Below are 223,905 nucleotides of genomic sequence, written 5' to 3'. Positions count from 1 at the left end.
GCCGGCGCCGCGATCGTGGCAATGGGCCACGGGAAATTCCTCGGCGGGTTTCTCCAGCCGTTCCTGTACGCGCTCGTGGGCATGTTCTTCGCCCTGAGCGGCTTCCTGATCGCCGGGAGCGCGCTGCGCACCGGCAAGGTCGGCCCGTTCCTGGCCAATCGCGGCTTGCGGATCCTGCCCGCGCTCACGGTCGAAGTGACGCTCTGCGCGCTGGTGCTGGGGCCGTTCTTCACCACGCTGCCGCTGCGGCAATACTTCTCCGACCCGCAGTTCCTGAGCTATTTCGGCAACATCGTCGGCCACGTCTCGTTCGTGCTGCCGGGGGTCTTCCAAGACAATCCGTGGCCGTCCATCGTCAATACCAATCTCTGGACGCTGCCGCCGGAGTTCTGGTGCTACCTGATCATGCTCGGGCTGATGATCAGCGGCGTGCTCGCGACGCCGATCCGGCTCACCGCGGCGGTCATCGGGATCGCGGCGATCGCCCTCGGCCTCGGTCTCTACGATCCGGCGACCTACACGGTGCGTCACGACAACACGCATTTCACCACGTGGTACATCGTGCTGATGTTCTTCTTCGGCGTCGTCCTGTTCCTGAACGCGCGCCGCGTCGTGATGAGCTTTCGGATCTTCCTCGTCTGCGGAACCTTGTACTACGTCATGATGATGGCCGATGTTCTCGGCGTCGTCAGCGGCATGCTTCTCACGTACTGCATGGTCTATATCGGCATGCAGAACTTCCGCTGGTTCGACCGGATCGTCCGGAAGGACCTGTCCTACGGCATCTACCTGTACGGTTTCCCGCTCACGCAGGCCACCGTCGCGCTCCTGCTTCCGCACCTCGCCGACGTCCCCAAAGCGGTCTGCTTCGCGGTGATCTTCCCCGTGGTCCTGGTCCTGACCGCATCCTTCGCGTCGATCTCGTGGGACTACATCGAGAAGCCGGCGCTCAAGCTCCGCCGCTTCCTGGTGCGCAAGCCGCGGCCGGCGGCCACCGTCGCCCAGGCGGCCTGAGACGGTTTCGGTTCGAACGCTTCGGTGATGCGTTCCTCGCCTTCATCTCGAGCGAAGCGACCAGACCCAGGGCGGCGCGACCCCCGAGATCGTGGCGCCGCCTGGATTGCTTCGCTCCGCTCGCAAGGACGACGGGGCCGAAATCGGTAGGCCGGCGCGCTGCGCGGTCACGCGGTCCGGCACCGGCCCTCGGGACGGACCCGCTAAATCCCGTTCGCCGACGGCGGGACCCGGCTGGACCAGTCGTGGGCGCGCTCGTACTGGTGAGCGATCCGAAGCAGCGTGGGCTCGGCAAAGGGCCGGGCGGCGATCTGCAGGCTGATCGGCAGGCCGGCCCGGTCGAAGCCGCAGGGCAGCGCGAGGGCGGGCAGCCCCGTCAGGTTGAACGGGTAGGTCAGGCGCCAGGACGCCGCCAGGACGCTCTCTTCCCGCCCCGCGAGCGTGACGGTGGCGGCGTCGGTTTTCCAGGCAGTGAGGGGCGTGGCGGGCGTGATGATCGCGTCGGCCTCCGCGAGCACAGCAGCCATCTCGGCCATGATCCGGGCCCGCACCTGCTCGGCCCGCAGGTAGTCCGGTCCGGTCACGAACCGGCCCATCTCCACCAGATCCCGAACGTCGTCGGCGAAGCCCGCGACGTGGCCCTGCGCGAGCGTGCGGTCGTGATAGGCCGTCGAGGAGGCCAGCTCGATGGCGTAGATGGCACCGAGCCCGTAGCGCAGGGACGGCACCGTGACCTCCGCCACGGCACAACCCTGGCCGGCGAAGAAGCCGATCGCGTCCTCAACGGCGGCGCCGATCTCCGCGTCGACCGCGTCGAAGAAGTGGTTGCGGATCACCGCGATCCGCAGGCCCCGGACCGGCTGTTCGAGGCCGGCCGTGTAGTCCGGCACCGGTGCCGCGGAGGCCGCGGGATCGCCGGCATCCGGGCCGGCCAGGACCTGCAGCATCAGGGCGGCATCGGCCACCGTCCGGGTCAGCGGCCCGGCATGGTCGAGGGACCAGGAATGCGGCACGATCCCCGACCGCCCGATCCGGCCGTAGGTCGGCTTGAGGCCGACCACGCCGCACAGGGCGGCCGGGATGCGGATCGAGCCGCCCGTATCCGAGCCGAGGGCGGCGGGGCAGAGGCGGGCGGCCACCGCGGCCCCGGAGCCGCCGCTCGAGCCGCCGGGCACCCGCGCGAGATCCCACGGGTTGCGCGCCTGCGGCGTGACGGTGCCCCAGGCGAATTCATGCATGCTGAGCTTGCCGAGGATCACCGCCCCGGCATCGCGCAGCTTCGCCACGCAGTGGCTGTCCTGCATCGGGAAGGTCAGGGCCTCCACCGCGGTGCCCGCCCGGGTCGGCAGGTCGGCCGTGGTGTAGTTGTCCTTGATGGCGACCGGGATCCCGTGCAGCGGGCCGCGCGGGCCCGTCCGGGCGATCTCGGCATCGGCCGCGCGCGCCGCATCGCGGGCGGTCGGCGACAGGCAAACGAAGCTGTTCAGGTCGCCGTCCAGGCGTTCGATCCGGTCCAGGCAGGATTCCACCAGCTCGGCGCTCGACAGCTGCCGCGCCGCGATCCGGGGCGCGAGGTCCGTGATCGGGCATTGCCAGAGGGCGTCAGTCATGGGGCACCGCGCGATAGGGCAGGCTCGGGTCGAAGATGATCGGCGGATGGATCTGCGCCAGATCGAGGCTGCGCAGCGTCTCGATCTCGGCGAGCACCGGCGCGAACTGCGCGAGAAGGTGCGCGATCCGCGCGGGCTCCTGGCGCAGGCCGATGACATCCCGGATCGGATCGGGGGCGCCCGCTTGGGCCGTCCCAGGCCGCTGCCCGGGCGGTTCGAGCAGCATCGCGACCACGTCGTCCGGCAGCGCGCCAGCCGGGCCGTCCTTGCGCGGCATGCCGGCCACGAACGGCACCAGTTGCCGGCGGGCGACGCCGAGCACGCGGCGCAGCTCCGCCACCGGCGCCGCGTGCTCGTCGACGCGCAGGTCGAGGAGCGGATAGTCTTCTCCGGCGACGATCCGGAGCGCCGCCGATTGCTTGCCGCGCCGGTCGCCGCCCGCCGCGTCGCCGGCCTCCAGGGTCCGCATGAGCCGCTCGTCGAGGTCGCATCCGGCGCTGTTCGTGAAGGCCAGTTCCATGGCGTCGATCACGCCGGGCGCGGCCAGCATGTTGCCCTGCACGGCGTAGCCGGGCCCGGTGCGGTGGCCGGCCGCCTGCGTGCATCCGGCGCCGGTCCAGGCCGCGCCGGTTCCGCGCGCATCGACGAGGCCGAGCTGGCGCAGGTCCGGCCGGTCGTCGGTGGCGAGGGAAGCCGCCAGCGCCGCGTCGGGCGCCTGCCCGTCGGCGAGCCCGTCGAGGATGCGGGCCGCGAGATAGGGATTGCCCCAGGATTGGGTGGTGACGGCGCCGATCCCGGCCCTGATGTACGGGCAGAGGCTGCCCACGGCCGGGACCGCGCTCGCCACCGCCACGCCGAGCTGCCCGGTCCGGGAACAGCGGGCGGCGATCGAGAAGGTGTTGAGTTCGCTCATGGGCCTAGGGCTCCCGGTTTCGGGACAATCCGCCGTCTTTGCGAGCGCAGCGAAGCAACCCAGACAGCGCCATGCCGGCCGGCCGCGCGCCGCCCTGGGTCGCTTCGCTGCGCTCGCCATGACGGCGGGGCAATCGCGCTCATGACCGCCTCACACCGCCAGATGGTCGATGACGCGGGCCGGCGCGTCCGGCGCCTTGGCGTCGCCGCTGTCGACGATCTCGCCGAGCTTGAGCACCGCGTAGCGGTCGGCCAGCCCCAGCGCGAAGGCGACGTGCTGCTCCACCACCAGCATGGATACGCCCGCATCCCGCTCGGCCTGGAGGACGGCGCGCAGGCGCTCGACCATCGAGGGCTGCACGCCCTCGGAGATCTCGTCGATCAGCAGCAGGCGCGGGCGCAGCATCAGGGCGCGCCCGAGGATCAGCATCTTCTGCTCGCCGCCCGAGAGCGTGCCGGCGCGCTGGGCGAGGCGGTCCTTCAGGAACGGGAAATGGCCGAACAGCCGCTCCAGGGCCTCCGGCAGGAGCCGGTCCGACGGCACCGCGAGGCGCAGGTTGTCGCGGATCGACAGGTCCTGGAACAGGGGCTGCTCCTGCGGCGCGTAGCCGACGCCGAGCGCCACGAGGCGGGCGGGCGACAGGCCGGCGAGCGCCTGGCCCCCGATCGTGACCGCGCCGCCCCGCAGGGCCACCATCCCCAGGATGGTCTTGAGCAGGGTGGTCTTGCCCATGCCGTTCTTGCCGAGCAGGGCGACGATCTCGCCCGGCTGCACCGACAGGGACACGTCCTTCAGGATCGCGATGGCTCCATAGCCGCTCGACACCCGCTCGAGGGCGAGCGCGGCTCCGGTCGGCTCGCTCCGCCGTGCTGCCTCAGCCATGGGCGCCTCCCGAATAGATGGTCCGGACCAGCTCCGAGCCGACGACGTCCTCGACCGTGCCGTCGAGGACGAGCCGCCCCTGGTGCAGCACGACGATGCGCGAGGAGATCTCGCGCACGAAGTCGAGGTCGTGCTCGACCAGCACGGCGGCGATCCCGCTCTCGGCCGTGAGCGCCCGGAGCACGGTCCCGATGGTGGTGCGCTCGCCCTTGGTCAGGCCGGCGGTGGGCTCGTCCAGCAGGATCAGCTGCGGCTCGAGCGCCACCACCATGGCGAGTTCGAGCGCCTGCTTCTGACCGTGGGACAACAGGCGCGTCGGCTGCGTCAGCAGGTGATCGAGGCCGGTCATCCGCAGCACGTCGAGGGCGGCCTTGGGCAGGCCCAGCGTCGCGGCCTGACCGACCGGGCTCAGGCCGTCATGCGGCGCCCGGGCGAGCCGCAGGCAGTCGGCCACCGACAGGCTCTCGAACACGCTGGCGACCTGGAACTTGCGCCCGACGCCGAGGCCGACGACGCGGTTCGGCGTCAGCCCCTTGATCGGGGTTCCACCGATCGCGATCGATCCCGTGAACGGCTCGGTGCCGTCGCTGAGACAGCGCATCAGCGTGGTCTTGCCGGCGCCGTTAGGGCCGACAAGGCTGACGAGCTCGCCCGCCCGGATCTCCAGGTCGATGGCCTCCAGCACCGTCAGGCTGCCATAGGCCTTGGCGAGTCCCGCGACCTTGAGGATCGGGCCGTCCGCTGCGGCCGCGATTCCGGCCTGCCGCGCCACCAGGGCGGGGGCGACGCGGCCCGACCGGCCGAACGGCAGCGCCCGCCACAGGCGGCCGACCAGGTCGGCCAATCCGCCGGGCAGCAGGATGATGATGACCACGAAGGCCGTGCCCAGCAGGAGCTGCCACAGGAACGGCAGGTCGCCCGAGAGGTTCGCCGCGAGGTAGTCGATGGCGACCGTGCCCAGCACCGGGCCGAGCAGCGTGCCGCGGCCGCCGAGCGCCACCCAGATCACCAGCTCGGTCCCGAACAGGAAGCCGGCATTCTCCGGGGCGACGACCCCCGACGCGTTGGCGAACAGGAAGCCCGCGAGGCCGGCGACGGCGGCGAGCGCAGCGGTCAGCAGGATCTGCAGGCGGCGGGGGTTGAGGCCGAGATAGGCGCAGCGCGCCTCGTTGTCGCGCACGGCCACGAGGGCGCGGCCCCGATCCGAGCGCACCAGGATCCAGGCCGCCAGCGTGACGACGATCAGGAACAGGGCCGCGAGGCGGAAATAGCCCTCGATCTCGAACGGCAGCACGTCGAAGCCGACGAGGCCGCTGCTGGAGCCGGTCCATTCGCCGCCCGAGTAGATGAGCTGCACCACCACGATCGGGACGACGAGCGAGATCACCGAGGCGTAGAGCGGCGTCGAGCGGTGGTAGAACGACAGCCACCCGACCGCGAGACCGAGCAGGGCCGGCGCGACGAGCGCGGCCGCGACCGCCGCGGCGATCCCGAGCGGCGTCGCCCCATAGGCAGTGAGGATCATCGCGGTGGCGTAGGCGCCGATGCCGAAGAACGCCGCCTGCCCGAAGGTCAGGATCCCGGCGAAGCCCCAGAGCAGATCGACCGTGACCGCCAGCACCGCGTAGATCATCGACCGGGTCAGGACGTTGACCGCGAAGGTGTCGAGGAAGAGCGGCGCGATCCAGAGGGCGAGCGCCGCCAGCGTCGCGACCACGAAGGGCGCGGCCCGCGCGAGGCGCGGCCGCCCGCGGGGAGGCGCGGCGACGCGCGCGGCGACGGGGACGGTCTCAAGCACGGGAGAAACCTTTCGGGCTGATCCGCAGCACGAGGGCGGCCAGCACCGCGATGGCGATGCTGCCCAGGATCGGGCTCACGAAGGTGCTGATCAGGACCTGCACGGCCCCGAAGACCAGGCAGGCCGCCGCGAGCGCCAGGTACGAGGCGTCGGCGACCATCACCAGCATGAAGGCGCCGATCAGCCAGGAGACGCCCATGCTCGGGTCGACGCTGGTGAGCGGCGTCAGCAGGACGCCCGCCAGCGCCGCCAGGCCGGCGCCGATCATGAACACCACGAGGCGCACGCGGCCCGTGTCGATGCCGAGGCTGCGCGCCAGGGTCTCGTTCATGATCACCGCCCGGGCCGAGAGCCCGAGCCGGGTTCGCTCGATGGTCAGCGCGAACAGCGCGCCGATGACCAGCGCGATGCCCAAAGCCACGAGCCGGTAGGCGGAGTAATCGACGCCGAGAAGCTCGACGGTGCCCGAGAGCAGGTTCGGGGTGAGCTGGACGTCGCGGCCGAAGCCCAGGGTGATGAGCTGCCCGACCACGATGCCGAGCCCCCAGGTGGCGAGGATCGCGTCGAGCGGCCTGCGGTAGAGCGGGCGGATGATGAAGTGCTCGGCCAGCCCGCCGAGCAGGGCGCCGACCACGAAGGCCAGCGGCAGCGCCGCCCAGGGATTGAGCCCGAGCTTGGCGGTGACCACCGCGCAATAGGCGCCGACCGTCAGCCACGCCCCGTGGGCGAAGTTGATGATCTTGAGCACGCCGAAGATCGCCAGCAGGCCGATCGAGACCACGAACAGGATCGCCGCGGTGGTCAGGATGTCGAGGGTGAGCAGCATCGGGGCTCCGATCGGGACGAGGGCGGGACGCGAGAGGCCTTCAGGATTGCGCGGCCGGCTCCTGCGACAGCCCGGTCATTCCGGGTCGCCGCAGGCGAGCCCGGACCCGGAGGGGCACGCCGAAGGCGAGCAATCCAGGGCCGCCCAGGTGGTCGGATCGACCTGCGGCACTCCGGTTACGGCCGTGGTTCTGGATTCCGGGCTCTCGCCTGCGGCGAGCCCCGGAATGACGCTCCTCACAGCGGAACCTGGAGCCGGAGGCCGCGCGCCTCCCCTTATTGCAGCTTCGGGCATTGCTCGCCGGGATCGACGTCCTTGAAGGTCCCGGCGACCTTCACCGACCCGTCCGCCTGGATCTGGCCGAGATACATGGTCAGCGGCGCGTGGTGCTGCTTGCTCATGCGGATCGTGCCTCGCGGCCCGGTGACGCTCACCGTCGGCAGCGCCTCCAGCACCTTGGCGGTCTCGGTGCCGCCCGCCTTCTCGACCGCGGCCTTGTACAGGTAGATCGCCTCGTATTCCGGCACCGAGAGGTCGTTCGGGGTGCGCAGCTCCGCGCCGAACTTCTTCTTCATCGCCGCCAGGAAGGTCTTATTCTCCGGGCTGTCGATCCCGGTGACGTAGGAGGCCGAGAGGTAGACGCCCTCGGCATCGGCACCCATGCTCTTGGCGGTGCCCTCGTCCAGGGCGAGGTTGGCGAAGGGCAGCGTCACGCCCGCGCCGCGCAGCTGCTTGGTCAGCGTGACGTTCGGCGCGCCGCCGGCGGTCGAGGTGATCAGCGCGTCGGGCTTGGCCTCCTTCAGCTTGGAGATGATCGCCGTCCAGTCGCTGCCGTCCATCGGCAGGTATTCCTCGCCCAAAACCTTGCCGCCGGTCTTCTCGACGTAGCCCTTGGCGAAGCCCAGCATGCCGCGGCCGAAGGCGTAGTCGCTGCCGATCAGGAAGTAGGTCTTGGCGCCCTTCGCCTTGAAGGCGTCGACCACCGGCGGAACCTGCTGCTCCGGCACCCAGGCGTCCACGAACATGTTCTTGTTGCAGGAATGGCCCTCGTAGAACGAGGTGTAGATGTACGGCACCTTGCCCTTGGTGACGGCGGGCAGGCCGGCGTTGCGGGCCGCGCTCGTCTCCATCGAGATCAGGACGTCGACCTTCTTCTGGTAGATCAGGCTGTCGAAGGCCTTCTGGGCGCCGGCCGCGCCGGAGGCGTCGTCGGCCACCTCCAGGGCGAGCTTGCGGCCGAGCACGCCGCCCTGGGCGTTGATCTCCTCCACGGCGAGTTCGGCCGACTGCACCACCGACGGCGCGACGACGCTGTTGGCGCCCGACAGGCCGATCGGGATGCCGATGACGATCGGCTTGCCGTCTGCGGCCTGCGCGGCCGAGGCGGCGAGGGCGAGCGTCGCGGCGCCGACGAGGGACCATTTCACCATGAGCGGACTCCTTGGATAACGACGGGGCGAGGCGGGATCAGCCGTAGATGTCGGTGCGGCGGTCGCGCAGGAGGGAATTGAACGCGTTCAGGTCCTTGCGGCCGGCCGCGTCGAGGTCGACCAGCGCCGAGAGGGTCTCGGTCCGGTCGCGGCTCGCCGGGCCGGCGAGCGGCCAGCCCTTCGGTCCGATGATCAGGCTCTGGCCCTCGAAGGGCTGGCCGCGCTCGATTCCGACCCGGTCGGCGCAGGCGATGAAGAGGCCGTTCGTGTGGGCGGCGGCCCGATGCAGGGTGTTGGCCATGGCGGCCTCGCCCTCGGGCTGATCCGGCATCGGCACCCAGTTGGTCGGGATGCAGACGATCTCGGCGCCGCCGAGCGCCAGCTGGCGGAAGGTCTCGGGGAACCAGCCGTCGTAGCAGATCGCCACGCCGACCTTGCCGAGGGCGGTGTCGAAGACCGGAAAGCCAAGGTCGCCCCTGGCGAAGAACACGTTCTCCTGGTCCCAGAGATGGGCCTTGCGGTAGGTGCCGATGTAGCCCTCCGGTCCGACGATCACGGCGGCGTTGTAGAGGGTGTCGCCCGCGGATTCGGCGATCCCCGCCACGATGTGGACGCCGAGTTCCGCGGCGAGCGCCACCCAGGCCCTGGTGGTCGGGCCGTCCGGCACCGGCTCGGCCAGCGCGGCGGCCTCCGCGGCGGATTCGAACACGTAGCCGGTGCTGGCGAGTTCGGGCAGCACGATCAGCCGGCTGCCCGCGGCGGCGGCCGCGCGGACGAGATCCGACGCGCGCGCCATGTTGGCGTCGATGGCGCCGAAGATCGGCTCGAACTGGATACAGGACACCCGGATGGGCGGGCGCGCAGGATCGTTCGCTTGGATCATGAAAGCTCCAAAACGCAAAAAGCCCCTGGGCGCGGAAACAATCATCCGCGAACCAGAGGCTTCAAAGCCGAGATGTAGTGCAGCAATCCTGCTGCGGGGCAACCTTGCCCGATAAGACTACGATACGCGTCGCAAGACGGACCGCAAGACCATAAATGCGGCAGGCTGCTGCGATCAGGTCTTTTCCGCCAACGCGATGCGCAGGCCGAGACCGCTCATCGCCTCGTGCGCCGCCACCACGCTCTCGGCGACGCTCGCCATCGGCACGCGGGAGGCGGTGGCCCGGTCCCTGAGCATCTTGTAAGCGGCGTCCTCGTCGATCCGGTTGAGGTCCACGAGCAGCCGGACCGCCTTCTCGACGGTGCGGCGGCCCTTCATGGTCTCCTCCAGACGGTTGATCTTGCTGATCAGCCGGCCCTCGTAGCCGCGCCGGTAGCGGGCCAGGGCGAACTGGGTGAGCACGCCGCGCGGATGGAGCGGCTTGTTGAGCACGCCGTGGGCGTTGACGTCGGCGATCGCCTTCAGGGAGGTCGGGCTCTCGTAGGCGACGATGGCGATGACGGCGGGTTCGATCTCCTCGATCGACGGCAGGAGGTGCATCACCTGCGCGTCGTCGAGCTGGATGAACAGCGTGTCGATGTCGGGCGGCAGCGCGGCGGGCGGCGGCCAGGCGAGCGAGACCGCGCAGCCGAGGCGGCGCAGCTGCTCGAGGAGCGCGGCGCCCTCCTCGTCCCGGGGGTGGATGACGAGGGCGCGAGCCCGCCGCAGGTCGTCCAGGATCTTGCGGGCTGGCGCGGTCACGCGGCCATCCCCTCGTCCAGCCAGTTCGTCTCGAAGCGGGACCATGCGAGGTAGGGATCGGGCCGCACCGGCCGGCGCGCCCGCCAGACGACGTCGAACTGCCCGTCGCTGCGGGCGACCCCGATGCCGGGGGTGAGCCAGATGTGCCGCGTCTCACCGTCGAAGGCGAGCTCGCCCTCCGGTGCCGCAATCCGCTGCCGCAGGGCCGCCGCGCCGAGGCGCTCGGCGTCGAGGGTTCCGGCCTCCGTGAGCGCCCGGGCGAAGAGGTGGACCTGCGCGTAGGCCGTCTCCGACCACATGCTGGTCGGCCGCTCGGCCCCGAACCGGGCCTGGAAGGCATCCACGAAGCGCCGGTTGGCGTCGCCCGCGAGCGCCGAGAAATAGGAGGCCGCGAGGACATGGCCGCTGCAGAGTTCGGGGCCGATCGCGCGGATCTGCCCCTCCGCGAGGGTCAGGCTGGCGATCGGGCAGCGGGTCCGGTCGATTCCGGATCCAGCATAGGCGCGGTAGAGGCGCTCGGCGCCGCGCCCGACCACGGTCGAGAACACCGCGTCCGGCGCGGCGTGGCGGATCTCGGTGATCATCGCGGCGTGGGCGGCGTCGTCCGCGTCGAGGGGCGCGTAGAGCTCGCCGACGATGGCGCCGCCCTTGGCCTCGATGAGGTCGCGCATCACCCGGTTCGACTCGCGCGGGTAGATGTAGTCCGATCCGATCAGGAAGATCCGCGGGCCGTGCTCTTGGAGGAGGTAGTCGGCGAGGGCGAAGACGTTCTGGTTGAGGGTCGCGCCGGTGTAGACGATGTTCTCCGAGTACTCGAAGCCCTCGTAGATCGACGGGTACCAGAGCAGCCCGTTGTGCCGCTCCACGGTCGACAGCACCGACTTGCGGCTGGCCGAGAGCGAGCAGCCGAACACCACCTCGGCCCCATCCTCGGCGAGCATCCGGCGGGCGTAGGCGCGGTAGGCGTCGTTGTCGCCGGCCGGATCGTAGCAGATCGGCGCGATCGGGCGCCCGAGCACGCCGCCCGCCGTGTTGATCTCCTCGATCGCCAGGGCGGTGCCGAGGAAATGCTCGGTCTCGGTGATGCCGCTGACGCCGCTGCGGGAAAACAGGACGCCGACGCGCCAAGTCGCTTCGTCCCGGCCTGGCATGGCATCCTCGCGGTGCTGTGGCGGTCCGCCCAGCATTCCGCTGCGCGCAGCCCCGTCCTATCGCAGGCGCGGCGATCTTGGGAAGCAAGCCGCCTTGGCGGCAACGGTGGTGGCGTGCGGCCGGATCACGCTGGCTTCTGCCCGCCGTCAGGCGTCGCGCCACTCCGAGAACGTCGCGGCCTGGCCGACGATGACGCCGTCGCGGTCGAGCTGCCAGACCACCGCCCGCTCGATCCAGAACCGCCGTCCGTCCTTGGCGATGCGCAGGCCGCGATAGCCGCGGCTGAAGCCGTCCCGGGTGACCGCGTCGAGGAGCCGTTGCCGCTCGGCGCGCTCGGGCGCCTCCGCCGAAAGCCGTGACGGCAGGCCGACGAGTTCCGCCCGCGTGTAGCCGAAGCAGGCCTGGGCGGCCCGGTTGGCGTAGACGAAGCGCGGATCCGTGCCGCCATCGTGGGCGAGGACCACGAAGGGTGCCTGCCCGTAGAGCCACGCCGCGTCCGCCCCGTCCGGCACGAGAGCTTCACCGAGCCGCCGGGCGTAGCTGCCGGTGAGCACGGCGAAAAAGTCGGGATCGTGCGAGAGGTCGCTCATGGCGGCCTTCTTGGCCGGAACCGCGCCGATTCGCATGTGCGGTAGCGCAAGGCTGCCGCACGGTCCCGCTCGGACCGCGGCCCGTCTCGGCCCCGGGCCGCTCGAGCCCCGCGTGCGGGCTGCCGGATTCACGGTTCTATGCCGGAACAGGGGGCGGCCTGGGCCGCATCTCTCCCACCCCGCAGAGAAGGCGAGGGCGCGCCGCATCGGAAGTGTCAATCCGGTCAAAGGACACGAGGAGAGGCGGCCTCGGCCGGAGGTGCGTAAACATCCTCGTTGCGCAAGCGGGCGCATCGGCCGACCCACGATGTGTCAGGACACGATCGGCACGGCAGTGTTCGAAAGATTGAAATGAATTTTATTCGACAAACGCGCGCTGCTAATAAAAACAGATTTGGTCTAGTCGTCCGAAGGGTATCTCAATCCTGAGTAGAACTTGAATTATCGCAGACGCAAAATGCTCGTCCGGTCATCTGCCCTATTTCGGGTGCCGCAAGTCGCCGCTCTGCTGAGCGGGATCGAGTCCGAACGGATTAGGCACTGGGTTCGGGTGTGCATGATCTCATCGTCATGATACCTGGGCTACGATCGCCAGTATGGGGATTGCGCGCCATCGGGCTCCGGACAAGGAAGTCCCGGCCCGGCGCCGTTCCCGGCGATCCGAGCATGGCATCGGAGAGGTGGGACGCGCATGGATCCAGAAGGATCCGAACGGGAGCCGGATAGCGTGCCGGAGCAAGCGGGCCGACCGCTGCGGATTCTCGCCGTGGCGGTTCAGAAGGGCGGCACCGGCAAGACCACGCTGGCGGCGTCCTTGGCCATTGCCGCCGCGGAGGCCGGCGAGCACGTCACCGCCCTCGACCTCGATCCCCAGGGCTCGCTGGCCGGCTGGGGCGCCCTGAGACGGGACGATTCCGTCGCGGTCGACCGGGTCCAGCCCTGGGAAATGGGCCAGCTCCCGGAGATCCTGGGCATCCTCGCCGAGCAGGGCACGACGCTCGCGGTGCTCGACACCGCCGGCAGCTCCGCCGGGCTCGCGCCCGCCCTGAAGGATGCCGACTTCGTGCTGATGCCGGTCCGCCCCTCCCGGCTCGACATCGTGGCTGCCCGGCCGACGCTCCAGGCGCTCGTCGGCCTCGGCCTGCGGGAGCGGCTGGCCATGGTGCTGAACCAGTGCCCGCCGCCGCCCTCGCCGCGCACCGGCGCCTACGCGGCGCAACTGCGGGCGCTGGGCGTGCTGGCCGAGCCCGGGATCATCCACCGGGTCGACCACCAGGACGCCCTGGCGACCGGGCTCGGCGTCACGGAATTCGCCCCTGGCAGCCCGGCCGCCGAGGAGGTCCGGGCCCTCTGGGCCTGGATCGACGGGAAGATGCGGGCGGCTCCCGCCCGCTGAGATCAGCCCTCCGCCGCGATCAGCCTTGGCCGAGGGCCGCGAGGATCCGCGCCCAGGAGCGCGTGCCCTTGTGGAAGCTCGTCAGGTCGTACTTCTCGTTGGGCGAGTGGATGCGGTCATCGTCGAGGCCGAAGCCGATCAGCAGGGTGTCGCGCCCGAGGATCCGCTTGAAGTCGCCAACGATCGGGATCGAGCCGCCGGCGCCGACGGTGACGGCCGGCACGCCCCACTCGTCCTGCAGCGCCGCCTTGGCGGCCTCGAGCTGCGGCATGTCGAACGGTAGGCTGATCGCCCGCGAGCCCTTGTAGGTGATGACTTCGACCTGGCAGTCCGAAGGCACCCGCGCGCGCACGAAGGCCTCGAAGCTCTCGGCGAGCCGCTTCGGATCCTGGTCGTCCACGAGGCGGAACGAGACCTTGGCGGAGGCGGTGGAGGCGATCACCGTCTTGGTGCCCTCGCCGGTATAGCCGCCGATGATGCCGTTGGCGTCGCAGGACGGGCGCGACTGCACCAGCTCGATCGGCATCCGGCCGCGCTCGCCCGCGGGCTCCTTGAGGCCGATCGGGCCGAGCAGCGTCTCCGGGGTCAGGCCGAGGCCGCGCCACTGCTCCAGCACCTCCGGCGGGCGCTCATGGACGCCCTCGTAGAAGCCCGGGATCGTGACCCGCCCGTCGGCGTCGTGCAGGTCGGCGATGATCTTCGACAGAACGTGGATCGGGTTGCGCGCCGCGCCCCCGAAGAAGCCGGAATGCAGGTCGCGGTCGGCGCAGGTGACCTTCACCTCGAAATAGGCGAGCCCGCGCAGCGACGACGTGATGGCCGGGGTCTTCCGGTCCCACATGCCGGTGTCGCAGACGAGCACCACGTCGCAGCCGAGCCTTTCGCGATTGGCCGCGACCCATTCGGGCAGGCCTTGTGATCCGCTCTCCTCGGCGCCCTCGATCAGGATCGTGACGCCGCAGGGCAGCTCGCCGTGCATGGCGATGTAGGCCCGGCAGGCTTCGACGAAGGTCATCACTTGACCCTTGTCGTCGGAGGCGCCGCGCCCGACGATCTTCTTGCCGCCCTGGCCGTCGTTGGCGATGTGCGGCTCGAAGGGCGGCGTCTTCCACAGGTCGAGGGGATCGACCGGCTGCACGTCGTAATGGCCGTAGAACAGGACGTGCGGTGCGCCGGGCTTCGGCTTGTGGGCCAGGACCACCGGGTGAAGCGAGGTCTCCTCCACGGAGGTCTCGAAGCCCAGCGCGGTCAGGTCCTGGGCGAGCCAGGCGGCGGCCTCGCGGCAATGCCCGGCATAGGCCGGATCGGTGGAGATCGACGGGATCCGCAGGAAGGCGAACAGCCGCTCCAGGGCGTTCTCCAGATCCGTGTCGATGTCGTTGAGGATCGCGTCGAGCGCGGCCATCGGGGGCTCCGGGGTGCGGCGTGGATTCTGCGGGGACGAGCGTTACCCGAGGCACAGCCGGCGCGGCAATGTCCGATCTTCGACGCCCGGTCCGCCGGAGGCCTGCGACGCGCGCCAAGCGGAACAGGGACAGATTGGAATGGTTATCGACGGAATGGCCGGCCGGCACGCGCGCCGCCCCCGTCGCCGCTCCCTCTGCTCCTCGCCCGGCCCCGGCCGGCTCAGACCGTGGACGACACCATGCGCCTCGAGACACAGCCGCCCGTGTCGGCGGACACGCCCATCGGCATCACGCTCACGATCAACGGGCAGCGGCGCGAGCTCCAGGTCGCCCCCTGGACCACGCTGCTCGACCTGCTGCGCGAGCGCCTCGACCTGACCGGCACCAAGAAGGGCTGCGACCACGGCCAGTGCGGCGCCTGCACGGTGCTGGTGAACGGCACCCGGGTGAATTCCTGCCTGACCCTCGCCGTGATGAAGGACGGCGCCGAGATCACCACGGTCGAGGGCCTGGCCAGCCTCGGCGACCGGGCGGGCAGCAACGCCCTCCACCCGATCCAGGAGGCGTTCATCGAGCACGACGCCTTCCAGTGCGGCTACTGCACGCCGGGCCAGCTCTGCTCGTCGGTCGGGCTGATGAACGAGGGCCACGCCCACACCCGCGACGAGATCCGCGAGGCGATGAGCGGCAACATCTGCCGCTGCGGCGCCTACACCAACATCGTCGACGCCATCGAGGACGTCATGCAGGGAGGCGCCCGATGAACCGCTTCGATTACGTCCGCGCCGGCACGGTGGCGGAGGCGGTGCAGGCTTTCGGGGCGGGTGCGCGCTTCATCGCCGGCGGCACCAACCTGATCGACCTGATGAAGTACGAGGTCGAGAAGCCCGGCCGGCTGATCGACATCACCCGCCTGCCCCTCGACCAGATCGAGGACCATGCGGGCGGCCTCCGGATCGGGGCGCTCGCGACCAACGCCAAGGTGGCCTACGACGAAAGGGTCACGGCGCGTTATCCGCTGCTGCGCAACGCCATCCTGGCCGGCGCCTCGGCCCAGCTGCGCAACGCCGCCTCGACCGGCGGCAACCTGCTCCAGCGGACCCGCTGCTACTATTTCTACGACGTGGCCACGCCCTGCAACAAGCGCGAGCCTGGCTCCGGCTGCTCGGCGATCGGCGGGATGACCCGCATCCACGCGATCTTCGGGACAAGCGAGCACTGCATCGCGACCCACCCCTCCGACATGTGCATCGCGCTCGCCGCCCTGGAGGCGACCGTGCAGGTGAGCGGGCCGCAGGGCGACCGGTCGATTCCGTTCTCGGAGTTCCACCGCCTGCCGGGCGATACGCGCGGAGAAGGACACCAACCTCGCCCCCGGCGAGATCATCGTCTCGGTCGACCTGCCGGAGAGCCGCTTCCCGCAGCACTTCACCTATCTGAAGCTGCGCGACCGGCTGTCCTACGCCTTCGCGCTGGTTTCGGTGGCGGCGGCCCTGGAGCTTGACGGCGACACGGTGAAGACCGCGCGGCTGGCGCTCGGCGGCGTCGCCCACAAGCCCTGGCGCAACCGGGACGCCGAGGCCCTGCTGGAGGGCAAGCCCGCGAACCGCGAGAGCTTCCAGGCGGCGGCCGACCTGATCGTCGCCGAGGCGAAGCCCCAGGCGACCAACGGCTTCAAGATCGATCTCGCCCGGCGGGCCATCGTGCGCGGCCTCGAACAGGCCGCCGCCGGCACGCCTCAGTCGCTCAGCGACAAGCGCATCCAGTAGGTCCCGCCATGACCCAGACCTTCAGCTCCACCGGCCACGACACCTTCGTCGGCAGCCCGCGCAGCCGGATCGACGGCCCCGCCAAGGTGACCGGGCTCGCCAAATACGCGGGCGAGTTCGCGGCGCCCGACCTCGCCTACGGCGTCGTCGTATCGAGTGCGATCGCCAAGGGCCGGATCACGGTCATCGATTCCGCCGCGGCCGAGGCCGTGCCGGGCGTCCTCAAGGTCATCACGCACGAGAATCGGCCGCGCACCGCGTGGCGGGACAAGAACTTCCAGGATCAGGTGGCGCCCCCTGGCTCGCCGTTCCGCGCCCTCTACGACGACCTGATCGTGTTCAGCGGCCAGCCGGTCGCCCTGGTGGTGGCCGAGGATTTCGAGACCGCGCGCTACGCCGCCTCCCTGGTGCGGGTGAGCTACGAGACCCAGGAGCCCGGGACCGATCTGGGGGCCCTGCGTGGCACCGCCTACGAGCCGCCCTACAAGCGCACGGGCATCAAGCCGCCGCCGGAGCCCTGGGGCGACGCCGACCAGGCCTTCGGCAGCGCGCCGATCCGCGTCCAGGGCGCCTACAGCCTCGCCGACGAGCACCACAACCCGATGGAGCCGCACGCCTCCACGGTGGTGGTGGAACAGGACGGCACCTACACGGTCTACGACAAGATTCAGGGCGTCTCGAACAGCCACCAGTACTTGACCAACGTGTTCGGCCTGAAGCCCGATCACGTGCGGGTGCTCAACCCATATCTGGGCGGCGGCTTTGGCTCGGGCCTGCGCCCGCAATACCAGCTGTTCCTGGCGATGCTGGCCGCTCAGGAGCTGAAGCGTTCGGTCCGCGTGACCCTGACTCGCGACCAGCTGTGGAGCTTCACCTACCGGTCCGAGGCGCTGCAGACGATCGCGCTGGGCGCCGAGCCGGACGGCACGCTGACGGCGCTCCGGCACGACGCCGTCCAGGGCACCTCGCAATACGAGGATTACCAGGAGGTCGTCGTCAACTGGTCGGGCGTCCTCTACCGTTGCGACAACGTCGCCCTGGGCTACCGGCTGGTGAAGCTCGACACGCCGACCCCCGGCGACATGCGCGCCCCCGGCGCGGTCACCGGCGTCTTCGCCATCGAGACCGCGATGGACGAACTCGCCTACGCGACCGGGCTCGATCCGATCGCCCTGCGGCTGAAGAACTACGCCGAATCCGACGCCACCGCGAAGGGCAAGCCGTTCGGCTCGAAGGAGCTGCGCCGCTGCTTCGAACTCGGCGCCGAGCGCTTCGGCTGGGCCAAGCGCAACCCCGAGCCGCGCGCCACGCGCGAGGGGCGGGAGCTGGTCGGCTGGGGCGTGGCCACCGGCATCTGGGAATCGATGATGATGCAGTCGAACGCCATCGCGACACTGACGCCCGACGGCCGGCTGACGGTGGGCAATTCAACCGGCGATATCGGCACCGGCACCTACACGATCCTCACCCAGATCGCCGCCGACACCCTCGGCCTGCCGATGGATGCGGTCACCACCAAGCTCGGCGACACCCGTCTGCCGGAAGCCCCGGTCGCGGGCGGATCCTGGACCGCGGCCTCCTCGGGCACCGCCGTGATGAAGGCGTGCCGCAACGTCGGCGCGCAGGTGTTCAAGCTCGCCCGCGGCCTAGAGAACTCGCCGCTCGCCAACGTCGATTTCGACCGGGCGGTGTTCTCGGATGGGCGCATCTCGGTGGCGGGCGATCCGAGCCGCAGCGTCTCGCTGATTGAGGTGCTGCAGGCCGCGGGCGTTGACAAGGTCGAGGCCGTCGAGGAGGCCGGGCCCGACAAGGACTTCAATCAGAAATACGAGGCCTACACCCACTCGGCGATCTTCGTGGAGGTGAAGGTCGACGAGGAACTGGGGCAGGTTCGGGTCACCCGGGTCGTCTCGGCGATCGCGGCCGGCAAGGTGCTGAACCCGAAGACCGCGCGCAGCCAGATCCTCGGCGGCGTGGTGATGGGGATCGGCTCGGCGCTGGAGGAGGAGTCGATGCTCGACCACCGCATCGGCCGGTTCATGAACCACAATCTCGGGGAGTACCATGTGCCGGTGAATGCCGACATCTACGACATCGACGTCATCTTCGTGGACGAGGAGGACAAGGCGAACCCGTTGGGCGTGAAGGGGCTCGGTGAGATCGGCATCGTCGGCGTCGCGGCGGCGATCACCAACGCGGTGTTCCACGCGACCGGCAAGCGGGTGCGCCACCTGCCGATCACGCCCGACAAGCTCCTGTGAACGGTGAATGTTTCACGGGAAACATTTACGGTCCGGCAAGGAGTCGATTGAAGGAGAGCCGCTGCGCCGGGCGTGCGGCGGCTCTTCTGCCTGAGAGGGGATCTACCGGGCCGCACCGGGCCGCTCCGTCATCGCGAGCGTAGCGAAGCGACCCGGCGCCGCGCACGTTCCCTTACGCTCGGTACACGATAGGGCCCGATGAGGGTGGCTCCCACCTGCGACCTCATCCTGAGGTGCGGCGAAGCCGCCTCGAAGGAGGGCTCCAGCCAGATGCGCGATCCCTGGAGGGCTCCTTCAAGGCCTGCGCTGCGCTCCGGCGCCTCAGGATGAGGGCGCGGATTGGACGGCCAGTCTGAGCCTTCCAAGAATTGAGAGGCGATCTGAGACTTCCGTGAGCCATCTGCTGCAATCCTGGCGCTTCTGGGCGCTCGCCGCCGCTGGCTTCGCGGCGCTCACCGCGATTCTCGCCAAGGTCGGTGTCTCGGGCGTGCAGTCGGATGTCGCGACCCTGGTCCGCACCGCCGTGATCCTGGTCTTCGCCGGGGCGATCGTCGTCGGCTCCGGTCAGTCTGGGAGTCTCGCGCAGATCTCCGGCCGCAGCCTCGTCTTCCTGGTCCTGTCGGGCCTCGCCACCGGGGCGTCGTGGCTGTGCTACTTCCGAGCGCTGTCGCTCGGCGACGCCGCCCGGGTCGCGCCGCTCGACAAGCTCAGCGTCGTGCTGGTGGCGTTCCTCGGTGCCGGCCTGCTCGGCGAGACCCTGAGCCTCGCGGCCTGGGCGGGCGTCGCGCTGATCGCCGCCGGGGCCGCGCTTGTCGCCTCGGGCTGGTGAGGTGGCGCACCGATCCGTTAACCCGATCGGCGCATCCTGACGGTCCCTCGTATACAGGGGACCGCCATGGATTGGGTCTACCGCGGCTTCGAGACCTCGCTTCTCGGTCTCGCCCTCTGCCTCGGCTTCGCCGCCTGCCTGACGCTCGGCACCGAGCGGATGCCGCCCGGCACGCTTTCCGTCACCCTGCCGATGCTCACGGTGACCGCTCCCGCGCCCTGAGGCCGGGAGCGACCGGATCGCGCTGGCGCCGGCTCAGGCGGCGCTGCGCGTGGCGGGAAACATGATGCTCCGGGCCTCCGCATCCATCTCGGCCTTGAATGCGTGGCGGCCCTTCAGCGCCTCGGCGGCCTGGGCGGCGGGCCGGGCATTGATCGTGTCGAGCAGGCGCTTCACGTTCGGCAACGCCGCGAAGGCGGTCTCGCCCAGCACGAACGGCACCATCCGGGCCCAGCCCCACACCGCCATGTCGACGATCGTGTAGGTGTCGCCGAGCACGTAGGTGCGGCCGGCGAGCCGCTGGTCGAGGATGCCCCAGTGCCGGCGCGCCTCGAAGGTGTAGCGCTCCGTGGCGTAGGCGCCGCCGTCCTGCGCGAAGTAGCGGAAATGGACGCATTGGCCGGAGAACGGCCCGATGCCGGTCGCCACGAACATCAGCCAGGACAGCATCTCGCCGCGCACCGGCTCGCCCTCGGGCAGGAACTGGCCGGTCTTCCCGGCGAGGTAGAGCAGGATCGCATTCGAATCGAACACCGTCACGTCGCCGTCGACGATCGTCGGCACCTTCCCGTTCGGGTTGATCGCCGTGTAGGCGGGGTCGAACTGCGCGCCCTGGCGGGTGTCCACCGGCACCGTCTCGTAGGGCAGGCCCATCTCCTCGAGACAGAGGGCGACCTTCATGGGGTTGGGGCTGAGATTGTAGTAGAATCGAATCACGGGGCTCTCCCTGAACGACCCCGGCAGGATCGCCGGGGCCACGCTCGGCACAAGCCGCCGCGGCGCAAGGCGGCTATTCCGCCACGATCTTGTAGCTGCGGCCCGGGACCAGCTGCGCTCCCCGCTCCAGGCCGTTGAGCACGAGGAACCGGTCGGGCGCCCGGTCCGGAACCGTCATGCGCCGGGCGAGGTCCTCGGCGCTGGTCGAGGTCGCCTGCACCACCTGCAGCCGCAGCGGGCGCAGGACTACCTCGTCCGGCGACACGGCGACCAGGGTCGCGGTCCAGCGGCGGAAGGCCGGATCGGGATCGGTCGCGCCCTTGGCGGCCATGATCATCCGGTAGGTCGAATCGCCGATCCGGATGGCGGCGAGGCGGAAGGTCCAGTCCTTCCCGCGCGACAGCGCGAAGGCCGCCGGGTGGCCGGCAACCTCCCGGGTCTCGAAGCCGGCCGGGTCGAAGGCGTCGTTCCAGCTCGCCTTCAGCACCGCGTCGAGGGGCTGCCCCTCCTTCGCGTCGATCTGGTCGAACAGCAGGCGGCGGCTGCCGTCCGGGATCGTGCCGAGCACGGCCGAGCGCGTGTTCTCCAGGGTGAAGCCCTCCGGCACCTCGAAGGCGATGCCGAGGCCGGGATGGATGAAGCGGTGGCCGCGCACGGCGCCGTCGCGCGGGTTGTCGCCGTAGGCGAGACCGTCCACGGCGGCGAGGTAGGACGCGCGGTCGTCGGTGCCGATGCCCGGCGCGCCGATGCGCCGGGCCGCCCGGGTGACCTGGGTGATGCGCTCGGCCGTCCCCGGATGGGTCGCCAGCATGTCGGGCTCGGTGGCGCTGCCCGCCTTCAGGCCGGTCGAGCGGTTGAGCGCGGTGAGGAACCGGCCGGCCGCGAACGGGTCGTAGCCGGCCTTGGCGAGGGTGCGCACGCCGGTGGCGTCCGCCTCCAGCTCCTGCTCGCGGGAGAAGCGCGCCAGCGCGAAGCGCGACTGGTGCTGCAGCTGGGCGCCGGTATCGGGGTCGTTCAGCACGTCGGCCACGACGCGGCTGACGAGGGCCGAGCGCAGCTCCAGCTCGCTCCGGGCCGTGGCGTGGCTGAGGGTCACGTGAGCCATCTCGTGGGCCAGCACGGCCGCCACCTCGGAGGTGTCGCTCGCCAGCGCCACCAGCCCGCGGGTCGCGTAGAGCCGCCCGTTCGGCAGCGCGAAGGCGTTGACCACCGGCGAATCGAGGAGCGTCACCACGTAGGCCTGGTCGGGACGGTCGCTCGCCTTCACGAGGCGATCGGTCACCTCGGTGAGCATCCGCGTCACGTTCGGGGCACGTGCCTCGCCGCCGAAGGAGGCCACCAGCTTGAGGTGGTCGGCATCCGCGACGCGCTCGCGGCCGGTGGTGCGCGGCGCCTCCGCGGGCACCCGCACGACGGCCGGCCGCACGGTCGCTTCCGTCTGATCGGCCACGCAGGCGCCGAGCAGCGTGGCCAGGGCACAGAGTGCCACAGCGCCGAGCGGGGCACGGCCCGCCCACCGAAATCGCTCCGTGATCCCGCCCATCGCGATCAGCGCCGCAGCCCCCGTTCCCCCTCCGGCCCGGCCTCCGGCCGGTCCGCCTCGTCTAGGACCTCGATGGCGTCGGCCGCGGCTTCCAGAATCGGACCGCGCCAGACCTCCAGAACGCCGCGCACGCGCACGGACCGGCCCTCGAGCGAGGCCGCACTCAAACCACGGGCGCGCACCATTCGCCAAGTGCGTTTCGATACGGTGACCGTCAACGCGTCCGCGCCGCGGGCGCCGAAATCGAGATACGTCCGGGCGCCGCGCTCGCCGACATGGCGCACGCGGCCTTCCACGACGGCGAAGCGCCCCGACGCGATTCGGAGCGCTGCGCCGTCGGTCGCCGACAGGACGGGCCCGCGCCACAGGCCGAGCCTGCGCGCCCGCGCGGAAGCTTCCAGCAGGCGCAACGCCGGACGGCAGAGCAGATCGGCCTCGTTCGCGTCCGCGAAGGCGAGGCCCGCCGCGATGAGGCCGCCGGCCAGGTCATCGTCGCCATCCCCGGCCTGGATGTCGGCCCGCTCCCGACCCCAGCGGTCTGGCTCGCCGCGCGGGATGACGGTGAGACGGGCGCCCCGACGCGCGTCGAGCCAGACCTGCGCCTCCCCGGCGAGGTCGGACGCCTCCGGCCAGCGCAGGGAATCCAGGATCACGCGGGTGCCGGATGCCAGACGGATCTCCCCGCGCGGCCCGACCCCGTCCAGGACCTCCAGCCGCGCCGGCCCTGCCAGACACGCCGCGGCCCCGGTTCGGCCGGCCGCCTGGGCCGGCGCGATCCCGAGCACAACCAACACGAGCGCCACGGCCGGCGCCACCCGGTCCCGCCGCTCCGCGAACCCCACTGTCCCGATCATCGAATCCCCGGACGCATCATGCTCCGGGACTGCGCCCTGTCCACCGGGCGCGGTTGGCCTCAAGCGGGGAGGGTGCTATGGAAACCGCGGTTGTCTCCGTAGCTCAGCTGGACAGAGCACAGGTTTCCTAAACAGGTTGAATTGGGCGTCGCACCGGGAAACCGCGCGGCGGATCCGCTCAAAGTCGGGGAAAGCTTCAGGCACCAGCGCTTCGGCGTTCGGAGCCCTGCCGATCCCGAGCCAAGCCCGCGCGGCGCGCCTGCGTCCTTCGGGAAGGTGTAGAGACTAGACGGGCGGCACCTAACGGTCGGGCACAGGTCCGACCCATGGTGAAGGGATAGTCCAGGCCACGAACGCGACCCCCGGGCCGCGGCGGCGAAAGTCGAAGTGGTATGAAACCTGGGGTCGCAGGTTCGAGCCCTGCCGGGGACGCCAAGATTTTGCCCGCCTGCGTGGTGCGTCCTCTCGCGGCGCGCAAATCGTTCACTGTGTCGCGTGCCTCCCGGTGACAAGATCCTGGGGCCGCGCTAAGCTTTGCTGCCGGGAATCATGGCAGGGGGTGGACGAGCTCTTCATGGCGGGTCAGAAAACCGATCAGCGCGACGTCTATGTCGGGCAACGCATCGCCGAGCAGCGACGCAAGGCGTCCCTCACGCAACGTCGCGTCGCGCAGAGCTTCGGTATGTCTGCAGCTCAGCTCCAGAAGTACGAGAAGGGCACGAACCGAATCAGTGCCGTTCACCTCGACATCTTCTCCCGGATGACCGGCGTCCCGATGGATTACTTCTTCAAGGGCATGCCGCGGACCGATGACTTCATCGCGCCGGGCTTCGCCGAGCAGGAGCAATCCGCTCTGTCCGAAGGCGGGCTGAAGCGGCTGGCCGAGGTCGTGGGCCGGCACATCACCGAGAACTTCTCCGAGGAAGCCCGGCGCGACGTCGCCGATGCCATCCGGACGCTGGAGAGCAAGCTCGGCGGCTGATGATAACGGGCGGGCGGCGGACGGTTTGTAATCCGTATCGTCCGTTTTAGCGGATCCGTTCGTTCGGTCATCTTGACCATGCTCGGAGCCGGTGCGAGAACCCCGGTCCCATGAAGGGTCAAACGCCGCAATCGCGACGGCGTACCTCTCGAGCCGAGGCCGTCCGATGCCGCGTTCCAACTACCTGTTCACCAGCGAGTCCGTCTCCGAGGGGCACCCGGACAAGGTCTGCGACAGGATCTCGGACACCGTGGTCGATGCCTATCTCTCGGCGATGCCGGAGGCGCGGCTCGGCGTCGAGACGCTCGCCACCACCAACCGCATCGTCATCGCCGGTGAGGTGCGCGGCCCCGACTCGGTGACCTTCAAGGACCTCGAGGCCCTGACCCGCGAGGCCGTGAAGGACATCGGCTACGAGCAGTCGGGCTTCCACTGGAAGAACAACGACGTCGCCATCCACCTGCACGCCCAGTCGGCCGACATCGCCCAGGGCGTGGATGCCGCCGGCAACAAGGACGAGGGCGCGGGCGACCAGGGCATCATGTTCGGCTACGCGGCCGACGAAACCCCCGAGCTGATGCCGGCGCCGATCTTCTACGCGCACAAGATCCTCAAGGACCTCGCTGACGCCCGCAAGGCGAAGCAGGGCGACGCCGCCAAGCTCGGTCCCGACGCCAAGAGCCAGGTCACGGTCCGCTACGAGAACGGCCGCCCGGTCGAGGTCACCCAGATCGTGCTGTCGACCCAGCACCTCGACGAGTCCCTGGACTCGGCCGACGTGCGCGCCATCGTCGAGCCCTACATCCGCAAGGCCCTGCCGCAGGGCTGGGTCAACGAAGGCACGGTCTGGCACGTCAACCCGACCGGCAAGTTCGTGATCGGCGGCCCGGACGGCGATGCCGGCCTCACCGGCCGCAAGATCATCGTCGACACCTACGGCGGTGCGGCCCCCCACGGCGGCGGCGCCTTCTCGGGCAAGGACCCGACCAAGGTCGACCGCTCGGCGGCCTATGCGGCGCGCTATCTCGCCAAGAACGTCGTCGCCGCGGGCCTGGCCCGTCGCGCCACGATCCAGCTCGCCTACGCGATCGGCGTGTCGAAGCCGCTGTCGATCTATGTCGACCTGCACGGCACCGGCACGGTGGACGAGGCCAAGCTCGAGAGCGTCCTGATGGACGCCATCGACCTGTCGCCCCGCGGCATCCGCACGGCGCTCAGCCTCAACAAGCCGATCTACGCGCGCACCTCCGCCTACGGCCATTTCGGCCGCGCGCCGGAGGCCGATGGCGGCTTCTCCTGGGAGCGGACCGACCTCGCCGACAAGCTGAAATCGGCCCTCGCCTGAGGGCAGCGCCGCGCTGCGTGACCCTGGACCTGCGCGGCAGGTCCGGGTCCTTGAAGAACGAAGCGCCGGCTCGCGGCCGGCGTGATGCAGGTTCAGCGTAGGCGGGGCGTCCCGTCTCCGGGCGACGCCAACAGCGCGGACAGCCACCCCGTCATCCCGGGGCCGCGCAGCGGAGCCCGGGATCCGGACGCGCCGATACGCCACGATCGGGCACAATCTGCGGGTCTGGCTTGCCCGCCTCCGGCGTGCCCCTCCGGGGCCGGGTTCGCCTGCGGCGACCTCGGAACGACGGCGCGGGACGCCGTCCCGTGCGGCGGAGACGCCCGCTTCCGGATCTGAGATCCCTTCGACGTAACACCGTGCCCATGTCAGACATCCCTGGACGCTCGCCCGACACGGCCGAGGAGCCGGAGCGCGCCTTCTTCGGGCGGCGCAAGGGCAAGCGCCTGCGCGGCCAGCAGGAGCGGCGGCGGGCGGAGCTGCTGCCGGCCCTGCGCATCGTCCTGCCGGAGAACGACGCGCCGCTCGATCCGCGCACGCTCTTCCCGGCCCTGCCGAGCCCGCCGGACGCGGTCTGGCTGGAGATCGGCTTCGGCGGCGGCGAGCACCTCGCGGCCCAGGCCGCGGCGCATCCCGGCATCGGCTTCATCGGGGCCGAGCCGTTCGTCAACGGCGTGGTGAAGCTGCTCGCCGCCATCCAGGAGCGGGGGCTGCGCAACGTCCGCATCCGCGACGAGGATGTCACCGCCCTGCTGGCGCGCCTGCCGGATGCCAGCCTGGAGCGGGTCTACCTGCTCTATCCCGATCCCTGGCCCAAGCGGCGCCAGCGCAAGCGCCGGTTCGTCTCGGACGCGTCGCTCGCCGAGATCGGCCGCGTCCTGAAGGATGGCGGCCTGTTCCGCTTCGTCAGCGACATCGACGACTACGCCGGCTGGACCCTGGCGCGAGCCGCGCGCTGCCCGGTCCTGACCTGGACCGCGCGGGGCGCGCCGGACTGGACGCAGCCCTTCCCGGGCTGGCCCGGGACGCGCTACGAGGCCAAAGCGCTGGAGGCGGGCCGGCGGCCGACCTACCTGGAATTTGCACGGGTCCCGCGCTGAGTTCGTGCGGGCAGGTCGCCGCAGGCCTTGCGGGCGCGCCTTGCAACAGTCACGCTCGGACGCCATCCTGAGAAGCCGGTGTGGTCGACGATCGTGCCGGGGAGGGGGCGTATCGCTGACGGGACCGCGCCACGGCGCGTTCGAGGATCTATCCGCGTGAACGAGACGGTGGGGCAGGGCCCGGCGCCGGGCGACCCGTATCGCACCGGCTTCGACGAGGCCGCGATCGGCCTCATCGTGCTATCGGCGGATGAGACCCTGATCGTGGCTGCCAACCGGGCCTTGCACGATCTCCTCGGCTGGGCGCCGGGCACGTTGGCCGGGCACGCGACGGCCGAGCTTCTGAACGAAGGCCCCGGAGGCCTCCGCGACGGCCTTCAGTTCTGGAAGCGCGCGGACGGCAGCGCCCTCGACGTCCGCGTCCGGCGCACAGGCACGACGCTCGTGGTCGAGCCCGTCGACGTGGATGCGGCGGCGCATTCCGAGGCGAACCGCGAGGCCCTCGCGGCCGCCGGCCTCGGGGAGTGGCGCTGGGACCGGGCGACGGGCCTTCTCACCTTGTCGCGCCGCGCCGCGCGGATCCTGGGCCGTCCGCCGGGACGCTCCGTGTCGTGGGCGGAACTGAAGACTGGCCTGTCGCAGGCGGAGCTCGTGCGCCTGAGCACGGTCGCCGCGGCGGCCGGCAAGAGCGGCGAGCCCTACCAGTTCGACACGCCGACGACGGTCGCCGGGCGGACGGTGATCCTGCGGGTGCGGGGCCAGGCCGTGCCGGGTCCCGATGGCGAGCCGGTCAGCATGGTCGGCGTCATCCAGGACATCACGACCCGGGTCGAGGCGCGAGACGAGATCCTGTCCCGCGACCAGCGCCTGCGCGTGGCGACGACGATCGCCAAGCTCGGCATCTTCGAGTGGCACATGCTCGAGGACCAGGCGATCTGGGAGAACGAGCACATGTACGAGATCTTCGGGCACGCGCCCGAGGACGGCACGATCGGCAAGAACGAGTTCCTCAACGACATCCTCCACCCGGACGACCGCCCCGCGGTCCGTCGGGCGATCTCTCAGGCGCTGCGGGAGGATGGGGACCTGCACATCAGCGGGCGCATCCGGCGCAAGTCCGACGGGGCCTGGCGCCGGATCGACATGGCCGGCCGATTCGAGCGCGACGCGCCCGGCCGGCTGCCGCGCCGCCTGATCGGCGTGGTCGCGGATGTGACGGACCGGCGCCTCGCCGAGGAACGGCAGAGCCTCCTGATCCGCGAGTTGCACCACCGGGTGAAGAACACGCTGGCCACCGTGCAGGCGATCGTGGGCTCGACCGCGCGGACCGCGTCCAGCATCGAGAGCTTCTACGAGGCGTTCGTCGGGCGCATTAAATCCCTGGCCCACACCCATTCGGTCCTCACCGAGGCCACGTGGCAGACGGCCTCGCTCGAAAACCTCCTGCTCAACGAGCTGAAGCCCTATGCCGAGGTCGACTCGGACGGAGGCGCCGAGGGCCGCATCTCTCTGGAAGGGCCGGCCATCGATCTGCCGTCCGAGATCGCGGTGCCGATCGGGATGGCGATCCACGAACTCACCACCAACGCCGCGAAATACGGGGCGCTCTCCAACCGCACCGGGCGGGTCGCGGTGGCCTGGTCGCTCGAGCCCGGCGGGCCGGCCGGGATGCTGCGCTTCTCCTGGCGCGAGAGCGGCGGCCCCCCGGTCGAGCCGCCGAACCGCCAGGGCTTCGGATCGCGCCTGCTGCAGCGGGTCCTGATTGCGCAGGTCCAGGCCGAGGTGACGACCGACTACGCGCCCGGCGGCTTCTCCCTGACCATGCGGGCCCCGATCCCGCCGCGCAACGAAAGCCTCAACCCGCTGGTCTGAGGGGCCTGCGGCCGGCCGTCAGGCGGCGCCCCGGGCCCCGGATTCGCCGCCGCCGTCCACGAAGGCCTTCAGCTCGTCGAGCGACGCGAACGTGAAGCGTCCCCGCGGCGTCTCCGCCTCGATCGAGCCGTCCTCGAACATCACGTAGGTGTTGCCGCCCGAGGCATAGCGCCCGACGACGGTCCGCGTCTCCGGCTTCGGGTCCGGCTCCGGAACCGTGTCGAGGCTCGGGCGCAGGGACGGCGGCGCGTCCTTGGGCTCCGGCGGTTCCTCGGGGGCGGCGAACAGATCGTCCTCGGGGGCGATCACGCGCGCGGGTTGCGGCGCCTCCGGCCTGGGCTCGGGCTCGAGGGCCGGCTCATCGCGTGTGACGGGCGGAATCGGGAACAGCGGGGTCGGCTCGGGCTCGACAGCCTTCGGCGGCTCGGCCGCGAGCGGTACGGACGCCGGTGCGGCGATCTCGTCCGCCCGGAGTTCCAGGCTCGGCTCGATGCGCGGCCGCTCGGGATCGAACGGCGGCTCGACCACCGACGGCACGATGAAGGCCGGGGCGGCGGGCAGGACGGGCGGGAGCCGGGTCCGGCTGTCATCCGCGGGCGCGGCTCCGGCCGCGTCCCGACCCGCGGAGGCCGGGACCCGCCCGATCGCCCGCTCGACCCGCCGGAAGGCGAGGGCGAGCACGCCGAGCCCGAGCAGCACCGCACCCGAGGACGCCGCCACCGAGCCCGCGATCACCATCGCGAGGCCGCTCTCCAGACGGACATACGGGAAGCCTTGGATCACGGCGGCGCAGCCCCCGATGATCATGGCGGCGGCGAGCGCGAACAGCGCAGCGATCATGATACTCTCTGGCACGGGCCGGCTCACCGCCGGCGCTCAAAGCATGGCGCACAGTAAGGCCTAGCCGTCATATTGCAAAATTAAGCGGCGAAATTGTTCGGGATACCGGACTATCTCGGTTGTCCGTGTGCGGCCGCGGCGCACCCCGTCCCGTCGCGCCGATATCATCCTCGCGTCATCCCCGGAACTTCGCGCGCCGTCGGGCCGGAACGGCGTTGCCGTCTCGCGGCCCTCGACTTACCTAGCGAACTCTCGACTCGGGAGCCCCGCCGGGGACGAGACCGTCCCCAGCCAAGCGGAGAAGACGCGATGACCTTCACCCTGCCGGAACTGCCCTACGCGTACGATGCCCTCGGACCGTACATGTCCAAGGAGACCCTCGAGTTTCACCACGACAAGCACCACAAGGCCTATGTCGATACGGGCAACAAGCTGCTCGAGGGCACGGATCTTCAGGGCAAGAGCGTCGAGGAGATCGTCAAGGCCGCCTACAACACCAATCAGCCGCTCTTCAACAACGCCGGCCAGCACTACAACCACATCCACTTCTGGCAGTGGATGAAGCCGAATGGCGGCGGCGCGATCCCGGGCGCGCTCGCCAAGAAGATCGACGAGGATCTCGGCGGCGCCGAGAAGTTCAAGGCGGACTTCATCCAGGCGGGCGTCGGCCAGTTCGGCTCGGGCTGGGCCTGGCTCGCCGTCAAGGACGGCAAGCTCGCGATCATGAAGACCCCCAACGGCGAGAACCCGCTGGTGCACGGCGCGAAGCCGATCCTCGGCGTCGACGTGTGGGAGCACTCCTACTACATCGACTACCGCAACCGGCGGCCCGACTACCTCAAGGCGTTCATCGAGAACCTCGTGAACTGGGAGCACGTGGAGAAGATGTACGCCGAGGCGACCCGCTGAGGCGTTTTCCCGGTGCCGCGGGCTTTGTGTCCGCGGCACCCTTGAGGTGGCGGCTGAAACCGGCTCTTGATGCGCCCGACGCCGGATGACCCGGTGCAAAGGGTCCGGCCATTTCCCTTCCAGCGACATCCGCGACATTCCCGAGGCGCGCCGCCCCGCCCCCGCGGTGGGAGACACCGTCCCGGCAGCGCGCGGAACCATGATCCGCTCCATCCTGTCCGTCGGCGGCTGGACGCTGGTCTCGCGCGTCACCGGCTTCGCCCGCGACGTGGTGATGGCCGCCGTGATGGGCGCCGGGCCCATGGCCGACGCCTTCGTGGTGGCGTTCCGGCTGCCGAACCATTTCCGCGCGATCTTCGGCGAGGGCGCGTTCAACACCGCCTTCGTGCCGGCCTATGCCGGCCTCGCCGAGGCGGGCGCCCCGGGGGACGCGCACCGGTTCGCCGACCGGGTCTTCACCCTGATGCTGATCGTGCAGCTCGTGCTGCTCAACCTCGCCCTGCCGGCGATGCCCTGGGTCGTCCATGCCCTGGCGCCGGGCTTCGCGGAGGATGGCGAGCGCTTCCAGCTCGCGGTGGCGCTGACCCGCATCACCTTCCCGTACCTGCTGTTCATGACGCTGGTGACGCTGCTGTCGGGCATCCTCAACGCCCACCGGCACTTCGCGGTGGCGGCGGGCGCCCCGGTCCTGCTCAACCTCGCCATGCTGGCGGCCTTGGGCCTGAGCTTCCTGTTCCCGAACGCCGCCTACGCGGCCGCCTGGGGTGTCGCCGTCTCGGGGGTGCTGCAGTTCGGCCTGCTGTGGTGGGGCTGCCGCCGGGTCCGCGTGATGCCGGATCTCGCCGTGCCGCGGCTCGACCCGGCGCTGAAACGCTTCTTCGCGGTGCTCGGACCGGCCGTGATCGGCTCGGCCGGGTTCCAGATCGCGGCCTTCGCCGACACGATCATCGCGAGCTGGCTGCCGACCGGCGCGGTCTCGGCGCTCTACTACGCGGACCGGCTCTACCAGCTGCCCTTCGGCGTCATCGCCATCGCGGCCGGGACCGTGCTGCTGCCCGAGATGAGCCGCCGGATCGCCGCCGGCGACGTCGCCGGCGCCCATGCGGCGCAGAACCGGGCGGCGGGCTTCTCGCTCGCCCTGTCGGCGCCGTTCACCGTCGCGTTCCTGACCATCCCGGGCCTGATCATGGCGGCCCTGTTCCAGCGCGGGGCGTTCAGCGCCGAGGATTCGGCCCGGGCCGCCGCGGTGCTGGCGGCCTACGGGTTTGCGCTCCCGGCCGTGGTGCTGGTGCGCAGCGCCGTGGCGAGCTTTTATGCCCGCCAGGACACCAAGACCCCGCTCTGGGCCTCGCTCACGGCGATCGGCGTCAACGTCGCGCTCAAGCTCTGGCTCACGGGCCCCTACGGCGTCACCGGCCTGGCGCTCGCCACCGCGGTGAGCCAGTGGGTCAACCTGCTGCTGCTGCTCGTCCTGGCCAAGCGCCGGAACTGGACGGCACCGGGACGCACCCTGGGCCTGACCGTCGCGGGTGTCCTGCTCGCCTGCCTGGGGCTCGCCGCTGTCGCCGTCTACGGCCAGGGGCTCGCCGAGGCCCTGGTGCCGGACCTGCCGCACGGACGGGAGATCGTGGTGCTGGCGGTGCTCGGAATGGCCGGCGCAGCGGTCTATGGCGGCCTGCTGGCGGGCCTGCTGCACCTGTTCGGCCTGCGCCTGCGCCGGGCCTGAGAGGACCGGTCCGGGCTCGCCGCCGCGCATCCCGGCCCCAGATCGGGCGAACGCATCCAGTGAGGAACGCCATGACCGACGCAAGGGAACCGCTCGCGGGGGTGAAGGCCGCGGTGTTCGACGCCTACGGAACGCTGTTCGACGTGAATGCCGCGGTCCAGCGCTACGCGGAGGCGGTCGGGCCCGACGCGGTCCACCTCTCCGAGGTCTGGCGCAACAAGCAGCTGGAATACAGCTGGACCCTGTCGCTGATGGGCCGCTACGCCGCCTTCTGGGACCTCACCGTCCGGGCCCTCGATTACGCGCTGGCCGTCCACCCGCAGGTCGATCCCGGCCTGCGCGAGCGGCTGCTCGACGCCTACCGCGACCTCGACGCCTACCCGGAAGTCCCGGGCGTGCTGGCGGCCCTGCGCAAGCGCGGGATCCGCACCGCGGTGCTCACCAACGGCAACGCCGCCATGGTCGACCGGGCCGTGGCCTCGGCGGGCTTGGCCGACCACCTCGACGCGGTCCTGTCGGTGGATGACGCGCAGGTGTTCAAGACGCATCCGGATGCCTACCGGATCGCCCTGATCCGGCTCGCGGTCGGGGAGGGGGACGTGCTGTTCTGCTCCTCGAACCGGTGGGATGTGGCGGGCGCGGGCGCCTTCGGATTCCGGACCGCCTGGGTCAACCGCCGGGGGCTGCCGGACGAGTACGCGGACCTCGCGCCCACCAACGTGGTCACGTCTCTCGACGGGCTACTCTGAGGGGGGGGCGCGACCAAGTTCCCAGCGTCGGGGCAAACTGCGAGGGGTGGGACCGTCTTTGCGAGCGCAGCGAAGCAATCCAGCTGCGCCACGCTCCGCGCTGTCGCGCTGCCCTGGGTCGCTTCGCTGCGCTCAAGGACGAGGCGGATAACGCCGCCGTCAGAGGTCGCGCCGCGGCTTATCTGGTACACAATCGAATTGGACCGCTTCGCGGATTTTTAATCCTCCCGGTGTTGGATCATCCTCAACACGAACGGGAGATGTTTCGCGTGTCCTTGAACGGTTCCTTCACGATGATCCGCGCCGGGGCCGCCGCCCTCGCCGCCACCCTGGTGCTCGGGGCCGTCGCTCCGGCCACCGCCCGCGACCAGACGGGTGCCATCGTCGGCGGCCTCGCGGCCGGCGTCGTCGGCGGCGTGGTGGGCAGCGCCCTCGTCAACGGCGCCAACCCGCCGCCGCCCCCGCCGGAGTACCGCCCGCGCCGCGTCGTGGTCGAGGAGCCCGAGACCGTCGTGGTGCGCGAGCGCCGCGGTCCGATCTGCCACTACGAGCGCCGCAAGGAGTGGCTCGGGGATGGCGAGTTCACCTATCGCCGCGTCGAGGTCTGCGAGTAAGTCTCCGCCCCGTTTGCGCGATCGGCGCCGCGTCCCCCGGGGGGCGCGGCGTCTCTCATTTCACCACCAGCCAATCCTCGACCACGAGGGCGTCGAGGCCGGAGGTGTAGAACATCAGGATCGCGTCCTCCGCGCCGTGGAGGATCGGCTTGCCCATGACGTTGAAGCTGGTGTTGAGCAGGATCGGCACGCCCGTGATCGCCGCGAAGGCCCCGATCAGCGCCGCGTAGGCCGGGTTGCGTTCGGCCGTGACGCTCTGGAGCCGGCCGGTGCCGTCGGCGTGGACCACGGCCGGCACCCGGGCGCGGACCGCCTCCCGCCAGACCAGGGTCCGCTCCATGTAGGGGCTGTCGGCGTAATCCTCGAACCAGTCCGGCCCGGCCTCGGCCAGGATCGACGGCGCGAACGGCCGGAACCCCTCCCGGTACTTCACCTTGGCGTTGAGCGCGTCCTTGGCGCCCTCCGGCCGCGGGTCGGCCAGGATCGAGCGGTTGCCGAGCGCGCGGGGCCCGAACTCGGCCCGGCCCTGCACCCAGCCGACGAGACCGCCCGCGGCCAGGATCCGCGCCGCCGCGCGGGTCGCCTCCGCCTGTCCGACGCGCTTGGCGCGCGGCTCCTGCTCGGCGAGCCGCTCCATCGGCGCCGTGGAGACCCGCGAGCCGAGATAGGGCGTGAGCGGCCGGGCGGCGGGCGGCGGACCGGCCCAGCCCGGATTGTCCTCCGCGTAGGCGAGCCACGCCGCGCCGACCGCGTTGCCGTCGTCGGCCGGGGCCGAGGGGACGTGCAGCCGGGTGAACCCGGACCGGCCGAGCACCCGGCCGTTATAGGACGAGTTCAGGCCACAGCCGCCGGCGATCACGAGATTCTCGGATGGCGCCAGGGCGTGCGCCTCGGCCACCAGCGCGTCCATCAAAGTCGCAAAAAGGTCTTGGCCGCAGCGGGCGAGGTCCGCCCATCCGTTCTCCAGGGCGTCGAAGGGGCGGCGGGCGCGGATCTCCGCGGCCACCGCCCGGATCGTGTCCGCGTCGGCGAAGCGCAGGCGGTGCCCCTCGACCGTGCAGAGTCGGCCGAGCAGCGCGGCGAGGTCCGGATCGGGGCGGCCGTAGGGAGCGAGCCCCATGATCTTCCACTCTTCGCCCTTTACCTGGTCGAAGCCGGCGAGGTCGGTGATCAGCCCGTACAGGAAGCCCAGCGAGCCGCGCCCGCGGTGGCGGCGCAACTCGGTGATCCGGCCATCCTGCAACCGGTAGATCGCCGACGCGCCGGTCTCGCCCATGCCGTCGACCACCAGGGCGGTAGCGTCGTCGAACGGGCTGCCCCACAGGCCGTAGGCGGCGTGGCAGAGGTGGTGCGGGTAGCGCCGCTGCCCGGCGATCGTCGCGCGCGGCGCCGCGCCGGTGACCCGGGCCTCCTGGTTGAGGGCCAGCAGAGTGCCGTGGCCGGCTCGCTCCTGCGCGCCGTGAAGGTCGGCGATGAACACCCGCTCGGCCTGCTCGGGCACGAAGGAGCGGTTGAGCGCCGTGGTGTGGGCCGCGAGCGCCATCAGGTCGAACGCCCCGGCGCCGGCTTGGCCCCGCAGGAACTCGCTGAATTGCGGGCCCCAGGTCGAGGCGATGACGAGTTCGGAGCCTGGCGGGACGTGGTCCTTCAGCAGCGACGCCATCCGGATGGGGGCGTCCGGCTCGCAGTTCGGCGCCCGCTTGTACTGGAGGATGCGCTCGGCGGCCTCGGCGAAGAGCAGGGTGCCGTCGGGCCCGACCAGGGCGAGGGCAGGATCGTGGAAGGTGGTGGCGAGGCCGAGATAGAAGCGCATGCCGACGGGGCGTAGCGCATTTTTGCCCGCAGCGGACCCCGGAGCCGATCGACACCGGCATCGCGCGTGTCGGTGAAGCGACCCAGGGCAGCGCGCGATCTCTGGATGTGGTGAGTCCCTGGATTGCTTCGCTCCGCTCGCAAGGACGAGCGGCGCTTCAGGCCGCGGGGATGCGCGGCTTGGCCAGCAGCAGGATCGCCGCGCCGACGAGCCCCGACAGGGCCGAGCCGACTAGCACGCCGAGCTTCACGGCGGTCTCGTGCTGCGGATCCGCGAAGGCGAGGCCGCCGATGAACAGGCTCATGGTGAAGCCGATGCCGCACAAAACCGCGACGCCGTAGACCTGACCCCAGCCGGCTCCGGCCGGGCGCGTGGCCAGCCCGAGCGCGACGGCCAGCCGCAGGCTGGCGAACACCCCGGCCTGCTTGCCTAGGAACAGGCCCGCCGCGATGCCCAGGGTCACGGGCTGGAGCAGGGCGTCGGGTGTCAGACCGGCGAGGTCCACGCCCGCATTGGCGAAGCCGAAGATCGGCACCACCCCGTAGGTGATCCAGGGCGCGAGGGCGTGTTCCAGGCGATGGAGCGGCGAGTGCGCGTGCTCCGGCTTGCCGGGACTGACCCGGATGGGGATCGTGAGCGCCAGCAGCACGCCCGCGATCGTGGCGTGGATCCCGGAGCGCAGCACGAGGACCCACAGGACGAGGCCGAGGAGCCCGTAGGCCGGAAGCCAGGCGACGCCGGCCCGGTTCAGGCCGTAGAGGCCGGCGAGCACGAGGGCGGCGAGGCCCAGCATCGTGGCATCGAGCCCCGTGCTGTAGAACAGCGCGATCACCACCACGGCGCCGAGATCATCCACGATGGCGACCGCGCTGAGGAAGATCTTCAGGGACACCGGCACGCGGGACCCGAGAAGCGCCAGGACACCCAGCGCGAAGGCGATGTCGGTCGCCGCCGGGATCGCCCAGCCCCGAAGGGTCGGGGCGCCGAGATTGGCCAGCGCGTAGAATCCGGCCGGCACCGCCATGCCGCCGAGCGCCGCGAAGCCCGGCAGGACCCGGTCGGGCCAGGTGCGCAGCCGCCCGTCGAGGGCCTCGCGCTTGATCTCCAGCCCGACCAGCAGGAAGAAGCCGGCCATCAGGCCGTCGTTGATCCAGTGCTGCACGCTCATCGGCCCGAGCCCGGCGTGGAGGGCGTGCGCGTAGGTCCCGGCGAAGGAGCCGTTGGCGACCACCAGCGCCAGGGCCGCCGCCGCCATCAGGATCAGGCCGCCCGCAGCCTCGCTGGCGAGCATCGTGCGGATGGCCGAGAGCGGGCGCGGGCGCCGCTTCGGGAGCGCGCGGCCGGAAAGCTGGGGCGATGTCATCGGCGGGGGCTTGCCGCGCATCCTGAGCTGGTACAAGCCCCCGGACCCGAAACCCTTACGACGTCCGCCCCAGGGCCGCGCGGATCAGCGCCAACCCGTCCGGGCTCGACCACGCGGCCGGACCCTTCATCACCCCGATGGTGCAGCCCTGCGCGTCGATCAGCATCGTGGTCGGCAGGCCGGGCGACTGGGTGTCACGCTGGATCGCCGGGAGGACGCGCCCTCCGGGATCGGCATAGAAGGCGAGGTCGCGGATGCCGGCCTGCTTCAGCCATTCCGGCGGCTTCTCGAGGTTGCGGGTGTCGACGTTGATCGCCACCACGGCGAAATCCGGTCCGCCGAGCTGCGCCTGAAGATGGTCGAGGGCCGGCATCTCGGCCTTGCACGGGGCGCACCACGTCGCCCAGAGATTCACGAGGAGCAGCCGGCCCTTCAGCTCGGCGAGCCCGGTCTCGGCGCCGTCCGGCCCCTTGAACCGGATGTCGAGCGCAGGCCGGGCCTGGGGCAGGGCCTGCATGGCGGCGACCTCGCCCTTGGACGCCGCATCGACCCGGGCGAGCGCCGGCTTGGCGGCGGCGCAGGGCTGGAGGGCGCCGCCCGTGTTGCCGGGCACGAGACCGCTCCCGTATAGGGCGAGCCCGAGGACGGCGAGCGCGGCGACGCCCGCGCCGGCCAGGATGGGTGTGCGGCCGGGCATCAGCTTTGCCTGCCGGGGCGTTCAGGGCGCGGAAGGATCGACATGAGCAACCGGATGTGGGGCGGCCGCTTCGCGAGCGGCCCGGCGGAGATCATGGAGGAGATCAACGCCTCCATCGGATTCGACAAGCGCCTCGCGCCCCAGGATATCCGCGGCTCGCTGGCGCATGTGGCGATGCTCGGCCAAGCCGGCATCCTGCCGGCGGAGGATGTGGCCGCAATCGAGGCCGGGCTCAAGTCCGTGCGCGATGAGATCGAGGCCGGCACCTTCACGTTCAAGCGCGAGCTTGAGGACATCCACATGTCGGTGGAGAGCCGGCTGACCGAGATCGTCGGCCCGGCCGCCGGCCGCCTGCACACGGCGCGCTCGCGCAACGACCAGGTCGCCACTGACATGAAGCTGTGGGTGCGCGACACCCTCGATTCCCTCGACCAGCAGGCTGCCGACCTGCAGCGCGCCCTCAGCCAGACGGCGCTCAAGCATGCCGGCACCGTGATGCCGGGCTTCACCCATCTGCAATCGGCCCAGCCGGTGACCTTCGGCCACCATTGCCTGGCCTATGTCGAGATGCTGGCCCGCGACCGGGGCCGGTTCCGCGACGCGCGGGCGCGGCTCAACGAGTGCCCGCTCGGCGCCGCGGCGCTGGCCGGCACGTCCTTCCCGATCGACCGGCACGCCACCGCGGCGGCGCTCGGTTTCGACCGGCCGACCGCCAACTCGCTCGATTCGGTCGCCGACCGCGACTTCGCGCTGGAGGCGCTCGCGGCGGCCTCGATCTGCGCCGTGCACCTGTCGCGCTTCGCCGAGGAGCTGGTGGTCTGGACCTCGGCCCAGTTCAACTTCGTGCGGCTGTCGGACGGGTTCACCACCGGCTCGTCGATCATGCCGCAGAAGCGCAACCCCGACGCCGCCGAGCTGGTGCGGGCCAAGTCCGGCCGGATCATCGGCGCGCTGACCGGCCTGCTCATCGTCATGAAGGGCCTGCCGCTCGCCTATTCGAAGGACATGCAGGAGGACAAGGAAGGCACGTTCGACGCCCTCCAGGCCCTGTCCCTGTGCCTCGCCGCCCTGACCGGCATGGTGCAGGATCTGGAGCCCAACGCCGAGGTGCTCGCCCAGGCCGCCGGCTCCGGCTACGCCACCGCCACCGACCTCGCCGACTGGCTGGTGCGCGAGCTCGGCCTGCCGTTCCGGCAGGCGCACCACGTCACCGGCCGCCTCGTGGGCGCAGCCTCCGCCAAGGGCGTGGGGCTCGAAGAGCTGTCGCTGGCCGAGATGCAGGAGGCGGAGCCGCGCATCACCGACGCGGTCTACGCGGTGCTCGGCGTCGCGAACTCGGTGGCGAGCCGCACCAGCTACGGCGGCACCGCGCCCGAGAACGTTCGGGCGCAGGCGCAGGGCTGGATCGAGCGGCTGGCCTGACCGGATCCGGTCTTAGGCAACCGTCGGTCAGAGCGGCTGATCGGTGCGGAGGGCCCGGGATGATCGCCGGCCCGCCAGCTGCTCCATCGCGCCGAGCAGCGCCTCGGCCGCTTCGAGAAGCCGGTGGGCCATGCTCGGGACGCTCTCGTCCTCCGCGCTGCCCGGCCCACGCGTGACCGGGATGCCGGGCACCGGCTCGCGATCCGCCGGCCGGGGCAGCGCGGCTTCACCCGCCGCCTCCCGCGGATCCGGCCTGTCCGCGCCGACATCGCCCTCCGCCGCGGTGGCCTGCGTCGCGTCGGACACCGCCGCCTCGGCCTCGCCGACCAGAGTCGCGGGCGCCGCGCCGCCTTCGGCGCTGGTCCGCGCGGCGGCCTTGGCCAGAGCCGGCGAGACGAAGTCCGGCGTGGCCTCCGCGACGGCGTAGTCCTGCGCGGCGTCGGCGATCTGGCGGGCCAGCACGACCAGCTCCCGGGCGATACGCTCGGCCGTCTTGCGGTCGCCCGCCGCCCGTGCAGCCTGAGCCTCCGCGCGGAGCCGCACCAGCTTCCGCTCCGCTTCCTGGAGCAGGCGGGCCGCCATGTCGCGGATGCCGGTCGGCGCCACGGCCAGGGACGCCAGCAGGCTCTCCATCTCGGCTCGCCTGGCGGAGCGTAACGGCTCCGACGCGGCGCTGGCCGGACCGGCCAGCGCCGCCGTCGCCCCCGCGACGGAAGCGTGGGCGGGCGCCTGAGTGCGCTGAATCAACGGAACCGGCAGAACGCCGTTCACGATTCCCACCATCGCGACCCTACCGCTTCGACGAGCGGCCTCCATGTCGATCGCCAGACTCACGAGGCGTCGAGCCGGAAATGTGATCTGGATCGCGCCCTGCTGCAAGCTTTATGTCCAGCCGTGAAAGATATCATTCCGCGGTTTGGGGCGAATACCTGGTCGAAATATCCGGACAGAACTTGCACGCGGGGATGAGCGACCAACTGATTTCTACTCGTCGGGAGTTAATTCCGGTCTCCGCGGCGCGCCGTGAGATCGGCGATCAAGTCCATCCTGTGACGAGCCGACGGGCCCGCGCCCTTCCGCGCCCGGCCCCAGCCCGACCCACTTACCCACAGGGCATCACCGGAATTGTGCATCGCAACCATCGCCCGGCCCGCGCGTTCAGCCTCTGGCTAAGTCTGTTCGGCTAGAAGCTTCGCCGTTTGGATCGGAGTTCGCAGGATGCCTGTCGAGAGTTGGCTGAACCCGGAGGACGTGCCGGATTTCGCGGCGCATGCCACGGCCATGGTCGATGCCGCTTTGACGGGTTCGGGCCTGACGCGTGAGTCCTACTGGGCCGCCGTGCGCAAGGGCTACAACACCCCCTACAACGATCCGCCGCGCAAGGAGGCCGCGCCCACGCGTGCCGCCCCCGCGCAGCCGAACGCGATCCCCGGGCCCATCGCGGCCGCCGTGGAACCGGTGGCCGTGCCGGCCGCCGTGATCGCCGCCCGGGCCGCGGAAGCCCGCGCGCTCTGAACACCGGAAGACGCGTCGCCATCTTGCCGACGCTTTACGCAAGCTTCACTAATCCCGATCCCCGGTGCGGTTCCTGACGGAGTCGCCCGTCGTCAGGAAGTGAAGATGGCCCGCGTCTCCCGCTTGCTCCCGGTTGGAGCCCTCGCCCTGCTCGCATCCGGGTTCGCCGCCGGTCTTACCGGCGGGCTCGTCGGCGGCGCCGCCCTGTCGGTGACCGCCGCACAGGCCCAGGAGGCCGCGCCCGATGCGGCGGCCGGCGAGGCCACCTCCGGGCGGCGCGGGCGCCGGCACGGCCGCGAGCGGCCGAAGCGGGCCGAGAAGTCCACGGCGACGCCGCCAGGGATGCAGCAGGCGACGCCGGTGGCGATCTTCGGCGACTGGAACGTGTTCGTGAACGGCGACGGCCGCAACAAGCTCTGCTACGCCATCGCCCAGCCCCAGACCCGCTCGCCCAAGACCTTGAAGCGCGACACCGCCTACCTGTTCGTGAGCGTGCGCAAGGGCGAGAACGTGCAGAACGAGGTGGCGGTGATGCTGGGCTTCCCGTCGAAGCCCGCGGCGTCCCAGCTCAGGCCCGGCTCGGCCGCTGCCCCTACCGACCCGAGCCTGAATCTCGGCGCCAGCCGCTACGGCCTGGTGGTGAAGGACGGGAACGCCTGGCTGCAGAACCCGGCCGAGGAGGCGCGGGTCGTCTCGGAGATGAGTGCCCGCAATCCGAAGCTCGTGATCAAGACCACCTCCATGCGGGGGAGCCCGACGAGCGACGAATACGCGCTCGGCGGGTTCTCGGAGGCGATGAAGCGCACCCGCGAGGAGTGCAGCAGGTAGCCGCCGCTCAGGCGTGCCGGAGACGCGGCTGATCCCGCCGCGCCGCCGTCCGGGACCGGGTGCTCACGCGCGCCCGGGCCGCACGGGCGGCCTGCTCGGCGGTGCGGAACACGGTCCCGTCGAGACCGTCGAAATCGCGCGCGGACGAGAAGAACCGCACGCCGCGCCCCTCGGGGACGGCGATCCCGGCGGTGATCTCGCCGATCTCGATCACCCGGGCCGGTTCTGCGTCGAAACGGTCCTCGGGCTCCAGACGGTTTTCGGGCCTGAGGTCTGCGTGGAGACTTTGCATGGGGTGGACACTCCGTGGGCCGGCGTGACGCCTGGCCGGATCGCGATGCGGGCTGCGGATTGTCGGCGGTCTAGCGTCGACAGCGCCGGCGATCGGCGCGGGAGCCCTGCGCGTTCGGGAGCGGGTTACGAAGGGAACGAGGTCGGCTCGTCATCGGATGTCCTCCAGACTGAAGGACCGCGCGGCACGGGGCCGTCGCAGTGCTTTAGCGTTTGATGACGCGGCGCAAGCTACGCTTCTCAAATCACCGCGGCCGGAGCGGGAGCGGGCTCTCCTCCGGCACCTTCAAAGATGGAGGTGCGGCCGCGGGACGTCAACGGAACGGGTTTCCGATTTTGCGGTCGCGCTTGGCAGGAAGCCGGTGCTGTCTGTGTCCCCCGTAGGTGGGACCGTTCAGGGGCCACCGATCACCGTGGAGAGGTCGGAGAAATCCGAGAAGATGGGCGCGGCCCCGGCGCGCACGAGATCGGTGCCGGCCGGATCGTGCCCCCAATGGCCGCCGCCGGTGAAGCCCGCGACCCGCATGCCGGCGCTCCTCGCGGCCGTGACTCCGGGGACGCTGTCCTCGATCACGAGGCAGGCGGCGGGTTCGGCGCCCATACGCGCGGCGGCGAACAGGAACAGGTCGGGGAACGGCTTGCCCCGCGCCACCTGCGCCGAGGAGAAGACGTGGTCGCCGAACAGCGGCAGCAATCCGGTCAGGCCCAGGGAGTGGCGCAGGCGGACCGGGTCGCTGCTCGACGCCACGCAGACCGGAAGGCCCAGGCCGGAGACCGCCGCGGCGACGCCGCGCATCGCCTTCAGCTCGGTGTCGAATAGGGCCAGCGTCTCGGTCTTGACCGCGTCGACGAAGCCCGGCGGTGCCGTGATGCCGTAATCCGCCGCGATATGCGCCATGATCGAGGCCATGGAGGTGCCCGTGAAGCGCGCCCGCACGGTGGCGAGATCGATCGCCACGCCGATGCGGTTGAGGCCCGCCGTCAGGCAGGCCAGGCTCAGCGGCTCGCTGTCGACCAGAACGCCGTCGCAATCGAAGATCACGAGGCTGGGATTCGTCGCGCGCGTGTTCAATCCGGCCGTCCCCGCACGGCCTTCCGCCGCCGGCCGACCCTGTGGCACGCGCTCACCGGACCGGCAACCGCGTGGCCGCGGCGCTTGCACCGGGCGTCCGAGACCCATACTCCCGTGACGGGCGCCTTCCGGGGCGCGCAGGCAAAGCTCACCGGCAAGGCTCCGAAGGCCCCGCGATGTTCCGCTTCCTGGCCCGCGTCCTGGGCTTTCTTCTAATGGCCGGCGGCTTCGTCGCGTTGGTGTATGATGGCGCCCGCTCGATCGCCAATAACGGACTGCGGGTGACGCCGCTCTCCGACGTGATCGCCACCCTGTTCAAGGACAAGGCCGGTGCCCTGCAGGGCAGCGTCGAGGGGGCGGCGCCCTGGCTCTGGCACATCCTCGGCCTGCCGCTCACCCTGGCGCCGGTCTCGCTGATCGGGCTCGGCCTCGGCGCGGTGCTGCTCTGGCTCGGCCAGCCGGGTCGGGAGCCGATCGGCTTCCTGACGAAGCCCTGAGCGCGCGCGGCGCCGGGTTCTAGCGCGCGGCGAGCTTCGCCCGGGCTTCCGCGAGTTCGCCCTCCAGCCGCTCGATCTCGGCGGTGAGCGCGTAATGCTCGCTGACGTCGAGTTGCGAGGCGAAGAAGTAGACGACCTTGCCGTCTGCATCCCGCACCGGCCCGACATACAGGGCATTGTGAAAGGTCGAGCCGTCCTTGCGGTAGTTGAGCAGGTCGACCCGGATGTCGACCTTCTGCCGGACCGCGTCGCGGATCCGGTCGATCGCCGCCGGATTGGTCTCCGGTCCCTGAAGAAAGCGGCAATTGCGGCCGAGCACCTCGAACCGCGTATAGCCGGTGAGCTTCAGGAAGGCGTTGTTCGCGAAGACGATCGGGTTGTCGTACTGACTCGGATCCGTGACGATCATCGGCATCCGGGTCGCGCGCACGGCCGCGGCGAACGGATCGCCCCGATGCGCGTCCGCCTTCAGCTCGTCCGGCACGTGGCTCGTGGCGGTTCCGCCCGTATCCATCCGGCTCAGCCCCTCTCAGCCCGATGCGCTTAGGCCCGCAGGCCGCGCTCTTGCCCCGCTACAAGCCGTAAATTGCAGACGAGGTCCAGTCCATCAGCCAGGTTTCGCGTCGACCAAGACGAGAAGCTCGCCCAACTGGGGCGATTTCGGCCACTTCTGATTGAAACCTGGCTCGGGCAGCGCGTCGGTGATCCTGCCCCTGTGGGCATCCGGGATGCCGGGCCCGCCGCCTGGCCTCACGGGCCCGTGGCGGGCCGCGGCTTCATGCCGGGTGCCGCGGGCGTGAGGAAGTTGCCCCCCAATTGGGGCGTGCTGTTGGGGCTGCGGAGCACGATCAGCACGCTGCCCAGCACGGAGAGGGCGACGGCGACGGCGAAGAGAAGGAAGAGCCAGCGGGGCATGACTGGGCGTTAGCACATCACCACGGCGGATCGAACAGGGCGCGCGGCAGGCCGGCGCGGTTATCAGCCGCGCCGCTTTCGAAAGCGGGCCGATGGGCTGGCCGAAGAGCCGGTGCCGACCCGCATCGCCCCGAAGGTTCGGAAACACCGCGCGGCTCTGCGGTGCGTGGAGGAACGATCACTCGCGCAAAGCGATGCCCTACTGCGCATCACGCGCAAACGGAGCTGTCCGCATGTTCATGAAGCTCGATCGCCTGCAGGCCGAACTGCCCCAGCCGAAGAAGCCCGACCCCAACGCGGCGGCGGCGCTCCAGGAACTGCTCGGCGGCAAATACGGCGAGATGTCGACTTTGGGCAACTACATGTTCCAGAGCTTCAATTTCCGCAATAAATCGAAGCTCCGACCGTTCTACAGCTTGGTGTCCAGCATCTTCGCAGAAGAGCTCGGGCACGTCGAACTGGTTTCGACGGGCATCGCGATGCTCAACAACGGTCCGGGCGACGACACCGAGGAGGTCGATCTGTCCAAGGCGCCGTTCCACGACATGCAGGACATCCGGCTCGCCGGCAGCTTCCTCAGCAACGGCGGCGGCGCGACGCCCATCAACTCGAATGCCCAGTCGTGGAACGTCGACATGGTCACGACGACGGGCAACATCATCATCGACCTGCTGCACAACTTCCATCTGGAATGCGGCGCCCGCCTCCACAAGCTGCGCGTCTACGAGACCTTGAAGGACCCGACCGGTCGGGAAGTCTGCGGCTACCTGCTCGTGCGCGGATCGGTCCACGCGCACGCCTACGCGCTGGCGCTCAAGAAGCTCACCGGTGTCGAGATCGAGAAGATGCTTCCGACCCCGAACATCGTCCTCGACAAGATCCCCGAGTGCCAGAAGTACCTTCAGGAAGGCTCGCACCGGCGGCTCTACCGGTTCAGCCCGGACGACTACAAAGAGGCGGCGGGCGTCTGGTCGAACGACGAGGTGGCGCTGCCGGGCGATCCGCCCGGGAATCTGGAGGTTGTCGACGGATTGCCCGAAGGCGGCAAGATCCCGGAGCTCGACGGCAATTACGGCGCCTTCGCACCGAACTACGCGCCCGAGGAGATCTTCGAGATCGCGAGCAAGCTCTACAAGAAAGGGCGCTGACCGCCTTCGCCCAGGACGCCCACGGGAGCGAGCGCGGCGAGACGTGCCGCGCTCCGTCGCCTCGCCCCGGCGGCCTGCGCAGGCCGGGGCTGCCGCGTGACGCGGCCTACGGCGCCTTCAGCACCGTCCGGCAGGCGGCAGGCAGCGCCGCCATGGTCATGGCGGGCTTCGGCTTCGGCGGCACCTTCGGGGGCTTCGGGTGGAGCACCGCGTCCGAGAACCAGTAGCCGAGGTCGTCGCAGCCATCGCCGGCCGGGGGCGCGCCCTGCGGCTGGCAATCCTCCTGGCCGGCCGGGCAGGCGAGCCGGATATGGTAGTGGTAGTTGTGCCCGTACATCGGGCGGACCTTCGACATCCAACGGCTGCCCGCGGCGTCGCGGCAGAGCGCCTTCTTGATCGCCGCGTTGACGAAGATGCGCTCCACCTCCGGCTGCTCGGCCGTCAGCTTGATCAACTGCAGGTGGGTAGGCGTCCAGACCTCCGGGTCGATGTCGAGGCGGTCGCGGCGGACCATGTCGGTGGCCGAGGTCTCCTCGCGCTCCGCCCGACTCATGCGGTGGTCGGGCATCGGCGTCAGCCAGACGTCGGCGTCGATGCCGATCTGGTGCGAGGCGTGGCCGGTGATCATCGGGCCGCCCCGGGGCTGGGCCATGTCGCCCACCAGCAGCCCCGGCCAGCCGACCCGGACGGCCTTCTGCGACAGCCGCTCGATGAAATCGACCAGGTAAGGCGTGCCCCACATCCGGTTGCGTGACGGGCGCATGACCTGCCAGTTCGGCCCGTCCATCGGCAGGGCCTCGCCCCCGGAAAAGCAGCCCTTGGCGTAGAAGCCGTAGATGCGGGCCGGTCCGGAGGACGCCTTGGTCACGCGCCCGAACAGGGCCTTGGCGGGAGTCGAGGGCGCGTCCGGGTGCTCCAGCGGCGGCAGCGGTTTCGGGTTGACGCTGCCGCGGTCCTGGGCGTGCGCGGCGGCCGGCAGGAGCAGGGCGGCGAGCGCGAGGCTCTGGGCGAAACGCGGCATCGGCATGCGGGGGCTGTTCGTCCGGCTTGAGTGGGAGGGCGCGGGTGCCCCACACCGATCGTCGCCCAGGGGCGGGGCGTTTTTCGGGCAGACCGCGCCGGGCAGGCAAATCGGTCGGGAGGCGGCCCTGCGTGCCACCCGGCCCGCACCTGCGGGAAGACCGGGCCCCGCGGTCGGGATCCGGCGCGGACGACCGCAAGAGGGCCCGTTTCGGCCTGCCGAATGGCCCAAGCTCGTTCCTGGCGGGAGTATCGGGCGCTGGATTTCTGTCCGCCTTCAGCATTCGTGCGACAGCACACAGGCAGCATCTGTCGATGACTCGCGCCGGGATGAAGGCTCGGCCTCCAGACCGTTAACAAACAGGATCTCCAGCTGCGGAGTCGCCCCATGCACCGCACATCGACAGAGGCTCACAAAGTCCAAAGCTCGCTCGCTGGCCGGCAGGCCGGGCAGCCCGTCCGGACATCAGATCTGGCGTGGGCTGTGATCGGCGTTGCTCTTCTTGGCGCTGTCTGCCTCTTGCTCGCGGCCAGCTTGGCCACGGAGGCCCAAGGTCTCGTCGACCTGACTGGAACGGTGAGCTGAAGATCCCCAGTCTCGGCCGGACCGCGAGCAGAATCCGACACTTTCGGCGCAGGCTCACCTGGGCGCGGGCTGATGGACGATGCAGGCTTGGCCGGGCCGCACGCCGGCCGTCACGGCAGGGTGAGCGCCTGACCGGTTCGCGCTACCGCCGCTGTCGGTCCACGCGCACGGAGACCCCGCGTCGGAAAGGGCACGTAGTTCGTCGCGTCCATTCCACTGTCACGTCGGGACCAAACCTCTGGCCGCACGCGACTGCGGACGGCCGTGAGATGATCGTCTCGAAAGCCGGGCGGACCGGTCTGCCTTCGCTGCGCCGCTGCGCGGGTTCCGCCCCGCGGATCGAGACGCGGCTGTCGCATCTTCGCTCGGGGACGATCGCGTCTCCTGCGTCACGCTCGGCTTGGCGAGGCTGCCTTCCGCGCGCGCCCGCGTGCAGCGTCCGTCCGGACGCCGTGTGAGCCGACGGCACCTCCATGGACCCTGACTCCTGGGCTCATGTGTCTAAGATCATGAGTCCCGCCCCCCGTCCGCTTTCTGAGAGTCCCGATCTCGTGCCGCATGCGACCGAACTGATCGCCATCATCGCCCTCGGGCTGACGCTTGCCTTCATCTGCGGAATGGTCGCCCAACGTCTCAGGCTGCCGCCCCTGGTCGGCTATCTGCTCGCGGGGGTACTTGTGGGCCCCTACACACCGGGATTTGTCGGCGACAGCAATCTAGGGTCTGTCGTCGCCTGAACCATCTGGCGCAGCACGCGTTTTGTGTTTCCGCTCTGAGGAGGGACGATGCTGAGCGACGCGCAATGGGCTGTTCTGGAGCCACTGGTCGAGGCTTGTCGGCCGAAGGCGAAGACACCGCCGCAAGACCTGCGGCGCACGCTTTCGGCGATCCTGTGGCGCCATCAGAACGGCGCCAAGTGGCGCGCGATCCCGCAAGACCTGGGGCCGTGGTGGCGGGCCGCACAGATCTTCATCCGGTGGTCGCGCGGCGGGGTGTGGGAGCGTCTACTTGCTCTCGTGCAGGAGCGCGGCGTTCAGCTGGGCATGGTGTTCCTCGATGGCACCAATATGCGTGCGCATCAGAAGGCGGCTGGAGCCGCCAAAAGGGGGGATCTGCAGCCGAGCGAGACGATCGTGAAGCTGTTGGCCGATCACGTGGCGGCTATGGGACCAAGGCTTGCGTGATCGCTGACGGCGCAGGCCGCGCGATCGCCTTTCGGATCGCACCGGGGCAGGCCCATGAACTACCCCACGCGCTGCCCTTGCTCGGTCGCTTGCCGGGCATTCCCCAATGGGTCGTGGCGGATCGGGGCTACTCCAGCCAACGCTTCCGGCAGCAGTTGCGAGAGGTCGGGGCAACACCTGCTATCCCGTCCAAGAGTAACGAGGCTCCCGAGCGCTGCCCGGACTGGATCTACACCAACCGCAACGTCGTCGAGCGGCTCTGGGCACGGCTCAAGGAGTGGCGAGCGGTTGCCACGCGCTATGAGAAAACCGCCTCCAGCTTCACCGGAGGCCTCTGCCTCGCCGCAGCCCTCGATCACCTCAGGTGACGACAGGCTCTAACCGGTCAGCTGGCAGAGATTGGTGTGATCCTGCTGATGTTCGGGGGCGGTCTGCACTTCTCTTTCCAGGATCTGATGAGCGTGCGCGCCATCGCCTTGCCCGGAGCCGTGGTGCAGATCATCGCGGCCACCGCGATGGGCGTCGGCCTCGCTCTGGAGTGGGGGTGGAGCCTCGGCCAAGGACTGGTCTTCGGTCTGGCTCTATCCGTCGCGAGCACCGTGGTCCTGCTGCGAGCCCTGGAGGAGCGCGGTCTGCTCGACACCGACAATGGGCGCATCGCCGTGGGCTGGCTCATCGTCGAAGATCTGGCGATGGTGCTCGCGCTCGTCGTCCTGCCAGCCCTTGCCCCCTCCCTCGGGGGCGAGGCGGGAGGGGCCACGCACGGCACAGTCCACGCGCTCACCGACTTCATCGGGCACTTCATCGGCCCTGACTATGCCGGCAGCCTGCTGCTCACCATCCTTCTGACCTTCGCCAAAGTCGCGATCTTCGCGAGCCTGATGCTGGTTGGCGGACGCCGCTTCGTACCCTGGTTGCTCGATCAGGCGGCGCGTACCGGCTCGCGGGAGCTTTTCACCCTCGCCGTCCTGGCGATGGCGCTGGGGATCGCCTTCGGCTCGGCGGAACTGTTCGGGGTTTCGTTCGCCCTCGGTGCCTTCTTCGCGGGCATGGTGCTCGCCGAGTCCGATCTCAGTCATCAGGCCGCCGCCGACTCCCTGCCCCTGCAGGATGCCTTCGCTGTGCTGTTCTTCGTCTCCATCGGGATGCTGTTCGATCCAAGCATCCTCCTGCGCGAGCCGCTCTCGGTCCTGGCGGTGCTCGGCGTGATCATGATCGGCAAATCGCTCGCCGCCGTGGCGATCGTGCTGGCATTCCGACACCCGATCGGCACGGCTCTGACGATCGCCGCGAGTCTGGCCCAGATCGGCGAGTTCTCCTTCATCCTGGTGACGCTGGGTCTGTCGCTGAAACTGCTGCCGGAAGAAGGGCGCAATCTGATCTTGGGTGGTGCGCTCCTTTCGATCACGCTGAACCCAGTTTTCTTCGCTCTCGTGACGCGGATCGAGCAGGCTCTCGCCACGCGTCCCGGCCTCGCGACGCGCTTCGAGCGCAGGCGCGTGCCCGATGTGGCGGAGACGGTCGGGCGGTCGCAGCGGCGCGACCACGTCGTGATCGTCGGCTACGGGCGCGTCGGCAGCAGTATCGGAACGACGCTGCAGGCGTGGGATCTGCCGTATGTGGTGGTCGAGCGGGACCGGCGTCGCGTGCTCGATCTGCGCGCAGCGGGCGTTCCGGCCGTCTTCGGGGACGCGACAGCGCCCGGCATTCTCGAAGCGGCGCGCATCGGCGCGGCGCGTCTGCTTGTGGTCGCCACGCCCGACCCGCACCAAGCCCGCCGGCTTGTCGAGGCGGCACGCGCGTCGAACCCGAAGATCGACACGGTGGTCCGTACCCACAGCGACGTCGAGCGGCGACACCTCGAAGAGGATCGGGTGGGACTCGTCTTGATGGCCGAGCGGGAACTGGCACTCGGCATGTCGCTCTACGCGCTGCGCAGCCTTGGCGTGCGAGAGGGTGAGGCACGCCTGTTCATCGACTCGGCCCGAACCGAGAGTCAGTTCGGATCGGACAAGACGGCGGGACCCGTCAAAGGAAGCCCCGAATTGCGACATCAGCACGATGCAGGGGCCGACGGGATTTCCTGACTCTTCCCTTCAACGCGCGACGGACGGGCAGCTTTCCGAATGGGCGACCGGCCATCGGCACGGCTGGCGTGGGCCAGGATCGCAATGGCCGCTCGGAATGGTCCGGCTGGTCCGCTTCGGAGCGGCACGCGCGTCGAAGCGGACGTCACCGTCACGTGCGGCGATACCTCGAACCATGCCTCCGTTCACGCAAGCGCCCTGCAGCCTCACTCAACCTCTTCGTCGACGCGCGAGAGGAACGAGTCCGGAACCTGTATTCCAAGCTTCTTTGCTTTCTGCATATTTACGGATAAATAGAAATGCGTATTGAGTTGAACCGGCAGTTTTCCGACCTGGGCGCCGTCTAATATCTTTCTGACATAGCCCGCGGCTTTTTTGTAAGCATCTGCTTCCTCAGGGCCATAAGCGACGAGCGCTTCGTCTTGCGTGGTTGCCTTGTTATAGGCGACGACCGGAACGCCATTCCTCTCCGAGACTGAGCTTATTGTTCGACGATGGATGAAATTGAAACTGTCGTTCATGAGAACGAGGCCACATTTTTTGCTCGATAAAGCGCTTATTGCAGCCTCAATGTCCTTCTCGTCGGCAACGGGCGATAGCGCCGATGTCATATTCATTGATCGCGCTGTCTCCTCAAAGGGCGAGACGTAGTATTTATAGTATGGTGCGGTATTGGGGTTATACATCATCGAGACGCACGACATGCCTGGCACCAATTCCTTGAGGTATTGGACCCATTTCCCGGCAATGCTACCCTCTGAATTGATAAATCCGCTCACGTTTTTTCCCGGAGCGGCCAGATTCTCCACGAATCCACTGCCGACTGGATCGGCCACTGTCGCGAACACGATCGGTATCGTCTTCGTTTCGTGTAGAAGGGCGCGGACGACGGGGGTGGTGGCAGCAAAGATCGCATCGGGCTGGCTTGATACAATGCGCTTTGCGTGAGATTTGGCGGCGTCAATGTTTCCGCCGGCCCAATAATAATCGTGCTGGAATGCGATATTTCTTGGCGTGCTCATCTCCAGAGTATCTGTAAAATTCTTAACGAGGCTATGAGCTGCGGCGTCAGTCTCCGAAAAATTTGTGATGATCGCAACTTTCTTCCGCGGTTGACTCTGCTCGCCGACGGCGAGGGTCGAGCACATTGTGAGTGACAGGCACGAAAGGGCAATTTTTTTAAGCATTGCTGTATCCGATCGTCCAGCGCCAATGCCGAATGTGATTGGTGTGAGGCTCGGATCTTATGCCGAATGCAATGGTTATGGGAAAGGTAAATCGTACAAACCAGATTATCAAGGGAGATGCTGAAGCGGAGATCGGGCACTTACTCTCACCTTTGCCGTGATAGCCGAGGTTAAAGCACAAGGGCCGGGATCAGGATCTGACTTCGAAATTCGCTGCCTATAAAGCCGTACGTCGAGTCCGACGGCCGGGTGTAACCGCGGACCTTCTCGGGAAGCGCCGACGGCGGTCCGAGTGTCTGGGTGGGGTGGCTTTCTGCCCGTCCGCTTCCGAGCCGTCGAAGCTTCCGAGCGGACGGCGCGGGCCCGCCCGCTGACGGCCGTGATAAGACAGCGCGGCCCAACATCTGGCGTAGCGAAAGCAGACGCGCTCTCAAGGCCTCGTTTTGATGCGGTCATGCGCCTGGTTGGCCGCATCGATCGCCGCACCGTTGTCGAGGGCCCACGCGCAGAGCGCCTCGAAGGGCTGGCGCAGCGAATGGCCAAGCGGGGTGATCGCATACTCGACGCCGATGGGGGCGGTCGGCAGCACGGTCCGGGTCACCAGACCGTTGCGCTCCAGCCGCTTCAGCGCGTCCGCCAGCGCCTTGTGCGTGATGCCATCAAGCCGCCGCTTGATCGCGTTGAACCGTGCCGGCCGCGGGCACAGCACCGTGAGGATCAGGATCGTCCACTTGTCGGCGATCTTGTCCAACACCGGGCGGACCCGCGCCATGTTGGCGAGCGCGCATGCAGAGGCGGCATCGAGATCGGTATCGTCGGCCATATCTAGGCTAACCTAAGTGCGTTCTTGATAGCAGATATACGATCTGTATCTGGTGGACCATCGTGGATGAGGGGATGCCCTGATGGCTCGCATGATGGACAAGGTTGCTCTCGTGATCGGCGGGGCGAAGGGCATCGGCCTTGCGGTCGCCGAGCGGCTGGCGATCGAGGGCGCGTCGGTCGTCCTCACCGGGCGGCGCGCCGACGAGGTCGCGGCAGCCGCTGCGCAGATCGGCCGCGGGGCGCGGGGTCTCGTCGCGGACGCGGCCCGACAGGAGGATCTGCACCGGGTCGTGGCGACGGTGCGGGAGACGCATGGCCGGATCGACGCGCTGGTCCTCAACGCGGGTATCTCGGAGCCGGCGACCCTGCGCGACGGGACGCCCGAGCATTTCGACCGGCACTTCGCGGTCAACGTCCGTGGGGCCGTCTTCGGGTTGCAGGCGGCTCTGGGCGCGATGGGGCAGGGTGGAGCCGTGGTGCTGATGGGGTCGATCGCCGACGCCGCAGGCATCACGCCCTACGGGACCTATGCCGCCACGAAGGCGGCGCTCCGGTCCTACGCGCGCACATGGACGGCGGAACTCGCTCCGCAGGGTATCCGCGTGAACGTGGTGGCCCCCGGCCCGACCGACACCGCCATGATGGCGCGGGTGCCGGAGGAGGGGCGGGCCGCGCTGATCGCGCCGATCCCGCTCGGCCGCATGGCGCGTCCGGAGGAGGTGGCGGCGGCCACGCTGTTCCTGTTGAGCGACGAGGCGAGCTTCGTCGCGGGAGCCGAGCTGTGCGTCGATGGCGGGATGCGACAGGTCTAGCGTCACGATGACGGTTTCAGCGGGTCCGCCTCGGCCTCTTTTCATCCCCGAAGCGGCTCGCGCTCCGCCGCCGATCGCGCGCCGTCCGTCAGCATTCCGGAAGATTGACGGCGAGCCCGCCGGTCGAGGTTTCCTTGTACCGGACGCTCATGTCGCGCCCGGTCTGCTTCATCGCCTCGATGCAGTTGTCGAGCGGCATGATGTGGCTGCCGTCCCCGCGCAGCGCCAGGGACGCGGCCGCGACGGCCTTGATGGCGCCGAGGCCGTTGCGCTCGATGCACGGCACCTGGACCAGCCCGCGGATCGGGTCGCAGGTGAGGCCGAGATGGTGCTCGAGCGCGATCTCGGCGGCGTTCTCGACCTGCTCGTTGGTGCCGCCGAGCGCGGCGCAGAAGCCGGCGGCTGCCATCGCGGCGGCCGACCCGACCTCACCCTGACAGCCGACCTCGGCACCGGAGATCGAGGCATTGGTCTTGATCAGGCCGCCGATCGCCGCGGCCGTCAGCAGGAAATCGCGAACGCCGGCGTGGTTCGCGCCGATGCAATGGTCGCGGTAGTATCGGATGACCGCCGGGACGACGCCGGCCGCTCCGTTCGTCGGTGCGGTGACGACGCACCCGCCGCCAGCATTCTCCTCGTTGATCGCCATCGCATAGACGGACAGCCAATCGTTCGCGACGTGTGGCTGGACGCTGTTGCTGCCCCGCTCGGAGAGCAGCGCCTGATGGATGCGGCGGGCCCGGCGGCGGACGTTCAGGCCGCCCGGCAGCGTACCCTCGGTGGCGAGACCGCGATCGATGCACGCATCCATGACCGCCCAGATCCGATCGAGGCCGGCATCGAGCTCCGCGTCTCCGCGGCCGACCGTCTCGTTGGCCCGCTTCATGGCCGCGATGCTGCGCCGCGACGCCGCGCCCATCACGAGCATCTCGGCGGCGCTCCCGAACGGATAGGGGCGTAGCACCGAGGCATCGACCGCCTTGATGTCGCCGCCGGCCAGTTCCTCCGCGGTCAGGACGAAGCCGCCGCCGATCGAGTAGTAGGTTTCCGTGAAGTACGGCACGCCCTCGGCGTCGAAGGCGCGGAGGATCATCCCGTTGGCGTGGCCCGGCAACGGCGGCCCGTAGTCGAACACGATCCCGGTCTCGGCATCGAAGCGGATCCGCGGAAGGCCCGCGATGTCGATCCACGCGTTCGCGCGCAGCGCGGCCTCGCGGCGCACGGCCTCGTCCGGATCGAGCGTGTCGGGACGAAACCCGAGCAGGCCGAGAACCACCGCCCGGTCGGTGGCATGCCCCTGTCCGGTGAAGGCGAGACTTCCGCGCAGGACGGCCTCGATCCGCAGCGGCGCAGGCGCGTCGGGTGCGCGGGCCCAGCGCTCGCGGAGCGCGTCGAGGAAGCGCGCGGAGGCGAGCATCGGTCCCATGGTGTGCGAGCTGGACGGTCCGACGCCGATCTTGAAGATGTCGAAGATGCTCAAGAACATCGGGCTCTCCCATCCAGCCATCGCCCGGAGCTGCACGCACTGATCAACGCAGATGTATCCTCGTCGTGGCACCGGCGTTTGGCGAGCCCCGTCTTCCGGGGCTCACGGGCACGCCCGGCATGGATCGGCCGGCCTCACCTCGCGGAAAGCCGAAACCGTGCCACGAGCCGAATATCCGGCGCGGCGTGGTGCGTGTGGCGCGCATCGCCGCCGGATTCCAGCCCGGACGTCCTCTCAGGCTCGAATCGAGCGGCCGCGCTAGCGCTCCGATGTCAGATAATCGAGCGCGCCGCGCGTGAAGATCTCACCCAGCGCCATCAACTCCTCGACCTGCACGTACTCGTCATGCGCCCCCATGTTGTTGGGGGTGAGCCCGCAGATCACGGTCGGGATGCCTGCGCGCCGGCACAGACGCGCGTCGGAGGCGCCGACGCGCATGTTTGCGACCGGTTCGACGCCCAGGACCTGCGTCGTGGCGCGCGAGAACGACTGGACCACCGGATCGTGGCGCGGCGTGAAGGTCGGCTCGTACGCGCGCAGCACCTCGAAGCTGACGCCGGGCAATCCGCCGAGGCGATCCGCAATGGCCGCGTGCAGCTCCGCCGTCGACAGGCCGAGAGGCAATCGCAGGTCGGCGGTCGCCTCGGCATGGTCCGCCACGAGGTTCGGGAGGCGCCCGCCCGACATCGTGCCGATGGTCACCGTCAGCTTGAGCAGGACCTCGCTCTCTCCCACGCCGGACAGGGGCTCGGAGCGCGGCGCGGCATTGCGCACGATAGCCTCGACCTCGGGAGGGACCCGGACATTCAGCGCGCGCAGCGCCGTGAGTCCGTTGAGCGCCTCGACCAGCTTCTCGATCGCGCTCTCGCCGCGATGGACATGGGCGGCGTGGCAGGATCGTCCCTTCGCGACAATCCGGATCCACATCAGCCCCTTCTCGCCGATCCGCAGCACCGAGGGCGACCCGACATCGCCGCAGATCACCGCATCCCCGCGTGCCGCCGGGACGGTATCCAGCAGGTACTGGGTGCCGCGCGTTCCCATCGTCTCCTCATCGCCCGCGAAGGCGATGACGGCCTCGCCGCCCCAGGCGGACGGCTCCGCGGCGAGGTTCCTGAACGCGAACAGGCTCGCCGCCAGCCCGCCCTTCATGTCGGACACGCCGAGGCCGTAGAGGCGGTCGTCCCGCAATTCCCCCCTCGGATCCGCCGTCCAGGCGTCGCGATCGCCGAGGGGAAACGTGTCGAGGTGTCCGTTGAAGACCAGCCGCCGCCCCGGGGATTCGCCGGAGACGGTGGCGACCAGATTGTGGATGTGCGGCTCCGAGGGGTGGAGCGCGACTTGGACGTTCGGCAGGTCGCCGAGCTCGTCCAGGATGCGGGCGGCGATGGCGCGGGTATCGCCCGACGGATTGGGGCTGGGACAGGCCAGCAGGCGCAACGTCTGGTCGACCACCTCGTGGCGCCGTCGACGGCCGTCCTGCAGCAGGCGTGCCGCCGCGGCTTCGTCGTAGCGTCGTTCAACACTCATGGTCGTCTCCGGCGGAGCGATCGCGATGGATCGATCGATGGAGACGAGTTCAGCACGGTCGCGTCCGGACGACCAATAAGCTAGCCTGACGGATCAATAAGCATCCCGAATGGGTGACGATGCAGATCAGGCAACTCGAGTGCTTCCGGACCTTGATGCTGGCCGGCACCATGACGAAGGCCGCCGAACAGCTCGGGGTCAGCCAGCCCTCCGTCAGCAATACGATCGCGTCATTGGAGCAGAGCCTCGGGTTCGCCCTGTTCGTCCGGCACGCGGGCCGGCTCCACCCAACCCCCGAGGCGACGCTGTTCTTCACCGAGGTCACGCGCTCGCTGGCCGCCATCGAGAGCACCGAGCGTGCGGCGCGCGAGATCCGGCAGGGCAGCTACGGACGCCTGTCGATCGCGGCTTATCCGAGCATCTCGTTGGCTCTGCTGCCGCGCATCGTGTCCCTGTTCATCGAGGGGCGTCCCGACGTCCAGGTCCGCATCGTGTCGCACAGCTCGACGATCGTGAAGGATCTGATCGCGTCGCAATCCTTCGATCTCGCCATCGCCGAACTGCCGTCGTCGCACCCGTCCGCCGAGATGGAGCGCTTCTCCTACCGCTGCGAGTTCATCGTGGCGGCGGACCATCCGCTCGCGCAGAAGGACGTCGTCACGCCGGCCGATCTCGACGGCGTGCCGTTCGTGACGCTGTTCAGGGATCACGCCACGCACCATCAGCTCGCATCCGCATTCTCGGCGCACGGGGCGCGATGGAACGTGGTCGCGGAAGTCGAGTACTTCGCGACCGTGTGCGAGCTGGTTTCGGCCGGGTGCGGCGTCGGGCTGGTCGATCCGCTCGTCAGCATGCCCTTCACCGGCGGCATCGTTCGGCGGACCTTCGAGCCCGCGATCCACTACGAGATCGGGCTGCTCTATCCGGCGGCGATGGCCCGTTCGGTCATCGCGACGGAGTTCATCGCGCTGCTGAAGAGCCATCTCGCCCCATCCGCCCGCCTGGGTCGCGGATGAGGCGCCGTCGGCCGGCGACCGGAAGCCGGGCTCGCGGTCAGTCCGTTCCGATCGTCGAGGCCCGGAATGGATCGGGCGTCAGGGGCAGGCCGCTGAACCGCGTCAGCCGTGCCGCCCTGACGGTCCGATAGCGCAGGTAGCCAAGGCTCAGGAGCGCGAGCACGACCGTGGCGATGACGTAGTAAGCCGGGATGTATTTGCTGCCGGTCTGCTGGATCAGGAGCGTGCAGACGAACGGCGCCATGCCCCCGAAGATGGTGAAGTTCAGATTGTGCACCAGGGCGAGCGACGTCGTCCGGATCGAGGTGCCGAACAGTTCGGAGAGGAAGGCCGGCATCGGCGCCTGGAAGACCATCACGAAGACGGCGAGCATCGAGATGCAGGTGAGGTAGACGCCGGGTTCGGGGCGACTGATCATCCAGACGAAGGCCGGGAAGGCGGACAATCCGACCAGAAGGACGCCGCTGGCGATGAACTTGAGCCGCCCGAAGCGATCCGAGAGGGCCCCGATGACCGGCGGCAGGAATGTTTGAATGAACGCGAAGGCGAAGGCGCCTCCGTAGGCAACGGTCGGGCTCAGGTGAAGCTCACGTTGCGCATAGGTCGGGATGTACACGGCCAGGAGATAATTGGTCGAAGCCGCCAGGGAGTACAGGCCGACCGCGTAGGCGATCTTGGCCTTCTGCGATGAAACCACGGCCTTGAAGGGAAGTGTCGCCGACGGCGCCTGGGCGGCAAATTCGGGCGTCTCGTCGACGCCGCGGCGGATCAGGTATCCGAACGGGATGATCGTCAGGCCGAAGATAAACGGCAACCGCCAACCCCAATCGACGATCTGCTCGCTCGACAAGGAGAGATTCAGGCCGATGCCGGCGGCCGCGGAGAGGGCCGTCGCCAAGCCGATGCCGACGACCTGGAAGCTGGCGAAGAAGCCGCGCCTGCCGGGCGGCGCGTGCTCCGTGACGAAGGTCACCGACGTCCCGAACTCGCCACCCGCCGAGAATCCCTGCATCAGCTTGCCGCCCACGACGATCACGGGACCCAGCAGGCCGACCGCGGCGTAGCTCGGCGCGAAGGCGATCAGGACGGTGCCGAGGCCCATCGTCCAGATCGTCAGCATCATGCCGGCTTTCCGGCCATACTTGTCCGCGTAGGAGCCCAACACCACGGCTCCCAGCGGACGCATGATGTAGGACGCGCCGAACGTGCCGACCGTGATCAACAGTGAGACCACGTCGCTGTCGGCGGGGAAGAAGACCTTCGCGATGACAATCGCCAGGAAGCCGTAGATGAACAGATCATAGAATTCGAGGGCGTTCCCGATCATCGCGGCAGCGATGACGCGGGGCGTCCCACCCGGGGACGCCGGTCTAGTGGTCCCAGTCATGGTCTTCCTCCCGAGGATCGAGTTCGAATCCGAGGCGGACCTTTGTGTCGGGCCTTCTCAGCTCGGACGACGCACGGCGAGGATGAGTTGCTATCTACGGGCTGGCCAATAACCGGGCGCCAGCTCTGTCATAAGGTTCGTTTATACGTCTGTTTCCGCTTAAAAAACATGCGAGCGATGCGCGTCTTGGCAACGACCTAGCCGTTTCGGGGGCACTGGGCGGCTCGGTGGCGGACCTGCTGGCCGAGGGCTGCGGCGGGACTTGCGCGCGGACAGGGGCGTGACCGTCAGCCACGACCGGAGCGCCGTCAGGGGCCGTGCTGCGGATCCGCACGTCCCGAGAAGTGAGCGTGCGCGAACGCGCATGCTTCGGCGCGGCCGACCCTGCGGTCGCGGGATCCGCGACAAGCGTCCGCGCGGGACGACTGTCCCGTCCACCATCTCGCCGCGTTCAGGGCGTAGGCGGTTGCGGATCGTCATCATTCGCCCCCGGCAACGGGTGCGGCACCGGTATCGCTCATGTTCAACACCGCACTGGCCGTCCTCGCCGTCCTGGCGGTCCTGCTCGCCCGGGCCGTCCTGAAGCTGGTTTTCCTGCCGCTTCGCATCCTGCGCGGGCTGGTGCGACGGCGTCCCAGGGCGGCCTGAGCCGCCCACGCTCCGCCCGTCATCGAGGCTGGCTGCACGGTCCGAAAAGCTTGTCGATGCGGCCCCATCGCGGGCCGCTTGCTTTCGAAGGGAGACTCGCTTCCCGACATCCGGGTACGACGCTCGGGAACGAAAGAGCCAAGCTTCGAGTTTAGGGAGCCGCCGATTCGGGGGTACCCTTGAGACCATCCATCCTCGCACTGCTCGGGCTCATGCTCGTGGCCTGCCCGCATTCAGCCCTGGCCCAGGGCGTCGGCGACGTGCCCGCCACGTCGGTCGAGGCCGACGAGCCGCGCCCCGGTCCGCCCCCGCCGCTGCCGGAGCTCTCGGATCCGAACGGGCGGGCCGGCGAGGCCCTGAACGAGCCCGGCGAGCGCTCCCGGATCCCGAAGGCGCTACGCTCCTCCGGCTCCAAGGCCGGCGGCCCGGCCAACGATTTGAACCCGGGCGGACGGGACGAGGCGCCGGCACCGCCGAAAGGTGACCTCGGCCGCGTCGTCGCCGGCCAGGAGTTGTTCCACGGGAATTACTGCGGCAAGGGCCAGCGTGGCGAGGGGCTTCCTCCGACGGACGCCCTCGATGCCGCCTGCATGCGCCACGACGCCTGCTACGAAGCGGCCGGGTACCATTCCTGCGCGTGCGACGCGTCGCTCAGGCGCGAGGCGTCCGCCGTGGCGGACGGGACGGGCGCCCCCTTGGAGGTCCGGCGCAGGGCCCTCAGCGTCGTGGAGGCGACCGCCGTCATGGAATGCCGCGCCCCGTAGCCACGCGCCCCTGCGCGGGATCTGACCGGCGGCCGGCTTGGAGCCGCGACCGTCGGTGTCGCGCCACGTTCCGGGAGCGCGGCGCACCGCGATGACCAGTCCATGTCCCATCCCTGCCCCACACCACGACCCGTATCCTGCCGTCGCGCGTCTCGACGCGGTCGGGAACAGCTCTACTGCGCCTTCGGCTTGCGCAGGAGATAGACCTGCCAGGTCAGCATCATGCTCGATGCCATCAGGATGGCGTTGAGCAGGTTGAGGAGCGCCTCGTCGTGCATCGTCTCGATCCTGCGGCGGTCGCGTCGCCGGGAAAGCGAGACCTCTGGCAACAACCGGGCCAATGCCCGCGCTAGGTCGAGGCGACGGCCTCCGATTCCCGCAGGGCATTCAACAGGAACGATGTTCGCGGCGCCTCGCGCGCTCGGTCTGGTCGGGCCGCGCGGGTGCCTAAGCGGGGACCGGCTCGCGCGCCGTGAAGGCCTTGGCCGAGATCAGACGCGTCAGGGTCGCGAGCAGATCGGTCTGGGTGATGATCCCGAGGACGCGCCGATCGTCGTCCACGACGACCACCGCATGGGTGCGCCCGTCGGTCAGGGAGGACGCCAACGCGACGATCGGCGCGTCCGGCCGCGCCGTCCGCGCCTCGGACATCACCTGCGCGAGGCCGACTTCCCCATGCAGCGTCAATTCGCGCAGGCCGAGCGTGCCCGCGAGCCGGCCCGCGCCGTCCACCACGGGCAGCGTCCGGATGTTGTGCGCGATCAGCAGTTCCCGTGCGCGCTCCGCGCTTGCGTCCATCCCGATGGTGACCACGTCGCGCGACATCACCTCACGACAGGTGAGGTCGCCGTGGGTCCGCACCAGGGCGTGGTGCTCGACCTGGCGCAGAAGCCGGTCGAGGTCGGAGCGGTCGATATCCAGGGTTTCGTGCAGCTCGACCAGGGCCGCGTCCACATCGTCCGACGTGAAGCCGACCCTGAGCGGCGGCGGCAGATCCGCCGTTCCGTGCGTGTTGATCGCCGCCGGCACCGGGACGTGCGGGTAGTTGCGGCGCGAGATCTTGTGGAACGCGATGCCGAGCGCAACCAGGATGACTGAGTTGAGGCAGACCGGGAACAGGGGGAACAGGAAGCCCGCGGAGGTGACCGCCGGGCCGCCGATCAGCGCCGTCAGGGCGGCAGCGCCGCCGGGCGGGTGAAGGCAGCGGGTGAGCGACATCGCCGCGATCGCCAGCGAGACCCCGACGCCGATGGCCATGACCGGATTGGGGATGAAGTGAGCCGCGAGCACGCCCATGAAGGCGGAGATCGTGTTGCCGCCGATGATCGACCAAGGCTGGGCAAGGGGGCTGGCCGGCACGGCGAACAGGAGCACGGCCGAGGCGCCCATCGGCGCCACGATGAGCGGGATGTGCGGTCCCTGGCCGAAGAACAGGCCGCAGATCAGGCCCGTGAGCGTGATGCCCGCGAGCGCGCCGAGGCAGGCGATGAGGCGCTCACGGAGGGTCGCGCCCGCCAGGATCGGTCGGAACAGCTGAAACCCCGCTGCCTTCCCGGATCGATGTTCCGGACGAACCGTCTCCGACATCCTCACGCATCCCTCGCTCACCCGGCCGCCGGACGTGCACGTTCGACGAGCACATGCACCAATCGCCTGGGCGTGTATCTGGTATACCAGAGACCTGTTTACGGGCCGCGGCTGAAATTGCAATCTGTCGAGGCATTCTGCCTGCCGATCGGGCGATTTGGTGTCGAAGCTTGGCTGGCGGCGTGGGGCCGATCATCGGAACCGGTCGCCGACGACACCATGAGACATGACGATGCCGGACGGCGGCGATCGACGCCCTGTCCAACGACTGTGTTGTGGAAGGCCGGAGAAAGCCGGGCGGTTATGCAAGCCCGGGTTGCAACCGAGGCGAGACCTTGAGCATTGGGACAGCATAGCCATTCGGCATCCCAAGGTCTCCCATGCTGCTAATCTCGTTCCTCGTGGCGGGCACGTTCGTCCTCGCCACATCGTTCTCGCTCATTGCCGTCCTGACGGACTAGGCGCCAGACCGACGCCGCGCCCGATCCCCAGGCCGGCGCCTCTTGCCAGATCCGACGGCCCGTGTGGGCCAGGATCCTGCGCCGAGCTATGGTGTGGAAGCGCACCTGGCGGGGAAATCCATCCCACTTATGCGCATCATACGGCCTCGGGCCGGTTGTGCCCTGCGCGGCCGGTGCCTAGATCGGACGGGTGAGGCCGCGATGGCGTCGCGGTTTCGCAGCCCTTCTCTAGGGCGTTTCCTCCCAAGACTTCGGGCCGCTCCTTCGGGAGTGGCCTTTTTTGTGCCGGCTGCCGCAGAGCTGTGATGACGGCCGCAGCCCCACCGACTATAAGTTTAGCTCCCCCTGCTGATGTGCCCGAGGTGTTCGCGACCCGCACGGTGCTGTTGCGAGGGGACGCGCGATGACAGGGGGGTGCGGACCAGTTCTCCGCACCCTACCCGTGATGCCTTGGCCGGGCGGTCGCGTGAGGGTCGGCGCATGCGGGGGAACTGGACACCGCGAAGCGCCGGCCCACGGCCTTCGATTCACCCCGCCCCGGCCGGCAGCGCGACATTCGATGCGACCGGGGCGCCCTCGCGGTCGAAGACGGTGTAGAGGACGCTGGCAGGGTCGAGCCCGAGCTCGGCGATATGCGCAACCGCCGCGTCCTTGGCTTCGGCCGGAGTACCGAACGGATCGGGCAGCTGGTACATCCGCACCGCCTGTTCCTCGCCGTCGATCTGCATCGGTGGCGTCGTGATCTCGACCGTGTAGGGCATGGCGTCAGCCCACCTGCGCCTAGTGGAACACGCCGAAGAACCACAGGAGCAGGATGATCGGCAGCGGGATTCCAAGCAGCCAGAGCAATCCACCGCGCAGCATTACCGCCTCCACTTCCGCAACTGTTCTACCCAGGGTTGGGTAGCTCTCGATCGGAACGCACGAGGACGTGAAAGCGATCCTCCCGCTCCGCAGCAAAGCTGGCAATCCTGCTCCGAACCGGAAGAACCGCTTCCGGCCCGCCAAGATTGCAGCGCACGCGCCAGCACGGCGCCCCGGAAGGCTGGACGTGCGCCTCTCCGCTCCTGAGGAGCCCAGGCATCAGAGCCGGCCGCGCCTGCCGGCCCATGAGCGGCATCGCGCCGTTCACGCTCCGCCCGAGTTCGTGTACGAGCGTGTGCCGTCGATCGACGACGGCACAGAGCGTGGAGCGCCAGTGACCGAAGACGATGCAGCGCCGGTTTCTACGGGACTGGTCGGTCTCGATCATATCCTGGACGGCGGCTACGCGGCGCGCCGTTCGCATCTCATCGAGGGACGGCCCGGGTCCGGCAAGACCACGCTGGCAATGCAGTTCCTGCTCGAGGGCGCAAAGCGCGGCGAGGGCTGCCTCTACATCACCCTCTCGGAGAGCCGGCGCGAGCTTCTGAACGTCGCGGAGCGTCACGGCTGGTCGCTCGACGGCATCGAGATCTGCGAACTCGTCGCGCCGGAACTCAGCCTGGATCCGAACCTGCAGCAGACCCTCGTCCATACCTCCGACCTCGAACTCGGCGAGACGGTCCGCATGGCCATCGCCGAGATCGAACGTGCCAAGCCCGACCGCGTCGTGTTCGACAGCTTGTCCGAGATCCGGCTGCTCTCGCAAGGCTCGTTGCGCTACCGCCGGCAGGTTCACGCCCTGCGAAGCTTCCTGCTCATCCAGAACATCACGGCGCTTCTTCTGGACGATCTGGCCGCCGAGGAAGACGACCTGAACCTGCACAGCCTGAGTCACGCCGTGATCCGGCTGGAACAGCTCGCGCCCCTGTACGGCGGTGAGCGGCGGCGGCTGCGCGTGATCAAGATGCGCGGCACACCGTTCCGGGGCGGGTACCACGATTACATCATCCGGCGCGGCGGCTTGACCGTGTTCCCGCGGCTCGTGGCCGCCGAGCATCTCGGCACGTTTCTGGACGCCCAGTGCGGCACGGGAAGCGCCGAACTCGACCAGCTTCTCGGGGGCGGTCTCGACCGCGGGACCAGCACGATGCTGATCGGTCCGTCCGGCGTCGGCAAGTCGACGGTGGCGCTCACCAGCGTCACCGCGGCGATCGCCCGCGGCGAGAAGGCGCTGATTCTCAGTTTCGACGAGACGACGAGCGTGCTGCGGAGGCGGGCCGCCGGCCTGTCCATGCCGATCGATGACGCGATCGCGTCGGGCGCGCTCCAGGTCGAGCAGATCGATCCGGCGGAGGTTTCGCCGGGCGAGCTCGCCGACATCGTGCAGAACGCGGTCGAGCACCGCGGTGTCACCCTGGTGGTGATCGACTCCCTGACCGGCTATCACAACGCCATGCCGGAGGAGAATTACCTGCTCCTGCAAATGCATGAGCTGCTGACCTACCTGAATCAGCAGGGCGTCATCACGCTCTTGGTCCTGGCACAGCACGGCATGATCGGGGCCATGAGCACGAGCGTCGACCTGACCTATCTCAGCGATACGATCCTGCTCTTCCGCGCGTTCGAGGCCGAGGGGCGTCTGCGCCGTGCTATCTCCGTCGTGAAGAAGCGGACCGGCAGCCACGAGGATACGATCCGCGAGTTGCGGATCGACTCGCAAGGGATCCGCGTTGGCGAGCCGCTGAGCGCGTTCCGAGGTGTCATGACCGGTGTCCCGACCTTCGAAGGTGAGCGGTCGTCGCTTCTCCGCACCCGCGGCGCCTGATGACCGATGCTGACCCGCCGGTCCTCGTCCTCGCACCGACGGGCCGCGACGCGCATGTGGCCGCGACCCTCCTCGGCGAGGAGCGGATCGCGACGCAAACCTGCGGCGACCTCACGGACGTCGTGGCGTCCCTCGATATGGCGGCCTGCGCCATCCTCACCGAGGAGGCGCTGTTCTCCTCCAACCGGCAGGCCCTGGCGGACTGGATCGCCGCGCAGCCGCCGTGGTCGGACTTTCCGTTCATCCTGCTGACGCGGCGGGGCGCCGAACCCAAGGTCCACCTGACCGACCTCCTCGGGAACGTCAGCGTTCTGGAGCGCCCGTTCCACCCGGCGACGCTGGTGATGGCGGTGCGCTCGGCCCATCGCGCCAGACGCCGGCAACTCGAGGCGCGCGCCTATCTGGAGGAGCGCGAGCGCTCGGCGGAACGGCAGACGCTCCTGATCCGCGAGCTGCATCATCGTGTGAAGAACACGCTGGCGACGGTCCAGGCTCTGCTGGGCGCGTCGTCCCGATCCGCGACCAGCGTCGAGGCGTTCTACACGTCGTTCTCGGCGCGGGTGATCTCGCTCGCGAAGACGCACAACCTGCTCACCGAGGATTACTGGCAGCAGGCGCCGTTGCGCGACATGCTGATGAACGAACTCGGGCCCTACAACGACAGCGAAGAGTCCCGCATCGTTCTCGACGGCCCCAGGGTCGATCTGGTCGGCGATCTTGCGGTTCCCACCGGGATGGCGATCCACGAACTCACGACGAACGCGGCCAAGCACGGGGCGCTGTCCGTCCCGGAAGGTCGCATCCGGATCAGCTGGACGGTCGAGAAGACCGCGGACCATCAGGTGCTGTGTCTCGACTGGATCGAGCGCGGCGGTCCGCCGACGGAGCCGCCGACCCGCAAGGGCTTCGGGTCGACGCTGCTCCAGCGCGTGCTGAAAGTGCAATGCCAGGCCGAGCTGGCCTTCGATTATCAGCCCGCCGGCCTGCACTTCTCGATGCGCGCGCCGTTGCCGGAGAAGCGCATCGTCCCCGCCTACTGAGGGTGTCGGGGCGGGGCATCGTCCCGCTGCGCAGTGCCTGCGGGCCGGCCACAGCCGCAACCCCGACGAGGCCTGTCCGAGGCGCTGCTGTTTGCCCGCGGTCCAAGAGGTGGTCCAAGAGGTAGTCCAAGACGTGGGACGATCGCGGCCCGTCGGCACGACCGATGCAGCAGGGCCGTGGCCGGCCGCCCCGGCCGCGTTGAACAGGAATCCAGAATGGCGCCGCAAGAAGCATCCAGGTCGCCGGCCCGCGGCGGGCGCGTCGCGATCGCCGGCCTGGGCACCGTCGGGCGGGCCGTGGCGCGGGCCCTCGACGGCGGCGCCATATCGGGCCTGACCCTGACCGCCGTCGCGGTTCGCGATGTCGGGAAGGCGCGTGCCGAACTCGCGGCGTTCGCTCAGCCGCCCGAGATCCTCACCGCGTTCGATGCTCTCGAGCCGCGGGCTGACATCGTGCTGGAATGCGCGCCGTCGCAGTTTCTCCCGTCGATCGTGCGGCCGTTCGTGACGGCCGGCAAGACGGCCGTGGTGCTGAGCTGCGGGGCGCTCCTCGACAACGCGGATCTCGTGGAGGCCGCCCGCGCCCATGGCGGTCAGATCGTCGTCCCGACCGGTGCCTTGCTCGGCCTCGACGCCGTGACGGCCGCCGCGGAGGGCACGATCCACGCGGTGCGCATGATCACCCGCAAGCCGGTGCGCGGCCTCGTCGGTGCGCCCTACCTCATCGAGCACGGCATCGAGATCGCCGGCATCACCGAGCCGATGCGGGTCTTCGCCGGCAGCCCGCGCGAGGCGGCCCGCGGCTTTCCGGCGAACCTGAACGTCGCGGTCGCGCTCTCGCTCGCCGGCATCGGGCCGGATCGGACCGAGCTGGAGATCTGGGCCGACCCCGGCCTCGACCGCAACACCCACCGCATCGAGGTCGAGGCCGATGCGGCGCGGTTCGCGATGACGATCGAGAACGTGCCGACCGACGAGAACCCCCGCACGGGCCGCATCACCGCACAATCGGTCATCGCCTACCTGCGCAAGCTCGCCGCCCCGCTCCGGGTCGGGACCTGACGGGCCGGGCCCGGCTGGCACACCCCGTGCTGTCTGTCGCACGCGCCCGGGCCGAGGTCCGCGCGGAGGCCCCGTAATCCCGGAGAGATCCTTGACAGCGGTGAACGGCGAGATCCCGTCCGAGATCGAGCGGGCGACGATGCGGCGGGTCACGGCGCGGCTCATGCCGCTGCTGATGCTGGGCTTCCTCGTCGCCTTCATCGACCGCGTCAACGTCGGCTTCGCGGCCCTGCAGATGAACGCCGATGCCGGCCTGTCGGCCTCGGTCTTCGGCCTGGGTGCGGGCCTCTTCTTCGTCGCCTACTTCCTGTTCGAGGTGCCCTCGAACCTGATGCTCGAGCGGTTCGGGGCCCGCCTCTGGCTCGCCCGGATCATGATCACCTGGGGGCTGATCTCCGCAGCCACCGCGCTCGTCGTCGGGCCGATCTCGTTCTGCGCGGTGCGCTTCCTTCTGGGCGCGGCCGAAGCCGGCTTCTATCCCGGCGTGATTTTCTACCTGACACGCTGGTTCCCGAAGGCCTACCGCGCCCGGGTGATCGCCCTCTTCGCCGTGGCCGTGCCCCTGTCGAACTTCGTCGGCTCGCCGATCTCGGCGGCACTGCTCGGGCTCGACGGCTGGCTGGGCCTGCGCGGTTGGCAGCTGATGTCGATCGTCGAGGCCGCGCCGGCCGTGGTGCTCGGCCTGCTCGCCCTGCGATTCCTGCCGGAGGGGCCGGACCGGGCGCCCTGGCTCGACGACGCGCAGCGCCGCTGGCTCACCGGGCGCCTGGCGGCCGAGCGCGCGGAGCAGCCGGCGGTCCGGCCCTCCGTCTGGCAGGTGATCCTCGACCGGCGCGTGCTGGCCGCGGGCCTGATCTTCGCCGGCAGCGTCGGCGCGAGCGCCTGCCTGTCGATCTGGCAGCCGCAGATCTTCAAGTCCTACGGTCTGACGACGATGGAGATCGGGCTGCTCAACTCGGTGCCGTTCGGGATCGCGGCCGGGTTGATGGTGCTCTGGGCCCGGCGATCGGACCGCACCGGGGAGCGGGCCTGGCATGTCGCCGGCCCGCAGGCGCTCACCGCGCTCTGCCTCGCCGCGGCGCTGGCCGCCCACGGGTTCGGGCCGACGGTCGCGATCCTGTTCCTGGCGATCCTCGGGACCTACGCGGTCAAGGGCCCGTTCTGGGCGCTGGTCACGGAATGGCTGCCGCCGGGCGCGGCCGCGGCCGGGATCGCGCAGATCAACGCCATCGGCAACCTGGGCGCCTTCGTGGGGACGTACCTGATGGGTGTGATCAAGGATGCGAGCGGGAGCTACGCACTGGGCTTGCTGCCGCTCGCCCTGATTACCGCCGCGGGGGCAGCGCTCGCGCTGGGACTGGGCCGCGCCCGCCCGCCCCTGATCCCGGTCCTGCCGGGTGAGAGGCCTTAGGCGAAGGCTGCACGCCGCATGAATCGGCCCGAAGCCGACGCACCCCTCGGACCCGCTCAGGGGGCGTACCGGGTGAAGACGTAATCATGGTTCCTGACGCGCGCTTCGTGGCAGGCGAAGCAGGTTTGATGCTGCGCCTCGTCCACCGGTTTGCCGTCGATGAAACGGCCGAAGCCCCAGCCGCCGGTCGCGGCGTAACGCTTCGCATCCTTGACCATGACCTGCACGGTCGTGGCCCGGCCGGGCACCGTCGCCGACTCGAACTCCGCGGACGGTCTCCGCTCCCAGGCCAGCTTCACCAGGACCGTACCGTCCGGGAACGGCAGCGTACCAGCCCGGTAAGCCGTCACGGCCCGGTCGTTGCCGACGACGGCGCGCAGCTCGTTCAGCGGCGCATCCTCGAGCGCCGGAGCGATCAGGCGCCAGTCGCGGTAGCCGTCGGGAACGGTGACGCCGTAGATCGGCGCGGCGGGCTTGCCGCTCCCGTCCACCGCCCGGGCGACCGCGATCAGGAGGCCTGAGGCGGCGCAGGCCAGGAGAAGGGCGCTGGGCCCGCGGAGGCGACGGTCAGAAGGCATCGACGTCCACCACGGCTTGCGCGAAGGCCTGCGGGGCCTCCTGCGGAAGGTTGTGCCCGATGCCGCCGCTGATCGTGCGATGCGCGTAGGGCCCGGAGAACTGCTTGGCGTAGGCGACGGGATCGGGGTGCGGTGCCCCGTTCGCGTCCCCCTCCAGGGTGATCGTCGGCACGCCGATTTTCGGCGCCTCCGCCAAGCGGGCTTCCAGGGGATCGTACCGCCGCTCGCCGTCGGCGAGACCGAGTCGCCAGCGGTAATTGTGAATGACGATGCTGACGTGATCCGGATTGTCGAGGGCCGCGGCGCTGCGCGCGAAGGTGGCGTCGTCGAACTGCCAGCGCGGCGAGGCTGTCCGCCAGATCAGCCGGGCGAACTCCGTCCGGTTGGCCTCGTAGCCCGCCCGGCCGCGGCTGGTCGCGAAGTAGAACTGGTACCACCAGGAGAGTTCGGCCTGGGGCGGCAGCGGCTTCTTGCCGGCCTCCTGGTTGCCGATCAGGTACCCGCTGACCGACACCAGGGCCTTGCACCGCTCCGGCCAGAGCGCGGCGACGATGCAGGCGGTGCGGGCGCCCCAGTCGAAACCGGCGAGAACGGCCTGACGGATGGCGAGCGCGTCCATCAGGGCGATGACGTCGACCGCGAGCGCCGCCTGCTGACCGTTGCGCACGGTATCGGCCGCCAGGAAGCGCGTCGTGCCGTAGCCGCGCAGGTAGGGGACGATCACCCGGTATCCCGCCGCGGCGAGCAACGGTACGACCTCCGCGAAGCTGTGGATGTCGTAGGGCCAGCCGTGAAGCAGGAGCGCCACCGGACCGGACGGGTTGCCCGCCTCCAGATAGCCGACGCGCAGGAGGTCGGCGTCGACCGCCTGCAGCGGCCCGAACGCGGCGCCTGCCCCCTGTCCGGTCTGCGCGCGTGCGGGCGGCACGAGGCCGAGTTCGGCGGCCGCGATGGTGGCGGCCGCGCCGCCGAGAAGGCGGCGGCGGCTCCGGTTGATGGTCTCGGACGGCATGGGCGCATCCCGCTGCTGAGGTGTCGATGCGCCGGACATTGCCCCAATCGGCCGCGCGCCGCTTTCAGAACCCGTGCAGCGCACCTTCAGAGCCCCTTGATTTTCGGTGCGGGACGGCCCTGCTGCACCGGCATGATCGCTGAGGCGACCGCGTGATCTACCGGTTCTCGTCCTTCACCCTCGACACCGCCCGGCGCGAGCTCAGGGACAGGGACACCCTCGTCGCGCTGGAGCCGCAGGTCTTCGATGTCCTCGCGCACCTCGTCGCCGCCCGCGATCGCGTGGTCAGCCGCGACGACCTCCTGGAGGCCGTCTGGCACGGCCGCATCGTGTCGGACGCGACGATCAGCAGCCGGCTGAACGCCGCGCGCACCGCGATCGGCGACACGGGGCTCGACCAGCGCCTGATTCGCACGCTCCCGCGCAAGGGCGTCCGCTTCGTCGGCGCCGTGGAGGCGGGGGACGACCCCCCGACCAAGCCGGGAGCGGAGACAGGGGCCGATGCCGGGCCGTCCTGGCGCGCGGGACCGCGCTTGCCGGCCGTGGCGGTCCTGCCCTTCACCAACATGAGCGGCGACCCGGAGCAGGACTATTTCGCGGACGGGATCTGCGAGGAGATCATCACGGCGCTCTCGCGCATGAGCGGACTGTTCGTCATCGCCCGCAACTCCTCGTTCACCTACAAGGGCCGGGCGATCGACGTGCGCCGGGTCGGCGCGGAACTCGGCGTCGGTTACGTGCTCGAGGGCAGCGTGCGCCGTAGCCACGACCGGCTGCGGATCGCAGGGCAGCTCGTCGATGCGGTCTCGGGCGCCCATCTCTGGTCAGACCGGTTCGACGGTGACCTGCACGACGTGTTCGCGCTGCAGGAGCGGGTCGCCGAGAGCGTCGCTGCCGCGATCGAGCCGACCCTTCAGCAGGCCGAGATCGGTCGTGTCGGGCGCACGGCGCCGTCCCGACTCGACGCCTACGAGCGTCTGCTGCGGGCCAACGCGCACCTGTCCGAGTTCACCGGTCCTGGCATGGCCGCAGCCCTGGCCTGCTTGGGCGAGGCTCTGGAGGCCGAACCGGACTACGCCCCCGCGATGGCGGCGACCGCCTACTGCCGCGCGCAGTGCCACTTCCAGGGCTGGGCCGAGCAGGACGACCACGCCCGCAGCGCGGCCGTGGCCCTGGCCTGGCGGGCGGTCGAGCGCGCGCCCGGCGACGCGCAGGTGCTGTGGATGGCCGCCTTCGCGATCTGGAACATGGCCGGGACCGGGCGTGAACGCGCGCGCGACCTCTTCCGGCGCTCGCTGCTCCTCAACCCGAACTCCGCGATGGCGCTGACGCTCGCGGGCTGGATCGAGACGATGTGCGGCAACGGCGCCGAAGGCCGCGCCATGGTGGCCCGCGCGCAGCGGCTCAACCCGCGCGATCCGCGCGGCTGGCTGATGTCCGGCGTGATGGCGTTGGCCGCGTTGATCGACGAAGACGACGCCGCTGCGATCGACTGGGCCGAGCGCGCCCTGGCGCAGAACCGCCGCTTCGCCGTGGCCCTGCGCGTCCTCGCCGTCGCCAATGTCAGGCTCGGGCGGCTGGACCCCGCCCGCGAGGCTGTCGCGGAGATGCTGGCGATCGAGCCGCACTTGACGATCTCGGGCTTTCTCGCACGCATCCCCTTTCCGCTCGAACAGACGGCCAAGCTCTATGCCGAAGCCTTGGCGATCGCGGGCCTCCCGGCCTGATCGCCGAACGGGACCGAGCGAGCGTCCGGGCCGCTTCGCTATTTTCGCGGTTGTCCAGCCGAATGTCCGGTGACTTGGATTGTCGAAATCCACTCCTGCGGATGTGGAATAGGGCGTCGCCAAGCCTGTAGACCTCCGATCAGCTTACGGTGCCGGGGCTGTTGCAGTGGTTCCGGCCTCCGTTCGATGCGATCCTCGTCGCGTACCCATCGATGACATGTAGAGAGGCCCTCACGGCGGCCGGAGCGCGTGCGACGGGGGCCCGCACCCCACCGCGGCTTGAAAAAGCTGTCGGCCGCCCGGCTCGAGCCCGATTTCAACTGGCGCGCGCCATATGAATTGCCCAACGCGTTCAGGTTGATGCCGTTGCGGTCCCGCGTAACGTACGAATCGTTGAGGGCCCACGCAAAAAGGGCCGCAGGGAGGACGCGGACATGGATTCCAAGTGGTCGCGGAGATCAATACTGGCGGCCGGCGTCGGAGCCGGCGTGACCACGGCGCTGGCGACCCGGTCGTCGCGCGCGCAATCCTACCCGACGCGCCCGATCCGCTTCGTCGTCGGCTATGCCCCGGGTGGCGCGACCGACGTGCTCGCCCGCCTCATCGCCGAACCGCTCGGACGGCGCCTCGGCCAGCAGGTCCTCGTCGAGAACCGCCCCGGGGCGGGCAACAATATCGGCACCGACGTCGTCGTCCGAGCCGAGCCGGACGGCCACACGATCCTGCTCGCCAATCCGGCCAACGGCATCAACGACAGCCTCTACAAGAATCTGAGCTTCAAGTTTCAGCGCGACATCGCCCCGGTGGCGGGGATCATGCGGTCGCCCAACATCATGGAGGTCAGCCCGAAGCTTCCGATCAAGACCGTGCAGGAGTTCATTGATTACTGTAAGGCCAACCCCGACAAGGTGAACATGGCCTCCAGCGGCATCGGCACGTCGCTGCACATGTCGGGCGAGCTGTTCAAGGCGATGACCGGCGCGCCGATGGTGCATGTGCCCTATCGCGGCGCCGGTCCGGCGATCATCGACATGATCGCGGGCCACGCCGACGTGATCTTCGACAACCTGCCCTCGTCGATCGGCCACGTGCGCGGCGGGACCCTGCGCGCCCTCGCGGTGACGACGGCCGAGCGCTCGCCGGCTTTGCCCGACGTGCCGACGGTGGCCGAGACGGTGCCGGGCTACGAGGCGAGCGCGTGGTTCGGGATCGGCGCGCCGCGGAAGACCCCGCCGGAGCTGATCGCGCGCCTCAACAAGGAGGTGAACGACATCCTGGCCGACCCGGCCATGGAGAAGAAGCTCACCGACCTCGGCGGGACGCCCTTGCGGGTCTCGCCCGACGCGTTCGGCACGCTGATCGGCCAGGAGATCGAGAAGTGGCGCAAGGTCGTCCAGTTCTCCGGAGCGACGGTCGACTGACAGGAGTCCTTTCGGCGCTCGCTATCGAGGTCGCCGAGAGCCGCGACCTCCGTGTGCGACATGCTCGGGCGTGGGAGCGTGTCGTGAGCCGCGGCGACGAGCGTCTTTCCCATCCCCTTCCTCATCCTGAGGTGCCCGCGTCAGCGGGCCTCGAAGGAGGGCTCCAGGGCTCTCGCGGCCGGCTGGAGGGCTCCTTCGAGGCCTCCGCTGCGCTTCGGCACCTCAGGATGAGGTCGAGGGTGGGAAAGCCCGACCGGACGCAACCACCCATATCCTGCCGTCGGCAGTCTCGACGTGGTCGGGAACGGCTCTAACCGCCGGGCGTCTTGATCATCGCGGCCGGCGGTGCCTCGTGGTCGAGGTTTCCGACCGAGACGGGCGACGGCCTCCCTGAGCGCATCCGCACGACCGCGGAGACGATCTGCACGAGGATCAGCACGGCGATGAACGCGAGAAGCGTCGCGCTGATCGGTTGCGTGACGAACACCTTGAAGCTGCCGCGGCCGAGCAGCATCGCGCGGCGGAAATTCTCCTCCAGCATCGGGCCGAGGATGAAGCCCAGCATCAGGGGCGCCGGGTCGAGGCTCAGGCGCATCAGGATGTAGCCGAGCAGGCCGAAGGCCGCGGTGATCAGCACGTCGTCGAGGTTGTTGTTGACGCTGTAGGTTCCGACACAACAGAAGAACAGGATCGACGGGAAGAGGACGCTGTAGGGGATCTTGAAGATCGACAGCCAGAAGCGGACCAGGGGCACGTTGAGGATCAGGAGGAAGCAGTTCCCGATCCACATGCTGGCGACGAGGCCCCAGAACAGGTCCGGATGCTTGGCGATCATGTTGGGGCCGGGCTGGATGCCCTTGATGATGAAGGCGGCCATCATCAACGCCATGACGGCGTTCTCGGGGATGCCGATGCTCATGAGCGGGATGAAGCTCGTCCGCGCGGCGGCCTCGTCGGCGGCGGCCTGCCCGGCCACGCCCTCGATCGACCCGGTGCCGATCTCGTGCCGGTACTTGCTGACCTTCTTGTCGATCGCGTAGGCGGCGAACTGCGCGATGGTGGGCCCGCCCCCCGGCAGGATCCCGAGGAGCGAACCCACCGCGCTGCCGCGCAGGGCGCTCGGGATGATGCGCTTGAATTCCGGCCAGCTCGGCATCAGGCGGATCTTGCCGTTGAACGGCGTCCGCTCCTCGCGGGCGTCCAGGTTCCGGCAGATCTCGGCGATGCCGAAGCAGCCGAGCGCGACGCTCACGACGCTGACGCCGTCGGCGAGCGGCGTCAGGCCGAGGGTGAAGCGCAGCGTGCCGGATTCGAGGTCGGTCCCGATCTGGCCGAGCAGCACGCCGAGCAGGCACATGGCGAGGCCGTTCAGCAGGTTCCCGGTCGTCACGAGGCTGACGCAGACGAACCCGAGCAGCATGAGCGCGAAGTAGTCGGCCGGCCCGAACAGGAAGGCGACCTGCCCGAGAAGCGGTGCGAGGAAGGCCAGGACGACGATGGCGACCGTGCCGCCGATGAAGCTCGACACGCCCGCGGTGAACAGCGCGAGGCCCGTGCGCCCCTTCAGCGTCATCTGGTAGCCGTCGATGCAGGCCACGATGCTCGACGCGTGCGGGATCTTCATCGTGATCGCGCTCACGCTGTCACCGTACTGGGCGCCGTAATAGATCCCTGCCAGCATGATCAGCGCGCCGTCGACCGGGATGGAATAGGTCAGGGGCAGCAGCAGGCTGATCGTCGCGAGCGGGCCCAGCCCGGGCAGCAGCCCGATCAGGGTGCCGATGACGCAGCCGATCGCGCAGTACAGCAGGTTGCTCCAGGTGAGCGCGTGCTCGAACCCGAAGGCGAGATTCGTGATCACATCCATCAGATCACCTGCAGGTTGAGGCCGAGCAGCTTCTGGAAGGCGAGCGCGACGGCGATGAGCGCGACCGAGATGGCCAGCACCCGCTTCCACGAGAACGACGTGGCCGCCAGCGAGGACACCAGGACGAGGAGCACGATGCCGAGGACGATGCTGGCGACCTTGGCGGCCGCCACGAAAGCCACGAGGCCGAGCAGGATGATGCCGATGTTCCGCCACGCGAAGTGGATGGGCTTCGCCGGCTCGAACCGGGCCTTGACCAGGGTGACGAGACCGAGGAGCAGCAGCAGCGAACTGACCAGCAGCGGGAACAGGCCGGCGCCGGCATGGGCGAAGCTGCCGATCGGGTAGCGCAGCGCCGTCACCCCGAAGCAGAGGGCGATGGCGCTGAGGACCACGCCGCGGACGGTATTCTGGTTGGCCATGTCAGTGCTCCGGACGGGGCGGCTTTGCTGGCGCCGAAAGTGTGAGCGGGAGGGGTTCCGGGCCTGCCCGGTGACCGGGGATGCATGTCAGCCGAGGGACGGGCCGCGCGCCGTCGCGGCGAGCCCGCCATCGACCAGCAGCTCGGTGCCGGTCACGTAGGCCGCGCGGTCCGACGCGAGGAACAGGGCGGCCTCCGCGACGTCGAAGGCGGTGCCCATCCGGCCGAGGGGGCACTGCGACGCGCGGAGCGCCTTCATCCGCGCGAGGTCGCCCACGTAGGCGTTCGCGACGGTCTGCTCGATGCGGGGCGTATCGATCAGGCCCGGGACGATCGTGTTGGCCCGGATGCCGTGGGGCGCGTTCTCGACCGCCAGCAGGCGCAGGTACTGGATGAGCGCCGCCTTGGTGGCCCCGTAGGCGAGATGCGGATAGCCGACATCCCGTAGGCCCGCGATCGACGACGTGGCGAGGATCACGCCGCGCCGGCGCGCGCGCATGCCCGGGAGGACGGTCGTCGCCGCGACATGGAGCGCGGTGAGGTTCGCGTCGGCGATGCGGCGCCAGTCGGCGGCCGAGGTCTCGATCGACGGACCGGCCTTTCCGATGCCGACGTTGAAGTAGAGGATGTCGATCCCGCCGCGCGCCGCGCCCGCTGCGGCGAGGCAGGCGGCGAGGCCGGCATCGTCCGCGACATCGACCCCGACCGCCTCGGCGCTGCCGCCCTCTCCGAGGATCAGGTCCCGGGTCTCCTCGGCCGAGGATCGGTCGCGGTCGGCGGCGACGACATGCGCGCCGGCCCGGGCATAGAGCAGGCCGATGGCCCTGCCGATGCCCCACCCGGCCCCGATCGAGCCGGCGCCCAGCACCACCGCGACGCGCCCCTCGAGGTCGCGGGTGGGGATGGGTGCGGTCTCAGCCGGGCTCATCACGCTGTTCCTCCCGCGGAGCGGTCACCGATGGCCTGCGAGGCGAAATCCACGCGCACCTCCTGTCGCGACGGGGCGAACCAACATCGGCGCCGCGCCGATGCTACGGATTACTGTTTCGGCACGCCGGCCTGCTCGATCACGGTCTTCCACTTCTGCAATTCGGTGTCGACGCGCCGGCCGAGATCCTCCGGCGTCCCGCCCTCGGGCACGCCGCCGGTCTCGACGATGAACTTCGCGACTCCGGGCTCCTTGAGCATCGCGTTCACGGCCGCGTTGACGCGATCGACGATCGGCCGCGGGGTGTTGGCCGGCGCGAACAGCCCGAACCAGGCGCTGACGTCGTAGCGCGACAGGTCGGCGCTTTTGGCGGCTTCGGCGAGGGTAGGGACGTCGGGCGCCTGCGGCGAGCGCTTCAGCGTGGTGACCGCCAGCGCCTTCAGGTTGCCCGCCGTCACGTAGGGATAGGCGGACGGCATGTTGTCGAAGATCATCTGGGTCTGGCCGCCCATGACCGACACGATCGCCTGGGCGCTGCCGTGGAACGGCACGTGGGTCATGGTGACCCCCGTCATCGCCTTGAACATCTCGCCGGACAGGTGTGTCGAGGCCCCCGTCCCGGAGGAGGCGAAGTTGAGCGCGTCGGGATGGGCCTTGGCGTAGGCGATGAGATCGTCGATCGAGTTCACCGGCAGCGCCTTGTTGACGACCACGATGTTGGGGATCGTCTCGATCGACACGATCGGCACGAAGCTCTTGACCGGGTCGTAGCGCAGTTCCGTGTAGAGGTTCGGCGCGATCCCGTGGGAGGACACCTGCCCGAGGAAGAGGGTGTAGCCGTCGGGCTTCGCGTTGGCCGCGAGCGCGGTGCCGAGGGTACCGCCGGCCCCCGGCCGGTTGTCGACCACCACGGTCTTGCCCAGGGCGCCGGACAGCCCCTCCGCGACCTTGCGGGCCAGGATGTCGGTGGCCCCGCCCGCCGAGTAGGGGACGATGATCGACACGGTCCGGGCGGGCCAGGCCGGCTGAGCCCACGCGGCGTCCGGCGCCGGCACCGCGCATCCGAGGACCAGGACCGCTCCGAGCAACGTTCTCAGGTCGCGCCGAGTCAGAGTTGCCATGGTGTCCTCCCGGTTAGATCGCGGGCTTCGTGCCGCGTTTCTTGTGTCGTGTCGGTCTTGGTGGGCGTTCAGACGGAGCCGATCGTCATCCCGCCGCACACGTAGAGAACCTGTCCGGTCACGAAGCCCGCGCGATCGGACAGGAAGAAGCTGACGGCATCCGCGACGTCGTCCGGCGTGCCGAGGCGGGCCAACGGCACGGCGCCGATGATCGCGTTCGTGCGCGGATCGCCCGGCGGATTCACCGCGTCGAACAGGCTCGTCCGGATCGGGCCCGGCCCGACGGCATTCACCGTGATGCCGTGGCGCCCGAGTTCCAGGGCCCAGGTCTTGGTCATCCCGTGCAGGCCGGCCTTGGTCGCCGCGTAGACGGTGCGCAGTTCCTTGCCCAGGGCGACCCGGCTGGAGATGTTGACGATGCGCCCCCGGCCAGCCGCCTTCATGCCCGGCAGGAGCGCCTGCGCGCAGAGGATCGGCGCCTTGAGGTTCACGGCCGCGACGGCGTCGAGGGTCGCGGGGTCGGTGTCCGCGAGGGCTGCGGGCGCCACAATGCCGGCATTGTTGACGAGGCGCGTCACCGTCCGGCCCGCGATGGCGTGCGCGAGCGTCCGCGGCAGCGCGGCCGCGTCGGACAGGTCGGCCTCGACGAAGCTGTCCAGGGCGTCGTGCTCCGGCTTCACGATGTCGAGGACGATGACCTTGAAGCCGTCCGCGGTGAGGCGCCGCGCGATCGCCCCGCCGATGTTGCGGCTGCCGCCGGTGACGAGGGCGTAGTCGGGCATCGTCAGGCCTCGTAGGGGATGGACTTGTCGACGAGGTCCCAGATGAAGCGGCCGCTCGGGCGCTGCTGCTCCTCGGCGATGTGGGCCACGAGGCCGGCCGTGCGGCCGATCAGCGAGAAGCCGCGCATCAGCTCGACCGGCACGCCCATCTCGCCGAGCAGGGCGGCTGTGGCGCCCGTGGCGTTGATGGTGATGTGCCGGCCCGCCCGCTGGTCGACCACCTCCGACAGGAGGCGGAGGGCCGCGACGTGGCGGCCGGCGAGACCGTTCTCCGCCCCGATCTCCAGGAGGCGGACCGCGCGCGGATCCTCCGGCCGGTGCAGGTGGTGGCCGAAGCCCGGCATGTGCACCTTGCGGGCCTTGTGGTCGTCCACGATGTGCTCCGCGAGGGCGCGCTGCGCGTCCGCCTCCAGGGCGACGAGCTGGTTCAGGATCCGGGCGTTGTTCTCGACCGTGCCGACGAACTGGCTGCCGACCGCGAGGAGACCGGCGGCCACCGCGCCCTGCATGTTCTCTGGCGCGCTCATGTAGATCGAGCGGGTCGCGATGGCGCTCGGCGTGAAGCCGTGCTCCATCATGGTGATCATGATCGCGTTGAGGACGCGCCGCTCGCCGTCCGAGACGTCCCGCCCCAGGATGTGGGCGGCGGCCTCCGCGACGAAGTCGGGGGCGGCGCCGGGCTTCAGGATGTCCGTGACGAGGTTCTTCTCGCGATAGTAGATCGCGTCCGTGGTGTGGTGGCTCAGGGCCGTGGTCGGCTGCTTGGTGCTCATGGCTGCTGCCTTTCCCGAGCTTCGCGCGCGATGTGGTCCTCGACCAGGATCTGCTTCTGCAGCTTCCCGTAATTGTTCCGCGGCAGGGCCTCGTAGACGGTGATCGACTTCGGCGCCTTCACCGATCCCAGGCGATCCTTGACGAAGCGGATGATCTCCTGGGGATCCGCCGCCATGCCGTCGCGCAGCGCGACGGCGCCGTGGACCGCCTCGCCCCACTTGTCGTCCGGCACGCCGTAGATCGCGCAGTCGGCGACGGCCGTGTGCTGGCCCAGCACCGGCTCGACATCGACCGGGTAGACGTTGAAGCCGCCCGTGATGATCAGGTCCTTCGCCCGCCCCTTGATGGACAGGAAGCCCTCTTCGTCGAAGCTCCCGAGATCGCCGGTGAGCAGCCAGCCGTCCCGGATCGTCTCGGCGGTCTTGTCCGGCTGCTTCCAATAGCCTGTCATGACCAGGTCGCCGCGGATCGCGATCTCGCCGTCGGCGCCGGTCGGGAGGATGTTGCCCTCGGGATCGAGGATGGCGACCCGGGTCAGCATCGTTTCCCGGCCGACGGTCGCGCGCTTCTCCGGGCGCGTGAGTTCCTCGGCCGAGATCATGGTGGCGATCTGCGGCGCCTCGGTCTGGCCGTAGGTCGAGGCGATGCAGGGGCCGAACACGGATTGCGCCTCGGCGATCGCGTCCGGCCGCATCGCGGCCGAGCCGTAGACGAGGTTGCGCAGGTGCGGATACGCGCCGCGCCGCGCCGCCGGCAGCTCCATCATCATGTAGATGAGCGTCGGCGGCAGGAAGGTCGTGGCGATGCGCTCCTCGGCGAAGCAGCGCAGGATCTCGTCCGGCCGCGGCTGGTCGAGCAGGACGAGCGTGCCGCCGGTGCCCAGCGTCGGCAGGATGTAGGTCGAGGTGCCATGCGTGATCGGCGCCGCCGCCAGGAGGCGCTCGCCCGGCTTGAGGCCCCAGGCGTCGATCTGGGTCGCGATGTTGGTGTTCCAGGCCCGATAGGGCTGCATCACGCCCTTCGGCTTGCCGGTCGTCCCGCCGGTGAACTTGATGGCCTGCGTGGCGTGGAGCGGCTGCGCGTGGAAGCGCGGCGCCGCGCCCGCGTGATCTTGCGCCAGACCGCCCGTGGTCCCCGCGCGCCCGTCCCGGTCCGCCACTAGGATCCGGGCCCCGGCCCCTTCGACGAGGGGGCGCGCCGCCGCGTCGGCGATCACGATCGAGGCCTCGGTGAAGGCGATGCCGAGGCCGATCTCGGCCGCCTTGTTCTTCGGATAGAGCGGGACCCAGACCTTCCCGGCCGCCACCACCGCCAGCCAGGCCACGACGTGCTCGACGTGGTTGAAGCAGCAGATGCCGACCCGCGATTGCGGCTCCGGGTCGAGCGCCTGCAGGCCGGCGGCGAGCGCCCCGACCCGCGCGGCGAGATCCCCGTAGGTCATCCGCGCCTCCCCGAATTCCAGGGCGACATGCTCGGGCGTCCGGGCGGCCTGACGGTGGAAGAGGTCGATCGGATACATCGGTCAGGCTGCCTCGACGTGGAAGCCCGGCATCGGTCACGGCCCGGCGGAGGACCGCGGCGATCCCGGCCCGCGCGTCGCGATGCAGATGCGAGATCGTGTTGGTGACCGAGACGGCGCAGACGACCGCGCCGTCCCGGAAGACCGGGAGCGCCAGGGCGCCGATATCCGGAATGATCAGCGCCTCGTTCACGACGTAGCCGTCGACCGGAAGACGCGCGCAGGCCTCCGCGACGAGATCCGCCGACAGCCGCCCGTATTTGAGGTAGCGCTCCGCCTCGCGCGCGATCACGGCGGCCCGCGCATCGGCCGGATGCGTCGCCAGCAGGGCGAGGCTGGCCGCCCCGACCCCGAGGGGCCGACGCGCCCCGATCTTCAGGGTACTGACGAGGATCGCCGCGCGCCCCTCGATCACGTCGATGCACAGGGCCTCTCCGCGGGACGGCACGGACAGGTTGACGAGGCCGCCGAGCGTCCTCTGCGCGGCGTCGAGGAATGGGCGCAGCGTCTTCCGAAGGTGCAGGAACTCGAGCTCGGGGCCGGCCCGATTGACGAGTTCGTAGGGCATCAGGCCGAGGAAGTACCGTTTCGTATAGGGATCGAAGTTCAGGAAGTTCTCGTCGACGAGGGCACCGAGCAGTCGATGCGCGGTCGCGACGTGGAGACCGGTGCGGGCCGCAGCGGAACTCAGGCTGACGCCTTTCTGGCTTCGCTCTGCGACAACCACAAGTAACGACAGGGCTTTGGAGAGCGACGATCGGGACGCCCCCTCGATCGACGCAGCTGTGTCGAGCAGCATCGTTTCTCCCTATGGCCTTGTTCGTTGAACTCAGTCTGCCGGTCCGGCTTGAGCACTGTCCAGCACCGACATTCCGAATTCCGGAATTTCCTTCTCGCTCTGCGAGAAGGTTACTGGCCGAGACAATAGGCTCTCTGTTCACAGGGGCGCGGACTTTGTAGCCGATCACCATTCCGAGCGGTGCAGGACAGTGACGCCTTGGGGCGTCGGGTCACCCGAACGCGGGCGTCAGGAAGCCTTCGGCCGATGATCCGATCGCGACTTGCACTGTTCGGTGGAAGACCTGTCGCGGGCACAGCATGAGATCGGGAGGATGTGCGACTGATCTGCAGCCCGCATCCACTTTGCAACACGCTTTGCCGATCACCAGCTTGTCCGCTCTCCCGCTCACGGCTACAGCGCGCTTATGCCCGACAAGCTCAATGCCCTCCTCGAGCGCCTCAAGGCGCATCAGCGCACGCTCATCCTGGCCATGGCCGAATACGACGGCCTACCGGCCGGGAGCGCGCTGCGTCAGGTCGCCGAACTGGAGAACGTCATCGCCGCGGTCGAGGCGGTCGCGGCCGAAGAGGCCGAGCGCGCGCGAAGCGCCCACGGATCGGCCCCGCGCCGCACTGGCGGCTAGAGCCGCGACCGTCCGGTTGCGACACGCCTCACGAGCGGGGCGCGCGGGCGAGCCGCGACGACCGGCCCATGCTCCATCCCCGCCCTTATCCTGAGGTGCCCGCGTCAGCGGGCCTCGAAGGAGGCCTTCAGGGATCGCGCGGCCGGCTGGAGCCCTCCTTCGAGGCGGCTGCGCCGCACCTCAGGATGAGGACCAGGGTGGGATGCCCCCCACCAAACCACGACCCGTGATCTTTCGTCAGGGTCTCAACGCGCTTGGAAAGCCGGAAGCGTCCTGCCGACGCGCGCATCGAGACCCGTTCAACCTGCGCGAACAGCGTCGGATTGCGGAAATCGGCCTGCATCGACCGTCAGACGGCGGCGGGCCGCACAGAATGCTGCCGACCCGGCGGGTCGTCGCAGACGACAACGGCGCAGCAACCGGTGAGGTCACTGCGCCGCTGGATCGGGCTGCTGAGGGGGCGAAAGCAGCCACCGGGAGGCGATAGACCCGGCGCGGCGTCCGCGCGGTGCGCCGGAGCACATCCAGCCCTCTGTGGCTCGGCGGTAACACGCGTCGCGGACCGCCTGTGGACGACGTCGGATGCCTCGGATTGGTCAAGGTTCAGGAGCGAGCGTGAGGTGCTTCCTCCGATCCGGCCCCGCCCCATGTTTGCCAGCCCGCGCGCCTTCATCCTCCACCATCGCGAGCGCCTCGCCGTGCTCGTCTCGTCCGCGTTGTTCTTGACCGGCGCCCTGCCTCTCGTTTGGGCAATTGGCTAATAGCGCGTTCAACCGATCGGAATTTCAGGCAAATGGATGCATATCATTCATATTGGATATAGAATTAACTATTCCGCCGTAAGACCTTAACTTGGCAGCTTCATCGACGCTGGGCTCAGCAGCTGCCTTCGAGGTCAGTCGTGCCGCTCAACTCCTTGTCCATCCGCAGCAAGCTGATTGCTGCCTTCGCCGTTCTGCTCCTGCTGCTCAGTGGCCTGAGCCTCGTCGGGCTTCGAAGCGCCTCAACGCTCAACGGGCTGCTTCTCGATGTCGAGACGAACTGGCTGCCGAGCGTGCGCGCCGCAAGTCAGATCGATTCCCTGACAGGGCGGTATACCACCAGTCTGCTCCGCCATATCCTGACGGAAGAACCGCAGATGCTGGCCAGCGTCGACAAGGATCTCGTCGATCGGGGTCAGAAGATCGATGTAGCAACGAAGAGCTACGAGAAGCTGATCAGTTCCCCTGAGGAGCGCACGCTCTACGAAGCGTTCGTCCGGGATTGGCGCGCGCTCGCAACCGCCGTCGAGCCGATCCTCGCGCTGTCCCGCAAGGGCGAGAAGGCGCAGGCTCTCAGCCTCTACGAGGCCAAGGTGGTCGCGCCGCGTCGGAGCGCGTCAGCGGCGCTCGATAAGATCATCAAGCTCAACCAGGATGGTGCCGAGCAGGCTGCCAGGGACAGCCAGGACACATACGCTCAGACGCGCACCATGCTCATCGGCGTCGGGCTTTTCGCCGTGGCTCTGTCGATTGCGCTGGCGGCCTTGATCATCCTGAGCATCTCGCGCGGCATCAATTCGGTAGTCCAACCGATGCAGGCGCTCGCGGACGGGGACCTTGCCGTCACCATCCCGCATCAGGGCCAGAAGACGGAGATCGGAACGATCGCGAATGCGGTGCAGGTGTTCAAGAATGGCCTGCTCCGCATGAAGGCGCTGGAAGACGAGACCGCAGTGGCGCGGCTCGCCGCCGAGGAGCAGCGCAAGGCCGGCATGCGCCAGATGGCCGACGGCTTCGAGGCTGCCGTCGGCGGCATCATCGGCATGGTGTCGTCTTCGGCGACCGAGTTGCAGGCCACCGCGCAGACGATGACCGCCACGGCAACCGAGACCGCCAGCCAGTCGACCACCGTGGCGGCCGCCGCCGAGGAGGCCGCCTCCAACGTCAACACTGTCGCGGCGGCGGCGGAGGAGCTGGGTTCGTCGGTCCAGGAGATCGGCCGTCAGGTCGCGGGCTCGGCCGAGCTGGCGCAGCGGGCGGTGCACGAGGCCGACCAGACCGGCAGCCTGGTGCAGGAGCTGAGTGCCGCCGTGTCGCGGATCGGCGATGTGGTCGGGTTGATCTCGAACATCGCCGGGCAGACCAACCTGCTGGCCCTCAACGCCACCATCGAGGCGGCGCGGGCCGGTGCGGCGGGCAAGGGCTTTGCGGTCGTCGCCTCCGAGGTGAAGGCGCTGGCCGAGCAGACCGCCAAGGCGACGAACGAGATCTCCGGCCAGATCGCGCAGATCCAGGCCTCGACCGGGCAGGCGGTGACGTCGATCGGCGGCATCACCGGGCGGATCCGTGAGATCAGCGGCGTGGCGACCTCGATCGCGGCGGCCGTCGAGCAGCAGGGTGCGGCCACCCAGGAGATCGTGCGCAATGTCGCGCAAGCCGCCATGGGCACCGGCGAGGTGACGAGCAACATCTCCGGTGTGGCGGGTGCGGCCGAGGAGACCGGGGCGGCGGCGAGCCAGGTGCTCGGCGCGGCTTCGGAGCTGTCGCGCCAGTCCGAGCACCTCGGCGCGGAGGTCGCACGCTTCCTCGCTACCGTGCGCGCCGCCTGAGCGGACGCCGATCGATATCTGTCGCCGGACCAAGGCCCGCCTTCGCGCATCTGCGGAGGCGGGCCTTTACGCGTTCGGCGGCAGAGCAGCGCGGAGCCGTCGGAGACCCGTCTTGGTGCGCCCCCCGCTGCGTTGATGAAGGCTAGCTGACCTTGTCGTCGGGCTCGGTCGGCTCCACGCTGGTCCCCAGCGCTCCGCCGCGCGGCGCATCGGCCGGATCGTGCCGGTCCCGACGCGACAGGCCGCCGCTCTCGGCGGTGCGCGTATCATGCGGGTGCGTCGCGCGCCGTTCGGCCCCGCTCAACTCCTTGCGGGTCGGGATGGGCCGCCAAGGCGCCGGAGCAGCGCCCAGACGGAGGACCGTAGGGGCCCGCGTGAGAAACACCGCAAGCACCACCCACGGGACGACGAAGACGACAAACGCGGTCAGGCCCATGGCGATGCTCCCAGGATGTTTTGCAGTACTGGTGAGAACGCCGGTCATCCATGACTGATCCCGCCGGGGCGAGCTCAATCGATGCTGCGCCGCAACGCATGGATCATCATCGGCGTCGCAGTGCATCGCCAAGCCGGTCCGGCCTGAACACGGCGTCTTCGATCCCGTTGACGGGCTGCGGCGCGAACGCGGCGGACGCCAACCGCGCGGCCTTCGACCGGAGATGGCCGAGGGTCCCGGATCGGTCAGAGCATCGGCGCACGCTGTTCTGCACGAAGGTGCTCGGGAACAGGTTCGGCGGCGCCCAATCCTGCACACGCCACGACGAGACCGCTCTGCGTGTTCCCCAGCACATCGGACCGGAGAGCTTGAGCATAGATCTTCCTCAACGACGGCAGCCGCCGCCCATCACGTGGAGATCGTCATGTCCCTCTCAGCCCGCCTCGTCCTGCTCAGCGGTGTCGTCGTCCCGGCCGGAGCCTTGCTCGTCGGCGCGTATGTCGCCCTCGTCAGCCTGGCGCTGCCGATGCACTTCGCCTGAACGCCCGCGCTGGGTGCATGCTGAACCAGGGTCGCCGGCGAGCCGCCCTGCATACGCTGTTCTCAGACATTGCCGTCACTCGTTACTGCCTTGTACGAGTGCTCATCGCTAGAGACCTGCCGTGCGCTACCAAGCCCTCGTTGCCGTCGCCCTTGCCGTCACTGCACAGGCTGCGCCTGCGCGCGCGCAGCCTCAGGAGCAGGCGCTGGCCCTGCTCCGCGCCTCCAGCGCGCAATCGGCCATCATCACGTTCTGCGGCAAGCACTACGCGATCGACGGCACGACGGCGCTGCGGATCTCCCAGACTGCGCGAGACGTGGCCACCGAGGTGCTGGGCCAGGAGCGCGCGCACGCCGCCTTCAAGGATGAGCTGGCGCGGCGCTACGCCGAGGTGAAGGAAGTCGGGGAGCAGCAATGGTGCACCGACCAGCGCGCGGTGCTGTCCGAGGGCGACGTTCAGATCTTCAAGAACTGAGGCGCCCGCGCCGCGCCCGCCGCCTCAGTCGCTGCCATCACCCGCGTCGCCGCTGGCATCCATAAGCCAGTCCGGTATCCCGGGGAGGACGTCGCCGGCCACCGCGCCGGCGGATTCAAGGGCCCGTCCCGCCTTCGCCTCGTCGCTGTCGGCCCGAACCTCGGCGAACAGCTTCCGCGCCAGACGGTCGAGTTCCTCGTCCGACAGGATCTGGTCCGGCTCGTCCGTCATGGGCGTCCCCTTCGCGGATCGGCCGCTCGGCCCCACCGCGATCTGCTCACGGGGTGGGGGAGCGTCCGATCTCACCAGCGTGGGCCGATACGCAACGCGGCCCGACCGTAAGGTGCCAGGATCGGGTTAGCGGGACGTCAGCTCCACCGGCCCTGCTGTGTGTCGGATCAGGCCAGGGACCGTGCGGCGAGCCCGGGAAGGGCCAGGCGCAACGGTGCTTCACGCGCTTCCGGTTGAACACCCCATATGATGGCAACCGGTCTGTGAGCACGGGGTCCGGCCATGCGGTATCACCTGCGGATCGCCCGAGCACGCCTGCAAGGCAGCGTGGATACGCACTGCACTGTCCTCAACGCCCCGACCATCGAGGCCGCCATCGACCGCGCCGTCGCGATCGTGGACAGCGTCCTCGACGGTCGGCCAGGGGTTGCGACCCTCACCAGTCCCTATCGCGGGCTGATCTGGGCGCATCGCCAGAATTTGCCGGCCCCCGCGTGGCCGTAGATGAAGCCGGACGGACGTCGACCGCGCGATCGCGGGGCCAGGGCGGCGACGCCGGTGACGTGGGCGCACCCTTAAGCTCATCGCCCGGCTTCGCGCTTCTGCAACGGCCGGATATGGCGGCCCAGGCCGCGGTGCGGACGCCGCGTGGCATCACGGTCCAGCGGCGGTTGCTCGACACGGATGGATCGGCGGTGCCGCAGGCTCCGCAGCCATCTGTGCCGCCGCAGGGTAACGGGGGCCGGTCGGCCCCCGTCGGACAGGAATGTCAGCGCAATCCGTCGGCCGGTCCACCCGCGTGCTGACCCGAGTACCGGTAAGCCGGCGCGGCCCGGTAGTGGGTCACCGAGATCTCCGGCAGCAGGATCGCGGCAGTGTTGCCGGCGTAGCCCGCGTAGGCTGACGCGGGGTAGGGGCTGTGCTTGCTGTCGATGCCCTGCGCGAGAGCGGGCGTGGCGACGGCGACCAGGGCGGCGGCAGCGAGGATGTGGGCCTTCATGACGATCTCCATGCGTGTGCGTTTGACTTCACGGGGAAGCCATCCGGTCAGTCGGGTCGCGTGAGGAAGATCGTCGGTCTGGCGGTCTTGATCGCGGCGGCTGTGCTTGGCCGGCAGTGACCTCTCAACGGCGATCCTCCGCCGATCGTTCGCCGGGTTTTGTGCGCCGCCACACAGGACCCGCGGACGGCGTGCCGAGCGGTTCAGGCGGTCCGTCCCGGCCGAGGCCCCGGAGCGCGGCAGCCTGGAATCCTGCCGACTCCGCTGCCCGAGACGGCGGTCTGCCGCGCCGCAACGGGGCCTTCGTTTTCAGAACAGGGCGACCATCGCCACGCCGGCGATCATCAGCAGGGCGCCGAGGATCCGCCACAGGCTGGCCGGATGCACCGGGAAGCCGACCCATCCATAATTGTCCAGCACGAGCGAGACGGCGACGCCCACCGTCACGATGATGCCGAGGAACGACGCGGCGCCGATCGCGGGCGAGGCGTAGAGCTGGGCCAGGATCAACAGAACGCTGAAGAACCCTCCGAGCCAGGCCCACCAGGGCACCGCAGCCAGTTGCTGTCCGCTCGGCACCTCGAGCTTGCCGATGGCGAGGCCACCGATCAGCAGAGCCGCTGAGCTGACGAGGAGCGTGATCAGCCCCGCCGTGACGGGGAGCCCGAGCGACTTCGACAGCGTCGCGTTCTGGCCGGGCTGGATCGCGTTCGCGATGCCCGCGAGGATGGTGAGACCGTAGAGGAACAGCATGCTCGGCTAGCGCGCGAGCCCGCGGCCAAGCTCCGACGATCGGGCGATGCGCGGGGTTCTGCCGCACCGCCGGAGCCCGGTGCGCCGCGCGTCCGGCCCCCGCCTGTAAGCCCCAGGACGACCGATGGCTCTACCTTCGGTCCGCGGCGGCGATGCGGTCGTGCGTGTGCGCCTGCCCAGCCAAGCCAGTGGCGTGCGGCGTGCGGTGGTGTAGGAGGGCGTGACGACCCCGGCGGAGACGGTGTCGCATCCCTCTCGTGTGTGGGTCGCGGTTCATGCGCGCAAGCCGGTCGTGGTGATCTCCCGCTGGATCGCGGGCCTGGCGCTCATCGCTGTCCTGTGGGCATTCCCGACCGCACCACGCGCACAGACGCCCCCGCCCGGCTTCGGCGGCCTCGCGCTCAGCCGCGAGCTGGACGAGCACCTCCGCACCATCCACGACCGGGCGAACCATCTGGCGGTGGCGGCCGCCGGCATACCGGCGGCGACCGCCGCGGCGCTCACCGACATCGCCGCGGACGAGACGGCCTCGCCAGCCGGTCTGGCCGCCCGCCTGCTGCTGCTCTGGCTCGGGGGCTGGCTCGCCGAGCGGCTGTTCTGGCGCTGGTCGGCCTCGTGGATGCAGCGGATCGTCGACAGCCCCCTGGACACGGCGCGCCAGAGGCTGCTGGCGCAGGTCCAGCGCCTCCTGTTCGCCCAGGCCCTCGTCCTGAGCTTCGCGGCGGGCGCGTGCCTCGCCTACCTCGTCGCCGCCCCGTCGGGCGCGGCCGGCGTCATGGCCCTCGACGCGCTCCTGGCCATCGTGGCCGTGCGCAGCACCCGCGCGCTCGGCCGCTTCCTGCTGGCGCCCGGCGGCGCGCGACTGCGTCTGGTCGCCCTGCCGACGCACGCGGCGTGGCGTGCGCAGCACGGGGTCACGACACTGGCCCTTACGGCAGCGACCGGGCTGCTGTGGGCGGCCGGGCTGCGCTCGGGCGGCGCGGACCCGGCGATCGCGGATGCGGTCACCAGCCTGACGCTGCTGCTCGTGGCGCTGATGGTCCCCGCCGTCGTCGGACTGGTTGCCCTGTCGCTGCGCGGGCCCGACAGGCGATCGCCGCGCCCGGCCGCGCTGATCCTGGGGCTCGTTCCGATCGCCGCATGGCTGCTGGCCCAGGCCGGCCTGCCCAGCGCCGCCTGGGCCACGCTGGTCCTCGGCGTCGCGCCGGCCCTGTCGCTGGCCCTGGGCGACGCGGCCCGCACGGTCGCGTTCGGGCCGAACCGCGCCGGCGAATTGACGCGCGAGGAGCGCATCGTCGCGCGTGCCGCCCGCAACGTCGCCCTGATCGCGGCCCTGCTGCTCCTCGCGGAGCGGCTGCCGGGCGCGGACGGGGGGCTGGGCCCGGCGATGACCGCGCAGATCGTGTCGGCCCTGCTGATCCTGCTCGGGACCGACCTGGCTTGGCAGGTCGTCCGAAGCCTCATCGACCGTGGTCTCGCCCATGTGGGCGGGGACCCGCGCGCGGATCGCCTCGCCACGATCCTGCCCGCGATGCGCACGGTCGTGCTCGTCGCGCTCTCGGTCACGGCCGCCCTGAGCATCGCCTCCGCCTTCGGCCTGCAGATCGGCCCCCTCCTGGCGGGCGCGGGCGTGGTCGGCCTGACGATCGGCTTCGGGGCGCAGGCGCTGGTCCGCGACGTCATCGCGGGCTTCTTCCTGCTGCTCGACGACGCTTTCCGGGTCGGCGAGACGATCGAGAGCGGCAACCTGCAGGGCCAGGTCGAGGCGTTCTCGCTGCGCTCCGTCCGGCTGCGCGACGACAACGGCCACATGCACACGGTCGCGTTCGGCGAGCTGAAGGCGGTGACGAACTTCTCGCGGGACTGGGCCGGACTGGAGGTGCCGGTCTACGTGCCGCACGGCGTGCCCTACGCGGCCGCGGCGGGGGTGATCGAGGCCGCCATCGCCGAGCTGGAGAGCGACGCGGCGCTGAGCGCACTGATGGTGACGCCGCCCAAATTCGTGGGGCCCACGGCCCTGTCGGAGACCTGCGTCCGGCTCGCCGTGCAGGTCCGGACCCTTCCGGGCAGCCAGGCGCGACTCAGGTCGGAGCTGCTGCGCCGCATCCTGTCCGGCATGGCGGAAGCCCATGTTCCGCTCAGCACCGGCTAGAGCTGGGACCGTCGGTGTTGCGGCCCGCTCCGGGGGCGGGGAGCGTGCCGGCGCGCCGCAGCAGACAGCCGATGTCTTATCCCTGCCTTATCCTGTGGTGCCCGCGTCAACGGGCCTCGAAGGAGGGCTCCAGAGATCGCAGCGGCATCTGGAGGGCTCCTTCGAGGCCTCCGCTACGCTCCGGCACCTCAGGATGAGGGCGAGGGTGAGAAAACCCACTCCCCACGCCACGACCTGGATCCTGCCGTCGCGCGTCCGACCGCGGTCGGAGGCCTAGCGCGGGGTCACGCGCGCCGCCTGCAGATCCGGACGGCGCTGAAGGGCGAGCAGCCCGGCCGAATAGGTCAGCGAGACGACGAGCGCGGCCGTGAGGGCGAGCACGGGCCCGAACGGCTCGACCAGCAGATGAAGCGTGAGCAGCGTCAGGCCGAAGCCGAAGACGCCGCGGATCGTGATGCTCGCCAGCCGGGCCATCGCCGTCCCGCCGACGCGGCGGTGCAGGATCACGAAGGTGCTCGTGAGGGTGACCGGGTAGGCCGCGACGACCCCGGTCCGCGCCGGGCCCAGGGCCGAACTCACGGCGAGGACGGCGGTCACGAACAGGGCGACGGCGGCCGCCCGGACGACGAGGTCGAGCGGCCTGGGGCGCGCGACTGTGGTGATCCGGGCGAGCGATGTGCGCGCCGCCGGTCGGGTCAACAGGGTGCCGGCTCCGTACACGGCCGCATTGAGCAGGAACGCCGTCAGCGGCGTCCACGCGACGGCCGAGATCGGAGCCGCCACCGCGAGCCACGCCACCGCCGCCGGGCCCAGGCTGAGGGCCAGGCCCCGGCCGGCCGCGCGCCGGGCATAGACGATCAGGAACACGCCCGTCGCCGCGGTCGCCGCGAAGCCGTTGAGGGCCGCGCCGGCGACGAAGGCGGGATCGTGTTCCAGGGCCATGAACACGTAGGCCGGTCCGGCCGAGACCGGCAGGCTGATGATGAGCGCCCCCCAGACCGGCCCGAGGATCTCCGCCAGCACCGAGGCGAGCACGACGACGGCTCCCGAGGTCAGGGCCCGGATAAGCGCTGTCACCCAGATCGCTGACAAGACCGTATCCCGTGCGTCGTGCCGCCGATCCGCGGCGGTTTCGGAGTCGCGGCCTCGCTATCACGCGGGACATGGGATGGGCGAAGGCGTCCGGTGCGACGACACGCGATTCTGGACGGGTGTGGCGCAAGCCGCCGCAGGATCATCCGGGCTCGGGATCCGTCATCTGCCCCGCCGCGAAGGCCGACACGCGGCTGCGCACCGATCCCGGTCCGTCGCGGCTCAGGTCCGCGCGCCTCTTGAACAGCTTGGGAACCGTCGGCATCTCGGGGTCATGCCCGATGCCACGCTCGACGAAGCCAGCCTGTCCCGCTTTCTCGACGCCTTCTACGCCCGCGTGCGCGGCGATACGCTGATCGGCCCGGTCTTCGCCGCCGCGATCCCCGACCCGGACTGGCCGCGGCATATGGCGACCATCCAGGCCTTCTGGTCCTCGGTGCTGTTCAAGACCGGCCGCTACAAGGGCAATCCGTTCGGCAAGCATCTCGCCTTGGGGCAAATCCAGCCGGCGCATTTCGCCCGCTGGCTCGGCCTGTTCGAGGAGACCGCCCGCGCGCATTTCCCGCGCGACGTGGCGGCCATCCTGATCGAGCGCGCACACCGCATCGGCGACAGCCTAAAGGCGGGCTTGTTCTTCCGACCGGGTCCGTCAGGGGCGATCTCAGGTGGTCCCGTGCCGGACACGGTCGGCGGATGATCGCGCCCGGCCCGTTCGCTGACGTGAAACGGTCGTTGCCAAGCCGGATGTCGGCGGCTGTCATCGGCGCCTGCGGGCGCAAACAGGGATTCCCAGGATGAAGACGATCGGGTTTCTGTCGTTCGGTCACTGGTCGCCGACGGGTCGCTCGGAGACGCGCACCGCCGGCGACACCCTGCTGCAGTCGATCGACCTCGCGGTCGCGGCGGAGGAGCTCGGCGCGGACGGGGCGTATTTCCGGGTTCATCATTTCGCGCGCCAGCTCGCCTCGCCGTTCCCGCTGCTCGCCGCGGTGGGCGCCCGGACCAAGCGCATCGAGATCGGCACCGGCGTCATCGACATGCGCTACCAGAACCCCCTCGCCATGGTCGAGGATGCCGGCGCGGCGGACCTGATCGCGGGCGGCCGCCTGCAGCTCGGCATCAGCCGGGGCTCGCCCGAGCAGGTCATCGACGGCTGGCGGCATTTCGGCTTCGCGCCGCGTGAGGGCGAGAGCGATGCCGACATGGGACGCCGGCACGCGGAGGTCTTCCTCGATCTGCTGAAGGGGACGGGCTTCGCCGAGCCCAACCCGCGGCCGATGTTCGCCAACCCGCCCGGTCTCCTGCGCCTGGAGCCGCATTCCGAGGGCTTACGCGAGCGGATCTGGTGGGGCTCCGCGTCCGACGCCACCGCGATCTGGGCGGCGCGGCAGGGCATGAACCTGCAGAGCTCGACCCTCAAGGCGGATGAGACCGGCGAGCCGTTCCACGTCCAGCAGGCGAAGCAGATCCGCCGCTACCGGCAGGCCTGGGCGGAGGCGGGGCATCCCCGGACGCCGCGGGTCTCCGTCTCCCGGTCGATCTTCGCGCTCGTGAACGACCGCGACCGCGCGTATTTCGGACGTGGCGCGAGCAGCGACCAGGTCGGCATCATCGACAACATGCGCGCCGTCTTCGGCCGGTCCTACGCGGCGGAGCCCGACCGGCTGGTCGAGGAACTCCGGGCCGACGAGGCGATCGCCGAGGCCGACACCCTCCTGCTGACGGTGCCGAACCAGCTGGGCGTGGCGTACAACGCCCATGTCATCGAGACCATCCTGACGCACGTGGCCCCGCTGCTGGGCTGGCGGTGACCGACCCGACGCGCGGCGGTGCGGCGGGCAGCGGTTCCGCCCGCGCCCGACCCGTCTCGGGCCTTCGGAACGCCCGCTCGCCGACGGTCAGAGGTCCCCGGCTCGGGCGGAACGCGGGATCATCTCGCGGATGCGGGAGGCCAGGGCCTCGACGGCGAACGGCTTGGTCAGCACGGCCATGCCGGGTTCGAGCTGGCCGTTGGTGAGCAGGGCGTTCTCCGCATAGCCGGTGATGAACAGCACCCGGAGGTTCGGCCGGGTTGCCCGCGCCGCATCCGCCATCTGGCGGCCGTTCAGACCGCCCGGCAGGCCGACATCGGTGACGAGCAGGTCGATCCGCGCGTCGGACTGAAGGACCTTGAGCCCGCCGGCCCCGTCGGCGGCCTCCACGGCGGTGTAGCCGAGGTCGCCGAGCACGTCCGTCACCAGCATGCGCACGCTCGGCTCGTCGTCCACGACCAGCACGGTCTCGCCGGCCTCCGCGACCGGCATCGGGCCTCCGTCCGGCGAGGCCTCGTCGCGTTCGGCCCCACCCCGGTGGTGCGGCAGGTAGAGGGTGACCGTCGTGCCCTGGCCCACCTCGGAGTGGATGCGGACTTGTCCGCCCGACTGCTTGGCGAACCCGTAGATCATGGACAGGCCCAGGCCCGTACCCTGGCCGAGCGGCTTGGTGGTGAAGAACGGGTCGAAGGCCTTGGCGATCACCTCCGGCGTCATGCCCGTGCCGGTGTCCGACACGCTCAGCGACAGGTACTCGCCCGCCGGCATGTCCTGCCGCTCGGCGGCCGGCGAGGCGATCCGGAGGTTGGCGGTCTCGATGGTGACGCGGCCCCCGTCCGGCATCGCGTCGCGGGCGTTGATGCAGAGGTTGAGCAGCGCGTTCTCGAGCTGGGACGGATCGACCAGCGCGGGCCACAGGCCGGCCAGACCGGCCGTCTCGACCTGCACGCTGGGCCCGACCGTGCGCCGGATCAGGTCGACCATGCCCTCGACCAGCGCGTTCACGTCGGTTCCCTTTGGGGCGAGCGTCTGCCGGCGCGAGAATGCCAGCAGGCGGTGGGTCAGCGCCGCCGCCCGCTTGGTCGCCCCCTGCGCGGCGGCCATGTACCGGTCGACATCCGCCAAGCGCCCCTGGTCGATGCGGGTGCTCATCAGTTCCAGGCTGCCCGAGATGCCGGCCAGCAGGTTGTTGAAGTCGTGCGCGAGGCCCCCGGTCAGCTGGCCCACCGCCTCCATCTTCTGGGCTTGGCGGAGCTGCTCCTCGGTGTTCATCAGCTCCGCGGTGCGCTCGCTGACGCGCTGCTCCAGGGTCTCGGTCAGGGCGCGCAGCTGGGTGATGGCGCGGTCACGCTCCTGCTCGACGGTGCGACGCTCCTCGACGTCGAGGACCACGCCGGGAAAGCTCAACGGCGTCCCGTCCGCTGCCTGATCGACCCGGCCGTTGGCCTCGATCCAGTAGTAGCGCCCGTCCGCCCGGCGCACCCGGTACTGGTGCGCATAGGCGCCGCCCCGGGCGATGGCCGCATTGATCGCCCCCGCCAGCCCCTCTTGGTCGTCCGGATGGACGGTGGCGACGATCTGGGCGAGCGGAATGCCGTCGCGCCCGAGCGCGGGATCCAGCCCGAAGCTCCGGGCGAAGCCCTCGTCGACGGTGAAGCGGTCGGTGGGCAGGTCCCAGTGCCAGGTCCCGATGATCGCGCCGGCCGCCAGGGCGAGCTGCACCCGCTCGATATTGGCCCGGGCGAGAGCCTCGCTCGCCCGCAGGCGCTCCTCGGCCTCGCGCCGCGCGGTCACGTCGTTGAAGATGATGGCGATCTGCCGGTCGACGGGGTCGCCGACCGGCACGGCCCGCACGTCGAACCAGCGTGAGAACGCCTTCGCGTAGCTCTCGAAACTCGCCGGCTCCCGGGTGCTGGCGACGCGCCCGTACGTCTCGAACCAGAACTGCTCCAGGTCCGGCGCGAACTCGGTGACCCACTTGCCGCGAAGGTTGACGCCGGACTCGCGCTCGAAGGCCGGGTTGGCTTCGAGAAAGCGGTAATCGACGGGCCGGTCTTCGGCGTCGAACTTGACCTGGACGATGGCGAAGGCCGCATCGACGGTCTCCAGGATCGTCCGGAACCGCGCCTCGCTCTCGCGCAGGGCAGCATCCGCCGCGCGCAAGTGCAGGATCTCGGCCTCGAGTTCCGCGCGAGACAAGGCATTCAAAGCGGCACCCGACACGAACGACATGTTCCTTCTGGCAGCCGCTGACCGGCGGCGCCCGTGCAAAGAATGAAAGCGGCCGTATCCTGGTTCAGATCACCGCCCCGTATGAGGATGGCAACGCGCGTGCCGAGCACGCGGAGGGCGGCGCACCGGGTGGGGTATCGGGTGCCGGTGCCACGCAACCATGACCGGAAGCAGGCCGCGCCGACACGGCGTCCCGCGGCTCCAAGGCGGCTTCCTGCGATACGGTCGACCCCCCTGTGGAGCCGCTTGGCCGCCGAGGCCCGCGTCATACCGGTTCTGCGCGCTTCTGTCCGCTTCAGAGAGGCTGAAGGTCGCCGAACGCCCGCGATCGCGCATCCGGGCCGCACGCGATCGGCAAAGGACGGCCCCATCTCCGGGGCGCGCATCTATTGTGTCGGAACACGGAAGGCTGAATTCCACCATAACCCTGTTCTGATCCCGGCCAAGTCCCGGCATCATGGCCTGGCCGTCGGGTCCGCCGTCCGGGCGATGGTCTCGTCCCGCTCGACCGCGAGGCGGCGGATCCTGACGACCCTGATCCCGCCGGTACGAGGCGCGCCATGATGCGACACGAGCACGGATCCGAGGTGAGCGGAGGCGGATTGGCCCAGGCGACGCGGCGGCATCTGCTCGCCGGCGGCGTTCTGGCGACGGGCGTAGGGGCCGCAGGCGCCGCCGGGGCGGAAGGCCGCCCCGCGCCGGCCGGCGCGGTCCGCCACGGCACCATCCGGGCCGACGGCGTGAACGTCTTCTACCGGGAGGCAGGCCGCCTCGACGCGCCCGCGTTCCTGCTGCTGCACGGCTTCGCCAATTCGTCCTTCTATTTCCGCCATCTCATGCCGAAGCTCGCCGACCGCTTCCACCTGATTGCGCCCGATCTGCCGTCCTTCGGGTTCACGGACGTGCCGGCCGGACGCGGCTACGTCTACGACTTCGCGTCGCTGTCGCGCACGATCGAGGCCTTCGTCGATGCGCTCGGCCTCGACCGCTACATCCTCTACACCTTCGACTACGGAGCGCCGGTCGGATGGGACCTAGCCCTCGCCCATCCCGATCGCGTCGCCGGCATCGTGTCCCAGAACGGCAACGCCTATCTGGACGGGCTCGGCGAGGCGGCCTGGGCGCCGCTGCGGGCCTATTGGGCGGCGCCGAACGAAGCCGCCGTCGGGGCGATCCGCGCCCGCATGACCCTCGACGGGGTCAAGGCCGCCTACTTCCAGGGTGTCGCGGATCCATCGCGGATCGAGCCCGAGGCGTACACGCTCGACGCCGCCATCCTGGCGCGCCCCGGCAATGCGGACCGGCAGGTCGCGCTCAAGCTCGACTACAAGCGCAATCTCGAACGGTATCCTCTGGTCCAGGCCTATTTCCGCGCGCGCCGCCCGAAGCTCCTCGCCATCTGGGGCCGGAACGACCTGTTCTTCATCCCGGCGGGAGCCGAGGCGTTCCGGCGCGACATCCCGGAGGCGCGCGTCACCTTCCTCGACACCGGGCACTTCGCCCTCGAAACGGACGGCGATGCGATCGCGGAGGAGATCCGACGCTTCTTCTAAGCTCGACTTTGGCCATTCATGCGGCTTGGCAGAGGGCATAGGTCCAGGGCGCTGGAAAGCGGAAGCGAGGTTTTGTTCGGGTGCGACGGCGCGGTGATGTTGCCAAAGTCCGCTCGCGCCAGATCGCATAGCGCACGGCGGCCAGAGCATCGGCGAAGGTCGGGCGCGGTTTGGGGTACCACGCGGCGGCCGCGATCCGTTGCCGTTGGCGGGCCGGAAGCCGTGCAGCCAGCAGCGTGACGATCGAGAACAGGGCGAGCAGGCAGGGTGTGGTGCGGGCGATCGCCGTGTCCGACCACTGCCGCTGCGTCTCCATCCCGAGGTGAGCGCGCGCTTCTTGGAAGGTGACCTCGACACTCCAGCGCTGCACGAACCAGGACACGATTTGCACCGGCTCGCGGTCGAGATCTGTGCAGAGCAGAGCCTGCGGTGCGAAGCGGCCCTCGGGATCACGCACCAGCACCCATCGGATCGGCACGACCGGCAGACCGCCGTGCCGCCACACTGCGGTCCCGGAGGTGATCTCAAGAGTGCGCTCGCCCGCCCCATACCAGCCGGGCACCACGACCGCGTGCCAGCGCGTGTCCTTGGTCGCGAGGGTCGCGGCGAGCGTCGGCAGCCGAGCGCCCTTGGTCCGCGGGCGCCCGATCGTGCCCGGCGGCCGTGGCGGGGCCGGCTCGTAGAGCGCAGCATCCAGCCGTAGGCGGGTGATGGCCGTGATGCCACCGCGGCGCATGGCGTTGAGGAACAGCAGTGCGGACAAGCCGCTGTCGCCGACCAGGACAAGGTCGCGTCCGCGCAGCCAGCGGCGGACCTGAAAGGTGAGTTGGCGTCCGACGTCGAGCAACGGCTTGTGCCGACGGCCCCGTTCGCGACAGGCGCGCTCGGACGGCACCAGCGCGGTGAGGAACGGCAGGGCCCAGACGCGCCCCGCCCAGGGGATCGGGGCGAGTACCATCAGGCTCATCCAGCGCAGCCCGCTCGCCTTGACAAAATGGCTGTCGGAGGAGCGGACCGGATCACGGTAGATGCCCTTGGCCGCGATCCGCTTGCCGCGGCGGCGCTCGATCGTGTCGTCGAGCGCCAGGATGACTGGACCGCGCGGCGCGAAGGCTGAGATCAGCATCCCGAGCAGAATGCGGCTGCCGGAGCGTGGGCACCAGGCCGCGCGGCTGAGGATGCGGTGGACGTTCACGAACCGTCGCTCCTGCGCACGACCCAGGATGCGTAGGACGCTCGTCACCGTGCGGCGGCCCGGCGTCAGGATCGCGCCGATCAGCAATGGCTGAGCATGGCGCCACGAGCGGTGGACGAACAGCGGCGCGAACGCCAGGATGATCCCGGCGAAGCGGGCAGGCAGGGGCAGCATGGCGGTGTCTCTTGGCCGGGACGCCACCAGCCTACCCCTCACGCCTGCTTCGTCACTTCAGCCCACTCGACGCGCCGCAAATGGCCAAAGCCGAGCTAAGGCGCTGCGCCGGTTCGGAATGCCGGCGTGCGTCGGCCGGTCCGACCCGTGACCGGCTCGGGCGGCGGGGCCGTGCCTTAGGCGCTGTCGCGGAGCCCGGGCCTGGGCTCATCCTCACCGACGAGGGTCGCGATCAGCCGCCAGAGTTCCTGATGCTCGGGGCCGTTACGGCCCGACGCGAGGAAGGTCGCGAGACTGAAATCCGTCACGTGCCCACCGGACGCGACGTTGCCGGTATGGCGGACGAAGCTGTGCCCGGTCGTGGGATCGAACAGAAGATGCCAGTGGTCGCCGTTCGGGCTGGCATAGATCAGGCGCGCGCGTTCGGACGGGCTCACGATCATCCTCCGACCTAGGGCCTGGCGTAGTGCGCCGCGCGGATGCGCTAGTCGCGCCGCGCCTCGGCGCTCGCGCGCTCGACCAGGGTCCGCAACGCTGCGCTGCCTTCCACCGCGAACCAAGCGCGCAGCATGCTGGTGGTCTCCGGCGTGTCGTCCGGGCGCTCGCGGTACAGATCGGCGGCGCGGGCGAGTTCGCGCTCCACGAACATGTCGAGGTAGGCCGCCCCCCTGGTCCTGGCGAGATCGGCGAGCGCGTCTTCGAGGACGCGCCGCATCATCTCGCCGACCATGGCCGAGACGTAGACCGCTTCCGCGCTTCCCTGTTCGGGCTCGTTCAAGAAACGCTCCAGCCTGCCCAGCCGCAACCCTGATCCGCAACGGGCAGGATACAATGAGCGGGCCCCGAGGCCGAAGCCCCGGGTTCTGTTGCTAGGCGTGCCCACGCCCCGGAAGATTACGCCGCGAGGCGCATCTCCATGCCGACGTTGTCGTTGGCATTTAGAGTTTTGGTCAGGTGCTCGGAACGAGGGTTGCCCGCGCCGAACCGGTCGAGTCCTTACCGAAAGTCGCATCTTACCCTGCCGAAGCAGGACAGAACTCGCGATCCCTTTACCGCCCAGTCGAACCTGTTTCACCCCCAGCAGAAGCACCCTGGCAGCGCGCCATCCGCAACGCCGGACGCGCGCCCTGACCCCCGTGCGGTATCCGGGGCAGGATGCTTCTGGTGGAGGCGCCGGGTACCGCCCCCGGGTCCTGAAGCGTTATTACGAACCGGTCATCAACCTCGCGGCCAGCGTATCCGATTGTGGCCGGCCCGTCCATCGCAGGCGGGCCACGAACGCGGCCCGGAGATGCCGGCGCGCCGACAGCCGGGGCCGCGCTCGCCAATCTCCCCTGGAGAGATCCGGGCAGGCCCTGAATGGATCGGGTGCCGGCCGCTCCGGATCGGAGCGGCGCCTGTTATGTCGCACTGAATTTTGAATGCATCGAACGATCGTGCTGCGTTGCGGCGCGTTGGCAAGCATGGCCATTCAGAACCGCTCCGATCGTCACAATGCTGCGCTGAAGCGGCTCGCGCGCGCCCTGAACGTGCCCGCGGAGACGTTCCTGGGCGAGCCGCCGGAAGGCGTCGCCGGAGAGCTGTTCGTCCTGGTGCGCCACTGGTTGGCGATCGAGGACAGCCAAGGCCGCCGACGCGTCCTCAGCGCGGCGCGCCAGGAAGCGGAGCGGTCCGGCTACAAGGAGTGCGCCTGAGCCGTCCCAACCCATGTTGGGCAAGGTCGCTTCTGGCCGCATGGCCACCGGGGCGGGCCTGCCATAGCTCGGCCGCATGCCCTCCGATTTCGCGCCCACCATGCTCCCCGACGCCGCCGCCCTGTGGCGCAGTGCGATCGCGGACCTGTCCCCGCACGCCTCGCCGTGCCGGCATCTCGTCCTGGCGCGCTGGGCGCCGATCCGAGAGGCGCCGATCGATTTCTGCGACCGTCTGGGCCCCGAGGCGCACGCGCTCGGCTGGACGGCGCCCGAGCTGTTCGCCGTTCACCCGGAGCACGGGACCCTGCGGGTCGATTGCTGCGGCGTGCTGATGGTCACCGGCGATCGGGCGCAGGCGGTCGAGCCGGGCCGGCTCGTCTTCGCGCGCGGATCCGCCTACCGGACACGTCCCGGTCAAGTCTGGGGTGTGCCGGTCTGGGAATTCGCGGCGCGCGGTCACGCCAGCGCGTGATGCCGACTGCGGCCTGAAAGAGACGCCGCCCGCCGCAATTGCCTGCAGGTCCGATCCGTACTTCCGCCGCGATCCGATGGCTCGATAGAGTGTCGAGACGTCGGTGATTGCGGCGATAACAGCTGCGGCCGAGATGGGGTGGATTAATGGCCCAGGGCTATTCGCGCGCTGCAGACGTTGCGCGCACCGTCAAGACCGCAATGCGCAACCTCGCTCTCGGACGCGACGATACGCTTCCGGTTGCGCCGCCGCCGACGCGGGGCCCGTCTTATACGGTCGAAGCCGATGTCCCGGTCGATATCGGCTGCATCAAGGTTTTCCGCGCCGAGAGCTTTCCGGAATCCGGACCCAGCCCCTGGCTCGATCAGCCCGATGCCTTGGAGATCATCGACCGGCGGGTGGCGCGACGCGAGATCAGCCCGAAGCAGGCCGAGATCTGCCGGCACTGGGAGAAGCACGGCTACTACGTCCTGCGCGGCGCCATCGATCCCGACACGATCGACGAGGCGTGGCGTGCCTACGAAGCGGCGATCGCGCGCGGCGACCTCACGCTCGCACCCGAGAAGGCTGCGGCCGATGATCCGCATCCCGGCCGGTACCTCAACCCGCACCTCAAGGTCGAGGAGCTCGATTTCCTCCTGAAGCATCCGGTGCTGATGAACTTCAGCAGCATGGTGCTGGGCCGGCCGGCGATCCCGTTTCAGACGATCTCGTCGCACAAGGGCAGCCAGCAATCCGAGCACTCCGATTCAATCCATATGACGACCTATCCGCTGGGCTATCTGGCCGCCTGCTGGGTCGCCATGGAGGACATCCACGCTGAGGCCGGGCCGCTGGTCTACTACCCCGGCACACACCGTCTGCCGTACCTGTTCAGCCACGACGTCGGCATCTCGACGGACGATTTCCGCGAGCGCGGCTACGGGGCCTACGTCGAGCGCTATGAGCCTGCCATCAAGCACGAGATCGCGGAGCATGGCGCGAAGCCGGAATACTTCACGGCGCGCAAAGGCGACGTGCTGTTCTGGCACGCCAACTTGCTGCACGGGGGCTCCGCCCGCGCCGACATGCAGCGGTCCCGCAAGGCCCTGGTGCACCACTATTTCGCCGAAGGCTGCGTCTGTTACCACGACCTGTCGGCCTCGACGTCGGCCGTGCATGGGCCGGTCGAGAGCCTGCCGACCTGCGGTGCGTCGAGCCCCAACATCCCGGTCAGGGACAAGATCGCATCCTAGATCGCGTCCGGGATCAAGTGATCCGGCCATGAAGGCCTGAGCGCCGAACCGGACATGGGCGCGAGACAGGTAAAGGCCCCGGGACGTCTCCGCCCAGGGCCTCGAATCAGGTCGGATCGCGCCGCTGCGGCCTACGGGCAGTGATGCCGACGGCCATCGTTGCCCAGGTAGGTCCCCGTGCGCTGATCGTACGACCGGAAGCGCTGGACGCAGTAGCTGACGGAGTTGTCCGGCGTCGCAGCCTCGGATTCGGTCGTGCCCAGGTCGGCGCCGTATCCGGCAGGCGCGTAGCCGGCGCCGTAGCCGGCGGGTCCGAAGTCGGCTCCGTAATAACCGTCGTCGAAGGCCCCGTAGCCGTAGCCCAGACCGGCACCGGCAAGACCTAAGCCGACGCCGAGCCCCAGGCCGCCGTAGCCGAAGCCTCCGCCACGGCGGAAGCCGCGTCCGGCAAACCCGCGATTGCCGACAAAGCCGGCCCCGCGCAGGCCCGAATGGCCGGCGATCCCCCGACCGGCCAAGCCGCCCCGGAATCCCCCGCCCGCGAGTGCATTGCCCCGGAATCCTCCACCCGCGAGCGCATTGCCTCGGAAGCCGCCGCCGACGGCGCCGCCGCGAAAGCCACCGGCACCCAGGCCAGCACCGCGGAAGCCGCCGAAGCTGCCACCGTGGAAGCCACCACCACGGAATCCGCCCCCTCCGAAGCCTCGCGCATCGGCCGAAGCCGGGATCAGCGCCAGCGCGCCAACGATCGTAGCAGCCGTCAAGACGATACGGTTCATCGTGTTCCGCCGATATGTGTGAGGAGCATCTGATGGGACAACACGGCGGCGACCGGGTTGGTCCCGCCGCAATCGGTCCGTGTCGCCGCAGGCCGTGCAGGCCCGCGGTTCGGGAGCCGCCGATGGTTCTCCGCAGGGCCGGCCTGGGTCGAGGACGAGCGACTCGGCGCCGGCGTCCTCGAAAGCCGTTCCCGACCACGTCGAGATGGCCGACCGCAGGACACGGGTCGTCGCGTCGGGTTGGGTCGTCCCTTCCACGACCTCATCCTGAAGTGCCGAAGCGTAGCGGAAGCCTTGAAGGAGCCCTCCAGATGCCGCCGGCGATCCCTGAGCCCTTCTTCGAGGCCAGCTGACGCGGGCACCTCAGGACGAGGGCGGGGATGGGAAAGACGCCCGTCGTCGCGGCTCGCGAAACGCTCCCCAGGCCCAGGTGTGTCGCACACGGACGGTCGCGGCTCTCGGCCGGCTAACGGTGCGGTCTCGATCGCGTCTGCTTTGACGCGGTGCGACGCGGAATGGGTGGCGCGCCGAGGCGCTGGCTCGCACCGTCGCGGCGACCGCGCCCCGCCGCACCCCGCGCTGGCACGACGCAGGAACACCCTCGGTCAGCGCGCGATGACGGTTCATCGGAACAGGAGGTCTCATGTCCGTTCGCGCTTTCGCCGTCGTCTTTGGCGTCGTGTTCTTGCTCGCTGGAATATCCGGCTTCATCCCCGGCCTGTCGCCCGAGCACGCGCATCCCGGCATGGTCGTGACGTCCGAGTCCCGGCTCGCGCTCGGGCTGTTTCCGGTCAATGTGCTGCACAACCTCGTACACCTGGCGTTCGGCGCCTGGGGCCTCCTGGCGGCGCGGACCGTCATCGGCTCGATCCACTATGGACGGGGCGTGGCGCTCATCTATGGGCTTCTGACCGTGCTGGGCCTGATCCCGGCCACCAGCACCACGTTCGGCCTGGTGCCGATCTACGGCAATGACGTGTGGCTGCACGCCGGACTTGCTGTCGTCGCGGCGTATTTCGGTTTCCTCCACAAACGGCCCGCCGGGGGCTATTCGCAGGCTTGAGGTGAGAGGCTGCGCCCAGAGGCTCGGCCGCGCGGCCGCATCGACACGGCTTGAACTGCGCCGTTCGTCCCGGCGACGGAGTCCGCTGACGCGTCGGAGCAGCGGAACGGTATCGAAGGCTTGCGGTTTCCCCTGATCCAGAGTGCCTTACAGGAGTCGCGTCATGCCGAACGGTGCTCAGGACCAGAGATCCCGCGCCGCCGATCCCAATGCCGGCGCAGCTCAGAGCCTGGCGGAGACGCTGCGCCAGCAGACCCAGGGCTATGTCGACAAGCGCAAGGCCGACGCGGCTCGGCTGGTCTCGGATGTGGGTGACGCGATCCGCGACACCGGCAGCAACTTCGACGGGCTGCCGCAGCTGAAGGAATTCTTCGGCCAGGCCGCCCTCGGCGTCGACGAATTGGCCGACAGCATCGCGCGCCGCTCCTTCGGTGAGATGTACGACGAGGTGCACGCCGCCATCCGGCGCCGTCCCGCCTTGGCGACCGCGGCGGCCGTCCTGGCCGGGTTCGCGCTGTACCGCACGTTGAATGCTTCGAAGATCCGCCCGATCCCGCGCTCGCATGCCGTGATTCCGGTCGATGTCTTCCCGACACCGGACCTTTAGGAGGACGGCATGGCTGAGCCGGGCTTGCGCAGCATCCCAACCCTCGTCGGCGATGCGGTCCGCGAATTGCGGGACCTCGTCGGCAGCGAGATCACGCTGTTCCGCACCGAGCTTGCGCAGGGCGTCCATCGCATCAGCTTCGGGCTCAGCCTGCTGCTCGTGGCGGCGGTGTTCGCCATCGCGGGCCTGTTCACGCTGCTCCTCGCCCTGGTGAAGGGCATTGCCGTCCTCGTGCAGTCGGACGCGCTGGCCGCGTTGATCGTGGGCGGCGTCTTCCTCCTGCTGGCAATCGGCCTCGGCCTGTTCGGACGCAGCAAGACGTCGCTGTCCACGCTGGAGCCGACCCGGACGGGGCGGCAGGTCAAGCAGGACGCGCAGGTTCTGACGGAACGGATGGACACATGAGCGACGCGCCGGACAAGCTGGAACGAGACGTCGAGGCGAGCCGCGGGCGCCTGGACCGAACGCTGGCCGATCTGCAGGCCCGGTTCAACCAGCCGGGGATTCCGCGCGACCTGGCCGATCTGCGCCGGTCGGGGCAGGCCGCGAGCGAGACCGTGGAGCGGATCGCCCAAGATGTCCGCCTCAATCCCGTGCCGGCGCTGCTGATCGCGGCCGGCTTCGGATTGCTCGTCTACGAGGCCTTCCGGACCGCCGCGGAGCGGCGGCGCCTGACCCTCGTCCCATCTGCGACGGCGATGCCGGACCGCCACCTGCCGGAGAACCATCCGGACCGGATGCACGCGCGGCTCGACGACGCGCTGGAGGAGAGCTTTCCCGGCAGCGATCCTGTCTCGGTGCGGATCACCAAGTAAGGCGCTTCGCACTTCGAGCTGGGCCGCGACCCTCAGTGCTGGCGGCGCGTCACCGGCCCGCACCAACCGGGCAGGTAGTCGGCATCCTTCGACTTGGCGAGGCCCATCGCTTTCTCCAGGGCGGCGTCGAAGTCGTTCTCGATGCGCTTTTCCTTGATGTTCCGCCGCAGGAAGTCGGCCCAGAGGAACTCGCTGAACGGCGTCGTGTCCTTGGCGAAGCCGCCGGCCCGGCGCAGCTCGCCGGCGAGGCTGCGGTAGGGGTCGTCCACCAGCGCATCGATCGACTTCGGGATCTCCTTGAAGTGCTGGCGCACGCCTTCGGCATCGTAGGGATGCACCCAGGACTTGTGATCGCACACCGTCCAGAAGGCGTCCTTGTCGAGGTAGTGCAGGTCCGCCACTACGGTGACCAGCACGCTCTCGACGCCCTCTTCGTGCAGGGCCCGGGACAGGTGGTGGTGATCGATGATGTAGTGGTGCTTCTTCGGCCCGAGCAGCGTCGGGATCATGTGGGCGCCGAGAAATTCCTTCTTCTTCTCGCCGTCGTAGTCCCGCCAGCGCCGCCGCTTCTCCGCCACTTCCCGGTAGCCCACCGTCATCTGCGTCGGGCGCAGCTCCCCGATGGGGACGGGCTTGAGCAGCGGTTCGCGAGTGGCCATGGACGATCCTTCCTGCGTGGTTTTGTCACGCGATCGTCGCAACATATTCAGGATGACGGGAGCGGACAGGGCGCAGGGCGCTCACGTTTCCGGGATCGCCCGCACGGCCTCCAGCACGAACACCCGGATCGCCGAGGACAGGTTCTGCGCGCCGCGCCCGGCGTCGATCGCGCCGATGAGTGCCTGGACCGACTGGCCGCGGGCGTCCGCGACCTCGCGCAGCGCCGCCCAGAACGGATCCTCGAGGGACACGCTGGTGCGGTGGCCGGCGATCATCACGGAGCGCTTGGTGACGCCGGCGCTCATGCGGGATCGGCTGCGCGCCCCGCCCCTGCTTCGCTCCGCTCGCAAGGACGCCGGCCGGGGAGCGACAGGATCATTCTGCGGTATCGGGCTCGGAGGCGCCCCGCTCCAAACGGTGCCCCTCGTGCCGCTCGGTCTCCAGGGCCTTGCGGCGCTGCTGGAGCGTCTTGGCCTTCTTCGGCTGCCCGAAGGCGATCCGGTTGGCCTCGGCCTTCGTGTCGGCCTCGGCGCGGGCCTTCGCCTTGCGGACCTGACGCAGGTTGATGATCTCGGCCATGGATCGCCTCCCGGCAATGGCGGCCGGCGCAGGACATCCGCGCCGGCCAAGTCGCAAACTCAATCGGCGCTGGGGGCCAGCATGGTCTCCGGCCGGACCACGCGCTCGAACTCCTCCTCGGTGACGTAGCCGAGGCGCAGGGCCTCCTCCTTGAGGGTCGTGCCGTTCTTGTGCGCGGTCTTGGCGATCTCGGCGGCCTTGTCGTAGCCAATTGAGGGGGCGAGCGCGGTGACCAGCATGAGCGAGCGGCTCATCAGGTCGGCGATCTTGTCCTCGTTGGCCTTGATGCCGACGACGCAATTGTCGGTGAAGCTCACGGCCGCGTCGGCGAGCAGGCGGATCGACTGCAGCACCGCGTTGGCGATCACCGGTTTGAACACGTTGAGCTCGAAATTGCCCTGGGAGCCGGCGAAGCTCACCGTGGTGCCGTTGCCGATCACCTGGGCGCAGACCATCGTCAGGGCCTCGCACTGGGTCGGGTTGACCTTGCCGGGCATGATCGACGAGCCGGGCTCGTTCTCGGGCAGCGACAGCTCGCCGAGGCCCGAGCGCGGGCCCGAGCCGAGGAAGCGGATGTCCTGGGCGATCTTGAACAGGCCGGCGGCCAGCGCCGACAGGGCGCCCTGCGTGAACACCAGGGCATCGTGGGTGGCGAGCGCCTCGAACTTGTTCTCGGCCGACGTGAACGGCAGGCCGGTCAGCTCGGCGACCTTGGCGGCGAAGCGCTCGGCGAATTCCGGATGGGCGTTGAGGCCAGTGCCGACCGCGGTGCCGCCCTGGGCGAGGGCCAGCACGCCCGGCAGGGTCGCGGCGACCCGCGAGCCGCCGAGCGCGACCTGCGCGACGTAGCCGGAGAATTCCTGGCCGAGCGAGACCGGCGTCGCGTCCTGCAGGTGCGTCCGGCCGATCTTGACGATCGACTCGAACGCCTTGGCCTTGGCGTCGAGCGCCGTGTGCAGGTGGCTGAGCGCCGGCAGCAGGCGTCCCTGGATCTCGCGGGCCACCGCGATGTGCATGGCAGTGGGGAAGGTGTCGTTGGACGACTGGCCGCGGTTGCAATGGTCGTTCGGGTGGACCGGCGACTTGCCGCCGCGCTGGCCGCCCAGGCGCTCGTTGGCGAGGCTGGCGATCACCTCGTTGGCGTTCATGTTCGACTGCGTGCCCGAGCCGGTCTGGTAGATGACGAGCGGGAACTCGTCGTCGTGGCGGCCCTCCACCACCTCGGCGGCCGAGGCCGCGATGGCGTCGGCGAGCTTCGCGTCGAGGGCACCGAGATCCTTGTTCACCAGGGCGGCGGCCTGCTTCACCACCCCGAGGGCGTGGACGAGCGGCGCCGGCATCCGGTCGGTGCCGATCTTGAAGTTCTGGATCGAGCGCTGCGTCTGCGCGCCCCAGTAGCGATGCGCCGGAACCTCGATCGGCCCGAAGGTGTCGGACTCCGTGCGGGTGGCGGTCTCGGTGGGCGACATCGTGGCCTCTACGTCTGGTGCAGTGCGGTGCCTACTTAAATGAGGCGCGGGGGAATCGCGATGCCGGTTTTCCCGGCGCGCCGACAAGGGCGGGGCTCTGTTCCCGCCGGACAAGGAGCCGATGAGCGCCACGATCGACCTGCCCGAGCCCGCCACGCGATTTCGCCCGACCGTGCCGCCCCCGCTGAAGGAGCCGCTCGGCCTGTTCGAGTTCCTTCGGGCGGCCCGGAAGAATCCGATCACCACCTGGATGGACGCGCATTTCAAGCTGCCGGTCGTGGCGGCCGAGAGCGCGATGGGCCGGATCACCCTGGTGAGCGACCCGGCGCTGATCCGCTACCTCTTGATCGAGAACGTCGACGGCTATCGCAAGGACGACCTGCAGCGGCGGGTCCTGGCCCCGGGGCTCGGCAACGGCCTGCTGAGCGCCGAGGGCGACGAGTGGCGGCTCCAGCGCCGGACGCTGGCGCCGATCTTCAACGCGCGGACGGTCCAGGGCTTCTCCGACGCGATGAACGCCGCCGGGGCGCGGCTCGGCCGCCGCCTCGTCCGCCGCGACGGCAAGCCGGTCGACGTCGCCCTGGAGATGACCCGCGTCACCCTCGACGTACTGGAGCGGACGATCTTCACGCAGGGGCTGCCGAGCGATCCCGACGCGCTAGGCCGCGCCATCACGCGCTTCCTGGAGGCGGTGGGGCCGATCGATCCCCTCGACGTGTTCGGCGTGCCCGATTTCGTGCCGCGGATCGGCCGCTTGCGGGCCCGCCCGGCCGGCCGGTTCTTCGCCGAGGTGGTCGACGCGCTGATCGCCCGGCGCAAGGCGCTGATGGCGCAGGGCGAGGCGCCCCGGGACCTGCTGACGCTGCTGCTCGCCGCGCAGGATCCCGAGACCGGTAACGGGCTCTCGGACCTCGCCGTGAAGGCCAACATCGTCACCTTCATCGCCGCCGGCCACGAGACCACGGCCAATTCCCTGACCTGGGCGCTCTACTGCCTGTCGCAGGATCCCGCCGCGCAGGCGCGGGTCGAGGCCGAAGTCGACGAGGCCGGGCCGGGGGATTTCGCCGTCGAGCGCCTGCCCTTCACCCGGGCGGTGATCGAGGAGGCGATGCGGCTGTTCCCGCCGGTGCCGTTCCTCAGCCGGCAGGCGATCCGGGACGACCGGCTCGGCCGGATCAAGGTGCCGCGGGGCTCGCTGGTGATGGTGGCACCCTGGGTGCTCCACCGCCACCACCTGCTGTGGGAGGACCCGGAGGCTTTCGTGCCGGAGCGTTTCCTGCCCGGGAACCGGGACGCGATCCCGCGCTTCGCCTACCTGCCGTTCGGGGCGGGGCCGCGGGTCTGCATCGGCCAGAGCTTCTCGATCCAAGAGGCGGTGATCCTGCTGGCGCACGTGGTCCGGGCGGTGCGCTTCCGGCTGCCGGCGGATCACCCGCCGATCACGCCGCTCCACCGGGTAACGCTCCGGCCGGAGCACGGCTTACGCATGGAGGCCGAGCGGCGAGCCTAATCGCCCTGCCGCGCTTCGAGCTTGCGCGTGTTGCGGTCGTAGATCCGTGCGGCGACGAACAAGCCTCCGAGGCCCGGCGCCGACGCGGCGACCGGGATCTGGAGAGCATAGGTCTGTGGCGTGTCGCTCTTCCTCCGCCCGCAGGAACAAACGAAGCGCGATCGGACCGATCAGATGTAGGAGGAGGGCTGCCAGCAGGAAAGCCCATCCGCTGTTCGTCAGGACATCCGTCGGGTGCTGAACCAGCGGCGTTATGAAGGCCGTTCCGAGTGTCAGGATCGCCGTGGCGTTGAAGACCGTCGCAGTAAGCTTCAAGCCTTCGTTGAAGCGCTTGGCGCGATGCGTCCACTCGCTCGCCGACAGCATCGCCTGCGCGACCGTCTCGTCCACCGCATGAACCCCCGGCCGTCGAGTCGGCCGGGGAAGTTCAGCTCTTCTTGCGGAAAGCGTCCAGGCTTACGACCTCGGCACTGCCCTCCTCGCCCTCCTTCTTGGCGGCAGGGCGGGGCGCCTTATCGTCGGACGTGCCGGCGGCCTTCTCTCCCTGGGCGGCGGGCGCGGGAAGTCCCTTCGGCGCGCTCGCGCCGATCGTGGCGAGCCCGGCGCTCTTGGGCCGCACCTCGCTGGGCTCCGAACCGGCCCCGCGCGGACCGGGTTTGGCCGGGGCGGTGTTCGCCTCCTCGGGGGTCTCGCCGGCCTCACTGAGGTCGAACTTCAGGCCGAACTGCACGGAGGGGTCGAAGAAGCCCGACAGGGCGTCGAACGGCACCAGCAGGCGCTCCGGCACGCCCGAGAAGGACAGGCCGACCTCGAAGGCGTGCTCGGTGACGTTGAGATCCCAGAACTGGTGCTGCAGGACAATCGTCATGTCCTGCGGGTACTTCTCGCGCAGGGCCTGCGACATCCGCACGCCGGGCGCTTCCGTCCGGAACGAGACGTAGAAATGGTGCTCGCCCATCAGCCCCTCGCGGGCCGCGTCGGTCAGCACCTTGCGCACGACGCCGCGCAGGGCGTCCTGTACCAAGAGATCGTAGCGGATCAGGTCGTCTGCCATCTGCGGTCGCGCTCTAGCCCGGTCTGCCCGGCGCCCCGCCGCGGATGGCCGGACCGAGGAATGAGTGGAGGCTTCTGTTGCCAGGTGCCTCCGAACCCCGCCTATGCGGTGCTACCCGCTAGGTCTTTAGGTCGGTATTGGGGACCGCTTACGCGGCCACCGCCACCGGAGCAAAGTTGTCGTTGGCAACTATTGCAAAGGCCCGATAACGGCGGAACCATGCCGAGCGAAAGTCCAACCTTTACGCCCTCGTCGATCCTATTTCGCCCCCGCCGGAACCCAGGCTCGCGGTCACGCGCCTTGCGGCAGCATGTCCTGGGTTCAGGTGGAGGCGCCGGGTACCGCCCCCGGGTCCGATAGGTTTATTGCGAAGAACGTTTATCGCCATAGCCGGCCTCGCGACCGGCTCCCAAGATATAGAGGGGATCGGTCCGGTTTTGAAGCCCGATCGTGTCGCGTCGCTGTCTCATTTGGAGCCTCCGGACGAGGCTGTTGCCGGAAGTGCGCAGTCGCGCGCCGCCGGCCTCGACCACCGCGGGCCGCTCGACCGGGCCTGGGCGGCGACCTGGCGTCTCGGCGCCCTGGTCGCCCTCGTGATCCTCTATCTCGGCGCGGCGAGCCTGCTGTCGCTGGCTGCCGTGCGCGTCGGCTTCGACCTGTGGAACGGGATCGACCCGTTCCTGCCCCCGGAGCGGCGCCCGTTTCTCGGCGCGGTGGAACTCGCCCACCGAGCCTTCGCGATCGACGCCCTGCGCCAGGTCTTCCTCGCGGCCCTGGTGCTCGGCGGCGCGTGGTGGCGCGACCGGTCCGGCTGGCGGCGTCGCCTCGCCCTGGACCGCGAGCGCCCGAACGGGATGCGGCCGGTCGCGCTGCTGGGCCTGCTCCTGGTCTGGCCGGTTCTGCACATCGCCTGGGTGACCGGCACGGCGGAGCTGTTCGGCGCAAGCTTCGGCCAGCACGTGCGGCTGTCGCCGTTCATGAGCCAGGCCGCCATCGCGGCCTGGCTCGTCTATCTCGCGATTCTGGCGCCCGTGGCCGAGGAGCTGCTGCTGCGCGGCGAGGCCTTCGCCCGTGCCAGCGCGGCGGTGGGGCCTGTTGGGGCGATCCTGGTCACTGCGATCATCTTCGCCGCCGCCCACATCTCGTCCTGGGGGCTCGCCCGGCCGGTCTCGCTGCTGCCGCTCGCCCTGGCGTTGGGCTGGCTGCGCTGGCGCACCGGCCGGCTGTGGCCGGGCATCGCCCTGCACGGCTGGTCGAACCTCGCCTTGGTGACCTACCTGCTCTGGCCGGGCTGATCACCATGATGCGGGACGGCGGTGGACATATGCCGGCGGCGAACTTGCCGGGCGGCGCGCCGACGCGCAGGAATGGGCCATGGACGCTTATCACGACCTGCTCCGGCGCATCCTCGACGCGGGCGTCGCCAAGGACGACCGGACCGGCACCGGCACGCTGTCGGTGTTCGGCCACCAGATGCGCTTCGACCTGTCGGCGGGCTTCCCGCTGGTCACCACGAAGCGGCTGCACCTACGCTCGATCATCCACGAGCTGCTCTGGTTCCTAACGGGCGACACCAACGTGGCTGCGCTCCAGGCGAACGGCGTGACGATCTGGGACGAGTGGGCCGACGCGAACGGCGATCTCGGCCCGGTCTACGGCCGGCAGTGGCGCTCCTGGGAGAAGCCCGGAGGCGGCACGGTCGACCAGATCGCCTGGGTGCTCGACGAGATCCGGCGCAACCCCGATTCCCGCCGCCTGATCGTCTCGGCCTGGAACCCGGCCGACCTCGACCGGATGGCGCTCGCCCCGTGCCACTGCCTGTTCCAGTTCTACGTCAGCGAGGGGCGGCTCTCCTGCCAGCTCTACCAGCGCTCGGCGGACGCCTTCCTGGGCGTTCCGTTCAACATCGCGAGCTACGCGCTCCTGACCCACATGATCGCCCAGGTGGCCGGCCTCGGGATCGGCGACTTCGTCCACACCTTCGGCGACGCCCATCTCTACCGGAACCACCTGGAGCAGACCCGGACCCTGCTGGCCCGCGCCCCGCGGCCGCTGCCGCAGCTGCGGCTCAACCCGGAGGTCCGCGACCTCTTCGCCTTCCGGTACGAGGACATCGCCATCGACGGCTACGAGCCGCATCCCGCCATCGCGGCCCCGGTGGCGGTATGATCACGTCCATTGCCCTGGTCGCCGCCGTCGCCCGCAACGGCGTCATCGGCCGCGACAACGGCCTGGCCTGGCACCTGTCCAGCGATCTCAAGCGCTTCAAGGCCCTAACCATGGGCAAGCCGATGCTGATGGGCCGGCGCACCTGGGATTCGATCGGCCGGCCGCTCCCCGGCCGTCGCACGCTCGTCCTGACCCGGGACCACGGCTTCCGCGCCGAGGGCGCCGAGGTTGTCCACGACTGGGAGGCCGCGCTGGCGGCGGCCGCGGGCACCGAGCTGATGGTGGTGGGCGGGGCTGAGATCTACGCACTCGCCTTCGCGCAGGCCGACCGGCTGCATCTGACCGAGGTGGCGGCCGAGCCGGACGGCGACGTGCGGTTCCCGGCCTTCGACCGGGCGCAGTTCCGGGAAACGTTCCGCGAGGCGCATCCCGCCGGACCGCGCGACGAGCACGCCTTCGCGTTCGTCGACTGGGAGCGCATCCGCTGAGGCGCGCCGCCGCATTTGCCTTCCGCGCTCCGCGTGCCCACCTGCCAGCCTTGACAGCATGGGGCGCACGCCCGCAGGTGCCTGTGAAGTGCGCATGCCCCTGCGGGCGCCCGCATCCTGCGGGAAGATGCGTGCGGTCAGGCGCTTAGGCCGGCCTCAAGGACAAGGCCGCATCGCGGCCGATGCTTGAGGCCGGGACTAGGCGGGCGAGCGTGGCCGTTCACGCAGGGGGCGTCGGCCGGGGTTCGGGTCGGGCGCGGACAGGCAGGAGACGACGGCTAGGATGCCTTGGAGCAATCAGAGCGGCGGCGGGGGCCCTTGGGGCCGGCCCGGCGGCAACGGCGGCGGACCCTGGGGCAACGGCGGCAAGACGCCGCCGAACCTTGAGGACCTGCTCCGGCGCGGGCAGGACCGGCTGCGCGGCCTGATCCCCGGCGGTGGCGGCACCGGCGGCTACGGTGGCGGCGGCGGTTCCGCGGGCATCGGCGGCGGTCGCAGCGCGGCCGTGATCGCGGCCCTCGCCGTGGCGGTCTGGCTCGCGACCGGCTTCTACACCGTCTATCCTCGTCAGGTCGGCATCGAGACGATCTTCGGCCGCTACGTCGGCACCAAGGGCGAGGGCCTGCGCTACAACTTCCCCTATCCGATCGGCGGCGTGGTCAAGCCCGACGTCGGCTCGCAGAACTCGATCCAGATCGGCTTCCGCTCCGGCCCCGGCGGCCAGGGCCGCAACCGCGACGTGCCCGACGAGAGCCTGATCCTCACCGGCGACGAGAACATCGTCGATCTCGACTTCGAGGTGCAGTGGCGGATCAATCCGCTGAAGGCTTCCGACTTCGTGTTCAACCTCCAGAACCCGGAGGGCACCATCAAGGCGATCTCCGAGAGCGCGATGCGTGAGGTGATCGGCCGCCGCAACATCCAGGCGATCCTCACCAACGAGCAGTCGAGCATCGCTCAGGAGGTGAAGGAGATGGTCCAGAAGGCGCTGGACGAATACGGTGCCGGCGTGCGCATCGAGGTGGTGCAGCTCGTCTCGGTCAACCCGCCGCCGGAGGTGCGTCCCGCCTTCATCGACGTGAACGCGGCCCAGCAGGACGCCGACACGGCGCAGAACGAGGCCAAGACCTACGCCAGCCGCGAAGTGCCGCAGGCCCGGGGTCGTGCGTCGCAGATCGTCCAGCAGGCCGAGGCCTACCGGACCAAGGCGACCGCCGACGCCACCGGACAGGCGGCGCGCTTCAGCGAGGTCTACGCCTCCTACAAGGCCGCCCCGGCGATCAGCCGCGAGCGGATCTTCCTGGAGACGATGGAGAAGGTTCTGGGCTCCGTGAACAAGGTGATCATCGATCAGAACGGGACGCAGCCTGGCACGGCCTCGGCCGCCGGCGTGCTGCCGGTGCTGCCGCTCGCCGAGTTCGGCGGCCGGGTCCAGAGCCAGACGGGAGCCGCCCGATGAAGCAGGCGCTCCGCACCGGCCTGATCGCCATCGCGGCGATCGTCGCGATCGGGCTCTACGCCTCGATCTTCACCGTCGGCCAGATGCAGCAGGCGCTGGTCCTGCAGTTCGGCCGCGTCCGCGCCGTCCTCAACGCCACCGGCGAGGACAAGCCCGGCCTCTACTTCAAGGTGCCGTTCGTCGAGAACGTCGTGATCTTCGACAAGCGCGTGCTCGACCTCGACCTGCCGGTGCAGACGGTGCTCACCGCCGACCGGCAGAACCTGGAGGTGGACGCCTTCGCCCGCTACCGGATCCTCGATCCGCTGCGCTTCTACCAGGCGGTGGGCAATATCGGGCTGGCCAACCAGCGGCTCGCGAGCTTCACCAATTCGGGCCTGCGCAACGTGCTGGCCCGCTCGACCCGCGACGCCATCGTGAAGACCGATCGTGGGCAGCTGATGCACCAGATCCAGGAGGACGTGAACCGGCAGGCCAAGGCGCTCGGCATCGAGATCGTCGATCTGCGCATGACCCGCGTCGACCTGCCGGCGCAGAACTCGGCCGCGGTCTACAAGCGGATGAAGACCGAGCGCGAGCGCGAGGCCGCCGACATCCGCGCCAACGGCGACCAGATCGCCGCCACGATCCGCGCCAAGGCCGACCGCGAGGTCACGGTGATCCTCGCCGAGGCGACGCAGAAATCCGAGCAGCTGCGCGGACAAGGCGACGCGGACAAGAACCGCATCCTCGCGGACGCGTTCGGTCAGGATGCGGACTTCTTCAGCTTCTACCGGTCGATGCAGGCCTACGAAGTTGGTCTGAAGGGCTCCGACACCCGGCTGGTGATCAGCCCGACTTCGGACTTCTTCCGCTACTTCAGCGATCCGCAGGGTCGGGCGGCCGCCGCGGCGGCGCGTCCCGCGCGCGGACCCGCCGATCCGAGCGCTACCACCGGCTCCACCGCCGGAGCAGGGCGCTGACCGGGTGCGTGTCGGCGCGCTGGTGCGCCGACACCCCTTGCGACAACATTGGCGGGCGTCCGACATCCGGTCGGATGTCCGCAGAGCCGGAAACGCGTTCTTGAAGAGGTCGATCATGCACCCCGTCGCGAGCGCCCCCGAGGCGTCCTTCGGCCGCGCGAAGGCGCAACCCCGCTCACGTGCCCGCGCGCTGATGGCGTCGATCTTGGTCGGCGCGTCGATGGCGACGGCAGCCCTTCCGGTCCCGGCCTTCGCCAAGGGCCCGGCCTCGCTCGCCGACCTCGCCGAGCAGGTCACCGACGCAGTGGTGAACATTTCGGCCTCCACCACGGTCGAGGCGCGCAGCAACCGCGCCGGGCCGCAGGTGCCTCCGGGTACGCCCTTCGAGGACCTGTTCGAGGAATTCTTCAACCGCCGGGGCGGTCGCGGCGGCGGCGGCGGTGGCGAGCGGGGCGATAACGACACGCCGCGCCAGCAGCGCAAGTCGAACTCCCTCGGCTCCGGCTTCATCATCGATGCCGCCGGCCTCGTGGTGACCAACAACCACGTCATCGGCGATGCCAACGACATTCAGGTCATCCTGCACGACGGCACCAAGCTGAAGGCCGAGATCGTCGGCAAGGATTCGAAGATCGACCTCGCCGTGCTGCGGGTGAAGCCCACGGCCGACCGGCCCCTTAAGGCGGTGCCGTTCGGCGATTCCGACAAGATGCGGCCCGGCGACTGGGTCATCGCCATCGGCAACCCGTTCGGGCTCGGCGGCTCGGTCTCCGCCGGCATCGTCTCGGCCCGGGGCCGGAACATCGAGTCCGGACCCTACGACAACTACATCCAGACCGACGCGGCCATCAACAAGGGGAATTCGGGCGGTCCGCTGTTCAACATGGACGGCGAGGTCATCGGCATCAACACGGCGATCCTGTCGCCCACCGGCGGCTCGGTGGGCATCGGCTTCGCGGTGCCGTCGGGCACGGCCAAGCCCGTGATCGACCAGCTGCGCGACTTCGGCGAGGTCCGCCGCGGCTGGCTCGGCGTGCGCATCCAGAACGTCGATGACGCCACCGCCGAAGCCCTCAACCTGAAGGGCGGCGCGCGCGGCGCGCTGGTGGCCGGCGTCGACGAGAAGGGTCCGGCCAAAACCGCCGGCATCGAGCTCGGCGACGTGATCGTGAAGTTCAACGGGACGCCCGTGAAGGCGTCCGGCGACCTGCCGCGCATCGTCGCCTCGACCCCGGTCGGCCAGAAGGTCGACGTGGTCGTGATGCGCAAGGGCGAGGAGGTGACGAAGGCCGTCACCCTCGGCCGCTTGGAGGACGGCGACAAGCCGCAGCTCGCCAACCTACGCCAGCCGGAGCCCGAGAGCGCAACCCGTCAGGCGCTCGGCCTCAACCTGTCCGGCATCACCGACGAGCTGCGCAAAAAGTACTCCATCAAGGACACCGTGAAGGGCGTGGTCGTCACCCGTGTCGATCCGAACTCGACGGCCTCCGACAAGCGGATCCAGCCCGGCGAGGTGATCGTCGAGGTCGGCCAGGAGGCGGTGAGCACCCCCGCCGACGTGACCAAGCGGGTCGACGCCCTGAAGAAGGAGGGTCGCAAGTCGGTCCTGCTGCTCGTGGCGAGCGCTACGGGCGACGTGCGCTTCGTCGCCATCGGGTTGGACTGAGCGACGTCAGGAACGACCTCCGAGGGACTGTCGAAGCCGCGGGACGCGGCTCATCGGGCCCGATGTTCGGAACGCGCTCGCCGCACGGGATCGAATGTCTGATCGGCGCGGGCTTCAAAGGCCCGCGCCGATCATGCGTTCTGGCACACGCAGCCGCGCCGATCCGCCGTCAAGCCGCATCCGCGCCGCCTCGATCACGCGGTCAGCGCGCGTGCCGGGGCGGTGCTCCCGAACCCGTCGCCAAGCTGGCCGCGGAGCCGATCGCCAGCATCCCTGTCTGGCGGGTCGCCAGGATGTGGCGGTGTGCCAGTCGCTCCATCCGAAACGGAAAACGCCCGGCCGCTTCCGGCCGGGCGTTCCGCAGCGTGGCTGATCTGTCTGGCCTTAAGCGGTCAGGACCGTGTTCGGCTCGACCTTCACGCCCGGGCCCATCGTCGAGGTGACGGCGATGCGCTGGACGTAGGTGCCCTTGGCGCCCGCGGGCTTGGCCTTGGCGACCGCGTCCGCGAAGGCCTTGATGTTCTCGACGAGCTTGTCGGCGTCGAACGAGACCTTGCCGACGCCGGCATGGACGATGCCGGCCTTCTCGACGCGGAACTCCACCGAGCCGCCCTTGGCGCCGGCGACGGCGCCCTTCACGTCCATGGTGACGGTGCCGACCTTCGGGTTCGGCATCAGGCCGCGCGGGCCCAGCACCTTACCGAGACGGCCGACCAGCGGCATCATGTCGGGGGTCGCGATGCAGCGATCGAAGTCGATCTTGCCGCTCTGCACGATCTCCAGCAGGTCCTCGGCGCCGACGATGTCGGCACCCGCGGCCTTGGCGTCGTCCGCCTTGGCGCCGCGGGCGAAGACCGCCACGCGCACCGTCCGGCCGGAGCCGTTCGGCAGGTTGCAGACGCCGCGGACCATCTGGTCGGCGTGACGGGGGTCGACGCCGAGATTCATCGAAACCTCGACGGTCTCGTCGAACTTCGCGGTCGCCCGCTCCTTCACCAGCTTGATCGCCTCGTCGAGGGGATAGAGCTTGGTGACCTCGATGCCCTCGCGGGCGGCGCGGATGCGCTTGCCTTCCTTAGCCATGATGTCCTCCCTCAGGCCGTGACTTCAAGGCCCATGGCCCGGGCGGAGCCGCGGATCATGGCAACGGCCGACTCGATCGAGTCGCAGTTGAGGTCGGGCATCTTCTTCTCGGCGATCTCGCGCAGCTGCGCCTCGGAGATCTTGCCGACGGTCGGGCCCTTGCCGGGGGTCTTGGAGCCGGAGGCCGGCTTCTTGCCGAGCTTCAGGCCGACGGCCTTCTTCAGGAAGAAGGTGACCGGGGGCTGCTTCATCTCGAAGGTGAAGGAACGGTCCTGATACGCGGTGATGATCACCGGGATCGGGGTGCCCTTCTCCATCTGCGCGGTCTTCGCGTTGAAGGCCTTGCAGAATTCCATGATGTTGAGGCCGCGCTGACCGAGCGCGGGGCCGATCGGCGGCGACGGGTTCGCCGCGCCGGCCGGGACCTGAAGCTTCACGTAGCCCGTGATCTTCTTCGCCATGGGACTGCTCCCAATGAGAATCCGCCCCCACGCGGCCTGAAGCGCGGCGGGTCGGACGGTTGCAGGTCGCGGTGCGAGCCGTGGATCCCGGAGGCGAGGCCGGGCGGATCTCCCGCGGATGATGCCCCAGCCTCAGGAGGATGGGGCAAGCTCGCGGCCGCCGCTCAGCGTCGGCCGGAAGGACGGGGCGGCTTCAGGGCCGCCGAAATCAGGAGGCTCAGGCCTTCTCGACCTGGGCGTATTCCAGCTCCACCGGGGTCGCGCGGCCGAAGATCGACACGGCCACCTTGAGGCGGGAGCGGGCGTCGTCGATCTCCTCGACGGTGCCGTTGAAGCTGGCGAACGGGCCGTCGGCGACCCGGACGGTCTCGCCGATCTCGAAGGAGATCGAGGGCTTCGGCCGGTCGACGCCCTCGGCGACCTGGCCCTTGATCCGCTCGGCCTCGGCATCGGGGATCGGAACCGGCTTCGACTTGTCGGCGCCGAGGAAGCCCGTGACCTTCGGGGTGTTCTTGATGAGGTGGTAGACCTCGTCGGTCAGGTCGCACTTCACCAGGACGTAGCCGGGGAAGAACTTGCGCTCGGCGTCGACCTTCCGGCCGCGGCGAACCTCCACGACCTTCTCGGTCGGGACCATCACCTCGTCGAACAGCTCGGTCAGCCCGCGCTGGGCCGCCTGGTCCTTGATGGACTGGGCAACCTTGTTCTCGAAGTTCGAGTAGGCGTGGACGATGTACCAGCGCTTCGACACGGTTCCGTTCAACTCCGACAAGTCCGCGGGGTCTCCCCCGACCGGCGGCGAGCCGCCCTCCGACGCCTCCGACTCAGACGCCCAGGATCAGGCCGACCAGGAAGCGCAGGGCCTGATCCACGACCGTGAAGAACAGGCTGGCGGCCACGACCATCACGAAGACCATGATCGTCGTGATCGTGGTCTCCCGGCGGCTCGGCCACGTGACCTTGCGCGCCTCGTCGCGGACCTGCGCGAAGAACTCGCCCGGCGTGGCGCGCTTCTGCGGCGCGCGCGCCGGCGTCGCCGGCCGGGCCGGCGGCGGGTTCGCGGGGCCGCGGGCTGCGCCGCGCACCAGGTCCACCTTCTTGGTCGCTTCGTTCGATGCCATGGCGCCAGTGTCTGTGCGTGTTCGGCCCCGAGGCAGAGACCGCATCCGGGAATGCGAATATCGGCGCCGAGGACCCGGATGGGCCCGCACCGACGGTCGCTTCAGATCTCGGATTGCGCCCGCTCTAGCGCAACTCCCCCGGCTTGTCGACCGGGCTGCCGCGCGCAATCGGGCAGGTTCTCTGACGGGCCGGGAATCTGGCAGGAGTGGAGGGACTCGAACCCGCAACCTCCGGTTTTGGAGACCGGCGCTCTGACCAGTTGAGCTACACTCCTAGCGCACCGCCCAATGCCTCATCGGGGCTCGGCTTGCAAGAGGCTGCGTGCGGGAAGGGGCGCTCCGGATGCGGGGTCGCGGCGCTGCCCCGCCGAAAAACCGTGTCACCGCCCCAACACGGCGACGCCGGCCCCCGTCGAGACGAGGACCGGCGCGGCAGGGCAGGGCAGGGCGGCACAGGACGCCGCCCCGGATCGGGCTTCAGTCGTTGATGGCGGCGACGACGCCGGCACCGACGGTGCGGCCGCCCTCGCGGATGGCGAAGCGCAGCTTCTCCTCCATGGCCACCGGCACGATCAGCACCACGTCCATGGTCACGTTGTCGCCCGGCATCACCATCTCGGTGCCCTCGGGCAGCGTCACGATCCCGGTCACGTCCGTCGTGCGGAAGTAGAACTGCGGCCGGTAGTTCGTGAAGAACGGCGTGTGACGGCCACCCTCTTCCTTGGTCAGGATGTACGCCTCGGCCTTGAACTTGGCGTGCGGCTTCACCGAACCCGGCTTGCACACGACCTGGCCGCGCTCCACGTCCTCGCGCTTCGTGCCGCGCAGCAGCACGCCGACGTTGTCGCCCGCCTGACCCTGGTCGAGCAGCTTGCGGAACATCTCCACGCCCGTCACCGTCGTGGTCTGCGTGTCGCGGATGCCGACGATCTCGACCGTCTCGCCGACCTTCACGATCCCGCGCTCGACGCGACCCGTCACCACCGTGCCGCGGCCCGAGATCGAGAACACGTCCTCGATCGGCATCAGGAACGGCAGGTCGATCGGACGCTCCGGCTGCGGGATGTAGCTGTCCACGGTCGCCATCAGCGCCAGGACCGCCTCCTTGCCGATCTTCGGCTCCTTGTCCTCCAGCGCCATCAGCGCCGAGCCCTTGGTGATCGGGATGTCGTCACCGGGGAAATCGTACTTCGACAGGAGCTCGCGCACCTCCAGCTCGACCAGCTCCAGAAGCTCCTCGTCGTCGACCATGTCGACCTTGTTGAGGAACACCACCAGCGCCGGAACGCCGACCTGACGCGCCAGCAGGATGTGCTCGCGGGTCTGCGGCATCGGGCCGTCGGCCGCCGACACCACCAGGATCGCGCCGTCCATCTGCGCCGCGCCCGTGATCATGTTCTTCACGTAGTCGGCGTGGCCGGGGCAGTCCACGTGCGCGTAGTGCCGGTTCTGCGTCTCGTACTCCACGTGCGCCGTCGAGATCGTGATCCCGCGCGCCTTCTCCTCCGGTGCCTTGTCGATCTGGTCGTAGGCCGTGAACGTCGCGCCGCCCGACTCCGCCAGAACCTTCGTGATCGCCGCCGTCAGCGACGTCTTGCCGTGGTCAACGTGGCCAATCGTGCCAATGTTGCAGTGCGGCTTGGTGCGGGAGAACTTTTCCTTGCCCATGATTCCCGTTCCTGCGCGGGGACCGGATCGGTGCCCCGGATTGACTCGGCCGCCCCGAACTCGGAACGGGGCGAAAAGCGCGGTCCGCTTAGAGGGTCGGCCGCCCGCGATCAAGCTCTGGCGCGCGAAGCGCGTCTGGCGGGCGGTCCGCTGTCAAGCGCCGAGGGCGAATCGTGCACGGGGCGATAGCAGTCCTCGGCAGTGTTCGGGCGCTTTCAGGTCACAGTGTGGCATTGCGGGCATAGCGGGATTAGTGCGGCCGAGCTTAACTGCGGGCAACAACGCGAAACGTCGGATCTCGCCACCATGATCAAGAAGCTCCTCCTCGCCACCGCCGCCTCGACCCTGGTCGCGACCGCCGCTTCGGCCGCCGACCTGCCGCGCCGCGCCGCGCCGCCGCCGGTGTTCACGCCGGTGCCGGTCTTCACCTGGACGGGCTTCTACGGCGGTCTCGAGACCGCCTACACCTTCACCGACAGCCAGCGGATCACCACGGTCGGCATCTCGCCGGTGAACGCCGCCAACGTGGCGACGGGCGCCCGCCCGGCGGCGACCCGGATCTCCGATGACGGCTTCGCCAACATCGGCGGCACGGCCGGCTTCAACTACCAGTTCACCCCGGGTTCGGGCATCGTGGTCGGCATCGCCAACAGCATCGACTGGACCGATCTGGCCAAGAACCGCGCCTACCTCGGCAGCACCGGTGCGCTGAGCAGCTTCCGGCAGAGCACCGACTGGATCGGCACGCTCGTGGGCCGTGTCGGCTACGCCTTCGACCGTGTCATGGTCTACGGCCTGGGCGGCCTTGCCTACGGCAACGTGTCCTACGACGCGAACTTCTTCTCGCCCACCGGCGCCCTCGCCTTCGCCGGCCGCCACGACGACTTCGAGACCGGCTTCGCCTACGGCGGCGGCATCGAGTTCGCGCTGCCGACCGACAGCTTCCTGAACACCTTCGCGGTGGGCCGGTATCTGGGCCTGAAGTACGACGCCCTGACGGTCAAGGCCGAGTACGTCCACTACGATCTCGGCAGCCGGAACGTGCTCGTCGGCGCGATCCCGGGCGTCGGCGTCGGCTCGGGCTACATCTCGCGCTTCCGGACCGAGGGCAGCATCGTCCGCGCTGGCTTCAACTACAAGTTCGGCGGCCTGTAAGAGCCACGAATCGGATCGCCCGGACGCCTAACGGCCCGGGCGGATCTCTCAGGGCGCGTGCCGGAACCGGCGCGCGCCCTTTTTCATGCGGGCCCTGTCCCCCGACCGGCGGCTCGACCGCGCGGTCCCGCCTCGGCGGCGGAAACGGCCACGACCCTGCGGCGAAGCGGCCCGCCCCTTGCCTCCCTGGACGTGATACCGAAACATACCGGGTGTCCGGTGTGCCGGTACACAACGCGGAGTTGCCGGCCCGCCGCCGGCCGGCGGAGACCGCATGGGCCTCGTCCTCTACGCCCTCAAGTTCCGGATCACGACCTACGTGCTCGCGGTGCTGATGATGCTCGGCGGCGTCGGGGCGATCCTCGTCACGCCCAAGGACGTGCTGCCGGTCGTCGATATCCCGGTCGTCGTGGTGGTCTGGACCTATACCGGCCTTTCGGCGCCGGAGATGGAACAGCGCATCACCACCTATGCCGAGTACGGCATCTCCAACAACGTGAACAACATCCGCCGCATGGAGTCGACGACGCTCCAGGGCACGGCGGTCCAGCGGATCTACTTCGACCCCTCAGTCAGCATCGACCTCGCCATCGCGCAGGTCGTGTCGTCCACCAATTCGATCCGCGCGGTGATGCCCACCGGCACGCAACCGCCGGTGATCGTACGCTATTCGGCTTCGTCGGTGCCAGTGATCCAACTCGCCCTGACCTCGGCCAAGCAGAGCCTCAACGAGGTCTACGATTACGCCCAGTACCGGATCCGCCAGACACTCGCGCAGGTCCCGGGCTCGACCCTGCCGTCCCCGTTCGGCGGCGCCCCCCGGCAGATCATGGTCGATCTCGATCTCAACGCCCTGCAGGCGCTCGGCCTGACGCCGCTCGACGTCACCAACGCCATGACGGCCCAGAACCTGACGGTGCCGTCCGGTCTCACCAAGATCGGCGAGCAGCAATATCCCGTCCAGCTCAACGCCACCCCGCCGTCGATCGAGACGCTCAACACCGCGCCGATCAAGGTGGTCGCCGGGCAGCCCGTTCTGATACGGGACGTCGCCTATGTCCGGGACGGCGGCCCGCCGCAGGTCAACGTGGTCAGCGCCGACGGCCGGCAGGCCGTGCTGATGCAGATCATCAAGAACGGCACCGCCTCGACCCTCAACGTCGTCAACAACGTTAAGGCGGCGATGCCGACGATCCGCGCGGCGGCGCCCGAAGGCCTGTCGATCAAGCAGCTGTTCGATCAGTCGGTCTTCGTCTCGAACGCCATCGAGGGCGTGCTGCACGAGGCGCTCACGGCGGCGGCGCTGACGGGGCTCGCGATCCTGCTGTTCCTCGGCTCCTGGCGCTCGACCATCATCGTGCTGATCTCGATCCCGCTCTGCGTGATGACCTCGCTCGCCGTGCTGGCGGCCCTGGGCCAGACCATCAACGTCATGACGCTCGGCGGCCTCGCGCTCGCGGTCGGCATCTTGGTGGACGACGCTACGGTGGCGATCGAGAACACCTACCGGCTGTTCGAGGAGGGCGAGGAGTTCCGCGAGAGCGTGGTCCACGGCGCCGCCGGGATCGCCAAGCCGGCCCTGATCTCGACGCTGGCGATCTGCGCCGCCTTCACGGCGGTGTTCGCGCTGACCGACACGCCAAAGTACCTGTTCACCCCGCAGGCGCTCGCGGTCGTGTTCGCGATGCTGACCTCCTACCTGCTGTCACGCACCCTGGTGCCGCTGCTGATCGACGTGATCGTAGCGCCGGAATACCGGCAGAAGCACGCCAAGGATCGGGCCGCGCACGAGGCCCCCCGCCGGCGCCGGATCGCTCAGGGACTCGGTCTCGTCGGCGCCCCCGTGATGCGGCTTGCCGCCTGGATCCATGGCCACTTCGAGCGCGGCTTCGCGCGGTTCCATCGGGGCTATGTCGGCCTGCTCCACGCGGTGCTGCGCCACCGGATCGTCACCCTCGGCGCGGTCGGCGGCGTCCTCGGCCTGACCGGGGTGCTGTTCGTGTTCGTCGGCCAGGATTACTTCCCGCAGATCGAGGCGAGCCAGATGACCATGCATCTGCGCACCCGCACCGGCATGCGCATCGAGACCGCCCGGCAGGTCTTCGCCGAGATCGAGGACACGGTCCGCGAGGTGATCCCGCCGGATGAGGTCGACCAGATCCTCCAGAACATCGGCCTGCCGTCGAACAACTACAATTTCGCGTTCTCGGACGGTTCGTTCGTCTCCTACAACGACGGCCAGATGCTGATCAGCCTCAAGGAGGGGCACCACCCGGTGGCCGGCTATCAGAAGCGCCTGCGTGCGGTTCTGATGAAGCGCTTCCCCGACGTGATCGTCTATTTTCAGCCCGCCGACATGATCACCCAGATCCTGAATTTCGGCGTGATCACCCCGATCGACGTGCAGGTCTCCGGCCGCCACAAGGAGAAGGACCTGGAGGTCGCCCAGCGCATCGTGCAGCGGCTGAAGCACACCAAGGGCCTCGTCGACGTGCACCTGCAGCAGATCGTCAACGAGCCGCAATTCTACGTCGATGTCGACCGGCGCCTCGCCTCCGAACTCGGGCTGACCGAGCAGCAGGTGGCGCAGAACATGAATATCTCGCTGTCGGGCAGCTACCAGGTGACGCCGAACTTCTGGCCCGATCCGAAGACCGGCATTCCCTACCAGCTCTGGGTGCAGACGCCCGAATACCGCAACAGCTCGCTCACCGACCTGCGCAACACGCCGATGTTCGTGCGCGCCGCGACCACCGGCTCGGGTCCGGGCGTGCTGACGCTGCTCTCCAGCCTCGCCGACATCCGCCGGGTGCCGACGCAGACCATGATCAGCCACGTCAACATCCAGCCGACCTTCGACATCTTTGCCTCGGTCCAGGACCGGGATCTCGGCGCGGCGGCCCGCGACATCGACGCGATCGTCCAGGACGAGCAGAAGAACCTGGAGGCGCCCGACAAGATCACGGTGCGCGGCCAGATCGAGAACATGCGCTCGGCCTTCTTCCGCCTGGAGGTCGGCCTCGCCATCGCGCTGATCGCCGTCTACCTGCTGATGGCGGTGAACTACCAGAGCTGGGGCGACCCCTTCGTGGTGATCGCGGCCCTGCCGATGGCCTTCTGCGGCATCACCTTCGCGCTGTTCATCACCGGGACCACGTTCTCGATCCCGTCGATCTTCGGGGCGATCATGTCGGTGGGCATCGCCTCGGCGAACTCGATCCTGCTCGTCACCTTCGCCAAGGAGCACCGGGAGGAAACCGGCTGCAGCGCCCTGGAGGCGGCGATCACCGCGGGCGAGACCCGTCTGCGGCCGGTGCTGATGACCGCCTCGGCGATGTTCCTCGGGTTGATCCCGATGGCGCTGGGCACCGGCGAGGGCGGCGAGCAGAACGCCGCGCTCGCCCGCGCCGTCATGGGTGGCATCGCCTTCGCGACGCCGGCCACGCTGCTGCTGGTGCCGTTCCTCTACGTGCTGATGCGGGGCGGCCCGGCCCAGCCGGTGCAGGATTACCTGGAGCCGGGCGCGCAGCCGGCCGCTTGACGATCAGGCCGGCGGAGCAGGCACCGTCATTCCGAGGTGCCGAAGGCGAGCCCGGAATCCAGAACCGCGATTCTGCCAGGATCCGGAACGTCAGCGGCTCTGGGTCCCGGGCTCCGCTGCGCGGCCCCGGGACGACACGCTGTTCAGACGATCTTGAAAATCTCCGGACCGCTTACCCCTCCTTGAACCCGTATTCTGGCGTGTCGTCGTCGTTGCCGTAATACTTGTACGGCAGGAACTTGCCCGACATGGTGAGCCGCACGCGGTCGCCCTTGTTGTTGGCCTCGCGGGCCATGTCCATGTTGAAGTCGATCGCCGACATGATGCCGTCGCCGAACTCCTCCTGGATCAGCTCCTTGAAGGTCGTGCCGTAGACCATCACCAGTTCGTAGAACCGGTAGATCAGCGGGTCGGTGGGCGGCATCGACGGGATCGAGCCCCGGTAGGGCGGCTCATTGATCATGCGCTCCTCGGCGACCGTTAGGCCGAACAACTCGGCCGCCCGCTTGGCCTGGGCCTTCGGCAGCTTCATCTGCCCCATGCAGGCTGCGGTGATCAGGAACGGCGACAGCCCGCCGATCTCCTCATGGATATGCTTCCAGCTCCAGCCCTTCTCGCGCTTGATGTCGAGCAGCTTCTCGGTGAGGTCCTCGCGCTTCATCGTCCGCTCCCAGGTCGACCGTCGGTTTGGCTCGGGTGAGACCGCGGACAAGTCGCGGTCTCACCCCACCCCCCGAGGGGTGCGCACCCGGACCGCGCCCGGTGAGGGGAAACGGCCGCGACCGAGCACGGAAGGCTGCCCGCCTTGAGATCGGCGCGGCGCGTCTCTTGGCACTGCGACGACCGACGGCGGTCGCATGATCTTCGGCAAACGTTGTGCCAGGCACTGCCTGCACGAAAACATGCGTCTCTACAGAATGTTGGCTGCGGCGCGTGCATTCACGACATCTCGTCGGAAACGAGATATCGTCAACGGATGACGAGATCTCGTGAGTCCAGAGAGCCGTTCCCATTCGGTCCCATCTTCGAGGCCAGCCCGGATCCGATGCTGGTCCTTGCTCCGGAGGAGGACCGGATCGCGGACGCCAATCCCGCGGCGGTACGACTGCTCGGCCATCCGCGTCAGACGTTGCGTGGCGCGCGGGCCAGCGCGCTCTATCCCGGGCAGCTCGCCGCCCTCACGGTCTTCACCCAGGCCGTCCTGGCGAAAGGGCATTGGTGGACGCGCGCGCTCGCGCCGCGCGACGCCGCCGGCCGCGACCTGCGGGTCGAGACGGCGGCCTTCCCGCTTCCGGGCGGGCCGACGCGCCTCCTTGTGACTCTCGCGGATCCCGACACTGTCCATCGCCGGCAGGTCGACGGCGAGGCCGAAGCCTACATGCGCGCGGGTCTTTCCGAGTGGCAGCGCATGGAGCGGATCTTCCGCGATATCGAGCACGGCAACCAGCTGATCCTTCGGGCAGCCGGGGAGGGGATCTACGGCGTCAACGCCGAGGGCGTGACCACCTTCGTCAACCCGGCCGCCGAGCGGATGCTCGGCTGGGCGGCCGCCGACCTCGTCGGCAAGGACATGCACGCCGCCGTGCACCACACGCATCCGGACGGCAGCGCCTATCCGCACCGGGACTGCCCGATCTACGCAGCCTTCCGGGACGGCGCTGTGCGTCAGGTCGATCACGAGGTCTTCTGGCGGGCGGACGGAACGTCCTTTCCCGTCGAATACACCTCGACGCCGATCCGCGACCGCGGCCGCCTGCTGGGCGCCGTGATCGTGTTCCGCGACGTCAGCCAGCGGCGGGAGGACGAGCGCCGGCTGAAGAGCGCGCTCGCCGAGGTCGACACGCTGCGGCAGCGCCTGGAGCTGGAGAACGCATATCTGAAGGAGGAAATCCGGGCCGAGCGCCATCACCAGGGCATCATCGGCCGCTCGCCGGCCATTGCGGCGACGCTCCGGCAGATCGATCTGGTGGCCGGTACCGACGCCACCGTGCTGATCACCGGCGAGTCCGGCACCGGGAAGGAGCTGATCGCCCGCGCGATCCACGAGGCGAGCCGCCGCAGCGCCCGCCCGATGATCCGCGTGAACTGCGCGGCGATTCCGCGCGACCTGTTCGAGAGCGAGTTCTTCGGCCACGCCAAGGGCAGCTTCACGGGCGCACTCCGCGACCGTGTCGGTCGGTTCGAACTCGCCGATGGCGGCACGCTGTTCCTCGACGAAGTCGGCGAGATTCCCCTGGACCTGCAGGGCAAGCTGCTGCGCGTGCTGCAGGAGCGCTCCTTCGAGCGGGTCGGCGAGGCGCGCACCCGTGCGGTCGACGTGCGGGTGGTGGCTGCCACCAATCGCGACCTGCGCGCCGAGGTGGCGAGCGGGCGCTTCCGCGAGGACCTCTACTTCCGTCTCAACGTCTTCCCGATCCAGGCGCGACCCCTGCGCGAGCGTCCCGAGGACATTCCTCCGATCGCCCAGCATCTGCTCACGGCGGCGGCGCGCCGCCTCAACATCCCGGAGCCGCGGCTCTCGGAGGGCGATGTCCGGCGCCTCTGCCGCTACGCCTGGCCGGGGAATGTCCGCGAGCTGGAGAACGTGATCGAGCGGGCGGCGATCCTCAGTGCCAGGGGGCGGCTCCGCCTCGATCTGCCCGACGGCGAGCCAGCCCGGACGCCCGATCCGGTCCGGTTGCCGGTCGCCGCACCCGATGGACGGCCGGCCACCGAGGCCGAGCGCCGCGCCCGCGACCGCGCCGAGATCGTCGCAGCCCTGGCGCTGGCAGGCGGCCGGATCTCCGGGCCCGGAGGCGCGGCCGCGCTGCTCGGCCTGCGCCCGACGACGCTCGCCTCGCGCATCAAGGCGCACGGCATCTCCCGCGACGACGGCGATCTCCGGCGCAGCTGATCTTTTCGCGGCACAGCGAGCGTGGTTTCGATGCACCGGGCCGGCGGGAAGCGCACAACCGCGGCCGGAAACGCTTGCATCCGTGGCGTGTTTCCGGACCATGCGCCCTCTGGTCTCGGAGGCGGGCTTTGGACGGAGACGATCGGGACGGTCAGAGGGCCGACGAGGGGGCGGGCGCGTCCGCGCCGCCGGCCCCGTGGGAGTTCGTGCTTCCGGAAGAGACGGCGACCGAGGATCTCGGCCTGTTCCTCTCCGAGTTCCTGCGTCCGGGCGACGTCGTGGCCCTGTCGGGCGGTCTCGGCGGCGGCAAGACCACCCTGGCCCGTGCGGTGATCCGCGAACTCGCCGGCGATCCGCGCCTGGAGGTGCCGAGCCCGACCTTCACGCTCATCCAGCCCTACACGGCCCGGGACGGCCGCGCGATCGTCCACGCCGACCTCTACCGGCTGCGCGACCCCGATGAATTGGTCGAGCTCGGCTTCGACGAGATGGCCGAGGATGCGATCACGCTCGTCGAATGGCCCGACCGGCTGCCGCCCCGCAACGCCCCGGTGCTGACCGTCGACCTGTCCCTGCGGGCGGAGTTCGGCCCCGAGGCGCGGCTCGCCCGGATCGACGGCACCGGCGGCATGCGGGCCCGCCTCGACCGGGCCCGGGCGGTGCGCCGGCTCCTCGACCGCAGCGGCTGGGATGTGGCCGAGCGCACGCTGATGCAGGGCGACGCCTCGTCCCGCGCCTACGAGCGCCTGACCAAGCCCGACGGCACCAGCGCCGTGCTGATGATCGCCCCGCCCCGGCCCGACGGGCCGCCGGTGCGCGACGGCAAGCCCTACAGCGCGATCGTGCATCTGGCCGAGAGCGTCCACGCCTTCGTGGCCCTCGACCGGGGCCTGCGGGCGCTCGGCTTCTCGGCGCCGAAGATCTACGGCGAGGACCTCGCCGAGGGCCTGCTGATCCTGGAGGATCTCGGCAGCGAGCCGGTGATCGAGGCCGGCGTGCCGCGGCCCGAGCGCTACGCGGAGGCGGTGCGGCTGCTCGCCAAGCTCCACGCGACGCCGCTGCCCCCGGTCCTGCCGGTGGCGGACGGGATCGAGCACGTGCTGCCGCCCTACGACACGGAGGCGCTGCTGTTCGAGGCCGAGTTGATGCCCGACTGGTACGCGCCCGCGATCCGGGATGCCACGCTGTCGGCCGAGGCGCGATCGGACTTCGTCGACCTGTGGCGGACGGCCCTTCAAGGCGCGGTCCCGGACCGGCCGACCTGGACGCTGCGGGACTACCACTCGCCCAACCTGATCTGGCTGCCCGAGCGCGACGGGCTGGAGCGGGTCGGCCTGATCGACTTCCAAGACGCGGTGATGGGTCATCCGGCCTACGACGTCGCCTCGCTGCTGCAGGATGCTCGGGTCGACACCTCCGCCGAGTTCGAGCTGCGGCTGCTCGGGCTCTACGCCCGCGAGCGCCGCGGGCGGGATCCGGCCTTCGACGTCGGCGCCTTCGCCACGGCCTACGCCCTGCTCGCCGCGCAGCGGGCCACAAAGATCCTCGGCATCTTCGCGCGGCTCGACCGGCGCGACGGCAAGCCCGGATATCTGGCTCACCTGCCGCGGATCGAGGGCTACCTCGCCCGCAACCTCGCCCATCCCGCGCTCGCGGGGCTGCGCGACTGGCACGCGGCGCATCTGCCGGGCCTCGTCAGCCCCGCCCCCGAATCTTGACCATCGGACCTTTGATCGCATGAGCGAGCTCAAGCCAGCCGTCAGCCGCGCCTTCGTCCTGGCCGCGGGCCTGGGCAAGCGCATGCGTCCGGTGACTGCGACGGTGCCCAAGCCGCTGGTGGAGGTCGCCGGCAAGGCGCTCCTCGACCACGCCCTGGACCGGGTCGCGGAGGCCGGGATCGGCACGGCCGTGGTCAACGTCCATTATCTCGCCGACCTGATCGAGGGCCATCTCGCCCGGCGGGCGGAGGAGTCGGGCCGGGGGCCGGCCACGATCGTGTCGGACGAGCGCGCGGCGCTTCTGGAGACCGGCGGGGGCATCCGCAAGGCGCTGCCGCTTCTGGGCGCGGCGCCCTTCGTGGTGCTGAACTCGGACTCGTTCTGGCTCGAAGGACCGGCCTCCAACCTGAGCCGGCTGATCGGCCGCTGGGACGCGCACCGCATGGATTGCCTGCTGCTGGTGGCCCCCACCGCCACCAGCCTCGGCTACGAGGGCGCCGGCGACTTCGTGATGGAGCCGGATGGACGCCTGGAGCGCCGCGGGGAGCGCGAGGTCGCCCCCTTCATCTACGCGGGGGTGGCGATCCTGAGCCCGAGCCTGTTCGCCGACACGCCGGAGGGCGCCTTCTCGCTCAATCTCCTGTTCGACCGGGCGATCGAGGCCGGCCGGCTGTTCGGCCTGCGCCTCGACGGCCAGTGGCTGCATGTCGGCACGCCGGAGGCGATCCGGGCCGCGGAGGAGCGGGTGCGGGCGAGTGCGCGGACACCGTAGCTGGATCGGGCGGCCGGTCTGCGGTCGCGGCGGATGGGCGATGGCGTTTTCGCATCGACCGCGTGGGGGTGAGGTCCGTGCCGTGCGCGTCATGCGCTGTGATGTAACGAGGTGTCTTGCCAAGCCCGATCCGAGCCTCTAGAAGCCCCCTCACACCGGCGGGCCAAGACCCCGCCGCCGTGTCAGGCGCCCGTAGCTCAGCTGGATAGAGCACCAGACTACGAATCTGGGGGTCAGAGGTTCGAATCCTTTCGGGCGCGCCATCTAACCTATTCTCATACATCGCTTTTTCCTTTCGACACCTTCGGCCTCGGAGGTGCGGTTTGCAGTTGGTTTGCAAATTCGGTTCGCGGTGAGTTCTCCCAGTTGAAGATGGCTTGGTCCGCGAGCGCCCGCGTTCGGGCGAGATAGCGGTCCAGGATCACGGTCACGGTCTTGAGCGAGTGACCGGTGATGGTGGCGATCTGCTGCGGGTTGCACCCCGCCTCAGACAGCATGGTCACGGCCGTTCCGCGCAGATCGTGGAAGTGCAGCGCTACCGGCTCATCGAGGCCCGGCAGACTAATCCGGCTGAGACCCGCTTCGGCCGCCGCCTCCTCCCAGAGCCGGGCGAAGTAGCGCTTCTGCAGCGCCCGCCCTGTCTTTGTGGTCAGCACCAGAGGTGAGCCTCGCGGCATGCCGTCCAGCATGCGCCGCAGCGCCCTCGTGCAAGGTATGGTGATCAGGGGCGCCACACGGCCGCCGCGGGCGCTCTTGCCCTGCCGCAGCGAAATCGCGGACCCATCGTAGGCGGACCAGGGCAGGCGCAGGATGTCCGCCTGCCGTTGGCCGGTGTGCAGGGCGATGATAAGCGCGCGCTGCAGCTCGATCGGCGCCACCTCCATGAAGGCCGCGATGTGCTCAGGCAGCCATACGATCTCGGATCGGTTGGCGTGATAGAGCCGCTTGAACCCGCGGACGTGGTTGGCCTGAACCCGGCCGTTCTCCTGAGCCCAGGTAAGCATGGCCGAGATGACGGACAGTCGGTTGTCCGCCTCGCGCTCGCCCGAGGTGCGGGCGACCTTCGCGCGCCAGTCGAGGAAATCGCGCCGAACGCCCGGCTCGTTCAGGGCCTCGATCGGCATGTCGCCGAACTGTGGCTCAGCCTTGGTCAGCATGCGCTTGTACTCGCGCTGCGTCCCGGCCGAGAGCTTGGTCTCGAACTCCGGTGAGGCGGTGAACTCGCGCGCCAGGCCGTTGAAGGTGTCGCCAGAGTGCCGGGCCTTCAGCGTCCGCTCAGCCTCGGCATAGCTCAGGATGAAGGCCCGCTCGCCAGGCTCACCTTCGAGTCGCTGCCCGGTGGCACGATGATACCAGTAGGCACGCCGCGTTCCGTCCTTCAGCGTCTTGTAGGTGGCGAATACGCCCGGGTAGTCAGCTCGCACCACGGCTTGCCCTCCAGGCCTCGAGCTTCGTCAGCGGCTGGGCAGGATCGTCCCCGGAGACGACGACGATGCGGCCGGTGCACGGGTCGATCTCGACGCGACCGACCTTGAGCCCAGCTGCCTGTGCGCCTTTCACGGCCCGGGCGATGGCAGCCTGAGTGATGACCGGGCGTCGGGGCATCATCAGTCCTTTTGCTTCACGACGCGCCAGAGCGGGCAGCCCGCACGATCAAGGATCGTGTCCGCCAAACTGCGCAGGTTGAGGATTACCGTTGCGGGCGGCGCGGCGTCAGAAGCGAAGTAGGCGTCGACGGTGCTGACGAAGTCGTGCCGGTTCCCGTCCCAAACGAGATACCAGCGGTCGAAGCCGGGCGGCGTGCGAACTGGCGGTTCGTTGGCCAAACCCTCGGGATCGTCGACGGCCCTCTCAATCTTGGACAGGGCCATCTCGATGATGACCGAGGCGCTGTCGGCAATGGCCGCGCTCGCGCTGGGCGGCACTTTGAAAGCCGCGAGGCTCTGCATCACTAGCAGCTTCGCCAGAGCACGTGCATCCTTGCGCTCGTGGCCGGGACCGGACTTGGCGTCGTGATCCGCCCGGCGAAGGTTGCGCTGCTGAGTTGTGCTGACGCCGGTGATGGCCTCAGTGCCGCTGGCGGAAAAGGTCACCGGTTCGAAACGAATGGTCACGTTTCAACCTCTCGATCGTGTAGCCATACACGAATCTGCCACATCGCTGAATTCGTGTAAAGCCACACGATTTTGGTAAGCGCTAGCATTCGAGATCGTTGTCGCCACCTCGCAGCCAGACGATCTGCGAGGTGTGGCACTCAGGGGCTCCGAGGCTCGGCTCCGCGTCGGCGCCGTCCTCAAGATCCGGATCGCCGTCGATCTCATCGAGGGCCGCAACGAGGTGGTCGACAGCGTCGAGAGCCAGGGCCAGGGCACCCTCGATGCGGGCGCGGGTCTCAGGGATTGGTGGCCGCTGACGGCGCCGGAACGGGATGACGTTGCTCATTGGGCGAATCCCCACGTGGAGTTGATCTCTGTGATCAGTTCAGGATGCTCAACGACACCGCCGGTCTGCACCAAGTGCGCGAGCAGTGTGTTCGCCCGCTCCTCGGCTTCATCATGATCGGCTGGCTGTCGGCCACCCATCTCTTTGGCGATCGCCGAGATGAACTGCCCCAGCCGATCGGCCTCGCGATTGATGATGACGCCCGCGGGCATGCGCACGGTGTTGGGCGCTTCCCAGAAACAGGGGGCATTCTCGGCGCTGCCGATCGCCTCCTCGGCGCGAACCATCACAGGGTAGAGGCGTGCGAGTTGCTGGATTGAGAGCTCGGATAGATCGTGATCCGGAAGCGGAAGACGGCCTTCCATCGAGCCGACCGAAGTGGGGATTCCCGCATCGTGCACGCTGGCTAGCCGAGCCGCGCCCTGCTGCACCTGCCGCAGCGCGTTCCGCCAGCTGTCGGCCGGACCGTAGGCTTCGACCGGCGCGTGTGGGCCGGAGGCGTCGCTGTCGAGGCGAGCTAGGAGAAGCGCCTTGATGCCGTACCCCGCAACCGTCACAGCCGGGGTCCCCATGATCTGCCGGGCGATGCGCGAGCAAGCTCGGTACTCCGGCTCGTCGCCGTTCGCCTCCTCGGCCACCCAGGCGGACATGAACTCGGCGCCGAGGGCAAACAGGACAGCATCGGGATGCGCGCCGCCTGTCCTTAGCCGCCCAGCGGCATCACGAGCGCGAGCGGCCCGCTGACGGAGGTCGGCTGCCTGAGGAGCGACCTTCGCGGTGTTCTTCTTCGTCATGACCCACTCCCTCACGCCAGAGGGAGGTAGCCGTAGGCGAACACGCCCCCGGCGATGATGAGAGTGGCGGTGACGAGATCGCCAGCGAGATCAAGGAAGCGCGGGGCTCGAACATGCGCGGTGTCCGGCCGGATGGGCGCGATGGCCTCCCAGGCCTCGACGGTGCCGGGAGCGGCCTCGTCGGCCTCCAGCGCTGGCTTGGCGCGATTGTAGAGGGCTGACGGCGAGCGAGAGCGTTCACCGGCGCGCGCCGGTGCTGTAGAATGACGGATAGCCATGATCGTCTCCAGAGGACGTGCGTGGTCAGGGCCGATCAGGAGGGTGCAACCTCTTGGTCGGCTCGAACATTTCTGCTATCATCAAAGTACGATGTCAATAGGCGATAGCAGAAAACCGCGGGGGCGCCCGCCTACTGGGATCGGCAAGGCGATAGGCCTGCGCCTGTACCCAGAGCTTGAGGCGTCGCTCGATGCCTGGATCGAGGCACAGCCCGATCCCAAGCCTTCCCGGCCGGAGGCAATCCGGGAGGCTCTGGCGGAACACCTGAAGGCAAAGGGCTATCTCAAATAAGTATTGGCGATTTAATTGGCCCAATACGTGCTATTTCTAAGATCTCTGTTGTGAGCGTCGACTGCAAGATGAGCCGAGCAGTTCTTAATCTTTATCGAAGCAAGCTAGAGAAAGCTTTAGGTGTAACGGCAGACCGTCCTTTCGCCGTAATGATATGGGCGACGAAAACTCTTCAGTCGGAGGGACCAGGGCCCGCCTCTCCATTTCTAAAATATCCACCGGAGGCAATTACCACTGATGTGGCGTCTAAGTATTTTGCGCATCCATGGAAGATGGAAACGCTGTTTAATGAATTGCTTTCGACTAAAAAGATTCTGCTGAAAAAGGGCAAGAAGGGGAGGACTCTCGATTGCAAAAATTTCAATACGGTAGCTAATTTATCAAATATCTTAGGCCAGATTGAAAACGCGGAGGATGGCATTACGCTAGAGCGCATAGATGTCATGCAAGAAGTTCACCGCCTAGGTCAGAGGCAATTTGAATGGCAGAGAGGTTTCATGAACCTACCTCTGTTCTACAGATCGCATTTTATTTATGGCGGCAAACTAACCTCTGAATTCTTCCAACGCGAATATGGAATTCCTATTGTTAATTTTACGCTATTTTGTTTCGCGTTACGTGCGATGTTTACCGAGCGACCGGGAGTCTTAAAGTCGACGTCATTTTCCGATATTAGCATTTCATCAGAACAGCGTGATGCGTGCCTGCGACTTATTTCTCTTGACATAGCACAGGCGAGGGCTCTTGCGTCAAGCATACGATCTGGTCCAGGTCACATCTCGTACAAGCGTAGTATTCTGCGAACGCACCCATGCATTGAATTTCCAGAAGGCGGCGGCGCATTGGTTGCGCCGCTTCCAGATCTAGTCATGCTCCGCGCAACTTCTGGGTTGTTTTACGACGTTATCCGTGGCGGGGAAAACGTCAGGAACGAAATCGCGTTTCGGTTTGAGGAGTATAGCAGAGAACTGCTCTCGGCCCTCATGCCGTCGTTCGGCGTTGAGGGAAGCTACAAGTACAAGTATAAAAAGAATTTGGTCGATACGCCGGATTTATTTATCAGAGAAAATGGGACAACGCGTATTATCCTTGAATGCAAAGCGACAAGGATGAGTTATGAGGCCCGCTTTTCGGAACACCCGTTAGCTAATGCGCGGCGAGGATACGATGAAATTGCGAAGGGAATCTTTCAAATATGGCGTTTCGTTTCTCATTGTAGACGGGGCATAGTGCAGAGCGAGAAACTGTCGGAAAACACAGTAGGCATTGTTCTGACGCTCGACACTTGGCTGACGATGGCGAACGTTATGCAAAAAGATGTTATTGATGCGGCAAAGCAAATGTGCCTCGAAAGAGACACTGACATCATTGCTTCCGATCAAGTGCCGGTAATTTTTTGCCCAATAGACGAACTCGAGCATACGCTTTCGACGGCGACGGAGAGGGGCTTCATCACCGCGGTGGACGCCGCGACGCAAGAAAAATTTGAGGGTTGGATGCTGGGATCGGTGCATCAAAAGGTTTGCCCCGACGAAAAAACGCAGCGTATCTACCCCTTTGCAGATCGTGTTGAACAATCGATTCCTTGGTGGGGCAAGTTCGGGCACGCCTCTTCATGAGTGACTTCCCTCGCGCGGATTTCGACACCGGCATGTACTGTCTCAAGGCGATCGACCGGTGCCGCCTCCATCGGCAAACCGGATTGTTTCCCGAGCTGCCCCGGTTCGATGCGGCAATCATCGCCGAAGACTCGGGGAAGAATTTGGGGATGGCGACCCGTGAAGTCTTCTGGAGAAAGGCTGAGGAACGGCGCCAGCGTCGCTGATCTGCTCCGCGCCGGCAAAGCGACGGGGGTTTCGTGCGTCTGCTAAGGTTGGAGTGGATAGGTCGAGGACCGGATGCCCGCGGACAAACTCGCGCCATCGCGCCCGGAGGCCATTCAGCGGCTGCTCGAGCTCACTGAAGCGTAGGACGTGTGAATGAATCGCTGGTTGCTGCTCCTCGTCCTGAGCTTGTTCGCGCCTCGCGCTAGCAGAAGCCAAGGGGTTCAGCCGAAGCTCAGGCCGCCGGCCGACGATCGGCCTGCTTGGTGGAGCGCGATCGGCTCCGTTGCCCAGGCCCTGACGAGCGCACTCGCGCTGGCGGCCACCATCCTCGCGTATCGGACGACGCTTGACTTCCGGTCTCGGGACGAGGCCAAAGACGAGCTGCAGATCACTCCAGTCGTTTCTGTAACAATCACGGATTCCGCCAAGATTGAATTTATCAATCAGGGTTTTGGGCCTGCCATAATCAAAGAAGTTTATGTCCGGAGCGGAGACAATGTTGGCTTCATACGAACGAAAAAAATTTCTACCGAGGATCTTAAGGGCGTAGAGGCTGCCGCCCTCGGACTATTGGAATACACATTTAAGAAAGACTTCGTAGATGAGTTTGCGCAAATAAATAAAATAGATTATACGTTCTATACAAGCGGAAACATACCACTCGCCGGCGAAATCATCGCCAAAGACTCCCGGCTTGAATTCACGTCCAGCAATCTGAATGACCTCTACAGCTCCAAGCTTATTAATACCAAAAGTCGAGCTAGAATAAAGAGGATGATCAACGAGGGCGAAAGGGCTCACAATCTGGGAATATGCTATTGTAGTTTCACCAACGCACATTGTTATTTCTCGGCGTTACGCGGGGGGCATTACTCACGAAGAGGTAAAGAAGTGCTCTGATGCTGAGTTTTCATTCTAATAACCCAGGCTCAAAGCTGGCTTGCAGTAACTAGACGATAGTAAATTTTCGGCGCAAAGGCTCAGAAATGTCAATAAAAGATGCAGCGTCCATTGTGATATCTTTATCATCGCTAATCGTTGCATTAACAGTTGCTAGTAGAACAATATTCTACCAACACGAAGATGTCTTAGTATCGATCCAAGATGTGTCTTTGAAGCAAGTGAAAAAAGCCGACGGTGATTTCGTTGTCGACGGAACAATTGGTGTTGTGCTTATTAACGACGGCACAACGCCTGTAGTCATCAATGAATTCCACTATCAACTGGCCCGCGCCGCGACGGCCAGCTCTGAGGCTAAATCATGCAACGGTACCGGAGATTTCGTTTCGTTGCAGGGATATATCAAAACTCCAATTGTTCTCAAATCCGGAGAAGCACAAGTTGTTTCTACATTTATCGAAAGCGCTGAGAACATGAGTGCTGTATACTATGATTCGGAAAAGCGGACGTCTCTAGAAAAACAACGCATATATCTGTGCCCTACGTTGATGATGGGATATTATGGCCCGCTTAGCGGATATGGTTTAGCAAAATTGGATCTTGTCCCCTTCGATATGTATGCCAGCTCAGATCCGGGCTACGTATCCAATTCCCGCAATCGAGAGCAGGATCTGATATTCAGAACGATAATTGATAAGCGCCGATATTTTTGAGTGCATAGCCTGAGGTGTCGACCGCGGGCGGCACATCGCCCCGTCGGCTCTCGTGACCCTGAGACTGGGGCCGGCACAGCCTCACGGAGAGAAGCCGCCGGCTGCCGGCGATTATGCCTCCGCCGGCTGAGCATCCGCCGCGACCCTGCGAGGACGGCGGATCGGTGTTAGGGCTGCCGCGTTGGCAGGCACCTGAAATCTTCTGGTCACAACGGACGCCGAGCCGGTGCGGGCGGTTGGGCTAGCACACGCGCGGCCGCCGGTGGCACCGCAGATCGCGTGAGCTGCACCAGGGCGGCAATGAGGCCGTCCATGGCAGCAGCGGCACCGTGAAGAGCCTCGGCCGCGCCCACGGCCGCCAGGGCGGCTTCCTTGGCCGGCGCGCAATCCTCGTGCAGCTAATCAAATGCGCATTGAGTCCGAAGCTTGCTCGCTGCCTTAAAGATGCAATATCATCCTTGGCTCTGTGATCATACTTGAAGGGCGTCGTTAATGCTTGATAAGCTGTACCATGAAATATTCGAAATGGTAGAGAAAGGTGAGTCCGACGTCGTTGAGTTTAAACTCAGGGTTCCGACCGACGCCATATTCGCCAAGAATATTCTATCTTTTGCAAATTCGTATGGCGGAACATTGTTAATCGGCGTAGATGGTGACGGAGCTTTGGTCGGTATTTATGGCCCAGAAGCAGATATTATCGCGAGACGCCTTGGTCGCATAGCGAATGGCCTAATGCCAGGAAGATGCACAATCCAGCTCATGCCCATCGAGGGTGATCGAGCTATTATAGTTGTGAAAGTGGCACCCCCAAAACCGGGCGAATCTCCGATTGTAGACCCGAACGGAAGATTATTCGTCCGCCAAGGAGAGAGCATAATATTAGACAACGCGCCATTCACGAGCTTTGTTCATGATGCCGTTATTCCAAAGCCTAAGCCGGGTAAAAAGTTTGTAGTATTTGTTGCGATGTCTTTCCGCTCGGAGGAAGAGCCAAGCTTAATCGATTACGGTAAGGCAATGGAGAGAGCCGCAACAAGAAGCAAATTAGAGATTACATTGACGCGGATCGACGAAAAGGAAGGCGACTACGAGATTTCTCAAGAGGTTATGAACGAGATCGATAAGGCCGACGTCGTTCTTACCGATTACACCCTGTCACCTCACAATGTCTATTTCGAGGCGGGGTACGCAAGGGGAAAGGGTAAGCCACTAATCCAGACCGCAAGGTCGGATACAAAGCTTGAGTTTGATGTTCGTAACTGGAGAACGCTTTTCTACAGGAACGCGACGGAACTCGAAGAAGCTTTGCTAAAAGCATTCGACAGCTTGGGTAGTGTATAACGCCTTCGCGAGTTGTGCCAATGCGAGTCGATACATTGGCACATCACGATGAAGCAGGGTGCTGCCGTGGCATTGGCGTGTATTGCCCGCGCTACTGCCGGATCATGTGCGTGGTACAGGGCGTGCTTGCGGCCTACTCCGCCACATCCCGCTACGGTCCGATTAAATTGCCCGTGCGATCTGGCCACCGAGTGCCAGCGCTCGTCGTGATCGTGCCGTCTCGGAAGACAGTCACGTACACAGGCTGGCCGCCGACAGCTCGGATGGGCTCCAGGCCGGCGTTGAGGGGTAAGCGCATCTGCCGCTGCGCCCCCATGATCCGGGACAGCAGCTTCTGCTCACCCGCCATGCCGAGGCTGCTCAGGTCCGCGTCCGGATCAATGCCGGCTCGGCGGACGTCGGCATCCGGCACCGGGGGCGACATGGACAGGACGTCGAGTGGCAGGTCCAAAATCTCGCCCACCGGCAAATCGACGGCGTCGCCCTGCATCCACTGAGCGCCGGGCACGTCCCATTTCTCGCCGGCCTGGACGACAAAGGCGCGGCAGGCGTTCCGTGCCCGTGATAGGCCGGCAACGGTGACCTGGATCCCAGCGATCTCGCCGTGCTGGCCGAGGAGGTGATCCTGCTGCTCGAGGAAGTCGGCCAAGAAGTCCGGCGCACCCTCGGCGAAGGCGTCGACGTCTGCGAACCGGAGCCCTGCCTCGACAGCGAGCTGAGCCAGCACGTAGAGCGGACCGCGCAGCGCGATGACGCCCGGCCAGTGAGGTAGCGCGATCGCCTTCGAGGTGAAGCCCTGCACGTACCCGCCGCCGTCGTAGCAGGCAGTGTCGGTGCAGACCGTCACGCGCTCCCGGTGCGTGATGACGTTCACCGCGGTCATGATCTGGGCTCCTGGCGCTGAGCGAGGCTGATGAGGCGGACGCCGTGCCCGACACAGGCCATAAGCGGGTCTCCGCTGGCGAGGCCGGCCAGCGCGCCGCCGGCAGCACCGATGAGCGGCGATGCCCGTGCAGGGCGTGGATGGTGGCGCGGCGGCTCGACAGGGGCGAGGTTCGATCGGGCGGACATGGTGGCGCTCCTGTCAGGCGACGATGCGCAGCTGCGGGGGGCGGGGCGAGACTGGTTCGAGCGGCCGGCCGATCTCATCCGGCCAGCGGTGGATCACCTGCTGCGTCACGCCGGCCTCGCTGACCTCGGTGAGCACCACAGCGCCGCCGATCGTGTGGCCGACAGGAGCGTCCGGGGCGGCACTCAGGAACGGGGCCGGTGTATCCCGCTGCAGCTCGATCACTTGGCGGAGCTTCTCGGCAGGCCGGCTCACGTCGAAGGTGCGGCCGACCTTCAGCCCGATCCGGCGCAGCGCCTCATCCTCAGGCATCGGCGCGAAGTAGGCCTGCATGTGCTGCAGCGTGAACGCCGGCACGTCGGCGCTGTCGCGCGAGGCCAGCGTGTGCAGCTCGACCCGACGCCGGGCAGCGGACCAGCCCATCAGCGCGAGCTCGAAGTCGCCACCGAAGGCGCTGAGCTCGTGCGCCTCTTCCAGCGCGGCCGCGGCGCCGGCAACGATCGCGTCGAAGGAGGCGAAGGCCTCCAGCTCCTCCGCGAAGGCCCAGCGCGCCACCGTGGCACCTCGACTGGCGAACACCAAGCCGAGGTGCGGGAGTGCGATCGCCTTCGACACGAAGCCGACCGGCGCACCCTCGGGCGTGTAGCTGGCCGTATCCGTGACCATGCGGCCACGGGATCCGGAGGCGATGGCGTTAACGGCGGTCATGGTGCGGCCGGTCAGGCGGCAGAGAGGAAGTTGCCGCGGTCCTCGATGAAGCGCTCCGCCTGCTCCATCGCCCAGGGCCACCGGGTGAACAGCTCCCGCGTGTTCTCCGGGGTTTGCTCCTTGGGCGACCCGTCCCAAGCGATCCCCGACCAACCGAGCGTACAGGCCGCCACACGCCCGATCCTGTCATCCTCGACGCTGGCTGCAGTCAGCGTCACGCGCCGACTGTCCGCGGCGCGCCGCAGCCTCTTGTCGGTCAGCTTGCGCTCGAACGCGACGCACTGCTCGGAGTCCTGGCCCGCGAGCGTAATCGTGATCGGCGACCCATCGTCCTGACGCAACACGGCGCCAGTGTGTGGGTGGGCAAGCTCCATCACGGCGCCCTTGCTGGCTTTGCCCTTGAGGTCGAGGTCGGAAAGGTCATTCACGGCTGGTCTCCTGCTGAAGGATCAAGGGCCCCGACCGGCCGGTACATCCGCGGTCCGGCCAGGGCATCAGCGCCGGGGCGCCGAACGGAATGGGGTGCCGGCCGCGCCCCCGTCTCTCCAGGGCCGCCGGCTCTCGCTGTTCTCTCGGACACCTGCGAGTGGTCCGCGCCGGGGATCATGCGACCCGGCAGAAGGGCGTCAGCTCTGGGCCGGGAACGTGCCGGTTATCAGGGCCTGCGACCGCTTCACCGCGAGCGCGAGGCGCTTCTCGGCGCGGGCGGTGAGCATGTTGCGGATGAAATTGTCCCGGTCCTCGCTGGAGACGAGCACCTCGGTGTCCATGCGGTCGAAGATCTGGGCGGCCACCGCGAACGAGCCGACCAGGAACCGGCCCTCCGGCATCACTGGCGTCACGGCCGTCGGCATCCCCCAGACCCGGCGCAGCTGCTCCGGCCCGAACGGTCCGCTGCCGATGTACTGGCCGGTGGTGTCCTTCATCGCGACCATGCGTATCCAGTCCATGGTGTTGAGCACCATGCCGGTAGCCGGCAGCAGCGACTTCTCGGCCTGGCCGATCGCCATCAGCAGCATGTCGGCCGGCGTCGGGCTGCTGATGCCGGTCAGCAGCGCCATGTCGAAGGAGGTTGCCTGCGGCAGAAGGCCGAACAGGTTCTGGCCGGTGCCGTCGCCGAGCAGAAGCTGGCGCTCCTCCGCCTCGTCCAAGCCGTAGACGAGCTCGCCGTCGAGGGTGGAGCGGAGCGCGGGCACGTCGTCGAAGAGCTGCCGCGAGATCGGGATCCAGTGCGCGATCGTGCGCACCGGGGCCTCAGCCTCCTCATAGCTGATCACCGATTCCGGCTTCAGCGCGCCCTCTGCCACGGTTGCCGCGTTGTTGGTCCGCACGGTCTGCCGGACGAACTGGACGAGGTTGCTCTCGGTCTCGCCCGGAGCGAGCAGCCCGCGGACCGTCATCGGACGCTGCGGGCAGGGCAACGATACCCGGCTGACGGGCCGGAGTAACGAGGGCGCCACCGGAACTGGTCGCCGAGGTCAGGGCCTTTACCTCGACGCGGGCGGTGCCGCGCAGGCCGCCGGAGACGAAGCCCTTGAAGCCTTCGCTTTCGGTGAGCTTGTTGCCCCAGCTCTCGTCCTGCGATCCGCCGCCGGCCGGGCCGCTGCGGCGCGCCAGCTTCTGCTCGACGTCGAGGAGGCGGGAGTCGTGCTCCTCGAGCCGGTCCTTCGCGGTGCCGAGGGCCGTCTTCATCTCGCTGCCGATGCGGGTCAGCTCGCGTTGGACGAGTCCGCCCACGTCATCGCCGCCGCCCGCATCCTTGCGGCCGTAATCACGGTGTGCGGCGGTGAGGCTAAACGAGGCGGCCACGAGGTCGACGGACGACAGACCGCCCAAATGGGTTGCGTGATGCGCCAGCGTCGCCGCGTAGGTGTCGGGCACGGCGAGAAGAACGAGGCAGGCGATCGCCAGCCCTGCGAGCGCGAAGTGTCGGTGATTGCGTCGGGTGAACATGCGATCCTCACGGACGATCCCGCCCGTGCTGGGCAGGTTCAACTCGGGAAGCCAGAGGATCAGGGCGAGCCCGTCAGCCTTCCAGCGCGACAAAACGAGGGCTCACGCCCGTCGAGTTCTGCCCTTCGCCAAGCCCGGACTCACTCCGGTAACCGGAAGGTCTGCCCGCATCCACGCCAGTCTCACACCGGCCTTTCACGCGAGGATCGCATCGCATTGCGATAGACGATAACTCAGAATCTATGCGGCGCGATTGGTTCCGTCAATCGTGGGCGAGGACGCTTCCCCAGCAGCCGAGAGCAGCGCGGAGCCGGCCGCGTAGAGCTTCGATCCGGCTCGCACCTGACCCTCAATGCTGACGGACAAGGCGCTGCCGACCGCAAGCGCGGCCTCGGCAACGTCCAGCGGATCTAGGCCGCGCCGAATCATCGCCCGCAGCGTGCTCCGGATCTCGTCGTGCAGGGGCATGTCGGACAGGTCGTCGGTCAGCATTGGGGGTCTCCTGGATCGGTCGCGAGGGACGTGCGGCCTGGTCTCAGGGCCGCTGCGGCGGAGGCAAGGGCTTCCAGGGAGTGTTCAGCTTGCGCTGGCGCTCGGCGATCTTCTCGGCGCTGTAGCCGCCGTGCCGGTAGTTGCCGTTGCGCTCACCGGATGGTGCACCGGAGCCGGGTGCGCCGCCGTGCAGCCTGCACCTGTGTTTGCCGGCGACGGGATAGCGCCTGCACGGCGACCCCGAGCGCGTCTTGGCACCGCAAAACATGCGATCCTCCATGGGGTTGAGCGACATTATTTCGAAAACCTGCGGCGTTGCGCGTTGCAGTCCCCATCCGGTTGTCGGTCCCTAAACCCCAGACTTTCGACCCGCCCTCCGGGCACGGGGAGCGAATGCGATCAATCTCGGCAGCACTGACCTAACCACGTGGTCGGACACCTGCCGTCAGTCGCATCACGTAGGCGGGGCCAGTAACCAACCTGCGCGACCTTGCTCATCGGCTCGATGACTGCAGAACGGAAGTGGGAAGCATGTTTAAGGGAACGACCGAGGTCGGCTACGTGAACCGGAATAGCCAGGAGGTCATCCGCAGGACCGACGAGCCGGGGAACGATCACCTGCAGAAGGTCTACGTCCTGCGGTGTCATCCGTGCGGCCACGTGTACGGTGCCAATGGGACTGACATCCACCTTCGGCGCTGCCCGGCCTGCGATGGGGGCCGCCCAGGGCTGTCCTATGCAGCCTGACCAGGCAGCCTGTGGACCCAAGCTCCCCATCAGCCGGTCCCCGTCAGCTTGAGCTCGGCGATCGAGCTGCCGTGCTGGAGGCCGAACTCGGCGAGGATCCGCAGCGGGACCTTCGTGGCCGGATCATCGGGCGGCGGGGTCTTGATACGCAGCGGCCAATGGCCGTGCCGGGCACGCCAGGTACGAACCTCCAGGCGCCAGCGCTCATCCGACAGACTTGCGAGATAGGCGTCCTCGGTTGGTTTGCCGGGCTGGCTCGTGGGCAATGGCGCAGCGTAATCCTGCCACCTCTGTCGGTTCAGCCAGACGTCGGCGCTCTGGACGAACTCGGTTCCGGTCTTGCCGATGCGGGCCTGCTCGGCGGCATAGGCCCTGGTGCCAGCGATGATCTCGGCAGGGGTGACGCCTCGTCGCCGAGCTTCCAGCCAGCGCTTCCGGGCCTGTGTGGTTGGGAAGGCCGTGCTGCGCTTTGGGTAGGCTTCCCGGAACTCTGCAAAGCCTTCGGGCTCGGTCCCCTTGGGGACTATAGGGGTATCTCCTCTCCTCTCCTCTCCTCTGGTTCGCAGGCCCGAAGCAATTGCTTCATCTGCATCGTTTTGCATCAATGACTTAGCGCGACTTACTCCGCTGTTAGTCCCGCCTAACTCGCCCGCTACTCGCCTCTTACTCGCCAGTGACTCGCGGTTTAGTAGCTCCTTACCCACCCGGTAATTGGCGAGTAACCCGTCCTCGGTGACCTGGATTTTGCCCGCCTCAACGAGCTTCCGCAGCAGGGCCACGGCCTTGATATGGCCGCACCGGAACAGGCCCTGCAGCAGCTTGACCGAGTTCGGGATCGGGCCGCCGACCCGGTACATCTGGTGGCAGAGCCGGAGGTAAGCGGCCTCCACCTCCAACGGCAGATCGACTGTGCCTGTGTCCCAGGCTTCGAAATCCATCTTGTAGAATTCGCCTTTCATCGCGCGGTCTCCGCGAGCACGTTGCAGGCGATGTCGCAGAAGCAGACGATGCGGCTGGTCGGGCCGGAGCGCTGCTTCAGGATCTCGATCTCAAGTTCGTTCTGGCAGCGCGCGAGGCGGTCCTGCTCGACGTCCGAGAGATCCAGCTGACGCTCCAGGTAGTAGGCGTCCCGGTAGAGCCCGAGTACCACGTCGGCGTCCTGCTCGATCGAACCACTCTCCCGCAGATCGGCGAGCTGCGGCCGCTTATCCTGGCGCTTCTCCGCCTCGCGGTTCAGCTGGCTCAGGCCGAGCACCGGGATGCCGAGCTCCTTGGCCAGCCCCTTCAGGCCTGAGGAGACCTCCGTCATCTCCTGCACCCTGTTTCCAGCGTAGCGCTTCGAGGGGCGGATCAGACCGATATGGTCGATGATGATCGCGGCGAGCGGGATGCCCTGGCGCTCGGCACGGAGCCGCATCTGACGCGCTCGAGCGGCGATCTGCGCCAGGGTCACCCCGGCCTGCTGCTCGATCCAGAGTGGAATGGTCGAGCACTCTCGCTGAGCCACAACCAACCGCTCAAGGTCATCGTCAGACAGGCCACGAGCCTCAGCGATCGCGCGGTAGGTAAGAGGCTCATAGGCCCGCGGATCGTAGGCCAGAGCCGCCAAGATGCGTTCCGTGAGCTCGTCCGACCCCATCTCAAGGGAGAAGAAACCGACGGCGCCGGAGCGGCGCGCTGCCGCCAAGGCGATGTGAAGGGCGACAGTGGTCTTCCCCATGCCGGGCCGCCCGGCGAGCACAATGAACTGGCTCGGACGCAGTCCGAGCGTGTCATGGTCGAGCTTGGGCAGACCGTAGGGAACGCCCTGCGGTGCGAGGCCCTTCCGGACCTGATCGATGCGGTTCAGGACGTTGCCGGCACTCTGCCCGAGGCTGACACGGCGGGCGTGCTCGGCGAGGCCGGCGCTGGCCACCTCGTCGAGCTGCGCGATCATGTTCGTGGCGTACTCGGCCGGGCTTCGGACCGAGCCGTCGGTCATCTGAGCGACGGCGGCCTGTGCGGTCTCCAGCACGCGACGCATCTGTGCCGCCTCGGCGATCATCCGGGCATAGCCCGGCGCGCCGATAACGGTGATCGCTTCGGCACAGAGTTTCGCGAGATAGGCGCTGACGGAGATACCGCCGAGGTCGGCATTGCCGAGCACGGAGGTCATCAGCTTCCAGTCGATGACCTCTCCGGCATCTCGACGCTGGCACATCACCTCGAAGACGTGCCGGTGCATGTCCTCGAAAAAATCCTCGGCGCGGACATGGTCGCGAGCGCGGTCGAGGGCCTCGGGATTCCGGAGGATAGCTCCGAGGAGCGCCTGCTCGGCGTCGAAGGCGTTAGGCGGGACGGGATCTGCGACGGGCGGCATCATCGGGCCGCCTCCCGCTGTGCAGCCTGAAGCGCCTGGATCAGCTCCGGAAGGCGCTCGCGCACGACGCAGATGCCGGCGCGGGTCGGCTGTGGCTCGCCGTGGTTGCGGCGGCTGGCGCTGAACACGCGGAGATCCACAAGGGTGTAGCCGTCATGCTCAGCAACCCTGACGCGGATCTCCTCCGCGTTGTTCTTGCGCAGCGTGGCGATGGTGCGGGGATCGCTCACGCGCAGCCTCCCCGGAGGAAGGCCCGCGCCGCGACGCGGCCGGCGACGATGCCGATCACCATGCCCCGGCCGTCCAAGACCGCCGTTAGAGCGCTTGCCAGAGCCGGCCGATCCGCCCTATCACTAGGGTCGGTTTCTTTGCGGGAGCCGACCTTCTTAGCGCCGTTCCGGGATCCAACCCCCGGGGCGGCGTTTTCGTTTTTCGGCTTCAGCGAGCCGGATTTTGGGTTTGCAAGTGGGGTGCTAACCCATTGATCCATAACAGGATGGCGAGTGCCCGGTTTGCAGAGTTCTTCTTTGTTTTCAGCGGCCTGCCCCAATCTACGAATCTGGGGGTCAGAGGTTCGAATCCTTTCGGGCGCGCCATCACTTATCTAGACTCCAAGACATCGCCGAATCGACCGGGGCAACGCTGCGGCTAGCAGCGGGACCACTCGAGTTCAGCTTACGCGCGCACCGGATGCGCGAGCGGCACGTGTGAACGGCAGGCTGATAAAGCTGTCGACAGCGTCCGCCCCCTGGAACCGCCCAGCGCTCCATCCGTAGCCTCCGTGTCGCTGATTGATACGGGGGCCATCATGATGGCGCTGGGCGTGTTCTGTGTCGTGGCAGGCGTCAGCATGGCAGCCGGATCCCTGTGGTCTCCGCGTTACCGTGCCATCCTTGAAGTGATGGGTGGCAGCCTGTTCCTCGCCGGGCTTGGCTTCGCGGGAGCAGACCTCACACTGGCGTCCTGATCCAGCCCCTCTCTCGGTCCGTGACCCTGGGCGACAGGGTCCCGCTCGGGCGGCTGCCACGAAGCTAAACTCTTTCGTGATCGCTCCTCCGGAACCATCAATCAGCGCCCTGCCTTCCTCAAGGGGTCGAGGACGTTTTGCTGCCCCCCTCGATCCGCTGGTTATCCGGCTCCGACGGGCGGCACGAGAGGAAGCCTCCCTTGCGCACTTCGATGATCACCGCCGCTCTCCTGGCCGCGTTCAGTGCCGCCGCTTTTGTTGCCCCGGCATCGGCAGCCCCTCTCAGCCCGGCTCCAGCCGCGACGGTTGCCGGCGCCCCGGACAGCATCACCGACATTCGTTGGCACCCGATCCGCCGCATGCATCGCGCGGAACGTCGCTTCATGCATCGGCACTTCCGCCACCGCAGGTAGCAGCTCGGCGGCTGCTGCCGGCGACGCCATCTGAAGCTCGGCCGCGGAGGACACCGCTGCCGGGCCTTTCTTGTGCGATCTGGGTCCGAGGCTCGGCGCTTGGCGGTAGCCGCTCCTGCCCGCCCGCCGCTTCCCCCATATGGCCAGGGCGGACGAGGTGCCCAGGTCATTCTTCCAGATCCCGGTCTCCACCGCGCAACCACACGATCTGTGAGGTGTGGTGATTTTCGCTGGGCCCAGGCTCGGCTCCGGATCGCTACCGTCCTTGAGGTCCGGCTCGCCGTCGATCTCGTTCAGACTCTTGCGCCGAGCCAGCGTCCACGTCGCCTTGAGCGCGCTAAGGCACGGCCGCGTCGATGATCAGCAAGCCACGGGCTTTGCCGGACGTGGCGTCGAGCGTCGTGACGGCGCGCCACAAGCGCTCGCTGCCGACAAGAAAAGGCCGGTAATCCCCGTTCACATCGCCGACAAAGACGAGATCGCGGTCCGGGAGATATCCGAGGATCGGCGAGAAGTGCCCGGCGCCCCGGCCGAACAAGGGCCCCCGGTGGAAGTTGACGATCAGCCGCTTGGCGGGATCGTTGCCGCTGATCATCGCCGCGCGGAATTCGGGCAACGAGAGATCACGGACAACACGGACCGGACGATCGAGCCGCCTTCGGATCAGTTCCGCCAGCTCATCCAGCGTCAGCCCGTTCACCAGCACCCCGAACCAGGGCTGAAACGCCGTGCCGCGGAGCACGTCGGCTTGTGAAAAATCGACGCCGAGGGAGCGGAGCAGGTTCGCCACGCTGGCAGGACCGCAGAAGCTCGGGTTGCTCTGGTATTCGTAAGGACGACGCCGGTACGCCGCGGCCACGGGCAGGGCCCAGGCCCGCGCCAGAAGGGCAGGATCGTGAAAGTCCGCGCCTGTCGCGATCGAGATCACGGACGGGTCGGCGTTCGGGCTGACGAGACGCGGGCCGAGGATCGCCGCGCCGAGGATCCCGGCCAAGAGCGCGATCGCTCCGAGGACAGCGGACCGGCGGCGCCTCCAGCCACGGCCGCGTCGCACCTGTTCGGCTACCATGCTGCGAACCCTCCGCTTCGAATGGGATTGCGCCCGGCCGCTACGGGTCCAGCCGGATGGCGAACCGGCGCAGGACGGCACAGGCTCCGCGCACCGGCCGAACGGCGACGATCCGCGCCTCGCCGGAGGTCGCATCCTGAACCACGGACTCCGAAACGATGCAGTCGCAGGCCAGGGTGCGGGTCATCTGCTCCAGGCGGCGGGCCACGTTGACGGTGTCGCCGACCGCGGTGAACTCGACGCGCTCCGCCCCGATGGTGCCGATGAAGACCGAGCCGCGGTGCAGACCGATCCCGATCCGGACCGGCGGCAGACCCGCTTGCTCCCGCTCGCCGCTCCAGGCCGTCATCGCGGCCGCAAGTGCGCGGGCCGCCGCCACGGCGCGATCGGTATCTTTAGGCGCCGCGTGCGGCACGCCGAACACGGCCATGACCTCGTCGCCGACGAACTTGTCGACAAGGCCGCCTGCCGCCTCGATCGCCCGCGCGGTGCGTGTCCGGAACTCCGCGAGGAAGGCCGCAACCTCGCCGGGTGCCAAGGTCTCGCACAGACGGGTGAAGCCGCGGATGTCGGCAAACAGCACCGTCGCCGCCTGCTCCCAGCCGGCGCGCAGCGCGACCGAATCGGTCTCGGCGACCAATCGGGCGACCGCCGGCGCAGCCAGGCGCGCGAGGTTGTCGCGATGACGCGTCGCGATCCGGGCCGCGGAGCGCAGGCGCTGCGTCCGCAACGCGAGCCACGTCAGGGCAAGCCCGACGAGGCTGAGGGTGACGGGTTCCGGCGCCGTCGCGGTTGCGAGTCCCAGAAGCAGCGGCATCGCCGCCGCGGCGAGGAGCGGGGCGCCCCATGCCGCGGCGGTGTCGCGTTGGCGGACGGACTGCGGCCCGGCTTCCCGACGCTTCCGACCGGAGCTGGGACCGGCGTCCACCGTCGCCGTGCGGGCGTCCGGAAGGAACATCGTTGGCATCAGCAGCCCGAGCAGACGCGGTTGATGATGCGCTGCGCCTTGAGGTGCTCGCGCTCGACGGCGGGAGAGCGGGAATCCTGGCCTTGCGAGGCCGGGAGGGGATGGGCCGTCGCGGCCGGGCTCGGAACGTCGGGCTGCGCGAAGCGCGGGATCGGCTGCGACCACGCGGCATTCGGGGCCGCCAGCGCGAGGACAAAGGCTGCGATCGCGGCGCCTGCCGTAAATCTCGTCCGATAGTGGATCATGGTTCTGAGCTCCGGATTTCGGAGCCTCATGCGTACATCTTCGATATTTCGCCGCTGTTCCGCAAAGCGGAAATGCTATTACAGCGGAAATGTGGCAGATATTTTCCATATCTCGAGGGATGTTCTGATCAATATCTATTTAATTTTTGGGCTGGCGTGAAATCACGCGAACGGCACCCGGTCCAGCGGGCCGGGTGCCGTCATAGTCACAGAGAGGGCGGCCACGCGTCTTGTAGCGGCCCTCGGCAAGGTCCGGTGTGCGATCAGGCGGCCTTGCGCACGCGGCCGCCGTATTGGGACAGGAGCCGCAGGATCTCGGCCTTCGCGTCGTACGTCGCATAGGCGGCGGCGAGGCGCTGCGCCTCCCGACGGTGGCCCGGCGCGTCGAGCACGGTCCGGACCGCCCGCCGGATCGCCGCCGGCGTCGGCTCGTTCGTGGCGAGGTCGATCCCGGCCCCCGACCACGCGATGCGGGCATTCACGTCGGCCTTATCCTCCGTGAGACCGGCGGCCACGAGCGGGATTCCGAAGCTCAGCGCTTGGTTGACGCTCCCGTAGCCGCCGTTGGTCACCATGGCGTCGATCCGGGGCAGCAGCCACTCGAACGGCAGGTATTGTGAGAGCCGCGCATTGGCGGGAATCGGACCCGGGATGGCGTCCAAGCCCCGCCCGCCCGCCGTCACCACGGTCAGGATATCGGGCTCACCGGCGAGAGCCTGGAGGGCCGGGCCGACGAGCAGGCCGAAATCGTGGTTTGCGACCGTGCCTTGCGTGACGAGCACGACCTTGCGGGTGCCGTCGAGATCGCCGGCCCAGGGCGGGAGCGCCGCCTGACCCGGGACGATCGGCAAGGCCCCGATGAAGCGCACCGTCGGCGGCATCGCGAACGGGTATTCGAAGCTCGGGACGGTGAGCTGCAGGTAGGTGTCGGCGAGCCGGACGACCGCGTCGAACAGCGGCCAGGGCGGCGCCGCCAGGCCGAGCTCCGCCAGGACGGCGGCGAGGCTCAGCCCGACCGGCCGGTCGACCGCCGCGTCGTAAGCCTCGGCGATCCGTCCGTAGGCCCTCTCCTGCTCCGGTGACTCCGCCGGCGGAAGGCCCATGAAAGCCGGGGCTTTGTCGGGGCGCGTGCAGTGGAGGAACGAGGTGCCGCACAGGACGATGGCGGGCCGCTCCGCGCGCGGCCCGAGCAGCAGCGGCAGGGCGCCGAAGAACATGTCGTCGCCAATCACCACCGAGGCGGGAAAGGCCTGCAGCGCCGCGCGCAGGCCCCGGTGCTGGTCGGGGATCCGATCGACGAAGATCCGCTCCATGGCGACGCGCAGCCAATCCGGCCCGGGCGGGATCTGAGCCAGTTCGGGCACGACGGCGCGGAGATCGCGGCCGTCGAAATCCGCTGTGCCCGGCAGGGGCATGAAGCGCGCACCCGACGCCGTGATGCGGTCGCGGAAGGCGGAGCCCGACAGGACCATGACCTCGTGGCCGTCATCGACCAGCATGCGGGCGATGGCCAGCAGGGGGTTGAGATGCCCGGTGGCGGGCGTCGAGCAGAGGAGGACCTTCATCGCATGTCCTATCTGTGAGGGGGGATAGCGGGCGCCGCACGATCGCCGCGAGGCCCGGGAGACAGGCTGGGGGCGGCCCGTTACGGCGCGGCTGCGGAGCGCGGCCGAAACGATTACGGCTGAAACGGGGGCGGGCAGGCCCTATGCGGCGACCCGCAGCGCATCGATGCGGCGGATTCCGCTATGGCCCTGGATGACCGGCATCGCGCCCGTCAGGCGCAGGTCTGGGGCGAGGCGCATCAGGGCGCCCAGGCCCTCTTCCAGCTCGATCCGGGCCAGGGCCTCGCCGATGCAGCGATGCGCGCCGCCGCCGAAGATCGGATGCAGGCGGGGAAGGTCGGTGCGCCGGATATCGAACGTGTCGGGATGCGCGTAGACCGCTTCGTCCCGCAGCGCCGACAGCGTCGAGAGCAGGATCATGCTTCCCGCCGGCACGACATGTCCGTCGAGCGCAATATCCTCCTGGGCGACCCGCCCGGCGGAGCCGACGCTCGGCTCGTAGCGGAGCGACTCCGCCACCGCGGCCGGGATCAAACCGGGATCGCGGCGCACCGCCGCCCATTGCCCGGGATGCTGCAGCAGCAGCGCCACCTGCATCGCGCCGGCGACCCGGGTCGTGTCGGTGCCGCCGATGATCATCTGCACGAGCTGGACGACCACCTCCTGCGGGGTGAGTTCGCCCGCCGCATCCGCCTCCGCCAGGAAGCGTGACAGGAAATCGTCCTGGGGCGACGACCGGCGCGCCTCGAGGATCGCGCGCACGTAATCCTGCAGCGCGAGCGCCGCCGCTTCGAGTTCCGGAATGTCCTCCGGTCCGAAGGTGAAGCTCAGCACCCGGGAGACCTCGTAGGCGAGCCGCGTGAAGCGTGGGATGTCGTCGCGCGGCAGGCCGAGGATGTCGGCGATGGTCTGGGCCGGGATCAGGGACGTGTAGCGCTCGACGAGGTCGATCTCGTCCTCCGCCAGCACGTCCCGGACGAGGCTCTCCGCGGCCGCCCGGATCCGGGGACGCAGGCCTTCGATCATCCGGGCCGCGAAGGTGCGGGTGAAGGGCGAGCGGCGCCGGCGATGGACGGCCCCGTTGGCAGTGAGCATCCCGTGCGCGAAGATATCGAACAGCGTGCCTTCCGGGATCCCGCGCGTCTCCGGATAGAGCGTCTCCGTCGCCCGGGCGCGGGGGTCGCGCATCAGTAGGTCGACATCGCGGGCACGGAGCACGAGGTAGCCCGCGACCTCGTGGCCGACGACGGGCAGCCGGGGCCGCCATGCACGGAACACGCCGTGCGGATCGGCCTCCAGCTCCGCCACCGTCAGCGTCGGGACGCCGTCCGGAGTCTCGGACAGGCCGCCGTGACGCGTCGGGTCATCGGTTCCGTTCATCTGTCATCCTCGCTGCTGTGATGCGCGAGAACTCTCGGAAGCCCGAGCTACAGGATGATTTCGGAAGCTCGGCCGACGGTTACGATCATAACATTCGGCGCGCCGGAAGGCACGAGCAGAAGAGCGGGCGGGCTGAGGAGCCATTCGCCCGGATTGTGCGCAAGGACACGTCCGCTGCGCTGCGTTTCGTGCGTCGGATAATCCGAAATCATGCCGTAACCCGGCCTATCGAGAAAGGCTCCGCTTCACAGAAGGAGAAGTCCTCATGGTTGAAGGGTGGGCGAATACGGACGACGTTTTCGAGACGTTGCTGAGAAGGACGATCACCGAGTCCGTGATCGGCGATTTGGATCACGGAGTCGTGCGTGACGAAGACCTTGTCCTGCGCCTGCGGCATTACGAGCGGCGGGCACGCGCGGAGCAGCTGAGCTCTCAGACGCTCCAGGTCATCACATCGGCGCGGCGCCTCCTGGGTGATCGGTCCGGGCAGGACGGGATCGGTGGCGGCAGGTCGCGGTGACGCCTGATCGGTGCGGACTGACGGTGCTGTCAGTCCGGTCGTGGCACCGCCTCCGGTGCCACATGTGGCTCGATGTCCCTCTCACATGCAGGTTTGCGGTTCCACCTTGTGCGTTCTGCACCACCCCCACCTCCGGAGCCTCCCTACGAGGGCTACGGGCTATAAGCTTGAAAAAATTTATCTGCCTGTCGATGGCATGCGCCTGTTGGAGCAAGCCCGTCATTCCGGGTCGCCCCAGGCGAGCCCGGAATCCAGAACCGCTCTCAGCGCAAGGTCTTGCCGCGTCGGCGTGTCTGGATCCCGGGCTCCGCTGCGCGGCCCCGGGATGACGCGCAGATGCGGCGATAGAGAAAAGAAGATGGAGAAATTGTCTCGAACGGGAGATGAAAATCACCCGATGTGCAACCCTTAGCCACGAGGGGAAGAAGCGGGCGTCGCTCTTCTTCGAAGACGCGGCGTGACCATGCATCCCTCTGTGGCGGAGTGAGCCGGGCGCGCCGGTTCGCGCCGACACCGGAGCCTTGCCTTCCGTCAGGCGCGGCTATCGCCCGCGGCTCCTCAGGCCGACCGCCAGGAAGCGCTCGATCATCGGGTTGACCTGCTCGGCCACCTCGATCGTGTTGAAGTGGCCCGCGAGCAGCGTCTTGGCGGTGACGAGCTGCGGGCAGAGTTCGCGCAGCAACTCCAGGTCGCGCGCCGCCTCGACCAGGGGCACGTCTGCCGAGATGTAGGCCATGGGAATCCGGCAGGCGCGCGCAGCCGGCACCGGGTCGTGGTGCCGGATCATGTTGCGGAGCGCCGAATAGGCCACGTGCTGCGGTGTCCTCAGGCAGGGGCCGAGGATGAACGTGTCGAAGAGTGCCTGCCGCCGCGCCGGGTGGTCGTAGTCGCAGCCGATCGACCAAGCCATCTCGCGCACGACGGCCCGGTAATCCGGGCCGCCGACGCCCGCCAGCAGCCCCTCGATCTCGGGGCTGCCGGCTGCGTCCGGTGACGGCAAGACGATGGTGTCGATCATCACGAGACCGGCGGCGAGGTCGGGATGGCGGCCGCACAGTTCGAGGGCCACGGCGCCGCCGAGGCTGTGGCCGATGACGACCGGCCTCACCAGGCCCAGGGTCCGGCTCTGCCACGCGATGTCGTCGGCGAAGCCCGCCATCGTGTAGTCCTGCTCGGGCGCATCGCTGGCGCCGTGACCCCGCAGGTCCACCGCCACGACGCGGCGGGTCTTCGAGAAGTGCCGGATCTGCGGCGTGAAGATGCCGTGATCGCCGGTCCAGCCGTTGATCAACAGGAGCGGCTGCCCCTCGGGCGTGAGCGGTCCGGCCTCGATATGGGCGAGCTTGGCGCCGTCGCGCGTCAGGTGGACGGGCTGCCAGGGGGGCGGGTCGAAGATCATGCGGTTTCTCCGTGCTGTCGAGAGGGGGACGGGAAGGGGGCGGGGGATCGCCGGTCGGCCGGACGCGTGAGGCCGGCATGGGCGGCGGTTGCGGCGAGGCTGCATCCGAGCATCACGGCGGCCATCGACAGGGCGGACCGCCCGTCGAAGAACCGGGCCACGAGGTCGCTCGCGAGGGCCGCGCCGCCCATCTGCAGGAAGACCGCGACGGCGCTCGCCGCGGCCGCCGCATCCGGGCTGAGTTCCGTGGCGCCGTGCATGGCGTTCGGCGAGACGAGGCCGAAGGCCAGGGCGACGCCGACCATCGCGGCGATCACCGGCGCGGCCGCGGGAGGCCCGGCCAGGGCGGCACCGAGGAGGAGCGCCGCGGAGGCTGTCGCCAGGGCGAGGCCGGCGCCGATCACGCGCGAGGGCCCGACGCTCCGGGCCGCGAGGCGGCCGTTCAGGAACGCGCCGCCCATCACCGACAGGGAGCTTGCCCCGAAGACCAGCCCGTAGGTCAGCGGATGGAACCTGAGGGCGTCGATGAACACCAGCGCGGAGCCGGTGATGTAGGCGAAGACCGCGCCCGCCGCCGCGGCGTTGCACAGGGCGTAGCCGAGGAAGACCCGGCTCGCCAGGATCCGGCCGTAGCCGCGCAGGATGCCGGTCGCCGCCGCCCCGGGAGCCGAGACGCGCCGCAGGGGCTCGTCGATGTGCCGGATCGCCGCCAGCGCCACCACGGCGGCGGCGATCGGCGCGGCGTGGATCAGGCGCCAGCCGCCGAGATCCATCAGCCCCGCGCCCACCGTCGGGGCGATCATCGGCACCACGTTGATGGTGAGGACGACGAACGACATCCGGGCCCGCGCCGCCTCGCCCTCGAACAGGTCGCGCACCATCGCGAGGACCGCCATGCCGGGGCCGGCGGCGCCGATGCCCTGGAGGGCCCGGAACAGCAGGAAGTGCGGCAGCGTCCGCGCCGCGGCGCAGCCGAGGCTGCCGCCGATCAGGAGCAGGCACCCGAAGGCGATGGCGGGCTTGCGGCCCAGGCGGTCCGAGGTCGGACCGTAGACCAGCAGCGCCCCCCCGAGGCCGAGCAGGTAGGCGCCCATGGCCGCGCCCATCGCGGAGGGCGGGACATTCAGTGCGGCGGCCGTGTCCGACAGGCTCGGCAGGATCATGTCGATCCCGAAGGTGGGGAGCGCCGCCAGCAGCCCGAGCAGCGCCGAGAAGGCGGCCGAGCCGGAGCGGATGCGGGGATGCGCCGGCACGGCGGCGGCCCGGATCAGGCCCAAAGCCGATCTCCGCCCCGGGCGGCGCCGCGATGCGACGCCGTCATCGCCTCGATCTCGCGGACGAGCCCGTTCGCGTCGAGATCCGCACGCACGGCCGCGCCGAGGGCCGCGGCGGCGGTGCGGAAGCCCGGCTCCGCCAGGATCCGGCGGGCGGCCGCCGCGATCTCGGCCTCACTCGCCCCGGCGGGCAGGCGTAGACCGGCGCCGCGCAGGGCGATGCGGGCGGCGTTGTCGGTCTGGTCGCGGGCGAGCGGGATCACCAGCAGCGGCGCGCCGTGCAGGAGCGCCCGGCTGACGGTGCCGTGACCGCCCTGGCACACCACCAGATCGGCTTCGGCCATGAGGGCGTCATGGGAGGCGGCCGCCACGACATGGATGGAGTCCGGGGCGGCAAGGTCCTCCGCCCCGACATGGGGGCCGGTGGTCAGGACGGTCTCGGCCTCGATCGTCCCGAGCGCCCGCGCGACGCGCCGCAGGAGGTCGGTCTGGTTCTGGGCGCCGGTGCTGCCGGCGACGAGGATCCGCGGCCGGCGCGCCCCGGGCCACGTGGTCAGCGCCCCGCGAGACCAGCCCGGCGCGTCGAGCAGGGGCCCGATGTACCGGTAATTGGCGGGCAGCGCCTCGGTGTCGAAGTCGAAGGTGCGGCTGACGGCCAGGAGGACGCGGTCGGCGCGATCGAAATGGGCGAAGGCGCTGGCGACCGGCGGCAGCCCGAAGGCGCGCCGCGCGGCGTTGAGCGCCGGCCGACCCTGCTCCATGGCCGACACGATCGCGTCGATCGCCGCGTCCACCACGGCCCGCTCCTCGGCATTCCGCGGCGGCGTCAGGCCGCTCGCGGCGGGCGGCATGCCGGGCAGCGGGCGGATGCTGATATGCGGCGACAGGACCGCGTGCGGCAGGCTGGCCGCCTCGGCCGCCAGGGCGCAGCCGGGCAGCAGATCGAGGCTCAGGACGGCGTCGGTGGGGAGGCGGCGGATCTCGTCGAGTGTGTCGGCCGCGTAGGCGCCCGCCGGAGCGAACATGGTCTGGCCCAGCCAATCGGCCAGATCCGAGAAGTCGGGCCGGGTCGGCAACGCTGCCGGTCGGGGCCCGGCGCCATCCGATGAACGGGAAGCCCGCCGCTTCGACCTCGCCGCGCATCACCGGGTCGGCCATGACGCGCGGCTGGTGCCCCGCCCGGTTCAGTTGCCGGGCCGCCGTCAGCACGGGGCTGAGATTGCCCGTGGTTCCCCACGAGATGCAGAGGACATTGAGGGACATGGACTGTGGTTCCCAATCTGATCGCGCAGGCAGGCGCATCGGCCGGCCTGTGTTCGAGCGATTTTTCCGGGGTTCGGCGTTGAGTTATTTGGTGATGAACTCAGAATGTAGATCTATTGGTTGATCTGTAAAATCGATTATCTTCGCGAGTTTTATATTTATGACCCGGATGATCTGCTTAGATCGCGCAGAAAGTCGACATAATCCGGATGCATGTTGTGGATGCAGCCGCCGTAGGCGAAGCTGACCACCAATCCCTCCAGCAGCCACCGACCGAGGCCGCGACGCGCCGATCGGCCCCGGGCGTCCGACGCTGAAGCCGGGCCGGCCCGCTCCCGCGACCAAAATCCCGATCGTTTCGCAAGATCAGCTACGGCGTTACCGCGTGCTGATCGTGATTTGAGCGCGTATCGTCCGCCATTCTGGCGCAGATTGGAGATTGCGGCGTCAGTCATGGTCGCCTCTCTATTGCGAGAGAATGACCCTGGTATTTGCAGATTACATCCCTATTTCGGGGTGCATCGGTTCCGGTTACAACGGTAACCGTGCCAATTGCCTTTGTCCGGACCAGCCATGTCCGGCGCGAATGCTCGTATTGTGTTGCCCCGCACAATACGAAGGGCGCAATCCTTTGGGGGGCGTGATATCAACGCGACCTGCAAGGCCCGACGTCCGGACGCGCCTCGATGGGCCGCCGGGATGGGTCGGCGATGGACGCGAAGGTCACCCGGTCGGCGATGTCCCCGATCGGAGCGGCGCTCCCGCTCCGCGAGCCGGCGCATCGAGATCGTGCCGTCGCGGCAGGCTGCCGCGAACCGGAGGTGGCCATGATCGAACCCAGTCTGGACCGGGGGCAGGGTCGGAATGCGCGTCCCGGCACGACCCGCATTCTCCTCATCGAGGACGATGCGGGCATGCAGCGCATCGTTTCGGACCACTTCGCCGACCACGACGTCGACGTCACCCCGGCGACCAACCGGGCGGAGGCGGAGAAGCGGCTCGCGGAGGATGATTTCGACCTCGTCGTGCTCGACCTGCGGCTGGGCTCGGAGAACGGTCTCGACCTGCTGCGCGACCTGCGCGCCAAGAGTGATCTGCCGGTCATCATCACCACCGGCCACCGCCGGGACGAGATCGACCGGGTGATCGGCCTCGAACTCGGCGCCGACGATTACCTCGTCAAACCCTACGGGCTGCGCGAGCTGCTCGCGCGGGTGCGGGTCATCCTGCGCCGGGCCGAGGTCGCGCCCGCCCCGGCCCGGGCCCAGGATTCCCATCGCAGCCGCTTCGAGGGCTGGGTGCTCGACCGGCGACGGCGGCGCCTCGCCAATCCGGCCGGCGCGGATGTCGCCCTCAGCAAGGGCGAGTACGCCCTGCTGGTGGCCTTCCTCGACGCGCCCCAGCGCCCGCTGAGCCGCGAGCAGCTCCTGCAGGCCACGCGCGTCCACGAGGACGTGTTCGACCGCAGCATCGACGTCCAGATCCTGCGGCTGCGCCGCAAGCTGGAGGCGGACCCGAGCGCGCCGCGCCTGATCGTCACCGAGCGCGGCATCGGCTACGTCTTCGCCGTGCCGGTCGAGAAGCTTTAGCCGTGGCCCCGCCGCGCCTCGCCCGTTCCCTCGCGGCGGCTCTCGGGGCCGGCCTCGTCGGCAGCGCCCTGGCCATCCTGGCGCCCCGCGCCCAGGAGCAGACGGCCGGCGGCCCGCGGCCCGCCGACGCCGTGGAGGCGATGGACGTCATCACGCCCGTCCCGAGCAGCCTCGGGGCGGATCCCGACCGGGCCGCCCTGGGCCGGATGCTGTTCACCGACACCCGGCTGTCGCGCCGGGGCGACCGGGCCTGCATCACCTGCCACGACATCCGCAGCAACGGTGCGAGCGCGGTCGCCCGGAATCTCACCACCGACGGCACGCCGGTGCCCCGCAACACGCCCACCGCCTTCAACGCGGCGCTGAGCTTCCGCCTGGGCTGGGCCGGCGACATCCCGAGCCTGCACGAGCAGGCCGAGCTCGCCCTGACGCGTCCCGAGTTCCTGGGCGGCTCCTGGCCCCGGATCCTCGACACGGTCCGCGGCGACCCGGTGCTCGCCCCGCTCTTCCAGGCCGCCTACGGCCGCGCGGCCGACCAAGAGGCGGTGATCGACGCGATCAACAGCTTCGAGCGCACCCTGCTGACCCCGGACAGCCGCTTCGACCGCTGGCTGCGCGGCGACGTCCACGCGATCACCGAGGCGGAGCGGGCGGGCTACGATCTGTTCCGGGGGATCGGCTGCGCGGCCTGCCACCAAGGCGTCAATGTCGGCGGCAACCTGTTCGAGAAGGTCGGGATCTTCGTCGCGATCCCCAACAAGGCCGCCGAGGTGCTGCGGGTGCCGAGCCTGCGCAACGTCGCGGTCACGGCGCCGTACTTCGACGATGGCGGCGTGGCCACGCTCCCCGAGGCGGTGCGGCTCATGGCCCGGGCGCAGCTCGGCCGGGAGCTGACGCCGTCGCAGACCGCCGCGATCGTGGCGTTCCTCGGGACGCTCACCGGCTCCTACGCGGGACGTCCCCTCACGGCCCCGAACGCGCCCGGCGCCGCGCCGCAGCCATGAGGCTGACCGCGCAGGCCGCCGTGCTCGGGGTGCTTCTGGCCGGTCTGCTCACGTGGCTGATGATCAACGGCAAGGGCGAGATGGACGCCGCCTACGTGCAGACCCAGCGCACGATCGACGCCCTCGCGCTCGCCGAATCCCGGATGCAGCACGACGTGCTCCGGGCACGGACCGGGCTCCTGCGCAACTACGATCCGATCGTCACCCATCTCCGGGAGATGCAGGCGGCGCTCGCCGCGATACGGGCGTCGAGCGGGCCGGACGATCGCGAGGTGCGCGCCCTCGCCGAGGCGATGAACCGCGAGGCGCAGATGGTCGAGCGCTTCAAGACCGGCAACGCCCTCGTGCAGAACTCGATCGCCTATTTCGATTCCCTCAGCGACCGCCTGTCCGAGCCGGACATCGATCCCTGGCTTGCCCGGGCGGTAGCCGCCCTTCAGATCCGGGTCTCGGAACTCGCCCGGGAGTCCAGTCCGAGGCGCCTCGACGACATCCGCGCCCGGCTCGACGCCCTGGCGGCGGTCAGCCATCCGGCGGGTCGGGGAGCGGACATCGCCGCCATCGTCCTGCACGGGCGCCAGCTCCTCGAGCTGCTGCCGCAGGTCGACACCGTCACCCGCTCCCTGCCGGCCTCGTCGAGTGAGCCGGCGCGTCAGGCTCTCCTGGAGGCGCGCCGCGCTCTGAAGGACCAGAGACAGGTCCGCGCGGACGGGTTCCGCCTCGCGCTCTACGCGGCGGCCCTGGCCCTGGTGGCCCTGGTGGTGCGGGTCGGCCTGTTGATGCGGGCCGGCACCATAATTTTACGCCGGACCATCGTGTTCCAAGCCGTTGTGGCGCAAGCCAACAACCTCTTCCTTGCGAGCCAGCCCGATCAGATCGAGGCGCACATCGTCGATGCCATGGCCATCGTGGGAGAAGGGGCGAACACGGACCATTGCTACGTCCTCATGCTCGACGGCACCAACGCAACGCATCTGTGGAACCGGCCGGGCCATCCGGCTCCCCGCGGATGGCCGGACGCACAACGTGCCCTGGTGCCGGATCTTATCGCTGCTCCAGACGATCATATCTTTGTCGAAACGGCGGGGGGGATTGGACCTCCGGCCCTGATTCAAGCTCTCGCGCAGCGTGGCGTCACCACGCTCACATGCGCGCGCCTGCGCCGGGGGGAGAGAATTGTCGGCGTGTTGTGCTTCGAGCGCACGCGGAGCACCCTGCCGCCTTGGATGCGGCACTCGCGCGGCCTTCTGCAGGTTGTCGCTGACAGCTTCGGGGCCGCCCTGGAGCGCCAGCACGTCTGGGCCGAGCGCCGCGAGATCGAGGCGACCCTCCGGCGCGCGCAGCGCCTCGAAGCGATCGGGATCTTCGCCAGCGGCGTGGCGCACAACATCAACAACGTGCTCAACGTCATGCTCGGCCATGCCGAGATCGCCGCCGACGCCCTGCCGGCCGATCCGCACCGGGCTGCCAAGCAGATCGATCTGTTGGTTCAGGCGGGCGGGCGCGCGCACGAGATCGCGGGGCAGATTCTCGATTACGGTCGTCGGGGCGGTGCGACGCAGAGCACGAGCGACGTCGATGCGGTCGTCGCCGAGACGGTCGCCCAGATCCGGACGTCGACCGCCGACCGGGCCGCGATCCGCCTGACCGGGGCTGCCCAAGGCGCGGTCGTCGACGGCGAGCCGGCGCAGCTCCAGCAGGTGGTCCATAACCTGATCCGCAACGCCATCCAGGCTTCTGATCCGGGCAAGGCGATCGACGTGCAGCTCGAACGTGTCCGCCTCGCCGAGCGGCGGACGCTCTCCCACGGCGAGCTGTCCCCCGGCGACCACGTCCGGATCCGCGTGGTCGACGCTGGCCGCGGGATGGACGAGGCCACGCTCGCGCGGATCTTCGAGCCGTTCTTCACCACCCGTCCGGCCGGCACCGGCCTCGGGCTCGCCACCGCCTTCGAGTTTGTCCAAGAACAGGACGGCGCCTTTCACGTCCGCAGTGAACCAGGGGTGGGCAGCGCGTTCGAGGTGTGGTTGCCCGTCCGCCCGCAGACCGAGCCCGGCGACTCGGCCGCCGGCGGCACCGTGATGATCGTGGGCGGTGCGCGCTCCGCGGTGCAGGAGGATGAGGAGACGCTGGCGGCCTTGGGCTACGAGCCGATCGGCTACACGGATCCGGAAGCGGCGCTGACGGCCCTGCGTGCGGAGCCGGGGCGCTTCGACCTGCTGATCGTCGAGAACCGACCGTCGGGTCCTTTGGGCCTCGCCTTCGCCCGCCGCGCCGCTCGGATCGTGGATCGTCCGATCGTGCTCTCGCTCTCGGCCGCGGACACGGTCCGGCCGGAGGTTCTCTCGGCCATCCCCATCGTCGACGTTGCGCGCCGACCCTGGCGTTCGACCGCACTGGCGCTCACGCTGCGGCGACACCTGGGCTCCGAAACGCGGGGCGCTTCGCCTCGGCGCAAGGCGGTCGAGAACCGGGCGGCGTTGCATTAGCGACTGCTGGCGGAGTCTCGCCATGCGGTTGCCGAGGCGGAGCGACCGTCGAGGCCCGGCAGCCGCTCCCAACGCCCTCGGGTCGGCGGCGGGCGTGGATGCATAAGTCTTGCTTCCGGGGCGCGTCGAGTCTCCTCTCGACCGCCACGCTCGCCCCGAAGCCATCCCCCAGACTGACGGGCGAGCGTGGATGCCCGAAAGGGCCTCGGTTTCCCGCATAGGTGAGAGACCGGGGTCTCGCGCACGCCGCAAAAGGCATTCCTTAAAGGATGCGGGGGCAACCTCGGTGTTTCCACGCTCTTGCGGGCGTTCAGCCTGAGCGCCGGGGCACCTGCCATGACCATCCTGAGTCTGTTCTGCCTGCTCTCGGGTGCGGTGCTCGCCGGCCTGGCTCCGCGCCGCTCGGTTCAGCAGGCGACCCTGGAGAGCGCGGGCGGCGGCCTGATCGTGCTCGGTCTCGTCATCATCGGTGCCGGCCTGCCCCTGTTCCGGTAGCCGTCTCCGCGGAGCGCGCTACGCCTCCGCTCGATACCGTTTCCCGACGAGGATTGCGGCGCGGTCGTCTCTGCGCGCGGAGCGAAGCAGGCCAGGGCGGCGCGACGCCTTCTGACGTCGCGCCGCCCTGGGTCAAATCGCTGCGCGCGTGATGACGGGCTGGGCCCCGTCTACGGAAGCATTCGAACAGAACCTCTTTGACCGATACGGTTCCGGTTCGGCAGCACGTTGCTCGGAGAGCGTTGATCCGGCTCGCAAGCTCCGCAGAATTGTCTTTCAGCCGTATAGAAACGAAGTAAATCTGCCGCCTGTCCGGGGGTGGTCTTTGCCGGCAATGGCCTTTATGGTCATCCGCCAGCGATGCTGATCGATTTTTTGAAATCCTATAAAGTAAAGACCGGGAGCATTTGAGCGATGTCCTGTCCGGACAGGAACGAGGTTTGCGGCGTCCCGGGAGGGAATCGGGCGAGACCAGGCGCCGTCCTCGCGGGGCCGCTCGTCGAGGCGGAGGCCGAGATCGTCTCCGCGCGCCTTCTCCAGGGGCGCCGGGAAGTCGTCATCCGCCACAGCGGCCAGCGCTATCGCCTGCGTGTCACCGCGAGCGACAAGCTGATCCTGACCAAATGATCGGGCTCATCCCACCCCGCCCGGCCGGTCCCTGGTCGCGCCGCGCGCTTCTCGCCGCCCTTGCCGCGGGCGCGCTCGCCCCGCGCGGCGCCGCGGCGCAGACGGCCACCCGCATCGCCGCCCTCGGCGGCGCAATCACCGAGATTCTCTACCGCCTCGGGGCCGGCGACCGGATCGTTGCGGTCGACACGACCAGCCTCTACCCGGCCGAGGCCCTCCGCGAGAAGCCGAATGTCGGTTACCTGCGGGCGCTCTCGGCCGAGGGCCTGCTCGCCCAGCGGCCCGATCTGATCATCGCCGCGGAGGGCGCGGGCCCGCCCGCGGTCCTGGCGCAGCTGCGCGAGGCCGGGCTGCGGGTCGAGCCGGTGACGGAGCCGCCGAGTCCCGAAGGTGTGCTCGACAAGGTCGCCACGGTCGGGCGCCTCGCCGGGCTCGAGCGGGAAGCCGAGATCCTCGAGGCCGACCTGCGTGCCCGCTTCACCGATCTCGCGGCCCGGCGCGCCCGGATCGCGCGGGCCGCCCGCGCGCTCGTCGTCCTGTCCCTGCAGAACGGCCGGACCGTCGTCGGCGGCACAGGATCGGCGGCGGACGGCATCCTGATTCTGGCCGGCATCGCCAACGCGGCGTCCGGGATCGCGGGTTTCAAGCCGATGACCGACGAGGCCGTCGTGGCGGCGGCGCCGGAGACGGTGGTGATCATGCAGAACGGCCCGGAGCCGCTGGGGCCCGAGCGCGTCTTCGCGCCTGGTACCGCGCTGGGCCAGACGCCCGCGGCGGCCGCACGCAGGCTCGTGGCGATGGACGGGCTCTACCTTCTCGGCTTCGGCCCGCGCACGCCCGAGGCGGCCACGGACCTGATGCGGGCGGTCTACCCGGATCTGCCGCGTGATTGAGCCGGGACCCGCCGGAGCCTGTGCGTGAGCCGGCCTGCCGCGACGCTCCCGGTCCTGGGATGTCTCGCCGTCCTGGCCCTCGCGGCGGCGCTGCTCTCGGTGAGCCTGGGGGCGATCCGCATCCCGGTGGCGCGCGTCCTCGCCGTGCTGACCGGCGGCGGGGCCGATCCGGCGCTCGCCCGCGACGCTCTGGTGATCCTCACCATCCGCCTGCCCCGAACCCTGCTGGGGCTGATGATCGGGGCGGGGCTGGCGGTCTCCGGGGCGCTGATGCAGGGCCTGTTCCGCAACCCCCTGGCCGATCCCGCTCTGGTCGGGGTCTCGTCGGGGGCGGGCCTCGCGGCCGCCGGCATCATCGTCCTCGGCGACCGGCTCCTCGCCGCTCTTGGCCTGCCGGGGCCGCTGCCCTACGCCGTCCTGCCGGCCGGCGCCTTCCTCGGGGGCCTCAGCGCAACGCTCGTCCTCTACGCCCTGGCGACCCGGTCCGGACGCACGGCGGTGGCGACGATGCTGCTCGCCGGGATCGCCCTCGGAGCCCTGAGCGGTGCGCTGACCGGGCTGCTCACCTTCGTCAGCGACGATCGGCAATTGCGCGATCTCGCCTTCTGGTCTTTGGGCAGCCTCGGCGGCGCGACCTGGGCCAAGGTCACGGCCTCGGCGCCGCTGATCCTGCCGGTGCTGGCCGCCCTGCCGTTCCTCGGCCGCGGCCTCAACGCCCTGGTTCTCGGCGAGGCCGAGGCGGTCCATCTCGGGGTCCCGGTGGAGCGCCTGAAACGGGCCTGCATCCTGCTGGTGGCGGTCGCGGTCGGCGCCAGCGTGGCGGCGGCCGGGGTGATCGGCTTCGTCGGCCTCATCGTGCCACACGCCCTGCGGCTCGTGATCGGCCCGGGGCACCGCCTGCTGCTCCCGGCCTCGGCTCTGCTCGGGGGCTCCTTCCTGGTCCTCGCCGACGTCGTGGCCCGCCTCGTGGCGGCGCCGGCGGAACTCCCGATCGGCATCGTCACAGCGCTGGTTGGGGCGCCGGTCTTCCTCTGGCTGCTCCTCGGTCGGGCATGGATCGACGATGCCTGAGCCGGCCCTGCTCACGGCCCGCGACCTGGTCGCCACGGTGGATGGACGCGACCTCGTGCGCGATGTCTCCCTCGCGGCAGAGCCCGGCACCCTGCAGGTGATCGTCGGCCCGAACGGCGCCGGAAAATCGACCCTGGTGCGCCTGCTCAGCGGCGCGCTGCGGCCGAGCCGAGGGGCCGTCCTCTATGGCGGAGAGGCGGTGGGATCCATTCCGCCGTGGCGTCTCGCGGCGATGCGGGCCGTGCTGCCGCAGGCCTCGCGCCTCGCCTTTCCGTTCTCGGTGGCCGAGATCGCCCGGATCGGCCTCGACGGCATCGGCCGGGGCCTCGACCGTCGGGACCGGGCCGCGATCCTGGCCCGGGCGCTGGCGCAGGCCGACGTGGCGCACCTCGCCGACCGCACCTACCCGACCCTCTCCGGCGGCGAGCAGGCCCGGGTGCACTTCGCGCGCATCCTGTGCCAGCTGGAGGCGGGCCGCACCGTCGCGGAGCGGCAGGTGCTGTTCCTCGACGAGCCGACCGCCAGCCTGGACCTTCGGCATCAGGGCGCGCTGCTCGACGCCGCAGCGGAACTGACGGCCAAGGGCGTGGCCGTCGTGGCGATCCTGCACGACCTCAACCTCGCGGCGGCCTACGCGGATCGGCTGCTGGTGCTGGACGGGGGGCGGCTGGTCGCGAGCGGCCGGCCGGCCGAGGTCCTGCGGGACGACCTGATCGCGCGGGTCTTCGGCGTCCGCTGGCCGGTTGGGCGGGTGCCGGATGGGGATCAGCCCTTCCTCCTGCCGCGCCGGGATGTGGCAGAAACATCACATTCCTGATCGCATTCCGCCGTGTTTTAAGATCTTCCAGTGTGGTGAAGGGCAACCTTCGAACCATCCGAAGGTGAGGCGCGGCGCGATCGATTGCGCTCGTCTCAAGAACTGACACAGAACAGCCTCAGCAAGCCAGCCATCCGCCAGCCAGCTCTCTCCTCCGACTGTGCGTGTGCGGATCTAATCATGTCTCGTCCTTGCTCCCGCGTGTGCCTGGCGCTCGGCGCCATGCTGCTGCTCCTGGTCCGCGCCGCTGCGCAGGAATCCGGCTCCCGAGCGGCTCCGCCTGCCGAGACCGAGGTGGGGCTCGACACGCTCTCGGTCACCGCGACCAAGACCGCGGTGCCCGCCATCGACGCGCTGTCGGGGACAAGTGTCGTCACGGGCGCGCAGATCGACCGGCTCCAGCCAGCGCGCCTGTCGGAGGTCCTGCGCGACGTCCCGGGCGTGACCATGCAGGAGAGCCGCAACGACCCGGCCCAGGCCATCAACATTCGCGGCCTGCAGGATTTCGGCCGCGTCAACGTCCTGATCGACGGCGCGCGCCAGGATTTCCAGGTCTCGGGTCACGGCGCGAACGGGGTGTTCTACTTGGATCCCGAGCTGGTTGGCGGGGTCGACATCACCCGGGGGCCGACCGCGACGATCTACGGCTCGGGCGCGATCGGTGGCGTCGCGGCGTTCCGGACCCGCTCGATCGACGACATCCTCGCCCCCGGGGACTCGGCTGGCTTCGTGCAGAAGCAGGGCTTCGGGACGAACGGGCAGAGATTCGTGAACAGCTCGGCGCTCGGCGCCCGCATCGGCACCGCGGCGGACCTGTTCGGCCAGTTCGTCTTCCGCAACACCGCGCCCTATCGCGACGGGCTCGGCACCCTTGTGCCCGACACGGGCAGCGAACTGGGCGCGGGCTTGGCCAAGCTCACCGTGCGGCCTGCGGATGGGCACGAGATCCGCGCCACGGCGCTGCTGCAGCGCTTCGACTTCGCCAATGGCGGCGGCACCGGCGCCGGAGCTCGCTTCGCCAATGCCGTGCAGGCCGACACCTATACGTTGGGCTACCGGTTCACCCGGCCGGACGTGCCGCTGATCGACCTCAGTCTCGACGGCTACGCCACGACGACCCGTGACGCCCTGACCTTCCTGCGGGATTCGCCGCGGGGCCTCTACGACCGGCTCGGCACCCGGGCCGGCGACCGCCTGACCTACGACATCGGGACCGCCGGTTTCGACGTCCACAACACGGCCCGCTTCGACACGGGTCCCGTCTCCCACGCGCTGACGGCTGGCGGCGATGCCGTGGATGACCATGTCCGCACCGACGATCGGGCCGGCGGGTTCGGGGCGGCCTTCACGCCCTCGGGACGCCGGAGCCTCGCCGGCGTCTTCATCCAGGACGAGATCCGCGCCGCGCCCTGGCTGCGGGTCATCGGCGCGCTGCGCTACGACAGCTACCGGCTGGCCGGGGGCGCATACCATGCCGATGGCGACCGGATCTCGCCGAAGATCACGGTCGGCGTGTCGCCGCTGGCCGGTCTCGAGATCTACGGCACCTATGCCGAGGGCTACCGCGCGCCCACCGTCACCGAGACCCTGGTCCAGGGCATCCACCCGTTCCCGGCCTTCACGATCCTGCCGAACACGGCCCTGCGGCCGGAGGTGGCGCACTCCGTGGAGGGCGGCGTGAACCTGCGTGCCGACGCGGTGCTGGTGGCGGAGGACGCGGTGCGGGCCAAGCTCGCCGTCTTCGACAACGCGGTCGACGCCTTCATCGACATGCAGGCGGTCGGGCCGACCTACTACGTCCCGGCCATCCCCGGCATCCCGCCCTCACTCTGCGCGCGCCGGCCCGGGCGCTTCCCCTGCGTCATCCCGGTCCAGTCCTATCAGTACCGCAACATCACCCAGGCCGATCTCTCCGGCGTCGAGCTGGAGGGCAGCTACGATTGGGGCCGGGGCTTCGTCTCGCTCGCCCCCACCCATATCGACGGCCGCGACCGGTCCACCCGCGAGACCCTTCTCACGGTGCCGCCGGACCGGATCAGCACGAGCGTCGGATTGCGCTTCCTCGCCGAGCGCCTCACGGTCGGCACGCGCCTCACCCTGGTGGATGCACGCACAGGCTTGCCCGCCGGCGCGGCGCGCCGCATCGCCAAGGCGTACGGGCTGGTGGACCTCTTCGCGACCTACGACATCGACAGCCGCCTCAAGGCGGACTTCATCGTGCAGAACGCCTTCGACAAGCGCTACCGGCCCTATCTCGACGCCTTCGCGAGCCCGGGCCTCGTCGCCAAGGCCGCGCTCAGCCTCGCCTTCGCGACGCGATAGGCGCCTCCTTGCGGGCACCCGCGTCGGCGCCGTCCCGAACGGCCGCGACATCGGACCGGACGTCGTCCAGCGCGCAGCGGACACGTTCCAGGGCCGTCGCGACCGTCTCGGCCGGGTAAGGGCCAGCCGGATTCTGCGCATCCTGGCAGAAGCTATCCAGCAGGTAGGGCATCATCTTGCCGTGAAGCACCGCATAGGCGCCAGGATTGGACAGTTCGTAGATCACCGCAAGGGCGTGATAGGCCCGGACAAGGACCTCGAGCGCGACATCGTCGCTGGGCGCGTTTCGGTTCCAATCATCGCCGTCCATCATCGCGCTTATGATTTTATTTCCGTCCCCCTATCGGGTAACATGCCCTATTAAGACTGTCGATACTTTTGGATAAGACAGTGACTGCGCCGCTATTCGCGTGTCAGCCTTTCAGATTTCCGTAAATAGAACGTAATATCCACCAATTTTGGCGTCCGAGATCAAATAATGGTTTGATCACGCCCGTGCCGGGACGGTCGAACCATCGTGGCGATCCTGTTCTCCACCTCGGCGAGGACGCTGTTGACGAGAAGATTTGCGCCCGCGACGATATCGGCGCCGAGCGTTTCGCTCCGGCTCGTTTCCTCGATGATGCGGAAATTGTCTTGGACGAAGGTGCGGATCTTCTGCTGGACCTCGGTGAACTCGCCCGGGTGCGCCGTCTCGTAGAGCAGGGCCAGGGCCAGATAAGCGCGACCGACCATATCGAGCGCCAAGTTCGTGCTCGTCTCTGCGTTGGCGGACTCTGTGGGCGGCACGACGCGCGCATCTCCGTCAAGATGATCTGACGAACCTAGCATGCTCTCAGCCCGAGCGCCAATCGTCCAGGTTGCGCCTCGGCGTGATTACTGTTGTCCTTTCCGCTGGTTGGCGCAGAAGTCGAGATGCCGAGACTTCAGGGCGCTGTCAAACATCCCTGACACGGTAGAGTGTCGCCGCTGCTTCGGCAGATGTCGGACCGATCAGCGCTCCCGAGGCATGACGGGCTTATCGGACGCCTGACGCTGGCGCGCAGCCGTCGTCGATTCCACATTCCCGGCTGTAGTCGCGCGCGGTCAAGCCGATTATCGACACGCGCACGGGGCCGGCCACGCGCGGCGCGCCCAAGTCCAGGAGAATCGTGACTGTGCCCGAGAGTGCCCCGCGTCCCGTGATGCTCGTGATCCTCGATGGTTGGGGACTGAGGGACGAGGTCGCCGACAACGCCGTTCACCAAGCCAAGACACCGATCTTCGACGCGCTGATGCGGGAGCGCCCGCGGGCGCAGCTGCGCACCTTCGGCGCCGATGTCGGCCTGCCCGAGGGGCAGATGGGCAATTCGGAGGTCGGCCACCTCAATATCGGCGCGGGCCGCGTGGTCCTGCAGGACCTGCCGCGCATCGACGCCGCCGTCGCCGACGGCTCGCTGGCCGCGAACCCGGCCCTCATCCGGTTCATCGAGGCCCTGCGCGCGTCAGGCGGAACCTGCCACCTCGTCGGCCTGCTCTCCCCGGGTGGCGTCCACGCCCACCAGGACCACGCGGTGGCGCTCGCGCGCGTGCTGACGGCGGCCGGCATCCCGGTCTGTCTGCACGGCTTCACGGACGGGCGCGACATGCCGCCCCGCTCGGCCGCCACCTGCGTGGCCGCCGTGGGGCCCGCGCTGCCCAAGGGCGCGCGCATCGCCACCCTGTGCGGCCGCTACTTCGGGATGGACCGCGATCGGCGCTGGGAGCGGGTCCAGACCGCCTACGACGCCCTGGTCGATGCGCGCGGAACCCGCTTCGACCGGGCCGGTCAGGCGATCGCCGCGTCCTACGCGCAGGACGTCTCCGACGAGTTCATGCGGCCCGCCATCATCGGCGACTATGCCGGGATGCGGGACGGCGACGGCATCCTGAGCTTCAACTTCCGGGCCGACCGGACCCGGCAGATCCTGGAGGCGCTCCTCGACCCGGATTTCGCGGGCTTTGCCCGGGCACGGACCGTCCGGTTCGCCGCCGCCCTCGGGATCGTGCAGTACAGTGTCGAGATCGATGCCTTCGCCGAGACCCTGTTCGGTCCCCTCGACCTGCCGAACGGGCTGGGCGAGACCGTGTCGCGGGCCGGGCGCACGCAGCTGCGCATGGCCGAAACCGAGAAATATCCGCACGTCACCTACTTCATGAACGGCGGCCGCGAGGCGCCCTTCGAGGGCCAGGACGCGGTGCTGGTGCCCTCGCCGAAGGTCGCGACCTACGATCTGCAGCCGGAGATGTCGGCGCCTGAACTCACCGACCGGGCCGTGGAGGCGATCGGCTCGGGGCGGTACGACCTGATCATCCTGAACTTCGCCAATCCCGACATGGTCGGCCATACCGGCAGCCTCGCCGCCGCCGTGACGGCGGTGGAGACCGTCGACACCTGCCTGGGCCGGGTGGTCGACGCGGTGACCAAGCAGGGCGGCGCCATCCTCGTGACTGCCGACCACGGCAATTGCGAGATGATGCGCGATCCGGAGACCGGCGAGCCCCACACCGCCCACACCCTCAACCCGGTGCCGGCGATCCTGGTCGGCCGGGCGGGGACGTCCCTGGCCGACGGCCGGTTGGCGGACGTGGCGCCGACGCTCCTCGACCTGATGGGCCTCGACCAGCCGGTCGAGATGACCGGGCGGTCTCTGATCCGGACAGCGGGCGGTCGCTGAGGGCCGGGTCGGCGGCACGCGGCCTGCACCGCCCCGGCTGCCATGCGTGTGTGCCCTGGGAGACGTCCCGCCATGAACCCGGTGCGTCCCAGAGCGGTGCGAGGTCGTCGTGCGTCTGACCGATCCTAGGACATGATCGCCCGGCACAGCCTGATCTATGTCGGTTCGCGGGGTTTCGCGGCCGCCCTGAACATGGCCTCCGTGGCGGTGTTCACGCGGCTCGCGCCGGTGGAGAGCTACGGCACCTACCTGTACGTCCTGTCATGGGCGCTGGTGCTCTACGGGGCGACCTGCCAGTGGCCGAAATTCGCGTTCTTCGCCCTCTACGACGAGGCGCGCGAGCCCGCGCAGGTCGGCACCGTGGTGCGGATCCTGGGGGGCACGCTGCTGCTCGCCGGCCTCGGTAGCGCCCTGGCCGCCGGCCTCGGGCTGATGCCGGCCCGGATGGCCGCCGCGATCCTGGCCCTGGCCTTCGGCACGACCCTGTTCGAGGGCTCCACCGAGATCGCGCGCACGCGCCTGCAGGCCGGGGCCGTGGCGGCCTCGGTGATGAGCCGGGCGGTTCTGATCCTCGTCCTCGGCAGCGCGGCTCTGCACCTTTCGGCCGATCCGCTCCACCTCGCCTTCGCGGTGGCCGCCGCCAATGCCCTCGCGGCGCTTCCGGCCGCCGCCACCATCGCGCCGATGATGCCCGGCCGCGGCAGCCGGGCCGAGGCCCTGCGCCTGTTCGCCTATGGCTGGCCGCTGGTGCTCTCCTTCGGGACGGCGGCGCTCGCCCAGAGCCTCGACCGGCTGATCATCGCCCACACGGTGGGCACGGCGGGACTCGGCGCCTACGGCGCCCTCGCCGATTTCCTGCGGCAGAGCTTCATCGTGTTCGGCGAGGCGATCGCCCTATCGCTGATCTCGATTGCCAAGCGCGATGCCCGCGCGGGCGGCATGGCGGCGGCCGCGCGGGTGCTGAGCGATGCCGCCCGGGCCATGACGCTGATCGCCGCCTTCGGGGCCGTGTTCTTCCTGTGCTTCGACGATGTCGTGGTCGCGGTGCTCCTCGGGCCCGATTACCGGGCCGAGGCTCAGCAGCTCGCCCCGGTGTTGGTCCTGGCGAGCATCCTGATGATGTTCCGCGCCTACTACTTCGGTCAGGTGATCTACTTCACGAGGACCAGCAGGCTCGAGGCGGCGGCGGCCGTCGCCACGCTGGCGACCGTGGCCGTCCTCTCGCTCCTGCTGATCCCGGCGCTGGGCGCCACCGGGGCGGCCCTCGCCTTCGCGGGCGGGCAGAGCGCGGCCTGCCTCGTCCTGGTGCTCGGCGCCCGGCGGGCCGGCACGACGATGCCGCTGCCGCTCGCCGACATGGCTGGGATCGCCGGGATCGCGCTCGCCTGCGGCGCCGTGATGGCCGGGATCGGCCTGATGCCGGGCGGGCTGATGGTCCCCGGGCAGGGGCTGCGCATGGTCCTTCTCGCGGCCGCCGCGGGGGCGACCGCGTGGCGCTACGACGTGCTCGGCTTCGCCGGCGCGATCCGACACCGACTCGCTGCCTGACGGACCGCCATGCCGGAAACCGCCACCCTTGCCTCCGGCCTCGTGGCGGCACTCCGCCCCCTCGACCCGGCGATGCCGTGGATCCCGGCCTGGCGGGCGCTCGGCGCCGCGGCCTGGGTCCGGAACCCGTTCTACGAGGCGGGCTACGCCCTCGCGGCCGGCGGTGCCTTCGGCGCGGGGGTGCGCCTCCTGCTCGTCGCCGACCGGCCCCCCGAACAGCCGGGGGCGCGGCTCCTTGCGGCCTGGCCGTTCCGGGTCTCGTGGCGGCGCTGGGGGGTGCCGCTGCCGCTGCTGATGGGCTGGACCCACGGCTACTGCCCCTTCGGCGCGCCGCTCCTCGACGGGGCCGACCCGGCGGCCGCCCTGGCGGCGCTGCTCGCCGCCCCGCGGGCGCTCGGCCTGCCGCTGCGGCTGTACTGGCCGAATGCACCCGCGGACGGGCCGCTGATGGATCTTCTCGCGGCCTGCACTCCGCGCCGCGCCGCCTACTGGCCCCACGCGCGCGGGCTGCTCGACCTCGCGGCGCACGCACCGGAGGCCCGCACCACCTATCTTGATCACCTCTCAGGGCCGCGTCGGCGCAAGCTGCGCCGCGCCCGTGCGCTCCTCGAGGCGGGCGGCCCGGTCCTGTTCGAGATCCTCGCGGCGCCCGCCGACCTCGAGGCCGCCCTGGATTCCTATGTCGGCCTCGAGGCGGCCGGGTGGAAAGGCCGGGCGGGTACGGGCCTCGGGCAGCGGCCGGAGGAGGTCGCCTTCCTGCGCGCCGCCCTGGCCGATCTCGGCGCGGCGGGCGCGGTGCGCGTCGTCCGCCTGCGCCGGGGGGAACGGACGCTCGCCGCCGCCATCGTGCCGGTCACCGGAGCCGAGGCCTGGGTCCTGAAGATCGCCCACGACGAGGCGCAGCCGGAGGTCGCGCCCGGTATCCAGCTCGTCCATCGCCTGACCGAGGCGGTGCTCTCCGGCGTGGGGGGGATCGACCGGATCGATTCCTGCGCGCCGCCGGACTTCGCCCTCGGCTCCACCTTCTGGACGGAGCGCCGGCCGATCGCCCATCTCCTGATCGAGGCGGGGCGCGATCCCCTGTTCCCGGTGGCCCGGAGGCTGGAGCGGGCCCGCGAGGGCGTGGCCCGGGCGCGCCTCACCAGCCGAACCGGGCGATCTGCTCCAGCCGCGCCCGCGTCGCCGCCGCGTCCTGCCCCATGACGGCGATCCGGCCCGACATGTCGTAGCAGGTCGCGCAGAACGGGAGCTGCAGCAGCGTGAACCCGTCGTCGCGCGCCCGGGCGACGGACGCGATCAGGCAGGGCAGGACCGGCTGATCCGCCGGGGCCGCGAGGCAGGCGGCGCGCGGACTGCCGAAGACCGGCCGGTTCGGCCAAGTCAGCAGGAGCGTGGTGCCGCCGCGCCGGTCAGGTGCCGGCGGCAGGGTGTAGCTGCGCAGGAACAGCGCGCCGGCCGCCAGCACGAGCACCGGCAGGATCAGGGCTGTGCGCATGGCCGGCCTCCCAGCGCCTCAATCGCCTTCGTCGAAGCGCGTGCGATAGAACACCTCCCGGCCGGCGCCGTCGATCACCCGGACCGCTTGGGCCGGCTCGCCCGAACGCTGCGGCACCCGGGCGCGGGCGAACAGGCGCAGTGCCCGCTCCTGCGCACTCTCCAGGCTGCCGACCCGCACGGAGATCCGCGTCTGGATCTCGTCGGGTTCTGGACCGAGGACTTCGATATGGAAGGTCTCGCGCAAGGGTATCCGCCTGATCGAGGGGCTTTCAGTGCCGGATCGGGCTGTCCGGCCGGGACGCGGCATACCACGATCCGGTCCAGCGCAGCCCGTATGCCCGGCACGCGCCTAACAACACCGTCATCGCGAGCGGCGCGAAGCGACCCAGGGCCGCGCCACAGGCCCGATCGTGGGATGCGGGATTGCTTCGCTTCGCTCGCAAGGACGGTGCGCGCGGCCGCTCCCGGGCTTGGACCGCTATCGGACTCAGGCTGGCCTTGAGCAGAAGTCCAATTGCCCCGCGGCCGGTCAGGGCTCTATGAGGGCGGCCCCGACCGAGGAGAGATCACCGGAGAACCCGTTGGACCCGCTCAAGGCCGCTGCTGCGACCCTTCTCTGCCTCGCCCTGTTCTGGCTGGCCTTCCGTCTGACGCGGCGGCTGGTCGATCTCGCCATCGCGGGGGGCTATGCCGAGGAACGGCAGCGGCTGGCCGAGGAGGCGGCTCAGGCTGAGGCCGGCGCCGTACCGCAGGCCTCGGCCATCCGGGCCACCGCGGCGAGCTTGGCCTCGAACAAGGACCAGTCATCCGCCGCGGCGATCGGCGCCCACAGGGCTTCAACCTCCTCGATCAGCAGGGTGCAGGGCGCCGCCGCGAAATAGGGATGGTCGAGCCGCGCGCCGGCCACCGGCGCGAGCGGCTCCAGCGCGGCCCGCACCGGCGCGAAGGCCTCGGACCGGTAGTAGACGGCGGACGGGCCGGCCTCGGCCCGCGCGGCGCTCGCCAAGCCGCCGTACCAGTCGAAGAAGAACCGCTCGAACGGCGCCCGGCTCTCGGCCAGGAACCGCCAGACCGCGGAGACCAGCCGGTCGGTCTCGGGTCGCGGCGCCTCGGCGAGCCCGAGCCGGCGGAACAGGGCTGCCGCGAACCCCTCCTGCAGGGCCGGCCCGAAGCCCGAGAGGGCGGATTCCAGCCGCGCCTGGGGCGCCAGGGTCAGCAGGCAGTCAGCGAGCCGGGCGAGGTTCCAGAACAGCGCCTCCGGCTGGCGGCCGAAGCTGTAGAGCCCGGTCTCGTCAAAATACGCGGCGGTGAAGTCCGGGTCGAAATGCGGCAGGAAGCGCCAGGGCCCGTAATCGAAGCTCTCGCCGGTGACGTTGATGTTGTCAGTGTTCAGCACCCCGTGGACGAAGCCCGCCGCCGCCCATTGCGCCCCCAGCCGGGCGACCCGGACGACGACGTCCTCCAGGAAGGCGACACCGCGGTCCTCCAGGCTGTCGCGCCAGAGGTCCGGCCGGTGGGTCTCGATCGTGTGGTCGAGGAGTCGGGCGATATTGTCGGGTTCGCCTGAGGCCAGGAAACGCTGGAAGCTGCCGATGCGGATATGCCCGTGGGACAGGCGCACCAGCACGGAGGACCGCGCCGGCGAGGGCTCGTCGCCGCGCACGAGGTCCTCGCCGGTCTCGATCAGGCTGAAGCTCTTCGAGGTGTAGACGCCCTGCGCCTCCAGAAGCGCGGTCGCCAGAACCTCGCGTACACCGCCCTTCAGGGTGAGCCGGCCGTCGGCGCCGCGCGACCAGGGCGTCGTCCCGCTGCCCTTGGTGCCGAGGTCGAGGAGCCGCCCGTCCGCAAGGTCATGGACCTGCGCGAACAGGAAGCCGCGGCCGTCGCCGAGGTCCGGGTTGTACGCGCGGAACTGGTGGCCGTGGTAGCGCAGGGCCAGCGGTGTCTCGAAGCTGCCGGGCAGGGGCTCGAACCGGCCGAAATGGCCGATCCACTCGGCTTCCGAGAGGCCGCCCAGGCCGACCCGCTCCGCCCAGGCCTGGTTGCGGTAGCGCAGGATGGTCTGCGGGAACCGGGCCGGCGTGACGCGATCGAAGAAGGCGGGCCCGAGATCGGCGTGGCGTCGCGAGGGCTTGAAGGTGGTGTCGTCCATGCGGCGGCGCATCTCCGGGTTTGGGGGCAGATCTCGTTCTACCAAGCCGGCGGAACGGTATCCGTTGCCGCTTCCGTCCTCGCGAGCGGAGCGAAGCGATCCGTCGGCGCCCCGGGCACAGAGGGCGCGCCGCCCTGCGTTGCTTCGCTCCGCGCGCGAGGACGGTGGGCATCCGTCATCGTGCGCGCTGTTCTTTGGCGACGGTCAGCCCGTCTGTCGCAGCGCCTCGCCGGCGATCATCGCGGCCGCCACCGCGACGTTCAGCGAGCGCAGGCCCGGCCGGATCGGCACCACCACCCGGGCGTCGGCGGCGGCGTGCACCGCCTCCGGCACGCCGGCGGATTCCCGTCCGACCATCAGGCAGTCGCCGGGTCGGAAGGCGAAATCCGTATAGGGCAGGGCGCCCGCCGTGGTGGCGAGCACCAGCCGCAGCCCGGCCTCGGCCCGCCACGCCTCGAAGGCCGCGAACGAGCGGTGCCGGGTGATCGCCACATGGTCGAGGTAGTCGAGGCCGGAGCGGCGCAGGTGCCGGTCCGAGACGTCGAAGCCGGCCGGCTCGACGATCTCCACGGCGAGCCCGAGGCAGGCGGCCATGCGCAGCATCGTGCCGGTGTTCTGGGGAATGTCGGGCTGGTAGAGGGCGAGGCGGAGCATGGCGCCCGCCTTGTGGGCGGCCGGAGCCGCGCCGTCAAAGACCCGCGGCGGCGTTACGCAGCCGGCAAAGCGCTGTGCCGGTCCCGCGGACCCGGTGAGGAGGCGCGGAACTTAAGGCCGGCCAGAACCTTGAGGCGGCGCCACCCCGTTCGCGGCCCGACGTCCGAAAGACCTGATCCGATGCGCACCCCGCTCCTCGCCTCGGCCCTACTGCTGGCCGGCCTCGCCACAGCCTCGGCGCAGAATGCCGGCACGGACAGCGGTAGCGCCGCGGCCCCGGTGCCCGGCCAGCCCGCCACCATGGCCGACAACCTGCGCCCGACCTTCGTGGCCCAGACACCCGACGACATGGTCGCCAGCAAGCTGATCGGCTCGAGCGTCGTCAACGGCGCCAACGAGACGATCGGGCAGATCGCCGATTTCGTCCTCGATCAGAAGGGGGCCGTGAAGGCCTGGATCATCGGCGTCGGCGGCTTCCTGGGGATCGGCTCGAAATATGTCGCGGTCGATCCGTCCGTGCTCAAGCTCAACCGCACCGACGACAAGACGCTCCAGGCGCGCATCGACACGACCAAGGATCAGCTGCGCGCCGCGCCGGAATACGTCTACCTGGGCAAGGAGCCGCCGAAGGGCGCCGCCCCGGCGAGCCCCGCGGGCGAGCCGGCGGCGAAGCCCTGACGGGCCGCGCCAGCCGCGTCTGAGGGCCGGCGGCGGCGCGCCGGCTTGCGTCCGTGCGCCGTTCCGTGCTGTGCCAACCGCCGCACGGAGGTCGGAACCGTCACATGCGCCGCGCCCTCATCCCGCTTCTCGCCTTCTGCCTCGGCCTTGTCGGCATCACCGGGGCGGCGGTGTTCGCGTTCATGCCCGACCGGGCGCCGGTGGGTGTGCCCGGCGTCGGCGGCCCGTTCACGCTGATCGACCAGGACGGGCGCACGGTCACCGAGCGCGACTTCACCGGCGCAACGCACCTCGTGTTCTTCGGCTTCACCCATTGCCCGGATGTGTGCCCGACGACCCTGCAGCAGGTCTCGGATGTGCTGGCCGCCCTGGGACTGAAGGCCGAGCGGATGCGCGTCGCCTTCATCACGGTCGATCCGGAGCGCGACGACCCGGCGAGCCTGAAGACCTATCTGTCGAGCTTCGACCCGCGCATTACCGGGCTCACCGGCAGCGCCGAGCAGGTCGCCGCCACCGAGAAGGCCTATCGCGCCTATGCCCGCAAGGTGCCCGGCAAGGACGGCGACTACACCATGGAGCACACCGCCATCGTCTACGTGATGGACGGGCAGAATCGCTTCCTCGGCGCCCTGGACCTGTCGCGACCGGCGGCGGATACGGCCGCGCAACTCGCCAAGAAGATCTGAGCCGACTTTCGCGGAACGGTCTTGCGCGGGCGCCCTACAGAGTCATCCCGGCGTGGAAGCGGTCGGGGGAGAGCGGCAGCAGGAACTGCACGCCGAAGCCGCCCTCGAAGTAGCGCACCAGCCGCCCGGGGGTGCTGCCCACCGTCACGGGCGTGCCCAGAGGCGGGGTCAGCGGGCAGGCGATCGCGACGCCCGACATCGAGATGTCGATGAGCCGGGCCTTGACCTCGTGGTCGCCGTCGATCCGCAGGATCACCGCCGCCTGGATCGGCACGAGGCGCTCGTGGGACCGCCCCTCCGGCAGCCCCAGCATCTCCCGGTTGGCCAGCCAGGTGAGCTGGGAGGCGAGCTTATCGCGCTTGCGCGGCGTGGCATTGAGCTGGACTGCGAAACCGTCCGGGCAGTGACGGGCGATGATGCCTTCGATTCGGCCGATATGTTCCAGGTAGAGCACCACGCGCTCGCCGACCTCGCCCTGCACCGCGCAGGTCAGCCGCACGCCGCCCGGCGACATGTCCACGGTCTGGCAGGGATATTCCCGACGGTCGGCCAGCATGTAGCGGCCGAGCACGGCGATCCGGACACGTTGGTGACGACGCTGGTCGGCGGCGCCGCGCGCCGGCCGGAGCGCTTCGTGTAGCCTGGTTCCAGCAAAGGCGTCGACCGCGATCATCCTGAGATTGGTCCTGCGCCGTCGTAATCGTGGCCGCAGGCTAGCCACAGACTGTTACGAAACCATTTTCCGCGCTCTGCGGCTGTCAGGATATCGCGCGGCCCGCTGCCGGGCGGGACTAGGCGGACCCGCCGGCAGCACAACGCGGCCAACGTCAGGTAGCCGGCCTCCGGGATCGGTTTCGGCTCGCGGCCGGCCGGCGTTCAGGCTCGCCCGCCGGCATGCACGAGGAGGTGTCCGCGGCGCACGGGGCCCGGATAGCTGGTCGCAGTCCGAACGGCCGGTCGCGCGGGCACCGCAGCCTCGGGGCGGCGGCTGGGCAGGATGCGCAGCGACGTCGTCTCCGCCTGCATCAGCGGCCGCAGGCCGATCCAGTGCGGCGTGCCGTCCAGGCTCAGCGCGCCGAGCGCGCGCACCTGCGTGCGACCGCGGTGGCGCAGCGGCAGGAGCAGGAGCTCGAGGTCCGCCGCCTCGCCGGCCGCGTTGGTGCCGCGCAGGCCCGCCACGACGCCGAGCGTGTCGCTGGCGACGATCTCGACGATCCGCCAAGGATCCGGAGCCTGCGAGCCCCAGAGCCGGGCGAAAGCCTCGCCCTTCAATTCGCGCCCGTACAAGGCGCAGACCCGTGTGCCGGCGAGCCGGATCGTGGCCGAGCGGGCGGCCATGTCGAGTTCCAGGATCAGGCTGTCGGCGAGGAGGTGGCGGATCTCGCCCGGTTCGATCTCGGCGCGCTCCGGCGCGGCGCGCTCTCCGCGCAGGCGCTCCCAGTAGGCGTGGAGCATGCGGCTGGTGGGATGCTTCATCGGTGTCCCGACTCTAAACGCCTGTGTTTGATCCCTGGATCATTCTGGCACATCCGCGAGGCTGTGGCCGGTCGATCCGGGCGCTCGCGGCGGCAGGGCGCATGGGCCGTGCCGCCCGGGCTGAGACGCGTCTGCGGTGCTGCATCGAGCTCAGGGCCGGCGCCTGAGGCATTGCGGATCGAATCAGCGACGTGTCCGCCGAGAGACCTGCGCGAAGCTACCGAACTTTACAACCAGCTTGGCCGGGGCCGCCCGATAGGAGCCGAAAAGTCCACCGGCGCCGTTCTCATCCGGCAGATTCAATACGTCGCCGGGACTTGCCCCGCCGGCCACAGCCCCGACATGGTGCCGCGATGGATGCCTCCCCCGATTTCCCGCGGCAGAGCCGCGTGCCCGTGTTCAACATGCCGGGGGTGGTGACACTCTCGATCGGGCTGCTGCTGGCGATCCAGGCGGTGCGCGAGTTCCTGCTGCCGGACACCTGGGACATCCGCCTCGTCCTCGACCTCGCGCTGGTGCCGGCCCGCTGGACCCTGTGGTTCGATCCCGGGCGCGCGTCCGACGTGATCCGCGCCGCCGCTGAGACCGGCGACCCCAGCCTGGAGGCCCCGCGCGAGGCCTTCGCCCGCTACATCGTGGGCGAGCACGCGCTCCAGCCCTGGACGCTGGTCACCTACGCGCTGCTGCACGGCTCGTGGATGCACGTGATCTTTAACAGCGTCTGGCTCGCGGCCTTCGGCTCGCCGGTGGCGCGGCGCTGCGGCGCCCTGCGCTGGGGCGTGCTCGCCCTGGCCGGCACGGCGGCCGGCGGCCTGCTCCATGTGCTGATCGATCCCCTGAGCGCGGGGCCGCTGGTCGGCGCCTCGGCGGGAATCTCAGCGCTGATGGCCGCGGCCGCCCGCTTCGTGTTCCAGCCGCCGGTCTCCGGCTACGGCGGCCCGTCCTGGCAGGTGCCGCCGCACCGGCCCGCCGAGACGATCCCCGAGCTGCTGCGCAACCGGACGGCGGTCTCGTTCCTGGTGATCTGGCTTCTGACGAACCTGCTCTTCGGACTGGTCAGCGTGCCGCTCGTCGGGGAGAGCGCGGCCATCGCCTGGGACGCTCATCTGGGCGGCTTTGTCGCGGGCTTCCTCCTCTTTCCCCTCGTCGATCCGCGGGAGCCCGGCCGGCACTGACCACCTTGCCAACCGGCCGGATCAGTCACACACTCGCCACAATGTGAAAGAGCCGGGGCCTACCCGGACGACAGCGCAACGCGGGCGCCGTGGGCTGACGGCGCACCCGACGCGTCACAAGGGAGAGAGCCATGAATGTCGCACGCATCCTCGCCGAGAAGGGCAGCTCCGTCGTCACCGTGAGCCCCGACAAGACCCTCGAGGACGTGATTCAGATCCTCGCCGACAAGCGGATCGGCGCCCTGGTGGTCGCCCAGGCCGACGGGTCGGTGGCGGGCATCATCTCCGAGCGTGACATCATGCGGGCGCTCGCCGGGCACGGCGGCTCGGCCTTCGACGCGCCGGTGTCGGCCCACATGACGGCCGCGGTCACAACCTGCAACAAGAGCGCGACGATCGAGGAGGTCATGGCGCTGATGACCGACGGCCGCTTCCGCCACGTGCCGGTCTGCGAGGATGGCCGCCTGATCGGGCTCGTCTCGATCGGCGACGTAGTCGCGCGCAAGATCGCCACCGTCGAGGCCGAGCATCAGGCCCTGCGCGACTACATCACGATGGCGTAGGGGCGGGGCTCTCGTCGGCCCGCCTTGCGGGGACCGTCATTCTGGGGTGCCGTGAGGCGAGCCCGGAATCCATGAACACCGTCAGCGCCGTCACGGACACCGCGGCGTGCCTGGATCCCGGGCTCCGCTGTGTAGCTCCGGGATGACGGGCGCATGCGCCCGCCTCACGCCTTCGCGGGATCGAGCGTGACGTGCCAGAGGTCGGTGTCGGCCGCGTCCTTGAGGGTCACGGTCATCTGCTCGGTGGCGCCGTCAACCGCCACCTGGCCGAAGAACTGGTAGCCGGCGGCCGGCGACAGGTTCACCTGCCCCTTCTCGGGCGCCTTCACGAAGCGCAGCTGCGGCCCGAACGTGTTGTCGAGGGCGTTCGGCCCGAAGGTCCCGGCGTGCAGCGGCCCGGAGACGAACTCCCAGAACGGGTCGAAATCCTGAAACTGCGCCCTGTTGGGGTCGTAATAGTGGGCGGCCGTGTAGTGCACGTCGGCCGTTAGCCAGACCGTGTTGCGGATGCCGGCGCTCTTGATGAAGCGCAGGAGGTCGGCGATTTCCAGCTCGCGCCCGAGCGGCGGCCCGTCGCCCTGCGCCACCGCCTCCGAGCCGAAATTGCGGTCGGTGTCGTAGGTCACCACGAGGCCGAGCGGCATGTCGGCGGCGATCACCTTCCAGGTGGCGCGCGACTCGAGAAGCGCCCGCTTCAGCCACGCGAGCTGCTGCGGCCCGAGGAAGTAGGCGTCGGGCCCGTATTCCGTCTGCCGGTTCTCGCCGTTCGGGCCGCGGTAGGAGCGCATGTCGAGCATGAACACGTCGACCAGCGGACCGTAGCCGATCTTGCGGTAGACGCGGCCGGGCTCGGACGGCTCGAAGCGCATCGGCATGTATTCGTGGAACGCCTTGGCCGCGCGCAGCTGCAGGGCGAGGACGTTCGGGTCGGCGTATTTCTTCTTCAGGTGCTCGGCCCGGGTGAGGGGCTCGCCCGGCCACCAGTTATTGGTCACCTCGTGGTCGTCCCACTGCGCCAGGATCGGCACGGCGGCGTTCATCGCCAGCACGTTCCGGTCGGTGAGGTTGTATTTGTGCCGGCCCCGGAACTCCGCGAGCGTCTCGGCGGGCTTGGCGACCTCCTCGGTCACGCGGTTGCGCCACAGGCTGCCGTCGGGGAGCTTCACCTCGGAGGCGATCGGCCCGTCGGCGTAGATCGTGTCGCCGGAATGGATGAAGAAGTCCGGCCGGTTCTTGAGGATGGCCGAGTAGATCGTCATGCCGCCGCGGGCCTCGTCGATGCCCCAGCCCTGGCCCGCCGTGTCGCCCGACCAGCAGAACGACACGGCGCGCCGGTCTGCCGGCGCGGTGCGGAACCGCCCGACCTGTGCCGGGCCCACGATCGTCGGCGCGGCGATGTCCTGAAGGCGGACCCGGTAGAACACGTCCTGGCCCGCCGGCAGTCCGGTCAACGCCACCTTCACGGTGCCGTCGGTCTCGGGGAGCGCGTCGGCGAACACGCCGCCGCGGATGTCGGAGAAGCTCTCGGTGGTCGCCCACTCGATGACAGCCCGAGCCGGCCGGTCGGACCGCGCCCAGACCACCGCCGAGTCGATGCCGACATCGCCCGACTGGAGACCGTGGGTCAGGAGCGGCCGGTCGGCCGCGCGGCTCAGGCCGGGGCGTGCGAGGCCGGAGGCGAGCCCGACGAGGCCCGCGCCTCCGGAGAGCAGGATCTGACGACGACTCGCGGACATGGGACGCGCTCCAGCTGGCCGGGCGCCCATCGCAGGCGGCCACGACAGCGGGATGACATTCCCGGGCCTGCGCCGCGGGTCAGCGCAGCAACGCGGCCTTGTCCACCTGCAGCGCCGCCGCGATCTCGTCGAGCGCCTTGTGCTCGACAGCGCTGATGCCGCCGAAATCGGCCACGTCGGCACCGATCAGGAACACGTCCTGGCGCTGCTCGATCGGCCGCTCCGCGATAGCGCCGACGAGGCGCAGGTTCTCCAGACGCCCGGCGCGGGTCTTGGCCCGGGCGATCGCCTCGTAGAGCTCCTGCTCGACCCGAAGGGTGTCGTAGGATTTCTCGAGGATCGGATTGGCGCGGATGCCGGCGATCGCCGACTCGATCTCCTCCTCGGCCACGTCGCCGTCGGCCACGATGACGTTGGCCGCGGACGAGACCGAGGCCTGCAGGAAGACCGCATCGCCCGCATACGACATGATCGTGCGGCCGAACCGAAGGATGGCGTCCTGGAAAATGCTCATGCCGACCTCCCGTCGGATCGGAAGTGGCAGATATTGTGGCCGCCGAGTCAAGATCCGGCCGAGCTTGCCCCGGGGATGCCGGATTCAGGTCGCCGGTTCGTGGCCCGGCCAATCCCGTCCCAGATGGGCGGCCACGCGGGCCGGCTCGTCGCCGACCTCCGCCACGGCGGCCTCGACCTGCTCCACCGGCACCATGAACCGGCGCGCCCAGTAGGCCCGCTCCCAGGCATGGGCGGTGTTGACGGCCCTCGGCTCCGTCGACTCGGTCCGGTCCTGCGCGCTGTCGTCGGTCATCGGCCTTCCGCATCCGGCGAGGACCGGACGGCCCTCCGGGGTGACAAACGCCGGTCGGGCCGGATCGGCTCCGTCGGCTCCGCACAGCGGCGGGGCTCGGTCTGCGGCGAAGACACGCCACCGTTCTTGCGAGCGGAGCGAAGTCGTCCAGGGCCGCGCGACCTCTGTCGGCGTGGCGCAACTGGATGGCTTCGCTCCGCTCGCGATGACGAACCGGCCCACCGGCCCGATTGTCAGCAGCAGCGGAACCCGGACGTGTTGCCGACCCCGAAGCGGGCGTTCTCCCGGTTGCGGAAGAACTCCACCTCGGTCATCGGCGCCCGGTCGGGATGGGTGCGGCGGATATGATCGGCATAGGCCGCGTAATCCCCCTGTCCCACCATCAGCCGGGCGCCGTCGCAGACGCATTTGGACAGCGTCCGGAGCCGGTCCCGCAGGTTGGGCTGTTGCAGCATGGCGCGTCCTACTCCGCCGCGGCCAGGCGCGGTTCGGTCTCCAGGGCGGTCCAGCGATCCGCGCGCCACGCCTTCAGGCAGGCGGCGATGCCGAAGCCCGCGATGGCGACGACGAGGCCGATGAACAGGGCCGCCAGCACCGCGTCGATGCGGTCGTTGAGGATGATCTGGCTCATTTGGTCGGCGTTCTTGGCCGGCGCCAAGATCTTGCCCTCGGCGGCGGCCCCGGCGTAGCGCTCGGCATGGGCCAGGAAGCCGATCTTCGGGTCGGCCGAGAAGATCTTCTGCCAGCCGGCCGTGAGGGTGCAGATGCACAGCCACGCGGTCGGGATGATGGTCACGAACGCGTAGCGCTCGCGCTTCATCTTGAAGATCACCACCGTGCAGAGCGTCAGCGCCACCGCGGCCAGCATCTGGTTCGAGATGCCGAAGAGCGGCCACAGGGTGTTGATGCCGCCCAGCGGGTCGGTCACGCCCTGATAGAGGAAGTAGCCCCAGGCCCCCACCGAGATGGCGGTCGCCGCGATGCTGGGCCCCCACGACGTGGTGTTCTTGAACGACGGGACCGCCAGCGCGACGAGATCCTGCACCATGAACCGGCAGGCACGCGTGCCCGCATCCACCGCCGTGAGGATGAACAAAGCCTCGAACAGGATGGCGAAGTGATACCAGAAGGCCATCATCGCCTTGCCGCCGATGGCCGACGAGATGATGTGGGCCATGCCGACCGCGAGCGTCGGCGCGCCGCCGGCCCGCGAGATGATCGTGTGCTCGCCGACGTCGGCAGCGGTCTGGGTGATGATCTCGGGCGTCGTGGCGAAGCCGAGCTTGGTCACGGCCGTGGCCGCTGTCTCGGGCGTCGTGCCGACCAGGGCGGCCGGCGAGTTCATCGTGAAGTAGACGCCCGGGTCGATCACGCAGGCCGAGACCAGCGCCATGATCGCCACGAAGGATTCCATCAGCATGCCGCCGTAGCCGATGAAGCGGGCATCGGCCTCGCTGGCGATCAGCTTCGGGGTGGTGCCCGACGAGATCAGGGCGTGGAAGCCCGAGACTGCGCCGCACGCGATGGTGATGAACAGGAACGGGAACAGGCTGCCCGCCCAGACCGGTCCGGTGCCGTCCACGAACTTGGTGACCGCCGGCATCTGCATGTGCGGCGCCACGAAGGCGATGCCGAGCGCCAGCCCGACGATGGTGCCGATCTTGAGGAAGGTCGACAGGTAGTCGCGCGGCGCCAGCAGCAGCCAGACCGGCAGGATCGACGCCACGAAGCCGTAGCCGATCAGCATCCAGCAGAGCTGCGGGCCCGTGAAGGTGAAGGCCGGGCCCCAGACCGGGCTCGACGCCACGGAGCCGCCAGCCACGATCGCCAGCATCAGCAGGACGAAGCCGAGGATCGAGACCTCGCCGATCTTGCCCGGCCGGATGTAGCGCGAATAGACGCCCATCAGCATGGCGATCGGGATCGTCGACATCACCGTGAAGGTGCCCCAGGGGCTCTCGGCCAGCGCCTTGACGACGATCAGCGCCAGCACGGCGAGCAGGATCACCATGATCAGGAAGGTGCCGAACAGGGCGATGATGCCGGGAATCGTGCCGAGCTCGGCCCGGATCAGCTCCCCGAGCGAGCGCCCGTCCCGGCGCATCGACACGAACAGGACCATGAAGTCCTGCACGGCGCCGGCGAGCACGACGCCGGCCAGGATCCAGAGCATGCCGGGAAGGTAGCCCATCTGGGCGGCGAGCACCGGGCCGACCAGCGGACCCGCGCCCGCGATCGCCGCGAAATGGTGGCCGAACAGGACGCCGCGATTGGTGGGCACGTAGTCGAGCCCGTCATTGTGGCGCACGGCCGGCGTCACGCGTTTCGGGTCGAGGCGCATCACCTTGTCGGCGATGAACTTGGCGTAGTACCGATAGGCGATCAGGTAGGTGCAGACCGAAGCGACCACGATCCAGAGGGCGTTGATGGTCTCGCCGCGCTGGCTCGCCACGATCGCCAGTGCGGCGGCGCCGAGCGCCCCTACGAGGGCCCAGGGCCCATGCCTGCCGATCGCCGAACCCATGTCCCACTCCCTGCGCGTCGCCTCGAGCTCGGGCGGCCGTTCTGGCCCCGGCCGGAATTCTAGGACCCCGTGCGACAGGGTCGGTTTATCCTATCGGTCTCCCGTTGACGCAAGCGATCCGAGCTGTGATGCAGCGCTCCGGACCGCACGATGACCGCCGCCTGTAAGGCGGCCCCTCGTCACGGACCTGCTCTCCTCACCGGGCCGGATCATGGAAACCCGACGCCGCTCGCCGCTGATGTGGCTCCTGCTGCTGCCCTTCCTGGGGCTCTTGTGGGTGCCGTTCTACAACCAGCACGATCCGATGCTGTTCGGCTTCCCGTTCTTCTACTGGTACCAGCTGGCCTGGGTGCCGCTGACCTCGCTGATCCTCTACGTCGTCTACCGGGCCGTGCGCGATGACCGCTGATCTCGACATCCCGGCGCTCTCGGTCTTCGTCTTCTTCTTCCTGCTCGTGACCGTGATGGGCTTCGTGGCCGCGCGCTGGCGCCGGCCCGAGACGCTGGCCCATCTCGACGAGTGGGGCCTGGGCGGCCGCAAGTTCGGCACCTGGATCACGTGGTTCCTGATCGGCGGCGACTTCTACACCGCCTACACGGTCATCGCGGTGCCGGCCCTGGTCTACGCCGTGGGCGCCTACGGCTTCTTCGCCTTGCCCTACACGATCATCGTCTATCCGTTCGTGTTCGCGGTGATGCCGGTGCTGTGGCAGGCCGCCAAGGACAAGGGCTACGTCACGGCGGGCGACGTCGTGTACGGCACCTACGGCTCGCGGACGCTGGAGCTCGCGGTCGCGCTGACCGGCGTGATCGCCACCATGCCCTACATCGCGCTCCAGCTGATCGGCATGGAGGTGGCCATCAAGGCGCTGGGGCTGCACGGCGAGATCCCGCTGATCGTCGCCTTCCTGGTGCTGGCCTTCTACACCTACTCGTCGGGGTTGCGGGCGCCGGCGCTGATCGCCTTCGTCAAGGACATCATGATCTACGTCGTGGTGCTGGTGGCGGTGGCGATCGTGCCCTCGAAGCTCGGCGGCTACGGCGCGGTGTTCGACGCGGCCGACGCCGCCTTCAAGGCCAAGGGCTCGGGCGGCATCCTGCTCAGCCCGGCGCAGATCCTGCCCTACGCGTCGCTCGCGCTCGGTTCGGCGCTCGCGGCCTTCATGTACCCGCACACGCTCACCGGCATCTTCGCCTCGTCGGGCGGCAACACGATCCGTAAGAACGCCGTGCTGCTGCCGGCCTACACGCTGCTCCTCGGCCTGCTGGCCATGCTCGGCTACATGGGCCACGCCGCCGGCTTGAAGGTGACGAGCAACAACGACGTCGTGCCGGCCCTGTTCAAGACCCTGTTCCCCGGCTGGTTCGCGGGCTTCGCCTTCGCGGCGATCGCCATCGGCGCGCTGGTGCCGGCGGCGGTGATGTCGATCGGCGCGGCCAACCTGTTCTCGCGCAACGTCTGGAAGGCCTACGTCAACCCGAACGTCACCCCGTCGGGCGAGGCGCAGGTCGCCAAGATCACCTCGATGCTGGTCAAGATCGGCGCGCTGGTGGCGATCCTGGTCCTGCCGACGCAGTTCGCCCTCGACCTGCAGTTGCTGGGCGGCCTGTGGATCCTGCAGACCCTGCCGGCTCTGGTCTTCGGCCTCTACGTGTCGTGGTTCCGCGCCCCGGCCCTGCTGGCCGGCTGGGCGGTGGGCTTCGTCGCCGGCAGCGCCATCGCGTGGTCGGACGGGCTGAAGCCCCTGCACACCCTGACGCTCGGCGACGCGAAGTTCACGCTCTACACCGGGCTGCTGGCGCTCGCCGTGAACATCGTCGTGGCGGTGGTGGTGAACGCGGCGCTGAGCCTCGGCGGCCGGAACCCCGCCGTCGCGGCGGGCCGCTGAGCCCCCGATACTCTGATTGAGGAGAGCACTATGGCGAAGGTCGCATTCCTGGGTCTCGGCGTGATGGGCGGCCCGATGGCCGGCCACCTCGCCAAGAAGGGTGGCCACGACGTCACCGTCTACAACCGCACCACCCAGAAGGCCGAAGCCTGGGTGAGGACCTATGACGGCGCCTTCGCGCCCACGCCCCGGCAGGCCGTCGAGGGCGCCGAGATCGTGTTCGCCTGCGTCGGCAACGACGACGACCTGCGCAGCGTCGTGCTGGGTGAGGACGGGGCGCTCGCCGGCATGAAGCCCGGCGCGATCTTCGTCGATCACACCACGGCCTCGGCCGAGGTCGCCCGGGAGCTCGCCGCCGCGGCCGAGGCGAAGGGCCTCGGCTTCATCGACGCCCCGGTCTCCGGCGGCCAAGCCGGCGCCGAGAACGGCGTGCTCACCGTGATGTGCGGCGGCGACGCGGCGACCTACGCCAAGGTCGAGGGCGCGATCGGGGCCTTCGCCCGGGCTTGCCGGCTGATGGGCCCGGTGGGATCCGGCCAGCTCACCAAGATGGTCAACCAGATCTGCATCGCGGGCCTGGTCCAGGGCCTGTCCGAGGGCGTCCACTTCGCCAAGCGCGCCGGCCTCGACGTCGAGGCGGTGCTCGACGTGATCTCCAAGGGTGCCGCCGGCTCCTGGCAGATGGAGAACCGCGGCAAGACCATGAACCAGGGCAAGTTCGACTTTGGCTTCGCGGTCGACTGGATGCGCAAGGATCTCGGGATCCTGCTGGACGAGGCCCGCCGCAACGGCGCCAAGCTGCCGGTCTCGGCCCTCGTGGACCAGTTCTACGCCGAGGTGCAGGCCATGGGCGGCAACCGCTGGGACACGTCGAGCCTGGTGGCGCGGCTGGAGCGCTGAGGCTGAGGGCGCCTCCGCAGACGGAGAGATCACCGGCCGTCTTACCGGGGCCGCGGAGCGGAACCCGGGATCCAGATCCGCCGGCGGTGCTAAGCCTGACGCCGTCAGAGGTTCTGGATTCCGGGCTCGCCTGCGGCGCCCCGGAATGACGGCTTGGAGATGAACACGCCGGACGGGCGCAATCCCGTCACGACAGATCGGCGCTCGCAACGGCCTCCGGATCCATCCAGCGCCAGCCGTCGCCCATCTGGTGGCGAAACCACGTGAACTGGCGCTTGGCGTAGGCCCGCGTATCCGCCTGCCCCCGCGCGATGGCCTCGTCGAGGCTGAGCGCCCCGTCAAGATGGGCGATCAGGCCCGGCACGCCGTGGGCGCGCATCACCGGCAGCATCGGATCGAGGCGTCGTGCGCGCAGGCGGGCGACCTCGTCCAGCGCGCCCTCCGCGATCATGGCCCGGAACCGGGCATCGATCCGGGCGCGCAGGACCGACCGGTCGGGAGCCAGGAAGATCTTCTCGAGATCCCAGCCGGCCAGCGGCCCCGGCACCGGGTCGCCGTAGAAGCTCGCGATCGGGCGGCCGGTGGCGAGGAAGATCTCCAGGGCGCGCATCACCCGCATCCGGTCGCTCGGCCGCAGGCGGGCGGCGCCTTCGGGGTCGTGCCGGGCGAGGTCGGCATGCAGCGCTTCGGTCGGGCGGCCCTCGGCCTCTTCCCGCACCCGCGCGCGTACGGTGTCGGGCACCGGCGGCAGCTCCGAGAATCCCTGCTCCAGCGCCCGGAAATACAGGCCGGTGCCGCCGACGAAGACCGGCAGCCGCCCGTCGAGCGTCGCCAGCAGCGCCGTCGCATCCCGTGAAAAATGCCCCACGGAATAGTTCACGGCGCCGTCGACATGGCCGTAGAGCCGATGGGGCACCTGCGCCTCCTCGTCCGGGCCGGGTCGGGCGGTGAGGCGGCGCAGATCTGCGTAGACCTGCATCGAATCGGTGTTGATCACCGTGCCGCCCCGCTGTCGCGCCAGCCGGGCGGCGAGCGCCGACTTGCCCGAGGCGGTGGGCCCTGCGATGAGAATGGCCGCCGGGCGCCCCCCGGCTTCCCCCCGGTCTGGCGGCAAGGCGAAACTCCACGATGCTGGTCGCGGTCCTGATAGCAAACCCGGATCAGCCGTCCATCACCGACGCGGTGCTGGCCGAGACCCGCGCCGTGCTGCGGACGGAGCACCAGCCGCGGATCCTGCACGGAGAGGCCGCGGCCGAGCTGCTGGTGCCGGGCGAGCCCGGCGCCGCCGCGTCCCTGACGGAGCGGCTACGGAATGCGCTCGCCGGCGAGCCGATCGACCTCGCCGTGCTCCCCGCCGACGCGCATCGGCGCAAGCGCTTGTTCCTGGCCGATATGGACTCGACCATGATCGAGCAGGAATGCATCGACGAGCTCGCCGGAACGCTCGGCCTCAAGGACCATGTCGCGGCGATCACCGAGCGGGCGATGCGCGGCGAGATCGCCTTCGAGCCGGCTTTGCGCGAGCGCGTGGCCCTCCTGAAGGACATCCCGGTCGGCGCGGTGGACGGCCTGATCGCCGAGCGGCTGACGCTGACGCCGGGCGGTCGTACCCTGGTGCAGACGATGCGCGCGCACGGCGTGCACACCTGCCTCGTCTCGGGCGGCTTCACCCTGTTCACCGGCCCGATCTCGGCGATGATCGGCTTTCACGAGCACCGGTCCAACGTGCTGGGCGTCGCCGAAGGGCGGCTGACCGGCACGGTGGAGGATCCGGTCGTCGGCCAGGCCGAGAAGCGCGCGACCCTGATCGGACTGCGTGAAACGCTGGGCCTCGCCCCTGCGGCGACGCTCGCGGTGGGCGACGGGGCCAACGATCTCGACATGCTGACCGAGGCCGGCCTCGGCGTGGCGTTCCGCGCGAAGCCCGCGGTCGCCGCCGCCGCGCATGTCCGGGTCGAGCACGGCGATCTCAGCGCGCTCCTGTACCTGCAGGGCTACGCGGCCGCGGAGTTCGTTGGGTGAGCGCTCGGCGGGGATCCGGATCCTCGGGATCCCGCGCGCTTGCCTCACGCCATTCTTAACCGCGAGGGGGGGCGCCAACGCGCACGGCTGTGCTAGATAGTCCGCCATGCGATGCACCCTGACGGTCACCTCCAAGCGACGCATCCTGTGCGTCTTTCCCGCCTACACGCCGTCCTTCGGGACATTCTCCCACGCCTACCCGCTGATGGGCGGGGTGAAGGCGTTCATGCCGCCGCAGGGGCTGCTGCTGATCGCGGCCTACATGCCCGAGGCCTGGGAATGCCGGTTCATCGATGAGAATATCCGCCGCGCCGGCCCGGCCGACTTCGCCTGGGCCGACGCGGTGTTCGTGTCCGGGATGCACATCCAAGAGCCGCAGATCCACGACATCCGCGACCGTGCCCACGCGGCCGGCAAGGTCACGGTGCTGGGCGGCCCCTCGGTCTCGGGTGCCCCGGAGAAGTACGGCGACTTCGACTACCTCCATATCGGCGAGATCGGCGACGCCACCGACCAGCTCGTCACGCGCCTCGACGCCGACCTGACGCCGCCGCCTGCTCAGGTGGTGCTGGAGACGAAGGACCGGCTCGCGCTCTCGGACTTTCCGGCCCCGGCCTACGAGGCGGCGCCGCTCAAGCGCTACCTGATCGGCTCGCTGCAATTCTCCTCGGGCTGCCCGTATCGCTGTGAGTTCTGCGACATCCCGCAGCTCTACGGGCGCCAGCCGCGGCTGAAGAGTCCGGAGCAGATGTGCGCCGAACTCGACGCCATCATCAGCCAGCCCGGCCATCCGGCGGTGGTCTACTTCGTCGACGACAACTTCATCGGCAATCGCAAGGCGACCCGCGAGATGCTGCCGCACCTCGTGGAATGGCAGAAGAAGAACAATTACCCGCTCCAGTTCGCCTGCGAGGCGACGCTGAACATGGCCAAGCAGCCCGAGATCCTCGAGCTGATGCGGCAGGCCAACTTCATGACGGTGTTCGTCGGCATCGAGACTCCGGAGGCGGAGGCCCTCAAGGGCATCGACAAGACCCACAACGCCGCCGTGCCGATGTACGAGGCGATCGAGACCCTCAATTCCTACGGGCTGGAGGTGACCTCCGGCATCATCCTGGGGCTCGATTCGGACACCGACAAATCCGAGCAGAACCTGATCGACTTCATCGACCGCTCGGCGATCCCCGTGCTGACCATCAACCTGCTCCAGGCGCTGCCCAAGACCCCGCTCTGGGACAGGCTGGAGCGCGAGGGCCGGCTCCTGCACGACGCCAGCCTCGAGTCGAATGTGCTGTTCAAGCGGCCGCACGATTCGGTGGTCAGCAGCTGGCGCCGGGCGATCGCCCATGCCTACGAGCCGGAGAAGATCTTCGAGCGGTTCAAGCACCAGTGCGCGGTGACCTACCCGAACCGGATCACGACGCCGACCGCCGGCAAGCTGACCTTCACCAACTTGCGCCGCGGCCTGATCCTCGGCTTCAACATCATCACCCGGGTCGGGATCTTCTCCGACTACCGCAAGCCGTTCTGGAGCGCGGCCGGCTACGCGCTGAAGCGCGGACAGATCGAGGCGGTGTTCAACATGGGCTTCGTCGCCCACCACCTGATCCGCTTCACCCGCGAGGCCCTGCGCGGCGAGCACAACGCCTCGTTCTACGCCGCCAAGGCCGCGGAGGCGAAGGAGGCCCGAGACCGGAGCTGGTGGGAGGCGGCGCGGCGCAAGCTGGTGCCGGAGCGCGAGGCGGCGTAGCCGATACCCGCCAAGCGATGCAATCGCGGCAAGGCTCCCACGCAACCCCTTGCCTGCGGCGGAAAAGTCGCGCTTCGGCCCTTGGCAGGTGGCTTGCTAGGCTCTATACACCGCGCCTCACGCATTTCATCCTCACGGAAGGAAAACGGCCAATCGGCCGGTTTCCGCTTGAAATGTCGCCCGGGCAACCGGGTGGCACTGGCCGGAAGGATCCAAGGGGCGACGAGCCCCGCGGAGCCTTGTCCGGCCATGTCCTGTCCGAGACTGCAGGTGCCGGTTCGCCGGCTTAATCCGCCAGCCTGCACAGACGGGGAAGACCGAATTCGAAACGCCTCGCCTCGGCTCCCGGCCGCGGGGAGGTATCGGTTTGAACCCACTCGCCCGAGGCGGCCCGGAAGGGCACGCGCGGGGACAGGGCCGCGAAGCGTCGTTCGGACGTTCCCGGTCTTTCGGCCGAGATCACGTCCGGGCGGCATGTGCAACCGGCGGACCCGAACCCGGGTTCCGCCAACCGGAGAGAGCCCAGTGGACCGGACAGCTAAAGCTGATCTCGTCTCGACGCTCAACGGCGTGTTCAATCAGAGCGCCGTCGTCGTCGTGGCCCACTACAAGGGCCTCACGGTCGCCGACATGCAGAAGCTGCGTTCGCAGATGAAGCAGGCCGGCGCCACCGTGAAGGTCGCCAAGAACAGCCTCGCCGGCATCGCACTCGATGGCACGGACGTCGCCTCCATCAAGCCGCTCCTGAAGGGCCCGACCCTGCTCGCCTATTCGGGCGATCCGGTCGCTGCCGCGAAGGTCGCGGTCGATTTCGCCAAGGCTAACGACAAGCTCGTGATCCTCGGCGGCGCGATGGGGACAACGGCCCTGAACCCGGACGGCGTGAAGGCCCTCGCCTCGCTCCCGTCCCTCGACGAACTGCGCGCGAAGATCGTGGGCCTCGTGCAGGCGCCCGCGACCAAGATCGCTCAGGTCGTCAATGCGCCGGCGGCCAAGCTCGCCCGCGTGTTCGGGGCTTATGCCAAGAAGGACGAGGCCGCCTGAGGCCCTTCAAAAATCACCTGTTCGAACCGATATCTGAGAGGAATTCAAAATGGCTGATCTTGCCAAGCTCGTCGACGACCTGTCCTCGCTGACCGTTCTCGAGGCTGCCGACCTCGCCAAGATGCTCGAAGAGAAGTGGGGCGTCTCGGCCGCGGCCGCCGTCGCCGTGGCTGCCGGCCCGGCCGCCGGTGGTGGCGCTGCCGCCGTCGAGGAGCAGACCGAGTTCACGGTCGTCCTGGCGTCCGCCGGCGACAAGAAGATCGAGGTCATCAAGGAGGTCCGCGCGATCACCGGCCTCGGCCTCAAGGAGGCCAAGGACCTGGTCGAGGGCGCGCCGAAGCCGGTCAAGGAAGGCGTCGCCAAGGACGAGGCCGAGAAGCTCAAGGCCCAGCTCGAGAAGGCCGGCGCCAAGATCGAGCTCAAGTAAGTCGACGATGGGCCGGTTCCGGCCCATCACCCCACGGAGGTCCGTCTCGGGCCTGTCGTGACCGGAGCCCGCGGGTGTTGCGCCCGCGGGCTTTAGGCCGCTTCGGCGGATGGTCCTGAATGGGGCCGGCGAGAGATTCAGGTTCGGTGGCGCGGCCCGGCGGGGCGCGCGTCACGGCCCGGTGCGGGAGGTCCCTTTCGGGAACGCTTCCCCGGGCGAGAGGTACGCGGGTAGGAGCGAAGTCACATGGCCAACACGCTGGTCGGTCGCAAGCGCATTCGGAAGTTCTTCGGCAAGATCAAGGAAGTTGCCGAGATGCCGAACCTCATCGAGGTTCAGAAGGCGTCCTACGACCAGTTCCTGATGGTCGACGAGCCCGAGGGCGGGCGCGCCGACGAGGGGCTGCAGAGCGTGTTCAAGTCGGTGTTCCCGATCTCCGACTTCGCCGCCACGGCGCTGCTCGAGTTCGTGCGCTACACCTTCGAGGCGCCCAAGTATGACGTGGACGAGTGCCGCCAGCGCGGCATCACCTTCGCGGCCCCGCTGAAGGTCACGCTTCGCCTCATCGTGTTCGATGTCGATCCCGATACCCAGGCCAAGTCGGTCAAGGACATCAAGGAGCAGGACGTCTACATGGGCGACATGCCCCTGATGACGGAGAACGGCACCTTCATCGTCAACGGCACCGAGCGCGTCATCGTCTCGCAGATGCACCGCTCGCCGGGCGTGTTCTTCGACCACGACAAGGGCAAGACCCACTCGTCGGGCAAGCTCCTGTTCGCCGCCCGCATCATCCCGTACCGGGGCTCCTGGCTCGACGTCGAGTTCGACGCCAAGGACATCGTGCATGTCCGCATCGACCGGAAGCGCAAGCTGCCGGCGACGTCGCTGCTCTATGCCCTGGGCCTGGATGGCGAGGAGATCCTGTCGACCTTCTACAACCGCGTGGTCTACGACCGGGACGGCGCCGAGTGGCGCGTGCCGTTCGATGCCGAGCGTATGAAGGGCATGAAGGCGACCGTCGATCTGATCGACGCCGATTCCGGCGAGGTCGTGCTCGAGGCCGGCAAGAAGCTCAACGCCCGCAACGCCCGCCAGATCACCGAGAAGGGCACCAAGTTCCTCAAGGCGACCGACGAGGATCTCGTCGGCCAGTACATCGCCGAGGATCTGGTCAACACCCAGACCGGCGAGATCTGGGCCGAGGCCGGCGAGGAGATCACCGAGAAGCTTCTGAAGAGCCTGGAGGATGTCGGCACCGCCGAGCTGCCGGTGCTCGACATCGACCACGTCAATGTCGGTCCCTACATCCGCAACACGCTGGCGGTGGACAAGAATTCCGGCCGCGAGGGCGCGCTGTTCGACATCTACCGGGTCATGCGCCCGGGCGAGCCGCCGACCCTCGACACCGCTGAGGCGATGTTCCACTCGCTGTTCTTCGACTCCGAGCGTTACGACCTCTCGGCGGTCGGCCGCGTGAAGATGAACATGCGTCTCGATCTCGACGCCGCCGACACCGTGCGCACGCTCCGCAAGGAGGACATGCTGGCGGTGGTCAAGGCGCTGGTCGAGCTGCGTGACGGCAAGGGTGAGGTCGACGACATCGACCACCTCGGCAACCGCCGCGTCCGCTCGGTGGGCGAGCTCATGGAGAACCAGTACCGCCTGGGCCTCCTGCGCATGGAGCGCGCCATCCGCGAGCGCATGAGCCAGGTCGATATCGACACAGTCATGCCGCAGGACCTGATCAACGCGAAGCCCGCGGCTGCGGCCGTGCGCGAGTTCTTCGGCTCGTCGCAGCTGTCGCAGTTCATGGACCAGACCAACCCGCTCTCCGAGGTGACGCACAAGCGCCGCCTCTCGGCGCTTGGCCCGGGCGGTCTGACCCGCGAGCGCGCCGGCTTCGAGGTGCGCGACGTGCATCCGACGCACTACGGCCGCATCTGCCCGATCGAGACGCCGGAAGGCCCGAACATCGGCCTGATCAACTCGCTCGCCACCTTCGCGCGGGTGAACAAGTACGGCTTCATCGAGACCCCGTTCCGCCGCGTCCGCGACGGCGTGGTCACCGACGAGGTCGCCTACCTCTCGGCCATGGAGGAGGCGAAGTACTACGTCGCCCAGGCGAACGCCCAGATGGACGAGGCCCGCAAGCTCACGGAGGACCTCGTGGTCTGCCGTCGCGCCGGCGAGGTGATCGTCGTCGGGCCTGAGCGCGTCGACCTCATGGACGTGTCGCCGAAGCAGCTGGTCTCGGTCGCCGCGGCGCTGATCCCGTTCCTCGAGAATGACGACGCCAACCGCGCGCTCATGGGCTCGAACATGCAGCGCCAGGCGGTGCCGCTGGTCCGCGCCGACGCCCCGTTCGTGGGTACCGGCATGGAGGCGGTGGTCGCCCGCGATTCCGGCGCCGCCATCGCGGCCCGCCGGGCCGGCATCATCGATCAGGTGGACGCCACCCGTATCGTCATCCGCGCCACCGAGGAGGCCGACGCCAACAAGCCGGGCGTCGACATCTACCGCCTCCAGAAGTTCCAGCGCTCGAACCAGTCGACCTGCATCACGCAGAAGCCGCTGGTCCGCGTCGGCGAGTTCGTGAAGAAGGGCGAGATCATCGCCGACGGTCCCTCGACCGAGTTCGGCGAGCTGGCGCTCGGCCGGAACGTGCTCGTCGCGTTCATGCCGTGGAACGGCTACAACTTCGAGGACTCGATCCTGCTCTCCGAGCGGATCGTGAAGGATGACGTGTTCACCTCGATCCACATCGAGGAGTTCGAGGTGATGGCCCGCGACACCAAGCTCGGGCCGGAGGAGATCACCCGCGACATCCCGAACGTCTCCGAAGAGGCGCTCAAGAACCTCGACGAGGCCGGCATCGTCTACATCGGTGCCGAGGTGAACGCGGGCGATATCCTCGTCGGCAAGATCACCCCGAAGGGCGAGAGCCCGATGACGCCGGAGGAGAAGCTGCTCCGCGCCATCTTCGGCGAGAAGGCCTCGGACGTGCGCGACACCTCGCTGCGGGTGCCGCCGGGCGTCACCGGCACGATCGTCGAGGTCCGGGTGTTCAACCGCCACGGCGTCGACAAGGATGAGCGCGCCCAGGCGATCGAGCGCGAGGAGATCGAGCGGCTCGCCAAGGACCGTGACGACGAGCAGGCGATCCTCGACCGCAACACCTACGCCCGTCTGGCGGACGTGCTGATCGGTCAGGCGCCGGTGGCCGGCCCAAAGGGCTTCAAGAAGGACACCACGCTCACCCGCGAGCTGATCAACGACTACCCGCGCTCGCAATGGTGGCAGTTCGCCGTCATCGAAGACCGTCTCATGACCGAGATGGAGGCGATGCAGAAGCAGTACGATGAGTCGAAGAAGCGTCTTGAGCAGCGCTTCCTCGACAAGGTCGAGAAGCTGCAGCGCGGTGACGAGCTGCCTCCGGGCGTCATGAAGATGGTCAAGGTCTTCGTGGCGGTGAAGCGCAAGATCCAGCCGGGCGACAAGATGGCCGGCCGTCACGGCAACAAGGGTGTCGTGTCGCGGATCGTGCCGATCGAGGACATGCCGTTCCTGGAGGACGGGACGCATGCCGACATCGTGCTCAACCCGCTGGGCGTGCCCTCGCGCATGAACGTCGGTCAGATCCTGGAGACGCACCTGGGCTGGGCGGCTGCGGGCCTGGGTCGCAAGGTGTCGAAGGCGGTGGATGCCTATCTGAAGACGCAGGACATCGCGCCGCTGCGGGAGGAGATGACGGCGATCTACTCCCCGGGCGAACTCGACGGGCTGACGGACGAGGAGCTGGCCGAGGCCGGCAACAACGTCCGCCGCGGCGTGCCGATGGCCACCCCGGTGTTCAACGGCGCCAAGGAGGCCGACATCGAGCAGATGCTGGAGATGGCCGGGCTGGACCGCTCGGCGCAGTCGACGCTCTACGACGGGCGCACCGGCGAGCCCTTCGACCGCAAGGTCACCATGGGCTACATCTACATGCTGAAGCTCCACCACCTCGTGGACGACAAGATCCACGCGCGCTCGATCGGCCCGTACTCGCTCGTCACCCAGCAGCCGCTGGGCGGCAAGGCGCAGTTCGGCGGCCAGCGCTTCGGCGAGATGGAGGTCTGGGCGCTGGAGGCCTACGGCGCGGCCTACACGCTGCAGGAGATGCTCACGGTGAAGTCGGACGACGTGGCCGGCCGCACCAAGGTGTACGAGGCGATCGTCCGCGGCGACGACACGTTCGAGGCCGGCATCCCCGAGTCGTTCAACGTGCTCGTCAAGGAGATGCGCTCGCTCGGCCTCAACGTCGAGCTCACCTCCTCCAAGAAGGCGGCCAACGACCAGCTGGAACCGCCTGCGGACGCGGCCGAGTAAGCCAAGAGAACCACACCTCCCGTGGCGGCGGCGTGCCGCCGCCACGGTCGAGCGGGAAGGGGAGGGGCCTTCCGGGGTTCGACGACGGTGAGCAGCGCCCGTGCGGGGTGCGGCGCCGGATCTTTTTCAGGACGCGGTGGCCCGGCGCGGGGCTGCCGGCGTCAACAAGGAGCGGATCATGAACCAAGAGGTCATGAACCTTTTCAACCAGCAGGCCACGCCGGTCAGCTTCGACCAGATCAAGATCTCGATCTCGTCCCCGGAGAAGATCCTCTCCTGGTCGTACGGCGAGATCAAGAAGCCCGAGACCATCAACTACCGGACCTTCAAGCCCGAGCGCGACGGCCTGTTCTGCGCGCGTATCTTCGGGCCGATCAAGGACTACGAGTGCTTGTGCGGCAAGTACAAGCGCATGAAGTACAAGGGCGTCATCTGCGAGAAATGCGGCGTCGAAGTCACCCTCGCGCGCGTCCGGCGCGACCGCATGGGCCATATCGAGCTGGCCGCCCCCGTCGCCCACATCTGGTTCCTGAAGTCGCTTCCGAGCCGCATCGGCCTGCTGCTCGACATGGCGCTCAAGGACCTTGAGCGGATCCTGTACTTCGAGTCGTACTGCGTCATCGAGCCGGGTCTCACCCCCCTGAAGGAGCGTCAGCTCCTGTCGGAGGAGGAGTATCTGCGCGCGCAGGAGGAGTACGGCGAGGACTCGTTCACCGCCATGATCGGCGCCGAGGCCATCCGGCGCATCCTGCAGGAGCTCGACCTCGACAAGATCGCCAACGATCTGCGCGAGGAGATCGCGGTCACCACCTCGGAGCTGAAGCCCAAAAAGCTCCTGAAGCGACTCAAGATCATCGAGGCCTTCCAGATGTCCGGCAACAAGCCGGAATGGATGATCCTCACGGTCGTGCCGGTGATCCCGCCGGACCTGCGCCCGCTGGTCCCGCTGGATGGCGGCCGCTTCGCGACCTCCGACCTGAACGACCTGTATCGCCGTGTCATCAACCGCAACAACCGCCTGAAGCGGCTGATCGAGCTGCGCGCGCCCGACATCATCATCCGCAACGAGAAGCGGATGCTGCAGGAGGCGGTCGACGCCCTGTTCGACAACGGCCGCCGCGGCCGCGTCATCACGGGTGCCAACAAGCGCCCGCTGAAGTCGCTCGCCGACATGCTGAAGGGCAAGCAGGGCCGGTTCCGCCAGAACCTGCTCGGCAAGCGCGTCGACTACTCGGGCCGCTCGGTCATCGTGGTCGGTCCGGAGCTGAAGCTGCACCAGTGCGGCCTGCCCAAGAAGATGGCTCTGGAGCTGTTCAAGCCGTTCATCTACGCGCGCCTCGACGCCAAGGGCTTCTCGGCCACGGTGAAGCAGGCTAAGAAATTGGTCGAAAAGGAGAAGCCGGAGGTCTGGGACATCCTCGATGAGGTGATCCGCGAGCACCCGGTGATGCTGAACCGCGCGCCGACGCTCCACCGCCTCGGTATCCAGGCCTTCGAGCCGAAGCTGATCGAGGGCAAGGCGATCCAGCTGCACCCGCTGGTCTGCGCCGCGTTCAACGCCGACTTCGACGGCGACCAGATGGCCGTGCACGTCCCGCTGTCGCTCGAGGCGCAGCTGGAAGCGCGCGTCCTGATGATGTCGACCAACAACATCCTGCACCCGGCCAATGGTCAGCCGATCATCGTGCCGTCGCAGGACATCGTTCTCGGCCTCTACTACCTGTCGATCGTGGCCGAGGGCGCGCCGGGCGAGTTCAAGCCGGGCAACACCAAGAATCCGATGCAGGGTGTCTACGGCGACATGGGCGAGCTGGAGCACGCCCTGGCCGCAAAGGCCGTGTCGCTGCACTCGAAGATCAAGTGGCGCTGGACCGGCATCGGCCCGGATGGCGAGCCGCCTGACCAAGACCTACGAGACCACGCCCGGCCGGGTCATCCTGTCCGGCGCCCTGCCGAAGCACGCCAAGGTGCCCTTCGACGTCGTCAACAAGCTGATGACCAAGAAGGAGATCTCGGCGATGATCGACACCGTCTACCGCCACTGCGGTCAGAAGGAGTCGGTGATCTTCTGCGACCGGATCATGGCGCTGGGCTTCACCCACGCGTTCAAGGCCGGCATCTCCTTCGGCAAGGACGACATGGTCGTGCCGGAGAACAAGTGGTCGATCGTCGACACGACCCGCGCGCTCGTGAAGGATTACGAGCAGCAGTACAACGACGGCCTGATCACCCAGGGCGAGAAGTACAACAAGGTGGTCGATGCTTGGGCCAAGTGCTCGGACAAGCTGGCCGCCGAGATGATGGGCCGCATTTCGGCCGTCCAGAAGGACGAGCACGGTGCGGACAAGCAGGTCAACTCGATCTACATGATGAGCCATTCGGGTGCCCGTGGCTCGCCTGCCCAGATGAAGCAGCTCGCGGCGATGCGCGGCCTCATGGCCAAGCCGTCGGGCGAGATCATCGAGACCCCGATCATCTCGAACTTCAAGGAAGGCCTGGACGTTCTGGAGTACTTCAACTCCACGCACGGTGCCCGTAAGGGCCTGGCCGACACCGCCCTGAAGACCGCCAACTCCGGCTACCTGACCCGCCGCCTCGTCGACGTGGCGCAGGACGCCGTGATCCGCGAGGTGGATTGCGGCACGACCAACGGCATCAAGATGCGCGCCATCGTGGATGCCGGCCAGGTTGTGGCGACGCTCGCCACCCGTATCCTGGGCCGCGCCACGGCCGAGGATCTGGTGGCCGCGGACGGCACGGTGATCGTCAAGACCGGCGAGACCATCGAGGAGCGGCACCTGCCGGCGATCAACGCCGCCGGCATCCAGGAGGTGAAGATCCGCTCGGTGCTGGTCTGCGCCACCAAGAGCGGCGTCTGCGCCACCTGCTACGGGCGCGACCTCGCCCGCGGCACGCCCGTCAACATGGGCGAGGCCGTCGGCGTCATCGCGGCGCAGTCGATCGGTGAGCCGGGCACGCAGCTCACGATGCGCACCTTCCACATCGGTGGTGCGGCCCAGATCGCCGACTCGTCGTTCATCGAGTCGAGCTTCGAGGGCACGATCAAGATCCGCAACCGCGCCGTGGCCAAGAACACGGACGGGGATCTGATCGCCACAGGCCGCAACGTGGCGGTCGTCATCGTCGGGTCGGACGGGGTCGAGCGGGCGGTCCACCGCCTGCAATACGGCGCCAAGCTCCGGGTCGACGAGGGTGACAAGATCAAGCGCGGGCAGCGGATCGCCGAGTGGGATCCCTACACCCGTCCGATCCTCACCGAGGTGGACGGCCTCGTGGCCTACGAGGATCTGGTCGATGGCCAGTCCATGACCGAGACCACCGACGAGTCGACCGGCATCGCCAAGCGCGTTGTCGTCGACTGGCGCGGCTCGGCCCGGACCTCGGACCTGAAGCCGGCGATGGTCGTGGTCGACCGGGACGGCAAGGCGCTCAAGCTGCCCCGCGGCTCGGACGCCCGCTATTTCCTGCCGGTCGACGCCATCATCGGCTTCGACCCGGGCGCGACGGTCAAGGCCGGCGACATCCTCGCCCGCGTCTCGACCGACTCGGCCAAGACCCGCGACATCACCGGCGGTCTGCCGCGGGTGGCGGAGCTGTTCGAGGCCCGGCGCCCGAAGGACGCGGCGATCATCGCCGAGAAGTCGGGCACCATCGCGTTCGGCCGCGACTACAAGAACAAGCGTCGGCTCACGCTGACGCCGCATGACGGCTCGGAGGCGGTCGAGTACCTGATCCCGAAGGGCAAGCACATCCACCTGCAGGACGGCGACGTGGTCGAACTCGGCGATTACATCGTCGACGGAAACCCGGCCCCGCACGACATCCTGGCGATCAAGGGCGTGGAGGAACTCGCGGCCTACCTCGTCAACGAGATCCAGGAGGTCTACCGGCTGCAGGGCGTGTCGATCAACGACAAGCACATCGAGGTGATCGTCCGTCAGATGCTGCAGAAGGTCGAAGTGACCGACGGCGGCGACTCGGACATCCTCTCGGGCGACCAGATCGATCGCACGGAGCTGACCGACTTCAACGAGAAGCTGCTCGCCGAGGGCAAGAAGCCGATCCAGGGCGTCCCCGTCCTGCTCGGCATCACCAAGGCGTCGCTGCAGACCAAGTCGTTCATCTCGGCGGCCTCGTTCCAGGAGACCACCCGCGTCCTCACCGAGGCGGCGGTCAACGGCAAGGTCGACACCCTGGAAGGCCTGAAGGAAAACGTGATCGTCGGCTCGCTGATCCCGGCGGGCACCGGCTCGATGGTGGCGGATATCCGCTCCATCGCCCGCCGCCGCGACGCGATGATCCTGCAGCAGAAGCAGACCGAGAGCGGTGCGATGCCGGTCGAGGAGCTTCCGCCCGCCGCCGCCGAGTAAGGCGACCGGTCGGACCGAGACGAGAGAGGGCGGCCTTCGGGCCGCCCTTTTCTGTTTTGGGAACGCGCCGTCTTTCCGGGGCGCCGGAGGCGAGCCCGGAACCCAGAGCCGCTGTTGGCGCAGGATCTCGATGCGTCGGCGGCTCCGGATCCCGGGCTCCGCTGCGCGACCCTGGAATGATGACAGCGGGACCCGGCAGAGTTCCCCCACAATGCGGGACAATGCGCATGTCAGCGGCTTAACCGGCCCTCAACCATGCCGCGCGATAAATTCTGGGCGGCCCCAGAAACACCCTGGAAACGGGGAGGATCGGGCCGGTTCGGGTGCGTGAGTGCGGGTCTGGCGTCGTGGGCACGAGACGAGGACGACGGGAATCGAGCCTGCGCTGGCTCTCGGCGGCGATGACGCCCTGGATGGTCGGTCTCGGCCTCCTGGTGTCGTTCACGGCCGATGCCGGCACGGAGAACGCCATCGGGTCGAGCCGGCTCGGCGTGATCGACGCCGGCACCGTCCCGCCGCTGCCGCCCGGCACCGTCCTGATCGGCTCCGCCCTGCGGCGCCTCTCCGACGAGCCGCCCCAGGCCGTGTTCAAGACCGGCGCGCATGTCTTCCCGGTGGTGCAGCGGGGGGGCAAGGGCAATCCGGCCCGGCCGCCGGCCGAGAGCTTTGCCCGCCGGGCCGCAGGCCTGCGGGAGACGGGCGCCGCCCTGGTGTTCGGCGACGTCACCGGCAGCGTCAGCGGCGTGCTCACCCAGGGCTCCGCAATCTGGGACCCGGAATCCGAGCCGGAAGCCACCTTCATCCCCGTGCCGGATCTCGGCCTGACCACGGGCGCTGGCAGCGCCGCCTCCACGGGCGAGGGCTCGGCCGACCTGACCGAGGACGGCGATCCCGAGCGCTTCGACGGCTCGACCCCGCCGGTGCCCCGCGCGGTCGCCCTGTCGTCGACCACGCCGGCGCCTGCGGACGCGATCCCCGTCGAGGTCGCCGCGGCGAGCCTGGCCCTGCCCGATTTCGCGATCCGCACTGAGCGTCCCGACAGCGTCCAGCCGGTCCCGGAGGACGCGCGGCGCCGCTACGCCGACCTGATCGACCCGGATTCCCTCGACAAGGAGCAGCGCTGCCTGTCGGAAGCCGTCTATTTCGAGGCCCGGAGCGAGCCGGAGGCGGGGCAGGCCGCCGTCGCCCAGGTGGTGCTGAACCGGGTGAAGAGCGGTCTTTACCCGGCGAGCGTCTGCGGCGTCGTCTACCAGAACCGGCACCACTACATGGGCTGCCAGTTCTCCTTCGCTTGCGAGGGCAAGTCCCTGCGCATCACCGATGCCGGCGCCTGGGAATCGGCCACCCGCATCGCCCGCTCGGTGATCGAGGGCCGGACCTACCTCGCCGAGGTCGGCGCCGCGACCCACTACCACGCCGACTACGTGCGGCCCGGCTGGGCGCGCCGCCTGCGCAAGATGGACGTGATCGGCCGTCACATCTTCTACCAGCTTCGGGCCGGGCAGACTTGAGGAGCCGGCCCTGTTCCGGACTTCATAAGAAAGACTGTCGTTAATAGAGAGAATCCTACCTAAGTAGGCGACGTCTAAGCAGTCGAAACCGAGGGTTAATTTTACCTTCGATTCGGATAATGCTTGCGCGCAAGGCAACGAGTCGGGCCTCTAGTACGTCGAGACGGGCGTCGCTTCCGCGTCGCTTCTCGCCAGTATCGCGTACCAGAGGACGTCCATGACCGCGTCGGTCGCTCGCACCACTCTTCTTGCCGCCGCTCTCGGCGGCCTGCTCCTCGCCGCACCCGCCCAGGCGGGCGGCTGCTACAGTTCCGAATGCTACCGCCACGTGGTCACGCCGCCGGTCTACGACACCGTGCAGGAGAACGTGCTGGTGCGTCCGCCGCGCACGGTCTACCGGACCACGCCGCCGGTCTACGACACCGTGTCCGAGCGCGTCATGGTCTCGCCGGGCGGCCGCTTCTGGCAGACCAGCCGCGGTCCCGGCGGTGAGCTGGTCGGCTGCTGGGTGACCACGCCGCCGCGCTTCGCGGTGCGCACCCGGACCGTGCTGGTGCGTCCGGCCCAGTCGATCCCCGAGACGATCCCGCCGGAATACGCCAGCGTGAGCCGCCGGGTGCTCGTGGCGCCGGCCCGCTCCGGCTGGGTGCCGGCCGGCGGCGGCTACGGCGGCGGTTACGCCCCTGCTGCCTATGCGGGTGGTCCGCTGGTCGGCTCGATCCCCGATGCGGTCGGCATCACCGGTGCCAGCTCGTCGGATATCGGCGTCGGCCTCGGATTCTCCTACGGCAGCCGCTACGAAGGCTACTGATCGCAGGCGCGGCCCGGGCGACGTGTCCGGGCCGCCTTGATTCCGGACGGCCCGGCCACACCTCACCGCGCAACACGGGAGGTGACGATGGGGACGTTCAAGGCCTGGGTGGTCGAGAAGAACGAGGGCGGCCAGAGCCTCGCCTTCCGGGATTTCGACGATGCCGACCTGATGGACGGCGACGTCACCGTGCGGGTGACGCACTCCACCCTGAACTACAAGGATGGCCTCGCGCTCACCGGCACGTCGCCGGTGGTGCGCCGCTTCCCGATGATCCCCGGCATCGACTTCTCGGGGATCGTCGAGACCTCGGATCATCCCGCGTACAAGCCGGGCGACGCCGTCGTGCTCACCGGCTGGGGCGTCGGCGAGACCCATCTTGGCGCCTACGCGCAGCGCGCCCGGGTCAAGGGCGACTGGCTGGTGCCGCTGCCGCAGGGCTTGACGCCGGAGCAGGCCATGGCGGTCGGCACCGCCGGCTACACCGCAATGCTGTGCTGCATGGCGCTCGACGCCCACGGCGTGAAGCCGGAGCACGGCCCGGTCATCGTCACCGGCGCCTCGGGCGGCGTCGGCTCGGTGGCGGTGGCGCTGCTCGCCCGGGCCGGCTGGCACGTGATCGCCTCCACGGGCCGCGACGGCGAATCCGATTACCTGAAGGGGCTCGGGGCTGCCGAGATCCTCGACCGGGCGGAGCTGTCGAAGCCCGGCAAGCCGCTCGGCAAGGAGCGCTGGGCGGCGGGAGTCGACGCGGTCGGCTCCACGACGCTCGCCAACGTGCTCGCCATGACCAAGGCCGACGGAGCGGTCGCCGCCTGCGGGCTGGCGCAGGGCATGGACCTGCCGACCTCCGTGGCGCCGTTCATCCTGCGCGGCGTCTCGCTGCTCGGCATCAACAGCGTCACCACCCCGCAGCCGAAGCGCCGCGAGGCCTGGGCGCGGCTCGCCCGGGAGCTCGACCTCGGCAAGCTCGCCACCATGACCAGCAAGGTCGGGCTGGAGGAGGTCGGCCGGCTCGGCGCGGAGATCCTGGCCGGCAAGGTCCGGGGGCGGATCGTGGTCGAGGTGGCGTAGAGGAGGCGGGCCTCACGGCTCCTTCCGGGCCTGCAGCAGATAGCTCATCGGCAGCATCCGGCCGGCCGCGAGAGACTCGCAGGCCGCCGCGCTGATGTTGTCCGGGAACTCGCAGAGCCCCTCGATCGCGAGACCCGAGCCGATCAGGGCCTCGACCACGCGGCCCAGGGGATGGGCGAACCAGTAATGGGGACCGACCCGCGGCGCCGGGCCGTCCCCGTAGACGATCGCGTCCTCGCCGACGAAGGGTGTCGCGCGGAAATACGAGTGCCTCACGAGGAGCGGCGGCTCCGCCCGCGGCTCGAACATGTTCACCACGGGGTGTTCCTCGTGGATGAGGATCCGCCCGCCCGCGCGCAGCAGGCGCGCCGGCACGCCCATGAACCGGGCGAGATCCGGCATCCAGCCGAGCACGCCGATCGTGATCACCACAAGGTCGAAGGCGCCGTCGTACCGGGACTCGATCGCGTGCACGTCCCCCGCCACGAACGTGCAGGCGCGCCCTGCGACCGCCGCCAATTCCCGGGCCTGATCCAGGAAGGCGTCCGACTGGTCGAAGCCGACGGCCTCCCAGGCGCCCAGGTTCATGAGCGACACCGTCTCCCGACCGTTGTTGCAGCAGAGATGGGCGACTGCGCGCTCACCGAGGCCGATCGCCCGCAGGGCCGCCTCCATAGGCGGGTCGAACCAGGAAAAGCCGGGATCGCGCGCGAATTGCTGCTTCAGGCGCTCCCAGGACGGGGCGTCGCGATGAAGCGGGGCGGAGGCGTCCCAGGCTCGGCGGTTGGCCGCGATGGCGTCGGCCGGGGAGGGGGAGGACATCGGCTGCTCCGGGTGATTCCCGGCCTATCGTACGGCTCCGACCCCGGACCCTGCCAGGCGAGACGCAGAGGCTTGTCCGATGGCCGGGAAGATCGTTTCTCGCTCGCTCCGTGGACCTATGGCCGGAGCTGACGGCAGGCGTGGGACGGCAGGGTTCGCGGCTTGGTTGGAACCTTTGCTGTACCTGACAGGTTACCGTTTTTATGAGCGTCGCATTTGTCAAAGAGCCCGAGGGCGGGGAAGCGTTCGAGAATCTGCCGGATCGGCCGATCTCGCCCCATACCAACTTCGTCACCCCGGAAGGCCTCGCGCAGATCGAGGCCGAGGTCGCGCGCCTAGAGAAGGAAGTCGCCTCCCTGGACCCCGCCGACAAGGCTGAGGATTCCCGGATTGGGCGCGACCTGCGCTACTGGGCGGCGCGCAAAAACACCGCACAGCTCGTCGAGCCCATTGGCGGCGACACCGTCCATTTTGGCGCCACCGTCACGGTCGTACGCGAGGACGATTCCGGCAAGGAGAGCCGGCAGACCTTCCGGATCGTCGGCGAGGACGAGGCCGACCCGCACAAGGGGTCGATCTCCTACGTGGCGCCGCTCGCCCGGGCGATCACCGGCAAGGCCGTCGGCGACGTGGTCGAGGTGAACGGCCACGAGGTCGAGGTCGTCGAGATCCGCTGAGCCGGATCACCGGCCCTCGAAACGCGCCCGCAGGGGAAGCATCGCTTCGGCGAAATGCTCCATGAAAACCCGGACCCGCGCCGCGTGGCGCAGGTCGGGATGCGTCAGCACCCAGAGATCGGCCCCCAGTTCCGGATAGGGGCCGGACAGGCGGCGCAGGGCCGGGTTGGCGTCGGCCACGAAGCAGGGCAGCGGACCGATCCCGAGGCCGGCCGAGACCGCCGCGTCGAGACCCGTCACCGTGTTGAGCTGCAGCCGGATCCGATCGGCCGGAGCGCGGGCAGCGACGAACCGCATGAACGAGCCGTTTGCCACCCCGGGACCCGGGCAGACCCAGGCCTCCCGCGACAGGTCGCCATACTCCCGGTCGGCCCGGCCGTAGAGCCCCCAGGCCGTGGCGGCCAGGCGACGCCCGACCAGGGTCTCGCTCGGCTCCCGGCTTACCCGGATCGCCACATCGGCGTCCCGGCGCGACAGGTTGAGCGCCTCCTCGGTGAGGAGCAGGTCGATCCGGATCTCCGGGTAGCGTGCGCTGAAATCGGCCAGGACCGGCATGAGCAGATCGGCTGCGAAGCCGGCGGGCGCGGTCACGCGCAGCTCCCCCGACGGCGTCTCGCCGCGGCCCGCCATCGCGCGGGCGAACTGCGTGACGTCGGTCTCAATCCGGGCGGCCGCCGCGATCATCGCTTGACCCGCCGGAGTCGGGACGTAGCCGGTGCGCAGGCGCTCGAACAGCCGCGCGTCAAGCTTCGCCTCCACCGCCGCGAGCCGCCTGAACGCCGTCGAGTGGTTGATCCCGAGCTGCGCGGCCGCCGCCGTCAGGCCGCCGTGATCCGCCACGGACTTCACAAACCGAAATTCATCCCAATCCAGCGACACGTTCTGACCCTTGCGTCGGTGCAAGACCACTCTTGCGCCGCAGGGCATTTTTGCAAAGCGTGAAACGCGCCATGGAGGGGCACCGCACCGGCGAACGATTCGCCGGGCTGTTCGAGACACAGGATGGGAGACCACCGCATGGCCAAGGTTCTGGTGCTGTACTACTCGACCTACGGGCACGTGGAGCAGATGGCCTACGCCGTCGCCGAGGGTGCGCGCGAGACCGGGGCCGAGGTCGTGGTGAAGCGGGTGCCCGAGCTCGTGCCCGAGGAGGTCGCCCAGCAGAACCACTTCAAGCTCGATCAGGCCGCGCCGGTCGCCACCGTGGCCGAGCTGGCCGATTACGACGCCATCATCTTCGGCACGCCGACCCGCTACGGCAACATGGCCTCGCAGATGAAGCAGTTCATCGACCAGACCGGCGGGCTGTGGATGAAGGGCGCGCTGGTCGGCAAGGTCGGCTCGGTCTTCACCTCGACCGCCTCGCAGCACGGCGGCCAGGAGACCACCCTGACGAGCTTCCACACGGTGCTGTTCCACCACGGCATGGTGGTGGTCGGCCTGCCCTACAGCTTCCAGGGCCAGGCTGGCGTCGAGGCCGTCAAGGGCAACACGCCCTACGGCGCCAGCACGATCGCGGACGGCGACGGCTCCCGGCAGCCCAGCGCCGTGGAACTGGAGGGCGCCCGCTTCCAGGGCCGCCACGTCGCCGGGATCGCCGCCAAGCTGGCCTGAGAGAAGCCCAAGAAAAAAGGCTCGGATTGCTCCGAGCCTGGAAGGGAAAAGGCCATTTGGGGGCTGAGAAGGCCTTCGTGATCAATAAACGGATGGCGGCGATGTCTGTTCCGTCGCCACCGAAAAAATCTCTGCTCTCAGCGCGGCGCCGCGGCCCGGGCGAGGCGGTCACCGATAGCCTCGCCCAATCCTTCGGCGGGGATCGGCACCACCGCTATCGTGTCGGCGCCGCTTGCGTCGAGATCGCGCAAGGCGCCGAACAGCCGCGCCGCCGCCTGGGCGAGATCACCCGACGGACTGAGGTTGAGCGCGGCGCGTGCCCGCTCGTGACCCGCCGGGCGTGCCGATCCGAACAGCAGCACCGCCTCGTCCGGCTCGATCTGTGCTGCGTTCAGGCGGACCCGCGCGCGGGGCGCGTAGTGCGAGGCGAGCATGCCGGGGCCGGCAGGGCGGTCGGCATCCGCCGATTCGGGCACGGCCGGTTCAAGACCGAGGACGTCGCGCAGCGCCGCGCGGGTAATCCCGCCGGGCCGCAGTAGCCGCGGCGTCCCGCCGAGACACGCCACCACGGTCGATTCGACACCGACCTGCGTGTCGCCGCCGTCGAGTACGGCGCCGATCCGGCCCGCGAGATCCGAAAGGACGTGGTCCGCCCGGGTCGGGCTGACCCGTCCGGACCGGTTCGCCGAGGGCGCCGCGACCGGGCGGCCGACGCCGGCCAGCAGGGCCTGGGCAAGCGGATGGGCCGGAACCCGCAGGGCGACGCTCGGCAGGCCGGCGCGGGCGAGATCGGAGATCTGAGTCTTCGGGTGAGCCGGTACCACCAGGGTCAGCGGACCCGGCCAGAAGGCCTCCGCGAGGCGGCGCGCGTGCGCGTCGAAGTCACCTTCCGCGAAGGCGGCTTCCGCCTCCGGCAGGTGGGAGATCAGCGGGTTGAAGCGCGGCCGGTCCTTGGCGGCGAAGATCCGCGTCACTGCATCGGCGTCGGTGGCGTCCGCCCCGAGCCCGTAGACGGTCTCGGTGGGGAAGGCCACGAGGCCGCCAGCCCGCAGGAGCGCGGCGGCCTCGGCGAGGCCGGACGCGTCCGGGCCGAGCCGCCGGGTCGCGGCCGGGACCGTTGACCCGGGATCGTTCATGCGAAAAGCCGTTCCCAAGATGATGGCGGCGCGCGGCGCGTGCGCCTATTCTCGGGCCGCCGTAGCCCCGGTTCGCGGGCGCGGTCAAACCCGCCCCGGGGGCAACGAACGGGCGGGCCGCGCCAAGGGAGGATCGTATGAGTTACCGCGCCCCGGTCCCCGAGATGCTGTTCACCCTCCGGCACGTGGTCGGGCTCGACGCGGTCGACCCCGACGATGCCGAGGCGATCCTGACCGAGGCCGGGCGGATCGCCGCTGGGGTGATCGCGCCGCTGAACCGGGTCGGCGACCGGCACGGCACCCCGTTCGCGGACGGGCGCGTCACCACCCCGCCCGGCTGGCGGGAGGCGTACCGCACCTTCACGGAGGGCGGCTGGAACGGGCTCTCGGCGGAGGCCGACCACGGCGGGCAGGGCCTGCCGAAGCTGATCGAGGCCGCCTGCACGGAGATGTGGAACGGCGCCAACCTCGCCTTCGGGCTCTGCCCGCTCCTGACCCAGGGCGGCATCGAGGCGCTGGCGGCCCACGGCTCGGAGGACCTGAAGGCGCGCTATCTCGAGAAGCTCGTCTCGGGCGAGTGGCCCGCCACCATGAACCTCACCGAGCCGCAGGCGGGCTCCGACCTCGCGCTGCTGCGGACCCGGGCCGTCCCGGTAGGCGACGGCACGTACCGGATCACCGGCAACAAGATCTACATCACGTACGGCGAGCACGACCTCGCCGAGAACATCGTCCACCTCGTGCTGGCCCGGCTGCCGGACGCGCCGGCGGGCACGCGGGGCATCTCGCTGTTCCTCGTGCCGAAGGTGCTGCCGGATGGCACCCGCAACGACCTGCGCTGCTCCGGCATCGAGCACAAGCTCGGCATCCACGCCTCGCCGACCTGCTCCATGGCGTTCGGCGACGATGGCGGCGCCACCGGCTGGCTGATCGGGCAGGAGAACAAGGGGCTGGCCTGCATGTTCACGATGATGAACGCGGCCCGGCTCAATGTCGGCCTGCAGGGCGTCGGCGTGGCCGAGGCCGCGACGCAGCGGGCGCTCGCCTACGCGCAGGAGCGCCGGCAGGGACGGGCGATCGGCGGCGCCGAGGCGACGAGCCCGATCGCCGCGCATCCGGACGTGCAGCGGATGCTGCTCACCATGAAGGCCTCCACGGCCGCCGCCCGCGCGATCTGCTACCTCACCGCGGCTGCCCTCGACGCGTCCAAGGGGCCGGAGGGGCAGCCCGCTCTGGACCGCGCCTCCCTGCTGACGCCGGTGGCGAAGGCGTTCGCGACGGATCTCGCCAACGAGGTCACCTCGCTCGGCGTACAGGTCCACGGCGGCATGGGCTTCGTGGAGGAGACCGGGGCGGCGCAGCTCATGCGGGATGCCCGCATCCTCGGCATCTACGAGGGCACCAACGGCATCCAGGCCATCGACCTCACCGCCCGCAAGCTGCCGCTCAACGGCGGCGCCACGGCCCGGTCGCAGATCGCCTGGATGCGCAAGGCGGCGGAGGGGCTGCTCAAGGTCGGCGATCCCGCCTTCGGCCAGATGGCGGCGCGGCTGCGGAACGGGATCGGCAGCCTCGACCGGGCGACGAGCCACCAGCTCGCGGCGCTGAGCTCCAACCGTCCGGAGACGGCGCTCGCCGGCGCGACGCCGTATCTGCGCCTGTTCGGCCTGGTTCTCGGCGGCGCCTGCCTCGCCCGGAGCGCGCTCGCCGCCAGCGCCGCCCTGAAGGCCGGCGAGACCGATCCGGCCCATGCCGGCCGCATCGCCCTCGCGCGCTTCTATGCCGAGAACCTGCTGACCGCGGCCGAGGGCCTGGAGCAGAGTGTCGTGGCGGGCAGCGCCTTCACGGACGATGCCGCGCTGGCGCTGGCGGTTTGAGGGGAGCGGATCATGGCCGATACCGTCGCGATCGACGATCTCCAGGGCGGCGTCCGCCTGATCACCCTGAACCGTCCGGAGAAGAAGAACGCGCTGACCGGCGCGATGTACGACGCCATGCGGGAGGCGCTGGCCGAGGCCGACGTCTCGGACCAAGTCGGTGCCGTGGTCTTCGCCGGGCAGCCCGGCATGTTCAGCGCCGGCAACGACCTCGCCGACTTTATGGAGCAGTCTTCCGGGGACAAGGCCGGGGACGGGTTCACTGCCTCGCCGGCCCTGGCCTTCATCCGCCAGCTCGCCCGCACCCGCACCCCGATGGTGGCGGCGGTCGATGGGATCGCGGTGGGGATCGGCGCGACGCTCTGCCTGCACTGCGACCTGGTCTACGCGAGCCCAGCGGCGCGGCTGCGCATGCCGTTCGTGGAACTCGGCCTCGTGCCGGAGGCGGCCTCGAGCTACCTGCTGCCCCTGCGGGTCGGACGGCTCCGGGCCACCGAGCTGCTGCTTCTGTCCCGTCCCCTCGACGCGGACGAGGCGCAGGCGCTCGGCCTCGTCAACGCGGTGCTGCCGGCCGACATGCTGGTCGAGCAGGCGATCGCGCAGGCCACGCGCCTCGCCGCCCTGCCGCGCGGGGCGCTGGCGGCCTCCCGTGCCCTGATCCGGGGCGACCAGGCGCAGGTCGAGGCCGCCCTGGAGGCGGAAGCCAAGGCCTTCGACGCGCAGTTGCGCTCGCCCGAATCCCAGGAGCGGCTCGCCGCCTTCCTGTCGCGGTCGAAGCCCGCGTCCTCGGCGTGAGCGCGCCGGACCTCTCCCAGAAGATCTGTCTCGTGGCGGGTGCCTCGCGGGGCGTCGGCCGGGGCCTCGCCCGGGCTCTCGGAGAGGCGGGGGCCACCGTGATCGTCACCGCCCGGTCCAGCGAGACCGGCGCACGGACCGAGATGCGGCCCGAATCGATCGAGGACACGGCCCGGATGGTCGATGCCGCCGGCGGCCGCGGGCATCATTACATCTGCGATCACCGCTCCGAGCGCGCCACCGACACCCTGGTCCACTGGGTGCTGCGCCGCTTCGGCCGGATCGACGTCGCGGCCTGCAGCGTCTGGGGCGGGAACGAGGGCTACGACGGCGAGCGCTACCCGGATGGCGCCGACTGGGGCACGCCGTTCTGGCGCCGCTCGGCTGAGCCCTATCTCGGCTTCCTGGAAGCCGGTCCGCTGCCGGCGCTGCTGCTCGCGCGTGCGGTCGCGCCCGCCATGGTGGCGGCGCGTTCCGGGCTGATCGCGCTGGTCTCCTTCGGGACCGAGGATTACCTCGGCGACGTCTTCTACGATTCCGCCAAGGCCGCCACCAACCGGCTCGCCCTGGCCTTCGCCCGGGAACTCGCGCCGCACGGCGTGACCGCGCTCGGCCTCTCGCCAGGCTTCGTCGCCACCGAGCGGGCGCGCGATCTCGGGCAGGATGGGCTTGCCACAGAAGGACCGCTCTATGCGGGCCGGGCGCTCGCCGCTCTGGCGGCCGACCCGGACATCGCGGCCCGGGCCGGCACGGTGCTGCATGCCGGCGACCTTGCCCGAATCTACGGCTTCACCGATGCGGACGGCGCGCAGCCGGAGCGGTTCCGGATCGCGCCCTGACGGCTCCCGGATCTTGCCGAAGCCGCGATGTGTCGCGCAAAGGGCGCAGCGTCCGGGTAATCGGATCGCCGACCCGGCGGCGGGGCTCGGCAGGGTTGCTTTGCGGCGTCCGGGCGGGCGTCTTGGCGCAATCGGCGCTCCGATTGCTGCGGGAGCGAAAAACGGCCTTAATTCGCCCGCAGGTCAGGGGTCGATCCTGCGTCCGCATCGATCTCTGATCGGAGTTGGGCCGCGCGTATGAACGAGGAAACTGGCATGTCGGAAGCGAACACGGCGCCGCGCGTGCTGATGGTGTTCCCGAAGTTCTACGAAAACTCGATGTGGAACTTCAAAGAGGCCATGGAGCTGCAGGGCGCCCGCGCGCCCGCGCCGCCTCTGGGCCTGATCACGCTCGCCGCGATGCTGCCGCCGGCCTGGCAGGTGACGCTCGTCAACCGCAACTGCGAGGAGCTGACGGACGCGCAGATCCAGGCGGCCGACCTCGTGATGACCGGCGGCATGCTGCCCCAGGAGCCGGATTGCCTCGTGGTCATCGACCGCTGCGTGGCGCTCGGAACCCCGGTCTGCGTCGGCGGCCCCGCGCCGACCTCGACGCCGGAAGTCTACGACAAGGCGGATTTCCTGGTGCTGGGCGAGGCCGAGGGCATCCTCGACAAGTTCGTGGCCGCCTGGGAGGCGGGCGAGCGCCGCGGCCGGCTCACGGCCGAGAAGTTCAAGGCCGACGTCACCAAGAGCCCGATCCCGCGCTTCGACCTGCTGACCTTCAGCCACTACCTCTATATCGGCGTCCAGTTTTCCCGCGGCTGCCCGTTCACCTGCGAGTTCTGCGACATCATCGAGCTCTACGGCCGCGCCCCGCGGACCAAGACCACGCCGCAGATGCTGGCCGAGCTCGACCGGCTCTACGGCCTCGGCTATCGCGGCCATGTCGACTTCGTCGACGACAACCTGATCGGCAACAAGAAGGCGATCAAGCTGTTCCTGCCCCACCTGATCAAGTGGCAGGAGGAACACGGCTACCCGTTCAAGTTCTCCACCGAGGCCTCGCTCAACCTCGCGGACGACGACGAACTGCTCGGGATGATGCGGGACGCGAACTTCTTCGCCCTGTTCACCGGGATCGAGACGCCCGACGAGGCGACGCTGATCCAGACGCAGAAGAAGCAGAACACCAAGCGCTCGATCGCCGACAGCGTGCACAAGCTCTACGAGCACGGCATGTTCGTCACGGCCGGCTTCATCGTCGGCTTCGACACCGAGAAGGACAGCATCAGCACGGCGATGTCGCTGTGCATCAGCCAGACCGGCATTCCGATCGCCATGGTCGGCCTGCTGTTCGCGCTGCCGAACACGCAGCTCTCGCGCCGCCTGCGCAAGGAGGGCCGCCTCTACGAGAACTACGCGGCGACCACGGCCGACCAGGGCGACCAGTGCACGCAGGGCATCAACTTCGTGACCCTGCGCCCGCAGCGCGACGTGCTGGCCGATTACCGCGATGTCCTCCAGGAGATCTACGACCCGCCGAACTTCTTCGACCGCGTGCGCGTGGTCGCGCGGCAGGTGAAGCGGCCTAAATTCGCCGCGCAGAAGCTCAACTGGCGCCACATCGCCCACGATCTCTATTCGCTGCTGCGCGTGTGCTGGCGGATGACCGTGCGGCGTCCGGAACTCGCCAAGCACTTCTGGAGCGTGTTCCTGGAGACCGCCCGCCGCAACCCGGCCGCCCTGGAGGCGGTGGTCACCAACATGGTGATCTACCTGCACGTCTACCCGTTCTCGCGCTACGTCATCCGCGAGATCAACGGTCGGATTGCCGACCTCGATGCCGGCCGCTGGGTGCAGCCGCCGGTCCTGGCGCCCGAGGCGGAGACCTGCAAGGCGCCGCCGGTCGGCAAGGTGGTGGCCAAGGCCGAGGTCAAGCACCTCGCGGCGGTGGCCTGACGGGTCGTCGCTGCGTATCCTCCCTTCCGCGCCCTCACCCTGAGGTGCCGGAGCGCAGCGGAGGCCTCGAAGGAGGCCTCTAGAGGCCGCCGCGATCCCTGGAGCCCTTCTTCGAGGCCGCTGACGCGGCACCTCAGGATGAGGGAGGTGCGTCGGATCTGATGCCACCGCGCTTGCAGGCTTGGCCGATCGACCTTAGCTGAGCCCCCGCGAGGCCACGTCCTCCCCCCGCAGGCGGGGTACAAGTCCGGGACGGCCCGGCCCTTTCAGGAGGGCCGCATGGCCTGGATCTATCTCGTCACCGCGGGCGTGCTGGAGGTCGTCTGGGCCTTCGCGATGAAGCAGTCCGACGGCTTCACGCGCTTCTGGCCGACCGGGATCATGGCCGTGTCGATGGCCGGCAGCGTCGGCTTCCTGGCGCTGGCCATGCGCACGCTGCCCCTCGGAACCGCCTACATGATCTGGACCGGCATCGGCGCGGTCGGCGCGTTCCTGGTCGGCATCGCCGCCCTCGGCGAGCAGGCGAGCGCCAGCCGGATCCTCGCGGCCGGCCTGATCGGCTCCGGGCTCGTCCTGATGAAGCTGTCGAGCCCGGGCTGAGCCTCAGGCGGCGCGCACCGTCTGCAGGAACGCGTCGATCTCCCGGCGCAGCTCGGCGGATTGCTCCGAGAGGCTCGCCGCCGAGGCGAGCATCCGCGTCGCGGCGGAGCCCGTGTCGTCGGCCGCCCGCGCGACCTCGTCGATCGTGCCGGTGACGGCACCGGTCCCGGATGCGGCTTCGGCGACGTTGCGGGCGATCTCCCGGGTCGCTGCGCCCTGCTGCTCCACGGCCGCCGCGATCGAAGTCGCCACGCTGTCGATCTCGCGGATGCGCGTCGCGATGTCGTCGATCGCGCCCACGGTCTGGCCCGTCGCGCCCTGGATGCGGCCGACCTGACCGGCGATCTCCTCCGTGGCGCGGGCGGTCTGGGCCGCGAGCTGCTTCACCTCGCTGGCGACCACCGCGAAGCCGCGGCCCGCCTCGCCCGCCCGGGCGGCCTCGATCGTGGCGTTGAGGGCCAGCAGGTTGGTCTGGCCGGCAATGTCGGTGATGAGGCGCACGACGTCGCCGATCCGGCCCGCGGCGGAGCTCAGCTCCTGCACGAGGCCGGCCGTCTCGCCCGCCTGCACCACCGCGCCCCGGGCAAGCTCGGCCGAGCCGTCCACCTGCCGGCCGATCTCAAGGACCGAGGCCCCGAGCTCCTCCGCGGCCGCCGCGACCGTGCCGACATGCATGGCGGCCTCCTGCGCCGCACCCGCCACGGTCGCCGAGCGCTCGGCGGTGTGGGTGGCGGTGCTGGTCATGGCCTCAGCCTCCGCCCGCAGGCCGAGGGCAGCGTCCGAAACCCGCGCCAGCACGCCGCCGACCGCCGCCTCGAAGGACTCGGCCATGGCGTGGACGGCGCGCCGGCGCTGCGCCTCGGCGCCTTCCCGCGCCACGGCGGTCTCGCGCTCCAGGGCGCGGGTGTGGATCAGGTTGTCCTTGAACACCTGCACGGCCGCCGCCATCGCGCCGATCTCGTCGCCGCGCCCCGTGTGGGGGACCGGTACGGTCTCGTCGCCCTGGGCGAGCCGGCCCATCGCACCGGTCATGCGCTCGATCGGGCGCGCGATCCCAAACAGGGCGAACAGCATCGCGGCCGCCGCGACCGCGAGGCCCACCACGGTGGCGGCCATCGCGATGAGCTTGGCGCGCGTCGCCGCCTCCACGGTCTCGGCGACGTTGGCTTCCGTCAACGCCCGGGCCGAGGCGATCGATTCCGTCAGGCTCGCCACCGCCGCATCGTTCTGCGTCGCCGTCGCAGGGTCCAGCACCAGCCCGAGGGCCCCGGGTTGATCGCCCGCGATCATCAGCTCGACCACTTGGAGCTGGATGTTCTGGTAGGCGTTCCAGGCTGTCGTGAAGCGCTCGTAGATCTCACGATCCCGCGGGCTGCTCAGGCGGTCCTGATAGGCCTGCCGCAGGCCGGAGAGTTCGGCCAGGGTGTCGGTGAGCGCGGTCTGATTCTTGTCCAGGGCCGCCGGGTCGGGGGAGGCGACCGCGAGCCGGTAGAGGCGCAGCCGCGCCTCCCGCACGGCCGTCCCGATGGCCTCGGCCTGGTTCTGCGCGGGCAGGGCCTGCTGGGAGACCGCGTTGGCGTTCCGCTCGATCTCCGACAGGGTCACGACGCTGGCGATCCCCTGGCCGACGGCGGCAAGGGCGAGGAGGCCGATCGCACCGGCGAGGACCGTCTTGAGAGAGAGTCGCATGGGAGGTTCCGTCCTCGCGGCCGAGCCGCGCCTACAGGCTCCGACATGCTTCCACAGAGGTCTTAATATTTTATCGGCTCTGGACCAGCATTTGGGGCTACAGCCACTTCTTCCAGCGAAAGAAAACGTATGGAAATACGGCAGCGACCACCATCATGATCAACGCCATCGGGTATCCGAACGAGAGATCTAGTTCCGGTATGGATTTAAAGTTCATGCCGTAGATCGACGCGATCAGCGTCGGGGGCATGAAGACCACGGCCATGACCGAGAACAGCTTGATGATGTTGTTCTGCTCTAGGTTGACGAGGCCGAGGGTCGCATCGAGCAAGAATTGAATTTTCGTGGACAGGAAGGTCGCGTGCTCCTCCAGGGATTGAAGATCCCGCAGGGTCGAACGGACATCCTCCCGCAGATCACGCGGGGCCTTGTTGGTCCGATAGGTCGCCGACAGCGAGAGCAGGATCCGCTCCATGGAGACGAGGCTCTCGCGCTGCTTCGAGATCAGGTCACCATGCCGACCCAGCGCCCGCAACGTGTCCTGCAGGGCGGTGTTGCGGGCGGAGGGGTCCTCCTGCACCTCGAAGATCTTGCCGGACAGGCGGTCGATGCGCTCGCCCTGAAGCTGGAGCACGTCGGCGGCCCGGTCGATCACCGCCTCGATCAGGCCCGCGAGAATCGCCTCGCCGGAGGCCGCGGAGGCGCTGCCGTTGCCCATCGAGCGTCCGGCGCGCTGCGTGTACATGCGGAAGGCCTGCGGCTCCTCGTGGCGCACGGTCACGAGCCGGTTGCCGCGCAGGATGAAGGTGATGCCGGCGAGCCCCGGCTCCTCGGCGTCGCTCACCTTCGAGAGCACGCGCCCGGTCATGTAGCGGGCGCCGTCCTCGACGTAGAGCAGCTCGGAGGGCTCGATGTCCTTCATCTCCTCGCGGGTGGGCACCTCGATCCCCGCGAAGGCCTCCACCTTCAGCTCCTCCTCGCGGCTCGGTCGGATCAGGTCGAGCCAGATGGTGTCTTCGGGGATCGTGTCCTGAAGGTCGATGATCCGGCGCTCGAGCAGCGTGGCTCCGGCGCCGACGGCAGGCTGGTGGATGAAGATCACGAACGGGTCTCGGATGCGGAACGGTCACGGAGCGACGCTGGCTCAGCCCGCATCCGGCACGCCGAGTCCCGACGCAAGCTGTGCGGCGGATGTGGCGGTGTTTTCTGACGCTTCCGTGACATCGCCGTCCGCCTCGCAGGGGCGGCGCGGCCTCAGTTGCAGCCGTCGCAAATGCTGTCGTCGATCTTGTCGGTCAGCGCCCGCTCGCGCCGCTGCTCCCTGCGCGACGGAATCTCGCCAGGGCCGAGCGACGTGCCCGGCGGCTTGGTCACGCCGAGGCTGTTGGTGTTCGGCGCCGTGATGGTCGAGGCCGGTCCGCCGCCGGTCCCGGTTTGGTCGGGCGCGACGGTCTGTGCCGCCAGCGGCGCGGCGCAGGCGAGGCTCAGCGCAGCCAGCGCGAGCGGGCGAAGTAAGCCGCGAGCCATGGGACCTCCAATCTTCGGGAGAACGTGAAACTTCGCCGCCGGTTGCGTGGTTTCAGCGCCGCCGGGCGGCCGGGCGGCGAAACACGCCGACCATCTCGACGTGGCCCGAATGGCGGAACTGGTCCACCGGCGTGACCCGCTCCAGCCGGTAGCCGCCCGCGACGAGCGTCGCCGCATCCCGGGCGAAGGTCCCGGCATCGCAGGCGATGCCGACGACCAGGGGCACGCGCGACGCGGCGAGCTGGCGGGCTTGGGCCTCCGCGCCGGCCCGGGGCGGGTCGAACACCACCGCGTCGAAGGCGTCGAGCTCGGTCGGGAGCAGCGGCCGGCGGAAGAGGTCGCGCCGCTCGCGCGTGATCGCGCGCAGGCCCGTCGCCGCGCGGGCCGACCGGTCGAGGCCCGCGAGGGCGGCGGCATCGGCTTCCACGGCGTGGATCGCGGCGGTCCGGGCCATCGCGAGGGTCAATGGTCCGCACCCCGCGAACAGGTCCGCGGCGCGCTTCGTGCGCGGTCCCAGCGCCGCCAGCGTGAGATCCGTGAGCGCGGCCTGCCCGGCGGCGGTCGCCTGCAGGAAGCCGCCGGGGGCCGGGTAGAGACGGGTCTGGCCATCGGTGACCGAGACCGGCTCGGCCTCCATCAGCCGCTCGCCGTGAAGGGAGACCCGGGCCAAGCCGAGCTCGCCGGCGATCCGCACCAGGGCGGCGCCGACGCCGGCGCTCACCGGCCCGTGCCCGCGCAGGTCGACGTCGAGGCCCTGGTCGGTGGCGCTGACGGCCACGTCGAGGGGCTTGCGGCCATGGCCGAGGGGCACCGCGAGGCGGCGCGCCACTTCGGGCGCGGGATGCAGCGCCGGCACGGTGATCGGGCAATGGTCGATCGGCACCAGCGCGTGGCTGCGGGCCGCCATCAGCCCGGCCTCGGCCCGGCCGTCGATCTCCCGGACATGGAGCGTGATCCGACGCCGCCCGGCGCCGTGCGCGTCGATGGCCGGATCGGGCGCCACGTCGAGGCCGGCCTGGGACAGGGCCTGTGCGATGAGACCGCGCTTCCAGGCCAGTTCGGCCGGCCGGGCGAGGTGCTGGGTCCGGCAGCCGCCGCAGCGCATGAAGTAGGGGCAGAACGGCTCGACCCGGTCGGCGGAGGCCTGCGCGATGCCCAGAAGCTCGGCCCGCCGACCCTCCCGGCAGATCGTCGCGCGCTCGCCCGGCAGTGTGTAGGGGACAAGGACCCCGTCCTCTGCGACCCCGTCGCCCCGGGCGCCAAGGTCCCGAATCGTGACCGTCTCACTCATGGGAATCGCGCGCCGATCAGGAATTCGGCATTGCCGTCGCCGCCCGGGACGGGCGAGTCAATCAGGCCGAGGATCGTGGCGCCGAGCGCCTGCAGCGCGTCCCGCACCGCCGCGCAGACCTCCGCGTGGACCGCCGGATCGCGCACGAGGCCGCCGCGCCCGACCCGCGCGCGGCCGGCCTCGAATTGCGGCTTGATCAGCGCGACGAGGCTCGAGCCCGGCGCGAGCAGCGCCGGCAGCGCCGGCAGCACCAGACGCAGGCCGATGAAGCTCACGTCGACAGTCGCGAGATCGGGGGGCGGCGCCAGCGCGGCCGGAGCGAGGGTGCGGATGTCGGTGCCTTCCAGGTTCGTCACCCGCGGATCCGCCGCCAAGCGCGCATGGAGCTGGCCGCGTCCCACATCCACCGCGTAGACATGGGACGCGCCGCCGGCGAGCAGCACGTCGGTGAAGCCGCCCGTGGAGGCTCCGACGTCCAGGCAGGTGCGGCCGTCCGGATCGAGCCGGAACGCCGCCAGGGCCGCGGCGAGCTTGAGGCCGCCCCGGGACGCGTAGGGATGCGCCGGCGTCGCCTCGATCCGGGCGCCCGGGGTGATCGGGTCCGAGGCGCGGGTGAGCGGCCGCCCGTCGACCCGCACGAGCCCGGCCCGGATCGCCGCCTGCGCCCGCGCCCGGCTCTCGAAATGGCCGTGTTCCACGAGGAACAGGTCGGCGCGCTGCCTGGGCCGATCGGCCGCCGCGGCTGTGGCGGGATCCGGTATGGTCCGGTCGCGGTTCATCAGAGCTTCGTGCGGTTCCGGTCAGGCTGCGGTAGAGGTTCGGCGGCGCGGCCCTGTCGAAGGGCGACGCGCTCCCTAACTAGACCGAGCCGTACAGGAGAGCCACCGCATGACCCGCACCCTGCCGCTGCTCGCATTGCTCGGGACCTTCGCCGCGAGCGGCGCCCTCGCGCAGGAGCCCCCGAAGGAAGCCGCCAAGGCGGCCGAGACCTACGAGGCCCCGATCAAGAATGCCAAGGGCGACACGATCGGGCGGCTGGCGATCCGCGACGGCGCGAACGCGCTGGTGCTGCGCGTCGCGATCCAGCCCGGCGGCCTGCCCCCCGGCTGGCACGGCATGCACTTCCACGCCGTGGGCGACTGCTCGGATCCGAAGTTCATGAATTCCAAGGCGCATGTGAACCACGACCAGAGCAAGCACGGCCTGCTGAACGCGGAGGGCCCCGACGAGGGCGACCTGCCGAACCTCTATGTCGGCCAGGACGGCTCGGCCCAGGCCGAGGTGTCGAGCGAGACGCCCCTGAACGGCGAGGGCGGCCTCAAGGACGGCGACGGATCGGCGCTGATCATCCACGCCAACGAGGACGATCACACGACCCAGCCGATCGGCGGTGCCGGGGACCGGGTCGCCTGCGGGGTGATCAAGTAGCCGCGCGGGGTGAGGGCACCGCCGGCGGGATCGGCCGCGGGCGGCCGGACTCGTCGATCGCCACGAACGTGAAGGTGGCCTGGGTCACGCGCTCGCGGACCTGGGTGCAGAAGCGCCGCGCCCAGGCCTCGACCTCGATCTTCATCGAGGTGCGGCCCACATGGGACACCCGGGTGTAGACGCACAGGACGTCGCCCACGCGGACCGGCCGGATGAAGGTCATGGCGTTGAGCGACACGGTCACGACCCGGCCCTGGGCCCGGTCGACGCCGGCGATGCCGCCGGCCTGATCCATCTGCGAGAGAACCCAGCCGCCGAAGATGTCGCCGTTGGCGTTGGTATCGGCCGGCATGGCGATGGTGCGCACTGTCAGGTCGCCTTGGGGCGTACCGATATCCTGCGGCACCGGGATACCTCCGGCCGCTGAGGGTCCGACGTGCTCCATGCCGTCCATCCGCCCGCGTCGCGCCGTCAGGACAGCAGGCCGGCGAGCTTCAATCCCGCCGCCAGCAGAACCGCGACCGCGCTCAGAATGCATTCGAGCGGGATGGATTGCCAGAGGTCCGGCGTCGCCGCCGCCGGCTCGGCGCGTTGCGCGATATCGTTCATCTGGCGTCCTCCCGGGTGAGCCAATCTGCCGTGGCCTGTCCCATCCCCTGCACAATAAAGCAGGCGCGCCGTCCGCGCATCCCGAATCACGATATGAAAAAGCCCGGCGGCTCAAGGGA

212 protein-coding genes, 2 tRNA genes, 2 other RNA genes and 3 pseudogenes (1 of these 219 running past the window's edge) are annotated in these 223,905 nt (G+C 69.3%); 104 read left to right on the top strand and 115 right to left on the bottom strand.

What is annotated here, in order from left to right:
• On the top strand, positions 1-1,014 hold the 3' portion of the coding sequence (locus ABIE45_RS02485; protein ID WP_373622101.1) for an acyltransferase family protein. It extends 234 nt beyond the left edge of the window; 1,014 of the gene's 1,248 nt are visible here — the last part of the coding sequence; the start codon falls outside the window, past its left edge; it ends in the stop codon at positions 1,012-1,014.
• A gap of 203 nt (positions 1,015-1,217) precedes the next feature.
• Here the strand turns inward: ABIE45_RS02485 and ABIE45_RS02480 are convergent, their stop codons facing one another.
• From ABIE45_RS02480 to ABIE45_RS02435, 10 genes are all read right to left on the bottom strand, one after another.
• A complete protein-coding gene (locus ABIE45_RS02480) occupies positions 1,218-2,624 on the bottom strand; it encodes an amidase (RefSeq protein ID WP_192710746.1) in 1,407 nt (468 codons plus the stop codon).
• Positions 2,617-3,537 (bottom strand): DUF1028 domain-containing protein, encoded by a 921-nt coding sequence (locus ABIE45_RS02475; protein ID WP_192710747.1) that lies wholly within the window; start codon positions 3,535-3,537, stop codon positions 2,617-2,619. Before ABIE45_RS02475 ends, ABIE45_RS02480 begins: the two co-directional genes overlap by 8 nt.
• Before the next feature lie 150 nt (positions 3,538-3,687).
• Complete coding sequence (locus ABIE45_RS02470; RefSeq protein WP_192710748.1) at positions 3,688-4,419, bottom strand: ABC transporter ATP-binding protein; 732 nt, start codon at positions 4,417-4,419, stop codon at positions 3,688-3,690.
• On the bottom strand, positions 4,412-6,217 hold the full coding sequence (locus ABIE45_RS02465) for an ATP-binding cassette domain-containing protein (RefSeq protein ID WP_192710749.1): 1,806 nt from the start codon (positions 6,215-6,217) through the stop codon (positions 4,412-4,414). Before ABIE45_RS02465 ends, ABIE45_RS02470 begins: the two co-directional genes overlap by 8 nt.
• On the bottom strand, positions 6,210-7,043 hold the full coding sequence (locus tag ABIE45_RS02460; RefSeq protein WP_192710750.1) for a branched-chain amino acid ABC transporter permease: 834 nt from the start codon (positions 7,041-7,043) through the stop codon (positions 6,210-6,212). Before ABIE45_RS02460 ends, ABIE45_RS02465 begins: the two co-directional genes overlap by 8 nt.
• 275 nt (positions 7,044-7,318) lie before the next feature.
• A complete protein-coding gene (locus ABIE45_RS02455; RefSeq protein ID WP_192710751.1) occupies positions 7,319-8,473 on the bottom strand; it encodes a substrate-binding protein in 1,155 nt (384 codons plus the stop codon).
• Between the two features lie 37 nt (positions 8,474-8,510).
• Positions 8,511-9,356, bottom strand: coding sequence for a nitrilase family protein (locus ABIE45_RS02450; RefSeq protein ID WP_192710752.1), 846 nt, complete (start codon positions 9,354-9,356; stop codon positions 8,511-8,513).
• Positions 9,357-9,530: 174 nt separating this feature from the next.
• Positions 9,531-10,157, bottom strand: a complete 627-nt coding sequence (locus tag ABIE45_RS02445; protein WP_192710753.1) for an ANTAR domain-containing protein — start codon at positions 10,155-10,157, stop codon at positions 9,531-9,533.
• Entirely contained in the window at positions 10,154-11,308 is a 1,155-nt protein-coding gene (locus ABIE45_RS02440) for a transporter substrate-binding domain-containing protein (protein ID WP_192710754.1), read from the bottom strand. The genes ABIE45_RS02445 and ABIE45_RS02440 overlap by 4 nt, the downstream gene beginning before the upstream one ends.
• A 147-nt stretch (positions 11,309-11,455) precedes the next feature.
• On the bottom strand, positions 11,456-11,899 hold the full coding sequence (locus ABIE45_RS02435) for an MEKHLA domain-containing protein (protein ID WP_192710755.1): 444 nt from the start codon (positions 11,897-11,899) through the stop codon (positions 11,456-11,458).
• Positions 11,900-12,590: 691 nt separating this feature from the next.
• Between ABIE45_RS02435 and ABIE45_RS02430 the strand changes: the two genes are divergently transcribed.
• A complete protein-coding gene (locus tag ABIE45_RS02430; protein WP_192710756.1) occupies positions 12,591-13,295 on the top strand; it encodes a ParA family protein in 705 nt (234 codons plus the stop codon).
• Positions 13,296-13,314: 19 nt separating this feature from the next.
• Here ABIE45_RS02430 and ABIE45_RS02425 read toward each other — a convergent pair whose 3' ends face one another.
• Entirely contained in the window at positions 13,315-14,700 is a 1,386-nt protein-coding gene (locus tag ABIE45_RS02425; protein WP_192710757.1) for a M20/M25/M40 family metallo-hydrolase, read from the bottom strand.
• 240 nt (positions 14,701-14,940) lie between these two features.
• Between ABIE45_RS02425 and ABIE45_RS02420 the strand changes: the two genes are divergently transcribed.
• The 5 genes and pseudogenes from ABIE45_RS02420 (at position 14,941) to ABIE45_RS02400 (ending at position 19,782) form a co-directional block, all read left to right on the top strand.
• A complete protein-coding gene (locus ABIE45_RS02420; protein WP_192710758.1) occupies positions 14,941-15,465 on the top strand; it encodes a (2Fe-2S)-binding protein in 525 nt (174 codons plus the stop codon).
• Positions 15,462-16,470, top strand: a pseudogene (locus tag ABIE45_RS02415) (xanthine dehydrogenase family protein subunit M). The gene ABIE45_RS02420 and the pseudogene ABIE45_RS02415 overlap by 4 nt, the downstream one beginning before the upstream one ends.
• Positions 16,471-16,478: 8 nt before the next feature.
• Positions 16,479-18,731: a xanthine dehydrogenase family protein molybdopterin-binding subunit gene (locus tag ABIE45_RS02410; protein WP_192710760.1), complete on the top strand. Its 2,253-nt coding sequence runs from the start codon at positions 16,479-16,481 to the stop codon at positions 18,729-18,731.
• A 391-nt stretch (positions 18,732-19,122) separates the two neighbouring features.
• A complete protein-coding gene (locus tag ABIE45_RS02405) occupies positions 19,123-19,560 on the top strand; it encodes an EamA family transporter (RefSeq protein ID WP_192710761.1) in 438 nt (145 codons plus the stop codon).
• A 66-nt stretch (positions 19,561-19,626) separates the two neighbouring features.
• Positions 19,627-19,782: a hypothetical protein gene (locus ABIE45_RS02400; protein WP_192710762.1), complete on the top strand. Its 156-nt coding sequence runs from the start codon at positions 19,627-19,629 to the stop codon at positions 19,780-19,782.
• 33 nt (positions 19,783-19,815) lie between these two features.
• Here the strand turns inward: ABIE45_RS02400 and ABIE45_RS02395 are convergent, their stop codons facing one another.
• The 3 genes from ABIE45_RS02395 to ABIE45_RS02385 form a co-directional block, all read right to left on the bottom strand.
• Complete coding sequence (locus ABIE45_RS02395; RefSeq protein ID WP_192710763.1) at positions 19,816-20,496, bottom strand: glutathione S-transferase family protein; 681 nt, start codon at positions 20,494-20,496, stop codon at positions 19,816-19,818.
• Positions 20,497-20,569: 73 nt separating this feature from the next.
• Positions 20,570-22,039 (bottom strand): M48 family metalloprotease, encoded by a 1,470-nt coding sequence (locus tag ABIE45_RS02390; protein WP_192710764.1) that lies wholly within the window; start codon positions 22,037-22,039, stop codon positions 20,570-20,572.
• A gap of 5 nt (positions 22,040-22,044) precedes the next feature.
• Positions 22,045-22,893, bottom strand: coding sequence for a pentapeptide repeat-containing protein (locus ABIE45_RS02385; protein WP_192710765.1), 849 nt, complete (start codon positions 22,891-22,893; stop codon positions 22,045-22,047).
• A 574-nt stretch (positions 22,894-23,467) separates the two neighbouring features.
• On the opposite strand from ABIE45_RS02385, the gene ABIE45_RS02380 reads away from it, so the two are divergent.
• The 4 genes from ABIE45_RS02380 (at position 23,468) to ABIE45_RS02365 (ending at position 28,192) form a co-directional block, all read left to right on the top strand.
• Complete coding sequence (locus ABIE45_RS02380; RefSeq protein WP_192710766.1) at positions 23,468-23,875, top strand: helix-turn-helix transcriptional regulator; 408 nt, start codon at positions 23,468-23,470, stop codon at positions 23,873-23,875.
• 166 nt (positions 23,876-24,041) lie between these two features.
• Complete coding sequence (metK, locus tag ABIE45_RS02375; RefSeq protein ID WP_192710767.1) at positions 24,042-25,220, top strand: methionine adenosyltransferase; 1,179 nt, start codon at positions 24,042-24,044, stop codon at positions 25,218-25,220.
• A gap of 365 nt (positions 25,221-25,585) precedes the next feature.
• Positions 25,586-26,320: a tRNA (guanine(46)-N(7))-methyltransferase TrmB gene (locus ABIE45_RS02370; RefSeq protein WP_192710768.1), complete on the top strand. Its 735-nt coding sequence runs from the start codon at positions 25,586-25,588 to the stop codon at positions 26,318-26,320.
• 156 nt (positions 26,321-26,476) lie between these two features.
• Positions 26,477-28,192: an HWE histidine kinase domain-containing protein gene (locus tag ABIE45_RS02365; RefSeq protein ID WP_192710769.1), complete on the top strand. Its 1,716-nt coding sequence runs from the start codon at positions 26,477-26,479 to the stop codon at positions 28,190-28,192.
• Positions 28,193-28,210: 18 nt separating this feature from the next.
• On the opposite strand, the gene ABIE45_RS02360 is transcribed toward ABIE45_RS02365, so the two are convergent.
• Positions 28,211-29,032 (bottom strand): hypothetical protein, encoded by an 822-nt coding sequence (locus ABIE45_RS02360; RefSeq protein ID WP_192710770.1) that lies wholly within the window; start codon positions 29,030-29,032, stop codon positions 28,211-28,213.
• A 309-nt stretch (positions 29,033-29,341) separates the two neighbouring features.
• Between ABIE45_RS02360 and ABIE45_RS02355 the strand changes: the two genes are divergently transcribed.
• From ABIE45_RS02355 to ABIE45_RS02340, 4 genes are all read left to right on the top strand, one after another.
• Positions 29,342-29,941, top strand: coding sequence for a superoxide dismutase (locus ABIE45_RS02355; protein ID WP_020091320.1), 600 nt, complete (start codon positions 29,342-29,344; stop codon positions 29,939-29,941).
• Positions 29,942-30,140: 199 nt separating this feature from the next.
• Entirely contained in the window at positions 30,141-31,667 is a 1,527-nt protein-coding gene (gene murJ, locus ABIE45_RS02350; RefSeq protein WP_192710771.1) for a murein biosynthesis integral membrane protein MurJ, read from the top strand.
• 71 nt (positions 31,668-31,738) lie between these two features.
• Positions 31,739-32,416 carry a haloacid dehalogenase type II gene (locus ABIE45_RS02345; protein ID WP_192710772.1) on the top strand — a complete coding sequence of 226 codons (678 nt, stop codon included), beginning with the start codon at positions 31,739-31,741 and terminating at the stop codon, positions 32,414-32,416.
• 260 nt (positions 32,417-32,676) lie between these two features.
• Positions 32,677-33,030: a hypothetical protein gene (locus ABIE45_RS02340; protein WP_192710773.1), complete on the top strand. Its 354-nt coding sequence runs from the start codon at positions 32,677-32,679 to the stop codon at positions 33,028-33,030.
• Between the two features lie 55 nt (positions 33,031-33,085).
• Here the strand turns inward: ABIE45_RS02340 and ABIE45_RS02335 are convergent, their stop codons facing one another.
• From ABIE45_RS02335 to ABIE45_RS02325, 3 genes are all read right to left on the bottom strand, one after another.
• On the bottom strand, positions 33,086-34,843 hold the full coding sequence (locus tag ABIE45_RS02335) for a carbamoyltransferase C-terminal domain-containing protein (RefSeq protein WP_192710774.1): 1,758 nt from the start codon (positions 34,841-34,843) through the stop codon (positions 33,086-33,088).
• 157 nt (positions 34,844-35,000) lie between these two features.
• Positions 35,001-36,206, bottom strand: coding sequence for a Na+/H+ antiporter NhaA (gene nhaA / locus ABIE45_RS02330; protein ID WP_192710775.1), 1,206 nt, complete (start codon positions 36,204-36,206; stop codon positions 35,001-35,003).
• A gap of 55 nt (positions 36,207-36,261) precedes the next feature.
• Complete coding sequence (locus tag ABIE45_RS02325) at positions 36,262-36,903, bottom strand: TlpA disulfide reductase family protein (RefSeq protein WP_192710776.1); 642 nt, start codon at positions 36,901-36,903, stop codon at positions 36,262-36,264.
• Positions 36,904-36,945: 42 nt separating this feature from the next.
• Between ABIE45_RS02325 and argH the strand changes: the two genes are divergently transcribed.
• Positions 36,946-38,325 carry an argininosuccinate lyase gene (gene argH / locus ABIE45_RS02320; RefSeq protein WP_192710777.1) on the top strand — a complete coding sequence of 460 codons (1,380 nt, stop codon included), beginning with the start codon at positions 36,946-36,948 and terminating at the stop codon, positions 38,323-38,325.
• Positions 38,326-38,352: 27 nt separating this feature from the next.
• Here the strand turns inward: argH and ABIE45_RS02315 are convergent, their stop codons facing one another.
• Positions 38,353-38,958, bottom strand: coding sequence for a hypothetical protein (locus tag ABIE45_RS02315; RefSeq protein ID WP_192710778.1), 606 nt, complete (start codon positions 38,956-38,958; stop codon positions 38,353-38,355).
• 585 nt (positions 38,959-39,543) lie between these two features.
• Here ABIE45_RS02315 and ABIE45_RS02310 point away from each other — a divergent pair.
• Both ABIE45_RS02310 and ABIE45_RS02305 read left to right on the top strand, forming a co-directional pair.
• Positions 39,544-39,840 carry a hypothetical protein gene (locus tag ABIE45_RS02310; RefSeq protein WP_192710779.1) on the top strand — a complete coding sequence of 99 codons (297 nt, stop codon included), beginning with the start codon at positions 39,544-39,546 and terminating at the stop codon, positions 39,838-39,840.
• 105 nt (positions 39,841-39,945) lie between these two features.
• A complete protein-coding gene (locus tag ABIE45_RS02305) occupies positions 39,946-40,668 on the top strand; it encodes an invasion associated locus b family protein (protein WP_192710780.1) in 723 nt (240 codons plus the stop codon).
• A gap of 7 nt (positions 40,669-40,675) precedes the next feature.
• On the opposite strand, the gene ABIE45_RS02300 is transcribed toward ABIE45_RS02305, so the two are convergent.
• Positions 40,676-40,960: a hypothetical protein gene (locus ABIE45_RS02300; protein WP_192710781.1), complete on the bottom strand. Its 285-nt coding sequence runs from the start codon at positions 40,958-40,960 to the stop codon at positions 40,676-40,678.
• Between the two features lie 393 nt (positions 40,961-41,353).
• Entirely contained in the window at positions 41,354-42,031 is a 678-nt protein-coding gene (locus tag ABIE45_RS02295; protein ID WP_373622100.1) for an HAD family hydrolase, read from the bottom strand.
• Between the two features lie 176 nt (positions 42,032-42,207).
• Here ABIE45_RS02295 and ABIE45_RS02290 point away from each other — a divergent pair, with 176 nt between their 5' ends.
• Entirely contained in the window at positions 42,208-42,528 is a 321-nt protein-coding gene (locus tag ABIE45_RS02290) for a PetM family of cytochrome b6f complex subunit 7 (protein WP_192710783.1), read from the top strand.
• Between the two features lie 19 nt (positions 42,529-42,547).
• Here the strand turns inward: ABIE45_RS02290 and ABIE45_RS02285 are convergent, their stop codons facing one another.
• On the bottom strand, positions 42,548-43,042 hold the full coding sequence (locus ABIE45_RS02285; protein WP_192710784.1) for a PAS domain-containing protein: 495 nt from the start codon (positions 43,040-43,042) through the stop codon (positions 42,548-42,550).
• A 634-nt stretch (positions 43,043-43,676) separates the two neighbouring features.
• Between ABIE45_RS02285 and ABIE45_RS02280 the strand changes: the two genes are divergently transcribed.
• Positions 43,677-44,591, top strand: a complete 915-nt coding sequence (locus tag ABIE45_RS02280; RefSeq protein ID WP_192710785.1) for a manganese catalase family protein — start codon at positions 43,677-43,679, stop codon at positions 44,589-44,591.
• Positions 44,592-44,697: 106 nt separating this feature from the next.
• Here the strand turns inward: ABIE45_RS02280 and mepA are convergent, their stop codons facing one another.
• On the bottom strand, positions 44,698-45,618 hold the full coding sequence (gene mepA / locus ABIE45_RS02275) for a penicillin-insensitive murein endopeptidase (RefSeq protein ID WP_192710786.1): 921 nt from the start codon (positions 45,616-45,618) through the stop codon (positions 44,698-44,700).
• 1,088 nt (positions 45,619-46,706) lie between these two features.
• Here mepA and ABIE45_RS02270 point away from each other — a divergent pair.
• The 3 genes from ABIE45_RS02270 (at position 46,707) to ABIE45_RS02260 (ending at position 49,468) form a co-directional block, all read left to right on the top strand.
• Positions 46,707-46,934, top strand: a complete 228-nt coding sequence (locus tag ABIE45_RS02270) for a cation:proton antiporter (RefSeq protein WP_373622099.1) — start codon at positions 46,707-46,709, stop codon at positions 46,932-46,934.
• 48 nt (positions 46,935-46,982) lie between these two features.
• Positions 46,983-47,749, top strand: a protein-coding gene (locus ABIE45_RS02265; protein ID WP_373622098.1) for an IS5 family transposase whose coding sequence is annotated in 2 segments (ribosomal slippage) — positions 46,983-47,298 and positions 47,298-47,749 — 768 coding nt in all. Because the reading frame shifts where the segments join, the coding sequence is not laid out codon by codon here.
• A 36-nt stretch (positions 47,750-47,785) separates the two neighbouring features.
• Positions 47,786-49,468, top strand: coding sequence for a cation:proton antiporter (locus ABIE45_RS02260; protein WP_373622097.1), 1,683 nt, complete (start codon positions 47,786-47,788; stop codon positions 49,466-49,468).
• Positions 49,469-49,674: 206 nt separating this feature from the next.
• On the opposite strand, the gene ABIE45_RS02255 is transcribed toward ABIE45_RS02260, so the two are convergent.
• The gene (locus ABIE45_RS02255; protein WP_192711207.1) at positions 49,675-50,655 is read right to left on the bottom strand and encodes an ABC transporter substrate-binding protein; all 981 of its coding nucleotides are present in this window, start codon (positions 50,653-50,655) and stop codon (positions 49,675-49,677) included.
• A 430-nt stretch (positions 50,656-51,085) separates the two neighbouring features.
• The gene (locus tag ABIE45_RS02250) at positions 51,086-51,478 is read right to left on the bottom strand and encodes a helix-turn-helix domain-containing protein (RefSeq protein ID WP_192711208.1); all 393 of its coding nucleotides are present in this window, start codon (positions 51,476-51,478) and stop codon (positions 51,086-51,088) included.
• Between the two features lie 82 nt (positions 51,479-51,560).
• On the opposite strand from ABIE45_RS02250, the gene ABIE45_RS02245 reads away from it, so the two are divergent.
• Positions 51,561-52,292 carry an SDR family oxidoreductase gene (locus ABIE45_RS02245; RefSeq protein WP_192711209.1) on the top strand — a complete coding sequence of 244 codons (732 nt, stop codon included), beginning with the start codon at positions 51,561-51,563 and terminating at the stop codon, positions 52,290-52,292.
• Positions 52,293-52,380: 88 nt separating this feature from the next.
• Here the strand turns inward: ABIE45_RS02245 and ABIE45_RS02240 are convergent, their stop codons facing one another.
• Together ABIE45_RS02240 and ABIE45_RS02235 are read right to left on the bottom strand one after the other, a co-directional pair.
• Positions 52,381-53,778, bottom strand: a complete 1,398-nt coding sequence (locus tag ABIE45_RS02240; protein WP_192711210.1) for an L-serine ammonia-lyase — start codon at positions 53,776-53,778, stop codon at positions 52,381-52,383.
• 258 nt (positions 53,779-54,036) lie between these two features.
• Complete coding sequence (locus ABIE45_RS02235) at positions 54,037-55,308, bottom strand: M20/M25/M40 family metallo-hydrolase (RefSeq protein WP_192711211.1); 1,272 nt, start codon at positions 55,306-55,308, stop codon at positions 54,037-54,039.
• Positions 55,309-55,427: 119 nt separating this feature from the next.
• Between ABIE45_RS02235 and ABIE45_RS02230 the strand changes: the two genes are divergently transcribed.
• Positions 55,428-56,324 (top strand): LysR substrate-binding domain-containing protein, encoded by an 897-nt coding sequence (locus tag ABIE45_RS02230; RefSeq protein WP_192711212.1) that lies wholly within the window; start codon positions 55,428-55,430, stop codon positions 56,322-56,324.
• A gap of 37 nt (positions 56,325-56,361) precedes the next feature.
• Here the strand turns inward: ABIE45_RS02230 and ABIE45_RS02225 are convergent, their stop codons facing one another.
• Positions 56,362-57,711, bottom strand: a complete 1,350-nt coding sequence (locus ABIE45_RS02225; protein ID WP_192711213.1) for an MFS transporter — start codon at positions 57,709-57,711, stop codon at positions 56,362-56,364.
• 519 nt (positions 57,712-58,230) lie between these two features.
• Here ABIE45_RS02225 and ABIE45_RS02220 point away from each other — a divergent pair.
• On the top strand, positions 58,231-58,359 hold the full coding sequence (locus ABIE45_RS02220; protein ID WP_283214866.1) for a hypothetical protein: 129 nt from the start codon (positions 58,231-58,233) through the stop codon (positions 58,357-58,359).
• A gap of 179 nt (positions 58,360-58,538) precedes the next feature.
• Positions 58,539-59,123, top strand: coding sequence for a hypothetical protein (locus ABIE45_RS02215; RefSeq protein WP_373622096.1), 585 nt, complete (start codon positions 58,539-58,541; stop codon positions 59,121-59,123).
• Between the two features lie 447 nt (positions 59,124-59,570).
• Here the strand turns inward: ABIE45_RS02215 and ABIE45_RS02210 are convergent, their stop codons facing one another.
• Both ABIE45_RS02210 and ABIE45_RS02205 read right to left on the bottom strand, forming a co-directional pair.
• Complete coding sequence (locus ABIE45_RS02210) at positions 59,571-60,710, bottom strand: HPP family protein (protein ID WP_192711214.1); 1,140 nt, start codon at positions 60,708-60,710, stop codon at positions 59,571-59,573.
• 988 nt (positions 60,711-61,698) lie between these two features.
• On the bottom strand, positions 61,699-61,932 hold the full coding sequence (locus ABIE45_RS02205; protein ID WP_192711215.1) for a hypothetical protein: 234 nt from the start codon (positions 61,930-61,932) through the stop codon (positions 61,699-61,701).
• A gap of 437 nt (positions 61,933-62,369) precedes the next feature.
• Between ABIE45_RS02205 and ABIE45_RS02200 the strand changes: the two genes are divergently transcribed.
• The 4 genes from ABIE45_RS02200 to ABIE45_RS02185 all read left to right on the top strand — a co-directional run bounded on the left by ABIE45_RS02200 (position 62,370) and on the right by ABIE45_RS02185 (position 67,373).
• Entirely contained in the window at positions 62,370-63,860 is a 1,491-nt protein-coding gene (locus ABIE45_RS02200) for an ATPase domain-containing protein (protein WP_192711216.1), read from the top strand.
• Positions 63,860-64,900: a sensor histidine kinase gene (locus ABIE45_RS02195; protein ID WP_192711217.1), complete on the top strand. Its 1,041-nt coding sequence runs from the start codon at positions 63,860-63,862 to the stop codon at positions 64,898-64,900. Before ABIE45_RS02200 ends, ABIE45_RS02195 begins: the two co-directional genes overlap by 1 nt.
• 216 nt (positions 64,901-65,116) lie before the next feature.
• The gene (locus ABIE45_RS02190; RefSeq protein ID WP_192711218.1) at positions 65,117-65,962 is read left to right on the top strand and encodes an aspartate dehydrogenase; all 846 of its coding nucleotides are present in this window, start codon (positions 65,117-65,119) and stop codon (positions 65,960-65,962) included.
• Positions 65,963-66,101: 139 nt separating this feature from the next.
• The gene (locus ABIE45_RS02185) at positions 66,102-67,373 is read left to right on the top strand and encodes an MFS transporter (RefSeq protein ID WP_209578437.1); all 1,272 of its coding nucleotides are present in this window, start codon (positions 66,102-66,104) and stop codon (positions 67,371-67,373) included.
• 56 nt (positions 67,374-67,429) lie between these two features.
• Here the strand turns inward: ABIE45_RS02185 and ABIE45_RS02180 are convergent, their stop codons facing one another.
• Positions 67,430-67,951 (bottom strand): cytochrome P460 family protein, encoded by a 522-nt coding sequence (locus tag ABIE45_RS02180; RefSeq protein ID WP_192711220.1) that lies wholly within the window; start codon positions 67,949-67,951, stop codon positions 67,430-67,432.
• Entirely contained in the window at positions 67,941-68,963 is a 1,023-nt protein-coding gene (locus ABIE45_RS02175) for an alpha/beta fold hydrolase (RefSeq protein ID WP_192711221.1), read from the bottom strand. The genes ABIE45_RS02180 and ABIE45_RS02175 overlap by 11 nt, the downstream gene beginning before the upstream one ends.
• Positions 68,964-69,115: 152 nt before the next feature.
• Between ABIE45_RS02175 and ABIE45_RS02170 the strand changes: the two genes are divergently transcribed.
• Positions 69,116-70,690: a winged helix-turn-helix domain-containing protein gene (locus ABIE45_RS02170; protein ID WP_192711222.1), complete on the top strand. Its 1,575-nt coding sequence runs from the start codon at positions 69,116-69,118 to the stop codon at positions 70,688-70,690.
• A 434-nt stretch (positions 70,691-71,124) separates the two neighbouring features.
• On the top strand, positions 71,125-72,111 hold the full coding sequence (locus ABIE45_RS02165) for a tripartite tricarboxylate transporter substrate binding protein (RefSeq protein WP_192711223.1): 987 nt from the start codon (positions 71,125-71,127) through the stop codon (positions 72,109-72,111).
• A gap of 310 nt (positions 72,112-72,421) precedes the next feature.
• Here ABIE45_RS02165 and ABIE45_RS02160 read toward each other — a convergent pair whose 3' ends face one another.
• The 8 genes and pseudogenes from ABIE45_RS02160 to ABIE45_RS02125 form a co-directional block, all read right to left on the bottom strand.
• Positions 72,422-73,978 carry a tripartite tricarboxylate transporter permease gene (locus ABIE45_RS02160; RefSeq protein ID WP_192711224.1) on the bottom strand — a complete coding sequence of 519 codons (1,557 nt, stop codon included), beginning with the start codon at positions 73,976-73,978 and terminating at the stop codon, positions 72,422-72,424.
• Positions 73,978-74,400, bottom strand: a complete 423-nt coding sequence (locus ABIE45_RS02155; RefSeq protein ID WP_192711225.1) for a tripartite tricarboxylate transporter TctB family protein — start codon at positions 74,398-74,400, stop codon at positions 73,978-73,980. Before ABIE45_RS02155 ends, ABIE45_RS02160 begins: the two co-directional genes overlap by 1 nt.
• Before the next feature lie 87 nt (positions 74,401-74,487).
• Positions 74,488-75,327, bottom strand: coding sequence for an SDR family NAD(P)-dependent oxidoreductase (locus tag ABIE45_RS02150; protein ID WP_192711226.1), 840 nt, complete (start codon positions 75,325-75,327; stop codon positions 74,488-74,490).
• A 110-nt stretch (positions 75,328-75,437) separates the two neighbouring features.
• A complete protein-coding gene (locus tag ABIE45_RS02145) occupies positions 75,438-76,448 on the bottom strand; it encodes a tripartite tricarboxylate transporter substrate binding protein (RefSeq protein ID WP_210332059.1) in 1,011 nt (336 codons plus the stop codon).
• 68 nt (positions 76,449-76,516) lie between these two features.
• Complete coding sequence (locus ABIE45_RS02140; RefSeq protein ID WP_192711227.1) at positions 76,517-77,230, bottom strand: SDR family NAD(P)-dependent oxidoreductase; 714 nt, start codon at positions 77,228-77,230, stop codon at positions 76,517-76,519.
• A 2-nt stretch (positions 77,231-77,232) separates the two neighbouring features.
• Positions 77,233-78,003, bottom strand: a complete 771-nt coding sequence (locus ABIE45_RS02135; RefSeq protein ID WP_192711228.1) for a citryl-CoA lyase — start codon at positions 78,001-78,003, stop codon at positions 77,233-77,235.
• Positions 78,000-79,523 carry an AMP-binding protein gene (locus ABIE45_RS02130; RefSeq protein ID WP_192711229.1) on the bottom strand — a complete coding sequence of 508 codons (1,524 nt, stop codon included), beginning with the start codon at positions 79,521-79,523 and terminating at the stop codon, positions 78,000-78,002. Before ABIE45_RS02130 ends, ABIE45_RS02135 begins: the two co-directional genes overlap by 4 nt.
• 100 nt (positions 79,524-79,623) lie before the next feature.
• Positions 79,624-80,322: pseudogene (locus ABIE45_RS02125) on the bottom strand (IclR family transcriptional regulator); the annotation flags it as partial.
• 406 nt (positions 80,323-80,728) lie between these two features.
• On the opposite strand from ABIE45_RS02125, the gene ABIE45_RS02120 reads away from it, so the two are divergent.
• Positions 80,729-80,947, top strand: coding sequence for a hypothetical protein (locus tag ABIE45_RS02120; RefSeq protein WP_192711231.1), 219 nt, complete (start codon positions 80,729-80,731; stop codon positions 80,945-80,947).
• Positions 80,948-81,074: 127 nt separating this feature from the next.
• Here ABIE45_RS02120 and ABIE45_RS02115 read toward each other — a convergent pair whose 3' ends face one another.
• Positions 81,075-81,290, bottom strand: coding sequence for a hypothetical protein (locus tag ABIE45_RS02115; protein WP_192711232.1), 216 nt, complete (start codon positions 81,288-81,290; stop codon positions 81,075-81,077).
• Between the two features lie 558 nt (positions 81,291-81,848).
• On the opposite strand from ABIE45_RS02115, the gene ABIE45_RS02110 reads away from it, so the two are divergent.
• Entirely contained in the window at positions 81,849-83,537 is a 1,689-nt protein-coding gene (locus ABIE45_RS02110; protein WP_192711233.1) for an MCP four helix bundle domain-containing protein, read from the top strand.
• Positions 83,538-83,679: 142 nt separating this feature from the next.
• Here ABIE45_RS02110 and ABIE45_RS02105 read toward each other — a convergent pair whose 3' ends face one another.
• Together ABIE45_RS02105 and ABIE45_RS02100 are read right to left on the bottom strand one after the other, a co-directional pair.
• Positions 83,680-84,021 (bottom strand): hypothetical protein, encoded by a 342-nt coding sequence (locus ABIE45_RS02105; protein ID WP_373622095.1) that lies wholly within the window; start codon positions 84,019-84,021, stop codon positions 83,680-83,682.
• Between the two features lie 58 nt (positions 84,022-84,079).
• Complete coding sequence (locus ABIE45_RS02100) at positions 84,080-84,349, bottom strand: hypothetical protein (protein ID WP_192711234.1); 270 nt, start codon at positions 84,347-84,349, stop codon at positions 84,080-84,082.
• Positions 84,350-84,635: 286 nt separating this feature from the next.
• Between ABIE45_RS02100 and ABIE45_RS02095 the strand changes: the two genes are divergently transcribed.
• A complete protein-coding gene (locus tag ABIE45_RS02095; protein ID WP_192711235.1) occupies positions 84,636-84,989 on the top strand; it encodes a hypothetical protein in 354 nt (117 codons plus the stop codon).
• Between the two features lie 24 nt (positions 84,990-85,013).
• Here the strand turns inward: ABIE45_RS02095 and ABIE45_RS02090 are convergent, their stop codons facing one another.
• Complete coding sequence (locus ABIE45_RS02090) at positions 85,014-85,220, bottom strand: hypothetical protein (protein WP_192711236.1); 207 nt, start codon at positions 85,218-85,220, stop codon at positions 85,014-85,016.
• A gap of 282 nt (positions 85,221-85,502) precedes the next feature.
• Between ABIE45_RS02090 and ABIE45_RS02085 the strand changes: the two genes are divergently transcribed.
• On the top strand, positions 85,503-85,724 hold the full coding sequence (locus tag ABIE45_RS02085) for a hypothetical protein (protein WP_192711237.1): 222 nt from the start codon (positions 85,503-85,505) through the stop codon (positions 85,722-85,724).
• A gap of 265 nt (positions 85,725-85,989) precedes the next feature.
• On the opposite strand, the gene ABIE45_RS02080 is transcribed toward ABIE45_RS02085, so the two are convergent.
• A complete protein-coding gene (locus ABIE45_RS02080; RefSeq protein ID WP_192711238.1) occupies positions 85,990-86,220 on the bottom strand; it encodes a hypothetical protein in 231 nt (76 codons plus the stop codon).
• 309 nt (positions 86,221-86,529) lie between these two features.
• Complete coding sequence (locus ABIE45_RS02075) at positions 86,530-86,973, bottom strand: DMT family transporter (protein ID WP_192711239.1); 444 nt, start codon at positions 86,971-86,973, stop codon at positions 86,530-86,532.
• A gap of 220 nt (positions 86,974-87,193) precedes the next feature.
• Between ABIE45_RS02075 and ABIE45_RS02070 the strand changes: the two genes are divergently transcribed.
• Complete coding sequence (locus tag ABIE45_RS02070) at positions 87,194-89,125, top strand: mechanosensitive ion channel domain-containing protein (protein ID WP_192711240.1); 1,932 nt, start codon at positions 87,194-87,196, stop codon at positions 89,123-89,125.
• Between the two features lie 273 nt (positions 89,126-89,398).
• On the opposite strand, the gene ABIE45_RS02065 is transcribed toward ABIE45_RS02070, so the two are convergent.
• On the bottom strand, positions 89,399-90,202 hold the full coding sequence (locus tag ABIE45_RS02065; protein WP_373622094.1) for a hypothetical protein: 804 nt from the start codon (positions 90,200-90,202) through the stop codon (positions 89,399-89,401).
• 157 nt (positions 90,203-90,359) lie between these two features.
• Positions 90,360-90,482, bottom strand: coding sequence for a hypothetical protein (locus ABIE45_RS02060; protein WP_373622093.1), 123 nt, complete (start codon positions 90,480-90,482; stop codon positions 90,360-90,362).
• Between the two features lie 9 nt (positions 90,483-90,491).
• On the opposite strand from ABIE45_RS02060, the gene ABIE45_RS02055 reads away from it, so the two are divergent.
• Both ABIE45_RS02055 and ABIE45_RS02050 read left to right on the top strand, forming a co-directional pair.
• On the top strand, positions 90,492-90,914 hold the full coding sequence (locus tag ABIE45_RS02055; RefSeq protein WP_192711242.1) for a group III truncated hemoglobin: 423 nt from the start codon (positions 90,492-90,494) through the stop codon (positions 90,912-90,914).
• Between the two features lie 97 nt (positions 90,915-91,011).
• Positions 91,012-92,028, top strand: a complete 1,017-nt coding sequence (locus ABIE45_RS02050) for an LLM class flavin-dependent oxidoreductase (protein ID WP_192711243.1) — start codon at positions 91,012-91,014, stop codon at positions 92,026-92,028.
• Positions 92,029-92,115: 87 nt separating this feature from the next.
• Here ABIE45_RS02050 and ABIE45_RS02045 read toward each other — a convergent pair whose 3' ends face one another.
• The gene (locus ABIE45_RS02045; protein ID WP_209578435.1) at positions 92,116-94,260 is read right to left on the bottom strand and encodes an ATP-binding protein; all 2,145 of its coding nucleotides are present in this window, start codon (positions 94,258-94,260) and stop codon (positions 92,116-92,118) included.
• 560 nt (positions 94,261-94,820) lie between these two features.
• Between ABIE45_RS02045 and ABIE45_RS02040 the strand changes: the two genes are divergently transcribed.
• Entirely contained in the window at positions 94,821-95,813 is a 993-nt protein-coding gene (locus tag ABIE45_RS02040) for an alpha/beta hydrolase (protein WP_192711244.1), read from the top strand.
• A 16-nt stretch (positions 95,814-95,829) separates the two neighbouring features.
• Here the strand turns inward: ABIE45_RS02040 and ABIE45_RS02035 are convergent, their stop codons facing one another.
• From ABIE45_RS02035 to ssrA (ABIE45_RS02020), 4 genes are all read right to left on the bottom strand, one after another.
• Complete coding sequence (locus tag ABIE45_RS02035; RefSeq protein WP_192711245.1) at positions 95,830-97,182, bottom strand: transposase; 1,353 nt, start codon at positions 97,180-97,182, stop codon at positions 95,830-95,832.
• A 176-nt stretch (positions 97,183-97,358) separates the two neighbouring features.
• Positions 97,359-97,619 carry a hypothetical protein gene (locus tag ABIE45_RS02030; RefSeq protein ID WP_373622092.1) on the bottom strand — a complete coding sequence of 87 codons (261 nt, stop codon included), beginning with the start codon at positions 97,617-97,619 and terminating at the stop codon, positions 97,359-97,361.
• A gap of 47 nt (positions 97,620-97,666) precedes the next feature.
• Complete coding sequence (locus ABIE45_RS02025) at positions 97,667-97,960, bottom strand: hypothetical protein (protein WP_192711247.1); 294 nt, start codon at positions 97,958-97,960, stop codon at positions 97,667-97,669.
• An 83-nt stretch (positions 97,961-98,043) separates the two neighbouring features.
• Positions 98,044-98,414, bottom strand: a transfer-messenger RNA (tmRNA) gene (ssrA, locus tag ABIE45_RS02020).
• 189 nt (positions 98,415-98,603) lie between these two features.
• Between ssrA (ABIE45_RS02020) and ABIE45_RS02015 the strand changes: the two genes are divergently transcribed.
• From ABIE45_RS02015 to ABIE45_RS02005, 3 genes are all read left to right on the top strand, one after another.
• Positions 98,604-98,876 (top strand): hypothetical protein, encoded by a 273-nt coding sequence (locus ABIE45_RS02015; RefSeq protein ID WP_192711248.1) that lies wholly within the window; start codon positions 98,604-98,606, stop codon positions 98,874-98,876.
• Between the two features lie 76 nt (positions 98,877-98,952).
• Positions 98,953-99,348: a hypothetical protein gene (locus ABIE45_RS02010; protein ID WP_192711249.1), complete on the top strand. Its 396-nt coding sequence runs from the start codon at positions 98,953-98,955 to the stop codon at positions 99,346-99,348.
• 200 nt (positions 99,349-99,548) lie between these two features.
• Entirely contained in the window at positions 99,549-100,583 is a 1,035-nt protein-coding gene (locus tag ABIE45_RS02005) for a phytanoyl-CoA dioxygenase family protein (RefSeq protein WP_373622091.1), read from the top strand.
• A 131-nt stretch (positions 100,584-100,714) separates the two neighbouring features.
• Here ABIE45_RS02005 and ABIE45_RS02000 read toward each other — a convergent pair whose 3' ends face one another.
• Positions 100,715-101,362, bottom strand: coding sequence for a BA14K family protein (locus ABIE45_RS02000; RefSeq protein ID WP_192711251.1), 648 nt, complete (start codon positions 101,360-101,362; stop codon positions 100,715-100,717).
• 643 nt (positions 101,363-102,005) lie between these two features.
• Here ABIE45_RS02000 and ABIE45_RS01995 point away from each other — a divergent pair.
• From ABIE45_RS01995 to ABIE45_RS01980, 4 genes are all read left to right on the top strand, one after another.
• Entirely contained in the window at positions 102,006-102,425 is a 420-nt protein-coding gene (locus tag ABIE45_RS01995; RefSeq protein ID WP_192711252.1) for a DUF4383 domain-containing protein, read from the top strand.
• A gap of 163 nt (positions 102,426-102,588) precedes the next feature.
• Complete coding sequence (locus ABIE45_RS01990; protein ID WP_192711253.1) at positions 102,589-103,032, top strand: hypothetical protein; 444 nt, start codon at positions 102,589-102,591, stop codon at positions 103,030-103,032.
• A gap of 9 nt (positions 103,033-103,041) precedes the next feature.
• On the top strand, positions 103,042-103,437 hold the full coding sequence (locus ABIE45_RS01985; protein WP_192711254.1) for a phage holin family protein: 396 nt from the start codon (positions 103,042-103,044) through the stop codon (positions 103,435-103,437).
• The gene (locus ABIE45_RS01980; RefSeq protein ID WP_373622090.1) at positions 103,434-103,847 is read left to right on the top strand and encodes a hypothetical protein; all 414 of its coding nucleotides are present in this window, start codon (positions 103,434-103,436) and stop codon (positions 103,845-103,847) included. Before ABIE45_RS01985 ends, ABIE45_RS01980 begins: the two co-directional genes overlap by 4 nt.
• 32 nt (positions 103,848-103,879) lie before the next feature.
• Here ABIE45_RS01980 and ABIE45_RS01975 read toward each other — a convergent pair whose 3' ends face one another.
• From ABIE45_RS01975 to fumC, 4 genes are all read right to left on the bottom strand, one after another.
• The gene (locus tag ABIE45_RS01975) at positions 103,880-104,506 is read right to left on the bottom strand and encodes a ParB-like protein (protein WP_192711255.1); all 627 of its coding nucleotides are present in this window, start codon (positions 104,504-104,506) and stop codon (positions 103,880-103,882) included.
• An 81-nt stretch (positions 104,507-104,587) separates the two neighbouring features.
• Entirely contained in the window at positions 104,588-104,812 is a 225-nt protein-coding gene (locus ABIE45_RS01970) for a ribbon-helix-helix domain-containing protein (protein ID WP_192711256.1), read from the bottom strand.
• 70 nt (positions 104,813-104,882) lie between these two features.
• A complete protein-coding gene (locus ABIE45_RS01965; RefSeq protein ID WP_192711257.1) occupies positions 104,883-105,086 on the bottom strand; it encodes a DUF4169 family protein in 204 nt (67 codons plus the stop codon).
• A gap of 59 nt (positions 105,087-105,145) precedes the next feature.
• A complete protein-coding gene (gene fumC / locus ABIE45_RS01960; RefSeq protein WP_192711258.1) occupies positions 105,146-106,555 on the bottom strand; it encodes a class II fumarate hydratase in 1,410 nt (469 codons plus the stop codon).
• A 121-nt stretch (positions 106,556-106,676) separates the two neighbouring features.
• Here fumC and ABIE45_RS01955 point away from each other — a divergent pair, with 121 nt between their 5' ends.
• A complete protein-coding gene (locus ABIE45_RS01955; protein ID WP_192711259.1) occupies positions 106,677-108,065 on the top strand; it encodes a cytochrome P450 in 1,389 nt (462 codons plus the stop codon).
• On the opposite strand, the gene ABIE45_RS01950 is transcribed toward ABIE45_RS01955, so the two are convergent.
• From ABIE45_RS01950 to ssrA (ABIE45_RS01940), 3 genes are all read right to left on the bottom strand, one after another.
• On the bottom strand, positions 108,036-108,455 hold the full coding sequence (locus tag ABIE45_RS01950) for a hypothetical protein (RefSeq protein WP_192711260.1): 420 nt from the start codon (positions 108,453-108,455) through the stop codon (positions 108,036-108,038). The genes ABIE45_RS01955 and ABIE45_RS01950 overlap by 30 nt on opposite strands.
• Positions 108,456-108,492: 37 nt before the next feature.
• On the bottom strand, positions 108,493-109,119 hold the full coding sequence (locus ABIE45_RS01945; protein ID WP_192711261.1) for an SspB family protein: 627 nt from the start codon (positions 109,117-109,119) through the stop codon (positions 108,493-108,495).
• A 63-nt stretch (positions 109,120-109,182) separates the two neighbouring features.
• Positions 109,183-109,565: a transfer-messenger RNA gene (ssrA, locus tag ABIE45_RS01940) on the bottom strand.
• On the opposite strand from ssrA (ABIE45_RS01940), the gene ABIE45_RS01935 reads away from it, so the two are divergent.
• The 6 genes from ABIE45_RS01935 to ABIE45_RS01910 all read left to right on the top strand — a co-directional run bounded on the left by ABIE45_RS01935 (position 109,557) and on the right by ABIE45_RS01910 (position 115,863).
• Positions 109,557-110,414, top strand: coding sequence for a type II CAAX endopeptidase family protein (locus ABIE45_RS01935; RefSeq protein WP_192711262.1), 858 nt, complete (start codon positions 109,557-109,559; stop codon positions 110,412-110,414). The genes ssrA (ABIE45_RS01940) and ABIE45_RS01935 overlap by 9 nt on opposite strands.
• Before the next feature lie 79 nt (positions 110,415-110,493).
• The gene (locus ABIE45_RS01930; protein ID WP_192711263.1) at positions 110,494-111,288 is read left to right on the top strand and encodes a thymidylate synthase; all 795 of its coding nucleotides are present in this window, start codon (positions 110,494-110,496) and stop codon (positions 111,286-111,288) included.
• The gene (locus ABIE45_RS01925; protein WP_192711264.1) at positions 111,285-111,776 is read left to right on the top strand and encodes a dihydrofolate reductase; all 492 of its coding nucleotides are present in this window, start codon (positions 111,285-111,287) and stop codon (positions 111,774-111,776) included. Before ABIE45_RS01930 ends, ABIE45_RS01925 begins: the two co-directional genes overlap by 4 nt.
• 283 nt (positions 111,777-112,059) lie before the next feature.
• On the top strand, positions 112,060-113,235 hold the full coding sequence (gene hflK / locus ABIE45_RS01920) for an FtsH protease activity modulator HflK (RefSeq protein WP_192711265.1): 1,176 nt from the start codon (positions 112,060-112,062) through the stop codon (positions 113,233-113,235).
• A complete protein-coding gene (hflC, locus tag ABIE45_RS01915) occupies positions 113,232-114,197 on the top strand; it encodes a protease modulator HflC (protein WP_192711266.1) in 966 nt (321 codons plus the stop codon). Before hflK ends, hflC begins: the two co-directional genes overlap by 4 nt.
• Positions 114,198-114,312: 115 nt before the next feature.
• Positions 114,313-115,863 carry a DegQ family serine endoprotease gene (locus ABIE45_RS01910; protein ID WP_192711267.1) on the top strand — a complete coding sequence of 517 codons (1,551 nt, stop codon included), beginning with the start codon at positions 114,313-114,315 and terminating at the stop codon, positions 115,861-115,863.
• Between the two features lie 384 nt (positions 115,864-116,247).
• Here the strand turns inward: ABIE45_RS01910 and rplA are convergent, their stop codons facing one another.
• The 6 genes from rplA to tuf all read right to left on the bottom strand — a co-directional run bounded on the left by rplA (position 116,248) and on the right by tuf (position 120,196).
• The gene (gene rplA / locus ABIE45_RS01905; protein WP_192711268.1) at positions 116,248-116,946 is read right to left on the bottom strand and encodes a 50S ribosomal protein L1; all 699 of its coding nucleotides are present in this window, start codon (positions 116,944-116,946) and stop codon (positions 116,248-116,250) included.
• A gap of 11 nt (positions 116,947-116,957) precedes the next feature.
• Positions 116,958-117,407 (bottom strand): 50S ribosomal protein L11, encoded by a 450-nt coding sequence (gene rplK / locus ABIE45_RS01900; RefSeq protein ID WP_043348285.1) that lies wholly within the window; start codon positions 117,405-117,407, stop codon positions 116,958-116,960.
• Positions 117,408-117,624: 217 nt separating this feature from the next.
• Positions 117,625-118,158, bottom strand: coding sequence for a transcription termination/antitermination protein NusG (gene nusG, locus ABIE45_RS01895; protein ID WP_012320778.1), 534 nt, complete (start codon positions 118,156-118,158; stop codon positions 117,625-117,627).
• A 73-nt stretch (positions 118,159-118,231) separates the two neighbouring features.
• A complete protein-coding gene (secE, locus tag ABIE45_RS01890) occupies positions 118,232-118,528 on the bottom strand; it encodes a preprotein translocase subunit SecE (RefSeq protein ID WP_056526345.1) in 297 nt (98 codons plus the stop codon).
• 198 nt (positions 118,529-118,726) lie between these two features.
• A tRNA-Trp gene (locus ABIE45_RS01885) sits at positions 118,727-118,803 on the bottom strand.
• Positions 118,804-119,005: 202 nt separating this feature from the next.
• Complete coding sequence (gene tuf, locus ABIE45_RS01880) at positions 119,006-120,196, bottom strand: elongation factor Tu (protein WP_192711805.1); 1,191 nt, start codon at positions 120,194-120,196, stop codon at positions 119,006-119,008.
• Positions 120,197-120,502: 306 nt separating this feature from the next.
• Here tuf and ABIE45_RS01875 point away from each other — a divergent pair, with 306 nt between their 5' ends.
• Together ABIE45_RS01875 and ABIE45_RS01870 are read left to right on the top strand one after the other, a co-directional pair.
• Entirely contained in the window at positions 120,503-121,351 is an 849-nt protein-coding gene (locus ABIE45_RS01875) for a porin family protein (RefSeq protein ID WP_192710226.1), read from the top strand.
• A 274-nt stretch (positions 121,352-121,625) separates the two neighbouring features.
• Complete coding sequence (locus ABIE45_RS01870; protein WP_192710225.1) at positions 121,626-124,892, top strand: efflux RND transporter permease subunit; 3,267 nt, start codon at positions 121,626-121,628, stop codon at positions 124,890-124,892.
• 172 nt (positions 124,893-125,064) lie between these two features.
• Here ABIE45_RS01870 and cynS read toward each other — a convergent pair whose 3' ends face one another.
• Positions 125,065-125,553, bottom strand: a complete 489-nt coding sequence (cynS, locus tag ABIE45_RS01865) for a cyanase (protein ID WP_192710224.1) — start codon at positions 125,551-125,553, stop codon at positions 125,065-125,067.
• 315 nt (positions 125,554-125,868) lie between these two features.
• Here cynS and ABIE45_RS01860 point away from each other — a divergent pair, with 315 nt between their 5' ends.
• The 4 genes from ABIE45_RS01860 (at position 125,869) to ABIE45_RS01845 (ending at position 130,538) form a co-directional block, all read left to right on the top strand.
• On the top strand, positions 125,869-127,785 hold the full coding sequence (locus tag ABIE45_RS01860; RefSeq protein ID WP_192710223.1) for a sigma 54-interacting transcriptional regulator: 1,917 nt from the start codon (positions 125,869-125,871) through the stop codon (positions 127,783-127,785).
• Between the two features lie 128 nt (positions 127,786-127,913).
• On the top strand, positions 127,914-129,503 hold the full coding sequence (gene tsaE / locus ABIE45_RS01855) for a tRNA (adenosine(37)-N6)-threonylcarbamoyltransferase complex ATPase subunit type 1 TsaE (protein ID WP_192710222.1): 1,590 nt from the start codon (positions 127,914-127,916) through the stop codon (positions 129,501-129,503).
• A 19-nt stretch (positions 129,504-129,522) separates the two neighbouring features.
• Positions 129,523-130,275 (top strand): nucleotidyltransferase family protein, encoded by a 753-nt coding sequence (locus tag ABIE45_RS01850; protein WP_192710221.1) that lies wholly within the window; start codon positions 129,523-129,525, stop codon positions 130,273-130,275.
• Positions 130,276-130,461: 186 nt separating this feature from the next.
• Positions 130,462-130,538: transfer RNA gene (locus ABIE45_RS01845), tRNA-Arg, on the top strand.
• Between the two features lie 12 nt (positions 130,539-130,550).
• On the opposite strand, the gene ABIE45_RS01840 is transcribed toward ABIE45_RS01845, so the two are convergent.
• The 6 genes from ABIE45_RS01840 to ABIE45_RS01815 all read right to left on the bottom strand — a co-directional run bounded on the left by ABIE45_RS01840 (position 130,551) and on the right by ABIE45_RS01815 (position 133,789).
• Complete coding sequence (locus ABIE45_RS01840) at positions 130,551-131,702, bottom strand: tyrosine-type recombinase/integrase (RefSeq protein ID WP_192710220.1); 1,152 nt, start codon at positions 131,700-131,702, stop codon at positions 130,551-130,553.
• Positions 131,689-131,883, bottom strand: a complete 195-nt coding sequence (locus ABIE45_RS01835; RefSeq protein ID WP_373622089.1) for a hypothetical protein — start codon at positions 131,881-131,883, stop codon at positions 131,689-131,691. Before ABIE45_RS01835 ends, ABIE45_RS01840 begins: the two co-directional genes overlap by 14 nt.
• Positions 131,883-132,389, bottom strand: coding sequence for a hypothetical protein (locus ABIE45_RS01830; RefSeq protein ID WP_192710219.1), 507 nt, complete (start codon positions 132,387-132,389; stop codon positions 131,883-131,885). Before ABIE45_RS01830 ends, ABIE45_RS01835 begins: the two co-directional genes overlap by 1 nt.
• Before the next feature lie 82 nt (positions 132,390-132,471).
• Positions 132,472-132,717, bottom strand: a complete 246-nt coding sequence (locus tag ABIE45_RS01825) for a hypothetical protein (RefSeq protein ID WP_192710218.1) — start codon at positions 132,715-132,717, stop codon at positions 132,472-132,474.
• The gene (locus tag ABIE45_RS01820; RefSeq protein WP_192710217.1) at positions 132,714-133,511 is read right to left on the bottom strand and encodes a hypothetical protein; all 798 of its coding nucleotides are present in this window, start codon (positions 133,509-133,511) and stop codon (positions 132,714-132,716) included. Before ABIE45_RS01820 ends, ABIE45_RS01825 begins: the two co-directional genes overlap by 4 nt.
• An 11-nt stretch (positions 133,512-133,522) precedes the next feature.
• Complete coding sequence (locus ABIE45_RS01815; RefSeq protein ID WP_192710216.1) at positions 133,523-133,789, bottom strand: hypothetical protein; 267 nt, start codon at positions 133,787-133,789, stop codon at positions 133,523-133,525.
• A gap of 342 nt (positions 133,790-134,131) precedes the next feature.
• Here ABIE45_RS01815 and ABIE45_RS01810 point away from each other — a divergent pair, with 342 nt between their 5' ends.
• From ABIE45_RS01810 to ABIE45_RS01790, 5 genes are all read left to right on the top strand, one after another.
• Positions 134,132-135,700, top strand: a complete 1,569-nt coding sequence (locus ABIE45_RS01810) for a hypothetical protein (RefSeq protein ID WP_192710215.1) — start codon at positions 134,132-134,134, stop codon at positions 135,698-135,700.
• Positions 135,697-135,906 carry a hypothetical protein gene (locus ABIE45_RS01805; protein ID WP_192710214.1) on the top strand — a complete coding sequence of 70 codons (210 nt, stop codon included), beginning with the start codon at positions 135,697-135,699 and terminating at the stop codon, positions 135,904-135,906. Before ABIE45_RS01810 ends, ABIE45_RS01805 begins: the two co-directional genes overlap by 4 nt.
• A 154-nt stretch (positions 135,907-136,060) precedes the next feature.
• Entirely contained in the window at positions 136,061-136,807 is a 747-nt protein-coding gene (locus ABIE45_RS01800) for a hypothetical protein (protein ID WP_192710213.1), read from the top strand.
• Positions 136,808-137,019: 212 nt separating this feature from the next.
• On the top strand, positions 137,020-137,520 hold the full coding sequence (locus tag ABIE45_RS01795) for a hypothetical protein (RefSeq protein WP_192710212.1): 501 nt from the start codon (positions 137,020-137,022) through the stop codon (positions 137,518-137,520).
• A 492-nt stretch (positions 137,521-138,012) separates the two neighbouring features.
• Positions 138,013-138,861: an ATP-binding protein gene (locus tag ABIE45_RS01790; protein WP_192710211.1), complete on the top strand. Its 849-nt coding sequence runs from the start codon at positions 138,013-138,015 to the stop codon at positions 138,859-138,861.
• A gap of 151 nt (positions 138,862-139,012) precedes the next feature.
• Here the strand turns inward: ABIE45_RS01790 and ABIE45_RS01785 are convergent, their stop codons facing one another.
• The 9 genes from ABIE45_RS01785 to ABIE45_RS01745 form a co-directional block, all read right to left on the bottom strand.
• A complete protein-coding gene (locus ABIE45_RS01785; RefSeq protein WP_192710210.1) occupies positions 139,013-139,744 on the bottom strand; it encodes a hypothetical protein in 732 nt (243 codons plus the stop codon).
• A 201-nt stretch (positions 139,745-139,945) separates the two neighbouring features.
• Complete coding sequence (locus ABIE45_RS01780; RefSeq protein ID WP_192710209.1) at positions 139,946-140,596, bottom strand: hypothetical protein; 651 nt, start codon at positions 140,594-140,596, stop codon at positions 139,946-139,948.
• A 53-nt stretch (positions 140,597-140,649) separates the two neighbouring features.
• On the bottom strand, positions 140,650-141,066 hold the full coding sequence (locus tag ABIE45_RS01775) for a hypothetical protein (RefSeq protein WP_192710208.1): 417 nt from the start codon (positions 141,064-141,066) through the stop codon (positions 140,650-140,652).
• A gap of 198 nt (positions 141,067-141,264) precedes the next feature.
• The gene (locus ABIE45_RS01770; protein WP_373622835.1) at positions 141,265-142,038 is read right to left on the bottom strand and encodes a phage major capsid protein; all 774 of its coding nucleotides are present in this window, start codon (positions 142,036-142,038) and stop codon (positions 141,265-141,267) included.
• A gap of 793 nt (positions 142,039-142,831) precedes the next feature.
• Positions 142,832-143,083 (bottom strand): hypothetical protein, encoded by a 252-nt coding sequence (locus ABIE45_RS01765; RefSeq protein ID WP_192710207.1) that lies wholly within the window; start codon positions 143,081-143,083, stop codon positions 142,832-142,834.
• A gap of 43 nt (positions 143,084-143,126) precedes the next feature.
• Positions 143,127-143,378, bottom strand: coding sequence for an HGGxSTG domain-containing protein (locus tag ABIE45_RS01760; RefSeq protein ID WP_192710206.1), 252 nt, complete (start codon positions 143,376-143,378; stop codon positions 143,127-143,129).
• A gap of 481 nt (positions 143,379-143,859) precedes the next feature.
• Positions 143,860-144,789, bottom strand: coding sequence for a DUF1376 domain-containing protein (locus ABIE45_RS01755; RefSeq protein WP_192710205.1), 930 nt, complete (start codon positions 144,787-144,789; stop codon positions 143,860-143,862).
• Entirely contained in the window at positions 144,786-146,192 is a 1,407-nt protein-coding gene (locus ABIE45_RS01750; RefSeq protein WP_192710204.1) for a replicative DNA helicase, read from the bottom strand. The genes ABIE45_RS01755 and ABIE45_RS01750 overlap by 4 nt, the downstream gene beginning before the upstream one ends.
• Entirely contained in the window at positions 146,189-146,419 is a 231-nt protein-coding gene (locus ABIE45_RS01745; protein ID WP_192710203.1) for a hypothetical protein, read from the bottom strand. Before ABIE45_RS01745 ends, ABIE45_RS01750 begins: the two co-directional genes overlap by 4 nt.
• A 551-nt stretch (positions 146,420-146,970) precedes the next feature.
• Here ABIE45_RS01745 and ABIE45_RS01740 point away from each other — a divergent pair.
• Positions 146,971-147,156, top strand: coding sequence for a hypothetical protein (locus ABIE45_RS01740; RefSeq protein ID WP_192710237.1), 186 nt, complete (start codon positions 146,971-146,973; stop codon positions 147,154-147,156).
• Positions 147,157-147,906: 750 nt separating this feature from the next.
• Here ABIE45_RS01740 and ABIE45_RS01735 read toward each other — a convergent pair.
• From ABIE45_RS01735 to ABIE45_RS01715, 5 genes are all read right to left on the bottom strand, one after another.
• Positions 147,907-148,563, bottom strand: a complete 657-nt coding sequence (locus tag ABIE45_RS01735; RefSeq protein WP_373622088.1) for a phytochelatin synthase family protein — start codon at positions 148,561-148,563, stop codon at positions 147,907-147,909.
• 115 nt (positions 148,564-148,678) lie between these two features.
• The gene (locus ABIE45_RS01730; RefSeq protein ID WP_192710202.1) at positions 148,679-149,596 is read right to left on the bottom strand and encodes an adenylate/guanylate cyclase domain-containing protein; all 918 of its coding nucleotides are present in this window, start codon (positions 149,594-149,596) and stop codon (positions 148,679-148,681) included.
• Between the two features lie 8 nt (positions 149,597-149,604).
• Positions 149,605-149,850: a hypothetical protein gene (locus ABIE45_RS01725; RefSeq protein WP_192710201.1), complete on the bottom strand. Its 246-nt coding sequence runs from the start codon at positions 149,848-149,850 to the stop codon at positions 149,605-149,607.
• Positions 149,851-150,113: 263 nt separating this feature from the next.
• Positions 150,114-151,415, bottom strand: a complete 1,302-nt coding sequence (locus tag ABIE45_RS01720; RefSeq protein ID WP_192710200.1) for a glycosyltransferase — start codon at positions 151,413-151,415, stop codon at positions 150,114-150,116.
• A 141-nt stretch (positions 151,416-151,556) separates the two neighbouring features.
• A complete protein-coding gene (locus ABIE45_RS01715; RefSeq protein ID WP_192710199.1) occupies positions 151,557-152,795 on the bottom strand; it encodes a cytochrome P450 in 1,239 nt (412 codons plus the stop codon).
• 265 nt (positions 152,796-153,060) lie between these two features.
• Here ABIE45_RS01715 and ABIE45_RS01710 point away from each other — a divergent pair, with 265 nt between their 5' ends.
• Entirely contained in the window at positions 153,061-153,315 is a 255-nt protein-coding gene (locus tag ABIE45_RS01710; RefSeq protein ID WP_192710198.1) for a hypothetical protein, read from the top strand.
• A gap of 541 nt (positions 153,316-153,856) precedes the next feature.
• On the opposite strand, the gene ABIE45_RS01705 is transcribed toward ABIE45_RS01710, so the two are convergent.
• Genes ABIE45_RS01705 through ABIE45_RS01695 form a run of 3 tightly spaced genes read right to left on the bottom strand, consistent with a single transcriptional unit; the run spans position 153,857 to position 157,064 of the window.
• Positions 153,857-154,714 carry an alpha/beta fold hydrolase gene (locus ABIE45_RS01705; RefSeq protein ID WP_192710197.1) on the bottom strand — a complete coding sequence of 286 codons (858 nt, stop codon included), beginning with the start codon at positions 154,712-154,714 and terminating at the stop codon, positions 153,857-153,859.
• A complete protein-coding gene (locus ABIE45_RS01700) occupies positions 154,711-155,991 on the bottom strand; it encodes a Bcr/CflA family efflux MFS transporter (protein WP_192710196.1) in 1,281 nt (426 codons plus the stop codon). Before ABIE45_RS01700 ends, ABIE45_RS01705 begins: the two co-directional genes overlap by 4 nt.
• Entirely contained in the window at positions 155,982-157,064 is a 1,083-nt protein-coding gene (locus ABIE45_RS01695; protein WP_373622087.1) for a glycosyltransferase, read from the bottom strand. The genes ABIE45_RS01700 and ABIE45_RS01695 overlap by 10 nt, the downstream gene beginning before the upstream one ends.
• Positions 157,065-158,078: 1,014 nt before the next feature.
• Here ABIE45_RS01695 and ABIE45_RS01690 point away from each other — a divergent pair.
• The 9 genes from ABIE45_RS01690 to ABIE45_RS01650 all read left to right on the top strand — a co-directional run bounded on the left by ABIE45_RS01690 (position 158,079) and on the right by ABIE45_RS01650 (position 168,558).
• Positions 158,079-158,840, top strand: coding sequence for a response regulator (locus ABIE45_RS01690; protein WP_192710194.1), 762 nt, complete (start codon positions 158,079-158,081; stop codon positions 158,838-158,840).
• 2 nt (positions 158,841-158,842) lie between these two features.
• The gene (locus ABIE45_RS01685; RefSeq protein WP_192710193.1) at positions 158,843-159,844 is read left to right on the top strand and encodes a cytochrome c peroxidase; all 1,002 of its coding nucleotides are present in this window, start codon (positions 158,843-158,845) and stop codon (positions 159,842-159,844) included.
• Positions 159,841-162,333 (top strand): two-component system VirA-like sensor kinase, encoded by a 2,493-nt coding sequence (locus tag ABIE45_RS01680; RefSeq protein WP_192710192.1) that lies wholly within the window; start codon positions 159,841-159,843, stop codon positions 162,331-162,333. Before ABIE45_RS01685 ends, ABIE45_RS01680 begins: the two co-directional genes overlap by 4 nt.
• Positions 162,334-162,669: 336 nt before the next feature.
• Complete coding sequence (locus ABIE45_RS01675; protein ID WP_192710191.1) at positions 162,670-162,828, top strand: hypothetical protein; 159 nt, start codon at positions 162,670-162,672, stop codon at positions 162,826-162,828.
• 414 nt (positions 162,829-163,242) lie between these two features.
• Positions 163,243-163,455: a hemin uptake protein HemP gene (gene hemP, locus ABIE45_RS01670; RefSeq protein WP_192710190.1), complete on the top strand. Its 213-nt coding sequence runs from the start codon at positions 163,243-163,245 to the stop codon at positions 163,453-163,455.
• Entirely contained in the window at positions 163,452-164,348 is an 897-nt protein-coding gene (locus tag ABIE45_RS01665; RefSeq protein ID WP_192710189.1) for an ABC transporter substrate-binding protein, read from the top strand. Before hemP ends, ABIE45_RS01665 begins: the two co-directional genes overlap by 4 nt.
• 24 nt (positions 164,349-164,372) lie before the next feature.
• The gene (locus ABIE45_RS01660; protein ID WP_192710188.1) at positions 164,373-165,419 is read left to right on the top strand and encodes an iron ABC transporter permease; all 1,047 of its coding nucleotides are present in this window, start codon (positions 164,373-164,375) and stop codon (positions 165,417-165,419) included.
• A complete protein-coding gene (locus ABIE45_RS01655) occupies positions 165,412-166,236 on the top strand; it encodes a heme ABC transporter ATP-binding protein (RefSeq protein WP_192710187.1) in 825 nt (274 codons plus the stop codon). The genes ABIE45_RS01660 and ABIE45_RS01655 overlap by 8 nt, the downstream gene beginning before the upstream one ends.
• A 180-nt stretch (positions 166,237-166,416) precedes the next feature.
• Complete coding sequence (locus tag ABIE45_RS01650; RefSeq protein ID WP_192710186.1) at positions 166,417-168,558, top strand: TonB-dependent hemoglobin/transferrin/lactoferrin family receptor; 2,142 nt, start codon at positions 166,417-166,419, stop codon at positions 168,556-168,558.
• On the opposite strand, the gene ABIE45_RS01645 is transcribed toward ABIE45_RS01650, so the two are convergent.
• Together ABIE45_RS01645 and ABIE45_RS01640 are read right to left on the bottom strand one after the other, a co-directional pair.
• A complete protein-coding gene (locus ABIE45_RS01645) occupies positions 168,533-168,871 on the bottom strand; it encodes a hypothetical protein (protein ID WP_373622086.1) in 339 nt (112 codons plus the stop codon). The two genes, ABIE45_RS01650 and ABIE45_RS01645, sit on opposite strands and share 26 nt — an antisense overlap.
• Before the next feature lie 158 nt (positions 168,872-169,029).
• Positions 169,030-169,305, bottom strand: coding sequence for a hypothetical protein (locus ABIE45_RS01640; RefSeq protein WP_373622085.1), 276 nt, complete (start codon positions 169,303-169,305; stop codon positions 169,030-169,032).
• A 437-nt stretch (positions 169,306-169,742) separates the two neighbouring features.
• On the opposite strand from ABIE45_RS01640, the gene gpmI reads away from it, so the two are divergent.
• From gpmI to ABIE45_RS01625, 3 genes are all read left to right on the top strand, one after another.
• Positions 169,743-171,254, top strand: coding sequence for a 2,3-bisphosphoglycerate-independent phosphoglycerate mutase (gene gpmI / locus ABIE45_RS01635; RefSeq protein ID WP_192710232.1), 1,512 nt, complete (start codon positions 169,743-169,745; stop codon positions 171,252-171,254).
• Positions 171,255-171,386: 132 nt separating this feature from the next.
• Positions 171,387-172,802 (top strand): oligosaccharide flippase family protein, encoded by a 1,416-nt coding sequence (locus ABIE45_RS01630; protein WP_192710184.1) that lies wholly within the window; start codon positions 171,387-171,389, stop codon positions 172,800-172,802.
• Positions 172,803-172,811: 9 nt separating this feature from the next.
• Complete coding sequence (locus ABIE45_RS01625; protein WP_192710183.1) at positions 172,812-174,005, top strand: GNAT family N-acetyltransferase; 1,194 nt, start codon at positions 172,812-172,814, stop codon at positions 174,003-174,005.
• Here ABIE45_RS01625 and ABIE45_RS01620 read toward each other — a convergent pair.
• The 4 genes from ABIE45_RS01620 to ABIE45_RS01605 form a co-directional block, all read right to left on the bottom strand.
• Complete coding sequence (locus ABIE45_RS01620) at positions 173,941-174,297, bottom strand: hypothetical protein (protein WP_192710182.1); 357 nt, start codon at positions 174,295-174,297, stop codon at positions 173,941-173,943. The genes ABIE45_RS01625 and ABIE45_RS01620 overlap by 65 nt on opposite strands.
• Positions 174,298-174,315: 18 nt before the next feature.
• Positions 174,316-174,543 carry a hypothetical protein gene (locus ABIE45_RS01615; protein WP_192710181.1) on the bottom strand — a complete coding sequence of 76 codons (228 nt, stop codon included), beginning with the start codon at positions 174,541-174,543 and terminating at the stop codon, positions 174,316-174,318.
• Between the two features lie 480 nt (positions 174,544-175,023).
• Positions 175,024-176,451, bottom strand: coding sequence for a protein adenylyltransferase SelO (locus ABIE45_RS01610; RefSeq protein ID WP_192710180.1), 1,428 nt, complete (start codon positions 176,449-176,451; stop codon positions 175,024-175,026).
• Between the two features lie 204 nt (positions 176,452-176,655).
• Positions 176,656-177,105 (bottom strand): tRNA (cytidine(34)-2'-O)-methyltransferase, encoded by a 450-nt coding sequence (locus ABIE45_RS01605; protein WP_192710179.1) that lies wholly within the window; start codon positions 177,103-177,105, stop codon positions 176,656-176,658.
• A 180-nt stretch (positions 177,106-177,285) separates the two neighbouring features.
• Here ABIE45_RS01605 and ABIE45_RS01600 point away from each other — a divergent pair, with 180 nt between their 5' ends.
• Both ABIE45_RS01600 and ABIE45_RS01595 read left to right on the top strand, forming a co-directional pair.
• Positions 177,286-177,783 carry a PRC-barrel domain-containing protein gene (locus ABIE45_RS01600; protein ID WP_192710178.1) on the top strand — a complete coding sequence of 166 codons (498 nt, stop codon included), beginning with the start codon at positions 177,286-177,288 and terminating at the stop codon, positions 177,781-177,783.
• A gap of 104 nt (positions 177,784-177,887) precedes the next feature.
• On the top strand, positions 177,888-178,469 hold the full coding sequence (locus ABIE45_RS01595; RefSeq protein WP_192710177.1) for an SCO family protein: 582 nt from the start codon (positions 177,888-177,890) through the stop codon (positions 178,467-178,469).
• Between the two features lie 34 nt (positions 178,470-178,503).
• On the opposite strand, the gene ABIE45_RS01590 is transcribed toward ABIE45_RS01595, so the two are convergent.
• Together ABIE45_RS01590 and ABIE45_RS01585 are read right to left on the bottom strand one after the other, a co-directional pair.
• Positions 178,504-179,142, bottom strand: coding sequence for a PilZ domain-containing protein (locus ABIE45_RS01590; RefSeq protein ID WP_192710176.1), 639 nt, complete (start codon positions 179,140-179,142; stop codon positions 178,504-178,506).
• Between the two features lie 203 nt (positions 179,143-179,345).
• A complete protein-coding gene (locus ABIE45_RS01585) occupies positions 179,346-179,945 on the bottom strand; it encodes a PAS domain-containing protein (RefSeq protein WP_192710175.1) in 600 nt (199 codons plus the stop codon).
• A gap of 353 nt (positions 179,946-180,298) precedes the next feature.
• Between ABIE45_RS01585 and ABIE45_RS01580 the strand changes: the two genes are divergently transcribed.
• Both ABIE45_RS01580 and ABIE45_RS01575 read left to right on the top strand, forming a co-directional pair.
• Positions 180,299-181,120 carry a rhomboid family intramembrane serine protease gene (locus ABIE45_RS01580; RefSeq protein WP_192710174.1) on the top strand — a complete coding sequence of 274 codons (822 nt, stop codon included), beginning with the start codon at positions 180,299-180,301 and terminating at the stop codon, positions 181,118-181,120.
• Between the two features lie 131 nt (positions 181,121-181,251).
• A complete protein-coding gene (locus tag ABIE45_RS01575; RefSeq protein WP_192710173.1) occupies positions 181,252-181,683 on the top strand; it encodes a CBS domain-containing protein in 432 nt (143 codons plus the stop codon).
• Between the two features lie 164 nt (positions 181,684-181,847).
• Here ABIE45_RS01575 and ABIE45_RS01570 read toward each other — a convergent pair whose 3' ends face one another.
• The 5 genes from ABIE45_RS01570 to ABIE45_RS01550 all read right to left on the bottom strand — a co-directional run bounded on the left by ABIE45_RS01570 (position 181,848) and on the right by ABIE45_RS01550 (position 186,751).
• Entirely contained in the window at positions 181,848-183,419 is a 1,572-nt protein-coding gene (locus ABIE45_RS01570; RefSeq protein WP_192710172.1) for an alkaline phosphatase D family protein, read from the bottom strand.
• 79 nt (positions 183,420-183,498) lie between these two features.
• Positions 183,499-183,933, bottom strand: a complete 435-nt coding sequence (locus tag ABIE45_RS01565; RefSeq protein WP_192710171.1) for a tellurite resistance TerB family protein — start codon at positions 183,931-183,933, stop codon at positions 183,499-183,501.
• An 84-nt stretch (positions 183,934-184,017) separates the two neighbouring features.
• Positions 184,018-184,227, bottom strand: coding sequence for a DUF3606 domain-containing protein (locus tag ABIE45_RS01560; protein WP_192710170.1), 210 nt, complete (start codon positions 184,225-184,227; stop codon positions 184,018-184,020).
• A 233-nt stretch (positions 184,228-184,460) separates the two neighbouring features.
• A complete protein-coding gene (locus tag ABIE45_RS01555) occupies positions 184,461-184,682 on the bottom strand; it encodes a YbdD/YjiX family protein (protein ID WP_192710169.1) in 222 nt (73 codons plus the stop codon).
• Between the two features lie 8 nt (positions 184,683-184,690).
• Positions 184,691-186,751, bottom strand: a complete 2,061-nt coding sequence (locus ABIE45_RS01550; RefSeq protein ID WP_192710168.1) for a carbon starvation CstA family protein — start codon at positions 186,749-186,751, stop codon at positions 184,691-184,693.
• A 211-nt stretch (positions 186,752-186,962) separates the two neighbouring features.
• Between ABIE45_RS01550 and ABIE45_RS01545 the strand changes: the two genes are divergently transcribed.
• Genes ABIE45_RS01545 through ABIE45_RS01535 form a run of 3 tightly spaced genes read left to right on the top strand, consistent with a single transcriptional unit; the run spans position 186,963 to position 189,540 of the window.
• The gene (locus ABIE45_RS01545) at positions 186,963-187,160 is read left to right on the top strand and encodes a DUF3311 domain-containing protein (RefSeq protein ID WP_160536759.1); all 198 of its coding nucleotides are present in this window, start codon (positions 186,963-186,965) and stop codon (positions 187,158-187,160) included.
• Positions 187,150-188,640, top strand: a complete 1,491-nt coding sequence (gene mctP / locus ABIE45_RS01540; protein WP_192710167.1) for a monocarboxylate uptake permease MctP — start codon at positions 187,150-187,152, stop codon at positions 188,638-188,640. Before ABIE45_RS01545 ends, mctP begins: the two co-directional genes overlap by 11 nt.
• 30 nt (positions 188,641-188,670) lie before the next feature.
• Positions 188,671-189,540, top strand: coding sequence for an NAD(P)-dependent oxidoreductase (locus ABIE45_RS01535; RefSeq protein WP_192710166.1), 870 nt, complete (start codon positions 188,671-188,673; stop codon positions 189,538-189,540).
• Between the two features lie 187 nt (positions 189,541-189,727).
• Here the strand turns inward: ABIE45_RS01535 and miaA are convergent, their stop codons facing one another.
• Positions 189,728-190,654 (bottom strand): tRNA (adenosine(37)-N6)-dimethylallyltransferase MiaA, encoded by a 927-nt coding sequence (gene miaA / locus ABIE45_RS01530; protein WP_192710165.1) that lies wholly within the window; start codon positions 190,652-190,654, stop codon positions 189,728-189,730.
• Between the two features lie 14 nt (positions 190,655-190,668).
• Here miaA and serB point away from each other — a divergent pair, with 14 nt between their 5' ends.
• The 9 genes and pseudogenes from serB to ABIE45_RS01485 all read left to right on the top strand — a co-directional run bounded on the left by serB (position 190,669) and on the right by ABIE45_RS01485 (position 206,941).
• Positions 190,669-191,562 carry a phosphoserine phosphatase SerB gene (gene serB, locus ABIE45_RS01525; protein WP_192710164.1) on the top strand — a complete coding sequence of 298 codons (894 nt, stop codon included), beginning with the start codon at positions 190,669-190,671 and terminating at the stop codon, positions 191,560-191,562.
• A gap of 106 nt (positions 191,563-191,668) precedes the next feature.
• A complete protein-coding gene (locus ABIE45_RS01520) occupies positions 191,669-193,312 on the top strand; it encodes a B12-binding domain-containing radical SAM protein (protein WP_192710163.1) in 1,644 nt (547 codons plus the stop codon).
• A gap of 525 nt (positions 193,313-193,837) precedes the next feature.
• Positions 193,838-194,356 (top strand): 50S ribosomal protein L10, encoded by a 519-nt coding sequence (rplJ, locus tag ABIE45_RS01515; protein ID WP_192710162.1) that lies wholly within the window; start codon positions 193,838-193,840, stop codon positions 194,354-194,356.
• Positions 194,357-194,405: 49 nt separating this feature from the next.
• Entirely contained in the window at positions 194,406-194,783 is a 378-nt protein-coding gene (rplL, locus tag ABIE45_RS01510) for a 50S ribosomal protein L7/L12 (RefSeq protein WP_192710161.1), read from the top strand.
• A 246-nt stretch (positions 194,784-195,029) separates the two neighbouring features.
• Positions 195,030-199,154, top strand: coding sequence for a DNA-directed RNA polymerase subunit beta (gene rpoB / locus ABIE45_RS01505; protein ID WP_192710160.1), 4,125 nt, complete (start codon positions 195,030-195,032; stop codon positions 199,152-199,154).
• A 178-nt stretch (positions 199,155-199,332) separates the two neighbouring features.
• Positions 199,333-203,545: pseudogene (gene rpoC, locus ABIE45_RS01500) on the top strand (DNA-directed RNA polymerase subunit beta').
• Positions 203,546-203,958: 413 nt separating this feature from the next.
• Positions 203,959-205,056: a cell wall hydrolase gene (locus ABIE45_RS01495; protein ID WP_192710231.1), complete on the top strand. Its 1,098-nt coding sequence runs from the start codon at positions 203,959-203,961 to the stop codon at positions 205,054-205,056.
• Positions 205,057-205,273: 217 nt separating this feature from the next.
• A complete protein-coding gene (locus tag ABIE45_RS01490; RefSeq protein WP_192710158.1) occupies positions 205,274-205,867 on the top strand; it encodes a hypothetical protein in 594 nt (197 codons plus the stop codon).
• 87 nt (positions 205,868-205,954) lie between these two features.
• A complete protein-coding gene (locus ABIE45_RS01485; protein ID WP_192710157.1) occupies positions 205,955-206,941 on the top strand; it encodes an MDR family oxidoreductase in 987 nt (328 codons plus the stop codon).
• A 12-nt stretch (positions 206,942-206,953) separates the two neighbouring features.
• Here ABIE45_RS01485 and ABIE45_RS01480 read toward each other — a convergent pair whose 3' ends face one another.
• On the bottom strand, positions 206,954-207,763 hold the full coding sequence (locus ABIE45_RS01480) for a class I SAM-dependent methyltransferase (RefSeq protein ID WP_192710156.1): 810 nt from the start codon (positions 207,761-207,763) through the stop codon (positions 206,954-206,956).
• A 203-nt stretch (positions 207,764-207,966) separates the two neighbouring features.
• Here ABIE45_RS01480 and greA point away from each other — a divergent pair, with 203 nt between their 5' ends.
• The gene (greA, locus tag ABIE45_RS01475; RefSeq protein ID WP_192710155.1) at positions 207,967-208,440 is read left to right on the top strand and encodes a transcription elongation factor GreA; all 474 of its coding nucleotides are present in this window, start codon (positions 207,967-207,969) and stop codon (positions 208,438-208,440) included.
• Between the two features lie 6 nt (positions 208,441-208,446).
• Here the strand turns inward: greA and ABIE45_RS01470 are convergent, their stop codons facing one another.
• Positions 208,447-209,319, bottom strand: coding sequence for a LysR family transcriptional regulator (locus tag ABIE45_RS01470; RefSeq protein WP_192710230.1), 873 nt, complete (start codon positions 209,317-209,319; stop codon positions 208,447-208,449).
• A 138-nt stretch (positions 209,320-209,457) separates the two neighbouring features.
• On the opposite strand from ABIE45_RS01470, the gene wrbA reads away from it, so the two are divergent.
• Positions 209,458-210,054, top strand: coding sequence for an NAD(P)H:quinone oxidoreductase (wrbA, locus tag ABIE45_RS01465; RefSeq protein WP_192710154.1), 597 nt, complete (start codon positions 209,458-209,460; stop codon positions 210,052-210,054).
• A 137-nt stretch (positions 210,055-210,191) separates the two neighbouring features.
• On the opposite strand, the gene ABIE45_RS01460 is transcribed toward wrbA, so the two are convergent.
• The gene (locus ABIE45_RS01460; RefSeq protein ID WP_192710153.1) at positions 210,192-211,190 is read right to left on the bottom strand and encodes an L-threonylcarbamoyladenylate synthase; all 999 of its coding nucleotides are present in this window, start codon (positions 211,188-211,190) and stop codon (positions 210,192-210,194) included.
• A 137-nt stretch (positions 211,191-211,327) separates the two neighbouring features.
• Here ABIE45_RS01460 and ABIE45_RS01455 point away from each other — a divergent pair, with 137 nt between their 5' ends.
• From ABIE45_RS01455 to ABIE45_RS01435, 5 genes are all read left to right on the top strand, one after another.
• Positions 211,328-213,067 (top strand): acyl-CoA dehydrogenase, encoded by a 1,740-nt coding sequence (locus ABIE45_RS01455; protein ID WP_192710152.1) that lies wholly within the window; start codon positions 211,328-211,330, stop codon positions 213,065-213,067.
• A gap of 12 nt (positions 213,068-213,079) precedes the next feature.
• Positions 213,080-213,862, top strand: coding sequence for an enoyl-CoA hydratase-related protein (locus ABIE45_RS01450; RefSeq protein ID WP_192710151.1), 783 nt, complete (start codon positions 213,080-213,082; stop codon positions 213,860-213,862).
• Positions 213,863-213,894: 32 nt separating this feature from the next.
• Positions 213,895-214,701, top strand: coding sequence for an SDR family NAD(P)-dependent oxidoreductase (locus ABIE45_RS01445; protein WP_192710229.1), 807 nt, complete (start codon positions 213,895-213,897; stop codon positions 214,699-214,701).
• 255 nt (positions 214,702-214,956) lie between these two features.
• The gene (locus tag ABIE45_RS01440) at positions 214,957-216,642 is read left to right on the top strand and encodes a B12-binding domain-containing radical SAM protein (RefSeq protein ID WP_192710150.1); all 1,686 of its coding nucleotides are present in this window, start codon (positions 214,957-214,959) and stop codon (positions 216,640-216,642) included.
• Positions 216,643-216,921: 279 nt separating this feature from the next.
• Positions 216,922-217,242, top strand: coding sequence for a multidrug efflux SMR transporter (locus ABIE45_RS01435; protein WP_192710149.1), 321 nt, complete (start codon positions 216,922-216,924; stop codon positions 217,240-217,242).
• 3 nt (positions 217,243-217,245) lie between these two features.
• Here ABIE45_RS01435 and ABIE45_RS01430 read toward each other — a convergent pair whose 3' ends face one another.
• The 5 genes from ABIE45_RS01430 to ABIE45_RS01410 form a co-directional block, all read right to left on the bottom strand.
• The gene (locus ABIE45_RS01430; RefSeq protein ID WP_192710148.1) at positions 217,246-218,931 is read right to left on the bottom strand and encodes a methyl-accepting chemotaxis protein; all 1,686 of its coding nucleotides are present in this window, start codon (positions 218,929-218,931) and stop codon (positions 217,246-217,248) included.
• A 97-nt stretch (positions 218,932-219,028) separates the two neighbouring features.
• Positions 219,029-220,033: a magnesium transporter CorA family protein gene (locus tag ABIE45_RS01425; RefSeq protein ID WP_192710147.1), complete on the bottom strand. Its 1,005-nt coding sequence runs from the start codon at positions 220,031-220,033 to the stop codon at positions 219,029-219,031.
• Positions 220,034-220,185: 152 nt separating this feature from the next.
• Positions 220,186-220,458, bottom strand: coding sequence for a hypothetical protein (locus tag ABIE45_RS01420; protein ID WP_192710146.1), 273 nt, complete (start codon positions 220,456-220,458; stop codon positions 220,186-220,188).
• 52 nt (positions 220,459-220,510) lie between these two features.
• Positions 220,511-221,749 (bottom strand): class I SAM-dependent RNA methyltransferase, encoded by a 1,239-nt coding sequence (locus ABIE45_RS01415; RefSeq protein ID WP_192710145.1) that lies wholly within the window; start codon positions 221,747-221,749, stop codon positions 220,511-220,513.
• Positions 221,746-222,528, bottom strand: a complete 783-nt coding sequence (locus ABIE45_RS01410) for a TlyA family RNA methyltransferase (protein WP_192710144.1) — start codon at positions 222,526-222,528, stop codon at positions 221,746-221,748. The genes ABIE45_RS01415 and ABIE45_RS01410 overlap by 4 nt, the downstream gene beginning before the upstream one ends.
• Before the next feature lie 109 nt (positions 222,529-222,637).
• Between ABIE45_RS01410 and ABIE45_RS01405 the strand changes: the two genes are divergently transcribed.
• Entirely contained in the window at positions 222,638-223,177 is a 540-nt protein-coding gene (locus tag ABIE45_RS01405; RefSeq protein WP_192710143.1) for a superoxide dismutase family protein, read from the top strand.
• Here ABIE45_RS01405 and ABIE45_RS01400 read toward each other — a convergent pair.
• Together ABIE45_RS01400 and ABIE45_RS01395 are read right to left on the bottom strand one after the other, a co-directional pair.
• Positions 223,170-223,622 (bottom strand): acyl-CoA thioesterase, encoded by a 453-nt coding sequence (locus ABIE45_RS01400; RefSeq protein WP_192710142.1) that lies wholly within the window; start codon positions 223,620-223,622, stop codon positions 223,170-223,172. The genes ABIE45_RS01405 and ABIE45_RS01400 overlap by 8 nt on opposite strands.
• A 26-nt stretch (positions 223,623-223,648) precedes the next feature.
• Complete coding sequence (locus tag ABIE45_RS01395; protein WP_175544118.1) at positions 223,649-223,786, bottom strand: hypothetical protein; 138 nt, start codon at positions 223,784-223,786, stop codon at positions 223,649-223,651.
• Positions 223,787-223,905: the final 119 nt, after the last annotated feature.

This window comes from Methylobacterium sp. OAE515 (genome assembly GCF_041806315.1).
GTDB lineage: Bacteria > Pseudomonadota > Alphaproteobacteria > Rhizobiales > Beijerinckiaceae > Methylobacterium > Methylobacterium tardum.
This window is presented reverse-complemented; position numbering and strand designations above follow the sequence as displayed.

Excerpts from the sequence above, each read along its gene's own strand:
- ABIE45_RS02455 (WP_192710751.1), bottom strand. The coding sequence starts at position 8,473 with ATGGTGAAATGGTCCCTCGTCGGCGCCGCGACGCTCGCCCTCGCCGCC.
- ABIE45_RS01815 (WP_192710216.1), bottom strand. The coding sequence starts at position 133,789 with ATGGCTATCCGTCATTCTACAGCACCGGCGCGCGCCGGTGAACGCTCT.
- ABIE45_RS01785 (WP_192710210.1), bottom strand. The coding sequence starts at position 139,744 with ATGACCGCGGTGAACGTCATCACGCACCGGGAGCGCGTGACGGTCTGC.
- ABIE45_RS02235 (WP_192711211.1), bottom strand. The coding sequence starts at position 55,308 with ATGAGTGTTGAACGACGCTACGACGAAGCCGCGGCGGCACGCCTGCTG.
- ABIE45_RS01925 (WP_192711264.1), top strand. The coding sequence starts at position 111,285 with ATGATCACGTCCATTGCCCTGGTCGCCGCCGTCGCCCGCAACGGCGTC.
- ABIE45_RS02430 (WP_192710756.1), top strand. The coding sequence starts at position 12,591 with ATGGATCCAGAAGGATCCGAACGGGAGCCGGATAGCGTGCCGGAGCAA.
- ABIE45_RS02470 (WP_192710748.1), bottom strand. The coding sequence starts at position 4,419 with ATGGCTGAGGCAGCACGGCGGAGCGAGCCGACCGGAGCCGCGCTCGCC.
- ABIE45_RS01460 (WP_192710153.1), bottom strand. The coding sequence starts at position 211,190 with ATGAACGATCCCGGGTCAACGGTCCCGGCCGCGACCCGGCGGCTCGGC.
- ABIE45_RS01410 (WP_192710144.1), bottom strand. The coding sequence starts at position 222,528 with ATGAACCGCGACCGGACCATACCGGATCCCGCCACAGCCGCGGCGGCC.
- ABIE45_RS01870 (WP_192710225.1), top strand. The coding sequence starts at position 121,626 with ATGGGCCTCGTCCTCTACGCCCTCAAGTTCCGGATCACGACCTACGTG.
- rpoB (WP_192710160.1), top strand. The coding sequence starts at position 195,030 with ATGGCCAACACGCTGGTCGGTCGCAAGCGCATTCGGAAGTTCTTCGGC.
- ABIE45_RS02150 (WP_192711226.1), bottom strand. The coding sequence starts at position 75,327 with ATGAGCCCGGCTGAGACCGCACCCATCCCCACCCGCGACCTCGAGGGG.
- ABIE45_RS01955 (WP_192711259.1), top strand. The coding sequence starts at position 106,677 with ATGAGCGCCACGATCGACCTGCCCGAGCCCGCCACGCGATTTCGCCCG.
- ABIE45_RS02100 (WP_192711234.1), bottom strand. The coding sequence starts at position 84,349 with ATGCTCAAGCTCTCCGGTCCGATGTGCTGGGGAACACGCAGAGCGGTC.
- ABIE45_RS02355 (WP_020091320.1), top strand. The coding sequence starts at position 29,342 with ATGACCTTCACCCTGCCGGAACTGCCCTACGCGTACGATGCCCTCGGA.
- ABIE45_RS01850 (WP_192710221.1), top strand. The coding sequence starts at position 129,523 with ATGAGCGAGCTCAAGCCAGCCGTCAGCCGCGCCTTCGTCCTGGCCGCG.
- ABIE45_RS02185 (WP_209578437.1), top strand. The coding sequence starts at position 66,102 with ATGCGGCGGGTCACGGCGCGGCTCATGCCGCTGCTGATGCTGGGCTTC.
- hemP (WP_192710190.1), top strand. The coding sequence starts at position 163,243 with ATGTCCTGTCCGGACAGGAACGAGGTTTGCGGCGTCCCGGGAGGGAAT.
- ABIE45_RS02175 (WP_192711221.1), bottom strand. The coding sequence starts at position 68,963 with ATGCCGTCCGAGACCATCAACCGGAGCCGCCGCCGCCTTCTCGGCGGC.
- ABIE45_RS02255 (WP_192711207.1), bottom strand. The coding sequence starts at position 50,655 with ATGCTTAAAAAAATTGCCCTTTCGTGCCTGTCACTCACAATGTGCTCG.
- ABIE45_RS02480 (WP_192710746.1), bottom strand. The coding sequence starts at position 2,624 with ATGACTGACGCCCTCTGGCAATGCCCGATCACGGACCTCGCGCCCCGG.
- ABIE45_RS02060 (WP_373622093.1), bottom strand. The coding sequence starts at position 90,482 with ATGCCGACGGTTCCCAAGCTGTTCAAGAGGCGCGCGGACCTGAGCCGC.
- metK (WP_192710767.1), top strand. The coding sequence starts at position 24,042 with ATGCCGCGTTCCAACTACCTGTTCACCAGCGAGTCCGTCTCCGAGGGG.
- ABIE45_RS02220 (WP_283214866.1), top strand. The coding sequence starts at position 58,231 with ATGTTCAACACCGCACTGGCCGTCCTCGCCGTCCTGGCGGTCCTGCTC.
- ABIE45_RS01985 (WP_192711254.1), top strand. The coding sequence starts at position 103,042 with ATGGCTGAGCCGGGCTTGCGCAGCATCCCAACCCTCGTCGGCGATGCG.
- ABIE45_RS01720 (WP_192710200.1), bottom strand. The coding sequence starts at position 151,415 with ATGAAGGTCCTCCTCTGCTCGACGCCCGCCACCGGGCATCTCAACCCC.
- hflK (WP_192711265.1), top strand. The coding sequence starts at position 112,060 with ATGCCTTGGAGCAATCAGAGCGGCGGCGGGGGCCCTTGGGGCCGGCCC.
- ABIE45_RS02305 (WP_192710780.1), top strand. The coding sequence starts at position 39,946 with ATGGCCCGCGTCTCCCGCTTGCTCCCGGTTGGAGCCCTCGCCCTGCTC.
- murJ (WP_192710771.1), top strand. The coding sequence starts at position 30,141 with ATGATCCGCTCCATCCTGTCCGTCGGCGGCTGGACGCTGGTCTCGCGC.
- ABIE45_RS01565 (WP_192710171.1), bottom strand. The coding sequence starts at position 183,933 with ATGAGCATTTTCCAGGACGCCATCCTTCGGTTCGGCCGCACGATCATG.
- ABIE45_RS01400 (WP_192710142.1), bottom strand. The coding sequence starts at position 223,622 with ATGGAGCACGTCGGACCCTCAGCGGCCGGAGGTATCCCGGTGCCGCAG.
- ABIE45_RS02335 (WP_192710774.1), bottom strand. The coding sequence starts at position 34,843 with ATGCGCTTCTATCTCGGCCTCGCCACCACCTTCCACGATCCTGCCCTC.
- ABIE45_RS01975 (WP_192711255.1), bottom strand. The coding sequence starts at position 104,506 with ATGGCCACTCGCGAACCGCTGCTCAAGCCCGTCCCCATCGGGGAGCTG.
- ABIE45_RS02090 (WP_192711236.1), bottom strand. The coding sequence starts at position 85,220 with ATGACGGACGAGCCGGACCAGATCCTGTCGGACGAGGAACTCGACCGT.
- ABIE45_RS02105 (WP_373622095.1), bottom strand. The coding sequence starts at position 84,021 with ATGACCGGCGTTCTCACCAGTACTGCAAAACATCCTGGGAGCATCGCC.
- ABIE45_RS01490 (WP_192710158.1), top strand. The coding sequence starts at position 205,274 with ATGACCGCGTCGGTCGCTCGCACCACTCTTCTTGCCGCCGCTCTCGGC.
- ABIE45_RS01430 (WP_192710148.1), bottom strand. The coding sequence starts at position 218,931 with ATGCGACTCTCTCTCAAGACGGTCCTCGCCGGTGCGATCGGCCTCCTC.
- ABIE45_RS02085 (WP_192711237.1), top strand. The coding sequence starts at position 85,503 with ATGCGGTATCACCTGCGGATCGCCCGAGCACGCCTGCAAGGCAGCGTG.
- ABIE45_RS01860 (WP_192710223.1), top strand. The coding sequence starts at position 125,869 with ATGACGAGATCTCGTGAGTCCAGAGAGCCGTTCCCATTCGGTCCCATC.
- ABIE45_RS02380 (WP_192710766.1), top strand. The coding sequence starts at position 23,468 with ATGGCGGGTCAGAAAACCGATCAGCGCGACGTCTATGTCGGGCAACGC.
- ABIE45_RS02310 (WP_192710779.1), top strand. The coding sequence starts at position 39,544 with ATGCCTGTCGAGAGTTGGCTGAACCCGGAGGACGTGCCGGATTTCGCG.
- ABIE45_RS01415 (WP_192710145.1), bottom strand. The coding sequence starts at position 221,749 with ATGAGTGAGACGGTCACGATTCGGGACCTTGGCGCCCGGGGCGACGGG.
- greA (WP_192710155.1), top strand. The coding sequence starts at position 207,967 with ATGAGCGTCGCATTTGTCAAAGAGCCCGAGGGCGGGGAAGCGTTCGAG.
- ABIE45_RS01545 (WP_160536759.1), top strand. The coding sequence starts at position 186,963 with ATGGAAACCCGACGCCGCTCGCCGCTGATGTGGCTCCTGCTGCTGCCC.
- ABIE45_RS02015 (WP_192711248.1), top strand. The coding sequence starts at position 98,604 with ATGCATCGAACGATCGTGCTGCGTTGCGGCGCGTTGGCAAGCATGGCC.
- rplK (WP_043348285.1), bottom strand. The coding sequence starts at position 117,407 with ATGGCGAAGAAGATCACGGGCTACGTGAAGCTTCAGGTCCCGGCCGGC.
- wrbA (WP_192710154.1), top strand. The coding sequence starts at position 209,458 with ATGGCCAAGGTTCTGGTGCTGTACTACTCGACCTACGGGCACGTGGAG.
- ABIE45_RS02370 (WP_192710768.1), top strand. The coding sequence starts at position 25,586 with ATGTCAGACATCCCTGGACGCTCGCCCGACACGGCCGAGGAGCCGGAG.
- ABIE45_RS01675 (WP_192710191.1), top strand. The coding sequence starts at position 162,670 with ATGACCATCCTGAGTCTGTTCTGCCTGCTCTCGGGTGCGGTGCTCGCC.
- ABIE45_RS01910 (WP_192711267.1), top strand. The coding sequence starts at position 114,313 with ATGCACCCCGTCGCGAGCGCCCCCGAGGCGTCCTTCGGCCGCGCGAAG.
- rplL (WP_192710161.1), top strand. The coding sequence starts at position 194,406 with ATGGCTGATCTTGCCAAGCTCGTCGACGACCTGTCCTCGCTGACCGTT.
- nhaA (WP_192710775.1), bottom strand. The coding sequence starts at position 36,206 with ATGACATCGCCCCAGCTTTCCGGCCGCGCGCTCCCGAAGCGGCGCCCG.
- ABIE45_RS01480 (WP_192710156.1), bottom strand. The coding sequence starts at position 207,763 with ATGTCCTCCCCCTCCCCGGCCGACGCCATCGCGGCCAACCGCCGAGCC.
- ABIE45_RS02240 (WP_192711210.1), bottom strand. The coding sequence starts at position 53,778 with ATGTTCTTGAGCATCTTCGACATCTTCAAGATCGGCGTCGGACCGTCC.
- ABIE45_RS01405 (WP_192710143.1), top strand. The coding sequence starts at position 222,638 with ATGACCCGCACCCTGCCGCTGCTCGCATTGCTCGGGACCTTCGCCGCG.
- ABIE45_RS01990 (WP_192711253.1), top strand. The coding sequence starts at position 102,589 with ATGCCGAACGGTGCTCAGGACCAGAGATCCCGCGCCGCCGATCCCAAT.
- ABIE45_RS02460 (WP_192710750.1), bottom strand. The coding sequence starts at position 7,043 with ATGCTGCTCACCCTCGACATCCTGACCACCGCGGCGATCCTGTTCGTG.
- ABIE45_RS01730 (WP_192710202.1), bottom strand. The coding sequence starts at position 149,596 with ATGTTCCTTCCGGACGCCCGCACGGCGACGGTGGACGCCGGTCCCAGC.
- ABIE45_RS02315 (WP_192710778.1), bottom strand. The coding sequence starts at position 38,958 with ATGGAGAGCCTGCTGGCGTCCCTGGCCGTGGCGCCGACCGGCATCCGC.
- ABIE45_RS02040 (WP_192711244.1), top strand. The coding sequence starts at position 94,821 with ATGATGCGACACGAGCACGGATCCGAGGTGAGCGGAGGCGGATTGGCC.
- ABIE45_RS02055 (WP_192711242.1), top strand. The coding sequence starts at position 90,492 with ATGCCCGATGCCACGCTCGACGAAGCCAGCCTGTCCCGCTTTCTCGAC.
- ABIE45_RS02180 (WP_192711220.1), bottom strand. The coding sequence starts at position 67,951 with ATGCCTTCTGACCGTCGCCTCCGCGGGCCCAGCGCCCTTCTCCTGGCC.
- ABIE45_RS02300 (WP_192710781.1), bottom strand. The coding sequence starts at position 40,960 with ATGCAAAGTCTCCACGCAGACCTCAGGCCCGAAAACCGTCTGGAGCCC.
- ABIE45_RS02440 (WP_192710754.1), bottom strand. The coding sequence starts at position 11,308 with ATGCCAGGCCGGGACGAAGCGACTTGGCGCGTCGGCGTCCTGTTTTCC.
- ABIE45_RS02045 (WP_209578435.1), bottom strand. The coding sequence starts at position 94,260 with ATGTCGTTCGTGTCGGGTGCCGCTTTGAATGCCTTGTCTCGCGCGGAA.
- ABIE45_RS02210 (WP_192711214.1), bottom strand. The coding sequence starts at position 60,710 with ATGTCGGAGACGGTTCGTCCGGAACATCGATCCGGGAAGGCAGCGGGG.
- ABIE45_RS01650 (WP_192710186.1), top strand. The coding sequence starts at position 166,417 with ATGTCTCGTCCTTGCTCCCGCGTGTGCCTGGCGCTCGGCGCCATGCTG.
- tuf (WP_192711805.1), bottom strand. The coding sequence starts at position 120,196 with ATGGGCAAGGAAAAGTTCTCCCGCACCAAGCCGCACTGCAACATTGGC.
- ABIE45_RS01875 (WP_192710226.1), top strand. The coding sequence starts at position 120,503 with ATGATCAAGAAGCTCCTCCTCGCCACCGCCGCCTCGACCCTGGTCGCG.
- ABIE45_RS02050 (WP_192711243.1), top strand. The coding sequence starts at position 91,012 with ATGAAGACGATCGGGTTTCTGTCGTTCGGTCACTGGTCGCCGACGGGT.
- ABIE45_RS01965 (WP_192711257.1), bottom strand. The coding sequence starts at position 105,086 with ATGGCCGAGATCATCAACCTGCGTCAGGTCCGCAAGGCGAAGGCCCGC.
- ABIE45_RS02115 (WP_192711232.1), bottom strand. The coding sequence starts at position 81,290 with ATGCAGGCCGATTTCCGCAATCCGACGCTGTTCGCGCAGGTTGAACGG.
- ABIE45_RS02410 (WP_192710760.1), top strand. The coding sequence starts at position 16,479 with ATGACCCAGACCTTCAGCTCCACCGGCCACGACACCTTCGTCGGCAGC.
- ABIE45_RS01995 (WP_192711252.1), top strand. The coding sequence starts at position 102,006 with ATGTCCGTTCGCGCTTTCGCCGTCGTCTTTGGCGTCGTGTTCTTGCTC.
- ABIE45_RS01970 (WP_192711256.1), bottom strand. The coding sequence starts at position 104,812 with ATGAGCGCCGGCGTCACCAAGCGCTCCGTGATGATCGCCGGCCACCGC.
- ABIE45_RS02145 (WP_210332059.1), bottom strand. The coding sequence starts at position 76,448 with ATGGCAACTCTGACTCGGCGCGACCTGAGAACGTTGCTCGGAGCGGTC.
- ABIE45_RS01770 (WP_373622835.1), bottom strand. The coding sequence starts at position 142,038 with ATGACGGTCCGCGGGCTGCTCGCTCCGGGCGAGACCGAGAGCAACCTC.
- ABIE45_RS01575 (WP_192710173.1), top strand. The coding sequence starts at position 181,252 with ATGAATGTCGCACGCATCCTCGCCGAGAAGGGCAGCTCCGTCGTCACC.
- ABIE45_RS01395 (WP_175544118.1), bottom strand. The coding sequence starts at position 223,786 with ATGAACGATATCGCGCAACGCGCCGAGCCGGCGGCGGCGACGCCGGAC.
- ABIE45_RS01765 (WP_192710207.1), bottom strand. The coding sequence starts at position 143,083 with ATGCTGACCGACGACCTGTCCGACATGCCCCTGCACGACGAGATCCGG.
- secE (WP_056526345.1), bottom strand. The coding sequence starts at position 118,528 with ATGGCATCGAACGAAGCGACCAAGAAGGTGGACCTGGTGCGCGGCGCA.
- argH (WP_192710777.1), top strand. The coding sequence starts at position 36,946 with ATGAGCAACCGGATGTGGGGCGGCCGCTTCGCGAGCGGCCCGGCGGAG.
- ABIE45_RS01440 (WP_192710150.1), top strand. The coding sequence starts at position 214,957 with ATGTCGGAAGCGAACACGGCGCCGCGCGTGCTGATGGTGTTCCCGAAG.
- ABIE45_RS02245 (WP_192711209.1), top strand. The coding sequence starts at position 51,561 with ATGGCTCGCATGATGGACAAGGTTGCTCTCGTGATCGGCGGGGCGAAG.
- ABIE45_RS02290 (WP_192710783.1), top strand. The coding sequence starts at position 42,208 with ATGTTCCGCTTCCTGGCCCGCGTCCTGGGCTTTCTTCTAATGGCCGGC.
- ABIE45_RS02140 (WP_192711227.1), bottom strand. The coding sequence starts at position 77,230 with ATGCCCGACTACGCCCTCGTCACCGGCGGCAGCCGCAACATCGGCGGG.
- ABIE45_RS02205 (WP_192711215.1), bottom strand. The coding sequence starts at position 61,932 with ATGCCCTACACGGTCGAGATCACGACGCCACCGATGCAGATCGACGGC.
- ABIE45_RS02120 (WP_192711231.1), top strand. The coding sequence starts at position 80,729 with ATGCCCGACAAGCTCAATGCCCTCCTCGAGCGCCTCAAGGCGCATCAG.
- ABIE45_RS02190 (WP_192711218.1), top strand. The coding sequence starts at position 65,117 with ATGGCGCCGCAAGAAGCATCCAGGTCGCCGGCCCGCGGCGGGCGCGTC.
- ABIE45_RS02270 (WP_373622099.1), top strand. The coding sequence starts at position 46,707 with ATGAGTCCCGCCCCCCGTCCGCTTTCTGAGAGTCCCGATCTCGTGCCG.
- ABIE45_RS01930 (WP_192711263.1), top strand. The coding sequence starts at position 110,494 with ATGGACGCTTATCACGACCTGCTCCGGCGCATCCTCGACGCGGGCGTC.
- cynS (WP_192710224.1), bottom strand. The coding sequence starts at position 125,553 with ATGAAGCGCGAGGACCTCACCGAGAAGCTGCTCGACATCAAGCGCGAG.
- ABIE45_RS01560 (WP_192710170.1), bottom strand. The coding sequence starts at position 184,227 with ATGACCGACGACAGCGCGCAGGACCGGACCGAGTCGACGGAGCCGAGG.
- ABIE45_RS01825 (WP_192710218.1), bottom strand. The coding sequence starts at position 132,717 with ATGAGCAACGTCATCCCGTTCCGGCGCCGTCAGCGGCCACCAATCCCT.
- ABIE45_RS01610 (WP_192710180.1), bottom strand. The coding sequence starts at position 176,451 with ATGGACGACACCACCTTCAAGCCCTCGCGACGCCACGCCGATCTCGGG.
- ABIE45_RS02005 (WP_373622091.1), top strand. The coding sequence starts at position 99,549 with ATGCGCAACCTCGCTCTCGGACGCGACGATACGCTTCCGGTTGCGCCG.
- ABIE45_RS02285 (WP_192710784.1), bottom strand. The coding sequence starts at position 43,042 with ATGGATACGGGCGGAACCGCCACGAGCCACGTGCCGGACGAGCTGAAG.
- ABIE45_RS01590 (WP_192710176.1), bottom strand. The coding sequence starts at position 179,142 with ATGATCGCGGTCGACGCCTTTGCTGGAACCAGGCTACACGAAGCGCTC.
- ABIE45_RS02075 (WP_192711239.1), bottom strand. The coding sequence starts at position 86,973 with ATGCTGTTCCTCTACGGTCTCACCATCCTCGCGGGCATCGCGAACGCG.
- fumC (WP_192711258.1), bottom strand. The coding sequence starts at position 106,555 with ATGTCGCCCACCGAGACCGCCACCCGCACGGAGTCCGACACCTTCGGG.
- ABIE45_RS02425 (WP_192710757.1), bottom strand. The coding sequence starts at position 14,700 with ATGGCCGCGCTCGACGCGATCCTCAACGACATCGACACGGATCTGGAG.
- ABIE45_RS01760 (WP_192710206.1), bottom strand. The coding sequence starts at position 143,378 with ATGTCGCTCAACCCCATGGAGGATCGCATGTTTTGCGGTGCCAAGACG.
- serB (WP_192710164.1), top strand. The coding sequence starts at position 190,669 with ATGCTGGTCGCGGTCCTGATAGCAAACCCGGATCAGCCGTCCATCACC.
- ABIE45_RS01725 (WP_192710201.1), bottom strand. The coding sequence starts at position 149,850 with ATGATCCACTATCGGACGAGATTTACGGCAGGCGCCGCGATCGCAGCC.
- ABIE45_RS01780 (WP_192710209.1), bottom strand. The coding sequence starts at position 140,596 with ATGGTCACGGATACGGCCAGCTACACGCCCGAGGGTGCGCCGGTCGGC.
- ABIE45_RS01665 (WP_192710189.1), top strand. The coding sequence starts at position 163,452 with ATGATCGGGCTCATCCCACCCCGCCCGGCCGGTCCCTGGTCGCGCCGC.
- ABIE45_RS02250 (WP_192711208.1), bottom strand. The coding sequence starts at position 51,478 with ATGGCCGACGATACCGATCTCGATGCCGCCTCTGCATGCGCGCTCGCC.
- ABIE45_RS01450 (WP_192710151.1), top strand. The coding sequence starts at position 213,080 with ATGGCCGATACCGTCGCGATCGACGATCTCCAGGGCGGCGTCCGCCTG.
- ABIE45_RS02155 (WP_192711225.1), bottom strand. The coding sequence starts at position 74,400 with ATGGCCAACCAGAATACCGTCCGCGGCGTGGTCCTCAGCGCCATCGCC.
- ABIE45_RS01570 (WP_192710172.1), bottom strand. The coding sequence starts at position 183,419 with ATGTCCGCGAGTCGTCGTCAGATCCTGCTCTCCGGAGGCGCGGGCCTC.
- ABIE45_RS01805 (WP_192710214.1), top strand. The coding sequence starts at position 135,697 with ATGAGTGACTTCCCTCGCGCGGATTTCGACACCGGCATGTACTGTCTC.
- ABIE45_RS01710 (WP_192710198.1), top strand. The coding sequence starts at position 153,061 with ATGGTTGAAGGGTGGGCGAATACGGACGACGTTTTCGAGACGTTGCTG.
- ABIE45_RS02165 (WP_192711223.1), top strand. The coding sequence starts at position 71,125 with ATGGATTCCAAGTGGTCGCGGAGATCAATACTGGCGGCCGGCGTCGGA.
- ABIE45_RS01800 (WP_192710213.1), top strand. The coding sequence starts at position 136,061 with ATGAATCGCTGGTTGCTGCTCCTCGTCCTGAGCTTGTTCGCGCCTCGC.
- mepA (WP_192710786.1), bottom strand. The coding sequence starts at position 45,618 with ATGCCGATGCCGCGTTTCGCCCAGAGCCTCGCGCTCGCCGCCCTGCTC.
- ABIE45_RS02345 (WP_192710772.1), top strand. The coding sequence starts at position 31,739 with ATGACCGACGCAAGGGAACCGCTCGCGGGGGTGAAGGCCGCGGTGTTC.
- ABIE45_RS02080 (WP_192711238.1), bottom strand. The coding sequence starts at position 86,220 with ATGAAGGCCCACATCCTCGCTGCCGCCGCCCTGGTCGCCGTCGCCACG.
- ABIE45_RS01790 (WP_192710211.1), top strand. The coding sequence starts at position 138,013 with ATGCTTGATAAGCTGTACCATGAAATATTCGAAATGGTAGAGAAAGGT.
- ABIE45_RS02400 (WP_192710762.1), top strand. The coding sequence starts at position 19,627 with ATGGATTGGGTCTACCGCGGCTTCGAGACCTCGCTTCTCGGTCTCGCC.
- ABIE45_RS01435 (WP_192710149.1), top strand. The coding sequence starts at position 216,922 with ATGGCCTGGATCTATCTCGTCACCGCGGGCGTGCTGGAGGTCGTCTGG.
- ABIE45_RS02340 (WP_192710773.1), top strand. The coding sequence starts at position 32,677 with ATGTTTCGCGTGTCCTTGAACGGTTCCTTCACGATGATCCGCGCCGGG.
- ABIE45_RS01980 (WP_373622090.1), top strand. The coding sequence starts at position 103,434 with ATGAGCGACGCGCCGGACAAGCTGGAACGAGACGTCGAGGCGAGCCGC.
- ABIE45_RS01600 (WP_192710178.1), top strand. The coding sequence starts at position 177,286 with ATGCGCACCCCGCTCCTCGCCTCGGCCCTACTGCTGGCCGGCCTCGCC.
- ABIE45_RS01420 (WP_192710146.1), bottom strand. The coding sequence starts at position 220,458 with ATGGCTCGCGGCTTACTTCGCCCGCTCGCGCTGGCTGCGCTGAGCCTC.
- rplA (WP_192711268.1), bottom strand. The coding sequence starts at position 116,946 with ATGGCTAAGGAAGGCAAGCGCATCCGCGCCGCCCGCGAGGGCATCGAG.
- ABIE45_RS01455 (WP_192710152.1), top strand. The coding sequence starts at position 211,328 with ATGAGTTACCGCGCCCCGGTCCCCGAGATGCTGTTCACCCTCCGGCAC.
- ABIE45_RS02450 (WP_192710752.1), bottom strand. The coding sequence starts at position 9,356 with ATGATCCAAGCGAACGATCCTGCGCGCCCGCCCATCCGGGTGTCCTGT.
- ABIE45_RS01750 (WP_192710204.1), bottom strand. The coding sequence starts at position 146,192 with ATGATGCCGCCCGTCGCAGATCCCGTCCCGCCTAACGCCTTCGACGCC.
- ABIE45_RS01630 (WP_192710184.1), top strand. The coding sequence starts at position 171,387 with ATGATCGCCCGGCACAGCCTGATCTATGTCGGTTCGCGGGGTTTCGCG.
- ABIE45_RS02325 (WP_192710776.1), bottom strand. The coding sequence starts at position 36,903 with ATGCCCGGCCGCACACCCATCCTGGCCGGCGCGGGCGTCGCCGCGCTC.
- hflC (WP_192711266.1), top strand. The coding sequence starts at position 113,232 with ATGAAGCAGGCGCTCCGCACCGGCCTGATCGCCATCGCGGCGATCGTC.
- ABIE45_RS01625 (WP_192710183.1), top strand. The coding sequence starts at position 172,812 with ATGCCGGAAACCGCCACCCTTGCCTCCGGCCTCGTGGCGGCACTCCGC.
- ABIE45_RS02475 (WP_192710747.1), bottom strand. The coding sequence starts at position 3,537 with ATGAGCGAACTCAACACCTTCTCGATCGCCGCCCGCTGTTCCCGGACC.
- ABIE45_RS02130 (WP_192711229.1), bottom strand. The coding sequence starts at position 79,523 with ATGTATCCGATCGACCTCTTCCACCGTCAGGCCGCCCGGACGCCCGAG.
- gpmI (WP_192710232.1), top strand. The coding sequence starts at position 169,743 with ATGCTCGTGATCCTCGATGGTTGGGGACTGAGGGACGAGGTCGCCGAC.
- ABIE45_RS01535 (WP_192710166.1), top strand. The coding sequence starts at position 188,671 with ATGGCGAAGGTCGCATTCCTGGGTCTCGGCGTGATGGGCGGCCCGATG.
- ABIE45_RS02135 (WP_192711228.1), bottom strand. The coding sequence starts at position 78,003 with ATGAGCACCAAGCAGCCGACCACGGCCCTGAGCCACCACACCACGGAC.
- mctP (WP_192710167.1), top strand. The coding sequence starts at position 187,150 with ATGACCGCTGATCTCGACATCCCGGCGCTCTCGGTCTTCGTCTTCTTC.
- ABIE45_RS01820 (WP_192710217.1), bottom strand. The coding sequence starts at position 133,511 with ATGACGAAGAAGAACACCGCGAAGGTCGCTCCTCAGGCAGCCGACCTC.
- ABIE45_RS01655 (WP_192710187.1), top strand. The coding sequence starts at position 165,412 with ATGCCTGAGCCGGCCCTGCTCACGGCCCGCGACCTGGTCGCCACGGTG.
- ABIE45_RS02280 (WP_192710785.1), top strand. The coding sequence starts at position 43,677 with ATGTTCATGAAGCTCGATCGCCTGCAGGCCGAACTGCCCCAGCCGAAG.
- ABIE45_RS02035 (WP_192711245.1), bottom strand. The coding sequence starts at position 97,182 with ATGCTGCCCCTGCCTGCCCGCTTCGCCGGGATCATCCTGGCGTTCGCG.
- ABIE45_RS01620 (WP_192710182.1), bottom strand. The coding sequence starts at position 174,297 with ATGCGCACAGCCCTGATCCTGCCGGTGCTCGTGCTGGCGGCCGGCGCG.
- ABIE45_RS01580 (WP_192710174.1), top strand. The coding sequence starts at position 180,299 with ATGGATGCCTCCCCCGATTTCCCGCGGCAGAGCCGCGTGCCCGTGTTC.
- ABIE45_RS01835 (WP_373622089.1), bottom strand. The coding sequence starts at position 131,883 with ATGATGCCCCGACGCCCGGTCATCACTCAGGCTGCCATCGCCCGGGCC.
- ABIE45_RS01605 (WP_192710179.1), bottom strand. The coding sequence starts at position 177,105 with ATGCTCCGCCTCGCCCTCTACCAGCCCGACATTCCCCAGAACACCGGC.
- ABIE45_RS01755 (WP_192710205.1), bottom strand. The coding sequence starts at position 144,789 with ATGAAAGGCGAATTCTACAAGATGGATTTCGAAGCCTGGGACACAGGC.
- ABIE45_RS01485 (WP_192710157.1), top strand. The coding sequence starts at position 205,955 with ATGGGGACGTTCAAGGCCTGGGTGGTCGAGAAGAACGAGGGCGGCCAG.
- ABIE45_RS01945 (WP_192711261.1), bottom strand. The coding sequence starts at position 109,119 with ATGGCAGACGACCTGATCCGCTACGATCTCTTGGTACAGGACGCCCTG.
- ABIE45_RS01520 (WP_192710163.1), top strand. The coding sequence starts at position 191,669 with ATGCGATGCACCCTGACGGTCACCTCCAAGCGACGCATCCTGTGCGTC.
- ABIE45_RS02230 (WP_192711212.1), top strand. The coding sequence starts at position 55,428 with ATGCAGATCAGGCAACTCGAGTGCTTCCGGACCTTGATGCTGGCCGGC.
- ABIE45_RS02195 (WP_192711217.1), top strand. The coding sequence starts at position 63,860 with ATGACCGATGCTGACCCGCCGGTCCTCGTCCTCGCACCGACGGGCCGC.
- ABIE45_RS02420 (WP_192710758.1), top strand. The coding sequence starts at position 14,941 with ATGCGCCTCGAGACACAGCCGCCCGTGTCGGCGGACACGCCCATCGGC.
- ABIE45_RS01595 (WP_192710177.1), top strand. The coding sequence starts at position 177,888 with ATGCGCCGCGCCCTCATCCCGCTTCTCGCCTTCTGCCTCGGCCTTGTC.
- ABIE45_RS02225 (WP_192711213.1), bottom strand. The coding sequence starts at position 57,711 with ATGACTGGGACCACTAGACCGGCGTCCCCGGGTGGGACGCCCCGCGTC.
- ABIE45_RS02160 (WP_192711224.1), bottom strand. The coding sequence starts at position 73,978 with ATGGATGTGATCACGAATCTCGCCTTCGGGTTCGAGCACGCGCTCACC.
- ABIE45_RS02390 (WP_192710764.1), bottom strand. The coding sequence starts at position 22,039 with ATGGGCGGGATCACGGAGCGATTTCGGTGGGCGGGCCGTGCCCCGCTC.
- ABIE45_RS01715 (WP_192710199.1), bottom strand. The coding sequence starts at position 152,795 with ATGAACGGAACCGATGACCCGACGCGTCACGGCGGCCTGTCCGAGACT.
- ABIE45_RS01645 (WP_373622086.1), bottom strand. The coding sequence starts at position 168,871 with ATGATGGACGGCGATGATTGGAACCGAAACGCGCCCAGCGACGATGTC.
- ABIE45_RS02360 (WP_192710770.1), bottom strand. The coding sequence starts at position 29,032 with ATGATCGCTGCGCTGTTCGCGCTCGCCGCCGCCATGATCATCGGGGGC.
- ABIE45_RS01555 (WP_192710169.1), bottom strand. The coding sequence starts at position 184,682 with ATGCTGCAACAGCCCAACCTGCGGGACCGGCTCCGGACGCTGTCCAAA.
- ABIE45_RS02435 (WP_192710755.1), bottom strand. The coding sequence starts at position 11,899 with ATGAGCGACCTCTCGCACGATCCCGACTTTTTCGCCGTGCTCACCGGC.
- ABIE45_RS01680 (WP_192710192.1), top strand. The coding sequence starts at position 159,841 with ATGAGGCTGACCGCGCAGGCCGCCGTGCTCGGGGTGCTTCTGGCCGGT.
- ABIE45_RS01495 (WP_192710231.1), top strand. The coding sequence starts at position 203,959 with ATGGTCGGTCTCGGCCTCCTGGTGTCGTTCACGGCCGATGCCGGCACG.
- ABIE45_RS01705 (WP_192710197.1), bottom strand. The coding sequence starts at position 154,714 with ATGATCTTCGACCCGCCCCCCTGGCAGCCCGTCCACCTGACGCGCGAC.
- ABIE45_RS01690 (WP_192710194.1), top strand. The coding sequence starts at position 158,079 with ATGATCGAACCCAGTCTGGACCGGGGGCAGGGTCGGAATGCGCGTCCC.
- ABIE45_RS01585 (WP_192710175.1), bottom strand. The coding sequence starts at position 179,945 with ATGAAGCATCCCACCAGCCGCATGCTCCACGCCTACTGGGAGCGCCTG.
- ABIE45_RS01550 (WP_192710168.1), bottom strand. The coding sequence starts at position 186,751 with ATGGGTTCGGCGATCGGCAGGCATGGGCCCTGGGCCCTCGTAGGGGCG.
- ABIE45_RS02385 (WP_192710765.1), bottom strand. The coding sequence starts at position 22,893 with ATGATCGGGACAGTGGGGTTCGCGGAGCGGCGGGACCGGGTGGCGCCG.
- ABIE45_RS02010 (WP_192711249.1), top strand. The coding sequence starts at position 98,953 with ATGCCCTCCGATTTCGCGCCCACCATGCTCCCCGACGCCGCCGCCCTG.
- ABIE45_RS02000 (WP_192711251.1), bottom strand. The coding sequence starts at position 101,362 with ATGAACCGTATCGTCTTGACGGCTGCTACGATCGTTGGCGCGCTGGCG.